The organism is Salinibacterium sp. NG253, from assembly GCF_015864945.1.
In the GTDB taxonomy this organism is placed as follows: domain Bacteria; phylum Actinomycetota; class Actinomycetes; order Actinomycetales; family Microbacteriaceae; genus Rhodoglobus.
On sequence record NZ_JADYWF010000001.1, the window covers coordinates 284,634 to 515,319 of the forward strand.

203 protein-coding genes, 8 tRNA genes and 1 other RNA gene (2 of these 212 only partly in view) are annotated in these 230,686 nt (G+C 60.2%); 53 read left to right on the forward strand and 159 right to left on the reverse strand.

Going from position 1 to position 230,686, the window contains the following annotated elements; genetic code table 11:
* Positions 1–38, reverse strand: partial view of an HPr family phosphocarrier protein gene (locus I6E52_RS01410; protein ID WP_197154375.1) — the start only. 232 nt of this gene lie to the left of the window's left edge; 38 of the gene's 270 nt are visible here — the first part of the coding sequence; its start codon is at positions 36–38; the stop codon falls past the left edge of the window.
* A 50-nt stretch (positions 39–88) separates the two neighbouring features.
* Entirely contained in the window at positions 89–2,737 is a 2,649-nt protein-coding gene (gene polA / locus I6E52_RS01415; RefSeq protein ID WP_231601728.1) for a DNA polymerase I, read from the reverse strand.
* An 87-nt stretch (positions 2,738–2,824) separates the two neighbouring features.
* Here polA and I6E52_RS01420 point away from each other — a divergent pair, with 87 nt between their 5' ends.
* Positions 2,825–3,256: a PaaI family thioesterase gene (locus I6E52_RS01420; RefSeq protein WP_197124660.1), complete on the forward strand. Its 432-nt coding sequence runs from the start codon at positions 2,825–2,827 to the stop codon at positions 3,254–3,256.
* Between the two features lie 86 nt (positions 3,257–3,342).
* On the opposite strand, the gene I6E52_RS01425 is transcribed toward I6E52_RS01420, so the two are convergent.
* Positions 3,343–3,948: an ANTAR domain-containing response regulator gene (locus tag I6E52_RS01425; protein WP_197124658.1), complete on the reverse strand. Its 606-nt coding sequence runs from the start codon at positions 3,946–3,948 to the stop codon at positions 3,343–3,345.
* Positions 3,949–3,987: 39 nt separating this feature from the next.
* Here I6E52_RS01425 and I6E52_RS01430 point away from each other — a divergent pair.
* Positions 3,988–4,070: transfer RNA gene (locus I6E52_RS01430), tRNA-Leu, on the forward strand.
* Positions 4,071–4,242: 172 nt separating this feature from the next.
* Here I6E52_RS01430 and pyk read toward each other — a convergent pair.
* The 47 genes from pyk to I6E52_RS01665 form a co-directional block, all read right to left on the reverse strand.
* Positions 4,243–5,688: a pyruvate kinase gene (gene pyk / locus I6E52_RS01435; RefSeq protein WP_197154377.1), complete on the reverse strand. Its 1,446-nt coding sequence runs from the start codon at positions 5,686–5,688 to the stop codon at positions 4,243–4,245.
* Between the two features lie 52 nt (positions 5,689–5,740).
* Positions 5,741–7,198 carry a glutamate synthase subunit beta gene (locus I6E52_RS01440; protein WP_197154378.1) on the reverse strand — a complete coding sequence of 486 codons (1,458 nt, stop codon included), beginning with the start codon at positions 7,196–7,198 and terminating at the stop codon, positions 5,741–5,743.
* Complete coding sequence (gltB, locus tag I6E52_RS01445) at positions 7,191–11,765, reverse strand: glutamate synthase large subunit (protein WP_197154379.1); 4,575 nt, start codon at positions 11,763–11,765, stop codon at positions 7,191–7,193. The genes I6E52_RS01440 and gltB overlap by 8 nt, the downstream gene beginning before the upstream one ends.
* A 104-nt stretch (positions 11,766–11,869) precedes the next feature.
* On the reverse strand, positions 11,870–12,919 hold the full coding sequence (gene lgt, locus I6E52_RS01450) for a prolipoprotein diacylglyceryl transferase (RefSeq protein WP_197156863.1): 1,050 nt from the start codon (positions 12,917–12,919) through the stop codon (positions 11,870–11,872).
* Between the two features lie 33 nt (positions 12,920–12,952).
* Positions 12,953–13,735, reverse strand: a complete 783-nt coding sequence (trpA, locus tag I6E52_RS01455) for a tryptophan synthase subunit alpha (protein WP_197154380.1) — start codon at positions 13,733–13,735, stop codon at positions 12,953–12,955.
* Positions 13,732–15,006, reverse strand: a complete 1,275-nt coding sequence (gene trpB, locus I6E52_RS01460; RefSeq protein ID WP_197154382.1) for a tryptophan synthase subunit beta — start codon at positions 15,004–15,006, stop codon at positions 13,732–13,734. Before trpB ends, trpA begins: the two co-directional genes overlap by 4 nt.
* Positions 15,006–15,776: an indole-3-glycerol phosphate synthase TrpC gene (gene trpC / locus I6E52_RS01465; RefSeq protein WP_197154384.1), complete on the reverse strand. Its 771-nt coding sequence runs from the start codon at positions 15,774–15,776 to the stop codon at positions 15,006–15,008. Before trpC ends, trpB begins: the two co-directional genes overlap by 1 nt.
* Position 15,777: 1 nt before the next feature.
* Positions 15,778–16,008 carry a DUF6704 family protein gene (locus I6E52_RS01470; protein ID WP_197124630.1) on the reverse strand — a complete coding sequence of 77 codons (231 nt, stop codon included), beginning with the start codon at positions 16,006–16,008 and terminating at the stop codon, positions 15,778–15,780.
* Between the two features lie 60 nt (positions 16,009–16,068).
* Complete coding sequence (locus I6E52_RS01475) at positions 16,069–16,638, reverse strand: Trp biosynthesis-associated membrane protein (protein ID WP_197154386.1); 570 nt, start codon at positions 16,636–16,638, stop codon at positions 16,069–16,071.
* Positions 16,635–18,161 carry an anthranilate synthase component I gene (locus I6E52_RS01480; RefSeq protein ID WP_197154388.1) on the reverse strand — a complete coding sequence of 509 codons (1,527 nt, stop codon included), beginning with the start codon at positions 18,159–18,161 and terminating at the stop codon, positions 16,635–16,637. Before I6E52_RS01480 ends, I6E52_RS01475 begins: the two co-directional genes overlap by 4 nt.
* Positions 18,154–18,531, reverse strand: a complete 378-nt coding sequence (hisI, locus tag I6E52_RS01485) for a phosphoribosyl-AMP cyclohydrolase (RefSeq protein ID WP_197124624.1) — start codon at positions 18,529–18,531, stop codon at positions 18,154–18,156. Before hisI ends, I6E52_RS01480 begins: the two co-directional genes overlap by 8 nt.
* Positions 18,528–19,280 carry an imidazole glycerol phosphate synthase subunit HisF gene (hisF, locus tag I6E52_RS01490; RefSeq protein WP_197154390.1) on the reverse strand — a complete coding sequence of 251 codons (753 nt, stop codon included), beginning with the start codon at positions 19,278–19,280 and terminating at the stop codon, positions 18,528–18,530. The genes hisI and hisF overlap by 4 nt, the downstream gene beginning before the upstream one ends.
* Before the next feature lies 1 nt (position 19,281).
* Positions 19,282–20,121: an ATP phosphoribosyltransferase gene (hisG, locus tag I6E52_RS01495; RefSeq protein WP_197124621.1), complete on the reverse strand. Its 840-nt coding sequence runs from the start codon at positions 20,119–20,121 to the stop codon at positions 19,282–19,284.
* Between the two features lie 43 nt (positions 20,122–20,164).
* Positions 20,165–20,428, reverse strand: a complete 264-nt coding sequence (locus I6E52_RS01500; protein WP_197124619.1) for a phosphoribosyl-ATP diphosphatase — start codon at positions 20,426–20,428, stop codon at positions 20,165–20,167.
* Positions 20,429–20,488: 60 nt separating this feature from the next.
* A complete protein-coding gene (locus I6E52_RS01505) occupies positions 20,489–20,863 on the reverse strand; it encodes an FKBP-type peptidyl-prolyl cis-trans isomerase (RefSeq protein ID WP_197154392.1) in 375 nt (124 codons plus the stop codon).
* A 98-nt stretch (positions 20,864–20,961) separates the two neighbouring features.
* Complete coding sequence (gene rpe / locus I6E52_RS01510) at positions 20,962–21,624, reverse strand: ribulose-phosphate 3-epimerase (protein WP_197154394.1); 663 nt, start codon at positions 21,622–21,624, stop codon at positions 20,962–20,964.
* Between the two features lie 13 nt (positions 21,625–21,637).
* Complete coding sequence (locus I6E52_RS01515; RefSeq protein ID WP_197154396.1) at positions 21,638–23,002, reverse strand: RsmB/NOP family class I SAM-dependent RNA methyltransferase; 1,365 nt, start codon at positions 23,000–23,002, stop codon at positions 21,638–21,640.
* The gene (gene fmt, locus I6E52_RS01520) at positions 22,999–23,919 is read right to left on the reverse strand and encodes a methionyl-tRNA formyltransferase (protein ID WP_197156865.1); all 921 of its coding nucleotides are present in this window, start codon (positions 23,917–23,919) and stop codon (positions 22,999–23,001) included. The genes I6E52_RS01515 and fmt overlap by 4 nt, the downstream gene beginning before the upstream one ends.
* 54 nt (positions 23,920–23,973) lie before the next feature.
* Positions 23,974–25,950, reverse strand: coding sequence for a primosomal protein N' (locus I6E52_RS01525; protein ID WP_197154398.1), 1,977 nt, complete (start codon positions 25,948–25,950; stop codon positions 23,974–23,976).
* A 2-nt stretch (positions 25,951–25,952) separates the two neighbouring features.
* The gene (gene metK / locus I6E52_RS01530; RefSeq protein WP_197154400.1) at positions 25,953–27,149 is read right to left on the reverse strand and encodes a methionine adenosyltransferase; all 1,197 of its coding nucleotides are present in this window, start codon (positions 27,147–27,149) and stop codon (positions 25,953–25,955) included.
* A gap of 31 nt (positions 27,150–27,180) precedes the next feature.
* Entirely contained in the window at positions 27,181–28,380 is a 1,200-nt protein-coding gene (coaBC, locus tag I6E52_RS01535) for a bifunctional phosphopantothenoylcysteine decarboxylase/phosphopantothenate--cysteine ligase CoaBC (protein ID WP_197154402.1), read from the reverse strand.
* Positions 28,381–28,389: 9 nt separating this feature from the next.
* Complete coding sequence (gene rpoZ, locus I6E52_RS01540) at positions 28,390–28,650, reverse strand: DNA-directed RNA polymerase subunit omega (RefSeq protein ID WP_197105687.1); 261 nt, start codon at positions 28,648–28,650, stop codon at positions 28,390–28,392.
* Positions 28,643–29,572, reverse strand: coding sequence for a guanylate kinase (gene gmk, locus I6E52_RS01545; protein ID WP_197154404.1), 930 nt, complete (start codon positions 29,570–29,572; stop codon positions 28,643–28,645). Before gmk ends, rpoZ begins: the two co-directional genes overlap by 8 nt.
* Positions 29,572–30,414 carry an orotidine-5'-phosphate decarboxylase gene (pyrF, locus tag I6E52_RS01550; RefSeq protein WP_197154406.1) on the reverse strand — a complete coding sequence of 281 codons (843 nt, stop codon included), beginning with the start codon at positions 30,412–30,414 and terminating at the stop codon, positions 29,572–29,574. Before pyrF ends, gmk begins: the two co-directional genes overlap by 1 nt.
* Positions 30,407–33,721 carry a carbamoyl-phosphate synthase large subunit gene (gene carB, locus I6E52_RS01555; protein ID WP_197154407.1) on the reverse strand — a complete coding sequence of 1,105 codons (3,315 nt, stop codon included), beginning with the start codon at positions 33,719–33,721 and terminating at the stop codon, positions 30,407–30,409. The genes pyrF and carB overlap by 8 nt, the downstream gene beginning before the upstream one ends.
* Positions 33,721–34,860: a glutamine-hydrolyzing carbamoyl-phosphate synthase small subunit gene (carA, locus tag I6E52_RS01560; protein ID WP_197154408.1), complete on the reverse strand. Its 1,140-nt coding sequence runs from the start codon at positions 34,858–34,860 to the stop codon at positions 33,721–33,723. Before carA ends, carB begins: the two co-directional genes overlap by 1 nt.
* Positions 34,857–35,351 carry a hypothetical protein gene (locus I6E52_RS01565; protein WP_197154409.1) on the reverse strand — a complete coding sequence of 165 codons (495 nt, stop codon included), beginning with the start codon at positions 35,349–35,351 and terminating at the stop codon, positions 34,857–34,859. Before I6E52_RS01565 ends, carA begins: the two co-directional genes overlap by 4 nt.
* Positions 35,344–36,669 carry a dihydroorotase gene (locus tag I6E52_RS01570; RefSeq protein ID WP_197154410.1) on the reverse strand — a complete coding sequence of 442 codons (1,326 nt, stop codon included), beginning with the start codon at positions 36,667–36,669 and terminating at the stop codon, positions 35,344–35,346. Before I6E52_RS01570 ends, I6E52_RS01565 begins: the two co-directional genes overlap by 8 nt.
* 58 nt (positions 36,670–36,727) lie before the next feature.
* On the reverse strand, positions 36,728–37,675 hold the full coding sequence (locus I6E52_RS01575; RefSeq protein WP_197154411.1) for an aspartate carbamoyltransferase catalytic subunit: 948 nt from the start codon (positions 37,673–37,675) through the stop codon (positions 36,728–36,730).
* Positions 37,672–38,199 carry a bifunctional pyr operon transcriptional regulator/uracil phosphoribosyltransferase PyrR gene (pyrR, locus tag I6E52_RS01580; protein WP_197154412.1) on the reverse strand — a complete coding sequence of 176 codons (528 nt, stop codon included), beginning with the start codon at positions 38,197–38,199 and terminating at the stop codon, positions 37,672–37,674. Before pyrR ends, I6E52_RS01575 begins: the two co-directional genes overlap by 4 nt.
* Before the next feature lie 78 nt (positions 38,200–38,277).
* Positions 38,278–39,129, reverse strand: a complete 852-nt coding sequence (locus tag I6E52_RS01585) for an ABC transporter permease (protein WP_374059086.1) — start codon at positions 39,127–39,129, stop codon at positions 38,278–38,280.
* Positions 39,116–40,156, reverse strand: coding sequence for an aliphatic sulfonate ABC transporter substrate-binding protein (locus tag I6E52_RS01590; protein WP_197154413.1), 1,041 nt, complete (start codon positions 40,154–40,156; stop codon positions 39,116–39,118). Before I6E52_RS01590 ends, I6E52_RS01585 begins: the two co-directional genes overlap by 14 nt.
* A 53-nt stretch (positions 40,157–40,209) precedes the next feature.
* Complete coding sequence (locus I6E52_RS01595; RefSeq protein WP_197154415.1) at positions 40,210–41,022, reverse strand: ABC transporter ATP-binding protein; 813 nt, start codon at positions 41,020–41,022, stop codon at positions 40,210–40,212.
* 91 nt (positions 41,023–41,113) lie between these two features.
* Positions 41,114–41,527 (reverse strand): transcription antitermination factor NusB, encoded by a 414-nt coding sequence (nusB, locus tag I6E52_RS01600; RefSeq protein WP_197154417.1) that lies wholly within the window; start codon positions 41,525–41,527, stop codon positions 41,114–41,116.
* Complete coding sequence (gene efp, locus I6E52_RS01605; RefSeq protein ID WP_197154419.1) at positions 41,528–42,091, reverse strand: elongation factor P; 564 nt, start codon at positions 42,089–42,091, stop codon at positions 41,528–41,530.
* Positions 42,092–42,162: 71 nt separating this feature from the next.
* Positions 42,163–42,618, reverse strand: coding sequence for a type II 3-dehydroquinate dehydratase (locus tag I6E52_RS01610; RefSeq protein WP_197154421.1), 456 nt, complete (start codon positions 42,616–42,618; stop codon positions 42,163–42,165).
* Between the two features lie 26 nt (positions 42,619–42,644).
* The gene (aroB, locus tag I6E52_RS01615) at positions 42,645–43,721 is read right to left on the reverse strand and encodes a 3-dehydroquinate synthase (RefSeq protein WP_197124590.1); all 1,077 of its coding nucleotides are present in this window, start codon (positions 43,719–43,721) and stop codon (positions 42,645–42,647) included.
* Entirely contained in the window at positions 43,718–44,227 is a 510-nt protein-coding gene (locus I6E52_RS01620; protein WP_197154423.1) for a shikimate kinase, read from the reverse strand. Before I6E52_RS01620 ends, aroB begins: the two co-directional genes overlap by 4 nt.
* Positions 44,217–45,422, reverse strand: coding sequence for a chorismate synthase (aroC, locus tag I6E52_RS01625; RefSeq protein ID WP_197154425.1), 1,206 nt, complete (start codon positions 45,420–45,422; stop codon positions 44,217–44,219). The genes I6E52_RS01620 and aroC overlap by 11 nt, the downstream gene beginning before the upstream one ends.
* Positions 45,423–45,467: 45 nt before the next feature.
* Positions 45,468–46,334, reverse strand: coding sequence for a shikimate dehydrogenase (locus I6E52_RS01630; RefSeq protein ID WP_231601731.1), 867 nt, complete (start codon positions 46,332–46,334; stop codon positions 45,468–45,470).
* An 11-nt stretch (positions 46,335–46,345) separates the two neighbouring features.
* On the reverse strand, positions 46,346–47,839 hold the full coding sequence (gene mltG, locus I6E52_RS01635) for an endolytic transglycosylase MltG (protein ID WP_197154429.1): 1,494 nt from the start codon (positions 47,837–47,839) through the stop codon (positions 46,346–46,348).
* Positions 47,840–47,842: 3 nt separating this feature from the next.
* The gene (ruvX, locus tag I6E52_RS01640; protein WP_197124581.1) at positions 47,843–48,304 is read right to left on the reverse strand and encodes a Holliday junction resolvase RuvX; all 462 of its coding nucleotides are present in this window, start codon (positions 48,302–48,304) and stop codon (positions 47,843–47,845) included.
* Between the two features lie 3 nt (positions 48,305–48,307).
* Entirely contained in the window at positions 48,308–50,962 is a 2,655-nt protein-coding gene (alaS, locus tag I6E52_RS01645) for an alanine--tRNA ligase (protein ID WP_197154431.1), read from the reverse strand.
* 47 nt (positions 50,963–51,009) lie between these two features.
* Positions 51,010–51,237: a hypothetical protein gene (locus I6E52_RS01650; protein ID WP_197105707.1), complete on the reverse strand. Its 228-nt coding sequence runs from the start codon at positions 51,235–51,237 to the stop codon at positions 51,010–51,012.
* 58 nt (positions 51,238–51,295) lie between these two features.
* The gene (locus I6E52_RS01655; RefSeq protein WP_197154432.1) at positions 51,296–51,658 is read right to left on the reverse strand and encodes a DUF948 domain-containing protein; all 363 of its coding nucleotides are present in this window, start codon (positions 51,656–51,658) and stop codon (positions 51,296–51,298) included.
* A 118-nt stretch (positions 51,659–51,776) separates the two neighbouring features.
* Complete coding sequence (gene rpsD, locus I6E52_RS01660) at positions 51,777–52,406, reverse strand: 30S ribosomal protein S4 (RefSeq protein ID WP_197154433.1); 630 nt, start codon at positions 52,404–52,406, stop codon at positions 51,777–51,779.
* A 252-nt stretch (positions 52,407–52,658) separates the two neighbouring features.
* A complete protein-coding gene (locus tag I6E52_RS01665; RefSeq protein ID WP_197154434.1) occupies positions 52,659–53,990 on the reverse strand; it encodes a replication-associated recombination protein A in 1,332 nt (443 codons plus the stop codon).
* Between the two features lie 152 nt (positions 53,991–54,142).
* Between I6E52_RS01665 and I6E52_RS01670 the strand changes: the two genes are divergently transcribed.
* From I6E52_RS01670 to I6E52_RS01680, 3 genes are all read left to right on the forward strand, one after another.
* A complete protein-coding gene (locus tag I6E52_RS01670) occupies positions 54,143–54,937 on the forward strand; it encodes a peptidylprolyl isomerase (RefSeq protein WP_197154435.1) in 795 nt (264 codons plus the stop codon).
* 83 nt (positions 54,938–55,020) lie between these two features.
* Complete coding sequence (locus tag I6E52_RS01675) at positions 55,021–56,250, forward strand: DUF349 domain-containing protein (RefSeq protein WP_197154436.1); 1,230 nt, start codon at positions 55,021–55,023, stop codon at positions 56,248–56,250.
* An 82-nt stretch (positions 56,251–56,332) separates the two neighbouring features.
* Entirely contained in the window at positions 56,333–56,905 is a 573-nt protein-coding gene (locus tag I6E52_RS01680) for a hypothetical protein (RefSeq protein WP_197154437.1), read from the forward strand.
* Here I6E52_RS01680 and I6E52_RS01685 read toward each other — a convergent pair.
* The 18 genes from I6E52_RS01685 to I6E52_RS01770 all read right to left on the reverse strand — a co-directional run bounded on the left by I6E52_RS01685 (position 56,902) and on the right by I6E52_RS01770 (position 73,854).
* Positions 56,902–59,148, reverse strand: a complete 2,247-nt coding sequence (locus I6E52_RS01685; protein ID WP_197154438.1) for a bifunctional (p)ppGpp synthetase/guanosine-3',5'-bis(diphosphate) 3'-pyrophosphohydrolase — start codon at positions 59,146–59,148, stop codon at positions 56,902–56,904. The two genes, I6E52_RS01680 and I6E52_RS01685, sit on opposite strands and share 4 nt — an antisense overlap.
* A 112-nt stretch (positions 59,149–59,260) precedes the next feature.
* Complete coding sequence (secF, locus tag I6E52_RS01690) at positions 59,261–60,277, reverse strand: protein translocase subunit SecF (protein WP_197154439.1); 1,017 nt, start codon at positions 60,275–60,277, stop codon at positions 59,261–59,263.
* Positions 60,277–62,019, reverse strand: coding sequence for a protein translocase subunit SecD (secD, locus tag I6E52_RS01695; RefSeq protein WP_197154440.1), 1,743 nt, complete (start codon positions 62,017–62,019; stop codon positions 60,277–60,279). The genes secF and secD overlap by 1 nt, the downstream gene beginning before the upstream one ends.
* Positions 62,020–62,128: 109 nt before the next feature.
* Complete coding sequence (gene yajC / locus I6E52_RS01700) at positions 62,129–62,548, reverse strand: preprotein translocase subunit YajC (protein ID WP_197105716.1); 420 nt, start codon at positions 62,546–62,548, stop codon at positions 62,129–62,131.
* Positions 62,549–62,612: 64 nt separating this feature from the next.
* Positions 62,613–63,641 carry a Holliday junction branch migration DNA helicase RuvB gene (gene ruvB / locus I6E52_RS01705; RefSeq protein WP_197135625.1) on the reverse strand — a complete coding sequence of 343 codons (1,029 nt, stop codon included), beginning with the start codon at positions 63,639–63,641 and terminating at the stop codon, positions 62,613–62,615.
* Entirely contained in the window at positions 63,641–64,258 is a 618-nt protein-coding gene (gene ruvA, locus I6E52_RS01710; RefSeq protein ID WP_197135627.1) for a Holliday junction branch migration protein RuvA, read from the reverse strand. The genes ruvB and ruvA overlap by 1 nt, the downstream gene beginning before the upstream one ends.
* On the reverse strand, positions 64,255–64,872 hold the full coding sequence (ruvC, locus tag I6E52_RS01715; protein WP_197156867.1) for a crossover junction endodeoxyribonuclease RuvC: 618 nt from the start codon (positions 64,870–64,872) through the stop codon (positions 64,255–64,257). Before ruvC ends, ruvA begins: the two co-directional genes overlap by 4 nt.
* 9 nt (positions 64,873–64,881) lie before the next feature.
* Complete coding sequence (locus tag I6E52_RS01720) at positions 64,882–65,640, reverse strand: YebC/PmpR family DNA-binding transcriptional regulator (protein ID WP_197124565.1); 759 nt, start codon at positions 65,638–65,640, stop codon at positions 64,882–64,884.
* A 51-nt stretch (positions 65,641–65,691) separates the two neighbouring features.
* The gene (locus I6E52_RS01725) at positions 65,692–66,306 is read right to left on the reverse strand and encodes a hypothetical protein (protein ID WP_197154441.1); all 615 of its coding nucleotides are present in this window, start codon (positions 66,304–66,306) and stop codon (positions 65,692–65,694) included.
* An 18-nt stretch (positions 66,307–66,324) separates the two neighbouring features.
* Positions 66,325–66,936: a pyridoxal 5'-phosphate synthase glutaminase subunit PdxT gene (gene pdxT / locus I6E52_RS01730; protein ID WP_307842314.1), complete on the reverse strand. Its 612-nt coding sequence runs from the start codon at positions 66,934–66,936 to the stop codon at positions 66,325–66,327.
* Positions 66,926–67,828 carry a pyridoxal 5'-phosphate synthase lyase subunit PdxS gene (gene pdxS / locus I6E52_RS01735; RefSeq protein WP_197154443.1) on the reverse strand — a complete coding sequence of 301 codons (903 nt, stop codon included), beginning with the start codon at positions 67,826–67,828 and terminating at the stop codon, positions 66,926–66,928. Before pdxS ends, pdxT begins: the two co-directional genes overlap by 11 nt.
* Positions 67,829–67,878: 50 nt before the next feature.
* Positions 67,879–68,442: an HIT domain-containing protein gene (locus tag I6E52_RS01740; protein ID WP_197154445.1), complete on the reverse strand. Its 564-nt coding sequence runs from the start codon at positions 68,440–68,442 to the stop codon at positions 67,879–67,881.
* Between the two features lie 3 nt (positions 68,443–68,445).
* Positions 68,446–70,359, reverse strand: coding sequence for a threonine--tRNA ligase (thrS, locus tag I6E52_RS01745; protein ID WP_231601854.1), 1,914 nt, complete (start codon positions 70,357–70,359; stop codon positions 68,446–68,448).
* Positions 70,360–70,454: 95 nt separating this feature from the next.
* Complete coding sequence (locus I6E52_RS01750) at positions 70,455–71,609, reverse strand: hypothetical protein (protein WP_197154447.1); 1,155 nt, start codon at positions 71,607–71,609, stop codon at positions 70,455–70,457.
* Entirely contained in the window at positions 71,602–73,461 is a 1,860-nt protein-coding gene (locus I6E52_RS01755) for a glycosyltransferase (protein WP_231601732.1), read from the reverse strand. Before I6E52_RS01755 ends, I6E52_RS01750 begins: the two co-directional genes overlap by 8 nt.
* Before the next feature lie 106 nt (positions 73,462–73,567).
* A tRNA-Val gene (locus I6E52_RS01760) sits at positions 73,568–73,639 on the reverse strand.
* Positions 73,640–73,671: 32 nt separating this feature from the next.
* Positions 73,672–73,742: transfer RNA gene (locus tag I6E52_RS01765), tRNA-Cys, on the reverse strand.
* Positions 73,743–73,782: 40 nt separating this feature from the next.
* Positions 73,783–73,854, reverse strand: a tRNA-Gly gene (locus tag I6E52_RS01770).
* A gap of 115 nt (positions 73,855–73,969) precedes the next feature.
* On the opposite strand from I6E52_RS01770, the gene I6E52_RS01775 reads away from it, so the two are divergent.
* Together I6E52_RS01775 and I6E52_RS01780 are read left to right on the forward strand one after the other, a co-directional pair.
* A tRNA-Val gene (locus I6E52_RS01775) sits at positions 73,970–74,042 on the forward strand.
* Between the two features lie 80 nt (positions 74,043–74,122).
* Complete coding sequence (locus I6E52_RS01780) at positions 74,123–74,935, forward strand: EI24 domain-containing protein (RefSeq protein WP_197154448.1); 813 nt, start codon at positions 74,123–74,125, stop codon at positions 74,933–74,935.
* Here the strand turns inward: I6E52_RS01780 and I6E52_RS01785 are convergent.
* Both I6E52_RS01785 and zapE read right to left on the reverse strand, forming a co-directional pair.
* Positions 74,876–75,955: an ammonium transporter gene (locus I6E52_RS01785; protein WP_197154449.1), complete on the reverse strand. Its 1,080-nt coding sequence runs from the start codon at positions 75,953–75,955 to the stop codon at positions 74,876–74,878. The genes I6E52_RS01780 and I6E52_RS01785 overlap by 60 nt on opposite strands.
* A gap of 88 nt (positions 75,956–76,043) precedes the next feature.
* Positions 76,044–77,054 carry a cell division protein ZapE gene (gene zapE / locus I6E52_RS01790; RefSeq protein WP_197154450.1) on the reverse strand — a complete coding sequence of 337 codons (1,011 nt, stop codon included), beginning with the start codon at positions 77,052–77,054 and terminating at the stop codon, positions 76,044–76,046.
* A gap of 138 nt (positions 77,055–77,192) precedes the next feature.
* On the opposite strand from zapE, the gene I6E52_RS01795 reads away from it, so the two are divergent.
* Together I6E52_RS01795 and I6E52_RS01800 are read left to right on the forward strand one after the other, a co-directional pair.
* Positions 77,193–78,092, forward strand: coding sequence for a sulfurtransferase (locus I6E52_RS01795; protein WP_197124545.1), 900 nt, complete (start codon positions 77,193–77,195; stop codon positions 78,090–78,092).
* A gap of 9 nt (positions 78,093–78,101) precedes the next feature.
* Complete coding sequence (locus I6E52_RS01800) at positions 78,102–78,539, forward strand: SufE family protein (RefSeq protein ID WP_197124543.1); 438 nt, start codon at positions 78,102–78,104, stop codon at positions 78,537–78,539.
* 63 nt (positions 78,540–78,602) lie between these two features.
* Here the strand turns inward: I6E52_RS01800 and I6E52_RS01805 are convergent, their stop codons facing one another.
* Entirely contained in the window at positions 78,603–79,811 is a 1,209-nt protein-coding gene (locus I6E52_RS01805) for a S9 family peptidase (RefSeq protein ID WP_197154451.1), read from the reverse strand.
* A 79-nt stretch (positions 79,812–79,890) separates the two neighbouring features.
* Here I6E52_RS01805 and I6E52_RS01810 point away from each other — a divergent pair, with 79 nt between their 5' ends.
* The 4 genes from I6E52_RS01810 to I6E52_RS01825 all read left to right on the forward strand — a co-directional run bounded on the left by I6E52_RS01810 (position 79,891) and on the right by I6E52_RS01825 (position 85,136).
* Entirely contained in the window at positions 79,891–80,487 is a 597-nt protein-coding gene (locus I6E52_RS01810) for a DUF3000 domain-containing protein (protein ID WP_197154452.1), read from the forward strand.
* Positions 80,480–81,736 (forward strand): HRDC domain-containing protein, encoded by a 1,257-nt coding sequence (locus I6E52_RS01815; RefSeq protein ID WP_307842316.1) that lies wholly within the window; start codon positions 80,480–80,482, stop codon positions 81,734–81,736. Before I6E52_RS01810 ends, I6E52_RS01815 begins: the two co-directional genes overlap by 8 nt.
* A gap of 77 nt (positions 81,737–81,813) precedes the next feature.
* Positions 81,814–83,010: a thiolase family protein gene (locus I6E52_RS01820; RefSeq protein ID WP_197154456.1), complete on the forward strand. Its 1,197-nt coding sequence runs from the start codon at positions 81,814–81,816 to the stop codon at positions 83,008–83,010.
* A 2-nt stretch (positions 83,011–83,012) separates the two neighbouring features.
* On the forward strand, positions 83,013–85,136 hold the full coding sequence (locus I6E52_RS01825; protein WP_197154458.1) for a 3-hydroxyacyl-CoA dehydrogenase NAD-binding domain-containing protein: 2,124 nt from the start codon (positions 83,013–83,015) through the stop codon (positions 85,134–85,136).
* Between the two features lie 126 nt (positions 85,137–85,262).
* Here I6E52_RS01825 and dxs read toward each other — a convergent pair whose 3' ends face one another.
* From dxs to dut, 5 genes are all read right to left on the reverse strand, one after another.
* Entirely contained in the window at positions 85,263–87,209 is a 1,947-nt protein-coding gene (dxs, locus tag I6E52_RS01830; protein ID WP_197154459.1) for a 1-deoxy-D-xylulose-5-phosphate synthase, read from the reverse strand.
* Between the two features lie 141 nt (positions 87,210–87,350).
* Positions 87,351–90,167 (reverse strand): aconitate hydratase AcnA, encoded by a 2,817-nt coding sequence (acnA, locus tag I6E52_RS01835; RefSeq protein WP_307842480.1) that lies wholly within the window; start codon positions 90,165–90,167, stop codon positions 87,351–87,353.
* A gap of 181 nt (positions 90,168–90,348) precedes the next feature.
* On the reverse strand, positions 90,349–91,080 hold the full coding sequence (locus tag I6E52_RS01840; RefSeq protein WP_197154461.1) for a DUF3159 domain-containing protein: 732 nt from the start codon (positions 91,078–91,080) through the stop codon (positions 90,349–90,351).
* Positions 91,077–91,685, reverse strand: coding sequence for a DUF3710 domain-containing protein (locus tag I6E52_RS01845; RefSeq protein WP_197154462.1), 609 nt, complete (start codon positions 91,683–91,685; stop codon positions 91,077–91,079). Before I6E52_RS01845 ends, I6E52_RS01840 begins: the two co-directional genes overlap by 4 nt.
* A complete protein-coding gene (dut, locus tag I6E52_RS01850; RefSeq protein ID WP_197154463.1) occupies positions 91,682–92,146 on the reverse strand; it encodes a dUTP diphosphatase in 465 nt (154 codons plus the stop codon). The genes I6E52_RS01845 and dut overlap by 4 nt, the downstream gene beginning before the upstream one ends.
* 69 nt (positions 92,147–92,215) lie before the next feature.
* On the opposite strand from dut, the gene I6E52_RS01855 reads away from it, so the two are divergent.
* Complete coding sequence (locus I6E52_RS01855) at positions 92,216–92,671, forward strand: DUF3093 domain-containing protein (RefSeq protein WP_197154464.1); 456 nt, start codon at positions 92,216–92,218, stop codon at positions 92,669–92,671.
* Here I6E52_RS01855 and I6E52_RS01860 read toward each other — a convergent pair.
* Positions 92,646–92,939, reverse strand: a complete 294-nt coding sequence (locus tag I6E52_RS01860; protein WP_100389298.1) for a DUF4193 domain-containing protein — start codon at positions 92,937–92,939, stop codon at positions 92,646–92,648. The two genes, I6E52_RS01855 and I6E52_RS01860, sit on opposite strands and share 26 nt — an antisense overlap.
* Positions 92,940–93,138: 199 nt before the next feature.
* Between I6E52_RS01860 and sepH the strand changes: the two genes are divergently transcribed.
* Positions 93,139–94,149, forward strand: a complete 1,011-nt coding sequence (gene sepH, locus I6E52_RS01865; RefSeq protein WP_197154466.1) for a septation protein SepH — start codon at positions 93,139–93,141, stop codon at positions 94,147–94,149.
* Here sepH and I6E52_RS01870 read toward each other — a convergent pair.
* A complete protein-coding gene (locus tag I6E52_RS01870) occupies positions 94,146–95,243 on the reverse strand; it encodes an alkaline phosphatase family protein (RefSeq protein ID WP_307842318.1) in 1,098 nt (365 codons plus the stop codon). The genes sepH and I6E52_RS01870 overlap by 4 nt on opposite strands.
* Before the next feature lie 54 nt (positions 95,244–95,297).
* Here I6E52_RS01870 and I6E52_RS01875 point away from each other — a divergent pair, with 54 nt between their 5' ends.
* Entirely contained in the window at positions 95,298–97,757 is a 2,460-nt protein-coding gene (locus I6E52_RS01875; RefSeq protein ID WP_197154470.1) for a DNA topoisomerase (ATP-hydrolyzing) subunit A, read from the forward strand.
* Between the two features lie 140 nt (positions 97,758–97,897).
* Here I6E52_RS01875 and I6E52_RS01880 read toward each other — a convergent pair whose 3' ends face one another.
* Positions 97,898–99,976 (reverse strand): type IIA DNA topoisomerase subunit B, encoded by a 2,079-nt coding sequence (locus I6E52_RS01880; RefSeq protein WP_197124514.1) that lies wholly within the window; start codon positions 99,974–99,976, stop codon positions 97,898–97,900.
* A 215-nt stretch (positions 99,977–100,191) separates the two neighbouring features.
* Between I6E52_RS01880 and I6E52_RS01885 the strand changes: the two genes are divergently transcribed.
* Both I6E52_RS01885 and I6E52_RS01890 read left to right on the forward strand, forming a co-directional pair.
* On the forward strand, positions 100,192–100,410 hold the full coding sequence (locus I6E52_RS01885) for a hypothetical protein (protein ID WP_197105747.1): 219 nt from the start codon (positions 100,192–100,194) through the stop codon (positions 100,408–100,410).
* Positions 100,411–100,483: 73 nt separating this feature from the next.
* Positions 100,484–101,485: a sugar-transfer associated ATP-grasp domain-containing protein gene (locus I6E52_RS01890; protein ID WP_197154471.1), complete on the forward strand. Its 1,002-nt coding sequence runs from the start codon at positions 100,484–100,486 to the stop codon at positions 101,483–101,485.
* A 56-nt stretch (positions 101,486–101,541) separates the two neighbouring features.
* On the opposite strand, the gene I6E52_RS01895 is transcribed toward I6E52_RS01890, so the two are convergent.
* The 3 genes from I6E52_RS01895 to I6E52_RS01905 form a co-directional block, all read right to left on the reverse strand.
* A complete protein-coding gene (locus tag I6E52_RS01895; protein ID WP_197154472.1) occupies positions 101,542–102,240 on the reverse strand; it encodes a coenzyme F420-0:L-glutamate ligase in 699 nt (232 codons plus the stop codon).
* A 7-nt stretch (positions 102,241–102,247) separates the two neighbouring features.
* Complete coding sequence (locus tag I6E52_RS01900) at positions 102,248–103,630, reverse strand: RNA polymerase sigma factor (RefSeq protein ID WP_374059087.1); 1,383 nt, start codon at positions 103,628–103,630, stop codon at positions 102,248–102,250.
* 171 nt (positions 103,631–103,801) lie between these two features.
* Positions 103,802–104,737 carry a proteasome assembly chaperone family protein gene (locus I6E52_RS01905; protein WP_197154474.1) on the reverse strand — a complete coding sequence of 312 codons (936 nt, stop codon included), beginning with the start codon at positions 104,735–104,737 and terminating at the stop codon, positions 103,802–103,804.
* Between the two features lie 101 nt (positions 104,738–104,838).
* Here I6E52_RS01905 and I6E52_RS01910 point away from each other — a divergent pair, with 101 nt between their 5' ends.
* From I6E52_RS01910 to sucB, 3 genes are all read left to right on the forward strand, one after another.
* Positions 104,839–106,326 carry a leucyl aminopeptidase gene (locus I6E52_RS01910; protein ID WP_197154475.1) on the forward strand — a complete coding sequence of 496 codons (1,488 nt, stop codon included), beginning with the start codon at positions 104,839–104,841 and terminating at the stop codon, positions 106,324–106,326.
* A 99-nt stretch (positions 106,327–106,425) separates the two neighbouring features.
* Positions 106,426–107,799, forward strand: a complete 1,374-nt coding sequence (lpdA, locus tag I6E52_RS01915; RefSeq protein ID WP_197124501.1) for a dihydrolipoyl dehydrogenase — start codon at positions 106,426–106,428, stop codon at positions 107,797–107,799.
* A gap of 59 nt (positions 107,800–107,858) precedes the next feature.
* Positions 107,859–109,436, forward strand: coding sequence for a 2-oxoglutarate dehydrogenase, E2 component, dihydrolipoamide succinyltransferase (sucB, locus tag I6E52_RS01920; protein WP_197154476.1), 1,578 nt, complete (start codon positions 107,859–107,861; stop codon positions 109,434–109,436).
* An 11-nt stretch (positions 109,437–109,447) separates the two neighbouring features.
* Here the strand turns inward: sucB and I6E52_RS01925 are convergent, their stop codons facing one another.
* Positions 109,448–110,941, reverse strand: coding sequence for a hypothetical protein (locus I6E52_RS01925; RefSeq protein ID WP_197154478.1), 1,494 nt, complete (start codon positions 110,939–110,941; stop codon positions 109,448–109,450).
* 177 nt (positions 110,942–111,118) lie between these two features.
* Between I6E52_RS01925 and I6E52_RS01930 the strand changes: the two genes are divergently transcribed.
* On the forward strand, positions 111,119–111,835 hold the full coding sequence (locus I6E52_RS01930) for a DUF4191 domain-containing protein (protein ID WP_197124495.1): 717 nt from the start codon (positions 111,119–111,121) through the stop codon (positions 111,833–111,835).
* 76 nt (positions 111,836–111,911) lie between these two features.
* Here I6E52_RS01930 and I6E52_RS01935 read toward each other — a convergent pair whose 3' ends face one another.
* On the reverse strand, positions 111,912–112,316 hold the full coding sequence (locus I6E52_RS01935; protein WP_197154480.1) for an RDD family protein: 405 nt from the start codon (positions 112,314–112,316) through the stop codon (positions 111,912–111,914).
* Between the two features lie 137 nt (positions 112,317–112,453).
* Between I6E52_RS01935 and glnA the strand changes: the two genes are divergently transcribed.
* Positions 112,454–113,890, forward strand: coding sequence for a type I glutamate--ammonia ligase (gene glnA / locus I6E52_RS01940; protein WP_197135681.1), 1,437 nt, complete (start codon positions 112,454–112,456; stop codon positions 113,888–113,890).
* 69 nt (positions 113,891–113,959) lie between these two features.
* On the opposite strand, the gene I6E52_RS01945 is transcribed toward glnA, so the two are convergent.
* From I6E52_RS01945 to I6E52_RS01965, 5 genes are all read right to left on the reverse strand, one after another.
* On the reverse strand, positions 113,960–115,408 hold the full coding sequence (locus I6E52_RS01945; RefSeq protein WP_197154482.1) for a UDP-glucose/GDP-mannose dehydrogenase family protein: 1,449 nt from the start codon (positions 115,406–115,408) through the stop codon (positions 113,960–113,962).
* Positions 115,409–115,430: 22 nt separating this feature from the next.
* A complete protein-coding gene (locus tag I6E52_RS01950) occupies positions 115,431–116,897 on the reverse strand; it encodes a glycoside hydrolase family 26 protein (protein WP_197154484.1) in 1,467 nt (488 codons plus the stop codon).
* Positions 116,881–118,374, reverse strand: coding sequence for a glycosyltransferase family 2 protein (locus I6E52_RS01955; protein ID WP_197156873.1), 1,494 nt, complete (start codon positions 118,372–118,374; stop codon positions 116,881–116,883). Before I6E52_RS01955 ends, I6E52_RS01950 begins: the two co-directional genes overlap by 17 nt.
* Before the next feature lie 545 nt (positions 118,375–118,919).
* Positions 118,920–121,853 carry a bifunctional [glutamine synthetase] adenylyltransferase/[glutamine synthetase]-adenylyl-L-tyrosine phosphorylase gene (locus I6E52_RS01960; RefSeq protein WP_197154487.1) on the reverse strand — a complete coding sequence of 978 codons (2,934 nt, stop codon included), beginning with the start codon at positions 121,851–121,853 and terminating at the stop codon, positions 118,920–118,922.
* A 13-nt stretch (positions 121,854–121,866) separates the two neighbouring features.
* Complete coding sequence (locus I6E52_RS01965; RefSeq protein WP_197125243.1) at positions 121,867–123,204, reverse strand: glutamine synthetase family protein; 1,338 nt, start codon at positions 123,202–123,204, stop codon at positions 121,867–121,869.
* Positions 123,205–123,356: 152 nt separating this feature from the next.
* On the opposite strand from I6E52_RS01965, the gene panB reads away from it, so the two are divergent.
* Positions 123,357–124,187, forward strand: coding sequence for a 3-methyl-2-oxobutanoate hydroxymethyltransferase (panB, locus tag I6E52_RS01970; protein WP_197109873.1), 831 nt, complete (start codon positions 123,357–123,359; stop codon positions 124,185–124,187).
* A 42-nt stretch (positions 124,188–124,229) separates the two neighbouring features.
* Here panB and I6E52_RS01975 read toward each other — a convergent pair whose 3' ends face one another.
* The gene (locus I6E52_RS01975) at positions 124,230–124,397 is read right to left on the reverse strand and encodes a methionine aminopeptidase (RefSeq protein ID WP_197105765.1); all 168 of its coding nucleotides are present in this window, start codon (positions 124,395–124,397) and stop codon (positions 124,230–124,232) included.
* A gap of 49 nt (positions 124,398–124,446) precedes the next feature.
* Between I6E52_RS01975 and map the strand changes: the two genes are divergently transcribed.
* Genes map through I6E52_RS01990 form a run of 3 tightly spaced genes read left to right on the forward strand, consistent with a single transcriptional unit; the run spans position 124,447 to position 126,810 of the window.
* Positions 124,447–125,313, forward strand: coding sequence for a type I methionyl aminopeptidase (gene map / locus I6E52_RS01980; RefSeq protein ID WP_197154489.1), 867 nt, complete (start codon positions 124,447–124,449; stop codon positions 125,311–125,313).
* Positions 125,314–125,350: 37 nt separating this feature from the next.
* The gene (gene ppgK, locus I6E52_RS01985; RefSeq protein WP_197154492.1) at positions 125,351–126,097 is read left to right on the forward strand and encodes a polyphosphate--glucose phosphotransferase; all 747 of its coding nucleotides are present in this window, start codon (positions 125,351–125,353) and stop codon (positions 126,095–126,097) included.
* Positions 126,098–126,099: 2 nt separating this feature from the next.
* Positions 126,100–126,810, forward strand: coding sequence for a VIT family protein (locus I6E52_RS01990; protein WP_197154494.1), 711 nt, complete (start codon positions 126,100–126,102; stop codon positions 126,808–126,810).
* A 64-nt stretch (positions 126,811–126,874) separates the two neighbouring features.
* Here the strand turns inward: I6E52_RS01990 and rnpB are convergent.
* The 7 genes from rnpB to I6E52_RS02025 form a co-directional block, all read right to left on the reverse strand.
* Positions 126,875–127,246, reverse strand: an RNA gene (gene rnpB, locus I6E52_RS01995) — RNase P RNA component class A.
* A gap of 31 nt (positions 127,247–127,277) precedes the next feature.
* A complete protein-coding gene (locus tag I6E52_RS02000; RefSeq protein WP_231601734.1) occupies positions 127,278–128,024 on the reverse strand; it encodes a zinc ribbon domain-containing protein in 747 nt (248 codons plus the stop codon).
* A gap of 24 nt (positions 128,025–128,048) precedes the next feature.
* Positions 128,049–128,867: a Nif3-like dinuclear metal center hexameric protein gene (locus I6E52_RS02005; RefSeq protein ID WP_197154496.1), complete on the reverse strand. Its 819-nt coding sequence runs from the start codon at positions 128,865–128,867 to the stop codon at positions 128,049–128,051.
* 9 nt (positions 128,868–128,876) lie between these two features.
* Positions 128,877–134,861, reverse strand: coding sequence for a cytosine permease (locus I6E52_RS02010; protein WP_197154498.1), 5,985 nt, complete (start codon positions 134,859–134,861; stop codon positions 128,877–128,879).
* 209 nt (positions 134,862–135,070) lie between these two features.
* Positions 135,071–136,459, reverse strand: coding sequence for a pyridoxal-dependent decarboxylase (locus I6E52_RS02015; RefSeq protein ID WP_197154500.1), 1,389 nt, complete (start codon positions 136,457–136,459; stop codon positions 135,071–135,073).
* A 126-nt stretch (positions 136,460–136,585) separates the two neighbouring features.
* Positions 136,586–136,658: transfer RNA gene (locus I6E52_RS02020), tRNA-Val, on the reverse strand.
* Positions 136,659–136,733: 75 nt separating this feature from the next.
* Entirely contained in the window at positions 136,734–137,210 is a 477-nt protein-coding gene (locus I6E52_RS02025) for a peroxiredoxin (protein WP_197154501.1), read from the reverse strand.
* 178 nt (positions 137,211–137,388) lie between these two features.
* Here I6E52_RS02025 and aceE point away from each other — a divergent pair, with 178 nt between their 5' ends.
* The 6 genes from aceE (at position 137,389) to I6E52_RS02055 (ending at position 144,995) form a co-directional block, all read left to right on the forward strand.
* Positions 137,389–140,115 (forward strand): pyruvate dehydrogenase (acetyl-transferring), homodimeric type, encoded by a 2,727-nt coding sequence (gene aceE / locus I6E52_RS02030; protein WP_197154502.1) that lies wholly within the window; start codon positions 137,389–137,391, stop codon positions 140,113–140,115.
* A gap of 126 nt (positions 140,116–140,241) precedes the next feature.
* Positions 140,242–141,315: a CdaR family transcriptional regulator gene (locus tag I6E52_RS02035; protein ID WP_231601162.1), complete on the forward strand. Its 1,074-nt coding sequence runs from the start codon at positions 140,242–140,244 to the stop codon at positions 141,313–141,315.
* Positions 141,316–141,407: 92 nt separating this feature from the next.
* Positions 141,408–142,328, forward strand: coding sequence for an ACP S-malonyltransferase (locus I6E52_RS02040; RefSeq protein WP_197154503.1), 921 nt, complete (start codon positions 141,408–141,410; stop codon positions 142,326–142,328).
* Positions 142,325–143,329: a beta-ketoacyl-ACP synthase III gene (locus I6E52_RS02045; RefSeq protein ID WP_197154504.1), complete on the forward strand. Its 1,005-nt coding sequence runs from the start codon at positions 142,325–142,327 to the stop codon at positions 143,327–143,329. The genes I6E52_RS02040 and I6E52_RS02045 overlap by 4 nt, the downstream gene beginning before the upstream one ends.
* Before the next feature lie 68 nt (positions 143,330–143,397).
* The gene (locus tag I6E52_RS02050) at positions 143,398–143,646 is read left to right on the forward strand and encodes an acyl carrier protein (protein WP_197124471.1); all 249 of its coding nucleotides are present in this window, start codon (positions 143,398–143,400) and stop codon (positions 143,644–143,646) included.
* Between the two features lie 113 nt (positions 143,647–143,759).
* Positions 143,760–144,995, forward strand: a complete 1,236-nt coding sequence (locus I6E52_RS02055) for a beta-ketoacyl synthase (protein ID WP_197154505.1) — start codon at positions 143,760–143,762, stop codon at positions 144,993–144,995.
* 129 nt (positions 144,996–145,124) lie between these two features.
* Here the strand turns inward: I6E52_RS02055 and I6E52_RS02060 are convergent, their stop codons facing one another.
* From I6E52_RS02060 to I6E52_RS02090, 7 genes are all read right to left on the reverse strand, one after another.
* On the reverse strand, positions 145,125–145,862 hold the full coding sequence (locus I6E52_RS02060; protein ID WP_197154506.1) for an SDR family oxidoreductase: 738 nt from the start codon (positions 145,860–145,862) through the stop codon (positions 145,125–145,127).
* A 352-nt stretch (positions 145,863–146,214) separates the two neighbouring features.
* On the reverse strand, positions 146,215–146,718 hold the full coding sequence (locus I6E52_RS02065; protein ID WP_197124467.1) for a DUF3145 domain-containing protein: 504 nt from the start codon (positions 146,716–146,718) through the stop codon (positions 146,215–146,217).
* 195 nt (positions 146,719–146,913) lie between these two features.
* Positions 146,914–147,756, reverse strand: coding sequence for an ABC transporter ATP-binding protein (locus I6E52_RS02070; protein ID WP_197154508.1), 843 nt, complete (start codon positions 147,754–147,756; stop codon positions 146,914–146,916).
* Complete coding sequence (locus I6E52_RS02075) at positions 147,753–148,607, reverse strand: ABC transporter ATP-binding protein (protein WP_197154510.1); 855 nt, start codon at positions 148,605–148,607, stop codon at positions 147,753–147,755. The genes I6E52_RS02070 and I6E52_RS02075 overlap by 4 nt, the downstream gene beginning before the upstream one ends.
* A complete protein-coding gene (locus I6E52_RS02080; RefSeq protein ID WP_197135709.1) occupies positions 148,604–149,458 on the reverse strand; it encodes an ABC transporter permease in 855 nt (284 codons plus the stop codon). Before I6E52_RS02080 ends, I6E52_RS02075 begins: the two co-directional genes overlap by 4 nt.
* Positions 149,455–150,516 carry an ABC transporter permease gene (locus I6E52_RS02085; RefSeq protein ID WP_197154511.1) on the reverse strand — a complete coding sequence of 354 codons (1,062 nt, stop codon included), beginning with the start codon at positions 150,514–150,516 and terminating at the stop codon, positions 149,455–149,457. The genes I6E52_RS02080 and I6E52_RS02085 overlap by 4 nt, the downstream gene beginning before the upstream one ends.
* 14 nt (positions 150,517–150,530) lie before the next feature.
* Complete coding sequence (locus I6E52_RS02090; RefSeq protein WP_197154512.1) at positions 150,531–152,093, reverse strand: ABC transporter substrate-binding protein; 1,563 nt, start codon at positions 152,091–152,093, stop codon at positions 150,531–150,533.
* A gap of 134 nt (positions 152,094–152,227) precedes the next feature.
* Between I6E52_RS02090 and I6E52_RS02095 the strand changes: the two genes are divergently transcribed.
* The gene (locus I6E52_RS02095) at positions 152,228–152,815 is read left to right on the forward strand and encodes an Lrp/AsnC family transcriptional regulator (RefSeq protein ID WP_197156877.1); all 588 of its coding nucleotides are present in this window, start codon (positions 152,228–152,230) and stop codon (positions 152,813–152,815) included.
* Between the two features lie 4 nt (positions 152,816–152,819).
* On the opposite strand, the gene I6E52_RS02100 is transcribed toward I6E52_RS02095, so the two are convergent.
* A complete protein-coding gene (locus I6E52_RS02100; protein ID WP_197154513.1) occupies positions 152,820–153,569 on the reverse strand; it encodes a hypothetical protein in 750 nt (249 codons plus the stop codon).
* 273 nt (positions 153,570–153,842) lie between these two features.
* On the opposite strand from I6E52_RS02100, the gene I6E52_RS02105 reads away from it, so the two are divergent.
* Positions 153,843–154,481: a PadR family transcriptional regulator gene (locus I6E52_RS02105; protein WP_197154514.1), complete on the forward strand. Its 639-nt coding sequence runs from the start codon at positions 153,843–153,845 to the stop codon at positions 154,479–154,481.
* 50 nt (positions 154,482–154,531) lie between these two features.
* Here I6E52_RS02105 and I6E52_RS02110 read toward each other — a convergent pair whose 3' ends face one another.
* The 6 genes from I6E52_RS02110 to aceA form a co-directional block, all read right to left on the reverse strand.
* Positions 154,532–156,214, reverse strand: coding sequence for a bifunctional 3'-5' exonuclease/DNA polymerase (locus I6E52_RS02110; RefSeq protein WP_197154515.1), 1,683 nt, complete (start codon positions 156,212–156,214; stop codon positions 154,532–154,534).
* A 36-nt stretch (positions 156,215–156,250) separates the two neighbouring features.
* Positions 156,251–156,658, reverse strand: coding sequence for a DUF779 domain-containing protein (locus I6E52_RS02115; protein WP_197154516.1), 408 nt, complete (start codon positions 156,656–156,658; stop codon positions 156,251–156,253).
* Between the two features lie 83 nt (positions 156,659–156,741).
* On the reverse strand, positions 156,742–158,265 hold the full coding sequence (locus tag I6E52_RS02120) for an aldehyde dehydrogenase family protein (RefSeq protein ID WP_197154517.1): 1,524 nt from the start codon (positions 158,263–158,265) through the stop codon (positions 156,742–156,744).
* A 128-nt stretch (positions 158,266–158,393) separates the two neighbouring features.
* On the reverse strand, positions 158,394–159,671 hold the full coding sequence (locus I6E52_RS02125) for a transcriptional regulator (RefSeq protein ID WP_231601736.1): 1,278 nt from the start codon (positions 159,669–159,671) through the stop codon (positions 158,394–158,396).
* 75 nt (positions 159,672–159,746) lie between these two features.
* Positions 159,747–161,366 carry a malate synthase A gene (gene aceB, locus I6E52_RS02130; RefSeq protein ID WP_231601737.1) on the reverse strand — a complete coding sequence of 540 codons (1,620 nt, stop codon included), beginning with the start codon at positions 161,364–161,366 and terminating at the stop codon, positions 159,747–159,749.
* 46 nt (positions 161,367–161,412) lie between these two features.
* Positions 161,413–162,714: an isocitrate lyase gene (gene aceA / locus I6E52_RS02135; protein WP_197124446.1), complete on the reverse strand. Its 1,302-nt coding sequence runs from the start codon at positions 162,712–162,714 to the stop codon at positions 161,413–161,415.
* A gap of 142 nt (positions 162,715–162,856) precedes the next feature.
* On the opposite strand from aceA, the gene I6E52_RS02140 reads away from it, so the two are divergent.
* A complete protein-coding gene (locus tag I6E52_RS02140) occupies positions 162,857–164,326 on the forward strand; it encodes a helix-turn-helix transcriptional regulator (protein WP_197154521.1) in 1,470 nt (489 codons plus the stop codon).
* Here I6E52_RS02140 and I6E52_RS02145 read toward each other — a convergent pair.
* Positions 164,323–165,150, reverse strand: a complete 828-nt coding sequence (locus I6E52_RS02145; protein ID WP_197154523.1) for a DUF1684 domain-containing protein — start codon at positions 165,148–165,150, stop codon at positions 164,323–164,325. The two genes, I6E52_RS02140 and I6E52_RS02145, sit on opposite strands and share 4 nt — an antisense overlap.
* Positions 165,151–165,226: 76 nt before the next feature.
* The gene (locus I6E52_RS02150) at positions 165,227–166,585 is read right to left on the reverse strand and encodes a CoA transferase (RefSeq protein WP_197154525.1); all 1,359 of its coding nucleotides are present in this window, start codon (positions 166,583–166,585) and stop codon (positions 165,227–165,229) included.
* A gap of 34 nt (positions 166,586–166,619) precedes the next feature.
* Here I6E52_RS02150 and I6E52_RS02155 point away from each other — a divergent pair, with 34 nt between their 5' ends.
* The 3 genes from I6E52_RS02155 to I6E52_RS02165 all read left to right on the forward strand — a co-directional run bounded on the left by I6E52_RS02155 (position 166,620) and on the right by I6E52_RS02165 (position 168,296).
* Complete coding sequence (locus I6E52_RS02155; protein ID WP_197154527.1) at positions 166,620–166,808, forward strand: PLDc N-terminal domain-containing protein; 189 nt, start codon at positions 166,620–166,622, stop codon at positions 166,806–166,808.
* Between the two features lie 82 nt (positions 166,809–166,890).
* Complete coding sequence (locus I6E52_RS02160; protein WP_197154529.1) at positions 166,891–167,553, forward strand: Pr6Pr family membrane protein; 663 nt, start codon at positions 166,891–166,893, stop codon at positions 167,551–167,553.
* Positions 167,554–167,618: 65 nt separating this feature from the next.
* Entirely contained in the window at positions 167,619–168,296 is a 678-nt protein-coding gene (locus tag I6E52_RS02165; protein WP_197154531.1) for an HAD family hydrolase, read from the forward strand.
* Positions 168,297–168,306: 10 nt separating this feature from the next.
* On the opposite strand, the gene I6E52_RS02170 is transcribed toward I6E52_RS02165, so the two are convergent.
* Together I6E52_RS02170 and I6E52_RS02175 are read right to left on the reverse strand one after the other, a co-directional pair.
* Positions 168,307–168,380: transfer RNA gene (locus I6E52_RS02170), tRNA-Ile, on the reverse strand.
* A 112-nt stretch (positions 168,381–168,492) separates the two neighbouring features.
* Positions 168,493–168,747: a hypothetical protein gene (locus I6E52_RS02175; protein ID WP_197154533.1), complete on the reverse strand. Its 255-nt coding sequence runs from the start codon at positions 168,745–168,747 to the stop codon at positions 168,493–168,495.
* Between the two features lie 137 nt (positions 168,748–168,884).
* Between I6E52_RS02175 and I6E52_RS02180 the strand changes: the two genes are divergently transcribed.
* Positions 168,885–169,427, forward strand: coding sequence for a Dps family protein (locus tag I6E52_RS02180; protein WP_197124438.1), 543 nt, complete (start codon positions 168,885–168,887; stop codon positions 169,425–169,427).
* A 56-nt stretch (positions 169,428–169,483) separates the two neighbouring features.
* Here I6E52_RS02180 and I6E52_RS02185 read toward each other — a convergent pair whose 3' ends face one another.
* Positions 169,484–170,716 (reverse strand): glycosyltransferase, encoded by a 1,233-nt coding sequence (locus tag I6E52_RS02185; protein WP_307842323.1) that lies wholly within the window; start codon positions 170,714–170,716, stop codon positions 169,484–169,486.
* A gap of 142 nt (positions 170,717–170,858) precedes the next feature.
* Entirely contained in the window at positions 170,859–171,800 is a 942-nt protein-coding gene (locus I6E52_RS02190; protein WP_197154539.1) for a DMT family transporter, read from the reverse strand.
* 40 nt (positions 171,801–171,840) lie between these two features.
* Between I6E52_RS02190 and def the strand changes: the two genes are divergently transcribed.
* The gene (def, locus tag I6E52_RS02195; protein ID WP_197154541.1) at positions 171,841–172,404 is read left to right on the forward strand and encodes a peptide deformylase; all 564 of its coding nucleotides are present in this window, start codon (positions 171,841–171,843) and stop codon (positions 172,402–172,404) included.
* A 4-nt stretch (positions 172,405–172,408) separates the two neighbouring features.
* On the opposite strand, the gene I6E52_RS02200 is transcribed toward def, so the two are convergent.
* The 12 genes from I6E52_RS02200 to dusB all read right to left on the reverse strand — a co-directional run bounded on the left by I6E52_RS02200 (position 172,409) and on the right by dusB (position 186,610).
* Positions 172,409–173,074, reverse strand: coding sequence for a response regulator transcription factor (locus I6E52_RS02200; protein ID WP_197105800.1), 666 nt, complete (start codon positions 173,072–173,074; stop codon positions 172,409–172,411).
* A complete protein-coding gene (locus I6E52_RS02205) occupies positions 173,071–174,366 on the reverse strand; it encodes a sensor histidine kinase (protein ID WP_197154543.1) in 1,296 nt (431 codons plus the stop codon). The genes I6E52_RS02200 and I6E52_RS02205 overlap by 4 nt, the downstream gene beginning before the upstream one ends.
* Before the next feature lie 197 nt (positions 174,367–174,563).
* Positions 174,564–174,636, reverse strand: a tRNA-Asn gene (locus tag I6E52_RS02210).
* Between the two features lie 51 nt (positions 174,637–174,687).
* Positions 174,688–175,725, reverse strand: a complete 1,038-nt coding sequence (locus I6E52_RS02215) for a beta-propeller fold lactonase family protein (RefSeq protein ID WP_307842324.1) — start codon at positions 175,723–175,725, stop codon at positions 174,688–174,690.
* Complete coding sequence (locus tag I6E52_RS02220) at positions 175,712–176,533, reverse strand: dipeptide/oligopeptide/nickel ABC transporter ATP-binding protein (RefSeq protein ID WP_307842326.1); 822 nt, start codon at positions 176,531–176,533, stop codon at positions 175,712–175,714. Before I6E52_RS02220 ends, I6E52_RS02215 begins: the two co-directional genes overlap by 14 nt.
* Before the next feature lies 1 nt (position 176,534).
* Complete coding sequence (locus tag I6E52_RS02225; RefSeq protein ID WP_197154544.1) at positions 176,535–178,214, reverse strand: ABC transporter ATP-binding protein; 1,680 nt, start codon at positions 178,212–178,214, stop codon at positions 176,535–176,537.
* Positions 178,211–179,239 (reverse strand): ABC transporter permease, encoded by a 1,029-nt coding sequence (locus tag I6E52_RS02230; protein ID WP_197154545.1) that lies wholly within the window; start codon positions 179,237–179,239, stop codon positions 178,211–178,213. The genes I6E52_RS02225 and I6E52_RS02230 overlap by 4 nt, the downstream gene beginning before the upstream one ends.
* 2 nt (positions 179,240–179,241) lie before the next feature.
* Entirely contained in the window at positions 179,242–180,336 is a 1,095-nt protein-coding gene (locus I6E52_RS02235; protein WP_197154546.1) for an ABC transporter permease, read from the reverse strand.
* 108 nt (positions 180,337–180,444) lie between these two features.
* Positions 180,445–182,067: an ABC transporter substrate-binding protein gene (locus tag I6E52_RS02240; protein ID WP_197154547.1), complete on the reverse strand. Its 1,623-nt coding sequence runs from the start codon at positions 182,065–182,067 to the stop codon at positions 180,445–180,447.
* 160 nt (positions 182,068–182,227) lie between these two features.
* Complete coding sequence (gene dnaG, locus I6E52_RS02245; RefSeq protein ID WP_197154548.1) at positions 182,228–184,135, reverse strand: DNA primase; 1,908 nt, start codon at positions 184,133–184,135, stop codon at positions 182,228–182,230.
* Positions 184,136–184,167: 32 nt separating this feature from the next.
* Positions 184,168–185,412 carry a deoxyguanosinetriphosphate triphosphohydrolase gene (locus I6E52_RS02250; RefSeq protein ID WP_197124415.1) on the reverse strand — a complete coding sequence of 415 codons (1,245 nt, stop codon included), beginning with the start codon at positions 185,410–185,412 and terminating at the stop codon, positions 184,168–184,170.
* Complete coding sequence (dusB, locus tag I6E52_RS02255) at positions 185,402–186,610, reverse strand: tRNA dihydrouridine synthase DusB (RefSeq protein ID WP_374059088.1); 1,209 nt, start codon at positions 186,608–186,610, stop codon at positions 185,402–185,404. The genes I6E52_RS02250 and dusB overlap by 11 nt, the downstream gene beginning before the upstream one ends.
* Before the next feature lie 15 nt (positions 186,611–186,625).
* Here dusB and I6E52_RS02260 point away from each other — a divergent pair, with 15 nt between their 5' ends.
* The 5 genes from I6E52_RS02260 (at position 186,626) to I6E52_RS14540 (ending at position 192,262) form a co-directional block, all read left to right on the forward strand.
* Positions 186,626–187,105, forward strand: coding sequence for an aminoacyl-tRNA deacylase (locus I6E52_RS02260; RefSeq protein WP_197154549.1), 480 nt, complete (start codon positions 186,626–186,628; stop codon positions 187,103–187,105).
* Positions 187,105–187,545 (forward strand): hypothetical protein, encoded by a 441-nt coding sequence (locus I6E52_RS02265; protein WP_197154550.1) that lies wholly within the window; start codon positions 187,105–187,107, stop codon positions 187,543–187,545. The genes I6E52_RS02260 and I6E52_RS02265 overlap by 1 nt, the downstream gene beginning before the upstream one ends.
* 289 nt (positions 187,546–187,834) lie before the next feature.
* Entirely contained in the window at positions 187,835–189,505 is a 1,671-nt protein-coding gene (locus I6E52_RS02270) for a glycosyltransferase (RefSeq protein WP_197154552.1), read from the forward strand.
* Positions 189,502–190,236: an HlyD family efflux transporter periplasmic adaptor subunit gene (locus I6E52_RS02275; RefSeq protein ID WP_197154554.1), complete on the forward strand. Its 735-nt coding sequence runs from the start codon at positions 189,502–189,504 to the stop codon at positions 190,234–190,236. Before I6E52_RS02270 ends, I6E52_RS02275 begins: the two co-directional genes overlap by 4 nt.
* A 4-nt stretch (positions 190,237–190,240) precedes the next feature.
* Entirely contained in the window at positions 190,241–192,262 is a 2,022-nt protein-coding gene (locus I6E52_RS14540; RefSeq protein ID WP_197154556.1) for a glycosyl hydrolase, read from the forward strand.
* Positions 192,263–192,327: 65 nt separating this feature from the next.
* Here I6E52_RS14540 and I6E52_RS02285 read toward each other — a convergent pair whose 3' ends face one another.
* The 5 genes from I6E52_RS02285 to I6E52_RS02305 all read right to left on the reverse strand — a co-directional run bounded on the left by I6E52_RS02285 (position 192,328) and on the right by I6E52_RS02305 (position 197,140).
* Complete coding sequence (locus I6E52_RS02285) at positions 192,328–192,483, reverse strand: hypothetical protein (protein ID WP_197109842.1); 156 nt, start codon at positions 192,481–192,483, stop codon at positions 192,328–192,330.
* Between the two features lie 3 nt (positions 192,484–192,486).
* Complete coding sequence (locus I6E52_RS02290) at positions 192,487–193,155, reverse strand: DsbA family protein (RefSeq protein ID WP_197154558.1); 669 nt, start codon at positions 193,153–193,155, stop codon at positions 192,487–192,489.
* A gap of 57 nt (positions 193,156–193,212) precedes the next feature.
* A complete protein-coding gene (locus I6E52_RS02295) occupies positions 193,213–194,202 on the reverse strand; it encodes a hypothetical protein (RefSeq protein WP_197154559.1) in 990 nt (329 codons plus the stop codon).
* Positions 194,203–194,652: 450 nt separating this feature from the next.
* Positions 194,653–196,038, reverse strand: coding sequence for a glycine--tRNA ligase (locus I6E52_RS02300; protein WP_197154560.1), 1,386 nt, complete (start codon positions 196,036–196,038; stop codon positions 194,653–194,655).
* Between the two features lie 55 nt (positions 196,039–196,093).
* Positions 196,094–197,140 (reverse strand): aminotransferase class V-fold PLP-dependent enzyme, encoded by a 1,047-nt coding sequence (locus I6E52_RS02305; RefSeq protein WP_197154561.1) that lies wholly within the window; start codon positions 197,138–197,140, stop codon positions 196,094–196,096.
* 81 nt (positions 197,141–197,221) lie between these two features.
* Between I6E52_RS02305 and I6E52_RS02310 the strand changes: the two genes are divergently transcribed.
* Complete coding sequence (locus I6E52_RS02310) at positions 197,222–198,184, forward strand: LysR family transcriptional regulator (RefSeq protein ID WP_197154562.1); 963 nt, start codon at positions 197,222–197,224, stop codon at positions 198,182–198,184.
* On the opposite strand, the gene I6E52_RS02315 is transcribed toward I6E52_RS02310, so the two are convergent.
* From I6E52_RS02315 to recO, 7 genes are all read right to left on the reverse strand, one after another.
* Positions 198,154–199,320, reverse strand: a complete 1,167-nt coding sequence (locus I6E52_RS02315) for a cysteine desulfurase family protein (protein WP_197154563.1) — start codon at positions 199,318–199,320, stop codon at positions 198,154–198,156. The two genes, I6E52_RS02310 and I6E52_RS02315, sit on opposite strands and share 31 nt — an antisense overlap.
* On the reverse strand, positions 199,317–200,177 hold the full coding sequence (gene nadC, locus I6E52_RS02320) for a carboxylating nicotinate-nucleotide diphosphorylase (protein ID WP_197154564.1): 861 nt from the start codon (positions 200,175–200,177) through the stop codon (positions 199,317–199,319). The genes I6E52_RS02315 and nadC overlap by 4 nt, the downstream gene beginning before the upstream one ends.
* Positions 200,174–201,739, reverse strand: coding sequence for an L-aspartate oxidase (gene nadB / locus I6E52_RS02325; RefSeq protein WP_197154566.1), 1,566 nt, complete (start codon positions 201,737–201,739; stop codon positions 200,174–200,176). Before nadB ends, nadC begins: the two co-directional genes overlap by 4 nt.
* Positions 201,740–201,741: 2 nt before the next feature.
* A complete protein-coding gene (gene nadA, locus I6E52_RS02330; protein WP_197154567.1) occupies positions 201,742–203,031 on the reverse strand; it encodes a quinolinate synthase NadA in 1,290 nt (429 codons plus the stop codon).
* Positions 203,018–203,734, reverse strand: a complete 717-nt coding sequence (locus tag I6E52_RS02335; RefSeq protein WP_197154568.1) for an NUDIX domain-containing protein — start codon at positions 203,732–203,734, stop codon at positions 203,018–203,020. Before I6E52_RS02335 ends, nadA begins: the two co-directional genes overlap by 14 nt.
* A 130-nt stretch (positions 203,735–203,864) precedes the next feature.
* Positions 203,865–204,677, reverse strand: coding sequence for an isoprenyl transferase (locus I6E52_RS02340; RefSeq protein ID WP_197154569.1), 813 nt, complete (start codon positions 204,675–204,677; stop codon positions 203,865–203,867).
* Complete coding sequence (gene recO, locus I6E52_RS02345) at positions 204,674–205,402, reverse strand: DNA repair protein RecO (RefSeq protein ID WP_197105824.1); 729 nt, start codon at positions 205,400–205,402, stop codon at positions 204,674–204,676. The genes I6E52_RS02340 and recO overlap by 4 nt, the downstream gene beginning before the upstream one ends.
* 201 nt (positions 205,403–205,603) lie before the next feature.
* On the opposite strand from recO, the gene I6E52_RS02350 reads away from it, so the two are divergent.
* Both I6E52_RS02350 and I6E52_RS02355 read left to right on the forward strand, forming a co-directional pair.
* Positions 205,604–206,350: an SDR family oxidoreductase gene (locus tag I6E52_RS02350; protein ID WP_197154570.1), complete on the forward strand. Its 747-nt coding sequence runs from the start codon at positions 205,604–205,606 to the stop codon at positions 206,348–206,350.
* A gap of 385 nt (positions 206,351–206,735) precedes the next feature.
* Positions 206,736–207,398: a trimeric intracellular cation channel family protein gene (locus I6E52_RS02355; protein ID WP_197154571.1), complete on the forward strand. Its 663-nt coding sequence runs from the start codon at positions 206,736–206,738 to the stop codon at positions 207,396–207,398.
* A 139-nt stretch (positions 207,399–207,537) separates the two neighbouring features.
* On the opposite strand, the gene leuA is transcribed toward I6E52_RS02355, so the two are convergent.
* From leuA to hrcA, 9 genes are all read right to left on the reverse strand, one after another.
* Positions 207,538–209,316, reverse strand: coding sequence for a 2-isopropylmalate synthase (gene leuA / locus I6E52_RS02360; RefSeq protein ID WP_197154572.1), 1,779 nt, complete (start codon positions 209,314–209,316; stop codon positions 207,538–207,540).
* Between the two features lie 191 nt (positions 209,317–209,507).
* The gene (gene era / locus I6E52_RS02365; RefSeq protein WP_197154574.1) at positions 209,508–210,407 is read right to left on the reverse strand and encodes a GTPase Era; all 900 of its coding nucleotides are present in this window, start codon (positions 210,405–210,407) and stop codon (positions 209,508–209,510) included.
* Complete coding sequence (locus I6E52_RS02370) at positions 210,404–211,714, reverse strand: hemolysin family protein (RefSeq protein WP_197154576.1); 1,311 nt, start codon at positions 211,712–211,714, stop codon at positions 210,404–210,406. Before I6E52_RS02370 ends, era begins: the two co-directional genes overlap by 4 nt.
* Positions 211,715–211,720: 6 nt before the next feature.
* Positions 211,721–212,182: an rRNA maturation RNase YbeY gene (gene ybeY / locus I6E52_RS02375; protein WP_197154578.1), complete on the reverse strand. Its 462-nt coding sequence runs from the start codon at positions 212,180–212,182 to the stop codon at positions 211,721–211,723.
* Position 212,183: 1 nt separating this feature from the next.
* Positions 212,184–213,233 (reverse strand): PhoH family protein, encoded by a 1,050-nt coding sequence (locus I6E52_RS02380; RefSeq protein WP_197124377.1) that lies wholly within the window; start codon positions 213,231–213,233, stop codon positions 212,184–212,186.
* Positions 213,223–213,573: a histidine triad nucleotide-binding protein gene (locus I6E52_RS02385; RefSeq protein WP_197124375.1), complete on the reverse strand. Its 351-nt coding sequence runs from the start codon at positions 213,571–213,573 to the stop codon at positions 213,223–213,225. The genes I6E52_RS02380 and I6E52_RS02385 overlap by 11 nt, the downstream gene beginning before the upstream one ends.
* A 17-nt stretch (positions 213,574–213,590) precedes the next feature.
* Positions 213,591–214,322, reverse strand: coding sequence for a 16S rRNA (uracil(1498)-N(3))-methyltransferase (locus I6E52_RS02390; RefSeq protein ID WP_197154580.1), 732 nt, complete (start codon positions 214,320–214,322; stop codon positions 213,591–213,593).
* A gap of 6 nt (positions 214,323–214,328) precedes the next feature.
* Positions 214,329–215,429, reverse strand: coding sequence for a molecular chaperone DnaJ (gene dnaJ, locus I6E52_RS02395; protein ID WP_197154582.1), 1,101 nt, complete (start codon positions 215,427–215,429; stop codon positions 214,329–214,331).
* Positions 215,430–215,452: 23 nt separating this feature from the next.
* Positions 215,453–216,475 (reverse strand): heat-inducible transcriptional repressor HrcA, encoded by a 1,023-nt coding sequence (gene hrcA / locus I6E52_RS02400; RefSeq protein WP_197124369.1) that lies wholly within the window; start codon positions 216,473–216,475, stop codon positions 215,453–215,455.
* Between the two features lie 211 nt (positions 216,476–216,686).
* On the opposite strand from hrcA, the gene I6E52_RS02405 reads away from it, so the two are divergent.
* Together I6E52_RS02405 and I6E52_RS02410 are read left to right on the forward strand one after the other, a co-directional pair.
* Positions 216,687–217,055, forward strand: a complete 369-nt coding sequence (locus tag I6E52_RS02405; protein WP_197154585.1) for a DUF4870 domain-containing protein — start codon at positions 216,687–216,689, stop codon at positions 217,053–217,055.
* A gap of 125 nt (positions 217,056–217,180) precedes the next feature.
* A complete protein-coding gene (locus tag I6E52_RS02410) occupies positions 217,181–217,555 on the forward strand; it encodes a DUF4870 domain-containing protein (protein ID WP_231601738.1) in 375 nt (124 codons plus the stop codon).
* 31 nt (positions 217,556–217,586) lie between these two features.
* Here I6E52_RS02410 and hemW read toward each other — a convergent pair whose 3' ends face one another.
* Complete coding sequence (hemW, locus tag I6E52_RS02415; protein WP_197154587.1) at positions 217,587–218,837, reverse strand: radical SAM family heme chaperone HemW; 1,251 nt, start codon at positions 218,835–218,837, stop codon at positions 217,587–217,589.
* A 104-nt stretch (positions 218,838–218,941) separates the two neighbouring features.
* Between hemW and I6E52_RS02420 the strand changes: the two genes are divergently transcribed.
* A complete protein-coding gene (locus tag I6E52_RS02420) occupies positions 218,942–219,613 on the forward strand; it encodes an HAD family hydrolase (protein ID WP_231601871.1) in 672 nt (223 codons plus the stop codon).
* Positions 219,614–219,663: 50 nt separating this feature from the next.
* Here the strand turns inward: I6E52_RS02420 and I6E52_RS02425 are convergent, their stop codons facing one another.
* The 3 genes from I6E52_RS02425 to I6E52_RS02435 all read right to left on the reverse strand — a co-directional run bounded on the left by I6E52_RS02425 (position 219,664) and on the right by I6E52_RS02435 (position 222,671).
* Positions 219,664–220,302, reverse strand: coding sequence for a DUF1990 family protein (locus I6E52_RS02425; protein ID WP_197154591.1), 639 nt, complete (start codon positions 220,300–220,302; stop codon positions 219,664–219,666).
* 4 nt (positions 220,303–220,306) lie between these two features.
* Complete coding sequence (gene lepA / locus I6E52_RS02430) at positions 220,307–222,175, reverse strand: translation elongation factor 4 (protein ID WP_197154593.1); 1,869 nt, start codon at positions 222,173–222,175, stop codon at positions 220,307–220,309.
* Positions 222,176–222,275: 100 nt separating this feature from the next.
* Positions 222,276–222,671 carry a DUF4190 domain-containing protein gene (locus I6E52_RS02435; RefSeq protein WP_197154595.1) on the reverse strand — a complete coding sequence of 132 codons (396 nt, stop codon included), beginning with the start codon at positions 222,669–222,671 and terminating at the stop codon, positions 222,276–222,278.
* A gap of 412 nt (positions 222,672–223,083) precedes the next feature.
* Between I6E52_RS02435 and rpsT the strand changes: the two genes are divergently transcribed.
* The gene (gene rpsT / locus I6E52_RS02440; protein WP_197124355.1) at positions 223,084–223,344 is read left to right on the forward strand and encodes a 30S ribosomal protein S20; all 261 of its coding nucleotides are present in this window, start codon (positions 223,084–223,086) and stop codon (positions 223,342–223,344) included.
* 96 nt (positions 223,345–223,440) lie between these two features.
* Here rpsT and holA read toward each other — a convergent pair whose 3' ends face one another.
* The 5 genes from holA to I6E52_RS02465 all read right to left on the reverse strand — a co-directional run.
* Positions 223,441–224,469, reverse strand: coding sequence for a DNA polymerase III subunit delta (holA, locus tag I6E52_RS02445; RefSeq protein WP_307842329.1), 1,029 nt, complete (start codon positions 224,467–224,469; stop codon positions 223,441–223,443).
* 31 nt (positions 224,470–224,500) lie between these two features.
* A complete protein-coding gene (locus tag I6E52_RS02450; protein ID WP_197154599.1) occupies positions 224,501–226,882 on the reverse strand; it encodes a ComEC/Rec2 family competence protein in 2,382 nt (793 codons plus the stop codon).
* Positions 226,879–227,475 carry a ComEA family DNA-binding protein gene (locus I6E52_RS02455; RefSeq protein ID WP_307842330.1) on the reverse strand — a complete coding sequence of 199 codons (597 nt, stop codon included), beginning with the start codon at positions 227,473–227,475 and terminating at the stop codon, positions 226,879–226,881. Before I6E52_RS02455 ends, I6E52_RS02450 begins: the two co-directional genes overlap by 4 nt.
* A gap of 61 nt (positions 227,476–227,536) precedes the next feature.
* Positions 227,537–230,143: a leucine--tRNA ligase gene (gene leuS, locus I6E52_RS02460; protein ID WP_197154628.1), complete on the reverse strand. Its 2,607-nt coding sequence runs from the start codon at positions 230,141–230,143 to the stop codon at positions 227,537–227,539.
* A gap of 175 nt (positions 230,144–230,318) precedes the next feature.
* Positions 230,319–230,686 carry the end of an anthranilate synthase component I family protein gene (locus I6E52_RS02465; protein WP_197154631.1) on the reverse strand. 1,105 nt of this gene lie beyond the right edge of the window, so only the last 368 of its 1,473 coding nucleotides appear in the window; its start codon lies off the right edge, out of view — the gene reads right to left on this strand; its stop codon occupies positions 230,319–230,321.

Below are 230,686 nucleotides of genomic sequence, written 5' to 3' on the forward strand. Positions count from 1 at the left end.
CCAACTCGTGAACCGATCACTACCGTTGTGCTACTCACCGCTGCTCCTTTGTGGGGTGCTCTGAGAGTGGATGCCGAACGGTGCGAGCCTAATGTGCGGCGGAATCCCAGTTGTGGCCGGTGCCGATCTGCACATCAAGCGGAACCGACAGGGTCGCAGCCCCTGACATTCGCTCATGAACAATAGTAGTCATTCGGTCGAGCTCGCCTCCAGCGATTTCGAAGACCAATTCGTCGTGAACCTGAAGCAGCATGCGTGACTTCAGACCTTCATCGCGGATGTCGCCATCGATCTGGAGCATCGCGCGCTTGAGAATATCTGCGGCCGAGCCTTGAATTGGCGAGTTGAGCGCTTGACGTTCCGCGTTATCCCGAAGCACACGGTTCTTCGATGTGAGATCTCCGAATGGCCGACGACGACCGAAAATCGTCGTGGTGTACCCATCTACTCGCGCCTGTTCAACAACGTTGCGCAGGTAGTCGCGAACGGCACCGAATCGGGCGAAGTAGTCCGTCATGAGGGCTTTTGCCTCGCTCGTCTCAATGCGAAGTTGCTTGCTGAGGCCAAAAGCACTCAGACCATAGGCCAAGCCGTAGGACATCGCCTTGACCTTGGTGCGCATCTCTGGAGTGACATCGGCTGGTTCGACGCCGAAAATGCGCGAACCGACGAACCGGTGAAGGTCCTCCCCCTCGTTGAAGGCTTGGATGAGCCCGACATCGCCCGAGAGGTGCGCCATGATGCGCATCTCGATCTGCGAATAGTCCGCGGTGAGGAGGGTGTCATAGCCTTCCCCAGCCTCGAAGGCCGCACGAATCTGGCGCCCGGTCGCGGTCTTGACCGGGACGTTTTGCAGGTTGGGATCGTTCGAGGCGATGCGCCCGGTGCTTGATCCCGCCTGCTCATAGGTGGTGTGCACTCGGCCGGAGTCGTCGATCGCTTTCTCGATACCGGTGATGATCTGCACCAGCTTGGTGGCATCGCGGTGCTGCAAGAGCAGGTCGAGGAAGGGATGGGGTGCTTGTTCTTGGAGGTCGGCCAGGCTTGCGGCATCCGTGGAAAAGCCCGTCTTGTTAGCACGAGTCTTCGGCATTTCGAGCTGCGTGAAGAGAACCTCTTGCAATTGCTTCGGGCTGCCCAGGTTGATTTCGCGACCGATGACCTCGAACGCGTTACGCGCGACGTCGGCGGCTGTGGTGCTGAGCGAACTGCTGAGATCGGCCAACAGCTGGCGATTGACCGCGATGCCCGTGCGCTCCATCTGAGCAAACACCGGCACTAGAGGCATTTCAATATCGGTAAGCACTCCCAGCGAGCCCTCGTCGAGGCGCCCCGCGAGATACGCCGCAAGACGAACGACGTACCACGACTTGGTCGCAGGGCTGAGCTCTTCTGTCTCCGGAACCAGTTGATTCGGATCGCCCTGTTCGATCGTTTCGCCAAGATAGTTGTAGACCTGAGTCTCGAGCTCCTCAGGCTTGCCACCCGGCTTCAGGAGCCACGCTGCGAGCGTGGTGTCAAACGCAACGCCTGCAACGGCGAGGCCACTGTTGGCGGCGATCTTGAGCTGAACCTTGGCGGAGTGCATGTATTTGGGGGCGTCGCTCGCGAGCCACACCGTGAGCGCGTCATAATCGGGGCGATCGGCTGCCCACGGCACGAAGGCCGTCTCGGTGGCTGTCGCGAGGCCTAGTCCGGTGACAACGCCATCGACGCTGGCGATCGTGAGCCCCAACGGTGTCGTGTTGCCGTTGCTGTTAGTGGCGATCCACTTAGCGAGTTCTTCGTCGACCATCGTGCGCACCGCGGGAATGGCTGCGGCATCCTCAAGAACCGTAGCGGTCGACGACGACGGAGCATCGCTGCCCGCTTCGGCACCAGAAATCTTCATCACGCGCTGCAAGAGCGTCTTGAACTGAAGGCGATCGAACACCTCACGTACAGCAGCCTCGTCGATTGCGCGGCGATCGAGATCGCCGACATTCACCGGAAGCTCAACATCGGTGAGCAAGTGGTTGAGCTTGCGGTTGCGAACGGGACGATCGATCTGATCGCGAAGGTTCTGACCTACAACGCCCTTGATCTCCTCGGCGTGAGCCAACACCTCGTCGAGAGAGCCGTAGAGGTTGATCCACTTGACTGCAGTCTTCTCCCCCACCTTGTCGACGCCGATGAGGTTGTCGCTGGTTTCCCCGACAAGAGCTGCGACATCCGGATACTGGTGAGGCTCAATGCCATAACGCTCGAAAACGGCGTCACGGTCGTAGCGTTTGAGTTCGGAGACACCGCGAGCATTCGGATACAGCAGGGTGACGTTGTCGTTGACCATCTGAATGGCATCGCGGTCACCGGAGACCACGAGAACGCGGAAGCCGTTCTCTGAGCCCTCGTGCGCCAGCGTGGCGAGGATGTCGTCAGCCTCGTAGTCCTCTTTGCTCAGAGTTTGGATTCCCATGGCTTTGAGCGCTTCTTCAAGCAGCGGGATCTGCCCCACGAATTCCACAGGAGTCTCGCCGCGGGTTCCCTTGTACTCGGGATACTCCCGGGTGCGGAATGAATACCGCGAAATATCGAAGGCAACGGCCAGATGCGTAGGTTTCTCGTTCTGCAACAGAGAAATCAGCATCGACAAGAAACCGTGGATGGCATTGGTGTGCTGCCCATCGCGGTTCTGAAAACTGTCGACAGGGAGCGCATAAAAGGCTCGGAAGGCCAGCGAGTGGCCGTCAATGATCATAAGAGTAGGCTTTTGGGAATCCGACACGCAGCCAGCCTAGCCGGGGCTGCCGACAGCGGAAACGGCCTAACGCGAAGGACACTCTCTGTGAAGTACCCCGACGACCTCGATCCCGAACTATTTGCACGACTTGTCGAGTCGGGAGGCGGTTCGCTCACACGCAAAATGGGTATTGAGTTTCTCGAACTTGGCGCTGAACGATCCGTGGCCACGATGCCCGTTGAAGGCAATACGCAAGTAATCGGCATCCTGCACGGAGGCGCACACGTTGTGCTCGGGGAATCCCTCGGATCAATCTCGTCGGCCATTCATGCCGGCCCTGGCCGAGTAGCCATGGGGATTGAAATCAACGCGACTCACAGCCGCTCGGTGCGCTCCGGCATCGTGACGGCAACCTGCACGGCGATTGCTCTAGGGCGCACGCTGGCCACCCACGAAATCGTGATCCGTGACGAGCAAGAGCGTCGGCTCTCCACGATCCGGATTACGAACATCCTGAAAGATCGCCCGGCAACGTAGCCGCTGGCGTGTCGAAGTGCCGCTGAGACTTCTCAGCGGCGCTGAGAGCGCTGCGCTGAGTCTCTGGGCCCTCGCCTAAGCGGGTGCTACTTTTTGGCGCTGAGCTGATCGATGATCGCCTGCGACACATCGTGCATCGTCAAGCGACGGTCCATGGATGCCTTCTGAATCCACCGGAAAGCGTCAGGCTCGCTGAGCCCCATCTTCTCGTTCAGCAGTCCCTTAGCGCGGTCAACGAGCTTGCGTGTCTCAAAACGCTCAACCAGGTCGCTCACTTCAGCCTCGAGAGTGAGGATCTGCGTGTAACGGCTGAGAGCGATCTCGATAGCCGGGAGAAGATCGTTCGGGGTGAAGGGCTTGACCACGTAGGCCAGCGCTCCGGCCTCAGAAGCCCGCTCTACGAGTTCTTTCTGGCTAAAGGCAGTCAGCAGCACGACAGGCGCGATGTGGTTGGCGCTGAGGCGCTCCGCAGCAGAGATTCCATCGAGCTGAGGCATCTTGACATCCATGATGACCAGATCCGGGCGAAGCTCGGTAGCGAGCGCAACAGCAGTCTCGCCGTCACCCGCTTCTCCGACAACCTCGTAGCCGGCATCCCGCAGGATTTCGACAATGTCCATGCGGATGAGCGACTCATCTTCGGCAACGACAACGCGGCGGGGAGCATTTTGATTGGTGTTTTGGTCAGTCACAAGTGCAAGCCTACGGTATTCTATTCAGCGTTGTAGTCAGCCGAATTGGCGGAATGGTAGACGCGGAGCACTCAAAATGCTTTGTTCGAAAGGACGTGTGGGTTCGAGTCCCACATTCGGCACAACGAATTGCTAAAAAAACCGGGCGCAACTCAGTTGCTCCCGGTTTCTTTAGTTAACCGAGCGGCCGTCGCTGCGCATGGGGCAACCACTGAAACTCCCTAGCGTTAACAACAACACCGGCGCGGACCTCAAGGTCCGACGCCGGTGTTGTTGTTTTAGCTGGCTGAAAAGCTACTTAGCTGCCCATACAGGAGCCTTAGCGTTGATCGCATCACCGAGGATGTGCACGCGCAAATCGTTGGTCGAACCCGAGATTCCGGGAGGGGATCCTGAAATCACTACGACCTTGTCGCCGACCTGAGCGAGTTCTTGGCCGAGCAGAATTTCGTCTACCTGGCGGTACATCTCATCGGTGTGGGTTACGCGGTCAACGATGAAGGACTCGATGCCCCAAATCAGCGACATTCGACGCTGAATTTCAGGACTCGGCGTGAACGCCTTCATGGGGATACGGAAACGCAAGCGCGACATCCGGCGAGCCGAGTCGCCGGACTCGGTGAAGACACAGACGAACTTGGCTTCGACGAACGTCGCAACCTCTGCCGCAGCGAGCGTGATAGCGCCACCCTGAGTCTTCGGCTTCGTGCCGAGTTCGGGGATACGGTCAAGACCGTGCTCTTCCGTGGAGGCGACGATCTTTGCCATGGTCTGAACCGTGATGACGGGGTACTCCCCCACGCTGGTCTCGCCACTGAGCATGACGGCGTCTGCACCGTCGAGGATGGCGTTCGCAACGTCAGAAGTCTCAGCGCGCGTCGGCACCGGGCTGGAAATCATGGACTCAAGCATCTGAGTAGCAACAATGACCGGCTTCGCCATACGACGTGCAAGTTCGACGGTGCGCTTCTGCACGATCGGAACGGCCTCGAGAGGAAGCTCTACGCCGAGGTCACCGCGGGCGACCATGATGGCGTCAAACGCATCGATAATGGCTTCGAGGTGATCGACAGCCTGCGGCTTCTCGATCTTCGCGATGACGGGAATGCGACGGCCCTCTTCATCCATGATCTCGTGGACGCGCACGATGTCTTCCGCGTTGCGCACGAACGAGAGCGCAATCAGGTCTGCACCGAGCTTGAGCCCCCAGCGCAGGTCGTCTTCATCCTTCTCAGAGAGTGCCGGAACATTGACCGCAACACCGGGAAGGTTGATGCCCTTGTTGTTGGACACAGCACCGGCAACAACAACCTCAGTCGTGACGACGGTATCCGTAGCGCTGACGACCTTGACCTTGACCTTGCCATCATCGATCAGCAGGAAATCACCGGGAGCGACGTCCTGAGGAAGCCCCTTGAACGTCGTGCCACAGATCTCGCGGTTACCCACGATGTCGTCGATAGTGATCTTGAAGATATCGCCGACCGCGAGGTCGTACGGGCCGTCCTCGAACTTGCCGAGACGAATCTTGGGACCCTGAAGGTCAACCATCACCGCTACTGGCTTGCCAGCATCCTCAGCGGCGCGACGAACGTTCGCATACACCTCTTCGTGGACGGCATAGCTTCCATGGCTGAGGTTCATCCGAGCAACATCGACACCTGCATCGATGATTGCCCTGATGTTCTCGTAGCTCGACGTAGCCGGGCCGAGTGTCGCGACGATTTTTGCGCGTCTCATAACTTCCTTTGACGGGTTAGTGGTGGTGGTGGTGGTAGTGGTGGTGGAACTTCTAGAGGGTCATACCGCGATCATCCGGACGGACCGGGAACGGCAACAGCGTCTCCCCTTCAAGGTAGCGATCTACAGCGGATGCCGCAGCCCTGCCTTCAGCGATCGCCCAGACGATAAGCGACTGCCCGCGGCCGGCGTCTCCGACAACGTACACGCCGGGGGTTGCGGTCTCGTAGCTTTCATCGCGAGTCAAGTTGCCTCGCGCATCCGCCTCAAGAGGAAGTTGCCGAGAAAGCGTCTCTGTTTCCGGGCCGGTGAAGCCCAGTGCAAGAAGAACTAGGTCGGCAGGAATCTCCCGCTCGGTTCCAGCCTTGGGAACACGACGACCGTCGAGAAACTCCGTCTCAGCGACACGAATCGCGCGAACTTCGCCGACCGAGTTCGTCAAGAACTCCACTGTCGATGCTAGGTATTCGCGCTCGCCGCCCTCTTCGTGGGCACTCGACACCTCGAACAGTGTCGGAGTCAACGGCCACGGCTGGTGTTCCGGCCGCTCCGAGGGAGGCTGCACGCCGATCGCAAGGTTTGTGACAGACAGTGCGCCCTGACGGTGCGCGGTGCCGATGCAGTCAGCACCGGTGTCTCCACCACCGAGCACGACGACGTGCTTGCCTTCTGCGGTGACCTGTTCACTCACGGTGTCACCGGCAACGGCACGGTTCGACTGAACGAGATATTCCATGGCGAAATGAACGCCAAGCGCATCACGGCCAGGAATGGGAAGGTCGCGCGGAACGGTGGAACCAGTAGCGACTACAACAGCGTCGTAGCGCGTACGAAGATCGCTCCACGAAATGTCGACGCCGATGTTGACGCCGGCGCGGAAACGAGTTCCTTCTGCTTGCATCTGAGCCAACCGCAACTCGATATGGCGCTTTTCCATCTTGAAGTCGGGGATGCCATAGCGCAGCAGTCCGCCGATGCGGTCTTCACGTTCAAAGACGGCGACGGTGTGACCTGCACGCGTCAGTTGCTGGGCAGCGGCAAGTCCAGCAGGTCCTGAGCCAACAACCGCTACAGTCTTGCCGGTCAATCGTCCAGGAGGATGCGGCGTGACATTGCCATCAGCAAACGCCTGGTCGATGATCGATACCTCGATCTGCTTGATCGTTACAGCAGGCTGGTTGATTCCCAACACACACGAGCTCTCACACGGTGCTGGACACAAACGGCCCGTGAATTCCGGGAAGTTGTTGGTCGCGTGAAGGCGCTCAATTGCTTCAGCGCTCTCCCCTCGACGCATTAGGTCGTTCCACTCTGGAATCAGGTTGCCGAGTGGGCAACCCTGATGACAGAACGGCACACCACAGTCCATGCAACGACCGGCCTGACGAGCCAATTGGCCCGACTCCTGTTGCTCGTAGACCTCTTTGTAATCCATCAGCCGCAGGCTGACGGGGCGCCTTTTCGGCAATTCACGCTCTTGAACCTTGAGGAATCCCTTGGGATCAGCCACCGGTTACCTCCCTAATTCGAGCCCAGGTAACGTCCCCGTCGGGGTCGAGTCCCTCGGCTAATGCAGTCTCTCGAGTCTGGATGACAGCCGCGTAATCACGAGGGGTGACCTTCGTGAACTGGGCTGCCGTGGCATCCATATCGGCCAGCATGCCTTCGGCAACAACTGACCCGGTCTCTTCGAGATGACATTCGAGGAGATCCTTGACGATCTCAATATCGGCGCCACCAAGTCCGCTCAGCTGGAGTTCACCAGAGCTCAGCGAATCACTGTTGACGCGCTCCTCACGCAGCTGGTGGATGTAGGCGGTTCCGCCCGACATTCCAGCGCCGAGGTTGCGGCCTGTTGCACCCAAAATGAGCACGAGGCCACCGGTCATGTACTCCAGAGCATGGTCACCAACGCCCTCCGCGACGGCCGTGGCTCCAGAGTTGCGCACCATGAATCGTTCGCCGACCTTGCCGCGAATGAAGATGCTGCCGCTCGTAGCGCCATAACCGATAACGTTTCCGGCGATCACGTTGGTCTCCGCAGCAAACGTGCTCGTGAGGTCGGGGCGTACGACGACAGAACCGCCAGACAACCCCTTTCCGACGTAGTCATTGCTGTCGCCATAGAGCTTGATCGAAATACCGGCTGGTACGAAGGCGGCCAACGACTGACCAGCGGAACCGTGCAGAGTGATCGAAATCGTGTCGGCAGGCAAGCCGTGCTCACCGTGGCGCAACGTGACATTGTGACCGAGCATCGTGCCGACCGCTCGGTCAGTGTTGCGAACGCGGAGATCGATCGACACCGGCTCTTTGCGTTCAAGAGCAGCCTCGCTCAGGGCAATCAACTGCTGGTCAAAGTGCTCAGCAAGCTCGTGGTCTTGTTCGACGCCGTGCGTGCGAGGCTCAGTGTCGCTGAACTCCGGACCATCGAACACAGGCGACAGGTCGAGACCGTCAGTCTTCCAGTGTGAAATAGCGCGGTTGACGTCGAGAATTTCGCTGTGACCAATGGCTTCCTCAAGAGTGCGGAAACCGAGCTCAGCGAGGTATTCGCGAACTTCTTGAGCCAAAAACTCGAAGAAGTTGACGACGAACTCTGGCTTGCCGGTGAAACGCTCGCGAAGCTCGGGGTTTTGCGTGGCAACACCGACCGGGCACGTGTCGAGATGACACACACGCATGAGGATGCACCCGGAAACGACCAGAGGTGCGGTGGCGAAACCGTATTCTTCGGCTCCAAGAAGCGCACCAATGATGACGTCACGACCGGTCTTCATCTGACCGTCTACCTGCACCACAACGCGATCGCGCATGCCATTGAGCATGAGCGTCTGCTGCGTTTCAGCGAGACCGATTTCCCACGGCGTTCCGGCGTGCTTAAGCGAGTTGAGCGGGCTAGCACCCGTTCCGCCGTCGTGGCCAGACACCAGCACGACATCAGCCTTTGCCTTGGTAACACCGGCAGCAACAGCACCAATGCCCTTTTGGCTTACGAGCTTGACGTGCACACGCGCCGAAGGGTTCGAGCGCTTGAGATCGAAGATCAATTGCTTAAGGTCTTCGATCGAATAGATGTCGTGATGCGGAGGCGGCGAAATGAGGCCGACGCCAGGAGTGCCATGTCGAGTGCGCGCAATCCAGGGGTAAACCTTGCCCGCAGGAAGCTGGCCGCCCTCACCAGGCTTCGCTCCCTGAGCCATCTTGATCTGGATGTCGTCAGCGTGCGTCAAGTACATGCTCGTGACGCCAAAGCGACCGGATGCCACCTGCTTGATTGCACTGCGGCGAGTGGGATCAAGAAGTCGATCGACATCCTCACCGCCCTCACCAGTGTTCGAGCGCGCGCCGAGCTGGTTCATAGCAATAGCAAGCGTTTCGTGCGCTTCCTTGCTAATCGATCCGTAGCTCATCGCACCGGTGCTGAAGCGCTTGACGATGCTCGAGATCGGTTCAACCTCGTCAATCGGAACCGGCGTGCGGTCCGTCATGTTGAATTTGAAGAGCCCGCGGAGGGTCATCAACGCTTCGGCCTGCTCATCGACCTTCGAGGTGTACTCGCGGAAGATGTCATAGCGGCGCGTGCGAGTCGAGTGTTGAAGCTTGAAAACTGTCTCTGGGTTGAAGAGATGGGGCGGGCCCTCTCGACGCCACTGGTACTCGCCACCCGTGTTGAGTCGTTCGTGAACCGTGGGCGCGCGGTCTTCGGGGTACGCCGCTACGTGGCGGGCAGCGTTCTCGCGAGCGATCGCGTCGAGACCGACTCCCCCCAAGATGCTCGTGGTTCCGGTGAAGTACTGGTCGACGAACGCCTGAGACAAACCAACAGCTTCGAAAGCCTGAGCGCCAGCGTAGGAGCTGACCACAGAGATGCCCATCTTGGACATGATCTTCAGAACGCCCTTACCGAGAGCGGTGATCAGGTTGCGAACAGCCTTGTCGGGAGTGATGCCGGTGATCGTGCCATTACGCACGAGCTCTTCAGCTGACTCCATAGCGAGGTAGGGGTTGATGGCGGAAGCGCCATAACCCACTAGCAGCGCAACATGGTGAACTTCACGCACGTCGCCAGCTTCGACGATCATGCCGACCTTCATGCGCTCTTCTTGGCGGATGAGGTGGTGGTGAACCGTTGCCAGCATGAGCAACGAGGGAATCGGCGCCAAGTCCTTGTTGGAATCGCGGTCGGAGAGCACGATGAACTCTGCGCCGTCGGCGATAGCGGCGTCAGCTTCGGCGCACATCTCATCAAGACGCTTTTGCATCGCGGACGGACCAGCGTCCACACGATAGAGACCCTTGATCGTGGTAGCCAAGCGGCTGCCCGGATGAGGCTCGATGTGTTGGATTTTCGCTAGCTCATCGTTGTCAATCACCGGGAACGCTAGCGCTACTTGCCTCGCGTGGTCTTGAGTTGCGCTGAGCAAGTTGCGCTGCGGGCCAACCCCGAGGCGCATCGACGTAACGACGGCCTCTCGGATCGAATCGAGAGGCGGATTCGTCACCTGAGCGAACTGCTGCGTGAAGTAGTCAAACAACAAGCGAGGTCGTTGAGACAGCACCGCAATAGGAGTATCGGAGCCCATCGCACCTAGCGGTTCGGCACCGAGTCGCGACATTGGCTCGATGAGAATGCGAACTTCTTCCTCGGTGTAGCCGAAGGTACGTTGGCGGCGCGTAACTGACGCCGGCGTGTGCACGATGTGTTCGCGTTCGGGAAGTTCTTCGAGAGCGATGCGACCGCTCTCAAGCCACTCAGCCCAGGGACGCGATGCAGCAAGCTCGGCCTTGATCTCATCGTCTTCAATAAGACGACCGGCAGCCGTGTCGACAAGAAACATCTTGCCCGGACGAAGCCGACCCTTGCGCACGACCTTCGTCGGCTCGATGTCGAAGACGCCAATCTCACTCGCCAACACGACAAGGCCGTCGTCGGTGACGAGGTAGCGACCGGGGCGGAGTCCATTGCGGTCGAGAGTCGCGCCTACGAGCGAACCGTCGGTGAAGACCAGGGCAGCGGGGCCATCCCACGGCTCCATAAGCATCGAGTGGTATTCGTAGAATGCACGGCGACGAGGATCGGTGTCGGTCTGGTTCTCATACGCTTCCGGAACCATCATCATCATGGCGTGCGGCAGCGGACGGCCAGCGAGGTTGAGAAGCTCAACAACTTCATCGAACGACGCCGAGTCGCTAGCGCCAGGCGTGTTGACCGGCAGAATGTCCTTGATATCGCCGAAAACGGCAGATTCAAGCTGCGACTGGCGTGCGCGCATCCAGTTGCGGTTTCCTTGCACCGTGTTGATCTCACCGTTATGGGCGACCATGCGGAACGGCTGCGCGAGCGGCCATGACGGGAACGTGTTGGTGGAGTACCGCGAGTGCACGAGAGCGAGCTTCGAGGCAAAGCGTTCATCTGACAGGTCGGGGTAGAACGGCTCGAGCTGCAGCGTCGTGACCATTCCCTTGTAGGTAATGGTGCGGCACGACAGAGACGGGAAGTAGACGTGCAGATCCCGCTCAGCGCGCTTGCGCAAGCGGTAGGTCTGGCGATCAAGGTGGATGCCGCGAAGCGTGCCCTTGAGGTCGACCCGCTTTGACTGCAGGAACAACTGCTCGAATGCCGGCATAGCGCCGCGTGCGAGCGAGCCAAGCTCGCCAGGCTGGGTCGGCACGGTGCGCCATCCCAACACGGTGAGGTCTTCCTCTTCTGCCAGCTCTTCGATGCCACGCTTGACATCATCACGAGCCACGCTGTCGAGCGGCAAAAACGCAATGCCGACGGCATAGCGGCCTACAGAAGGCAGCTCGAAATCAACCACGTCACGGAAGAAAGCGTCCGGGATCTGCGTCATGATGCCGGCACCGTCACCGGTGCCCGCGTCGGACCCTACGGCCCCGCGGTGTTCAAGGTTGCGAAGCGCCTCGAGAGCGGTCGCAATAATGTCATGCCCTGGCGTGCCGCGAAGCGTCGCCACCATGGCAAGGCCACAGGCATCTTTCTCATTAGCTGGGTCATACATTCCCTGTGCTGCGGGAATGGAGCCAAAGCGTTCAAAGGGTGGGGTAACAGCCATGCCGTACCGTCCTCACGTATTACTGGTGCGGAGAGGGACTTCTATGGCCCAAAGAAAATCAGTACCTGATTCAGGCCTGAGGGGGTGTGGCCGCTTGTGGCGGACTATTTCGAATCTACGACAGGAGCGGACTCCTCCGCAGCGCTGACGACAATGTCATGCTCGGAATATCTTTCATCGGAGTTTACAACACCATCGGCACTCCAGATGTGACCGTCAACGTAGGCGCTCTTTTCGCGGCCGACATGACGACGTGACTGAACGATGTAAAGCACGATGCCGAGAGCGACTGTGAGGATGGCTCCCCAGACGTTCACGCGCAAACCGAAGTAGACCTCACTGGGGTCAATCCGGATGGACTCGAACCATGAGCGGCCGATGCCATACCAAATCATGTAGAGCGCCCACACCTTTCCCCACTGCAAGCGAACGGGGCCCACTGCGGTGAAGACGGGCACGGTGAGGCCGAGAACGTGCTTTTTGACGAAGCCATACTGGCGCTCCATCGTGAGCAAGAAGACAATACCGACAACGTTCCAGATCATTTCGTAGAGGAATGTCGGATGGAATAGCGTATCGACCGGCAATCCCGCGGGAATCGCAGAGTTGCCTGCCTCGATCTCAAGGCCCCACGGCAACGCCGTAGGCTGACCGAAGAGTTCGTGGTTGAAGTAGTTGCCGAGGCGGCCAATGGCCTGAGCGAGCAGAATTGCGGGAGCAAGTGCATCCGCAAAGCTCCAGAAACGGATGCCTGTCAGGCGAGCACCGATGTAGGCACCGACAGCGCCACCGATCAGCGATCCGAAGATGGCGTTGCCACCGTTCCAGATGCGAATGATCTCCCACGGGTCCGCGCCCTCGTAGAAGTAATCGCCAGGATGGGTGAACACGTGGTACAAACGAGCGCCGACCAGGCCAAGCGGGACAGCCCAGATGATGATGTCAATCACGATCCCGGGCTCTGCACCGTGACGAGTCAATCGACGCGAGGTCAGCCACGTTGCCGCGACAATGCCGATCAGAATGCAGATCGCGTAGGTGTGAATCACGACCGTGCTGCCGAAATTAAGGCCCAGGTTGCTAAACCACTGGCCGAACGGGAGGGTAACGAGCGTCGACCATGAATCAGGCGGACTGGGAATGCTCAACGGCACTAGTGACAAAACGGTGACCTTTCTGAACTGCGACTAAGCAAGAGTACCGGTCGAAAGCGACGCGGCCGTTTTAGCGACAGCATCCACCCCACCGGAAGACAACGCACTAACGAAAACGGACCCCACAATGGCGCCATCCGCGTAGGTGAGAACTTCGCGAACCTGCTCAGCAGTAGAGATGCCAAGACCGACACACGCACTCGTGGAACCTGCCTCACGAAGGCGCGCCACGAGCGTTTTGGCGGCGATATCAACATCGGACCGAGCTCCAGTGATACCCATGGTCGATACGGCATAGACAAAACCGGTGCTGGCCTCAACAGCGCGCACGAGCCGTTCATCACTGGATGACGGAGCGGCCAAGAAAATGCGGTCAAGACCCGTGCGCTCGGAGGCGGCAATCCACTCAGTGGCTTCATCACTCACGAGGTCAGGCGTAATGATGCCCGCTCCGCCAGCAGCCTTGAGTTCGTCAGCAAAACGGTCGACGCCGTACTGCATGATCGGATTCCAATAGCTCATCAGAACCACCGGAGTCGACACTCGAGACGTGATCTCAGCGACCGCGTCGAACCCGTCTTGCAAACGGAAGCCGTTGGAAAGCGCGAGCTGGGTGGCCTTCTGAATAGCAGGGCCGTCCATGACGGGGTCTGAGTACGGCAGGCCAAGCTCAATGACGTCTACGCCATTCTCGGCGAGGGCCACAGCCGCTTCGATGCTCTCAGCAACGGTGGGAAAACCGACAGGCAAGTAGCCGATGAGGGCACCCGCACGGTCACGATTGGCCTGGGCGATTGCTTCCTCTACCGCGCTCATGCCTTCTCCCCCGGAGCGTTCTGCTCGTCGGCCGCCTTTTTATCGGACGCCTTCTTGTCCGCCGCTGCAGCTTTCTCGGCCGAATCGATCAGATCGAAGTATTCCGCCGCAGTTTCCATGTCTTTGTCGCCGCGACCGCTGAGGTTCACGAGGATGACCGAATCCGGGCCGAGTTCCTTGCCGAGCTTGATCGCGCCGGCGAGGGCGTGAGCCGACTCGATCGCAGGAATGATTCCCTCGGTGCGACTGAGAAGGCGCAGAGCCTCCATGGCTTCAGCATCGGTAATCGGCTCATAGTTGGCTCGACCGATGTCTTTCAGCCACGAATGCTCGGGACCTACACCTGGGTAGTCGAGACCGGCTGAGATGGAGTGCGACTCGATTGTTTGGCCCTCAGCGTCTTGCAGCATGTAGCTGCGCGCGCCGTGGAGAACACCGGGACGACCGCGGGTGAGCGTAGCCGCGTGACGTTCCGTGAGGTGGCCCTCTCCAGCGGCCTCGTAGCCGTAGAGCGCAACGTCGGCGTCGTCGAGGAAGGCATGGAAGATACCCATGGCATTGCTGCCACCGCCGACACAGGCCACGACGGCATCCGGTAGCGCGCCCGTCAGTTTCACGACCTGTTCGCGAGCTTCATCACCAATAACGCGGTGGAAGTCACGAACCATCACCGGGAACGGATGCGGACCGGCAACGGTACCCATGAGGTAGTGGCTGTCATCGACGTTGGCGACCCAATCGCGTAAGCCCTCGTTGATGGCGTCTTTGAGCGTGCGAGACCCTGCGGTGACCGGAATAACTTCGGCACCGAGCAGGCGCATGCGGGCAACATTGAGCGCTTGACGCTCAGTGTCGACCTCGCCCATGTAAACGACGCAAGACATGCCGAAGAGCGCAGCGGCGGTGGCCGTCGCCACACCGTGTTGTCCGGCGCCGGTCTCAGCAATGAGGCGGGTCTTGCCCAAGCGACGGGCAAGCAACGCCTGACCGAGCACATTGTTTATCTTGTGCGAACCCGTGTGGTTGAGGTCTTCACGCTTCAGGATGATGCGGGCTCCGCCCGCGTGCTCCGCAAACCGAGGGATCTCGGTGATAATCGACGGGCGACCGGTGTAGCTTGCGTGCAATTCCGCAAGCTCTGCGGCAAACTCCGGGTCGTTCTTGGCTTCGTTATAGGCGGCGTCTAGTTCGTCGAGAGCAGCAATGAGCGACTCGGGAACGAATCGACCACCGAACTCACCAAAGTAGGGGCCTAGTTCATCTTTCAGCATTAGCAGTCCAAAAAGTCTTGCAACGTGGCGATCGGATCGCCAGTGACGAGAGCCTCGCCAACCAGAACGACATCGGCGCCCGCGTTGCGGTAGTGCGCGACATCAGCAGCCGTCTTGACTGCTGATTCTGCGATACGGATGACCCCGCTAGGAATCTGATCGGCAAGCTCACCAAAGAGATTCTGATCGAGTTCGAAGGTGCTCAAGTTGCGCGCGTTGACACCGACAAGGCTGGCGCCAACATCGAGAGCACGAGAGACCTCGTCTGCGGAGTGTGTTTCGACGAGCGGCGTCATGCCCAGCTCGACGATGAGGTCATAGAGAGTGCGAAGCTTCTCTTGTTCTAGAGCGGCCACGATCAGCAAGACGAGGTCTGCACCAGCGGCACGCGCCTCGAACACCTGATAGGGCTCCGCGATGAAGTCCTTGCGAAGCACCGGGAGTCGCACGATCGATTTCACTGTCACGAGGTCTTCAAGAGAGCCGCCAAAGCGACGCTGTTCCGTTAGAACGCTAATTGCGCTCGCTCCGCCGGTTTGGTACGACGTCGCAAGAGAAGCGGGATCGCTAATTTCGGCCAACGCTCCGCGAGACGGGCTTGACCGTTTGATCTCCGCAATGATGTGCACCTGCTCGCGCGGAGCTAATACCTCGAGCGCATCCAACGCCGGAAGCGCGTCAGCGGCAGCACGTTCTACATCAGCAAGGCTGACGGACTCACGGCGGACGGCGGCATCTTCGAGCGCGCCGTCAACTAAATCGGAGAGCACTCTAGCTGTGAGGCTTGGGGGTGAGCTTGTCTCCACCCACGCCATAGCCAAGCTTCTTCAGCACCTGGCCAACGATGAGACCAACGACGACCAGCCCAGCCGATGCGAATACGAGCCACGCAAGGTTGAACCAGAAAGCGAAGGTTCCGATCGTGAACGCGACCAACATGATCACTACGGCGGTCCATGCCGCCGGGGAATTTCCGTGGCCGGGGTCAGTATCAGTACTCATCAGGCTCCATTCTTTGCTGATCCTAAATTGTAGCGGGAGTAACCCGCTCGGCGTTGCCAATCAGCCCTTAGTCGGGTCTATTCCTCGACTTTGAGCATCCCACTGCGATGCCGGATCATCGGCAACGACAGCGGTAGTTCGATCATATTTCTTGGTCGCTGTGGGCCAGTGCTTCGCCGAAACAGCGGCCGCAACGCCGACAACCATGATGAGGATTCCAGCGATGAGCGCCGTAACCGACCACACACTGCCGTCGACGCCAACCACAAGGGCCCGAATCGACTCAATACCGCTGATGCCGGTCGCTTCGGTAATCAACTCGGATGCTGCTCGCGCCGGATCAGCCAACGTTGCCTGACTGACTGCGACGACAATCCCGCCGACGATGGCGGCGATGACGCCGAGAACGCGGCGCAAGAACACCGACGCGATACCGAGGGCAGCGACGAGAGCAAACGTTGAAAGCGCGAGCGCAGCCAGCGCTCCCGCAACGTCGCTGCCGAGAACCTCAACGCTCACGTCATCCTGGAGGGTGATCGTGAACCAGCGTTGCGTCCACGAGAGCATCACCACTGCGCCAAGCAGCACCAGGCTGCTCAGCACGATCGAACGTGAGCGTTTCCAGATCATGAACTGAGGCGAGTCATCGCGTTAGCGACCGCGACAGCGCGAAGGGGTGCCGCAGCCTTGTTCTGAGCCTCTTGGTGCTCGGCGGCCGGATCTGAATCGGCAACAAGGCCGGCGCCAGCTTGAACGCGAGCAACGCCATCCACGATCGTTACGGTGCGGATAGCGATCGCGAGATCAGCATCACCGGCGAAGTCGAAGTAGCCAACGACTCCCCCGTACACACCGCGCTGAGCCGGTTCGAGTTCATCGATAATCTCGAGGGCGCGAGGCTTGGGTGCGCCCGAGAGCGTGCCAGCAGGAAATGTAGCGCGGAATACATCGACCGCGGAGGCTTCAGGCCTTAGATCGCCTTCGACGGACGATACGAGGTGCATGATGTGGCTAAAGCGCTCAACCTGCATGAACTCGGTGACGGCGACGGTTCCTGGCGTGCAGACCTTCAAGAGGTCATTGCGCGCGAGGTCGACAAGCATCAGGTGTTCGGCACGTTCTTTTGTGTCGGCGAGTAGCTCTTCGGCAAGTTCAAGGTCGCGCTCGGTGTCAGCACCACGCGGTCGTGAACCCGCGATCGGATGCATGTGCACCCGCTTCTGGGAAACCTTCACGAGTGCTTCAGGACTCGCGCCGACGATCGAATACGGACGACCATCCATGTCAACGAGCGACAGCAAGTACATATAGGGCGACGGGTTAAGGGTGCGCAAGACGCGGTAGACGTCGAGCGGCGTCGCCGAAACCTCGTGGTCGAAGCGCTGCGAGATCACGACTTGGAAGACATCCCCATCGCGGATGAACTCCTTCGACTTCTCGATCGCCGTGGCATACTCTGCCGGCGTGGAGCGCGAAGTCGGCTCCGGATCGATCTCGATGTCTACATCAGCGAGAAAGGCATCCGTTGGTTGAGCAAGACCAGACTGGAGCACGTCGAGTCGAGATTGGGTTTCCGCCCACATCTCCTCCGGGTCTTGGTGCCCGTCATTCAACGCAGTCGAGATGAGCATGACCGTGCCGAAACGGTGGTCGAGCACAACGAGATCGGAAACGAAGCTCAGCGCCTGGCTCGGAACCTCGAAGTCCGCGGGCGGCGCATCGGGAAGGTTCTCCAGCTCGCGAACGGCTTCCCACCCGATGAAGCCGACAAGACCACCGGTGAGCGGTGGGTGGCCCTCAACTCGGGGCGTCTTCCAACGCTCGTTGAGATGCGCGAGCGCTTCGAGAGGAGCCGTCGGGCAATCGTCGCCGAGGATGCGCTCGCGCGGCATCCCATAATCAATCCACTCGACGCCGTGATCGTGTTGGGTGAGAACACCGAAGCTGGCGACGCCCACGAACGAGAATCGCGACCAGATGCCACCCTGGCCCGCCGACTCAAGCAAAAACGTTCCCGGGTTTGCCTTGGCGAGCTTGCGATAGACGCCGACGGGAGTTTCACCATCGGCAAAGAGCTGACGGATTACGGGCACAACCCGATGACCGCTGGCCACCAGCGACTCAAATTCTTCGCGACTCGTCGTGCTATTCATCGGAGAACCCTTGGTGCGGCAGGAGCGGATCTACTTCGAAGCAGGAGTGTGCGCCGGTGTGGCAGGCCGGACCGACCTGCTCGACTCCGACTAACAGTGCGTCGCGGTCGCAGTCGAGGGCAGCGGTGCGCACGTATTGGCGGTGTCCGCTCGTGTCGCCCTTGCGCCACAGCTCTTGGCGGCTGCGGCTATAAAACGTCACGCGACCCTCGGTGAGCGTGCGGGTCAGCGCCTCAGCGTTCATGTAACCAAGCATGAGCACCTCTTTGGTGTCCCACTGCTGAATGATCGCCGGCAACAAACCATCGGCGGCGAACTGTGCGCGTTCAAGCACATCGCTGACGGTCTCCAGAGTGAGTTCATCGCTCATCGTGTAACCAATCCATGACTGTTGAGTGAAGCTTTAACGTCTCCTACAGTCAACTGGCGACTGTGGAAAACGGATGCTGCGAGCACAGCATCAGCGCCGGCATCGATGGCCGGCGCGAAGTGTTCGACTTTGCCCGCTCCGCCACTGGCGATGACCGGGACGGTCGCAAACTCGCTGATCGCGGACACGAGTTTGAGGTCAAAGCCCTCTTTCGTGCCATCCGCATCGATGGAATTGACGAGCAACTCGCCCGCTCCGCGCTCCATGGCTTCACGAGCCCACTCGAGCGCGTCGCGGTCTGTCTCGGTGCGACCACCGTGAGTAGTGACGATCCAGCCATCGCCGCGGCGTTTGATGTCGAGGCTCAGCACGAGGACCTGTGCCCCAAAGCGGTGAGCGATGTCATCAATGAGCTGCGGGCGAGCAAGCGCAGCGCTATTGACGCCGACTTTGTCTGCGCCGTGGGCAAGGAGTTTGGAGACATCATCTGGCTCACGCACTCCCCCGCCGACAGTCAGGGGAATAAAGATTTGCTCGGCGGCGGAGCGTACGACTTCGTACATCGTCGCGCGACCTTCGACCGTGGCTGTCACGTCGAGAAACGTCACTTCGTCGGCGCCCTGTTCGTAGTACAGCCGAGCGAGAGAAACTGGATCGCCCGCGTCTCGCAAGTCTTTGAAGTTGACGCCTTTGACGACGCGACCGTCGGCGACATCGAGGCAGGGAATGACCCGAACTGCGACCGCCACTTTAGATCCTCGCTGCGTGAATCGCGCTGACCAGAATCGCGCGCGCCCCAACCGCGTGAAGCTCGTCCATGACCTGATTGGTATCGACGCGACGCACCATTGAGCGCACCGCAACCCATGCAGGGTCTTGGAGCGGCGAAACGGTTGGACTCTCGATACCGGGCGTTACCTTTGTTGCGGCCTCGAGGAGCGCAACCGGAACGTCGTAGTCGATGAGTACGTATTGGCGAGCGACAAGCACGCCCTGGAGGCGACGCTGGAGTGTCGCGCTGCCGTCGACTTCGTTGCCTGAACTAATCAATACAGCGGTTGAATCGAGGATGACGGGGCCGAAGATTTCGAGACCCTGTGCCCGCAGCGTCGAACCTGTCGATACAACGTCGGCCACAGCATCCGCAACTCCGAGTCGGATCGCTGACTCAACAGCACCATCAAGACTGACGAGCTCGGCTGTCACGCCGTGACGCTCGAGGAAGGCGCCGACGAGGCCGGCATAGCTGGTGGCAACGCGAACTCCGTTGAGGTCGGAAAGCTCGGTGAAGCGACCAGGCTCACCCGCGAAGCGGAAGGTGGAATCGCCAAAGTTGAGGCTGGCGATCTCTGTCGCGGTGGATCCGGAATCCAACAGGAGGTCGCGGCCGGTAATTCCTACGTCGAGGGCTCCAGAGCCCACGTAGGTCGCGATATCGCGTGGGCGAAGGTAAAAAAATTCGACGCCGTTGCGTTCATCGCGCACATTGAGTGCACGCGGGTCGCGACGGCCAACGTAGCCCGCTTCGTAGAGCATTTCGGAAGCGGTCTCGCTCAGTGAACCCTTATTGGGCACTGCAACTCTTAACATGTCAGCTCTCAGTCAATTGGTGCGAAAAGGGGGCGTCGAGGCGTTAGAGATGTCGCCAGACGTCCTCAGGGCTGAGCCCCTTGGCAACCATCAGAACCTGAAGGTGATAAATCAGTTGGGAGATTTCGTCCGCGGTTTCTTCATCAGACTGGTACTCGGCTGCCATCCACACTTCGGCAGCTTCTTCTACGACCTTCTTGCCGATCGCATGCACGCCAGCATCCCAGAGGGCAACCGAACCAGAGTCGGCGGGGCGTTCTACCGCTTTGCGGCTGAGTTCAGCAAAAAGTGCATCAAAGTCTTTCACACGTCAAGGGTACCGCCCCGGAGGGCGGTCCCTTGCCGCATGACGACTAACGCGTGGTGACTAGTTCGTGCCGAGCAGGTCGATGACGAACGTCAACGTGCGCCCGGAGAGCTGATGCCCTCCGCCAGCAGGCCCGTACGCGAGGTGCGGCGGGCAGATGAGCTGGCGACGGCCGCCCACCTTCATGCCTGGGATTCCTTCTTGCCACCCGCTAATGAGAGCCATGAGGGGGAAGTTGATGGACTCACCCCGGCTCCAGGAAGAGTCAAACTCTTCGAGAGTCTCAAAGTCGACGCCCAAGTAGTGCACGTCAACGGTAGAACCAGCAGTTGCTACTGCGCCGGTTCCCTCTTCAATGTCAATAATAACGAGTTCGGTGGGGGCGTCGCCCGCGTAGAACTCGACCTCTGGCTTAGTTTTTCCTGAATCGGTCATGCGAACAGTCAACCAGAAGAGCAGACAGAATCAGCGCTAGCGGATGCCCTGTATGCCGATGTTCGCTCTCGGCGATGTGCACGAGAGCGCGCGGCTATTTAGTGGCGGTGCGCGCTGGCGCGCTCACGAAGCTCAGAGACACGCAACGAAGGATCATCTCCGCGATAGACCGAGGAGCCCGCGACAAAAGTGTCAGCGCCAGCGGCGGAAGCAATCTCAATCGTGCGCTCATCGACACCGCCATCCACTTCGAGCCACACGTCGAGACCGCGCTTGTCGACTAGCTCGCGAAGCTGACGCAGCTTCGGCATTGTCTCTTCCATAAAGCTTTGGCCGCCAAAACCCGGTTCGACCGTCATCACGAGAACCTGGTCGAACTCCTCGAGTAGTTCGAGATACGGATCGATAGCGGTGCCCGGCTTGACCGCGATGCCCGCTCGCGCACCCTTCGCGCGCAGCGTGCGGGCGAGAGCCACCGCATCCGCCGCCGCTTCGGCGTGGAAAGTGACGCCATAGGCGCCGAGGTCAGCGTAGTCGGGGGCCCAGCGGTCGGGATCGGTGATCATCAAGTGCACATCGAGCGGGATTGATGAGACCTGCTGAATACGCTCCGTCATCTGAAGACCGAACGTGAGGTTGGGCACAAAATGGTTGTCCATGATGTCGACGTGGACGAAATCCGCATTCGAAATCTTCGCGATATCGCGCTCAAGGTTGACGAAATCGGCGGCGAGAATACTGGGGCTAATGCGCACTGACATACCGAGAGCCTATCTAGGAGTCTGCTTTGACAAGGAGTTGGATGAACATGGCATCTGTGCCGTGACGATGCGGCCAGAGCTGGACATGAGTTGCCTCTGGCAGGTCGAGTTCTGCTTTCGAGAAACTCTGAACCACGGATGGCGTATCCATCTTGGTGATGCCCTCGGCCTTGCGCAGCACAGAACCGACAATCGCCTTGGTCTCAGCTGCATGGGGCGAGCAGGTGACATAGGCCAACACTCCACCCGGTTTCAGGGCCTTCAGCGCTGATCCCAGCAACGCCGTCTGAATCGCGCCCAGCTGAGCGACATCGCCGGGTTGTTTGCGCCAGCGAGCTTCAGGGCGGCGGCGAAGCGCGCCAAGGCCGGTGCATGGCGCATCGAGAAGGATTCGATCGAACTGCCCGGGATGCTCCTCGCCGATATCGATGCCGTCTTTCTCCCAGACCTCGGGCGGAGCGTCGAAGACCGCGAGGGCGTTGCGAACGAGCTTGGCGCGGGCCGGAATCAGTTCGTTGGCGGTGAGCACGGCACCACCCTCCAGAGCTTCGGCGGCCAACAGAGCGGCTTTACCACCGGGGCCGGCACACATATCGAGCCACGATTCCCCGGCCACAATGGGCCGAACGCGGCTGAGAGCGAGTGCCGCAATCTGGGAGCCTTCGTCTTGTACGCGAGCGCGCCCTGCGGCGATAGCCGAGTTCTTCGACGGGTCTCCTTCGCGCAAAGTTCCACCCACGGGCGAATATTCTGCCGGCGTGACATCGATATCGGCGATCTCCGAAAAACCAGGCAGCGCCGCGACCGATACCCGGGCGGGAACGTTGTCTGCTGCGAGCAATCCTTCGAGCTCAGCTTCGCGACCCTCAGCGACCAATACCTGTCGGAAGGCTCGGGTCACCCACAACGGATGCGAATACGCCACCGCAAGGGCTTGCTCCCCCGAGCCTGCAGCACCAATCACTCGCTCGCGCCAGGTATCAGCGTCGTGCTTAGTGATCGCGCGCAGCACCGCGTTGACAAACCCGACCGCGGAACGCGAGCCGATCGTCTTTGCGAGGCGCACCGACTCATCCACTGCCGCGTGCGAGGGAACGCGCATCGACAGCAACTGATGCGTGGCGAGGCGCAACACGTCGAGCACGGGCGGGTCAATCTTGGAGACATCGCGGCCAGCCGCCTGAGCGATTACCGCGTCGTAGTAGCCCTGCATGCGCAGGGTGCCGTAGGTCAGTTCGGTGGCAAGCCCGGCATCCGCGCTCGACAGTTTCGCGCGCTCCAGATGCACGGGAAGAAGGAGGTTCGCGTACGCATCCGACTCGCGCACCGCCATGATGACGTCGAGCGCGACCCGACGGGCTGACTGTGCGTAGCTCACGAAGCCACCACCTCTGATTCTGAGTTAAGGCCGCGCCACCAGGCTGCGGCATCCATTGCTTTGCGTCCCTCGGGATGAACCCGGAGAAGTTCGAGTGGTTCGGTTCTGGTACCGACCAGAACCTTCTTGCCGACGAAATCGAAGTGCCCCGGCGCGAGAGTCGGGACGTCGCGAGCGATCGCGGCCTCGAGAACCTTGAGCCGTGCTCCGTCGATTGTCGTCGAGGCACCGGGTTCGGGAGTCACGCCACGAATGCGGTTGTGCACTGTCTGAGCGGGCTCTGTCCAGTCGATGCGCCCGTCTTCGAGCGTCAGCTTGGGCGCGAGGGTTACGTCGCCGGTCTGTGGAACCGCGGTGGCGGTGCCAGCGCCAATGGAATCGACAACGCGGCTAAGCAGCTCAGCGCCCGAGAAGGACAACTGCTGCAGGAGCGAACCTGCCGTTTGCTGGGCGCCAATCGGTTCCGTCATCGTCGCGAAAACGTCGCCAGCATCAAGCTGTTCGACGAGTTGAAAGACGGCGGCGCCTGAGACGGTGTCGCCCGCCATGATCGCGCGCTGCACCGGTGCAGCCCCGCGCCATTGCGGTAAGAGGGAGAAGTGCAGGTTGATCCAGCCGAGCCGGGGAATGGTGAGAACTGAGGCCGGAACAAGCCCGCCATAGGCCACAATCACGCCCAAATCGACATTCAAATCCGAAATCGCGGATGCCGCAGCGGCGTCGAGCCGATTTGCTCGAATCACGCTGATCCCGGCTCCTTCAGCGCGCGCGGCCACTGGCGTCGGCGTCATGACGCGTCGACGACCCTGCGGTGAGTCGGTGCGGGTGAGCACACCGGCCACCTCGTGCTCGGAGTTGAGAAGCGCGTCGAGACTGGGAACAGCAACCTCGGGGCTACCGGCAAAAAGAAGTCGCAACGAAGTCATCCCCCAATTGTCTCGTGAAATAGCCCGAACGGGTGCACGCTGGGGCTACAGGTCGACAAACGGTTCCAGATCGTCGAGATGAACGCGAAGCCCGGGCGCCGGCTGGCTGGAGCGTGGAGCCCCTGGTTTGCGGCTGCTGCGGGAGACCGTCGTGGCCGCCACCACGAGTGCTTTGAGTTGCTCAGCGACGGCTGCTCCGTCTTTGTAATCGAAACGAATGATGGTGCGAACCAGCCCATCGGAGAGATCGACGGGGCCGAGCACATCGAGAGACGCGACCGGCAGCTGGCTAATCGCATCCGAAACGAGCGGAATTTTTCCCGTGAGAGTTGCGACTCGCACTGCCGGCGGAAACCGCAACTCACGGCGATCGGCGAGTTCAGCTTGAGCGAAGTCTTCTTGGCGCCACGTGACAAGTGCTGTCGCGAGTGAGCCGCCGACCCCAACAACGACCGAGGGGGCGCCGTCCGCGCCGAGAGCAATCGCGTTTGACCACGCTCGAAGACAGTCCTCAGCAACGCGCAAACTCTCTCGCGCCAACATTCCGGCGCCGTCAAGCAGAATGACGGCGCGGTAGCCGCCCTCTGCGATCGGCTCGGCACCTCGAGTCGCAATGATGAGCGATGGCTCGTTGGCCACCGTGAGGATCTGATGCTCGCCATCTGCGACGATCACGCGATAGCCAGGGAAGGCGCGTCCTAGTTCGTCAGCGGTACGGCCGGTGCCCGATCCAACCATGCGCAGTCGGGTGCCATCACATTCACGACAGCGCCACTTGACGGCAAGCGCGCCACACCAGACGCAGCTGGGAGTGGCGGATGCCGACCGTTGCGCAAGCGGACCGGCGCACGTGGTGCAGCGGGCAGTCTGCGAGCACTCGGCGCACGCCAAGCGGGGTGCGTAGCCGGGGCGCGCCACCTGCACGAGCACGGGACCCTCGTCGAGCCCGGCGCGCGCCGCCTTCCGTGCTGATGAGGGAATACGAGCAAGGGCTGCCAGGCGGTCTTGGCTCTCCTGGTTCGCGGTGGGGATCACTTTCGGTGGGCGGATGCCGCCGGGGCTGATGGCCGCCAACCACCCGACTTCAACGAGTCGTTGCACTTCGGTGCTGCGCGAATGGCTCATGAACACCAGCGAGCAGTGTTGTTGCTCTTGGCGGAGCAGCGCGGCATCCCGCGTATGGATGTACGGCGTGAGATTTTCGCTGTAGAGCGGGTCGCCGTCGTCCCACACTACGATCAGACCGAGGTTAGACGCGGGTGCATACACTGCAGAACGATTGCCGATGATAACGAACGGGGTGTCTTCGTGGGTGCGCAGAAAGTTACCGTAGCGCTTCTGAACGCTCTGGCGAGCATCCAATCTCAACACGCGTTCAGCGGGCAGCAGAGCCGCGACGGCTGCCTCAAGTTGTTCCTGATCACGAAAGTCCGGGGTCGCCAGAATCGCGGTCGTGCCGCGAGCAAGAGCCTGCGAGGCGAGTTCGGCCATCGTGACGGCCCAACGGCCAACCCACACGCCAGGAGCGACCTCCGCTACGCCGGTCGGTGCGGCCAGCGCGGCCCGCTTGTGCTCGGCGATAAGAGTGCCGATGGCACCCGCGTCGAAGTACGACACTGCACGCGCTTCAGGGAGCGGGTCGTACGTGACCGTCGCGGGGTCGGGAAGTGACTTCTCCGCCCGAGCGTGACGTTTCGGGATGCCCAACCGCAGCACATCGGCTGCGTTACCGGCCGCTCGATCCGCCGCCGTGCGCGCCAGGGTCCACACCTCTGGAGACAACACGGGGAACGGAGAGATTACCGCTTCGAGCTCGCTGAGCTTGCCTGCGTAGGCGACAGTGTCGGTGAGTTCAACAATCCAGCCCTCCACGAGCCGGCCGAGCGTTCGCAGCGGAACCTTGACGCGAACGCCAGCGCGCGCCTCGGCACGAAACTTCTCGGGAACCGCGTAGTCAAAGAGTCTGTCGAGTTGGGGCAGCGGCGAATCAATGAGCACCCGAGCGATGGATGCTTGACTCATCTCTACAGCCCGGCGGCCCCGCGAAGAGCCTCAACGCGGTCAAGACGCTCCCACGTGAACTCAGGAAGCTCACGACCGAAGTGACCGTAGGTTGCAGTCTTCGCGTAAATGGGGCGCAAGAGATCGAGGTCGCGGATGATCGCGCCCGGGCGCAGATCGAATACCTCATGGATCGCGCCCAGAATGGCCTCGTCAGAAACATGACCGGTACCAAAGGTTTCGACGTACAGGCTGACGGGTGCTGCCCGGCCAATCGCGTAGGCGATTTGCACTTCGAGACGATCAGCAAGACCTGCGGCAACCGCATTCTTCGCGACCCAGCGCATGGCATAGGTCGCCGAACGGTCAACCTTCGAGGGGTCTTTGCCGCTGAATGCTCCCCCACCGTGACGGGATGCCCCACCGTAAGTATCAACAATGACCTTGCGACCGGTGACCCCGGCATCACCCTGAGGGCCACCAATTTCGAAGCGGCCGCTTGGGTTCACAATCGACTGCAGGTTCGACAGATCGAGGCCGGCGCTTTCTGCAATCGGTCGCACGACGAGTTCTTCGATCTCACGACGCAACTGGGCGGTTGACACAGACGGCGAATGCTGCGTCGACAACACGACAGTCTCAATGCTGCGCGGCACCGATCCCTCGTAGCCCACGGTGACCTGAGTCTTGCCGTCGGGACGCAAATAGTCGACCAGGCCCTCCTTGCGCACCGCCGCGAGACGCTCGGCCATGCGGTGAGCGAACCAGACAGGGGCAGGCATGAGCTGCGGAGTCTCGTTAGTGGCGTATCCGAACATGACACCCTGATCGCCAGCACCCAAGACATCCAGCGAGTCCGTGGAGTGACCTTCTCGCGCCTCAATGGCGCGATCGACGCCTTGGGCAATATCGGGCGACTGTGCACCAATCGAGACAGAGACTCCACAAGAACGACCATCAAAGCCAACATCAGAAGAGTTGTAACCGATGGAGGAAATGCGATCGCGCACGATGGCAGGGATGTCGGCATAGCCGGTTGTCGTCACTTCACCAGCGACATGCACGAGCCCCGTTGTCACGAGAGTCTCAACAGCGACCCGAGCATTCGGGTCTTCTTCGAGCAAAGCGTCAAGAATGCTGTCACTGATCTGATCGCAGATCTTGTCGGGGTGTCCCTCGGTAACAGACTCCGAGGTGAAGGTGCGCAGGGGCGAAGTCATAAGCCGTCTCCGGTAGTGATGAATATGGATGTCAGCGGGCTGCGAACACAAGATCCAGAATGCGGTGAGCCACCGACAACTTGCTTCCGCTTGCCTCACCCACTCTATCGCCGACCTTATCGATGACGATCACGGTGTTACGGTCTGAGGCGAAACCTTCAGTCCACCCGACGCGGTTGATGACCAAGAAATCACAGCCCTTACGCGCGATCTTTGCGCGGCCCAGCTCAAGGAGCGCAGCGTCGTGCGGCTCAGTCTCGGCAGCGAAGCCAACGACGATTTGGCTCTCAGGGCTCTCTGCCGCGAGACCACGCAAAATGTCGGGGTTCTCTTCAAGACGTAGCTCGAGAGTGCTCGAATCGCTGCACTTCTTGATTTTTGATTGCGCAGTCTCCGCTGGACGGTAGTCAGCAACCGCCGCCGCCATAATGATGGCGTCGGCCGACTTCGCTTCAGCCTGCACCGCTGACTGCAATTCCAGAGTCGTAGACACCTGAACGCAGCGAACCCCGGCCGGAAGCGGAACCTCAAGATTCGCGGCGATGAGGGTGACGTCAGCGCCGCGCGCCGCGGCGGCCATAGCCAGAGCAACGCCCTGCTTACCACTTGAGCGATTGCCAATGAAGCGCACCGGATCGAGGGGTTCCCGAGTGCCACCAGCCGTAACCAGCACCGAACGACCGACGAGGTCGCGCGATGAGACCACCGTCTCAAGAACAGCGGCGACGATGTCGCTTGGCTCCGACATCCGACCGGGCCCGCTATCGGAACCAGTCAGCTGACCGCATTCTGGACCAACGATGCGGATGCCGCGCGAACGCAGCGTCTCGATGTTGGCGACCGTCGCCGGGTTCTGCCACATCTCGGTGTGCATCGCGGGCGCCACAACGACGGGCGCTCGAGTGGCAAGAATGGTGTTGCCGAGGAAGTCACTCGCTTGACCGGTAGCGATCTTAGCGATCGTATTCGCGGTAGCCGGAGCGACGATGATGACGTCCGCGGCTTGGCCGACAGAGACGTGCCGCACCTCATCCACGCCCTCGTAGAGGTCAGTGTGGACGGGATTGCGGCTGATTGCTTCGAGAGTGGGCAGCCCTACGAATTTGAGGGCGTTGCTCGTGGCCACGACATGAACGTCGTGGCCCGCGAGCACCAGCTCACGCACAACGGAAACCGCCTTATAGGCAGCTATTCCGCCGGAGATCCCGACGACAATGTTGAGCGCGGCCACCGAAAGGTTCTATTCGTTGCTGAGACGCTTGAGTTCGAGCTTGTTCTCGTTGATCTCGTGGAGAGCAACGGAGAGCGGCTTGTCGTCGATCGTGGAATCTACGAGCGGTCCGACGTTGTCGAACAGGCTGCCCTCGTGGAGGTCAGCGTAGTAGTCGTTGATCTGGCGAGCGCGCTTCGAAGCGAAGATAACGAGCTGGTACTTGGAGTCAACCTTCGACAGCAGTTCGTCGATGGGGGGATCAATGATGCCCGAGTTCTTGTCAGCCATGAGGGTGCTCCTTGGAGTCGGAAGTGGTCGCGCCAGCGGGCGCATCCATCAATTCTACGACTTCTTGAGCCGCTTGGCTTACTTCTGTGTTCACAACTTTCACATCGAACTCTTCTTGAGCCGCCAATTCGACCTTTGCGGTCTCCAAACGGCGGGCCTGTTCGGCAGCATCTTCGGTGCCGCGACCGATCAGCCGGCGCACCAATTCTTCCCACGTTGGCGGGAGAAGGAAGACCAAAAGAGCCTCGGGCATGACGTTGCGAACGGAACGTGCACCCTGCAAATCGATCTCGAGCATCACGCGCTTTCCCTCGGAAAGGGCTACATCGATTGGCGGGCGTGGCGTGCCGTAGCGGTACGAATTATGAACCACTGCCCACTCCAACAACTCATTCTTGGAGATCATCGCGTCGAACTCGTCATCGCTCACGAAGTAATAGTGAACGCCGTCGATCTCGCCCGGACGGGGCTTGCGCGTAGTCGCAGACACACTCAGCAGCACATCGGGGTGGTTGTCACGGATGAAGCTCGAGACGGTTCCCTTGCCAACAGCAGTCGGGCCGGCCAAGACCACGAGCCGCGTTGGCTCTGGCCCTTGGCGCTGCGAAAGGTAGTCCGCAAGGCGTTCGCGCTGCTTCGGCCCGAGGCCGCCGACCCGTTTGCGATCGGCGATCGCCAAATCGGCCATGATCGATTCAACGCGGGTTGGTCCGAGAGAGGGAACACTCATCAGCAGCTCGCGCACGAGCAATCGAGCTTCTGCACTGTCGGGCTGACCCCAGGCTGTGCGGGCAACACTGAGGGCGGTTCGAGCACGCTCAGCAACTTCACGTTTGACTGACGCCCGGGCGCGTCGCGCCGCAATAGCCGCGCGGGAGGCCGCTGCACGGTCAACGGCAGGTGGCTCCGGGCGAGGTCCCATTAGCGAACCTGCTCACGAAGTTGCGACCGTAGCGATCGAAGTTCTGCCGGGATCTGACTCGCACCCTCTTGCAGAACGCTGCGGGAAACGGTCACAATCGTGTTCGCCACGGCATCACCGTAGAGTTCGCGCGCCTGCTCAACCCGAGCACCCTGGGCTCCGAAACCCGGAGCAAGAATCGGCAGATCAACCAGTTCGCCATTGCGAATGCCGTAGTCGGCAACCTCGACGGTGGCACCGATCACGACACCAAATGACCCAAGCCCGCTTTCGGTGTTGAGGGCCGCCACATCGCGCACGACGCTAGCGGCGACAGTCGCCCCTTCGTGTTCGCCTTCGGTGATGCGAGCCGACTGGATGGAGTGAGCCGAAGCGTTAGAGGTTGCTGCCAGAACGAAAATGCCTTTGCCCGCTGAGCGAGCAAGCTCGAATGGGCCAGCCAGCTCTGACACTCCTTGATAGGCCACAGCAGTCATTGCGTCGGCCTCGAGGGGTGAGCCCGGCGTCAGCCACGCTTGTCCATAGGCATCGACAGACGACGACAGGTCACCGCGCTTCACATCGGCAATCACGAGCAGCCCAGCGGAGCGCGCCAAGGCGAAAGACTCCTCGAGAATCGCGTAGCCCGCGGATCCGAAGCGTTCGAAGAAGGCAACCTGGGGCTTGATCATTCCCACGTTGCCGGCTGCAGCATCCACCGCGCGGAGAGCGAATTCGCGCACGCCGTGGGCGTCGTTGGAAAGCCCCCAGCTTTCGAGGAGGAACGGATGAGGGTCCACTCCCATGCAGACTCCCCCAAACTCTTCGAAGGTCTGCGCAAGCCGTGAGGAGAAACTAGGCATTGTTGGCTACCTTCTCAAGCTCAGCGGCACGATCCAGAGCGTAATCCTGAAGCGATCGCACATCAAAGCCATCACGGATGGCCTCAAACGACGCGACAGCGGCCGCAAGCTGGGCCATAGTCGTGAAAATCGGCTTGTCGGCCGCGACCGTAGCGGTGCGGATTTCGTAGCCATCAGCACGCGCACTGCGGCCGCTCGGCGTGTTGATCACGACATCCACCTTGCCGTCGTTGATCATTTCAACGATCGACGGTTCAGCAGCATTTGCTTCCTGGCCCATGAAGTACTTGCGCACAACCTGAGCTTCGATGCCGTTGCGCGCGAGGATCTCGGCAGTTCCTTCGGTGGCAAGAATCGTGAAGCCCAGCTGGCTGAGGCGCAGAACCGGCAGGATAACGGCTCGCTTGTCGCGGTCAGCAACCGAGACAAAAACCGACCCGCTATCGGGCAGCCCGCCATACGCGGCTTCTTGGCTCTTGGCGAATGCCTTGGGGAAGTTGGAGTCGATACCCATAACCTCACCGGTCGAGCGCATCTCCGGGCCGAGAACCGAGTCAACGACTTGACCCTCAACCGTGCGGAAGCGTCGGAACGGTAGAACCGCCTCTTTCACCGAGACCGGCGACGTCGATGGCACTTGCGAACCATCAAGAATCGGCAGCAGACCGCTGTCGACGAGTTGACGAATGCTTGAACCAGCCATGACGAGAGCAGCAGCCTTCGCCAGCGGAATCCCGAGTGCCTTCGATACGAACGGAACGGTGCGGCTCGCACGAGGGTTAGCTTCGAGCACGTAGAGGATGCCCTGACCGATCGCGAACTGCACGTTAAGGAGCCCGCGCACGCCGACGCCTTCAGCGATGGCGAGGGTAGCCTCGCGAACTCGATTAAGCACGTCCCGCCCGAGCGTTACCGAGGGCAGGGTGCAGGCCGAGTCGCCGGAGTGAATACCGGCTTCTTCGATGTGCTCCATGATGCCGCCGACATAGAGCTCGGTACCGTCATAAATCGCGTCTATGTCGATCTCGATGGCGTCATCGAGGAACCGATCAACGAGCAACGGTGAGCTCGGCGAAATGATCACGACATCGCGAACCCGCTCGAAGTAATCGGCGAGAGCTTCGGAGTCATAGATGATCTCCATGCCGCGCCCGCCAAGCACGTGCGAGGGGCGAACGAGAACCGGGAACCCAATGTGTTCGGCGATCTCTATCGCCTCGGACTGGTTAGTGGCGGTGCCGTTCTTGGGTGCGAGCAGCCCGGCGTTGTCGAGAATCTTGGAGAACAAACCACGTTCCTCGGCAAGGTCGATTGCTTCCGGCGTTGTTCCCAGAATCGGGATGCCGGCATCCTTGAGCCCCTGAGCAAGACCAAGTGCTGTCTGGCCACCGAGCTGAACGATCACTCCGAGGAGTTCACCGCTCTGGCTCTCTGCATGGATGATCTCGAGCACATCTTCGAGCGTGAGGGGCTCGAAGTAGAGGCGGTCACTCGTGTCGTAGTCCGTCGAGACCGTCTCGGGGTTGCAGTTGATCATGATGGTCTCGTAACCCGCATCAGAGAGGGCAAACGAGGCATGCACACACGAGTAGTCGAACTCGATGCCCTGACCAATACGGTTCGGACCGGAACCAAGAATGATGACCTTCGTCTTGTCGCTCGGGGCAACTTCAGTCTCGGAGTCATAGCTTGAGTAGTGGTACGGGGTGAGAGCCGGGAATTCCCCAGCACACGTGTCGACCGTCTTGAAGACGGGGCGCACATCGAGTCCCCACCGCAGGTCGCGGACCTCTGCCTCAGTGGTCCCCCGAAGCTCAGCGATTTGCACGTCACTGAAACCATGGTTCTTGGCGTGCGTGAGCAATGCAGCAGACAGCTCAGCGGCATCCGCAATGTCGACCGCAACCTCGTTGATGAGAGCAATCTGATCAACAAACCACGGGTCGATCTTGGTGGCTTCGAAGACCTCTTCGGTCGTGGCACCGGCGCGCATCGCCTGCTGCACCGTGACGATACGACCGTCGGTGGCAATGGACGACAGAGCCAACAGCTCCGCCTTGTCGCCGACTTCGCCCTTCCAATGGAAGCTCGAGTCGCGCTTTTCGAGTGAACGAAGCGCTTTCTGCAAAGCGGTCGAATAGTTGCGACCGATTGCCATGGCCTCACCGACCGATTTCATCGTGGTGGTGAGACGCGTGTCTGCCGCCGGGAACTTCTCGAACGCGAACCGCGGAACCTTAACCACGACGTAGTCGAGGGTCGGTTCAAAGCTCGCCGGGGTGACCTTCGTGATGTCATTGGGGATCTCATCGAGACGGTAGCCGATGGCGAGTTTGGCGGCGATCTTGGCGATCGGGAAACCCGTTGCCTTCGATGCCAGAGCGCTCGACCGCGAAACGCGGGGGTTCATCTCGATGACGATCACTCGCCCGGTAGCGGGATCGATAGCGAACTGAACGTTGCAGCCACCGGTGTCCACGCCAACCGCGCGGATGATGTCGATGCCGATATTGCGAAGGTTCTGGTACTCGCGGTCGGTCAGCGTGAGCGCCGGAGCCACCGTGATCGAGTCGCCGGTGTGAACACCGACCGGGTCAACATTCTCGATCGAACACACGACAACGGTGTTGTCTGACGTGTCCCGCATGAGCTCGAGCTCGTACTCTTTCCAGCCCAGGATGCTCTCTTCAAGCAGCACCTCAGTCGTGGGGCTCTGGTGCAAGCCGTCAGTAACCATCCGGATCAGTTCCTCGCGTGAATACGCGAAGCCAGAACCGAGGCCGCCCATCGTGAAAGAGGGGCGGATCACGAGTGGATATCCGAGATCCTCGGCAAACTCAACCGCCTCAGGAACCGTGCGCGCGATGTACGACTTCGCGACCTCGGCACCACAATCGATCACGAGCTGCTTGAAGATCTGGCGGTCTTCACCACGGTTGATCGCTTCGAGGTTCGCGCCGATCAGTTCGACGTTGTACTTGTCGAGGATGCCGTGAGCGTCGAGCTCGATCGCTGCGTTGAGAGCGGTCTGACCACCCAATGTCGGCAGCAGCGCATCCGGACGCTCCTTGGCGATGATCGACTCGATCACTTCCCACGTGATCGGCTCGATATAGGTTGCATCGGCGAAATCAGGGTCGGTCATGATCGTGGCGGGGTTCGAGTTCACCAGGATGACGCGGATGCCCTCCTCACGCAGCACGCGGCAGGCTTGCGTTCCGGAGTAGTCGAACTCTGCCGCCTGACCGATAACGATCGGGCCGGAACCGATGACCAGTACCGAGGAAATGTCTTGTCTCTTGGGCATTACTTGCTGTCCTTTGCGTTCTCGAGAACAAGGTCGCGGAACCTGTCGAAAAGATAGTTGGCATCGTGGGGGCCTGAGGCCGCCTCGGGGTGGTACTGCACTGAAAAAGCGGGAATGTCGAGAGCGCGCAGACCTTCAACAACGTTGTCGTTGAGGTTGACGTGGCTGACCTCGACGCGGCCAAAGCCCGCCGGCGACTGGCTGATTTCGCCGATAGGCGCGTCAACCGCAAAACCGTGATTGTGCGCGGTGATCTCGGTGCGCTGGGTTTGCACATCGATGACGGGCTGGTTGATTCCGCGGTGGCCGAAGGGCAACTTGTAGGTGCCGTAGCCGAGAGCACGACCGAGCAGCTGATTGCCGAAACAGATACCGAAGAACGGCAGTCCCTTCGTGAGCACCTCGGTGAGGAGCGCAACGTGAGCGTCGGAAGCCGACGGGTCGCCTGGACCATTCGAGTAGAAGACGGCGACCGGCTCGATCGCCATCAGCTCGTCGAACGTGATGGTCTGCGGCAGCACGTGAACGTCAAAGCCACGCTCAGCGAGGTAGTTGAGCGTTGACGTCTTCACGCCGAGGTCAAGAACAGCCAAGCGGCCGATGCTCTCCCCCACTGCGGCAACAACATACGCCTCGGATGTCGACACTTCAGACGACAGACTCTGGCCGCTCATCTGGGCTGCGGCCGTGACTGCGGCAAGCTGCTCGTCATTGCTGAGTTCGGCATCCGCGCCGGAGAAGATTCCGCCACGCATGGAGCCGGAGTCGCGCAAGCGACGGGTGATCGCGCGAGTATCGACCCCGCTGATGCCGACGATGTTCTGGGTGACAAGTTCGTCGTCCAGTGACCCATCGGCGCGGTAGTTCGACACCACGCGGCTCGCATCACGTACAACGAAGCCGGAGACCCAAATTCGTGAGGATTCAGGGTCTTCATCATTCACACCGGTGTTACCGATGTGCGGTGCCGTCATGACGACGATCTGTCCCGCGTAGCTGGGGTCGGTGATCGTCTCTTGGTAGCCCGTCATGCCGGTGGCGAAGACTACTTCGCCAAGGCGCTGACCGCGGGCGCCGTAAGCCTGACCGAGATAGCGCGTGCCATCTTCAAGGACGAGCACTGCAGGTTCAAAAGTCACAGGGACTGCCTTTCATTGCCGACGACTGTGTCGAGAGCGCGTTCACACATCTCGGGGTCGTCCATTCGGAAATAGCTATCGACTGCAGTGCCATCGAGTGTCCACTCGATCACCTGCAGTCCGTTGTTTTCGACCACGCGGTCGATGGTCCAGGTGGCGCGGGAAATGCCGCGCACTGTGTCACGAGCGAGCCAGAGATCGTCTGATCCCGCGCGCGCGACGACGATGCCTTCGGGATGCACTTCGAGCAAACAGTTCGCCCGGAATCCCAGACCGTGCACGTTTACACGGTTGAGCTGATCGCCGGCAACCGTGGTCGATACGTACTTGCCACTAAACCGCAGGTCAGTGTCGCCGAGGTCAGCCGGCGGCGCAACCGGGAGCCCGATGTGAGCCTGTCGTCGCTTTCGTGAATACCAGCCAGCAACCATGAGCGCCAGCAAGATGACCAGGATGCCGATCACGATGAGCAGTGAGACGTCTTTAGACATGCGTTGCCTCGCTTTCAGCCAGTCTGGCCTGCTGAGCGACCTCAGCCGCGTCGACGACCTCGCCATCTCGAACGGTTTGGTAGCCGTTGTGGATGGTGGTCATCACGCGGCCGGGAAGTTCGCGTCCAAGGTAGGGCGAGTTCGTGCTCTTGCCCCGCAGCGATTCGGTTGAGAACGTTGACCGCGCGCTTGGGTCGAGCAGCACGAGATTCGCGGCCGAGCCGAGAGCGAACGGGGTCGCGTACCCATCGAGGCGACCGATTTCGGCTGGCTTCTGCGAAAGAACGCGCGCGACATCCGTCCAGTTCAACTGACCAGTATCGACGACAGCCTGCTGAACGACGTTGAGGGCGGATTCAAGACCGATCATTCCAAACGCAGCTTCTGCCCACGAGCACTCTTTTGCCTCGGGCGGATGCGGTGCGTGGTCGGTAGCGACGATGTCAATGGTTCCGTCAGCCAGCGCGGCGCGAAGCGCGCGAACGTCTTCGTCACGTCGCAGAGGCGGGTTCACCTTGAAGCGCGCGTCGTAGCCGCGCACCAGTTCCTCCGTGAGGAGCAGGTGGTGAGGCGTCACCTCTGCCGTCACAGCAATTCCGCGAGCCTTAGCCCAGCGGATGACGTCAACCGACCCAGCGGTTGACAGGTGACAGATATGGAGGCGTGCCCCCACGTGTTCGGCGAGGAGCACGTCGCGCGCGATGATCGACTCTTCTGCGACGGCAGGCCAGCCCGCAAGACCGAGCTCACTGGATACTGCGCCCTCGTTCATCTGAGCGTCGACGGTGAGCGTCGGCTCCTGAGCATGCTGAGCGACAACACCATCGAACGTTTTCACGTATTCGAGTGCGCGACGCATGAGCAACGCGTTATGAACGCACTTGCCATCATCGGAGAAGACACGCACGCCGGCTCGCGAATTGGCCATCGCGCCGATCTCGGAAAGCTTGACGCCGTCAAGCCCTTCGGTGACAGCGCCGATGGGACGCACGGTCGCGTACCCGTGGTCGATACCGAGCGACTGAACCTGCTCAACAACTCCAGCGGTGTCTTGAACCGGCATGGTGTTAGCCATCGCGAAGACAGCGGTGAAGCCGCCCATCGCAGCAGCACGACTGCCCGAGAGCACCGTTTCGCTCTGCTCGAAGCCAGGTTCACGTAAGTGAGTGTGGAGATCGACAAGTCCGGGCAAAGCCTGCAGGCCTGAGGCATCGATCGTGCGATCAGCGGAAGTCGCGTCGGTGAAAACCCCGCGCTCAATCGTGAAGTCGGCGCGCTCACCGTTGGGCAGCGTGGCGTTGACGATTCTGATACTCACGAGAGTCCTCTTCTCTGGGTTAGTACGCAATCAGGGGCGGCGGGCATGATTCCCGCGCTCACCGCTCCACAGCTCCGGACAGCAAGTGATACAGCACCGACATCCTGACGGAGACGCCATTCGCCACTTGCTCAAGCACTGTCGATTGTGGTGAATCCGCGGCTCCCGCCGAGATTTCCAGACCGCGGTTCATCGGCCCGGGGTGCATGACCATGCTACTTGTTGGCAGAGCGGTCATCCGTTCGTCATTGAGCCCCCACTGGCGTGAATACTCACGCGCGTTGGGGAAGAATGCGGCCGTCATTCGCTCGGCCTGAACCCGCAGCATCATGATGACGTCGGGGCCTTGCGCGATCGCGTCATCAAGATCGTAGGAGATCTCGACTGGCCACCCACTGAGGTTCACGGGAAGGAGAGTCGCCGGGGCAACCAGCGTCACTTGGGCGCCGAGCGTCGTCAGCAGCCAGACGTTCGAGCGCGCCACTCGAGAGTGAACGATGTCTCCCACGATCGTGACGGTCACACCGTCCAACCCTTTGCCCCGAGCAGCAGCCCCGTGAAGACGACGACGAATCGTGAAAGCATCGAGCAGCGCTTGAGTCGGGTGTTCGTGGGTGCCGTCACCGGCGTTCACAATTCCGGCATCGATCCAGCCAGCATCGGCCAAAGTCTTCGGGGCGCCGGATGCCCAGTGTCGAACGACGACCGCGTCGGCTCCCATGGCAGCGAGAGTCTGAGCGGTGTCCTTGAGGTTCTCCCCCTTGGATACGCTCGATCCCTTAGCTGCGAAGTTGATGACATCAGCGCTCAGTCGCTTCGCCGCCGCTTCGAATGAGATGCGCGTGCGCGTGGAATCTTCAAAAAAGAGGTTGATCACCGTTTTGCCGCGCAGCGTCGGAAGCTTTTTCACTTCGCGTTCGGAGACTGCTGCCATATCTTCGGCGACATCAAGAATCGCGATAGCTTCGTCGCGGGGCAGGCCCTGGGTGCTCAGTAGGTGTCTCATCCGATCGTCACCTCATCGGATCCGTCGATCTCTTCGAGGTGCACGTTGATTCGCTCCTCCGTCGAGCTGGGAAGATTCTTACCCACAAAGTCGGCGCGGATCGGAAACTCCCGGTGACCACGGTCGACGAGCACCGCAAGCCGCACAGCGCGCGGGCGACCGAGATCACCGAGAGCATCGAGTGCGGCACGGATGGTTCGCCCGGAATACAACACGTCGTCGACCAGCACGACGGTCTTGCCGTCAATGCCGCCCGCAGGAATGTCGGTCGGCCCAGTCGCTCGAGTGGGATTCTGGGCCAGATCATCACGGTACATCGTGACGTCGAGCACGCCTGATGTCACGGGTGTGGGATCGACCGATTGAATGATCGCCGCAATCCGCTTGGCGAGGGTCACCCCCCGCGTAGGAATACCGAGAATGACGAGATCGTCGGAACCGCGATTGGACTCAAGGATTTCATGGGAAATCCGAGTCAACGCTCGGGTGATATCAGCATGCTGCAACACAGTGCGTACAGACATTCTGACCTCCTTCCCCGCCTCTCTGGACGGAATTTAAAGGAAATTTGTTTCACCGACTATACCGCGCTCGCGGCAGTGCTACGACCCCCAGCGCTTCAGCAAGAAACGTTCGAGTAGGCCGACCGCGCTATCCGTGCCCTTGCCCAAAATTCCGAGCAGGATGATCGTGAGAAACAGTCGATCTATTCGGCCGTTCTGTTGCGAATCGACGAGCAAGAATCCGAGACCGAGCGAGGCTCCAAGCAACTCCCCTGCCACCAAAAAGAGCCAGGCTTGAGCCAGTGCAAGCCGCAGAGACGAGATCACGGCGGGAACTACGGCCGGCAACTGCACGAGGCTCAGCAATGCCGGACCGGAGTAGCCGTAGCTACGCCCCAGCTCCACAAGATGAGCATCCACATGCCGAAGGGCCGGGGCAACCGTCGTATAAACCGGAAAGAACGCTCCGATAGCGACGAGAGCGACTTTCGAGTCCTCGTTGAGACCGAGGTAGAGGCCGAGTAGCGGAACCCACGCCAAGGACGGCACGGCGCGCAGCGCGCCCAGAGTCGGTGCGAAGAGTTCGGATGCCCGTGCCGAGAGGCCCACAATCGAGGCGAGCGCCAGTCCAACAATCGCCCCAATTCCGAACCCCAGCAGAACGCGCTGCGTGGAGATCGCGATGTGTTGATACAGCACTCCGCGCTCGTAGAGGTCGACTCCGGCGGCCCATACGCTCAGCGGCGTTGGGAGCCGATAGCTCGGCACCAAGCCCGATGTCGCAATCGCTTGCCAGAGAACGATCACAGCAATCGGAATCACGGCACCGAGGACTGTCGCGCGCACCCACCGTCGCCGCGGGCGCGGCTCCGACGTGACGGGCACCGGGGCACCCGTCGCGTCGTCGACCAGAGGCCTCTCGAGCACCGGCGTTCCGCTATTCAGCGACACGACTCGGGTCCGCAGCGTCAACGTATGTTGTGTCGAAGAGCGACGCGAGAGCGTCGTCGATTTGCGACTGCTCAGCGACAGCCCCCGAGTCAACAAAGATCGGACCGATTACGTTGAGCACGTCGAGCTGCTTCTGGCCTGGGGCCGGGTCGATGGCGAGATTGGTGCGTTCCAGCAGCACGGAATTGGCGATGGGGAGATCGATACCGGCGACATCCGCAAAGATCGCGGCGGCGTCATCCGGGCTATCGGCGGCCCACTGACGTGCCTTCTCATACGCATCAACGACAAGCTGCGCAAGGTCAGGCGATGTCTCGAGAAAGCTCTCCGTGGCGTTGAGGAAGCCGTAGCTGTTGAAGTCAGGATTGTCGTACACGATTCGCGAACCTGCGTTCACGACCGATGCACTCATGAGTGGGTCGAGCCCGGCCCACGCATCAACCGTGCCCGCTTCGAGCGCGGTCTTTCCGTCAGCGTGCTGAAGCTGAGTGATCGTGACCTCGTCAAGGCCGATACCGGCTTCCGCGAGAGTCTGGAGCAGGAAGAAGTAAGGGTCGGTGCCCGCATTGGCCGCAATGTTCTTGCCGCGAAGGTCATCAGCCGACTGAATGTCTGAATCAGCGGCAACGACGATTGCTGACCAGTTGGGCTGCGAGTAGACATCAATCGTCTTGATCGGCGAGCCATTGGCACGGGCCAGAAGCGCTGCGGAACCTGCCGTCGATCCCACGTCAAGCGAACCGGAGCGAAGCGCATCGTTAGCCGCAGCGGAGCCGGATGACTGAATCCAGGTGACTTCAACGTCGTCGCCGAGCGTCTCTTCTAGCCAGCCCTCTTCTTTGATAATGAGGCTGAGTGGGTTGTACGTCGCGAAGTCAACCGTGAGGTGGTCACTGCTCCAGCCAGCGGCGGCGTCGGGGGCATCAGGTGAGAGCGACGAGCCTTCACCTTCGACGCAGCCCGAGACGCCGAGAGCGAGAACAAGAACACCAGCGGCAACGGAAGCGATACGAGAACGGGGAGACATAGTTTCCTTCAGACAGAGAAATGAGAATGGATGATGGGGAAAGTTCAGTGGTACTAGCGAGCTGAGAGATGGTGAGTGGGAACGCCAAGCCCTTCGAGCAGCTCAGCGCGTAGTTCGGCAAGATCTCCACTTCCCCGGTCACGAGGGCGTAGGCCAGGCACGACGACGGTGGAACGGATGCTGGCCTGCGCAGCGCTTTCCGTGGGGTCAATCGCGCCGAGCAGAATCACGCGGTCGGCGAGATACAGGGCCTCATCGACATCGTGAGTGACAATGACGATCGTCGCGGGCTCTGCAGCGTGGAGATCGAGCAGCAGGTCCTGCATCGAGAGGCGGGTAAGAGCGTCGAGCGCACCAAAAGGTTCGTCGAGCAAGAGAACGCCGGGTCGACGAGCCAATGCTCGCGCGAGCGACACACGCTGGGCCATGCCACCAGAAATTTCTCGCGGACGAAGATGTGCCGAGGACGAGAGCTTCACCAGCTCCAGCAATTCGGCAACGCGGTCTCGGTCAGCGCTGGTGCGCTTTCCCCGCGGCAGGCCGACTTCGACGTTACGGGTGATCGAACGCCACGGCAGAAGGCGAGGTTCTTGGAACGCGATTGCGGAGCGAGCATCCAGTCCAGTAACGGGAGCGCCACCGATAGCGATGGAGCCACCGGTAGGGCTGTCCAAGCCACCGATGTGCCGCAGCAGCGTGGACTTGCCACAGCCGGATGGCCCAATCAGCGCAACAATCTCGCCGGCAGCGATCTCGAGTGAGAGCTCGTTCAAGACAACGCGGTCACCAAAGCGGCGCGACAGCTCGCGAATGGAGACAGACAGCGCATCGGCTGGGGTGCTGGAGCGAAGGGACGAAGAACTCATCCCTGAACGCTAGGACCGCGGGGATGCCGTGGCCAGCGCGGTCGTAACGTAGCGTCACGCACGGGCGTAACGCTACGTCACATAAGACGAACTATTCGGTGCTGGCCGCGATGCGACCGAGCAAACCATTGATGAATCCGGCGGAGTCTTCGGTCGAGTGCACTTTGGCAGATTCGACTGCTTCAGAGATTGCGACGCCGGTCGGAACCTCATCGTTGTACATGATTTCCCAGAGACCAATGCGGAGCAGAGCGCGATCGACCGCAGGCATGCGGTTCAAAGGCCAGCCCTGAGAATAGGTCTCGATAAGTTCATCGATTTCTTCGCCGTGCTCGGTGATACCGACCACAATGTCTTGAGCGTATGCCCACGCCGTAGCGCGAGCGGGTTCACTCAGCGCGCGGGACGATTCGGCCGCGAGAGCTGCGTTGATGCTCTCGCCGCGAACATCCGCGCCGTACATGACGTCAAGCGCGCGCTTACGCGCCTTGCTGCGAGCCCCCATTTAGTCGTTCACGCGACCGAGGTAGCTGCCATCACGAGTGTCGACCTTGACGCGGGTGCCCTGTTCGATGAACAGCGGAACCTGAATCTGGTAACCGGTCTCCACGGTGGCGGGCTTGCTGCCACCGGTGGAACGGTCGCCCTGAAGGCCAGGCTCGGTGTACGTGATTTCGAGAACAACGGATGCCGGAAGCTCTACATAGAGCGGCTCGCCATTGTGCAACGCGATAACGACGTTCTGGTTTTCGAGCATGAAGTTTGCAGCATCGCCAACTGCGGTTTCGCTCAGAGTGATCTGGTCGTAGTCGCTCGTGTTCATGAACACGAAGTTTTCGAGATCCTTGTACAGGTACTGGAACTCCGAGCGGTCAACGGTTTCGGTTTCAATCTTGGCGCCAGCGTTGAAGGTGCGGTCTACGGTTTTGCCCGAGCGCACGTTCTTCACCTTGGTGCGAACAAACGCACCGCCCTTGCCGGGCTTAACGTGTTGGAACTCGATAACGGTCCACAAGCCACCGTCCATATTGAGAACGACGCCGTTCCTGATGTCAGCGGTAGAGGCCATGCGTAAATCCGTTTCTGTTAACGAGTAAAAGCGCGATTAAGTCGACAAGCGACAAAAACCAACATTCGAGTCTAACTGAGTCGTCGAGCAACCGCGTCGAGGGCAAGAATATAGGAGTCGAAACCGAAGCCGGCGATGACGCCGGTGGCAACGCCCGAGATGACGCTGGTGTGGCGGAATTCTTCCCGCGCATGCGGGTTGGTGATGTGCACTTCGACCAAGGGCAACCCTGCACCCGATACCTGGGCTGCAGCATCCCGAAGAGCGTAGGAGTAGTGCGTGAAGGCCGCCGGGTTCATGATGACGGGGGCGCCAGCATCCACTGCTTCATGCAACCACGAAATCAGTTCGGTCTCGCTGTCGGTCTGACGAAAATCGAGAACAATGGATGCCGCGTTGGGCAACGTCTGCACGTGAGCCTCGAGCTCGGCGCTCAAGTCGCCGAGAGTTCCTCCGCCATAGACATCGGGTTCTCTGCTGCCGAGACGGCCGAGATTAGGGCCGTTAAGCACGAATACTGTAGTCACCGCTCCACTCTAGCGAGGAAGCCCCGCTAGACCCCGACTTCTTGGTAGGCGGAGTAGAGCATGGCTTCGTCTGGTCCATTGAGCATCGACGTGTGGCCGACCGAATCGAGCACGACAAATCGGATCATGCCGGCCCGGGCCTTCTTATCGCGCTGCATCGTGGCAAGCAACGTATTCCAGCGGCCGAGAGGGTAATCAATGGGAAGACTTAACGACTGCAGGATACTGCGGTGACGATCAACCACATCTGAGCTCAACGAACCCGCGAGATGCGCGAGCTCGGCAGCAAACACCATTCCGACCGACACTGCGGCACCGTGGCGCCAGCGGTAGCGTTCGGCATGTTCGATCGCATGCCCAAGAGTGTGGCCGTAGTTGAGCGTCTCGCGCAGGCCCTTCTCCATAAAGTCTTCGCCAACGACGCGGGCCTTGAGCCCGATCGAGAGCTCAACAACACGACGGAACGACTCGGAATGCGGATCGGTCACCGCATCCACGTCGGCTTCGATCAGGTCGAGGATCTCGGGCTCACCGATAAAACCGCACTTCACGATCTCTGCGAAGCCAGCCAAAACCTCGTTACGAGGGAGGTCATCGAGCACATCGAGGTCAGCCACGACCGCGCTCGGCGCGTAGAACGCACCAACGAGGTTTTTGCCCTCAGCGGTGTTAATCCCCGTCTTGCCACCCACGGCAGCATCAACCATTCCCGCAACGCTCGTCGGGCACTGAATGAGCTTCACGCCGCGCAACCACGTCGCCGCGACAAAGCCCGCGAGGTCAGTTGATGCCCCGCCGCCGAAGCCGATGACGGCATCCGTGCGCGTGAAATCGGTCTGGCCCATGATCTGCCAGCAGAATGCGGCAACTTCGATTCGCTTCGCATCTTCGGCATCCGGAACCTCAGCGAGAAGCACTTCGTAGTTTTCCGACAGCGAGTCGCGCAGGGCATTCGCTCGCGCGCCCAGCGTCGCCGGGTGGATGATGAGCACCTTCGCGACGCGCGGGCCGAGCTGTTCCGCAAGTTTCGGCAACAAACCGCGGCCGACGAGAACGTCGTAAGGATTGGTCCCGGCGACCGGGATGATCGTAGTTTCGGTCATTGTTGTTGGGTTCCCAACCAGTCGGCGATTTCGCGCGCGACTTTTTCCATTGGCTTCAGTGAGGTATCGATCGTGAGCGACGACAACTCGTCGTAAATGGGGCGACGAGCTTCGACAAGCTTCTCCCACTCGTCAGCGTTCTTCACCAGAGGGCGTTTGCTGCCAGCGATACGAAGTCGAGCGGCAGCCTTTGACATTGTCAATTGGACAACGCGGTGTGATTCGAGGTCGGCCCGGGTGTCGAGATTGAGCACTGCTCCCCCGCCCAGAGTGACAACAGCGGGTTCAAGTAGAGCGTTGGCGACTGCTTCGCGCTCGCGCTCCCGAAAATACTCTTCGCCAAATTCGGCGAACAACTCCGGGATAGGACCATGGGATGCGACGACCACTTTGTCAGTATCGATCAGTGGAGCATCCAGAATCTTCGCCAGCTTCTTGCCAGCCCGCGTCTTTCCGGCACCTGGTGCACCGATGATGACGACGAGCGCACCACCGTCATTCAGCACGTGACGCCCGTGTTGTGTTGAGCGGCTCTGGGATCGAGGCAAGGTACGAGTCGAGGTTGCGTTTGGTCTCGCCTAGCGAATCGCCTCCGAACTTCTCGAGCACTGAGTTCGCGAGCGTCAAGGCGACCATGGCTTCGGCAACCACTCCAGCGGCGGGCACGGCACACACGTCGGAGCGTTGGTGGTGCGCGACAGCAGCCTCACCAGTGGCGATATCGACGGTACGCAATGCCCGGGGCACAGTTGAGATGGGCTTCATGGCGGCGCGCACCCGCAAGACGGTGCCGGTGGTCATGCCACCCTCGATGCCGCCGGCGCGGTCGCTGAGGCGCGAAATGCCATCGTCATCCTGCACAAGCTCGTCATGAGCGACAGAACCGCGACGACCAGCGGTCTCAAAGCCATCCCCGACTTCGACACCCTTGATAGCTTGAATGCCCATGAGCGCGGCAGAGAGTTGAGCATCGAGTCGGCGATCCCAGTGCGTGTACGAACCGAGCCCGGGCGGAAGACCATAAGCGAGAACCTCGACTACACCGCCGAGGGTGTCGCCATCTTCGTGAGCCTGATCGACTTCGGCAACCATGAGCTCAGAGGTCGCGGGGTCGAAGCAGCGCAAGAGATCAGCGTCGAGCGTTGCCACGTCGTGCGGCGCAGGGAGCGGGCTTCCCTCGGGCGAACGAACGGTGCCGATCGACAAAGTGTGACTGACCAAACGGATGCCGAGCCCACCCAAGAAGGCGCGAGCGATCGCTCCAAGCGCCACCCGAGCTGCAGTCTCGCGGGCGCTCGCCCGTTCGAGAACATTGCGGGACTCGGCAAAGTCGTATTTCTGCATGCCGACGAGGTCGGCGTGGCCAGGGCGAGGGCGTGTGAGCGCGGCCCCGCGGCCCTTCGGCAGCGTTTCGGGATCGACAGGAACGGGGCTCATTACATCGACCCAGCGCGGCCACTCGGTATTGCCGATGCGCAACGCGATTGGGCTACCCATCGTGGCACCAAAGCGGATTCCACCGCTCAGCGTGAGTTCATCCTGCTCGAACTTCATACGCGCGCCGCGGCCGTAACCGAGCGTACGACGCACAAGATCCGCCTGAATTTGCTCAGGAGAAATGGGGACGCCCGACGGCATCCCCTCAAGGATCGCGACCAATTCTGGGCCGTGAGATTCACCGGCCGTTAACCATCGAAGCATGCGTCAATCCTCCCACATGCGCGGGTGACTCTTTCGCGCCGTCAGCTACGAATGGTTATGGCCCTCAGGTTGCTCAATCGCCGCACGCATCGCGTCGATAGCGTCTGCCTCATGAGGCAGCGGCACGTCGGCAGTGCCGGCGGCAAAGATCCGCACTTGCGCGATTGCCTGATTAATCAAGAGATCATGGCCAGAAATCACGGTGCCGCCGGCGGCGTACCAACTCGTCGCGATTTCGCTCGGCCACGGATCGTAGGCGACATCAAAAAGCACCGAGGTCGTGCGCACAGCTTCAGCGAAACGGAGATCCATTGCGCCTCCCGGAACCGTCGTGATGATGACAGTCGGCGCGGTGGTCGCGGTCGTCGCTTCGTGCCATTGCCGCAGCGTGACGGTGGCGCCTAGAGACTCGCCGAGCTTCTTCAGCGGCTCCGCCTTCGAAGGAGTGCGTGCAAAAATCTCAATACTCTGAGCGCCCATTCGAATGGATGCCACGAGAAGTGAGGCTGCAGTGGCCCCTGCACCCAGAATCCACACGGAGTCTAAGTTCGACAGGCCCGCGTCAAGAAAGCTGCGCATCGCGCCTTCGACATCCGTGTTGTACCCGCGAAGCTGTCCCTCGCTCACGACGACGGTGTTCGCTCCGCCGACGAGCTCAACAAGGGGGTCTGCCCAATCAAGAAGTGGCACGACGTCGCGTTTGAGCGGCATCGTGAGCGAGAGTCCCCGCCAACGACGGTCGAGAGCACCCAAAAATGCGGGAAGCGACTCCCCCGTGAGCTCAACCGCGTCGTACTCCCAATCAAAACCGAGCGTCTGGTAGGCAGCGCGATGGATAGCAGGACTCAATGAATGGGTAATCGGCGAACCGAGAACCGCGAGCTTAGAACGATCGGCTGTTTCGTCCGACATCTCAGAATTCTCTAGCAATAGCTTCCATTTTCGTCACTCGCTGCGCACCAGTCGCGCAATTGCTGTGCCGCTGCTTCGTGGTCGTCAACGTTAGTCGTGAAGACTGTTTCGCCCGTAGCCAGGTTGATCGGCACGAAGAAGAGCCAGTCTCCGTCTGCGGGGTTCATCGCCGCATCAATCGCCAGCTCGCCCGGCAAGCCGATGGGGCCGACCGGCAAGCCGGGGTTCGCGTACGTGTTGTAAGGGTTGCTTGCATCCGCACGTTCGGCATCCGTCGTCCACACCGTGTGCAGGTTGCCGGTGCCATACGCGACAGTGGCATCGGATTGCAGCAGCATGTCTTGGTCAAGCCGGTTGTAGAAGACGCGTGCGATCTTGTAGAAGTCGTCCGTGTTTGGTCCGGCTTCGCGTTGTACCAGCGCAGCCATCGTCAGAATCCGGTAGCGGTCCTCCACAGCAACGCCCGCGGCATCCAACTTCTCATACATCGTGTTGACCATCAGGTCGAGTACGGCGTACGGATCCTGGCTGCCATCGAGTTCATACGTCGCGGGGAATAGGTATCCCTCGAGACTCACGGCTTCCGCAGGAAGCCCGAAGTGCTCAAGGTCTTCGGATGCCGCTTGCAAATCTGCCAGGGCAATACCGGTCGTTTCAGAAATGATCTCCAGCGCATTCGGCAGCGTCGTGCCCTCGGTGATGAGAAGCCTATCCGTCACGATATTTTCGGGATCAAGGAGCGCATCGAGAGCAGATCGCGCGCTCATCTCCTTTTGGAGCGAGTAGTTTCCGGGAAAGAAGGCCGGATCGCTTTCTTGGGCCAAGAGGAGGTCATAGAACGCGTCAAAACTCATGGTGACGCCGGCGACATTCAGGCTGCGCGCGATGTCGGAGCCGATATCACCCGAGTTGACAGTGATGATAACTTCTTCGCCGTTGCCGGAGCCTTCGAAGTCGTTGGGAATCTCCCAGCCCAGAACTTCGCGGATCTTGTCCTCGTAGTTGACCCAGGCGTATGCCGCGACGCCAGCGCCGAGGAGCGCAATAATCAGCAGCGGCAATCCGATGATGAGTCCCCAGCGGCGTTTCTTACGAGGGGGCTCTCCACTGCTGTCGCTGCTGTTCGGCGTGCCAACGGCTGCGGCCGCGCTCGCGTTGCTCTCCGGCTGCGTCGTGCCGGCGGTCAGTTCTTCGAAAGTTGCGAAAGCATCTGCTTCTCGAGCGGCCTGAGTCACCGCGGGAAGATGCGAGTCGTCGCCCCGTTTGGCAGCCGCAGATTCTTGCGCCGCCCGTGCTTCGCGCCGGGTCATGGGCTGACCGCTTGGCGGGGGCGTGTTTCCGACGTGAGGAGAGCGTGCAGGATCGACCGGAACAGCACCGTCAGCAGGTGTCGCCGAGTCTGCAGAGCGATCAGTGCCGTGTGCAGCCGCTTCGCGGGCTGACTTGGGCGCACTCTCGGCGGGTTGCTCGCCGAAGATGTCTTCCCAGTTCGGTTCGTCAGCCATAATTTAGGATCCTTGCGTCGGGTCTACGAGCTCTCCGGGCGGACGAGCCGCGGAGCGCTCGAAGTCGAGGGCATGTTGCAAAATTATAACGGCGGCAACCTGATCGACCACCGACCGTGAATTCTTCGTAGTGCGACCGGATGCACGCAAAGCAGACTGCGCCGACATTGTCGTCATGCGTTCATCGACCAGCCGTACGGGCAGCGGTGACTTATCGGCGAGCTGCTGAGCAAACTGTCGCGCGTCCCCTGTCGACGCGGTATCCCGACCAGAGAGCGCAATCGGCAGCCCGACGACGAACTCGACGGCGTCATACTCCTCTGCAAGCGCGAGAATGCGCTTCACACTTTTCTGGGCGCGCTGAACAGTCTCGACCGGTGTTGCTAGCATCCCGTGCGGGTCGCTACGAGCGACACCCACGCGCACCTTGCCGACATCAACGCCGATTCGGGTTCCCGAACGCATCCGTTACGCCAACAGTCTCGACAGAATCAGAGCGAGCGCGTCGGGAATGGCAGCGGGGTTTGCACCGCCACCTTGAGCGATGTCAGGCTTTCCACCACCGCCACCGCCGAGCACGCTGGCTGCAGCCTTGGCGAGATCGCCCGCCTTGAATCCGTGGGCCCGAGAGGCGTCATTGGTAGCGACGATCACGGCCGGCTTCTCGCCGATGGTTGCCGCAAGAGCGACCACCACGGCTTCGGCGCCCAAACGTTCGCGCACCGACTGAACGAGACCGCGGAGGTCATCGGTCGAGGCCAACTCCCCAACGTTCTCGACGACCGCCGTGACGGATCCCACAACTTGAGCCGTCTCGACAAGAGCAGGAACGCGCTGTGAAAGCTGACCGGCCTCGAGCTGGGCAATCTTGCGCTCAGCCGCCTTCAGGTTTGCCAGCAACTCAGAGATGCGGTCAGGAAGCTGTTCGCGTGGCGTTTTCAGATTGGTGGTCAGCTCCGACACGATTGCCCGCTCGGTCGCAAAGTTACGGAAAGCGTTGAGACCAACGAGGGATTCAATTCGACGGTTAGCCGAACCAACAGACGACTCCCCCACAAGCGAGATCAAACCGATTTCTGATGAGCGTGCCACGTGGGTTCCTGCACAGAGCTCGAGCGACCAGGGGCCGCCGATCTCCACAACGCGCACCGTGTCGCCGTACTTCTCGCCGAAAAGCGCCATGGCACCGAGATCCTTGGCATCATCGAGTGCCATGATGCGCGTAGACACCTCGAGATTGTCGCGCACAGCAGTGTTCGCGACCTCTTCAATCTCGGTCTTTGTCTCAGCAGAGAGCGCTTGCGACCACGAGAAGTCGAGGCGCATGTAGCCGGCCTTGTTGTAGGAACCAGACTGATGAGCATCGCTGCCCAAAATCTGGCGGAGAGCCGCGTGGATGACGTGGGTCGCCGAGTGAGCCTGAGTCGCCCCCCGACGCCATTCAGCGTCAACGAGCGCAGAAGCAGGATCTCCGACTCCCACCTCGCCGGCCGTGACGGTGACCTTGTGACTGATGAGGCCCTTAACCGGGCGCTGCACGTCAAGAACTTCGAGGTGGAAATTTGCGCCGACGATGGCACCGGCATCCGCTTCTTGGCCACCGGACTCCGCATAGAGCGAGGTCTCCGCGAGAATCACTTCGGCGGTTTGCCCGGTCGTCGCACGATTCACCGAGACGCCGTCGACAATGATGCCGATCACGCTCGACTCGGTTTCGAGGGTGTCGTAGCCGGTGAACGTCGTTTCGCCGAGAGCACGGAACGCACCGTAAACAGAAAGATCTGCCAAGAACTGCTTCTTTGAGCCGGCATCAGCCTTCGCACGGTCGCGCTGCTGCTTCATCAGGGTGTCGAAGGCTTCGCGGTTAACGCTCAGGCCAGCTTCGGCCGCCATCTCAAGGGTCAGGTCGATCGGGAAACCGAAGGTGTCGTGCAATAAGAATGCGGTGTCGCTTGGCAGCTCAGTCGCGCCTGACTTCTTCGTGTGCTCCACTGCAGTGTCGAGAATTGTGGTGCCGCTCGCGAGGGTGCGCATGAAGACGTCTTCTTCAGCGAGAACGATTCGCGAGATGCGGTCGTAATCTTTTTCGACCTCGGGGTAGGCAGCTTTCATAGCATCGCGGGATGCCGGAAACAGCTCGGCAAAGGTGGTGCCTTCGACGCCCAAGAGTCGCATAGCGCGCACGGTACGTCGGAGCAGGCGGCGCAGCACATAGCCGCGGCCTTCGTTGCCGGGTGTCACACCATCCGAGATGAGCATGAGGCTCGAACGCACGTGGTCAGCGACTACACGCAGTCGAACATCAGCCTCGTGGTCGGCACCATAAGTGCGTCCAGCTAGCTCCGCCGCCTTATCGAGCACAGGACGAACCTGGTCGATTTCATACATGTTTTCGACGCCCTGCTTGAGGAACGCAACGCGCTCGAGCCCCATGCCGGTGTCGATGTTCTGCTTCGGAAGCTCTCCGAGGATCGAAAAGTCTTTACCCTTGCCTTCTCCACGCAAGTACTGCATGAAGACGAGGTTCCAGATTTCGACATAACGGTCGTCATCAGTGGCGGGGCCACCATCTGCGCCATAAGCAGGTCCACGGTCGAAGAAGATCTCCGAACAGGGTCCTGCTGGCCCTGGCTGCCCGGTCGACCAGTAGTTGCTATCCATACCGAGTCGCTGGATGCGCTCATCCGGCAGTCCTGCAGTCTCTTTCCAGAACGCAACAGCGTCGTCGTCATCTTCGTACACGGTGACCCAGAGGTCATCAGGTCGGAAACCGAGTCCGCCCTCATCCTCTGGCAGTGTAAGGAATTCCCACGCAAATTGAATGGCTTCTTTTTTGAAGTAGTCACCAAACGAGAAGTTTCCATTCATCTGGAAGAACGTGCCGTGACGGGGAGTCTTGCCGACCTCTTCGATGTCGAGGGTACGGATGCACTTCTGCACGCTTGTGGCACGGTCATACGGAGCCGGAACCAGACCGGTCAGATAGGGAACGAACGGAACCATGCCGGCGACAGTGAAGAGCAGCGTCGGGTCATCGCTGACAAGCGAGGCGGAAGGAACGATCGTGTGGCCACGCTCACCAAAATAGGTCAGCCAACGTTTCTGGATTTCTGCGGTTTGCATGGGGATCCCCGGGAACTCAATGATGCGGCCCGAGGGCCCTGATGGTGTTACTTAGAACGCTGAGAGAAGTCAGCTACTGCTTCTTCGACATCCGCTACGGCGTCACGAAGCTCTGCTTCACGTTCGCGATAGCCATCGACAACAGCACTAGTGAACTCACGAGCTTTGCTGTCAACGTCGGAAAAGAATTGCTTTCCCTCTGGCGTTTTTGCGACCTGGTGTGCTGCCACGAACCCAACGGCAATTCCAACGACGAAAAGGACTGCGCCTTTCATGATTTCTCCTTCAGATTGGGGTAACACGAACCGTATTAGCTTAGGCGGTTTCGATGCCTTAGCGACGGCGCTTAGGGCGAAGGCTCAGCACAGCGGCCCGAACTCCGGCGCTGAAACCTGCGATCTTAATCAACGGGCCGCCAACGGTGGCCGCGCCAAGGGCGACGAGGGCAGAAATGTTGCCCGTCGTCTCTTCCACATTGCGAGTGATGACATCCACGCGCGCGATTTGCCGGTTAGTTTCCGAAATCGTTGTTGTGGCCTCCGTCAGCATGGGATCGAGATTATCGCTCACCCCACGGATGGCGGTGCTGGTTTCGTCGAAGACCTTCCCCAGTTTGAGAAGAGGAACAGCGAGCAATGCCACCAGCACTGCGAACACTCCGGCCGCAATGAGCCCTGCGATATCTCCACCAGTCATGGTTACTCCCGTCAATCTGAAGAAAAGGTACAAGTACACGGTATTCGACAATTGTGCCGAACTCCGCCGTAAACCAAGAAAGGGCCGGAGCAAAAGCTCCGGCCCTTTCTCTCACTAGTTAGCGTGCTGCGTAGTACTCAACAACGAGCTGAACTTCACAGGTTACGGGAACCTCGGCGCGCTTGGGGCGACGTACGAGACGTGCCTGCAGCTTGTCGATTTCGACTTCGAGGTAACCAGGAGTCTTAGGAAGAACATCCACGTGTCCGCCAGCTGCGGCGACCTGGAAGATTTCCATGCCTTCACTGCGAGCCTTGACGTGCATGAGCTGTCCCGGCTTGACGCGGAACGAGGGACGGTCGACGAGCTGGCCGTCAACCAAGATGTGGCGGTGAACGATCATCTGACGAGCCTGTGCGGTCGTGCGAGCGATAGCCGAACGAACGAGCAGAGCGTCGAGACGCATTTCGAGCTGCTCAACCAGGTTCTCACCGGTCAGGCCCGGGGTCTTGCGAGCTTCCTCGAACTGAATCTTCAGCTGAGCTTCACGGATGCCGTACTGGGCACGCAGACGCTGCTTCTCGCGAAGACGGACAGCATAGTCACTGTCCTGCTTGCGCTTGGTGCGGCCGTGCTCACCGGGAGCATAGGGGCGCTTTTCGAGGTACTTGGCAGCCTTCGGCGTGAGGGCAATGCCCAACGCGCGCGACAGGCGAGTCTTGCTACGGGTACGTGACTTAGTAGACACAGGATCCTTTTCGATTGATTCAAGTAAGAACAATCTGGCGATCACTCGCACGCGAACGCGCGTACACAACACACCAGACGAAGTAGAGGGATGACCCTAGGGAACCTGGTCGGCTACAGACCTGTGTTCCGCGATATTCGATTTCATTGCAGCCGCGCGCCGAAACCGTATCGTTGGGACGTGTAACTCTATCACGTCAGTCCCCCGTGAACCACGACTCGCCACACCTAGCCACAGAGCGAGTTGAGGCAGCTATTCGCCGCGAATAATCTCTCGCAGTTTCGCGAGCCGGGCAGACACTTCGCGCTCGTTGCCGTTGTTCGTCGGAGTGTAATACTCGGTACCTTTCAGGACATCGGGCAGGTACTCCTGCTTCACCACTCCGAACTCTGAGTCATGAGAATAGCGATAGCCCTTTCCATGGCCTAACCGCTTGGCACCTGGGTAGTGGGCATCGCGCAGCGGCTTAGGCACCCGGCCAATCTTGCCCGCACGGACATCGGCGATCGCAGCGTCCAAAGCGGTGTAGGCAGCATTCGATTTGGGAGCCGTCGCGAGGTAGACAACAGCTTCTGCCAGCGGGATGCGCCCTTCGGGCATTCCGATGAGTTGCACCGCATCTGCGGCCGCTACGGCAATGACGAGCGCTTGAGGGTCGGCAACGCCCACATCTTCTGCGGCGCTAATAATCACGCGCCGCGCAATAAAGCGGGGATCCTCCCCCGCTTCGATCATGCGTGCCAAGTAATGGAGTGCGGCATCGACATCGGAACCACGCACAGACTTAATGAAGGCGCTGATCACGTCGTAGTGTTCATCACCGTTTCTGTCGTAGCGCAACAGGGCGCGATCAACAGCATTCGCGACATGTTCCGCCGTCACTACCGCTGGCTTTGCTGCGTCTTCGTCATTCGATGCAGAAACAGCGGAGGCTTCGAGCGCAGTCAGCACCCGGCGCGCATCTCCGGATGACAAGCGGATAAGGAGCGCGCGCGCCTCAGGCTCGAGCACCACCGCATCCCGAAGTCCTCGGGGGTCTGAGACTGCGCGATCGACCAAGTCCCCCAGATCGTTGTCATCGAGTTGGTTGAGCGTCAGCAACAGGGACCGCGACAGCAGCGGTGAAATTACGGAGAACGATGGGTTCTCAGTCGTCGCCGCGATCAGAATGACCCAGCCGTTTTCTACCCCAGGAAGCAACGCATCCTGTTGCGCCTTAGTGAAACGGTGAATCTCATCGAGGAAGAGAACAGTAGACACACCATAAAGATCGCGCGCCGTGAGCGCCTCCTCCATGGTTTGACGCACATCTTTCACGCCGGCGGTGACCGCAGAGAGCTCAACGAACTTGCGTTGAGAACCGCGCGCAATCGCCTTAGCGATGGTGGTCTTCCCCGTGCCGGGAGGCCCCCACAAAATAATGGAAGCCGAACCATGACTGCCTTCAGCGTCGTCCGCGAGGCTCATCAGCGGCGATCCACGCTGCAACAAATGCTTCTGACCGACGATCTCGTCGAGAGTCAGCGGCCGCATGCGCACCGCGAGAGGCGTTGCTCCGCTGTGCAGAGTTGCGGAAGCATCCATACCTCAATGGTAATCGCCAGCACTGACCGTCTGCACAGCGCAGCTTCATTACGTTCCGGCGTCGTGGCGTTTGGCTGAGATTCCCGCGAGACCGTAAGGTTCATTGTGGCGTTCCTACGACAGCGGCGACGTCCGCGATTCTTCAAGGAGTAATGGTGGCATCCAGCAAGAAGCATTCACGTGAGCAACGAGAAGCTCGGGAACGGCTGCGCCTCTACACTGCGCGTGGGTCCGTTCACGAACAGACCGTAGCCCGTCGCAAGCGCGACAACGTTCTCGCTGTGGGTGTCGGGCTCGTCATCATCGCGCTCGTAGCCACCGCTCAGGTCTTCTACTTCTCCGCTGGCCCGGGTACTCCCGAGCCAGCACCGTCATTTACCGAAGAGCCTGAAGCCACTGAATCCGGCAACGTCGGGGATGTTCCGGATCCTGCTCTCGCCGAAGCCCGCATGTGGACCGGTGAACTCACCCTCAACGATGCCGTACTCGGCATCGAACTCGATGGTGCAGCAGCACCGCAAGCCGTGGCATCCCTCGTGGACTCCGCGGCGTCCGATTATTACGTCGGCACCACGTGCCACCGAATGGTCGTCACCGACAGTGCCGGATTGATTCAGTGTGGATCGCTCGATGGCACGGGTGCCGGTGACCCCGACTACGCCTACGGCCCCGTTGAGAACTCTGGAGTTGGCGGCTTCTACCCCGCTGGCACAATCGCCATGGCGCGAACTGGAGACGACGCTTTCTCGAATGGCCGCCAGTTCTTCATCGTCTTCGACGACGCGATCATTCCTGATGACACTGCCGGCGGCTACAGCATCGTGGGTCAGGTCACCTCTGGACTCGACGCTCTCCAATCAGAGATCGTCGCTGGCGGCATCGTTGACGATGCCCAAGACGGGGCTCCGGTGACTGCCACAAGCATCACGGGCTTCACGATCCAATAACAGCGTCAGCGACCGTGAGCACGGTTGTCCTAAGCTTGGGTAACCCGGCAGCAACTTCCGGCATAAGCAGCAAGGTGAAGTAATTGGCTACAGAGAACCAGAACGAGTGGGGCCGCGTCGACGAGACAGGCACCGTATTCGTCCGCGAGGCGGACGGCGAACGTGCCGTCGGCCAGTATCCTGACGGAACTCCCGAAGAGGCATTGGCCTACTTCACCCGCAAGTATCACGAACTTGCTGGGCAAGTGACGTTACTTGAACAGCGGGTCAAGAACGGCGCTCCCGCCTCTGACGTTGCGAAAGCTGTTACAGCCCTCAACGAGTCGATTGCCACAGCGAACGCTGTCGGCGACCTCGCAGCGCTGCTTACGCGAGTGCAGGCGCTTGGCGGTTCTGTATCTAAGCTCACCGAACAGCAAAGCGAAGAAGCAAAAGCTGCCCTCACGGAGGCAATTGCTGCCCGCAGCGCACTCGTTGTTGAAGCAGAGACACTCGCTGCCGGCGATCCGGCCAAAGCCCAGTGGAAGCAAGTCACCGCGCAAATGGATGACATTTTTGCGCGCTGGAAGGCTCACCAAGCCGACGGCCCTCGCCTGCCCAAGAACGAAGCTAATGAGCTGTGGAAACGATTCCGTGCGGCACGCAGCACGATCGATACCCACCGCCGCGCGTTCTTCGCAGAACTAGATTCCGCCCACAAAAAGGCTCGCGCCGACAAACAAGCTCTCGTCGATGAAGCAGAATCTCTCGCGGCGCAGGGCGTCGAGGGCATCCATACGTATCGTCGACTCCTCGATAGCTGGAAGGCTGCCGGCCGCGCAGGCAAGAAGTTTGACGACGCCCTCTGGGCCAAATTCAAGCAGGCTGGCGATGTGCTCTACGCCGCCAAGTCAGAGGTTGATGCACAAGACAACGTCGAGTTCACCGCAAATTGGGAACTGAAGAAAGCGCTGCTCGAGGAAGCCGAGCCGCTGCTGAAAGCGACAGATCGCGTGCACGCGAAGAAGACTCTGCTCTCGATCCAAAAGCGCTGGGATGAGATTGGCAAAGTTCCCCGCGACAAGATCAAGACTGCCGAAGAGCGTCTCCGCAAGGTTGAGGCTGCCGTTCGCAAGCTCGACGAGGATCACTGGCACAAGAACAACCCTGAGCGTCAAGAACGGTCAGAGGGCTTCTTGGGTCAGCTCAACGAAGCTATCGCCAAGCTTGAGGCCGAACTCGCCGACGCCCAGGCGACCGGCAATGCGAAGAAGATTGCTGCAGCACAAGACGCACTCGATGCCCGCAAGGCATGGTTGGGCGCCCTCAAGTAGCTTGTTCTCCACAGGCGATTAGTTCTCCACCGAATCGCAGGTCTGGCTTTCGTGCGGTTGCTTCCGACCGCACGATAGAGGCATGACACCACGACTCCCCCCAGTGTTGAGCTCGATTGATTTGCCGCTAGCGGAACTGCAATGTGCCGCGCTCGACGGCGAGCTGTTCGCTCTCGACCAGTGCTTCTGCCCCATTGATGAGTTCGACACGATTCATCTGCGGGCGCGAGCGCTCGGGGTGGTCCTCGACGCCCGAATCATTGCGGAACAGATGACCGCTGCGTGGGTATGGGGTGCTGCCCTCAATCCCCCACCGCGCCATCAGTTGTGCGTCGCTATCGGTGCACGCACTCGCCCGCACCCTAGTTTGAACGCAGTGCTCAGAGAAGTCGTGATCACCGACGACGACATCGATACGGTGTCTGGCGTCAGCGTCACTTCACGGCTACGCACTGTGCTCGATCTTGTCCGCTTTAGCGAACCGTTCGGGCCACGACAAGAGGCAGCGGTCAGAGTGCTCATTACGGAGGGCAAACTCAACTTCAAGCAATGCGTCGATTCCCTCACTGCGCGCCGAAACTTGCCGCAGAAGCGCATCGCTCTTGCGCGCTTGGCGGCACTGGAGTCCCCCGCACCGCTGGCCTCAGCGAGCTAGCCGCTATTGACCCTATAGACGTCGTAGACGGCATCTACGCGCCGTACGGCATTGAGCACGCGGTCCAAGTGAGTGGTGTCGCCCATCTCGAATACGAATTTGCTGATCGCGAGTCGGGCCGTCGACGTATTCACGGTCGCGGAGAGGATGTTGACATGGGTCTCGCTGAGCACTTTGGTGATGTCAGAGAGCAGTCCAGCCCGGTCGAGAGCCTCAACTTGGATTTGGACGAGGAACAAACTCTTTGAGGTCGGGGCCCACTCGACCTCGATCATGCGCTCAGGCTCGTCGAGAAGCGACTGCACGTTCTTGCAGTCCGCCCGGTGAACTGAAACGCCGGCTCCACGAGTAACGAAACCGACAACCTCATCGCCAGGAACGGGGGTGCAACAGCGCGCCAACTTCACCAGAATGTCCGGGGCACCGCGCACCAGAATTCCGGAATCTGAATGCTTGTACGGTCGCAACTTGCCGGCTGCGGGGAAGGTTAGTTCGCCATCGTCTTCTTCAGTTCCGGAACTGAGAGAACCGACTAGCTTCTCGATAACCGATTGGGTCGAGATATGCCCCTCGCCAACCGCTGCGTACAGCGCGGAGACGTCTTCGTAGCGCATGTTTGCAGCCAGTTCCGCGAAGGACTCCTGGCTCATGAGCTTCTGAAGCGGCATATTCTGCTTGCGCATCGCTCGAGCGATGGCATCTTTGCCTTGCTCGATAGCCTCGTCTCGGCGTTCCTTCGTGAACCAGGCGCGGATTTTATTGCGCGCACGCGTGCTCTTCACGAAGCCAAGCCAGTCCTGGCTTGGTGCCGCATCCGGACTCTTCGATGTGAAGACTTCGACGGAGTCCCCGCTGTTGAGTTCAGTCTCTAGAGGGACCAGACGTCCGTTGACCTTGGCGCCCATGGTGCGGTGGCCAATCTCCGTGTGCACTGCGTAGGCAAAGTCGACAGGGGTAGCGCCTGCGGGCAGGCCAATTACCTTGCCCTGAGGCGTGAAGACGTATACCTCTTTGGCGCCAATTTCGAAACGAAGCGACTCGAGGAACTCACTGGGGTCAGAGGTTTCTGCCTGCCAGTCAGTGATGTGCGCGAGCCACGCCATGTCATTGTCCGCGGGACCCGACTCGATCGCCTTACCAGCAGCGCGGTCCTTGTACTTCCAATGCGCAGCGACGCCGAATTCAGCGCGGTGGTGCATCTCGTTCGTACGAATTTGGATCTCGACGGCACGACCATCTGGACCGATTACTGTGGTGTGAAGTGACTGATACAGGTTGAACTTGGGAGTTGCGATGTAGTCCTTGAAACGACCAGGAATCGGATTCCAGCGCGCGTGGATCGATCCGAGCACTGCATAGCAATCGCGTACCGAATTCACGAGCACCCGAATACCGACGAGATCGTAAATCTCGTCAAACTCGCGACCACGCAAAATCATCTTCTGGTAAATCGAGTAATACTGTTTGGGCCTGCCGGCAACGGTTCCCTTGATTCGTGAAGTCCTGAGGTCGTCTTTTACCGACGCGATAACCTGCTTGACGAATTCGTCACGTTGCGGGGTTCGCTTGGAGACCAAGCTTTCGATCTCGACATAGATCTTGGGATGCAATACCGCGAAGGAAAGATCCTCAAGCTCAGTTTTCATCGCCTGAATACCAAGCCGGTGCGCGAGCGGCGCGTAAATCTCAAGGGTCTCTTGCGCCTTGCGCGAGGCAGACTCGCGGGGAACGAAACCCCACGTACGCGCATTGTGGAGACGGTCGGCAAGCTTGATTACGAGCACGCGAATGTCTTTCGACATCGCGACGATCATCTTGCGAACAGTTTCTGCCTGAGCGCTGTCCCCGTATTTGACCTTGTCGAGCTTGGTGACTCCATCAACGAGCATGGCGATCTCATCGCCGAACTCGAGGCGAAGCTCGTCGAGAGAATACGCGGTGTCTTCTACCGTGTCATGCAGGAGCGCAGCAGCAATCGTCTTCTCACCAATGCCCAACTCCGCAAGAATCTGCGCAACGGCGATGGGGTGGGTAATGTACGGCTCACCGCTCTTACGCTTCTGGCCGTCATGCGCCCTAAATGCTGCGGCATATGCTCGCTCGATCAGAGCAAGGTTTGCCTTGGGGTGACTCGCCTTGACGGTTCGCAGAAGTTTCTCGACCGAACCTGCCGGTTGAGCTCGCGAGAACAGACGCGGAAGGAGCGCGCGAAAAGAAGCTGATGACTGCTGCGAATCGCTCATTCCGCTACCTCCTAAATCGATTCTAGGACGCGTTTGATGGCACGAAGTTCACGACCGCAACGAGCGAGCGTTTTTGCTTGCGCACAAACAACCGTTCGTGCGCCCACAGTGGCTACTTGCCGCCCTTGTCTGCAGCACGGGCAGCGGTCAGCCGCTTGGTGCGGCTGAGGATCGCTGGCTCGTTCTGGCGGAACTGGGCATAGAGCGGAGCGGCGATAAAGATCGTGGAATAGGTGCCGACAATAATTCCGATGAACAGCGCGAGAGCGATGTCACGAAGTGTTCCTGCCCCGAGCACATACGCACCGATGAACAGGATGGCGGCGACAGGCAGTGCAGCAACGACACCCGTATTGATGGAACGCACGAGAGTCTGGTTTACCGCGAGGTTCACCGATTCTGCGAAGGTGCGGCGAGACTCGGAGCCGTCTTCTGACGTGTTCTCGCGGATCTTGTCGAACACCACAACCGTGTCATATAGCGAGAAGCCTAGGATCGTAAGGAATCCGATCACCGCCGACGGAGTGATCTCGAAACCGAACACGCCATACACACCAGCAGTGATCACGATGTCGTGAAGCAAAGCAATCATTGCGGCGATCGACATCTTCCAGGTGCGGAAATAGATCGCCATCATGATCGCTGCGAGAGCGATAAACACGATGAGTGCACGAAGGGCTGAACTTGTGATGTCAGCGCCCCACGAGGGGCCAACAAAGGATGCAGCAACAAGGTCGTTATCAACGCCGAATGCATCAGCAAGCGCATCGCGCACAGCGTTCGACTCGTCGGTCTCGAGCTGCTCCGTCTGAATACGAAGCGAGCCAGTGCCGATAACTGTGACCTTGGGGTCAGCATCCGCTACAACATCAATAACAGTGTCGGTTGCCAGCGTCTGCGCTTCCGCGTTGGCGTCCGGATCCGAAAGCTGCTCAACGGAGTCAATCTGAAACTGCGATCCACCGGTGAACTCGATACCGAAGACATAACCGCCGCGCAGCGCCGGCACGACGATAGAAATTGCAAGCAATACCGCTGCGAGCGTGTACCAAACCTTGCGGCGACCGATGAAGTTGATCGATACATCGCCGGTGTAGAGGTCGTTGCCAAACTTAGAGAAGCTAGCCATCAGGAGTCCTTTCCATCTGAGCTGGCATCGGATGAAGTGCCTGTCAGCTCAGCAGCCTTACGTTCGGCAATAGTCTGTCGACGCGCAGCTTCACGGCTGGCGCCCGTCTTGTTCTTCGAGGCGACCGGGGTGCGGAATTGTGCTCGCCCACGATAGATTGCGCCGAGCGCGTTGGGATCGAGCCCGCTCAAGCGGTGACCGCTCGAGAAGAACCGTGTGGTCGCAAGCAGTTGCAAGACCGGGTGCGTGAACAGCACCACAACCAGAACGTCAATGACTGTCGTAATTCCCAGAGTGAGCGCGAAACCTCGAACGTTGCCGACGGCAAGAACAAAGAGCACCACAGCGGAAAGCAGGTTGACTGCCTTGGCGGCGAAGATCGTGCGCAATGCGCGCTTCCAGCCTGCCTCAACCGCACCGGTCAACGAACGTCCATCGCGGAGTTCGTCTCGAATCCGCTCGAAGTAGACGATGAAGGAGTCCGCAGTGAAACCGATGGCCACGATAAGCCCAGCAACACCAGCGAGCGAGAGGCGGTAGCCATGACGCCACGACAGGTACGCAATCACCAGGTACGTGAGTACTCCAGCGACGATGAGCGACGCCACCGTGACCAGACCAAGAAGTCGGTATTGGAAGAGCGAGTAGATGACAACGAGAAGGAGACCGATGAGCCCGGCGATCAAACCAGAGTTCAACTGGTTGCTACCCAAGGTTGCCGAAATGTTTTCGCTGCTCTGAACTTCGAAGCCGATAGGCAACGCACCGAACTTGAGCTGGTCAGCGAGGATCTCTGCAGACTCCTGCGTAAAGCTTCCGGAGATCTGTGGGTTACCGCCCGTGATGATTCCCTGCGTGGTCGGAGCCGAAATGACCTGACCATCGAGAACGATTCCGAAACGGTTGCGGGGGTCTGTCTCATCGAAGCCGAAGAGGCGAGTCGTCATCTCGGCGACGTCCGCAGTGCCTTCAGCGTTGAATGTGGGGAATACGCCCCACTGGCCGGTGCTGACGCCTTGCGAGCTTGTCACAAGCCCACTCGAAGCGTCCGTGATCGTGCTTCCTTCAACCTCTACAGGGCCGAGAATGTACTTGTAGAGCCCGTCAGAGTCACACGTGATGAGCGGCTCAGCAGCGGGCGCAACGCTGAAGTTGTCCAGCGACGCACAATCGAAGTTGGTGAAATCGTCGAACAGCGCCTCAGTAATCCAGTTGAGGTCACTGGCGTCAGTAGGAACTGCGGTCGGCGTAGTCGCGAGCGTGGGCTCGGGAGTAGGAGTTGCCGTTTCGCCGTCGGCGGTCGCCGTGTCTGTGGGATCGGGCGTTTCTGTCGCCGTCGCCGTTGGAGCGACATCCGTGTACAGAACCGGGCGGAACTCGAGCTTTGCGGACGATTGAATGCGCTTGAGCGTCTCTTCATCCGGAATGCCGGGAATCGACACCACAACGTTGCTGGCGCCTTGAGTAGTCACCTCTGCTTCAGCAACACCACTCGCATCGACTCGATCACGAATGATCGATACGGCCTGCGTGAGTTGCTCGCCGGTTACCGTCTGGCCACTCTCGAGTTGAGGAGCGAGAACAATTTGCGTTCCGCCCTCGAGGTCAAGCGCTAGCTTCGGGGCCCATGAGGCCGAGCCAAACATGGAGCCAGCACCGATCAAAACGGTGAGCCCCACCGTGAGTGCTGTGAGCCAGACGATGGCTCGCCACGCGTTTTTCACAGGGGTTGTTCTTGCCACCTATTTGACTCAGCTTTCTTGACAGAGCAGTGCAGGATCGCACGCCGTTGGACAGTCGCCCCCGGGGAGGACGACTCTCAACACTAGTGGGTTACTGGAACTCGTTCTTCTACTTAGACGACTTGTCGTCTTTAGAGTCGGAAAGCTCGCCGAACTCCGGGTCGGTCTCGGACACAGCAGCTTCGCCAGCAGCTTCGCGCTCTGCTGCTTCGCGGTTAGCGATTTCCATCGCTTCTTCAACCGAACGAGGTGAACCATCTTCGACGGCGTCTTCAGCGACAACCTTCGCAAGAGTCTGGCTGTGGACCTTGACGATAACGCCCTTGCTGATTTCGATCTCAGCTTCGTTCTTGACAGTGTCCATCGTGATGAGAGTTCCAAAGAGACCGAAGTTGGTCATGACCTCGACGCCAGGAATCATCTGCTCACGCAGTTCTTCCATCTGAGCTTTGCGCTTACGGCTGTTGCGGAACATGAAGAAGATGAGCACGCCGAGGATGGCGAGCATCGCAATAGAAAGAGGATCCATGAGGTACCTTTCGGTGGTCTGTGGGCCTGGCGCTCAAGCTGATGCGCGTGTTAAGCCAGTAAAACTATAGTTCATCGCTGAACAGCGACGAATTCCTGTCAGCCATTCCAAAATGTTCCCACGCCGCGCGCGTTGCCACTCGGCCTCGCGGCGTGCGAGACAGCAATCCGATCCGAACCAGGAACGGCTCGACTACTGACTCGACTGTCTCGGCTTCTTCACCAACCGAAACCGCAAGGGTACTAAGCCCGACTGGTCCCCCATCGAAGCGACTGAGCACCGTGTGCATCACGGCGCGGTCAAGACGATCGAGGCCACGCTCGTCGACGTCGTACAGTTCGAGTGCCGCGCGTACCGCATCCGTGCTGGCGGGAATGCCGTTGACAAGCGCATAGTCGCGCACCCGACGAAGCAAGCGATTGGCGATGCGAGGAGTGCCCCGACAACGGCCGGCAATCTCCGCGATCGCTTCTTTATCGATATCGAGTTCCAACATCGTCGCGGCTCGAGCCAACACTCGCTCAAGTTCCCCTTCATCGTAGAACTCAAGGTGGGCTGTAAAACCAAAACGATCGCGCAACGGGTTCGGCAAAAGACCCGACCGCGTCGTGGCACCGACCAGAGTAAAGGGCGCGATATCGAGCGGGATGGATGTCGCTCCCGCCCCCTTGCCCACCATGATGTCGATGCGGAAGTCTTCCATCGCGAGGTAGAGCATCTCCTCTGCGGAGCGCGCCATGCGATGAATCTCATCGATAAAGAGCACTTCGCCGGGAAGCAGCGACGACAACACCGCCGCCAGATCACCAGCATGTTGAATTGCAGGGCCGCTCGACATGCGCAGCGGGCGGTCGCTCTCATGGGCGACGATCATCGCCAACGTAGTCTTGCCGAGCCCAGGAGGGCCGGCAAGAAGAATGTGGTCTGCGGTGCGATTCTGCATCGCAGCCGCGCGCAAGAGCAATTGAAGTTGTCCGCGCACTTTGGTCTGCCCGACAAACTCGTCAAGAGACTTGGGGCGCAGGGCACCCTCGAAAGCGAGTTCGGCATCCGACTCGACGCCTGAAGTGACGACGTCGTCGTTATCCAGCATTAGAGACCAGCCTTGCCGGTCTGCGAACCAACGAGCAGCAGTGCACGACGAAGAATGGCCTGCACATCACTCTGCTCCGACTCGTCGGCATCCTGAACGGCACCTTCCGCTGCGGGTTGCGCAAGTTTCTCTGCCCAGCCCAAACCTTGGAGCGCCAATGACACCTGTTCGGACACAGAGGTGGAACGCGGCGCGGCAGCAGCGGGTCGGCGTGCGGACACGATGAGCTTGCCTGCCAAGTTCAACACGATGAGCTTGGCGGTCTTGGGCCCGATACCCGACACTTTGCGGAACGCGGAGTCGTTTTCTTCAGCAACCGCGCGCGCCACATCGTCGGGGGCCAACGCCGCCAGCACGCCCATCGCGCTCTTGGGCCCTACACCGGTGACACCACGCAACAAGTTGAATACCTCGAGCTCGTCAGTCGTGCGAAAACCATAGAGGGCTAAATCGTCTTCTCGCACGATTAACGCTGTGTTGAGTTGGGCTTCAGCGCCCACCCGCACGGACAAGGCGTGTTCGGGAGTTACGCTCACGCTCAGGCCGACTCCCCCGACCTCAACAACCAGCGAAGTTCCGACCGCGGCGAGAACGGTGCCACGAAGGGAAGAAATCATAGGTTCAGCCTACGAGCACCCGCTGACTTCTCTGCTGACCGCCACGCCTCCTGAGCGGGGGTGAGCCCGGTTGAGCGTGACGATGCCGGCGCTGCATCCCTCACTCCGAGGCCAGCGGGGACAGGTGCTGCCGCGAAACCAGGACCGCTCTTCCACGCACCGCAGATTGCCAGAGCACACGCATCTGCGGCATCCGCTGGTTTCGGCGCTTCGGCAAGACCGAGCACGCGCGCGACCATGGCGCCTACTTGCTTCTTCTCCGCACCGCCATATCCCGTAATGGCAAGCTTCACTTCGGTAGGCGTATGCAAGGTCACCGGGATGCCGTGACGTGCGGCGACATACATCGCGACGCCACTGGCCTGGGCCGTGCCCATCACTGTGCTCACATTGTTTTGGGCGAAGACTCGCTCAAGGGCGAGCTGCTGCGGAGCGAACTCGGCGATGATGGCGTCAATACCGTCGCCGATCTCGCGCAACCGCTCTTCCAATGCCATTGCTGGCGGAGTACGGACTACCCCGACGTACACCAAAGTCGCACGACGATTGGGCGCAACATCGACCACACCGATGCCGCACCGCGTGAGCCCGGGATCGATCCCGATCACACGCAGCGTCATCGACTAGTCCTCGTCAAGCTCGGCTTGAACCTCAGGCGTGATGTCAAAGTTGGAGTAGATGTTCTGAACGTCGTCGGACTCTTCAAGCGCATCAATCAACTTGAACACTTTGCGCGCCGTGTCTGCGTCAACTTCAACCTTGACGTTCGGAACGAACTCGGCCTCCGAGGCGTCATAGTCGATGCCAGCCTCTTGAAGCGCGTTACGCGACTCAACAAGGTGAGCTGTATCGGTGATGACTTCAAAGCCTTGACCGTGGTTCATAACTTCTTCAGCACCAGCGTCGAGTACTGCCATAAGAATGTCGTCTTCGGTGACGCCCTCAGTCTTGGTGATCGAGATGACGCCCTTGCGTTCAAAGTTGTAAGCGACGCTGCCGGGATCGGCCAACGAGCCACCGTTGCGGCTCATGATCGTGCGAACATCGGCCGCGGCGCGGTTCTTGTTGTCGGTAAGACATTCGACCAGGAGAGCAACACCGTTGGGACCATAGCCCTCGTACATGATGTTGAGATACTCGATGGCGTCGCCAAGCTGGCCGGAGCCACGCTTGACCGCACGATCGATGTTGTCATTGGGAACCGACGTCTTTTTAGCCTTTTGAATGGCGTCGACAAGAGTCGGGTTGCCCGCAAGGTCCGCTCCGCCAATCTTGGCAGCGACCTCGATATTCTTGATCAATTTCGCGAATGACTTCGCGCGGCGAGAATCAGTAATCGCCTTCTTGTGCTTGGTAGTTGCCCATTTAGAATGCCCTGACATGACGGCTATTCTATCCGGCCTCGAGCAGTCTCGCGTGCGCGAATCCCCGCCCTACGACCGATCGACTCTCGTGCGCACGCCGAGCTCGCTCAATTGGAGTTGGGCTAGCAGTGCAACGGTCGTGGTATTTCCTGCCCGCCACTCGGCGGCCGGGTCCGCAGAGACCTGAGACAAAGCCGTCAAATTCTGCGAGGCGAGCGCCCGAAGCGCAAGCAGATCGGCACCACCGGGAGTGGCGAGAACCTTCTTAGCTTCAGTAGCGCGTACCGCGAAGCGAACCCGCGGCAGTAACCAGACGAGCAAAATCAGCACAACCGGAACCACACCGATGAACACTCCAATTAGCGTTGCCGCAGCCAGAACGGTCTCCTGCTGACTCTGGCCTGCGGCCTCCAATGCAGCTCCGGCATCGCTCGCGCCATCAAAAGGGGTGCGGATGCCCGATCCGATCAAAGGAACGGCGCCGAGGGTGTCCCCTAGTTCCACCATCGTCGATCGAAAACCGGCACCGGCATCCTGCATCTGCACACCAAGCTGCTGGAAGGCTGCGATGAGTTGATATACCCACACGGCAATCGCAATCCACACAACGATGAAAGCAAGTGAGAGCACGTCGACCGTGACCTGGCGAGCTCTGCGGGCGGGGTGATCTGCATACAGTTGCATTCCCCCATGATGCAGGATCTATCCGCTGGCGCGCACGCGAGAAATAAAGTACTCGTGAAAACGAGTGTCGCCGGTGATCTCTGGATGAAAGGACGTTCCGAGAACGTTCCCCTGCTCAACAGCCACAATCCTGCCGTCGTCGAGCGTGGCAATTGCTCGTGCTTTCGCCCCCACGGATTCCACTACCGGGGCCCGAATGAATATCGCATGCACGGGCACGTCGCCCAACTCTGGAACGCGGATGTCCGTCTCGAAGGAGTCTGTCTGCGACCCGAACGCATTCCGGCGCACCACAACATCCAGCCCACCAAAAGACCGTTGGCCGTCGATCGAGTCCAGCACGGTGTCAGCGAGCATGATCAACCCAGCGCACGTGCCGTAGACAGGAAGCCCGCCCGCAATCGCTTCGCGTAACGGGTCATACAGTCCATAGAGACGAGAGAGTTTGTCGATCACGCTCGACTCTCCGCCAGGAATGATAAGCCCAGCGATGTGCTCAAGCTGCTGAGGGGTCTTGACCGCGATTGCGGTTTCGCCCAGCAACTCAAGCACAGCGAGGTGTTCACGAAAGTCACCTTGAAGAGCTAGTACTCCGATAGGGAGCTGATCGACCAGCTGACTACCAGCCACGCTCAGAGAGACGGTGGGGAGCAGCAAGGTCAGACACGTTGATGCCAACCATGGCCTCACCAAGTCCGCGCGAAGCAGCAGCGATCACGCTCGGGTCGTCGAAGAAGGTCGTCGCCTTCACGATTGCGGCAGCGCGCTGAGCCGGGTTGCCCGACTTGAAGATTCCGGACCCGACGAACACTCCATCGGCACCGAGTTGCATCATTAGAGCAGCATCAGCGGGAGTCGCTACGCCGCCGGCAGTGAATAGTACAACGGGAAGCTTTCCCGACTCCGCGATTTCACGCACGAGCTCATAGGGAGCCTGAAGTTCCTTGGCCGCAACGTACAGTTCGTCAGCAGACTTCGAGCGCAGTTCGTTGATCTGACCCTTGATGGTGCGGATGTGTTTGGTCGCCTCAGAGACGTCGCCCGTGCCTGCCTCGCCCTTCGAGCGGATCATCGCAGCACCCTCGGTGATGCGACGAAGCGCCTCGCCAAGATTGGTTGCGCCACAGACGAAGGGAACGTCGAAGTTCCACTTATCGATGTGGTTGACGTAGTCGGCGGGGCTCAAAACTTCGGACTCGTCGATGTAGTCGACCTTGAGCGCCTGAAGAACCTGAGCTTCAACGAAGTGCCCGATTCGGGCCTTGGCCATGACCGGAATCGATACGGCGTCGATGATGCCGTCGATGAGGTCGGGGTCACTCATGCGAGCTACTCCACCCTGCGAACGGATGTCAGCGGGGACGCGCTCGAGGGCCATCACAGCGACAGCGCCGGCATCCTCAGCAATCTTTGCCTGCTCTGCGTTGACGACATCCATGATGACGCCGCCCTTGAGCATTTCTGCCAGTCCGCGCTTAACGCGGCTTGTACCGGATTCGTTGGATGAAGTGTTCTCGCTCATAGCTACAACGCTAAGACCGGATGCCGCGAAAGAATGCAGCCAATCTGAACTCAGTGGTTCGTCGGCCAGGCCTTCGCTAGTTCTTCGCGAACCTCACCAAGCAGTCGAGGAATGGCCTTCGTTCCGGCCACAATCGGGAAGAAATTCGAATCAGTTGCCCAACGAGGCACGACATGCTGATGCAGGTGGTTGGCGATGCCGGCGCCGGCTAGCGCACCCTGATTCATCCCGATATTGAAACCGTGAGCCTTCGACGTCTCGCGGAGCACTCGCATCGCTGTCTGAGTGAGTGACGCGATCTCGGCCGTCTCCTCATCCGTCGCCTCGTCGTACAAGGGCACGTGCCGATAGGGGCACACCAAGAGGTGGCCGCTGTTATAAGGGAAGAGGTTGAGCAGAACGAAAGCGTGCTCACCGCGCGCGACAATAAGCGCCTTCTCGTCGTCAAGGGTCGGCGCAACGCAGAAGGGGCAGTCGTCCTTGTCAGGCTGCGACTGATCCATGATGTAGGCGATGCGGTGCGGTGTCCAGAGTCGCTGAAAGGCGTCCGGGACTGCAGCGAAGTCAGCACTCGACTCCCCCGCAGGCAACTCCGAACCGTCGTAGTCGCGCACGAACTAAACCTGCGCTCGCGTCGCGATCGCGTCAGTGATGCGCGTAACCGCATCCGCAATTGGAATGCCATTCTCCTGAGTTCCATCACGGAAGCGGAAGCTCACTGAACCGGCAGCCTGATCCTGTTCTCCAGCGATGAGCTGGAACGGGATCTTCGACTTCGTGTGAGTGCGGATCTTCTTCTGCATGCGCTCACTCGAGTCATCTAGCTCGGCGCGAACGCCGAGCGCCTTGAGCTGATCGATAACGCCGCCCAAGTACTCTTCATAAGCTTCAGCAACCGGGATGCCAACAACCTGAACCGGCGACAGCCAGACAGGGAACGCGCCGGCATAGTGCTCGGTGAGCACTCCAAAGAAGCGCTCAATTGAGCCAAATAGCGCACGATGGATCATCACGGGGCGCTGGCGTGAACCATCCGCCGCCGTGTATTCGAGCTCGAAACGCTCCGGAAGGTTGAAGTCGAGCTGCACGGTCGACATCTGCCACGTACGTCCGATGGCATCGCGAGCCTGAACCGAGATCTTGGGGCCGTAGAAGGCCGCCCCACCCGGGTCAGGAACAAGTTCCAGACCGGACTCGGCTGCAACCTCAGCGAGGGTTTGCGTCGCTTCGTCCCACACGTCGTCATCACCGACGTACTTTTCAGGATCCTTCGTTGACAGCTCAAGATAGAAGTCGGTGAGACCGTAGTCGCGCAGCAAGGAAAGAACGAAGTTGAGGGTGTTGGTCAGTTCCTCCTTCATCCCCTCCTTCGTGGTGAAAATGTGCGCGTCATCCATCGTGAGGCCGCGAACACGTGTGAGGCCGTGAATAACACCAGACTTTTCGTTGCGGTACACAGTGCCGAACTCAAAGAGGCGCATCGGTAAGTCACGGTACGAGCGACCGCTCGACTTGTAAATCAGGATGTGCATCGGGCAGTTCATGGGCTTGAGGTAGTAGTCAGCACCCTGACGAGTGATCTCACCCTCTTCGTTGCGGCCCTCATCGAGGTGCATCGGCGGGAACATGCCGTCCTTGTACCAACCCAAGTGACCGGAGGTCTCGAACAACGCTGCCTTGGTGATGTGAGGAGTGTTGACGAACGAGTAGCCCTCTTGCAAGTGACGCGTGCGCGAATAGTTCTCCATCTCGTGACGGATAATTCCGCCCTTGGGGTGGAACACAGCGAGACCCGAACCGATTTCGTCGGGGAAGGAGAACAGGTCTAGCTCGGCACCGAGCTTGCGATGGTCGCGCTTGAGCGCTTCCTCTTGACGAGCCTGGTATTCACGAAGCTCGTCTTTCGTCGGCCACGCGGTGCCATACACACGCTGGAGCTGCTTGTTCTTCTCAGAACCACGCCAGTACGCGGCGGCGGTACGCGTGAGCGACCAGCCATTACCGATCATGCGGGTATTCGGCAGGTGCGGTCCGCGGCAGAGGTCTTTCCAGTAGACCTCGCCCGTTTTGCCGTCGACGTTGTCATAGATGGTGAGTTCGGCACCGCCGACCTCGACCGATTCGTTGTCGGCATCCGCATCGCCCTCGGCGACGGCGCCTTTGAGACCAATGAGTTCAAGTTTGTATGGCTCGTCCGCGAGCTCTGCACGAGCTTCAGCTTCTGTCACAACGCGTCGCTGAAAGCGCTGCCCCTGACGAATGATGCGATCCATCGCCTTGCTGATCGCCTTCAGGTCTTCGGGCGTAAACGGTTCTTCGACATCAAAGTCGTAGTAGAAACCGTCAGTCACCGGCGGGCCGATACCCAGCTTCGCCGCAGGATTGATCGTCTGAACAGCCTGCGCTGCGACGTGTGCCGCTGAATGGCGAAGGATGTTGAGTCCGTCAGGAGAGTCAATAGTGACTGCCTCGACCTCATCCGTGTCGGTCACCGTCGAGGCGAGGTCTTTCAGCTCACCGTTGACGCGCATGGCGACGACGTTGCGGTCGGTAAATAGGTCGAATCCAGTCTTACTCACACAACAACTTTAGCGGCGATACCGACAGCCCCGCGTCACTAAATGCTCTAGCCACCAAAGATCTGGCTCGCCCACAGAGCAAGCGCCGTACTGGTAAGCGCGTTGGCCCACCCAATCAGGAGTTGCAAAACCCCCACGAGCGAGATCATCAGCGTTCCCCTGGCGCTTCGAGCAGTCGGGATAAGGGCGATAGCGAGAAGCGTCATCGCCATGAAAATATTTCCAGTGGAGCCGTTAGGCAAGAGTCCGAGGGCGAACCCGACGATAAAGGCGCCAAAAACAAGGGTCGAAATAATGATCGCACCCGGCCTGCGAACAATGAGCGCAACCAGCCACGCACTGACGAGGGGTGCGATCACGAATAGGCCCTCAGTAGTGCTAAAGAATTGGCCAACGACAACGAGTCGATCGCCGAATCCAGTAAACGCAGACTGAGTTGCCCCGGCGAAAGGACGCCCAAGAAAGAGAGCGTTGAGAACGGCGAGGGAAATGAGCGCGGAGACGGCGGGATAAAGAATGACGAGCGCGTTTGCCCGTCGAGCGCCGACTACTCCCACGCGACGATGGCGAAGGATAGGCGCGGAGAGCGCCGCAGCAGTGACGTACACGAGTGCTGTCACATCGGTGAGCACCGCGACCATGAAGTAGATTCCGACGCGAAAACCAGACTCTGTGTTACCCCACGTCACAAATCTCACGATGTGTGACAGTCCAAGCCCGAAAAGAAGAAGCCCCAGAAAGGCTGCGTAGTTTTGCGTCGCGTTGTAGAAAAAGAGGGGGTTAAGCGCGAGGGCCATCATGAGAATAACGATCGTCGATCGCGCGAAGCGCCGCTGCACCATGATCTCAATGAGCTTCTGCAGGAAGACTCCGGCGCTCAGCGCTCCGATAATCGAAAGCGTCAGCGCCCCACCAGGCACAAATGCCGCGAGCAAGGTACTGATGGGCGGGAAGATCTCTCCCAACCATTGGGCGTCTGCCCGCTCCCAATCGATCTGGGTAGCTCGCGCAACAAGCGTGGCGTTCGGAGAGTCCGTCGCTCCCAGCGCTGACACGACGACCGCGAAGATGACGTAGGGAAGAGCGAAGATGCCACGGAGCAGCCAGCGGCGATGAGTTCGTCGCGGCCAAACATCGAGGCGAGTCCGTGGAGGTCGGGTCGCGATACGAAGCGCCCGCGTGTTCGTCAGCGGCTCACTCATGATTGGTCTGGCTCGTCAGGCCATGCTCCGTCTTCTCCCAGTAGTGCGGTTTCGTGATGAGCTGCCAGAGCGCCTTGTAGGACGCGATCGAGTGCAGAATCCAGTACAAGGGATTCAGTAGCGCCCAGGGAACGAGCGCGAATGTTCCCCGTTTATAGGGCCCCATCATCGATAAATACACCATGATCGAGCTGCCGATGATGAAGTTAAGGAAGCACACCCACAGCAACCAGACAGGGAAGAACTGCCCGACAAGCTCGGTGGGGAGCACGAGCGAAAGCACCGTGAGGATATAAAACGGCAGCACTCCCAAGAAGGTTGCTGGAGTGCCCGCGATAAGCAAGACGAAACTGCTGAAACGCCAGAAGCCGATCTCCCTCAAGAGGGCTACGGGCCGACGCGCATGCACGAGAGTTGTCTGCATGTAGCCCTTGATCCACCGACTACGTTGCCGGATAAAGTTGGGAATCGACTTGTTGGCTTCTTCCATCGTTGCTGAATTCACCACACCGACCCGGTAGCCAAGGGCACTCGCCCGAATGCCCAGATCGGCGTCTTCGGTGACGTTGTACGGATCCCACCCGCCCAGGCTCTTGAGGGCCTCAGTGCGGAAATGATTCGAGGTGCCGCCAAGTGGGATGGGAAGGTCGAGCGAATCAAGGCCAGACAACATGTAGTCGAACCAGTAGCCGTACTCGAGCGAGAACATCCGGGTCAAAATATTCTCGCGCGAGTTGAAATAGTTCAACGCGGCCTGGACACAGACCGTCTTCTCTCCGCCACGCTGGAAGGAGATATACGCCTTCTTGAGCTGGTCAGGTTCCGGAGTATCTTCGGCATCAAAAATGACGAGGTAGTCCCCCGTGGCAAAAAATAGCCCGACGTTGCACGCACGCGGCTTCGTCTGGGGATGGCCTGCGGGAATCGTGATGATCTGAAAATGATCGGGAGGGGAACTGGCTTCGAACGCGGCCCTCGTCTCATCGTCCGATTCTTCAATCAACACGAAAACCTCAAGCCGATTTGTCGGCCAATCGATATCGCCGAGATTCTTGACGAGCTGAGCGACGATATTTGCCTCTTTGAAGACCGGCACAAGCACCGTGTATCGCGGCAGGTCATCGTTATTGAGTTCTTCGACCTCACGATCGGAGACTCGTTCGACCAGATCGAAACGTGCTCCGCGCAAAGAGATAAAGAACTTGAAAGCCGTGCCGGCGAGAAATACCAGGCTCATTATTGCGATGAGCGAGATCACTGTGATCGCCGGCCAGAGAACCAAAGCAACCACAAAGACGATCAGCAAGAGGATGAACCCAATTTTTTGCCCACGTGACGCAACCGTGCGGGCCGACAACACCGGGTTGCGGTTCCACAACTCATTCGCGGCCTGATCAGCGATCAGCGGCCCAAAAACGTCGAGGATCGTGTGCCAAATCTGGGCGGATGTCGCCGCGACAAAAACGACGTCTCGCCCCAATGCGGCTGCGATCCGCTCGCTGCGCTCCTCATCCGGAACACGGGCTGTCGCAACAAGCGCACGACCGTCAGTCAGCTCGCGGAGTGGCATCCAGTTCTCGGCGATGTAGAGCTGTCCGCTCCATTGGCGGGCGAAGTCACCATCTACCTCAGACATCGGCGCTCGCTCAATGTTCCACACTCGCGATATCACGTCCACCAATGTTGCGTCATCGAGGTGGCCTCGACTGGCGAGCGTTTGGTCGATGTGAACACCCGAGCGGGCTTTAACAGCGCGTGCTTCCGCGATTTGGCTGTGGGTTGCGAGCCCTTCATCGAGCAAGAGCTGGACAAAAGCTTCACTTTGCTGCGATGGTTCCCCGATTTTCCCCATGGCCCTATCGTCGCGCATTCTCCGGCCGCTAGGGGGTGCCACGCTGAAACCCCGCACGCCTAGCGGGTTAAAAAGCAGAAGCCCCGGCGAACCGGGGCTTCATCTGTGAGCGATACTGGGATCGAACCAGCGACCTCTTCCGTGTCAGGGAAGCGCGCTACCGCTGCGCCAATCGCTCATGCTATTTAGTTACGTAAAACACTCGTTACGAGGTGGAGACGGGATTTGAACCCGCGTATACGGCTTTGCAGGCCGCTGCCTCGCCTCTCGGCCACTCCACCGCACATGGAAAGTGCCAGCGAGGCTGACACTTCCCACTTGAGCGGATGACGAGATTCGAACTCGCGACCCTAACCTTGGCAAGGTTATGCGCTACCACTGCGCCACATCCGCATTTACAAGCTATTCGGTTACCCGTTTTCGCGTGCTAGATGACTGTATACGAAGAGTGCGCGAAGTTCCAATTCGGTGGCGAGCGTGTCGTCGAGATATGCGAAGATTGATCTGCGGGCGATTGGCGCAGTTGGTAGCGCGCTTCCTTCACACGGAAGAGGTCATCGGTTCGAGTCCGGTATCGCCCACCGAAGTATGCCCCGTCAGGGCAGCCCACAAGCCTGTTGTGACGGGCGAATTGGCACCGTTCGCCCAGTAACCTTGGTTCATGGCCATTCCTTCGCAGAGACGCCCTTCAGGCATCCGCGAGTTCTTCATTGGTGCAAGTTTTCTGTTTCGGGGTTTCCGAATTTGGATTACGGCACCTCGCCTCATGTTGCTTGGCATGGTGCCAGCAGCAATCGTCGGCGTCATCGCGATTGCCGTGCTCGTCACGTTGTTTGCGAACATCCAGTCGGTGGCCAGCTTTCTGACGCCGTTCGCCAATGACTGGGGAGAGCTCGCGCAGACTGCAACTCAGCTCGCTGCGGGTTTAGCGGTGGTGCTCGCCAGCATCTTGATTGTTGTCAATACATATACGACAACGACGCTGATGGTGGGGGACGCGTTCTACCGAAAGATCTCCGCGCACGTCGACGCTATCAACGGCGCTCCCCCAGCGCAGCAGCCCCTCGGCTTCTGGAAGGACGTTCGGCGTGGTATCGGGGAAGGTATTCGAGTACTGATCCCCACAGTCGGGTTGGCCATTCTTGTCCTTGTGCTCGGCTTCATCCCCGTAGTTGGCTCTGCTGTCGCCGCGACCGCCGGCGCCCTTCTCGGTGGCTGGCTTCTCGTCGTCGAATTGGGCAACATCCCGTTTGAAGCCCGTGGCATACACCTCACTGCACGGCGGCGCGCTCTTCGCGGCACTCGCGCCCGCGCAGTGGGCTTCGGAGCTGCCACCTATCTGGTGTTTCTGATCCCTCTAGGTGCGGTCGTAGCGATGCCTGCCGCACTCGCCGGCGCAACACTCCTGACGCGTTCAGCGCTGGGTGAGGATGTGCGGCCGACGTCCGTCAACGCCACTCCGGATCCGGCCTAGCAACCACCAGAAGACTGACGACACCACGAAGGCATAGCTGGCAGTGGCAATAACACTCAGGAACTGTTGCTCGACGATGTATGTCTGCCCCGTGAACAGAAACCCCGACCCGGTCGCGAGCACGCCAAGCGAAACCACTCCAATGCTCCCGCCCATCAAATGAGCGTTGACCAAAAAACGAAGTTGGTTCCCCAGTGGCGAACCCTTTCGAACCGTGAACGCGCACGCAACAGCTCCAGCGATCAACCCCGCAACCGCGGCTGAAACCGGCGTGAAAAGCGGAGCGCCGGCGCTGACAGCGATGAGACCGCTGACGCCACCTCCCGCCAAGGACCTGAGCGCGACAACCCCATGGTTGATCAGCTGTACCGCCACCCACCCGATCACGCCAAAAACCGCACTGACAGCGCCGTTGGTGACGATGAGACCTACAACATCATCGAGCGCAAATTCGGCGCCTACGAGCCACAGGAGCCAGGAGAAGACAACCCCGACAAGGGCGGCGACCCCGAGGGGCACCGGCAGGGTCATCCGTGCACCACGGATGAGAGAGTGTCGCTCTACGACCAGCACCGCCAACATGCTCGCGCCTACAGCAACGCTCATGACGAGAGCGCCACCGTGGTCGATGGGATTCAACCCGAACGGGGTAATCGTGCCGAATGGCTCAAAAGTGCGCACGGCGATCGGAACGTAGACGCCTACCGCCCAGAAACAGCTGTAAATGACGCTTCGGACGAGAGATGCCCCCGAGCTTCGGGAGACGAGCGTGACGAGAAAACAACACACGGCGCCCAAGGCTGCCAGCGAAGGCATCATCACCAGTCGAAGACTTATGCCCAATGCCGGAATGATCAATGTCCACGCCACGGCTCCGGGCACGGCGCAGGCCAGAGACTCCAGAACGAGACGCCGCCATGTGACCGCCGGAAGAGTGCTCGAGTACAGGAGAACGAGCGAGAAAAACAGCAGGACGAGCGCTACGACACCGATGGCTGCTGCTATTCCATCTCCGACCATCGCTAGCCTCCCCAGCTCGACAGTTACCGCTCAGATTCCCCAAAAACCGCCCGGATCGTGACGTGCCGGCGCGATACAGCGAATCGTACTAGGCGTTGTTAGAGGTGAGAGCAATAAGGCGCGAAACTGCTCGCAGATACTTCTTGCTGTATCCCCCATTCAGCATGTCCTCGGGGAAAACCGCATCCAGCGGGCTTCCCTCGGCGTACACCGGGATCTGGGCGTCGTAAAGGCGGTCGACGAAGGCCACGAAACGCAACGCATCGGTCTGATTAGTGAACTCATGCACGCCGGTCAACGCAATCGCGTCGATACCTTCGATCAGCTTGACGTAGCGCGAGGGATGCACGCCGGCCAAGTGCTTGAGCACACCATCGAATGAGTCCAGGGTGACGACGCCCGACACAGCAGAGATTGCAGCAGCCGCATCGTCGACCGCTACGGCATGCGCACCAGTATCGCGTCGGCGGTAGTCGAGGCCATCAATTCGGATCGTCTCGAACTTGGCCGCGAGGGAGTCAATTTCGCGCATGAAGTCTTGGGCCGCGAAACGCCCCTCGCCAAGGGCATTGGGCGGAGTATTAGATGTTGCTGCAATTTTCGTTCCCGATGCAACAAGCTCTGAAAGCAGTCGAGAAATAAGACGTGTATCGCCGGGATCGTCCAGTTCGAACTCGTCAATGCAGACAAGCGTTGCCCCTTTGAGAAGCTGAACAGCCGGTGCGTAGCCGACGGCGCCGACCAAAGCCGTGTACTCGATGAAGGTACCAAAGTACTTTCGGCCCGCCGTCTGATGCCAGAGCGCTGCCAGCAAGTGGGTCTTGCCTACGCCAAATCCACCGTCGAGGTAGACACCCGGCTTTGCCACCGGTACTTTCTTCCGCGAGAAGAGTTTTGCCTTCTGCGCACTGGTCAGAAAGTGCCGCATCGCTGCCACGGCAGCCCCCTGTGACGGGTAGTCGCGGTCGGGACGATACGACTCCAAAGTCGCACCAGTGAACTGGCGGGGTGGCACAAGTTCGGCAAGCATCTGCGCTCCGGTCAACGACGGGATACGATCGACTAGACGCTCAGGAGTCGTAGGCGCAGTAGCGCTCATTCTCAGCCTCGGTTATTTTTCGCAGTCTTACGGCAACGCGGTGTAATCAGCGGCGAATGCGTAATTTCTTGGGCAAGGGACCCATCAAGCTTAGTTTGAAGCCCACACCAGTTTTTCCACCCACAATCGGAGGTAGTTATGACTATCGAAAACGACCCAGCCCCGCAATTTGCTGAGTTCTCGCACCCGGAACGATTGGTCACTGCAGACTGGCTTGAAGAACGACTCGGCAAGCCCGGTCTCGTTGTAGTGGAATCTGACGAAGACGTGCTCCTCTATGAAACCGGTCATATTCGCACCGCCGTCAAGATCGATTGGCACACGGACCTCAACGACCCGGTCACCCGCGATTACATCAATGGCGAAGAATTTGCCGAGCTCATGTCGCGCAGCGGCATTGCTCGCGACACCACGGTCGTCATTTATGGCGACAAGACCAACTGGTGGGCAGCCTACGCACTGTGGGTATTCACCCTGTTTGGCCACGAAGACGTACGACTCTTGGATGGAGGCCGCGCCAAGTGGGAAGCGGATGGTCGCGAGTACACGCTCGAGGTCCCCACTCCGACGCCCACCGAGTACCCGATCATTGAGCGCGACGATTCCGTGATTCGTGCATTCCGTGACGACGTGCTCGCCCACTTGGGAAACCCACTGATCGATGTCCGCTCTCCCGAGGAGTACAGCGGAGAACGCACAAGCGCTCCTGCCTACCCTGAAGAAGGCGCTCTGCGTGCCGGTCACATCCCGAGCGCACAGAGTGTGCCGTGGTCAAAGGCCGTTGCAGAAGATGGCACCTTCCGCCCTCTCGATGAACTCAACGCGATCTACCGTGATGGCGCTGGACTCAAGGATGGCGACCAAGTAGTGGCTTATTGCCGCATCGGTGAGCGTTCGAGCCATACTTGGTTCGTACTGAACTACTTGATGGGCTTCGAGAACGTGCGCAACTACGACGGATCGTGGACCGAGTGGGGTTCCTTGGTCGCTGTTCCGATCACCGTGGGCACAGAACCCGGTGACGTACCGTCCCGTTAGACTGACGTGGTGAGTGAGCAGCAGATCCCTACCCAGTTGGCCGAGATTCGTGACGACTTTCTGGAGCTTGAGCTGAGGGATCGGCTGCAACTCCTGCTTGAGTTCGCTAACGAGCTCCCTGAGCTGCCTGAGAGGTACCGGGACCACCCCGATCTCTTTGAGCGGGTTGAGGAATGTCAGTCTCCCGTTTTCATCTTTATTGAAGTCGAGAACGACATCGTTCATATGTATGCGACGGCGCCACCGGAAGCACCGACTACTCGTGGCTTCGCGTCAATCTTGGCGCAAGGATTGTCCGGGCTGAGCAGCAACGAAGTACTTGAACTCTCCGACGACTACCCCCAATCGCTGGGTCTCGCTAAGGCCGTGAGCCCACTGCGACTGCGCGGAATGACGGGCATGCTGGCGCGTGCGAAACGACAGATCCGCCTGAAGAGCGTCGTCTAAGCCTGCTTTATCGATTCTCGAGAGTCGCCGGTGGATTGGTCGACCTCCCGCGGTTTGCGAGCTCTAGGCGACGTCAGACTCTCCGGGGCCGGCATCCGTGCTCAATTGGAGCGCAAGCCACGTGCGGATCGCTAAGAGCCACCGCTCGCTGTCGTAGTTCCACAGTCTCGTGTGGCCCGCGGTGTCAAACTCTTCGTAAGTGACGATGTCGGGCCGAGCTTCGGCTAGCGCTCGCGAGGGCTCAACCGGAACATATCCGTCGTCTTCGCTGTGCATGAGCAAAATGGGGCGGTCTAATTCTTCGGCACGATCGACAAAGTTGAGGGTGTCGAAGTCGAGCGGGTGTGCCGTGCCCACAAGAAGTTGAGCTTGGTCGCTGCCCAACACTGCCACCGCAGCCCGGGGAATCATTGCGGGGATTCGATTCAAATCGCCGTGCAACTTGATGGTCGGCCCCCACGCAATCACTGGAGAGTCGAGCACTAGCCCGATAATCATGTCACGGTAGCGAGAGCGGATCAGAGTGTGAAGCGCGGTTGCACCACCCATCGACCAGCCCATGAGAATAATGCGCTCGGCACCAGCAGAGCGGGCGTACGCGATCGCTGCGTCGACATCGCGATACTCGGTAGAACCCAGCCCGTAGCGCCCGTCCAGCGAATCCGGCGCTTCAGTGTCGTTGCGGTACGAAATCGACAGAGAAGTGACTCCGGCATCGTAAAACTCGCCAAGCGCCCGAACCGTTTCTGGCCGCTGCACACCTCGACCGTGAATGTGGATGGCCCACGTCGTGCTCGGGGAAGGTGCGGGAATGAGCCAGGCCGGCGCGAATCCCAGCTCTGTCTGAATCTGCACCTCAGAGAATTCAAGTCCCAGTCCAGCCGGCGTCAGATAGAACCATCCGCTCGTGCGCGCGTTGTCTCCCGGATGCGGGACACCGGTTTCAACGTCGATCAGCTCCCGCGCAACCCACTGCGCTCCCTGAGAAACCACAGGCCCAATGCGGGCGAAACCCGTTTCGTCGGCAAACCACAGGCTGAAGCGCCCTGGTGCTCGACTCTCTTCCGCCGAGGACAACACAATCGTCGACTCCCCGACCGCGAGAATCCGCAGATTGCTGTCGGCTCGTCCGGGAGGAGTTACCACGCGACGGGCGACAAAGACCGAGAGCACCGCCCCAGCCACGACACCGAGTGCGGCGATAGCGGCCGCACCGATCGCGACCCCGCCGGCGACTCCGGCAACAATGCGCAAGCGATCCCGTGCCCGCATATCAAAACCTCCGTCTCGCAGCCGCCCTAGCGCGGCGTGCCTCACTAGCGATCGTTCTCGTAAAGCCTAATCTTCAGTCGTGCCCGATTCGCCAGCTGGACCAACACCACCCGCGGCATTTGCTTCAGCGGTTGAGTCGCTTCGTGCTGCGACTTTGCGCCCTGAGCTCGCGATTACTGAGATTTCAGCACCAACGCAGATCGCTCCTTGGTCGTTTGCTCTTGCTGCGGATGTTACGCCTTCCCGCCATGGCGAAGACTCCGATCTCGGCACTGGCCGATTCGTGCTTCTGTATGACCCGGCGTCTCCCGAGGCCTGGGACGGCGAATTTCGCATCATCTGTTTCGCTCAAGCTCCGCTCGAGCCGGAGATCGGTGTCGACCAGTTCCTCAGCGAAGTCACGTGGTCGTGGCTCGTGGATGCGCTCGATAGCCGAAACGCACAGTACGACCAAGTATCGGGAACTGCGACCCGCATTCTGTCCACCGGATTTGGCGAACTCGAGTCCCAGCCGGATGGCGCACAAATCGAACTTCGAGCGTCATGGAGCCCCCAAGACCTCGATATTGCCGCACATGTGGAAGGCTGGAGCGAGTTAGTCTGCATGCTTGCCGGACTTCCTCCCACGAATGAAGGAGTCACTATGTTGTCGGCCCGTAGAGTTGGACGTGAGTAGCGCCACCGACAGTGCAGCCCCTGAGGGCGAGTCGCACGCTACCCAAGCCCCTCATGTTCCCGTTGACGTCATTGACGATCGGGACGAATATCTTGCCGCCGTGGCAGCCATTGCTGCCGGTCACGGCCCCATCGGAATCGATGCTGAACGAGCAAGCGGTTACCGCTACTCTCAGCGCGCGTACCTCATCCAAATTTTCCGCCGCGGGGCTGGCACCTTCCTCTTCGATCCCCCCGCCATTGGTGACTTCAGTGAACTGAACGACGTCATTGCAGCGGAAGAGTGGATTCTGCACGCGGCCACGCAAGACCTCACCTGCTTGCGTGAAGTTGGCCTCCATCCGACGCGCTTGTTCGACACCGAACTGGGGGCGCGCATCGCTGGCCTCCCCCGCGTGGGACTCGGCACTGTCGTTGAACATCTGTTGGGCATCCATCTCGCGAAGGAGCATTCGTCAGCGGATTGGTCTACACGGCCTCTTCCTCAGTCGTGGCTCGTCTATGCCGCCCTTGATGTTGAGTTGCTCGTTGATCTCCGCGAAGCGCTCGGCGATGTTCTGGAAGGCGATGGCAAGGGCGACATTGCGCGTCAAGAGTTCGAATCAGTTCTTGCTCGCGATTTAAGCCATGTGCGCGCCGAACCGTGGCGCCGTCTCAGCGGGGTTCATTCAATTCGCGGCGGCAAAAACTTGGCTGTGGCACGAGAGTTGTGGCTTGCACGGGATGCTTACGCTCAAGAAGTCGACACCGCCCCAGGACGGCTCGTGCCCGACGGCGCCCTGTTGGCCGCCGCCAAGCTATTGCCCGAGTCAAAGCGCGAATTGTCGAGCCTTCGAGAATTCAGCGGTCGCGCAAGCCGCACGCAGATTGATCGCTGGTGGCAGGCCATTTTGGCAGGGCTGGCATCTACTGACGTTCCTGCGTCGCGAGTAGCCAGCGACACGCTTCCGCCACCGCGGGTGTGGTCAGATAAGAATCCCGCAGCAGATCGTCGCCTCAAGGCTGCTCGCGCCATCATGGCGGAGTTCTCCGAAGAGATGTCTATCCCTATTGAGAACCTGCTGACCCCTGATCACTTGCGGCGGGTGGCGTGGAATCCCCCCGCAGAAATCACGCTCGAAAGCATCTCGGACGCTCTCACAGCGCTCGGCGCTCGCCAGTGGCAACTTGACGTATCTGCACAGTCAATCGCCGAAGCCTTTGTCGAAGCCAACCAAACTCCTGAGGACTCGGACGACACCAAGTCGTAGGAACAATCAAAGGATTCCCCACGCTAATCTCCCCCACCTAGGATCAGTTCTACATCCAAGGATTTAGTGGAGGCATTGTGGCCAAGGAAACTGAGATTGTATTCGTAGATGGAGTCCGTACTCCGTTTGGACGTGCAGGCGAGAAGGGCATGTTCTGGAACACCAGAGCCGATGACCTCGTCGTCAAGGCGATGATCGGCGTGCTGGAACGGAATCCCCAGATCCCCAAGGATCGCTTCGACGAAGTAGCCATAGCGGCAACAACTCAGACCGGAGATCAAGGCCTCACGATCGGTCGTAGTGCCGCGATGCTGGCTGGTCTACCAAAGTCCGTTCCCGGCTATGCGATTGATCGCATGTGTGCCGGTGCCATGACGGCCGTCACGAACGTGGCTGGCGGAATCGCGTTCGGTGCGTACGACCTCGCCATCGCCGGAGGCGTTGAGCACATGGGTCATCACCCGATGGGTTCGGGCGTTGACCCCAACCCCCGCTTCCTCTCTGAGAAGCTCGTTGATCCCGAAGCCCTCAACATGGGCAACACGGCCGAGAAACTGCACGACCGTTTCCCGCAGCTCACCAAGGAGCGCTCCGACGCATTCGCTCTGCGCAGCCAGCAGCGAGCCAACGCGGCGTACGAAGCCAACAACATTCAGCCCGACCTCATCTCGGTGGCCACCAAGAGCGAAGCTGGCTGGGGATTGGCGACCCGCGACGAGGGCCTGCGCCCCGAAACAACTCTTGAGGGCCTCGCAGCGCTCAAGACGCCCTTCCGTTCACACGGACGCATCACCGCCGGCAACGCGTCCGGCCTGAACGACGGTGCAACCGCCAGCATCATCGCCAGCGGGGATGCCGCACGCGAGTTCGGCTTGAAGCCCAAGATGCGCATGGTGAGTTTCGCCTACGCCGGCGTGGAACCAGAGATCATGGGAATCGGCCCGATCCCTTCAACAGAGAAGGCGCTCCGCAAGGCTGGCTTGACGATCAACGACATCGGCCTTTTCGAACTCAACGAAGCTTTCGCGGTTCAGGTGCTGTCTTTGCTCGATCACTTCGGAATTGACGACGAAGATCCTCGCGTCAACCAGTGGGGCGGCGCTATCGCCATGGGCCACCCCCTCGCATCGTCAGGTGTTCGCCTGATGATCCAACTTGCCGCCCAATTCGAGCAGCACCCTGAGGTGCAGTTCGGCCTCACCGCGATGTGCGTTGGTCTCGGCCAGGGTGGATCCGTCATTTGGGAAAACCCGAACTACAAGGGAGCAAAGTAGCCATGACCGAACAGTTTGCACGTCTTTCGGACCTCGCTAAAGACGAGGTAATTACTCACTCCTTCGTTCGTGATGTGCCGCTCTCCGCAGGCCGCACGCTCGCCCTCATTACTCTCGACAACGGCAAAGACCACACCCGCCCGAACACACTCGGCCCGGCAACTCTGCTTGAGTTTGCGAAGGTGCTCGACGAGCAAAAGGAACGCGCCGCTGCTGGCGAAATCCACGGTGTCGCCGTCACGGGCAAGCCCTTCATTTTCGCGGCCGGTGCTGATCTCTCGAAGGTCAGCGAGATTCCCGACCGCGAGACCGGCAAGCAGATGGCTCAGTTGGGCCACTGGGCGCTCGGTAAGCTCAGCGAGCTTGGCGTGCCATCATTCGTATTTGTCAACGGACTAGCACTGGGTGGTGGTGTTGAGATTCCCCTCAATGCTGACTACCGCACCATCGATAGCTCGGTTCCCGCCTTCGCTCTTCCTGAGGTATTCCTCGGCCTGATTCCCGGCTGGGGTGGCGCATGGTTGTTGCCTAACCTGATTGGCATCGAAAACGCCCTCAAGGTTGTAATTGAGAACCCGCTGAAGAACAACCGGATGCTCAAAGGTCCTGAGGCTTTTGAGCTCGGCATCGCGGACGCCATGTTTGGCCCCGCAAACTTCCTTGAAGACTCAATCCGCTGGGCCGACGGAGTCATCGCCGGCACCACGAAGGTTAAGCGCAAGAACGAGCCGGGCAAGATCGAACGCACGGTGAAGTGGGATGTCGCTATCGGCATCGCCGACAAGATGTTGGCTAACCGCATCGGCCGCGTTGCTAAGTCTCCCTACGCTGCTCTCGCGCTGCTGAAAGCTGCCAAGAACACCGACAAGAAGACGGGTTTCGAAGCAGAAGACAATGCTCTGGCCGACATGATCTCGGGTGACCAATTCCAGGCCAGCATCTACGCGTTCAACCTGGTGCAGAAGCGTGCCAAGCGTCCAGCAGGAGCCCCCGACAAGGAGCTCGCTCGCCCCGTCACCAAGGTCGGCGTCATCGGCGCAGGTCTCATGGCGCGTCAATTTGCGTTGCTGTTCGTCCGTCGTCTGCAGGTTCCGGTGGTCATTACTGACCTTGACCAGACCGCGACGGATGCCGGCGTCGCAGCGATCCACGCTGAGATCGACAAGCTGCACGAGAAGGGTCGCCTCTCCTCCGACGACACCAACCGTCTCAAGGCACTCGTCACGGGAACAACCAACAAGGCTGACTTCGCTGACTGCGACTGGGTCATCGAAGCAATCTACGAAGAACTCGGCGCCAAGCAGGCCGTCTTCGCTGAGGTAGAACAATTCATCTCTGACGAAACAATTTTGGCCACAAACACCTCTTCACTCTCGGTGGAGCAGATCGGCGCCAAGCTCAAGCATCCTGAGCGTGTCGTGGGCTTCCACTTCTTCAACCCGGTGGCCGTTATGCCGCTGATTGAGGTTGTGAAGACGCCGCACACCAACGACGAGACGCTCGCGACAGCTATGGTTACCGCAAAGAACCTGCGCAAGAATGCAGTCATCACGACGGACACTCCTGGTTTTGTGGTGAACCGTATTCTCGCCAAGGTTCTCGGTGAGGCGATGCACGCTGTCGACACTGGAACCCCGTTTGAGGTTGTCGAAGAATCGACTCGCCCATTCGGCCTGCCGATGACACCGTTCGAGCTGCTCGAGTTGGTTGGCCTCAAGGTCGGCGCCCACGTGCTCGATACTCACCACGCTGCGTTCCCTGAGCGTTTCTTCGAGAGCAAAAACTTGCACAAACTAGCCGAGCTCGGATTCATTTTCGACCGCGACAGCAAGGGCAAGTCGAAGGGCGTCTCGAAGAAGGCCGTAGAGATTGTCAAGGGCGGAACGTCCCCGATGACGGCTGAGGAACTTCAGATCCGCATTGAAGATGGACTGGCCGATGAGATTCACCGGATGCTCGAGGACGGCGTAGTTGCCGCGGCGGAAGACATCGACCTCTGCCTCATTCTCGGCGCGGGTTACCCGTTCCAGATGGGTGGCGTCACTCCGTACCTCGATCGCGCGGGTGCGTCGGAGCGAGCTTTCGGCAGCACGTTCCACAACCCGCCCATCCGCGGAGTGCAGTAATCCTTCGCCGCTAGCTAGCGCACGACAGAGGCCCGGTTCAGAGTATTTCTGAGCCGGGCCTTTGGCATTAGACGCTCACTCTCGACAGCGCGTTCGGTATGTTCGCGGCGGTGTCGAGACTGCGAGCTAGCCGCGCTCTGCGGGCAGGCGGAACTCTTCTGAATCCTGCTCTGCAAGCGGACGCGCGACAGGGATCTTGCTTCCCAGTACTTGCGCAACGACATCGCGAGCGATGTGTTGTGGAGTCAAACCGACCTGGTTGAGGATGTAGTCGCGGCTGCCGTGGTCGAGGAAACTGTCGGGCAGCCCCAGTTCGTTCACAGCGGTATCCACGCCACTGGCGCGCATGTCTTGTCGGATTCGCGTACCAATTCCCCCCACGCGCACACCGTCTTCGATCGTGATCACGATGCGATGGTCAGCGGCAAAATCAATGACGCTCTTGGGCACCGGGACAACCCAGCGTGGGTCAATCACCGTGGCACCAATGCCTTGAGCTGCCAAGAGCTCGGCAACTTGCAGTCCAGTCTTAGCCATCGAACCGACCGTGACGATGAGAACATCGCGCTGATCGTCTTCTCGCAACACATCAACACCGTCGTCGGTGCGGCGTACGGCGTCGTATTCGGTGCCTACGGTGCCCTTAGCGAAGCGAACGACCGTGGGTGCATCGTCAACCGCTATGGCCTCCCCCAACTCCTCACGGAGGCGCGCAGCGTCGCGGGGCGCAGCAATACGGATGTTGGGTACGACCTGCAGCAACGCGAGGTCCCACATGCCGTGATGGCTAGCGCCGTCTGGACCGGTCACGCCTGCCCGGTCGAGAACGAAAGTCACGCCTGCGCGATGGAGCGCGACATCCATCAAAACCTGATCAAATGCCCGGTTCATAAAGGTGGCATAGAGCGCGACTACGGGATGCAAGCCACCGAACGCGAGTCCGGCCGCCGACGTGACCGCATGCTGCTCGGCGATGCCGACGTCGTGAACGCGCTTCGGGTACTTCTCTGCGAAACGGTGGAGTCCCGTGGGCCTCAGCATCGCCGCGGTGATACCGACGAGACGAGGATTCTCATCCGCAAGCTTCACGATCTCCTCAGAGAACACAGACGTCCACGATTCCGCGCCACTTGGTTCAATCGGTTCACCCGTTGCGGGATCAATCTGCCCCACCGCATGGAACTGATCGGCGACATCCATCAAGGCCGGCTCATAGCCGCGACCCTTTTCGGTGATCGCGTGCACAATCACAGGCGCACCGTAGGACTTCGCCTGCTGCAGAGCCTCGGTGAGCGCGCCGATGTCGTGACCGTGCACCGGGCCCAAGTACTTGATATCGAGGTTCGAATACAGCGCCTCGTTATTGCTGACACGTGAGAGGAAACCGTGGGTACCACCACGGATGCCGCGATAGAGTGCGCGACCGGGCCCGCCGAATGCGCCAAAGAAACGCTCGCTTGAACCGTGCAACGAACGGTAGGAACGGCGCGTACGCACGCTGTTGAGGAAGTGCGCCATTCCGCCGATAGTTGGCGCGTAGGAGCGACCGTTGTCGTTGACGACGATGACCAGATTGCGACTGTTGTCATCGCTGATGTTATTGAGCGCCTCCCAGGTCATACCGCCAGTGAGAGCGCCATCGCCCACCACGGCGACCACATGGCGGTCACCCTGCCCCGTCATCTCGAAGGCACGAGAAATACCGTCAGCCCACGAGAGCGAACTCGACGCGTGCGAGCTTTCAACGATGTCGTGTTCTGACTCAGAACGCTGCGGATACCCCGCGAGGCCCCCTTGCGACCGAAGTTTCGCGAAGTCCTTGCGGCCGGTCAAAATTTTGTGAACGTAGCTCTGATGTCCTGTATCGAACACCACGGCATCCCGCGGCGAATCGAATACGCGGTGGATAGCGGTCGTGAGTTCGACAACGCCGAGATTCGGGCCCAAATGCCCACCGGTGCGCGAGACATTCTCGATCAAAAACTCACGAATCTCTTGGGCTAGTTGAGTAAGTTGCGCCGTGGAGAGACCATCAAGATCTCGGGGACCGTTGATTCCCTCGAGTAAATTCATGCCCTCAGTCTAGGCTTCTTCTTCCCTGTTTTGAACAAATGTGCATGAGGTTCTGAGACGACCCACAGCCTCTACACGACGCAGAAAAGGCGCGCGGCGAGAGCAAAGCTCCCTGCCGCGCGCCTTCGGCGCACGCGCTAGCTAGACCAGCGAACGCAATACGTACTGAAGGATGCCACCGTTGCGGTAGTAATCAGCTTCACCCGGAGTATCGATGCGCAGCTTCGCATCGAACTCGATCGTCGTCTTGCCCTCGGGCGAGTGCGCGGTCGGTTCGGCCACTACGTGCAGAGTGCTCGGGATGCGGTCGTCGTTGAGTTCTTCGACGCCCGAGATGCTAATGCTCTCGGTGCCATCGAGCCCCAGCGACTCCCAGCTCTGGCCCTCAGGGAACTGCAGAGGCAGGACGCCCATGCCGATGAGGTTCGAGCGGTGAATACGCTCGAAGCTTTCACAGATGACTGCCTTGACACCGAGCAAGCTCGTGCCCTTGGCGGCCCAGTCACGTGACGAACCTGAACCGTATTCCTTGCCACCGAGAACAACGAGCGGAGTTTCCTCGGCTGCGTAGTTCTGAGCCGCGTCGTAGATGAACGACTGCTCAGCATCCGGCGTGGTGAAGTCACGGGTGTAACCACCCTCAACACCGTCAAGAAGCTGGTTCTTGAGACGGATGTTGGCGAAAGTTCCGCGAATCATCACTTCGTGGTTTCCACGACGCGAACCATAAGAGTTGAAGTCCTTGCGGTCGATGCCGTGCTCGGCGAGGTAAATTCCAGCCGGGCTGTCACCCTTGATCGAACCAGCGGGGCTGATGTGGTCAGTCGTGACTGAGTCGCCCAACTTGGCGAGAACGCGCGCACCGGTGATCGAGCTGACCGGAGTGATTTCCATGGTCATTCCCTCGAAGTACGGGGGCTTGCGCACGTAGGTCGACTTGTCATCCCACTCAAAAGTGGAACCAGTCGGCGTCGGAAGGTTCTGCCAGCGTTCGTCACCGTCAAAGACACCCGCATACTCGTGGGTGAACATTTCACGGTCAATCGACGAATCGATCGTCGCCTGCACCTCAGCGGCGTCGGGCCAAATGTCCTTCAAGAAGACATCTTTACCATCCTGGTCTTGGCCAAGAGCGTCGTTGTCGAAGTCGAAGTTCATCGATCCGGCAAGCGCGTAGGCGATGACCAACGGCGGGCTCGCGAGGTAGTTCATCTTCACGTCGGGGTTGATGCGACCTTCGAAGTTGCGGTTACCCGAAAGAACGGCGGTTACCGCGAGATCGTTCTCGTTGATCGCGGTGGAGATTTCATCTTCCAAAGGACCAGAGTTGCCGATACAGGTGGTGCAGCCATAGCCGACTGTGTAGAAACCAAGCGCTTCAAGTGACTCGTCGAGGCCCGACTTCTCGTAGTAGTCCGTGACTACCTTAGAACCGGGAGCAAGTGTGGTCTTGACCCACGGCTTCGACTTCAGTCCCTTTGCGGCCGCGTTGCGAGCCAACAGGCCAGCGGCAAGCATCACCGAGGGGTTAGACGTGTTCGTGCACGAGGTAATTGCGGCTATCGCAACGGAACCGTGGTCGATCGTGAACGACTCGCCGCCGTCGACGTTAACCGAGGTCGGCTGCGAGACCGTCAGCGGCGGGTGACTCGCGTGGATTGTCGAGGGCATGTGCGCCCAGTCCTCATCCTGCGGAGTGGTACCGCTGGGGTCGGAAGCCGGGAACGAGCCTTCAACGGCTGCGTCAACCTTGGTGTGATCCGTTGCTGCATAGTTGTTGAGATCGATTTCGAACTGGCTCTTCGCCTTCGTGAGCTCGATGCGGTCCTGCGGGCGCTTCGGTCCAGCGATCGACGGAACAACGGTGCCGAGATCCATTTCGATGTATTCGCTGTAGTTGGGCTCGACGCTCGGGTCGTGCCAGAGCTTCTGAAGCTTTGCGTACGCTTCGACGAGTTCGACCTGCTCTTCGCTGCGGCCGGTGAGACGAAGGTAGTCGAGGGTAACGTCATCGATCGGGAACATAGCGGCGGTCGAACCGAACTCGGGGCTCATGTTTCCGATAGTTGCACGGTTGGCGAGCGGCACTGCGCCAACTCCCTCGCCGTAGAACTCAACGAACTTGCCGACGACGCCATGCTGGCGCAACATTTGCGTGATCGTGAGAACAACGTCGGTCGCAGTGACGCCGGCGGGGATAGAACCCGTGAGCTTGAAACCGACAACCTTGGGGATCAGCATGGAAACCGGCTGGCCGAGCATTGCTGCCTCAGCTTCGATTCCGCCAACGCCCCAGCCGAGAACGCCAAGACCGTTAACCATCGTGGTGTGCGAGTCGGTGCCGACGAGAGTGTCGGGGAATGCCCGAGTCTTGCCATCAACTTCGCGCGTGTAAGTGACTCGCGCGAGGTGCTCGATGTTCACCTGGTGAACGATTCCGGTTCCGGGGGGCACAACCTTGAAGTCGTCGAAAGCGCTCTGGCCCCAACGAAGGAACTGGTAGCGCTCACCGTTGCGCTCGTACTCAAGTTCAACGTTGCGCTCAAGCGCATTCTCAGAACCGAAGAGGTCGGCGATAACCGAGTGGTCAATCACGAGCTCTGCAGGCGCGAGCGGGTTGATCTTGGTGGGGTCTCCCCCGAGTTCAGCAACGGCCTCACGCATAGTGGCGAGGTCAACGATGCACGGAACGCCAGTGAAGTCCTGCATGACAACGCGCGCGGGTGTGAACTGGATCTCGGTGTCGGGGTCTGCACTGGGCACCCACGATCCGAGGGACTCGATTTGCGACTTCGTGACGTTCTTGCCGTCTTCTGTGCGCAACAGGTTCTCGAGCAGAACCTTGAGGCTAAACGGTAGCTTTTCGTATCCCGCTACCTTGTCGATGCGGAACACTTCATAGTCGGACGAACCGACTGTGAGGGTGTCTTTCGACCCAAAACTATTGACTGTCGACACTGTCATCTCCCTTGCTACGGTTCTTCAATCCTTGCGCGGAGCGTGCGCTGCATCCAGCAAGGCAAGCCTAAGGCTGAATCGCAAATAACGCGCTGCGATCGCGGCCAAAAGTATCTTGACGTCGAGATAAATATACACCATCGTCGTCCTGTCGCCTCGACGCCACGGCGATGAAGAAGAACTACTCGGCGGTTGTGCGCCCGTAAGCAGTGCGCATAAGAAGCCACGTGACCCAGAGCACTCCCGCGTAAAGCGGAACACCGAGCAAGAGCTTCATAGTTGCCAGCGCCTGAGTTGCCTCGGCGAAGTAAAGCGGAAGTTCGATTCCAAGCCGTACCGAGAACAAGCCTGCCCACAGCACGGTGGCGATTAACGCAACACGGAACTTTGCCTTGTCTTCACGCCAATCGGCAGCTGTCGGCACCAGCAACGCCGCGATGAGGCCGACGAGCGGACGCCTCGCGATGACGCTCACCACTATCGCTACCAAGAAAACTGCGTTGATGACGAAACCCAAAAGAAAGTTGTCTTCGGCGCGCCCCGTAAAGAGCGCAAGACCGGCGGAAAGAGCGACACCAACAACGCCCACAAGCGCAGACGACACCGGAGTTCTCGTCGCAAGACGAACAGCCACGAAGCCCAACGCCACAACAACAGGCGCCACGACGGACGCGACCAGTTCTTGAGTGATCGTGAAGATTACCAAGAACGCGAGCCCGGGCAGAATGGACTCCACTAAACCGCGCACACCACCCATCGCCTCGAGTAGAGCACCCGAAGTCGGAGCCTCCCCTGGCGCTACATGGCCTACGGCGGAACGACGAGCCGCAGCCGCTAGTGCTTCACGAACTGTCGGATCTGCGGTCACCTGATCATCTTCAGATTCACTCGACGGCTCGTCGACTGAACTCACGCCTGAGGTTCCTTCTCACCCGTTGCCGGCATGTGCAGCGGAATGAGGTCGCGAGGCGGCATCGGCGTCGTGCCACGGATTACAACGATCGAACGGAACAGATCCTCGATCTTGGTTGCTGCTTCCTGGCTCGTCAGAGCTTCACCGGCGATTACTCCCCGCAGGAACCAGCGCGGACCGTCAACGCCAACGAAGCGCGCGATGCGCTTCTCGCCGGGCTTGCCTGCAACAGGAATCTCGGCAAAAACCTCAGGGCCAAAGGGGCCGTCCGAGACTTTTGTAGTCCCGCCCTGCGAGTGAACCTGATTTATGATCTGCTGACGAATCTCGTGCCAAAGCCCGCTCGACCGCGGGGCCGCAAAGGGTTGGATTTGAAGCGTTGAACCAGCGTAGTCAAGCCCAACAGCGACGACGCGCTTGCTTGCTTCTTCAATTTCAAGTCGCAAGTGCAACTCTTGACGCGGAAGAATCTTCACTCCGCCAAGGTCAACATACGGACGAACAGCATTTGCTTCGCTCTCGTCGAGAGGACCATCGGTCGCACGATTCTCCGGTGCCGACTTGGGGTGATCCTGCGGCTGGTCGGTTTCAGTAGTGTCGCTCACGAAGTGGCTCCTTGTTGTGTTGACTCTGCGCGGTATCCGGTCGAACCGAAGCCCGACTCACCACGATGACTGCCCGGAAGGGTGGAAACGGGAATGAACCTAGCCCGAGAAACGGGCATAACGATCATTTGCGCGATCCTATCGCCCGGCGCGATCTCAAAAGTGGATGAACTATCAGTGTTCAACAACGTAACGCGAATTTCGCCTCGGTAGCCAGCATCCACAGTTCCAGGGCTATTGACGATAGTGATGCCGTGACGGGCTGCCAGCCCGCTGCGAGGCACCACGAACGCTAAGTAACCGTCGGGCAGCGCGATCGACACCCCCGTCGCGATGGTGTCCCGTTGGCCGGGCGCGAGAGTGTAACTGCCTGCGGAATACAGGTCAGCCCCAGCGTCACCCGGATGCGCGTACGCAGGCGTCTGGCCTGCTGAGATGAGCACCTCTACGTTGTCAATCACGAGTCGAGGCTAGTGCAGATAAGGCGTCAGCCCGAAACGCCCGGCGCAAAATCAGTGTGTAATGGATGAGTGACTTACTACCGTGAACGCTTGTGGCCCACAGCGTGGCTCTACATCAGCACCGCTCTCATCATTCCCGCGAGCATCTTGGTGTTCCTGCCGATCAATATCTTCGTGGGATACATCACCGCAGCAGTGCTCTATATCGGGATTGTGCTGTTCCTGCTGTGGTCTGCACCGACAATCACGGTAGACGACAAAGAACTTCGTGCGGGAAGCGCTCGACTGCCGATCGCTATCATCGGCGACGTGACGAGCTACAACGGGGATGAAGCGACTCTCGAACGCGGGCAGCGACTGGATGCGCGTGCTTGGCTGATGATCCGAGGATGGGTCTCGCCGGTTGTCAAACTTGAGGTACTCGATGAGAGCGACCCGACACCGTATTGGTTGTTGTCGAGTCGCACTCCCGAATTGCTTGCTGGAGCGATCGCGCAGTCTAGGCTGCGCACTCCAGGCAAATAGCGCCCAGCTTGGTTGTGTGGTCTACCTGCGAGCGGTGCTTCACAAGGAAGCAGCTCACGCAAGTGAATTCGTCCGCCTGAGGAGGCAGAACGACCACATCGAGGTCCAGGTCAGAAAGGTCTGCGCCGGCGAGCTCAAAGTTCGCCGGGTTGTCTGAATCGTCGACGTCAACCGAGCCCGACATTTTGTCAGGAACACGCTCTTTAAGAGCCTCGATCGACTCGGAGTCGTCGTCGGTCTTACGAGGTGCGTCGTAGTCGGTGGCCATGCCCATCCACTTCTGTTTTACGTTGAATCACCGGAATCGGCGGGCACAGTCTCCATGAAAGCGAGGCGAATTGCAAACCGCCGATTCTGCATCACTGTGCAGCGCCTGTGATAACTGTTCATGGAGGCGTGTTATTCCCAAAGAAACCGCCCAATGCGTGCGACCCTAAGGGGAATCGTGAGGGCTGGAGAAGTTCACTATGGAAGACCTTCGGGTAATCGAAGTACAAGACGGTGCGCTGATCGTGTCGAGCAATGATGGAACGCGCTTCCGTCTCGCCGTTGATAACGTGTTGCAGTCGCGTTTGCGACAGAGCCGAGCCCAAACAGGCAGCGGCCCCAAGCTTGCTCCCCGGGAGATTCAGGCACATATCCGGGCAGGAATGTCCGCTCAGGACGTCGCGAATCTCACCGGCGCTGACATCGACTACATCGAGCGTTTCGAGGGGCCTGTCGTCGCTGAACGCGAATTCGTCGTCAAATCTGCGCTCGGAGTGCCGGTGCATGTTGCGGGTGAAACGGACTCGCTGACGTCGTCGCGCACTTTCGGATCCGCTATTCGCGAACGACTCGTCGACGTGAATGCTGCCAATGAGCGGTGGGCTAGCTGGAAAGATCCTGAGAATGGGTGGACGGTCAAGCTCTCGTTCAACTCAAACAGCATCGACCATGATGCACGTTGGCAATACGACCCCAAGCGCCAATCTCTTGTTCCGCTCAACAACGAAGCCAAGACTCTCTCCCAGCAGGGTGAAACGACCGGCGCTCTTATCCCCCGACTCCGCGCCGTTGCGCCCGCCGAAGGAACTACGGACGCCGCACGCTTCGACAGCGGAGCGTTCGACGTCGATGAACTCCACGACGAGCCCGCGCCGATCAAGCCGGCGGAACTTCCTGTTATGCGCGATCGCAGCGCAGAAGCGGGTGTTGGCAACCAGACCGCAGATTTGCTCGACGCTCTTCGTCGTCGTCGCGGCGAGCGGGAGCCCGCGAACTTTGCGGCAGACGAGGATGAGACTGACACCACGACCGGTGCCGAACCGTCAATGCGCCTTCTCGATCCTCCCGCCGCAGAGCAACGCCGCGATGCACCAGCGCCGCCGCAAGCGACCGCACCACAGCCGACAGCGAAATCGCGTCGCCGTCGGGTTGCGATGCCGAGCTGGGACGACATCGTCTTCGGAACGAAGCCAGACGAAGACCCCGCTTAGCGAGCGAAGGCACCGAACTTCAGAAGGGGAACACGAAGTTCTTCGTCTGACCAGGATCCGTGCTGGCCGATCATTTTTCTGCCGGAGTTATTGGTAACGCGGGAGTCGTAGTAAGCGATCCCTTTGCGTGCGGCGACAATAATGTCGCCAATGCGCGCCCCGACCTCCGGGGCGACCTCTCCAAACCAGCCAGCAGCAATTGCAGCGTCGCGGCTTGCCACCCACGAACGCTGACCTTCTGCGTGCTGCCAACGCTCAAGGACCGCTTCCCGCTCGGCAGCCGTCAGTTCAGGCGCGAGATGCAGCTGGAGGCAGCGTGGCTCCCCCGCAACATGCGCGATTCCCTCAATAAGTTCCGGCGCTGTATCGAAGAGCACGTGCGATTCAGGAAGAACGTCAATCATTCCGTGATCGGCAGTCACGAGAAGCCCCTGGTCGTCAGCAAGTTCGCCCACCACGCTGCCCACCGCGGAATCGAGAGATTCAAGTGCGTGCGTCCACTGGGACGACTGCCAACCATTCGCATGACCAGCCATATCGAGCTCTGGCGCATAGACGTAGGTGAGCGAAGGTTCAGCGCTGGACTGTCCAACCGCCACCGCCACACGAAGCCGTTCTGCAAGAGAACCTGCAGCGACGTACCTAGCACCGCGTAGCACCGCCTGTGTAAAGCCAGAGTCTCGATAGCGAGCCGCTCCTACCGCCACCGCAGAAAAGCCACGTTCGGTTGCGCGTTCGAAGATCGTCGGAACCCGCTGCCAGGTCGACGGCTGCATGCGGGAATCCCATCCGGAAAGCTGATTGAGCACGCGATCGTTGAGCGGATCGAGAACGCTGTAGCCCACAAGACCGTGCTGTCCCGCTCTCGCTCCCGTGGTGAGACTCGCGATCGCCACTGCCGTAGTGGTGGGAAATCCCGACTGAATCACGGTGTTCTTGGAGAAGGCTCCGGCCAAAGTTCTGGCATGCCCCAATCGCGCCTTAAGGTTGTGGGCCCCGAGTCCATCAACAAGCAACACGACAGCGTGACGAACGGGAGGCAAGCTCAGTCGATTATCCTCGCCCGCAATTGCCTGAAAGGAACTTGACAACACATCGGTTAGGTTCGCTGAGTCTGGGTTGAGCGCCGGTAGCATTAGGGCAATCTTATGGCTACTCCCACTAAACCCACCCCAGACTCCCCTGCCGGCGAACGCATTGAAGACATCGATGTCACGACCGAGATGCAGGGCTCGTTCTTGGAGTACGCGTACTCCGTCATCTATTCGCGCGCACTCCCCGATGCCCGCGACGGACTGAAGCCCGTTCAACGCCGCATTCTTTACCAGATGAGCGAAATGGGACTGCGGCCCGAAAAGGGTCACGTCAAGTCATCGCGCGTCGTCGGCGACGTTATGGGAAAGCTTCACCCCCACGGCGACGCCTCCATTTACGACGCCATGGTGCGCCTGACCCAGAGCTTCATCCTCCGGGTGCCGCTCATCGACGGCCACGGAAACTTCGGTTCGCTGGATGACGGCCCTGCCGCACCGCGGTACACCGAAGCCCGCCTGCAGGCGTCCGCGATCGCGATGACGGACGATCTCGATGAAGATGTTGTCGACTTCGTGCCGAACTACGACAATTCCACAACCCAGCCCGAGGTCCTCCCTGCGGCCTTCCCGAATCTTTTGGTGAATGGCGCGAGCGGTATCGCTGTCGGCATGGCCACCAACATGGCTCCGCACAACCTCATCGAGGTCGTGGGGGCAGCGCGGCACCTGCTGGCTCACCCCGACGCAACGCTCGAAGAACTCATGCAGTTCGTGCCCGGCCCCGACCTCCCCACTGGCGGCAGAATCATTGGCCTCAGCGGCGTAAAAGACGCCTACGCTAATGGCCGTGGTGCCTTCAAGACCCGCGCCACTGTGGCGGTGGAGTCGATCACGGCCCGCAAGATGGGTCTCGTGGTCACCGAGTTGCCATACTTGGTCGGTCCCGAACGCGTTATTGAGAAAATCAAAGACGGCGTCAATAACAAGAAGATCGTTGGCATCTCTGACGTTACTGACCTCACCGACCGTAATCACGGACTGCGCCTCGTTATCGGCATCAAAACTGGCTTCAGTCCGGATGCCGTACTCGAGCAGCTTTACCGTTTGACTCCGCTCGAAGATAACTTCAGCATTAACGCCGTGACGCTCGTCGACGGTCGCCCTCAGACCCTCGGCCTGAAGGCACTCTTAGAAGTCTTCTTGAAGCACCGCTTGCAGGTCGTCACTCGCCGCAGCAAGTTCCGTCTCGCTCGTCACCTCGAACGCCTGCACTTGGTTGAAGGCTTGCTCATTGCAATCGTCGATATCGACGAAGTTATTCAGGTCATTCGCCAGAGTGACGACAGCGATCAGGCTCGCACGCGCCTGCGCGAAGTATTTGATCTGAGCGAATTACAAGCCGAGTACATTCTTGAGCTGCGACTGCGTCGACTCACCAAATTCAGCCGCATCGAGCTGGAAGCCGAGGCAGAGAAGCTTCGGGCCGAGATCGCTCGACTTCAGGCCTTGCTCGCCGATGACACTCTCATCCGAGCACTCGTCGGAGACGAACTCGACGCCGTGGCGGAGAAATTTGGAACGCCGCGACGCACGCTGCTGACAGAAGCTCCTGCCTCCATCGCCACAACATCACGTGCAGCTGCGCGCAAAAACCAGCCTGTGCTTGAGATCGCCGACGAGCCGTGCGTGGTGTTGCTCTCGACAACAGGTCGAATCATTCGAGTCGGAATCAGCGAAGGCGACACCGTTTTGGCCGGGTCGCGTCGATCGAAGCACGACGCAATCCGTTCACGCGTGACAACTACAAGCCGCACTGAGATCGGTGCGATCACGAACCGCGGCCGACTCATCCGCTTCACCGCAATAGACCTGCCCAATGTGCCGACGAGTTCTGTTCAGCTCGGTGCCGGCGCCAAGATTAGCGAGTACTTAACGCTCGACAAGAAAGAGCGTGTGCTGGCGATTGTGTCGCTTGAGAGTGATCAGCCCATTGCTCTCGCTACCCGCCAGGGCACCGTCAAACGCGTCACACCAGGCGTCTGGCCGTCAAAACCGGACTTCGAGATCATCTCGCTCAAGCCAGGTGACGAACTCGTTGGGGCGGCTCACAGCGCCGACGACGCTGAACTCACCTTTGTCACCTCCGACACCCAACTGCTGCACTTTGCGGCTTCCGCTGTGCGCCCGCAGGGGCTCAGCGCGGGCGGCATGGCAGGTGTGCGGGTCAATTCTGGTTCCGAAGTGATTTTCTTCGACGCACTGGATGCTGACTCCGAAAACGTCGCGGTCACGATCTCAGGTTCGAGCGTCACCATTCCGGGCACAGATCCTGGTCGGGTGAAGCTCAGCGAATTTTCCCAGTTCCCGGCCAAGGGTCGCGGCACCGGTGGAGTTCGCGCTCATTCGCTACTGAAGGGCGAGGACGTCCTCACTCTCGCGTGGGTTGGCGCTGTGCCAGCGACGGCCGTCGGACCGGATGGTGCCGTGCGCCAGCTGCCGACCGAACGTACCAAGCGAGACGGTTCGGGCATGCCGCTCGACAGCGTCATCGGATCCATCGGCTCTACGCCGTAGGACCGCGGACTTCCGGCGGCACAGAACACAGCCGCACAGCCGAGAGGGCTGCCACCTGATCGATTCAGATGGCAGCCCTCTCGCTGCTTCAGTCACCATCGGTGCCGCGGCGTCAATGACGCCCCGCATCCGCTTGGCTGCTAAATGTCAATACGGTCGCGGTCGAGACCCTGACCTTGAATGATGAATTCCTTGCGCGGCGCAACCTCGTTGCCCATCAGCAGTTCGAACACGGTTCCGGCGCTTTCGGCATCCGAAATATTCACGCGGCGGAGAACACGGTTGTTGCGGTCCATTGTGGTGGTTGCCAATTGGTCGGCGTCCATCTCTCCGAGGCCCTTGTAGCGCTGGATTGGATCTTGATAACGCTTGCCCGACTTCTTGAGCCCGGCGAGCACGCCGTTGAGTTCCTTTTCGGAATAGGTGTAGATAGTTTCATTGGGCTTCGACCCAGGATTCATGACGACGACCCTATGCAACGGTGGCACTGCGGCATATACACGGCCATCACGAATCATGTCAGGCATGTACCGGAAGAAGAGCGTGAGCAGCAAGGTGCGGATATGAGCACCGTCGACGTCAGCATCAGCCATGATGATGACCTTGCCGTACCGTGCTGTCGACAAATCGAAACTGCGTCCTGAACCGGCCCCGATGACTTGGATAATCGACGCGCACTCCGCATTCGACAGCATGTCGCTGATGGATGCCTTCTGAACGTTGAGGATCTTGCCACGGATCGGCAAGAGAGCTTGGTACTCGCTATCGCGGCCGAGCTTTGCCGTACCGAGAGCCGAGTCGCCCTCGACGATGAACAATTCGCTGTTGGCCACGTCGTTCGAGCGGCAATCAACCAACTTCGCGGGAAGGCTCGAACTTTCGAGCGCGTTCTTGCGACGTTGCGTTTCCTTGTGAGCACGGGCAGAAATCCGCGACTTCATTTCGGCGACGACCTTGTCGAGCACGAGCGCCGCTTGCGACTTGTCATCGCGTTTGGTTGACGTGAAGCGCTCTGAGAGCGCGGTCGCTACGACCTTGGCGACAATCGCACGCACCGCTGGCGTACCCAAGATCTCCTTGGTTTGACCTTCGAATTGAGGCTCCGGAACGCGAACGGTCAGCACAACAGTGAGGCCCGCAAGCACATCGTCTTTGTCGAGCTTGTCGTTACCCAGCTTGAGCCGGCGCGAGTTCTTCTCTGTCTCAGCGCGCAGAAACTTGAGCAGGCTTTGCTCGAACCCTGCGAGGTGCGTTCCGCCCTTGGGCGTGGCAATAATGTTGACGAAGCTTTTGATCACGGTGTCGTAGCCGGTGCCCCAACGCAGTGCAACATCCACGACACAGTCGCGGGAAACCTCGGTGGAAACCATGTGGCCGTTGTCTTGCAGCACCGGAACGCTCTCAGTGAATCCGCCGGATCCGGTGAGGCGCCAAATGTCGGTGATGGGCGGATCGACGGCCAGGTGCTCGACGAACTCAGAGATACCACCCTCAAAGGCGAACGATTCGTGGCGCGGCTCATCGCCACGCTCGTCCGTCACGTTCAGCGTGAGGTTGGGCACCAAGAACGCGGTCTGACGCAGACGGTCAATAAGCCCGTCGGATTGAAAACTCGCACCCTTGGTAAAGATCTGGCGGTCTGCCCAATACCGAACCCGGGTGCCGGTGCGCCCCTTGGGCACCTTGCCGATAACCCGCAACTCGCTGCCCGACACATAGGGGCTGAAGGGAGCATCCGGAGTCGGCTCCCCCTTATCGGCGAAAGTTCCTGGCTCGCCGCGATGGAAGGACATCGCGTACGTTTTGCCGTTGCGGTCAACCTCAACGTCGAGTCGCTCCGACAGCGCGTTTACGACTGAAGCACCTACGCCGTGGAGTCCACCCGACGCGGCATAGGATCCTGAACCAAACTTTCCGCCCGCGTGCAACTTGGTGAACACAACTTCCACGCCGGTGAGACCCGTCTTGGGCTCGACATCGACCGGGATGCCACGGGCCTTGTCACGAACCTCAACGCTCTCGTCGGCGTGCAGGATGACACTGATCTCCGAACCGTGCCCGTCAAGCGCCTCATCAACCGAGTTGTCGATGATCTCCCACAGGCAATGCATGAGCCCGCGTGAGTCGGTAGAACCGATGTACATACCTGGACGTTTGCGAACGGCTTCAAGGCCTTCGAGTACGGACAGGTGACGGGCTGAGTAGTCAGAGCTCGCCATAGTGATCTCCTAGGGTTTGACGACGGAAGGCCATCTTCTAGAGTACGTTCTCCGCCTGACATTGCCGCTCACCGACACCCGCGGCCGCACGCACGTCGCTCGCCGCCAGAAGCGCTACGCGCTGAGCGAAATGCCCGCAATGTAGGAAGAATCTTCAGGCACCCATGCTTGTATAGGCGTACGGAATAACAACCGCAAGCAAGAAGGAGTAGGCCATGTCAAACATTGCAACCGAAGACACCCCAGTCGATGAGATGGACTACACCCTCACGGCGGCTGACCGCTGTGACAGTTGTGGCGCGCAGGCATACATTCGCGCGACCCTCGCCAGTGGCGATCTTCTCTTTTGCGCCCACCACGGCGCCAAATTCAAAGACAAGCTGTTCCCGACAGCGATCAAGTGGCACGACGAGTCCAGCCGTCTGAATGCATAACGTAGCGTTGAGCATCATCAGATAGTTTGCTCGCCGCCGACACGTGTGTCGGTATGACCTTCGTAGGAGAACTGTGAAGCGCATCCGGCACTACGTGTCGCGACTTATCTCGCTCGACGTATCAAACATGCTCGCCGTCGCGCGAGCAATCAGCAAACGCAGCGGTACGCCCGTGATCGCGATCTTGCTGGACATGGTCTGGTGTTCCCTTGTCTACCAAGCGGGCTACCTCGATTATGAAGAGTTCGAGTTCAACGTTCTCAGTCGTGCTGAGCGCCGCACGTGGATTACGAGCGGCAACGCCAACTCCATCGTGGTGAAGTACAACCAGCGCGAGTACCGCGAACGTTTCTACGACAAGCCGACGTTCAACACCACTTTTGACAAGTGGCTCGGTCGCGCCTGGCTCGACTTGCGAACAGCTTCCGAAGCAGACTTCGTCGAGTTCGTCGCGCACCATGACCCCATCATGGTGAAGGTTGTCGACAGCATGAGTGGTGCAGGCATCGAAAAGCACGGCGGCAGTGATCTTGCTGACGCACCGGCCCTGTACCGCGAGTTGATGGACAAACGTCAGTTTCTCGTTGAAGCGTTCCTCGAACAGCATTCCGGCATGTCTGCGCTCTGCCCTACAAGCGTCAACTCACTACGAATGATCACCTTCTTCGACGGCTCCGACGTTCATGTGATGGAAGCGGTCCTGCGCATGGGCAATGGCGCCGAGGTCGACAACTACGGCCGCGGTGGCATGTATACCGTGCTGGATGAAAAGACCGGAATCGCGAGCTACGGTGCCTTCGACAAGTTCGCGAACACCTTCACCGTGCATCCCCAAACCGGCACACCGATCGTAGGATTTCAGGTTCCGCTGTACGACGAAGTGCTCGCCATGCTCGACACTGTCAGCCGCATCATCCCAGAAATCCCCTATGTCGGGTGGGACGTCGCGATTACGCCGAACGGACCGGCGATCATCGAGGGCAACTACAACACGGGCGTCTTTCAGATGAAGCCGAGCCTCACGGGAATCAAGACAGGCCTGTTGCCCAAGTTCCGCGAAGTCATCGACTTCTAGGGCACGACTCCCCCGGCCAGTTCACCTTGCGGTGGCTGGCTCGTGCCGAAGTGGAACTAAGCCCGGCGGATGACGCCGAGCGGGGTGCTCTGGTGGTCTTGCCCCAGTGGGTTGTCTTTCAACACTTTCAGCGCGAGCTCGCTGGTGGCCTTGTTTGACGTCGACCCCAGGATGTTGCCGCCGAAGTCATTGATGTCTACGACGAGAACCTCAATGTTGCGGCCGAGAGCGACCTTGATGTCTTGCGCGACACCATCTGGACGCGCCGGGCCGAGTACGACGTGCGAGTTATACGGCGGAATCGTGTTCTTCGTCGGACCATCGATTGCACGAGCCTTGGGCCCGGCAATGCGATAGAAGTCGCCACGACGCCCCACAAGCTTCGTCACCGCTGCAACAGCAGCAGCGAACAGAATGCGCGGCGTACCGCACTCCCGCAACGCCATCTCCATCGTTTCGGGCATACCTAAACCGATGCCGTGCGACGTCTTCGTGACGTACTTCGAGAGGAATGTGGCAAGCTTGCGCGGCTCCACCTCGGAGATCGGGTATGCCCGCCCCTGAGTGATTCCCACAATCTTTTCGGTCACAAAGAGAAGATCGCCATCCTGAACGACATCCGCGGCGTACTCCGACACGACCTGAACGATGTCGTCTTCACGAACCACCAACCGAGTCTTGATGGCAAGCCGTTCATAGACGACTCCATCAACCTCGACGGTGAGACTTTTTCCCGTGTTCGCTTCAGCACCCATTATTGGCCTATTCGAGGTAGTCGCGTAGTGACTGCGAGCGTGACGGGTGACGCAATTTCGCCATCGTCTTGGACTCGATCTGACGGATGCGCTCGCGAGTTACGCCGAACGTGTCACCGATCTGGTCGAGAGTTTTCGGCATTCCGTCGCCGAGGCCGAAGCGCATGCGGATTACTCCGGCTTCGCGCTCCGAGAGGGAATCAAGGAGGCTCTCAAGCTGCTTCTGCAGCATCGTAAAGCCCACAGCATCCGCTGGTACGACTGCTTCGGTGTCTTCGATGAGATCACCGAATTCGCTGTCGCCGTCTTCACCAAGCGGTGTGTGCAGCGAAATAGGTTCGCGGCCGTACTTCTGAACCTCGACAACCTTTTCTGGCGTCATGTCGAGTTCGCGGGACAGCTCTTCAGGCGTGGGCTCACGGCCGAGGTCCTGAAGCATCTGGCGCTGTACACGAGCGAGCTTGTTGATGACTTCAACCATGTGAACAGGAATACGAATCGTGCGAGCTTGGTCGGCCATTGCGCGGGTGATGGCCTGACGGATCCACCACGTTGCGTAGGTAGAGAACTTGAAACCCTTGGTGTAGTCGAACTTCTCGACTGCACGGATCAGGCCCAGGTTGCCCTCTTGAATGAGGTCAAGGAATTGCATGCCGCGACCGGTGTAGCGCTTCGCAAGCGATACAACAAGGCGGAGGTTGGCGCCGAGCAAGTGGCTCTTGGCACGCTGACCATCTTTCGCTACCCACTGAAGTTCGCGACCGAGCGTCGAGCGCACTTCGCCGGGGGCCATCTGGGAAAGCTTGTCTTCAGCAAACAGGCCAGCCTCGATACGCATTGCAAGCTCAACTTCTTGAGCAGCGTTAAGCAGCGCGACCTTACCGATTTGCTTCAAGTAGTCCTTGACCGGGTCAGCTGTAGCGCCAGTGATGGCGGCTGAATAGACAGGAACTTCGTCTTCATCATCAACAAGCGAAAGCACGAGCGCGCCCGTGGGCAATGCTTCATCTTTGCTCGTTGACTTTTCTTCTTGCTCGTCTTCGGCTTTTGACTCTTCGCCGTCTGCCTCAACGATCTCGGCGGCTGCTGCTGCGGCGGCCTTCTTGGTCCTAGTCGCTGGCTTTTTTGCTGCCGGCTTCTTGGCAGTTGACGCAGCGGCAGTCGACTTCGTCGTCGCAGCCTTCTTGGTCGTTGCCTTGGCGGTGGTGCTCTCGGCGCCTTCGGCGTCAGTCGCTACTTCTTCGACTGCAGCGGCAGCTTTACTGCGCGTGCCAGCCTTTGCTGCTGCTTTGGCAGGAGCCTTCTTTGCTGCGGGTGTGGACTCTGCAGCCTTCGTTCGGGTCGCCATCTGAACACCTTTCTGAGGTTTTCGGGCAGTACTAAGACCCATGTCAAGTCTCTGGCCCGTCTCACCGCATGGCGAAACAGATCTAGAAACAAGACCGGGTCTTACTCCTATTATGCCACGCTTTTCTCATGCTTCGCACCATGAGGGCGAACGAGCACAGCACTGGGCGTGAGGGTGGCGCTGAGGCGCACTGTTGTTGCAGAACCGCGGCTACTACAAAGGAAGTTCAGAGGCGCCGTCGGCATCTCCAGCTCGCTTGATAGCGAGGAACTTCTGCAACTCCGCGGCAATTTCATCTGCCGAGGGCAATTCGCCGGCTTCATCGGTCAACGGCGACCGCATGGGGTTTTCTTCCATGTAATTGTCGTGCCGCTCCTCCAACGTTCCTACGAGGCGAGCGAGTTCTTGATTGCTATCAACTTGACCATCAATCTTCGCGACGAATTCCCGACCTTCTTCGCGAAGACGGTCAGTGGGGAAGATAAGCCCGGTTGCGGCGCTCACACTCTCGAGTGCCGTGACAGCAGCAGTAGGCCATTCAGTATCAGCCAGGTAGTGCGGAATCAGGAGAACGAAACCAGCAACAGGATGTTCGAGCTCCTGCAAGCGGTACTCGATCACGTGCATTGCGTTGGCAGGCACTTGGGTGTGTGGCTTCCAGACGGAGAGCGAGTCGATGAGTTCCGATCGATTGCCGCTCACGGTCACTCCGATGCTGCGAGTGTGCGGCACCGGCATCGGGATGGAACTGAGCCACGTCGTCGACTTGACCTCAAGCTTCGAAATGAGTCTCAACACTGCTGCAGAGAAGCGCTCCCACTGGAAGTCAGGTTCGTAACCGGTGAGAAGCAAGAAGGGTTGCCCCAACTCATCCTTGGCCAAATAGAGTTCAAGCTTGGCTGGGCGGTAGTCGCTCAAATGGTCCTGATCGAAATAGATCATGGGACGACGTGCTCGGTAATCCAAGAGAGCGTCATTGTCGAAGGACGCAACAACGGTGCGCTCAAGGGTGTCGAGGAGGTATTGGCTTACTTGACTGACGGCACCACCGGCATCCGCAAAGCCCGTGAGTCCCGCTACAAGAGGGAGACCGCGCGGTACCCCAGCAACATCGGTGGCGATGTCATATAGGCCGGCTGGATCTCGCATGACTCCACTCTAATCGCGGCCGCGGAGGCATCCCCCTGTTTCGGCTCCACAGCGTCAAGCTCCTAGCGAACATGAAGGCGGATGCTGGTTATCATGAGGACATGACCGTTGCTACGTTGCACTTGTCCACCGCGCCCGCCTCCGAAGTTGAATCCGATGTTCTCGTTATCGGGGTGGTGAAAACCGACACCGGGCCGAAGCTCGTGGACACGTCGTCGCAACTTGCAACCTTTGAGCAAGCACTGAGTCTCATTGGCGCGACTGGTGCGGCTGACGAACTTCACCGCATCCCTGCGATCGGAATTGCTGCTCCTGCAGTCGCCTTCATCGGCCTCGGAGACGCTATCCCGACCGCCGAATCGTTGCGCTATGCCGCCGGTTCTGCCGCTCGCCAACTTCGCGGTGCGCCGCACATCACTCTTTCGCTCGGAGCCAAGTCGAGCGACGAAACGCTCGCGGTTCTCGAAGGCGCAGCTATTGGCGCCTACTCGTACGACGCCTACCGCTCTACTGCTCCCGACGCCAGCAAGAAACTCGCAAGCGATATCACCGTAGTGAGCCCCATCGACGATGCGGCGCTGATCGAGCGAGCAAACGCGATCGCCTACGCCACCCACGTGACGCGTGACATGGTTAATGAGGCGCCGAAAGAGCTCTATCCCGCTACCTTCGCCGACCGCGCGACCGAACTCGCATCGCTCGACAACGTTGAGGTCGAGGTTTACGCGGAAAAGGAACTCGAAGAGGGCGGCTTCGGCGGCATCCTTGGTGTCGGCCAAGGCTCCACTCGGGGTCCCCGCCTCGTCAAGATCAGTTACACCCCTTCTGATGCCGCGAAGCACTTGGCGCTCGTCGGCAAGGGAATCACTTTCGATTCGGGCGGGCTCTCCCTCAAGCCGGGACTCGGCATGATCGGCATGAAGTTCGACATGAGCGGAGCAGCCACCGTGATGGCGGTTGTCGAGGCATGCGCCAAGCTCGGCACAAACGTGCGATTGACCGCGTGGCTCTGCCTCGCCGAGAACATGCCTTCTGGCAGCGCAATTCGCCCGAATGACGTTTTGACGATCCGCGGCGGCAAGACCGTTGAGGTACTCAATACGGATGCTGAGGGACGACTCGTCATGGCGGACGGTTTGGTCGCCGCCAGCGAAGAAAACCCCGACGCCATCGTAGACATCGCGACACTGACCGGTGCCGCCGTTGTTGCCCTCGGCAACCGCTACGCCGGCACTATGGGCGATAAGGAACTCGTCAATCAAGTGGTTGCAGTTGCCGACCGTGTTGGCGAGCCTTTCTGGGCGATGCCCATCAGCCCTGAGCTCCGCCCGCTGCTCGCCTCCGATATTGCCGACATCGCCAATATCAAGCCGGGAAACACCGCGGGAGGCATGCTTATCGCCGCCGCGTTCCTCAAGGACTTCGTCGGCAAACGCCCCAACAGCACCGAAACCATCCCCTGGGCCCATATCGATATTGCGGGCCCATCAGACAACCGCGGCGGAGGCTGGGGTTACGTCGGCAAGGGTGCAACCGGAATCGGTGTTCGAACACTCATTGAACTGGCCGAGGAATTTTCTCGTCCGTAGTAAGGTTTTTTAAACGCGGGATCTTTCCGCACCATCCGGTCGCACTGACTACACATCGTGCGTGCCGACGAATAATTTCCTTACAGAGGAGCTGCTGTATTGGCTGAGCACAATTTTGACCTTGTCGTTCTTGGTGGAGGAAGCGGTGGTTACGCAGCTGCGTTGCGCGCCGCCGAACTAGGGATGACCGTTGGCTTGATCGAGAAGAACAAGCTCGGTGGCACTTGCCTGCACGTGGGCTGCATCCCGACCAAGGCACTCTTGCACTCCGCAGAAGTCGCTGACGTTACGCGCGAAGCAGCGAAGTATGGCGTCACCGCCACGCTCGACGGCATCGACATCTCTGCGGTAACCAAATACCGCCAAGACATCGTCGCGAGCAAATACAAGGGGCTGCAGGGCCTCATCAAGATGCGCGGTATCACCGTCATCGAGGGCGAAGGCAAACTCGTCGCGCCCAACACCGTTCAGGTTGGCGAAGACACCGTAGTAGGCAAGAACGTCATCTTGGCGACTGGCTCCTACTCTCGCTCGCTTCCGGGACTCGAAATCGGTGGCCGCGTCATCACCTCCGAGCAGGCACTTGAACTCGACTTCGTTCCGAAGAAGGTCGCCGTGCTCGGTGGCGGCGTCATCGGCGTCGAATTCTCGAGCGTCTGGAAGAGCTGGGGAGCCGACGTCACCATTATTGAAGGTCTCCCCCACCTCGTTCCTATGGAAGACGAGTCGGTCAGCAAGCAGTTCGAACGAGCATTCCGCCGTCGTGGCATCAACTTCCACACCGGCGTTCGCTTCAAGAGCGTCGAGCAGAACGACGACGGCGTCGTCGTTACTTTGGAAAATGGCGAGACAGTCGAAGCGGAGCTTCTGCTCGTTGCAGTCGGCCGTGGCCCGTCGACCGCTGGACTCGGCTTCGAAGAAGTCGGCGTTGAGATGGACCGCGGCTTCGTTCTCACGAACGAGCGCCTCGCCACCAACGTTCCTGGTGTCTACGCCGTCGGAGACATCGTTCCCGGCCTCCAGCTCGCTCACCGTGGATTCCAGCAGGGAATCTTCGTTGTCGAAGAAATCGCTGGACTGAAGCCCATCGTGATCGATGACCTCCACATTCCGAAGGTCACCTACAGCGACCCCGAGGTAGCGTCCATCGGCCTCAGCGAAGCTAAGGCGATCGAAGCCCACGGTGCTGACAACGTCAAGGCCTACGACTACAACCTCAGCGGAAACGGTAAGAGCGCCATCATCGGCACTGCTGGTTCCATCAAGGTTGTTCGCGTAGTCGACGGTCCAGTCATCGGAGTTCACATGATCGGAGCTCGCGTTGGCGAACTGATCGGTGAAGCACAACTGATCGTCAACTGGGAAGCACACCCCGAAGACATCACTCCGTTGCTTCACGCACACCCCACCCAAAACGAGGCTCTCGGCGAGGCATTCCTCGCTTTGGCCGGCAAGCCGCTGCACGCGGTCTAGGCTCCGCCTAACCACGGAACTAAGCTATTGATGACAAGCATCACAAAGGAGCAGTACTGATGAGCGAATCCGTTAACCTTCCGGCACTCGGCGAGAGTGTCACCGAGGGCACGGTGACCCGCTGGCTGAAGCAAGTCGGCGAGCGTGTAGAGGTTGACGAGCCCCTGCTCGAGGTCTCCACTGACAAGGTCGACACGGAGATTCCTTCTCCCGTCGCCGGTGTCATCGAAGAGATCTTGGTTGCCGAAGACGAAACAGTTGAAGTTGGCACCGCGCTGGTAAAAATCGGCGACGGATCGGGTGGCGCAGATGCTGCTCCTGCCGCTGAGGAAGCGCCTGCTGAAGCGGCTCCCGCTGCAGCAGAAACTCCTGCGGAAGAGCCTGCCGCTCCTGCTACTGAAGCCCCTGCGACTGAAGCAGCACCTGCTGCCGCGGCGCCTGCAGCTGCTGTAGCCGAAGCACCTACTGCGACTGAAGCGCCCGCTGCCGAGCCCGTAGCTCCGGCCGCTGAAACTCCGGCTGCGCCGACTGAAGCACCTGTTGCTGAAGCTGCTCCTGCCGCTGAAGCGGCGCCCGCCGCTGAAGCCGCGCCCGCCGCCGAAGCTGCTCCTGCAGCCGAAGCCGCGCCCGCCACTGAGGCTGCTCCTGTCGCAGAAGCTGAGCCCGTTGCTCAGGCCGCAGCTGAAGCACCTGCTGCAGAAGAAGCACCTACTACGACCGACAGCGATGACTCGCAAGCCGGTTACCTCACCCCTCTCGTACGCAAGCTTGCGAACGAGCGCGGCGTTGACGTCAGTACCCTCACCGGCACCGGTGTTGGTGGACGCATCCGCAAGCAGGACGTTCTTGCCGCTAGCGAAGCTGCGACTGAGGTTGCACTGGAAGCATCCGCTCCCGCGCCCGCTGCTCGGGAAGTGTCGCCTCTGCGCGGAACCACTGTTCCGATGTCGCGACTGCGCAAGGTTATTGCCGAGCGTGCCGTGCTCTCGATGCAGTCGTCTGCTCAACTGACATCCGTCGTTGAAGTTGACGTCACTGCCGTTGCGAACTACCGCAACGCTGTAAAGGACGAGTTCCTGGCTAAGACCGGCACGAAGCTGTCGTTCCTGCCGTTCTTTGCTCTCGCTGCCGCGGAAGCGCTGACCGTTCACCCGATCGTCAATGCAACGATCGAAGACAACGCCATCGTTTACCCCGCTCAGGAGAACATGAGCATCGCCGTGGACACCGAGCGTGGATTGCTCACGCCCGTTATCCGCGACGCTGCGTCACTTGACATTGCAGGACTTGCTGGCGAGATCGCAGATCTCGCGCAGCGCACCCGCGACAACAAGTTGACTCCTGATGAGCTCTCGGGCGGAACGTTTACGCTGACCAACACTGGTTCACGTGGCGCTCTCTTCGACACTCCAATCGTGTTCTTGCCCCAGTCGGCAATTCTCGGAACCGGAATCGTCACCAAAAAGCCTGTTGTGATCAGCGACGCAAACGGTGATTCCATCGGCATCCGTTCGATGGTCTACCTTGCGCTCAGCTACGATCACCGCATCGTTGACGGCGCGGACGCTGCTGGCTTCCTCGTTGATGTGAAGAACCGCCTCGAAGGCGGAGACTTCGCTGACAAGCTCGGAATCTAAGCACACGCAATTCACTCCGGAAGCGTATAGCTTCTGATTCGCCAACCGGCCTCGCCCTTCACTAGAAGAAGCGAGGCCGGTTTGCTTTCGTCTGCAGCAGAAAATTCGAAGAGCACGCTATCGCCCAACCGTTGAATCTCAACAGCATCCCCCGCAGTTATGAGCACCTCCGGGGAGAGTTCCGCACCGTTCAGCACGTTCGTAATCAGAGCAGAATCTGCGGCGAAGGCCGGAGACTCGGCACGAGCAACCGCGGCAAGGCACTCAATAGACAGATCCCGTAAGCACAAGTTACGGGTGGTCAACAACAATTCAAGAGCCTGGGCTGGGTCTGCCGGGAGGGCGTCCTGTGTGGCTTCCGGGTGTGCAGCTTCCGGGTCGGTCGGTGGCGATCGCACGGCGTCAGGTGCTGCCCCCATTGGCTCGCTTTCGTCCCCGGACGCCGCCGCCGAAGATTCCCCGCCTGTAGACGCAACGGCAGTCGATGTTTCCGTGTTCTCCAGAGATGCAACCACGACTGCCAGCACCACGCACAGTGCGCCGGCTGAGGCCAGCGCCCACGTGCGCTTTCGGATCGGGCGACACCAGTCGCGAAGCCCCACGATGCCGTTTGCTGCGCGGTGTTTGATTTCGGCCATAAGTTCCGCCAGCCGGCCCTGAAGCCACGGAGGAAGAGCCAGCACTGAATCGAGTTCGGTTCGAGGCTGCAGGAGAGCAGCATCCGCAAGCGCTCCACTGCTTCGTGTGAGCTGCGCAGAGTTGAGTGCTTCCGTTGCCTCAATAACACCCAAACGCACCGGTTCTGGGGCGCCCAAGGCGAACAGGCGTCGTTCACATTCGCCCTGCCAGTCGCTGGTGCGGAAATGAGTGTCGCTAGAAAGCCAGGACAGAAGCTCCGCCATGGGTGTGCGAACGTTATGTTCGAGCGAGACGGCAGCAAGAACACCACTCGCCACGACGGCATATGCCTGACGATCTTGGTGGAACCACGCGGAGTCGCACAGCTCGGCTGGCGTCGGAACGCTCCCGTGCAACCGCGCGGAGCTGAAGTCGACAAAGAACGGCGCACCGGCGCTATCGAAGTGCACAGCATCCATCGTCACGTTGCCGAGCGTGACCCCAGCATGGTGCACTCGGTTCAATGCCGCAGCCAACGGCGCAAGGATCGTGATCGCTTCCCCCGGACGCAGGGTTTGTCGTTCACGCATGACTCGCCTTAACGTGCTCGCAGTCTGCCACTGTGTAATGAGCGCGGGCACACCATCCGGGGCTGCCCCGACATCTTCCACAGGGACGGTGTGATCGCCCTGGGCTAATGCCAAGCACTCGATCTCAGTAAGCATCTTGAGGGCGAGGGTGTCAGGTGAGAAACGCTTGATCGCGTACACGCTAGACGATTCATCTCGCTCCCCATCGCTGTGGGCGCGGGAGAGAACAAGTCGCGAGGAGGAAGATTCGGCGAGCGTCCGAATGCTGAGGTAGCCAGCTATTGAGTCGTCATTCACAGCTCTATCCTTTGTCGCACGCACAAAGTTCCGCTCACGCTGCGACCAGTTGTGGAGAAGCGCAACAGCAAGAATTCGCTGAGGACAAGACACTGGACACCGCGCAAGACACGCTGCCGAACGCCTAGCCGAAGAACTGCGAATCCACAGAAGCGCAAGAGGCCGTATCCTAGATGCATGGCACGCAGCGAAAAGACTCCGAAGGCTCAAAAAGAACCCGGTCGCATCAAGCAGATGTACCAGGTTTTCCAAATGACGAGGCGCTACGACAACCTCGCAATCTGGTTCTTCCTCTTAGCATTCCTGCTGCCCATCGTGATCGGGCTCGTCCTCGCCTTCGTACTATCCGGAGACAACGTTTTCGGCTTTGTCCTCTACATCGTCGCCGGTGTAATGGCTGGCCTTCTCGCGTTCCTCATCGTTTTGGGACGTCGCGCTGAACGTGCTGCCTACTCGCAGATCGCCGGTCAGCCTGGTGCCGTCGGCGCCGTGCTCAAGAGTTCGCTCCGTCGCGGATGGACCGCGAGCGAAATGCCTGTTGCTATTAGCCCCAAGACGCAAGATGCTGTCTACCGCGCAATCGGCAAGGGCGGCATCGCACTCATCGGTGAAGGCCCGCGCAGCCGCACACAGAAGATGTTGGAAGATGAGCGCCGCAAGATGAATCGCTTCCTGCCCAACGTTCCCGTGCACTTCATTTATGTCGGCCCCGACGCCGACTCCGTCGCGTTGCACAAACTCGCGCCGACGCTTGGCCGCCTGAAGAACGTTCTTCGCAAGCCCGAGATTCTCGCAATCTCCAACCGGCTGACGTCGCTCGACAAGAACGGTCTCCCGATTCCCAAGGGCGTCGACCCGATGAAAGCGCGCGCACAGCGCTCACAACGCGCGTAGGCATCCGCAACAATCGTTGGAACTTCAGAGTCGACGAGCCATTTGGCTCGTCGACTCTGTTGCGTTAACCCACGGGTTAGCGTCGAACGAGCAGTGTGCCCGCGATGCGGTCGTGCATCCCTCGCTGATCGACATCCCAAATGACGGCGGGAATGACGAGTGCCATCAACAGAGTGCGCACGATGGGCCGCCAGATGCCGAGGTAGCCCCCAGCAAGGGGAACGACGCGCATCCCCGTGATCAGATGCCCGAAGCTGCCGTTTGTGGTGATCAGCACGACAATCTGTGCTGCGACAAAAACGCCGAGAGTGGCGAACGCGTCGTAGTCGAAGAACGCGATCGATACGAGGACTGCGAAACCCCAGTCGATCGCAAGGGCAACAAGCCTGCGCCCCAGTCGACCGATCGAACGCGGGCCTTCCGCTGGGAGTCCAATGCGCTTGCCTGGCCATTCGTCGGGAGCTGATTGTTGCTGATTCACTGGATCAGCCTAACGAATCGTGGCTCCGTAACATGCCGGAAACAATTCGGAGATGATTGTGAAATCCATCTTCTGTACCCTAAGAGATGGTTGTAACGACAGCCGATCATCAAATGAACCCCTTGGAGTTCCACTCAATGTCTCATCCGAAGTTTTCCAATTCGTCTGAGGTTCTTGATTTTATCAAGGACACAGACGTGAAGTTCGTCGACATCCGGTTTACCGATCTTCCCGGTATCCAGCAGCACTTCAACATCCCCGCCGCCTCAGTTGACGAAGACTTCTTCGCCGTAGGCCAGCTCTTCGATGGTTCATCGATCCGCGGTTTCCAGTCGATCCACGAGTCCGACCTCCAGTTGATTCCTGACGTCAGCACCGCCTACGTCGATCCCTTCCGCGTCGAGCGCACGCTCGTTATCATCTTCGACATCTACAACCCCCGCAACGGCGAGATCTACGCTCGCGACCCGCGCCAGGTTGCCAAGAAGGCCGAAAAGTACCTCACGTCGACCGGCATCGCCGACACCGCGTTCTTCGCCTCCGAAGCAGAGTTCTATATCTTCGACGACGTTCGCTACGAAGTCTCAGCCAACAAGAGCTTCTACGAAGTTGACTCCAGCGAAGGTGCTTGGAACAGCGGACGCACGGAAGCCGGCGGAAACCTCGCCAACAAGACGCCCTTCAAGGGCGGCTACTTCCCCGTCTCCCCCGTTGACCAGCACGCTGACATTCGTGACGACATCGTCATGAAGCTCATCGATGTTGGACTCGACGTTGAGCGCAGCCACCACGAGGTCGGCACCGCAGGCCAGGGCGAGATCAACTACAAGTTCGACACTCTCGTTCACGCTGGCGATGACATCCTCAAGTTCAAGTACATCGTCAAGAACACCGCCAACGAGTGGGGCAAGACGGCAACGTTCATGCCGAAGCCGCTCTTCGGTGACAACGGTTCGGGAATGCACACGCACCAGTCGCTGTGGAACGACGGAACCCCGTTGTTCTACGACGAAAAGGGCTACGGCGGACTCAGCGACACTGCTCGCTGGTACATCGGTGGACTGCTCAAGCACGCACCTGCTGTGCTCGCATTCACCAACCCGACGGTCAACTCGTACCGCCGCTTGATCCCCGGATTCGAAGCTCCCGTGAACCTCGTGTACTCGGCTGGAAACCGTTCGGCTTCCATTCGTATCCCGATCACCGGAACGAACCCCAAGGCAAAGCGCATCGAGTTCCGCGCACCAGACGCATCGGGTAACCCTTACCTCGCGTTTGCTGCTCAGCTCATGGCTGGCCTCGACGGCATCAAGAACAAGACTGAGCCGCACGAGCCCGTTGACAAGGACCTGTACGAGTTGCCTCCCGAGGAAGCACGCCTGATTCCTCAGGTTCCCGCCTCGCTCGAGGAAGCACTCGTTGCTCTCGAAGCTGACCACGAGTTCCTCATGGAAGGCAACGTCTTCACCAAGGACCTCATCGAGACTTGGATCGACTACAAGCGTACGAACGAACTGCTTCCGTTCGCACAGCGCCCGCACCCGTACGAGTACGAACTGTACTTCGGCGTCTAAGCGCTAACACAGCACGCAATAAGGGCCGCATCCTTCTGGATGCGGCCCTTATTATTTGTCCCGGCCGAGTCAGTAGGCACTCACGAGCTGGGGCGTGCGACGAGTCAAGTCCAGTCCAGTGCCATCGATTACAGGAGCACTCGACGACGACGCCCCTAGCCCGCTGAACGCCCAACCAGCAGCACGCCACGTTGCTGCATGGAGGCAATTGCGGGCATCGATCATGACGCGGCTGCCGACAATCTGCCCTAGCGCCACAGGGTCGCTGGCCTTGAATTCATCCCACTCCGTCAAGACCAAGAGGGCGTCCGAGCCCGCGGCAGCCTCGTCGACCGAGTCGACATAGGTGAGCGTGGGGAACATCCGCTGAGCCGTTTCGGATGCTTCGGGGTCGTAGACGACGACCTGAGCTCCCCTGAGATGCAGCGCGGCCGCAACGTTGAGCGCTGGAGAATCCCGCACATCGTCAGTCAACGGCTTGAAGGCCGCGCCAAGGATGCCGATTCTGCGGTTGAGAACCGAACCACCACAGGCATCGATCGCGAGACCGATGACTTGCAAGCGTTGGGACATGTTGATCTCATCGACCTGCTGCAGTAATGCCGCAGCTTTGGTAGCACCGAGCTCACTCGAACGGTGGATGAGCGCCCGGATGTCCTTAGGAAGGCATCCGCCCCCGAACCCCAGCCCTGCGTTGAGGAACTGCCGCCCAATGCGCACGTCGTGACCGAGTGCGTCAGCCAGGACTGCTACATCAGCGCCCGAGGCGTCACATACTTCGGCGATCGCGTTGATGAAGGAGATCTTTGTCGCCAGGAAGGCATTCGCGCTTACTTTGACAAGCTCCGCGGTCGGCAGATCGCACACGATCACCGGGGTTCCCGTCTCGATGGGAATGGCGTAGACCGCACGCATCGCTGTTTCAGAACGCGGTGATACTCCGCCAAGAACAATCCGATCGGGGCGCAGCGTATCTTCGACTGCCTTGCCCTCTCGCAGGAACTCGGGGTTCCACACCAACTCGACGTTCACCTCTGCTGGGGCAGAATCGGCGATGATGGATCGCAAGCGAGCTCCGGTGCCTACCGGCACGGTCGACTTGCCGACAATCAGACCGTCATGGGTCAGATAGCGGGCGACCTGTCGCGTAGCTTCCTCCACGTAATCGAGGTTTGCGGCGTTACTCCCCCGCTGCTGGGGCGTACCGACACAGATGAAGTGGATGTCGGAATTCGCGGTCGCTTCAGCAAGGTCGGTTGTGAATCGCAATCGCCCGCTCGCAACGTGGGTGCGGATGAGCTCCGGGAGTCCTGGTTCGAAGAAGGGAACCTTTCCTTCGCTGAGCTGTTTTACTTTGGCCGGATCGGTGTCGACGCCGATAACATCGAACCCCATTTCTGCCATAGCTGCGGCGTGAGTTGCACCAAGGTATCCGGTGCCGACGACGCTCAGTCGGGGACGTTCTGCGTCTCCATACTGACCGATGGTGTTCTGGGTTGAAGGTGCTGTGCTGTTCATGTTGTGCTCCTTATTCATCGGTTCAGCGTGCGGTGAGGGTGAAATCGCTGTCGGGTCGTGCCAAGCCCTCGATGAAGGCGGCTAGAGAATCTGTGCGAGAGTCGATGCGCCAGTCATTGGTCGAGCGCTCACCCTCGACATAGGTGGTCACCGCTAGGTTGAACCACGAGATCCCGATGATGTCGTCGTTCTCTGGCTTCGCCAGCGATTCGAAGAGACTGGTCACCCAGTCGGCTTTGTGGCCACCAGTCTCGGATGCTCCAATTTCCGTCAGGAAGATTGGCTTGTTGGTGATCCGGCGCAACTCGTTCAAACTTGCGTCAAACGTGTAGCTGAAGGTGAAATCGTTCTCCGGCTTGTACGCGGGGCGAAGGTACCCCGACAGTCCCACCCAGTCCACGTATTCGTCGCCCGGATACAGTCCGTCGAGGAAGCCCGACGATTGATGGGTCGCCGGAAGGTTGTTGATGATGTTGGGTGCCCAGATCCAGATCACGAGATCGTTGGCCCCCTCCTCGGCGAAGATTTCGTGAACGTGCTGCCACATCGTGACGAAGTCACCAACGCGGTTCTCGTTAATCGAATTGCCTTGGCCATCTGTCTCGGACCATGGATACCAGACACCGTTCATCTCGTGGTCCAGTCGGATGCCAAGAGGTAGTCCTGTCGCCACGATGTCCTTCGCGTACTGATGCAAGTAGTCATCGAAGGTTCCCGGCGTGCCCGTTTCAGGATCGCCGATGATAGCCGGCAACGTGTAGTCAGGCTCTTCTACCTGATCGTTGCCAGAACCGATTGGTCGTGACTCCCAGGTAAGAATCGGAAGTGTTTCCTTCTCCCACGAACGCGTAACCGCATTGGCTCGGAAGTCCTCATCCCAGCCGCCGAAGTAGCCGACCACGTTCGGGTTGCTGCCCAATTTGGTCGCGGTCGAGTCATAGGTTGCCCAGTTAAACGGTGCCTGCTCGGTATAGAGACCGAAATACGTCGAGGCGGGATTAACAATTTCTGCCTTCGATGGAGCGGTGATCACCGTGGGGCCGGACGAGGTGTTCGGCTTACTCGCCGGAGAGGGTGCAGCAACAGTCGAGCTTTCAGCTCGGCTGGCCTGGAGAGCCTTCAAAGTGCCTTCGACAGACCACAGTTCTTGTTGAATCGCTGCTGATTGCGCGTTCGTTTCTTTGAGATTGTCTTTCGCGATATCAATCGACGACTCAAGCTCGTCTATCTCCGAGAGCAGATTCTCTTTTTCTGCCTCCCACTCAGCACGCTCCTCAGCCAAGCTATCGGCTTCGAGTACTGTCTTAGCCGCGGTGGTGAGCGTTTGGTTCACCGTGCTGCTGGGTGAAATCCAGACAAATGCGCTTGTAGCGCCGAGCGTAAGCACGAGCGCGGCACTGCCGACGCCCGTCCAGCGGGTTCGGCTGCTGCTGACCGCCCACCACGCTGCTGCACCGTTTCGAACATGGGAACTACGAGAAGAAAACAATGGAAACCGCCTCTACTGCAAAAATTGAAAAACCGATCACGTAAGGCCAGGCGGCCTTGGGGTTGAGCCGACGTCGCTGCGGCGTCGGAGCTGTAGCTGCTCGCGTTGACCGCCTCGGAGGTGCTTCCAGCACGGCAACAGCTCCAGTAGATGTGCTTGGTTCGAAGTCCAGGTCAGCGATCGTCGCACTATCTTGGTCGAGCTGTCCGACGATGAGATCGTTGGAACTGCCTCCCGCATAGGCCCCAGCCCGGGTGCCCCAGCCGCTGGCGTGGCCCATTCTGAAGAAGCCGATGAGTCGGATAGGCATCAGGAAAGCTGTCGACACGATGATGAAGGCCGGTAACCGGAAGAAGTCCATCGGCTTTTCGGAGAGATGCCGAATCTGTCGGATCGCCATGCTCAGTACCGAAGACACCACCATGAGCGCGAGCACGAGAAGCACTCCACTTTGCACGCCATACTCCGAGAGGAACCCTTCGTAGAAGTTGTACCCCTGACCGCTAATGGCTCGATAGATCCAACCGGCGATAACTCCGGCCAAAAGGAACGGAAGGATGATGTCCATCAGAAAGAAGACGGCCAGCACGGGAGCGTGCCCCAGCATCCACGGCAGCATGCGAAGCGTGTTGTACTGGCTGCCTCGAGCCCAGCGCAGTTGCTGCTTGTAGAGCTTCTTGACCTCAAGCGGCGCATCCGTGTAGACGAGTGAGGTGTGCTGGTACACCGTGCGGTGGCCCTCTTGAAGAGCGAGGTTGGTGAGAGTGCGATCGTCGCTGACTTCAAGAAACACGCCCATGAAACGTTCGTTCATGAAGCGATCCATAACCCGCGTCATGATCGAGCGACGGAAGGCAATGGTGCGCCCTGGCAAGCAGCCGACCTGCCCGAGCACGCTTTGAGCGGGCATCGAGTAGAGAGCGCGCGAGTTCTCCAGCCAGTCAGCCCAGCGAGTGATCCAGCTTCGCTCTGGTTCCAGAATGCGCTGTCGTGTCGTGACGCCACCGACCTTCGCATCAGCGAAGGGCCGCACCAGCTCCGAGAGAGTGTTTTCGGTCCACACGGTGTCGGAATCGACAAGAACGGTGATGTCGCCTGTCGACAGCTCCGTACCGATCATCACTGCGTTGCGCTTACCGGGAATTGGCGTGTGCACCCAGCGCACCAACGGAGCGAACTCTTCACTGATGCGTTCCAGCGTGGGGTTCGGCGCACCGTTGATGACGACGATAATCTCCGACGGTTGCTGTTCGACCATGCGAGCGAGGACATCCCGAAAGAGATCCTCCGGCTCATCGAGCACGGGCACCACTACGCTCGTCGTTCCGGTGAACGTGCCCGTATACGGACGGTAGCGCGACGACAACACGACTTTGAGCAACCACAGCGCCCAGATGAGCGATGAGTAGATTGCGAACATGTAGATCTCGGGGTGACCCTCGATCATGTGGCGAAGTTGCAGAATGAATATGAACACGGATGCCCCCGACATTGTGATTGGAAAGGTGATCATCCGCCACGCTGAGGATGCTTCTCAGCGGTGAGTTGCTTGATTATTGCCCGATGGATTTGCCCACCGCAATACGTGCATTTCGTCGCATTACGGCTCGAGGTGGTCTCACTGGGGTCCGGAGTTCGACGAGCGTGTCGGCACTTACGCTGTCGCATTTTGCGCCAAATTTTGTACCCCACCACGCGGAAGCGAACTGCTCGGCTCACAGTGCGAACGGACCCAGCGCGGAGTTCGTCTGACTTTGGGAAAGTGCACGTCAGAATCACTTTTCGAGACGGTGCGGCATCCCCAACGAGGGTAGAATAGGTCGTCTGCCTCTAGCGCTCGAGGTGACGTTTCCCGACGATGCATGCCCCCGCCGCCCCACGATGGGGTACACGGTTTTTCGACCACCGGGGGACGCTCATTGGCACCATAAGTGGTTACAGGTTTAACGCGCCCGTAACATTCGCAGTGGTTTCAGGGCAGCCCGTGCCTCTGGCCGGAACAGCGCGGATATGCCTCAGGCGTTACGACCGCGGCACATTGGCGACCCCATAAAAGCGGCGTTCGAAGACGCGTCGAGCACGACGTGTGGCACGCAGATAGTCCTCTTCGAGCTTGCTCGCTGAGCCCGGCGGATATTCGAGCATGCGGGCGACGCCTTCGAGTTGAAGTCGATCCGTGGGTAAGACATCCGAGGTCTTCGAGGTCCACAGCGTGATTGCCGACCGTGCGCGGGAAGCGAGAACCCACGCTTCACGGAGGCGAGCCGCGTCAGAGGCTGTCACGAGCTTCTCAGCGACAGCGGCATCCAAAGCATCGAGAGTCGAGGTCGTGCGCAGTCCCTCGACTGTGGCACCGTGCTGGAGTTGCAAGAGCTGCACGAACCATTCGACGTCACTGAGCGAACCCCGGCCTAGTTTGAGGTGGCGGGACGGATCGGCGGCCTGAGGAAGACGCTCAGACTCCACGCGCGCCTTAATCCTCTTGACCTCACGCACGTCCTGCGGCGAAATCACGGAGGGGTAGCGCACGCGGTTGGCGAGTGCTTCGAAATCAGTGAGCAATGCTGCGTCGCCGGCGACGCCACGGGCACGCAAGAGCGCCTGGGCTTCCCACGTGAGCGACCAGCGGGCGTAGTAGGCCGCATACGAATCGAGGGATCGCACGATGGCGCCATTCTTGCCCTCGGGGCGGAGGTCGAGATCAAGGTCGAGCGGAAGCTTTACGTCCTCAGTGATGCGAGTGAGCCCCTTGGCGAGCTTGTCGGCTCGTTTGGCAGCTTCTTCGTTAGTACCGTCCGTCGCTCGGTAGACGTACATGACATCAGTGTCGGAGCCGAAACCTGCTTCGGCTCCCCCGTAGCGGCCCATGGCGATAATCCCGAACTCTATTCCGTCAGGTTCTGGACGGAGAATTGCCAACGCTCCTTCGAGCATCATCGTTGTGACATCGCTGAGTCCGCGGCCCAGCTCTTGAATCGTGGTCATCCCCACGATTGAGCCGATGGCCAAACGTAAGATCTCACGGCGACGTGCTGTGCGCAACGCCTTGGCCGCGGCATCCTCGTGCCCTTTATGCCTCGCCACAATGGCCCGGGCTTCGTCTTGCAACACCGCAAGAGAACGCGGCTTGAGCTCTTTGTCGTGTTCCAGCCACGCAGCGGCTTCAGGAATCCGCTCGAAAAGCCCGCCCACATATTTGGATGCCGAGAGCACATGAGTCAGTCGCTCTGCGGCCCCGGACGAATCACGAAGCATTCGCAAGAACCAGTACGCCTCGCCGAGAGCTTCGCTGAGCCGGCGGAACGCGAGAAGCCCGTAGTCAGGATCGGCACCGTCTGAGAACCACTGCAGCATCACGGGAAGCAGAGCTTTCTGGATGGTGGCCCGGCGCGAGACTCCCCCGGTGAGCGCCGCAATGTGCGCTAGCGCCCCCTTGGGGTCGAGGAAGCCAATGGCGGCCAGTCGAGCCACTGCTTGCTCGCTAGAGAGCGCGAGCCCTTCCTCGGGCAGTGCGGCCACAGCCGAGAGCAACGGTCGGTAGAAGAGGCGCTCATGCAGTCTGCGGACCGCAATCTTGGTGCGCTGCCACTGTTCGGTGAGGTCTTTCGCACTCGTGGCGATACCGGTCGCACGCGCCAGTACACGAAGTTCATCTGGATCGCGCGGCATGAGGTGAGTGCGGCGCAGCCGGGACAATTGGATGCGGTGCTCCAGCAGCCGGAGAAAACGATAGTCTCGCGCGAACTCGCCGGCTTCTGTTCGGCCGATGTAGCCGTGCTCGGCAAGCGCGATGAGAGCGCGGAGACTCGAGGTTTGACGCACGCCTTCGTCGCTTTGCCCATGAACAAGTTGCAGCAATTGCACAGTGAATTCAATATCGCGAAGCCCACCAGGGCCAAGCTTGAGTTGCACGTCTCGTTCCTGCGGCGGAATGTTTTCGGTGACGCGCTCGCGCATCCTCTGCACCGATGCCACAAAGTTTTCGCGGGACGCGCTCGACCAGACCAGCGGGGCAACGCCCTCAATGTAGCGGCCACCCAGTTCACGGTCTCCCGCAAGCGGTCGCGCCTTCAAGAGAGCTTGAAACTCCCAGCTCTCTGCCCAACGGTCGTAATACGCCAGATGTGACTCGAGCGTGCGCACAAGAGCACCGTCTTTGCCTTCGGGGCGAAGGTTGGTGTCAACTTCCCACAGCGCTGGTTCAACCGTGAGGTCTTGGATGCCGCGGATGGTTTGTACCGCCAGAGGCGTAGCGATCGTGACGGCACGGTCGGCACTTATGCCGTCGGGTTCCGTGACGAAGATGACGTCAACATCCGACACATAGTTCAGTTCTCGCGCGCCGGCCTTACCCATGCCAATGATGGCAATTCGGGTGGCGGCGATATCGGCCTCCGGGAAATTCACGGAGCGGCGAGCGACGGAGAGTGATGCTTCAAGAGCGGCACCCGCCAAATCAGCCAACGCCATCGCCACGCGGTCGACGGCTGCAAGCGGATCTTCTTGCGCAAGATCCCACGCAGTCAGTTTCGCGAGCTCTCGGCGGTAGCGCACCCGCAAAGCAACCCAGGCGTCTTCGCCCTCGAGATCGTTGGTGACTTCGGTGAGGAGCTCAACGTATTCCTCGGGCGAGTAGGGCTGCGCGATGGGTGAACACATCGCGTCGAGTTCTTGCGGGTGCCGTACAAAGAAGTCGCCAAGCCCCGAAGACGCGCCAAGCACCCGCACCAGTCGCACGGCCGCCTCGTCATTAGCCAACACCGGGCTGAGCTGCTGCGGGGACCCCTCAGAGAGCTCCACGACGAACCGGAGGGCTTGATCGGGGTCCGCGGCGCGCGAAAATAGCGCTGCAGGCACTTCGGTGCGGTCGAGCGCGAGAAGACGCTCTCGGGCCTCGCTGAGTTCCAAGAAGCCCAGTTTGGCGAGTTCGGTGAGAGTGTATGGCGACGTCGACATGGTGACGGAGGGTCTAGAGGATCTCTAGGCTGCTCTCCAGTTCGTAAGGGGTGACCTGTGCTCGGTAGGCCTTCCACTCGCGACGCTTGTTCAGCAGCACGAAGTTGAATACCTGCTCGCCGAGCGTCTCCGCAACGAGCTCGGAGTTTTCCATGATGCTCAGCGCGTGGTTGAGGTTCGACGGAAGCTGCTCGTAGCCAAGCGCACGGCGTTCGTGCTCCGAGAGGTCACCGACAGCATCTTCGGCTTCGAGCGGGAGCTCATAGCCTTCCTCGATGCCCTTGAGCCCCGCAGCGAGCAAGAGAGAGTATGCCAAGTAGGGGTTCGCCGCCGAGTCGAGAGCACGATATTCGATACGTGCGCTCTGCCCCTTGCCCGGCTTGTACAACGGAACGCGCACGAGTGCCGAACGGTTGTTGTGGCCCCAGGTAACGAAACTGGGCGCTTCGTCGCCGCCCCAGAGGCGCTTGTAGGAGTTCACGAACTGGTTCGTCACTGCCGTGATCTCGGGGGCGTGCTTGAGAACGCCAGCCATGAACTGGCGGCCGACCTTAGACAGCTGGTAGTGACCGCTCGCATCGTAAAACGCATTCTGGTCGCCTTCGAAAAGCGACATATGGGTGTGCATTCCCGAACCGGGCTGGCCAGACATCGGCTTCGGCATGAATGTCGCGTAAACACCCTGCTCGATGGCGACCTCTTTGATCACGGTGCGGAACGTCATGATGTTGTCCGCCGTGGTGAGGGCGTCGGCGTAGCGAAGGTCAATCTCGTTCTGGCCAGGGCCGGACTCGTGGTGGCTGAACTCCACCGAGATACCGAGGTCTTCGAGCATCCGCACCGAACGGCGACGGAAGTCGTGCGCCGTGCCGCCAGGAACGTTGTCAAAGAAGCCAGCGGAATCAACTGGCTGCGGGCTGCCATTCTTGAGCTTGCTCGACTTGAGAAGGTAGAACTCGATCTCAGGGTGAGTGTAGAACGTGAAGCCGCGCTCGGCCGCCTTCTCGAGGGTGCGCTTGAGCACATTGCGAGGGTCGGATGCTGCGGGCTGGCCGTCCGGCGTAGTGATGTCGCAGAACATGCGGGCAGTGGGATCGATCTCTCCACGCCACGGCAGAATCTGAAAAGTGGTGGGGTCTGGGTGCGCGAGCATGTCTGCTTCGTACGCACGTGTGAATCCCTCAATGGCGGAACCGTCGAAGCCAAGGCCCTCAGCGAATGCACCTTCGATCTCCGCAGGAGCAACGGCAACGCTCTTGAGCGTTCCCACAACATCTGTGAACCAGAGTCGAACAAATTTGATGCCACGTTCTTCAATTGTGCGAAGAACGAAATCGCGCTGCTTGTCCATTGACATTAATGTTCCTCGATCCGTGCTTTGCCGCGAGAGTGCGACATCGATTCTGCCGCTCTAAGGGTACTTGTTCCTTAGGGTCTCTGCAGCGCACTCGCCGCCGCAGTAGCCCAATTGAACCCTGCGTCGGTGTCATTAGACTGGCGGACATGACTGACTCTGCCGCCGCTGAAGCCCAAGCCAAGCTCAAACGAGTTCGCACTCGCCATTTTCAGACGGCGAAAGAGAACGGAATCAAGATTGTTGGGCTCACCAGTTATGACCAACTGACTGCGGGAATCTTCGACGAGTCAGGCATCGACTTCCTACTGGTTGGCGACTCCGCTGGCAACAATGTCTATGGCTACGACACCACCCTGCCGGTGAGCATCGATGATCTGATCCCCCTGACGCGCGCCGTTGCCGGCGCTGTCACGCGAGCCTTTGTCGTGGCTGATATGCCCTTCGGATCCTACGAAACAGGTTCCGAGGAGGCATTACACACCGCGTTCCGCTTCATGAAGGAGACCGGGGCACACGCCGTGAAACTTGAAGGCGGTGTGCGCAGTGCCGAACAGATCCGACGCATCGTGGACGCCGGTATCCCCCTGATGGCTCACATCGGGTTCACTCCCCAGAGCGAGCACGGCCTCGGTGGCCACGTCATTCAAGGTCGCGGAGAAGGCTTTGAGCAACTGCTCGCCGACGCTCTCGCCGTTCAAGAGGCCGGCGCCTTTGCTGTCGTGCTCGAGATGGTGCCCGCGGATGCCGCCGCCAAGATCACTGAAGCACTGTCGATTCCGACGATCGGCGTTGGCGCAGGCCCACACGTTGATGGGCAGCTTCTGGTCTGGACTGACTGGGCGGGCCTTACCAAAGGACGCATCCCGAAGTTCGTTAAGCAGTACGCCGATTTGCGCGCAACGCTCGCGGGCGCTGTCGACGAGTACCGCGCCGATGTCGCTGCGGGCACGTACCCGACAGAGGAGCACTCCTACTAGAAGTCTCCTCCGCCGGGAACGGCCCCGGAATGCTCCGAGCGTCTAGTCTTCAGAATCTTCGCTTGCCCACTTGCGTGCGCGCTCCGCGATAATTTGCGGGGCGTGTTCTGCTTGAGCCCGAGTATCGAATGGGCCATCGCGATCTACGGCTAGCGACTGCGGTCCTTCTTCGACTTCGCCGGTCTTGTGGTTGTACCACCATTGCTCCATGCGGTTCGTCCCTTCGTCGTGAGCAAGGCTACGCCGTTAGACTGCTGAAATGCCTCGGAATAACTCTGGTCACCTCGTTCCGGGAGTAATCCCACCTCAACTTGCCGTTCCCTCGGCAATAACCCGCCCCGAATACGTGGGCAAGAAGGCGCCGCGCACCTTCACAGGTTCGGATGTCTACACCGCCGAAGAAGTCGACCGCATCCGCGCGGCAGGAAAGATTGCGGCTGGCGCCGTCGAAGCGGTTGGTGCGGCGATCGCACCGGGCGTCACCACCGCGCAACTGGATCAGATTGCTCACGAGTACATGGTTTCCCGCGGCGCGTACCCCTCGACCCTCGGCTACCGGGGCTTCCCCAAGTCGTGTTGCACGAGCATCAACGAAGTAATTTGCCACGGCATTCCTGATGACACCGTGCTCAACGACGGCGACATCATCAACATTGATATCACCGCCTACAAAGACGGTATGCATGGCGACCTCAACAAGACTTTCCTTGTCGGCAACGTGTCGGAAGAGGCCCGCAATCTGGTTGAGCGCACCCAGGAAGCCCTCAACCGGGGAATCAAGGCCGTTGCCCCCGGCCGCCAAGTCAACGTTATTGGGCGAGCCATTGAGTCCTATGCGAAGCGGTTTGGGTACGGCGTGGTTCGCGACTTCACCGGGCACGGCGTAGGCCGTGCCTTCCACACCGGTCTGATCATCCCCCACTACGACTCTGCGCCACAGTTCGATGATGTCATCGAGGTAGGCATGGTCTTCACGATCGAACCCATGCTCACGCTCGGCTCCCACGATTGGGATTTGTGGGCTGACGACTGGACCGTCACTACCCGCGACAAGAGCCTGACCGCTCAGTTCGAACACACCATGGTTGTCACCGAACGTGGCACCGAAATTTTGACCCTCCCGTAATACCCTGACGCTCCCTAACCACGCGAAAGAGGACAGCATGACTCAGGCTCTAGGAATCGACATCGGTGGCACTGGCATCAAGGGCGCCATCGTCGACACGGACACCGGCAAGCTGGTGAGCGAACGCATGAAGATCGCGACGCCCAAATCGGGCAAGCCTGACGCAATCGTCAAGGTCGTCATCGAACTCATCGAGAAGCTCGGCGGAATTCCGGAATCCATGCCAGTAGGCGTATGTTTTCCCGCAATCGTTCGAAACGGTAAGACGATGTCCGCCGCAAACATCTCCAAAGAGTGGATCGGCCTGGAGGCTGAGACTCTCTTCGAGAAGGCTCTCGGCCGCGACATCCATTTCGTCAATGATGCGGATGCTGCAGGCGTTGCTGAAGTGCGCTACGGTGCCGCGAAAGGCGTTTCCGGTCTAATTCTGCTGACCACGCTCGGCACGGGCATAGGCAGCGCGCTCATTTACAACGGAACCCTCGTGCCAAACTCTGAGCTTGGTCATCTCACCATCGGGCGGCGGGATGCGGAGAAGGGTGCCTCTTTCTCGGCAAAGGAACGGCAGCGCCTCAGTTGGAAAGCCTGGGCAAAGCGCCTCCAGCGCTATTACACGCACCTTGAACTGCTCTTCTCGCCCGACCTCTTTCTGGTCGGTGGCGGTGTTTCAAAGAGCTACGAGAAGTTTTTGCCGCTGCTCAAGCTAAAAACCCCTATCGTGCCGGCCAAACTACGCAACAACGCTGGCATCCTCGGCGCTGCAGCACTCGCGGTGAAGGAATAGCAATGAGCTTTCATACGAACGAACCGCACTCCGGTGATATTGCCGGACGACTGAACTGGCTCCGTGCCGGGGTTCTTGGCGCGAATGACGGCATCGTCTCGGTTGCCGCCATCGTCGTCGGTGTGGCGGGAGCAACATCCGCTATCGCTCCCCTGATCACCGCCGGAGTCGCCGGACTCGTCGGCGGTGCTATCTCGATGGCGCTAGGAGAATACGTCTCTGTGAGCAGCCAGAGCGATAGCCAGCGGGCGCTCATTGAGAAAGAGCGTCGCGAACTTGCCGAGATGCCAGAAGAGGAACTCGCCGAGCTTGCGGCTATCTACCACGCCAAAGGTATCAGTGCGGAAACAGCCCAACGTGTAGCCGAGGAACTCACCGAACACGACGTTCTCGCAGCCCACCTTGAAGCAGAACTCGGTATTACCGAGCACGCCGTCGTGAGCCCGTGGGAAGCGGCAGGCGCATCCGCCCTAGCGTTCACGATCGGTGGAGTGTTGCCCCTCGCCGCCATCTTGCTCGCGCCAGAACCCGTCCGCGTCCTCGCGACCTTCATCGCCGTCTTGACCGCCTTGGTGATCACCGGAGCACTGTCGGCCCGTGTCGGCGGCAACAGCTGGGTGCGCCCAACGCTGCGAATTGTGATCGGCGGAGCGCTCGCGCTCGCCACAACGTTCCTCATCGGTACCCTGTTGGGCACGTCGGGAGTCGTCTAGAGCTGCTGCTCTAGGAACACCAGTGTGAGCCGAGCGCCGCTCGTGGAGCGAAACCTAAGACTGAGGAATGGGCCGGCTAGTACGCCGGGTTCTGTTCACACGAAATCGAAATCCCATGCTGGACGGTCATCTATCTACGATGTACGTTGCCGCACACCTCTAGCGATCTACCCGAAGACTCGGCGAGCAGCCTTAGCGTCTTCTGTCTGATCTTGCTCCGGACGAGGTTTACCTAGCCGACCGAGTCACCCCGGCCGCTGGTGGTCTCTTACACCACCGTTTCACCCTTACCCCAGGCCGAAGCCCGTGGCGGTCTGCTTTCTGTTGCACTGTTCTCGCGGGTTGCCCCGGGTGGGTGTTACCCACCATCCTGCTCTGTGGAGCCCGGACGTTCCTCGGTACCCTTTATGGATAACGCGACCGTCTTGCCGACCCATTCGACCTCAAGCTTAGCCTTCAGAAAGGGCTTAGAGTCCCGACTCGTTCGTGCGCACGAGAATGCCCTCGCTGCTGGCACACATGATTACGGCGTCGGGCGCTGCGGCCCGGATCTCTTGCATTTCGTTCTCGAGCAGCTTGACACCGGATGCCAGCGAGACTCCGCCACGCAGCAACGAAGCGCCGACACCATAACGCTCACGCTGGCGTTCGTAGAGCGCCAAAAGATCGTCGGGGATGGTGGCCTGCAACGCGGTACGACCGGTGCGGGTCGCGCCCAGCTCCGTCTCGATCACAACAAGAGCCTCATCGCGGCTGGCCTCGAGCTCAGCAGCCTGAGTCCGAAGATTGTCGGCCTGTTCCGCAAGGTTGTCGACGACCTTCTGCTGAGCTTCGAGCTTCTCCATAACCGCGAGCTCAATGTCTTCGAGGTTGCTCAACCGGGTGCGCAGCGCGGTAAGTTCCTGCTCGAGCGCAGCGACATCCTTCGCCGACGAACTAGCGTCCAGTCGCGAAGTGTCCCGAGCAATGCGAGCTTCTACCACTGTGACATCCGACTCAATACGGCTCATCTCGAGCTCAATATCTTCTTTGATCCCACGCTCTTCGAGCATCGTCAGCTGAAGCTTGTCGCGGTGCTGCTTCAGTTCGGTAAGTTTTTCGTGCTCAGGAAGCTTCTTCGCACGGTACTCCAACTGGGCAATCTTCGTGTCAAAGGCCTGCAGGTCGAGGAGCAGCGCTTGGTCAGCGGGGCTAGCGGTCAATGCCATAGTCATGTTTCTCTCTGTATACCGGTGTGCTTACTGCACAACCGCAAAATCCCAAGGGTCGGTGCGCAGTTCGCTCACCGTAATCGTTACGTCTGGTAGCAGTGCCCGCAACTCTTCGGCTGCAGCGTCGAGCCACAACCATTCACTCGCCCAATGCGAGACATCGATCAACGCCGGGCCATTCAGGAGCCGAGCATTCTCACGAGCTTCAGACGCCGGATGATGCCGCAGATCACTCGTGATGTAGACATCCGAAGCCAACACGGCAGGCTCGTTCAAGTATGCGTCACCCGCTCCCCCGCACAATGCCACCGACTGAACCAGTTGATCAAAATCGCCAGCAACACGCACGCCGGTAGCGGTAGGCGGGAGAATTTCTGCGATGAGGCGAGCAAGACGACCGAGCGTCATCGGCTCCGGCAGTTGCCCCGTGCGGCCAATGCCGCGATCCGGAGTCTGACCGGCAACGATGGGGGCGATCGACGACAAGCCGAGCTTGGTGGCGAAGCGACCCGACGTTCCGTTTTCTACGACATCCGCGTTCGTGTGTGCGGCCAAGAGAGCGCACTCAGCACGCACAAGCTTGGTCAACACCGCTCCTTTGTAGCGGTCGCTGGCGATCGAGGTAACCCCGCGCAAGAGCAACGGATGGTGCGTGATGAGCATGTCCGCGCCGCCATCGATCGCCTCGTCAACGGTGTCCATCACGGCATCTACGGCGAGAGAAACCGTGGACACCGGGGCGTCGAGGTCTCCTGCGACTAACCCCACGGCATCCCAGGACTCGGCACCGGATGCGGGCCAGAGCCGTTCGGCCGCGGCAAGGACATGAGCGACAGTAGTAGACACGCGTTCAGTCTAGGCGGGACGCGGTGCGCGCTCAGGCTGCTCGGCCTCTTGACGACGAATCGCGGGAATACCTGCCACCAGCGGCGTCAGAATTCCGAGGCCAAGCGCGACGAGCACACCGAGGTCGGTTCCGGCAAGGTCAGAACTCAGATCAATGCCGAGTGCTGTGAAGCCGTAACCCTGCCACGAAAGCCAGCTGATCGTCGCACTCGTCAGAGCAAAGCCGATCACCGAGATAACGATGTAAGCACCGAGGTTGACCCAACGAACATCGGCATAGACGCCACCGCGGGCAAGGAGCCCAGCGCTGTCGAGCTTGCGAGTGCGAATCATCGTCTCGGAGGCGAAGATACCTGCCCACGCAGCGGTAGGTACAGCGAGCGTGGTTGCGACATCCCGGAATAGTTCATTGATGCCACCATCAACACCGAACGCGAACAGGATGCCAAGAGCACCCAGCACGACTCCAACGATCACGATCGACCATTGGCGCGGCACGCGCACCCCAATCGCCTGAAGCGCGAACCCACCGGAGTAGAGGCTCAGCGTGATACCCGAAAGCAGGCTCAGTGCGGCAGCCAACAGCAGCGGAATGGGGTACCAGCTCGGCAGCAAAAGCAGCAGCGTGTCGAGCGGAGAAGCGAGGAACCCGCGAGCAATCGCCGGGTCGGATGCGGCAAGAAGTGCACCGTATGCGATCAGCACGAAGGCGGGAAGCGCCGCACCGAACGTTGCAGACAGCATCGACGCGGGACCGCTCGACGACGGACGCTGGTAGCGAGCAATGTCGGCACCGCTGTAGGCCCAAACCAAACCGAGGAAGCTGAAGACAAGCACGGCACCGGTTACTGTCAGCAACCACGAACCATCAGGAGTCGTGAGCGCCTGCGACACGTCGATGTACTGAGCAGTGAAACCAATGAGGCCGACAATCAGCACTCCCGAAATGATGCTCAGAATCAACTGGATGCGCGCAAACAGCGGGTAACCAGCGAACGCAATCACGAGTGCAATAAGGAAGGACAATGCCAGGGCGATGAGAAGCAGTTGCCGGTCACCGAGACCACCATTGAGGTCAGAGCCGACCAGCACAATTGCGACCGACGAAGCTAATACCCACAACAGTACTGCGCCCCAGAAGAGTCGAGCCACGAGAGCGACGACCGAGGGCGCAATGTTGCCGAGGACACCAAACGTTGACCGCGAGACCACCATTGTTGGCTGACCACTGCGCTTGCCGGCAAGAGTCGTGAGGCCCAAAGGAATGAACGAGAGCGCGACACCGGCGAGAATGGCGACGATCGACTGGCGAAGGCTCATCCCCACGGCGAACACTGCAGCACCAAGACCGAGGCTCACAATGGACGAGTTTGCAGCAAACCAGAGCCAGAAGAGACGTGCAGCATGACCGATGCGTCGGTCTACCGGAGTCGGCTCAAGGCCGCTCTCTTCGAGGCTAAACACGCGCTGCGCGGTGGGAGCAACCTCATCTAGACCGAGCGGCTGCTGAGCCACCACAGCGGTCGAATGAGCAACAGGCTGCGGCATCGAGTCGACAGGAGCAGCAGCAGCAGCGCTCGTTTCGGATGCAACAGGTGCAGCGAGAGGTGCCGGAGCGCCGGTCGGCGCTGGCTGAGACGCGAGTGAAGCGCCAGCAATGGCAGCACCGCCAAGAATCGCGGCGCCCGTCGCGCCAGCGGCGAAGGGAATCACATCGTCTTCACTGTCATCGTCGTCATCACTATCGAGAACGGCAGCGTCCGCGGAGGCAGTACTGACATCAGCACCGAGTGCGGCAGTGGAAAGCTCAGCCGGATACGACAGACGGTCGCTGTCGTCGACAGCCTCATCCGACTCTGAATCTTCTACTCCAGCTTCGAATGCGGCCTGGGCGACGGGCATCGAGCCGGTCTGCACCTCCGAGAGTGGATCGCCGTGCAGCGGCGGCGCTGCGTTAGCAAGAAGTGCCTGCAACGGGTCAACATCCGCGTCATCAGCGTCGGAATCGATGTCCGCGTCGACAATGTCGTCGGTCTTCAGCAGATCGTCAAAGCTGATGGGCTCGGGGGCAACATACTTGGGTGTTTCGCTCGAGGCAAAGCTGAACGCTGCGGCAGCATCCGCTGGGGCTGCCTCGACGGCAACGTCAGCGGCTGCGTCGTCAGGACTAGATTCGACAACCGGCTCGGAGGTCGCAGCAGGTGTTTCTGAGACACCCTGGTCAGGCGCTTCCTCAGCTGCAGCCGCAGCCAACGGCGTTTCGGGTGCGCTCGGAGCGTCCGCTTGGAGATCGAAGGCGAAGGGTGCGTCGTTTTCCGGGGCGGCCGGCTCGGCAGCCGAAGCCGCGGAATCAGCAGCGCTGGTGTCATCAGAGGTGACCTCTGCCGGCGGCGGGGCGAATCCGAAGTCGCCGAAGGAGACATGCTCATCCAAATTCGAACGTGGAACGCTTGGCGCAACATCCGGCTCTACAAGGGCTGGCGGAGCAAACTCGACCTCGTCGTAGTCACCATCTTCATCAGCCGGGAACTCGGGTGCTGACTGAATATCGAAAGCAGTCGGCGCCGCGAAGGATTCAGGCACGGCCGGAGCTGCGGGAGCATCCGGAACTGCAGAGGCTTCGGCAGCGGCTTCGGGAACCTCAGGACTATCACCCAAGCGAAGGAAGCCGGAGTTGGCATCGAACTCAGAAGGTGCTGGCTCGGACGCTGGCTCAGCAAGTCCTGCTGCAACGTCAGGTTCTGCCGGTACTTCAGCAGCAGGTGCTTCTGGTGCCACGTGCGCTTCAGGCGCGGCGGGAGCAGCGGGTGTTTCGGACTCAACTGCGGGAGCGGCGAATGATTCTGCGGTCGGCGCAGCGGGAACCGAAGGCTGCTCAGGGACGTCCTCCACCACGGGAAGGGTGAGTGACTCGGTCGGATCAGCGTGAGCGGCGAAGGGAATTTCGTCGTCGAAGTCAGCCGGGGGCGACCACGATTCGCTGGGTGGCGGGACATCCCATGCGGGCAATTGTGCTGCGGCCGCAGCAGGTGCTGATGCGGGTGTCGAATCTTCCGGTGCCTCAGCGAGAGCATCCGGTGTCTCGCTCGCGGTTTCGGGCGTTTCAGGCTCGGGCTGAGCTACCGCCTGATCTGCGGACTCTGCCTGAGGCTCGACTGGCGCGGGAGTCGCATCCGCTGCGGCGGCAGCGTCATCTCGCTTCACGACATCAGCAAATTCAGACCGAACCTGCTCGATAACCTGATCGGCGACAGGGCCACCTCGAGAGCGGAACGTGGTTTCCCACTCGCGGTATTCGCGAGCTTCTTCTTCACGCAAACGCAACTGAGCTTCGAGAACCTCAATGACGCTCAGCGTTCCCGTTGACTGACTCTCGGGGCTATCAGCCCAGTTAAGAATGTCTTTGTCAGCCATCGAACGGCGGGTGGGAGGTGTAGGAACGTCATCCTCTGTCGCTGTTTCTGCAGCCGCTGGCTGTTCTTCGGCAGCAGGGTGTTCTTCGGAAACTGTCGCCTGATCCGCCAAAGGAGCGATTGGGGCCGCGGGGATCTCATCCACCGCAGGAGCTGGTTCCGCGACCGGTGTGAAGGACGCTTCCGGAGCGAAGCTCGAGACGAACGGTGCTGCGGGAGCGGGGCTTGCCTCGACTGTTTCGGCAGGTTCTTCTAGCGTGGCAGATTCTTCTGGCGTGGTGGGTTCTTCTGACTGAGCGAACTCAGCGACCGGCTCCACCGCGAGATCTGGCGCGGGGGCGGCGATGTCAGCAACCGCCTCGGAGATGATGGGGGCATCCAGCGGCTCAGGAGCAGCAGGAACTTCTGTAGTCGCTGGAACTCCTGTAGTCGCTGGAACTTCTGCAGTCGCAGGAACCTCTGGAGTCGCAGGAACAACGTTGTCGAATGTCTCTTTGGCTTCATCCGAAACCGGGGCAGGCTGCTCTGCTGGTACCGGGAACTCGGCCGGTGCTGCCAGCTCTTCTGACGGCGCGATGAACGATTCACGGTGAGCAAAGAGCGGTTCCGCGACCGCTGATTCGGCAGGACCGGCGGGTTCGGCTGATTCGGCGGGTTCCGCAGAATCGTCGGTCGCTGCCTCGTCGGAGAAGGTCTGAGCAGGCGACTCGAAAACAGAGTCTGCTGCCGGAGCGGGGAAGAAATCGTCGAGAGGCTGTTCGGCGACTGGCTCGGACACCGTTGCGGCGGTCTCGACTGGAGCAGCGGGCTCGTTGAGCTCAACCGGAGCAAAAGGCTCGGCGGGCTCTACTGGCTGAGCGGACTCGGCGGGCTCTACTCGCTGAGCAGGCTCAACGGGCTCAGATTCGAGCGCGCTAGCGGGTTCGCTCGTCGTTTCCGACTCTGCCGGCAGTTCTGGTGCCGCAGCGTAGTCGGGCTCGATCGCAGATTCGGGCGCGGGCGGTGCAAGAAACTCGCTCGTCGTAGGCTCAGCCGAAGTCTCGGGAGCAACGACGGCCTCTCGGAAAGCTGCGTCAAGATCAAAAGCAGCAACGCTCTCGACCGGTGGCACACTTGCGGCCTCCGGTGCTTCTGTGGTGTCCGCTTCGTGACCGATAGGTAGGTCCGCAACCACAGGTGCGGCCGCCAAGGATGCCGCAGCATCAGTGCCAGCATCGCTGTCGGTGTCGGCGTCGACATCAGTGACAGAGTCGTCGGTGTCGGCGTCGACATCAGTGACAGAGTCGTCGCTGTCGACGTCCGAATCGTTGGTCGCGGCAGGGAGCACGTCATCGAGCGAAAGGAATCCGTCGCTGCCGAGGCTCGGCGCGTCTACGACTGCTGGTGCATCCTGGCCATCGAGGTTCCACATCGGGGCACCGTCGATGACGTCCTCCACCGGAAGCGGAGATTCTGCCGCAGCCTGCGGTTCGACGGGCGTGGGTTCAGGAGCAGAACCCTGCACGTTGGGTTCGAGTGGTCCGAGCTTCCAAATGTGGTTCGCGGGCGCATCCGATTCAGCTGAAATCGGGTCAGAGCTGTCACCAGCAACCGGGGACACTTCAGCCCAGGGTGCGTCTCCAATCGGTGAGTCGTCCGCGGCTGCGTTAGTTGCTTGCGGTTCTGGTTCTTGAGTACCAAAAAGCGATTCGAAGCTGAATTCTTCGGAATCGTCTTCAGCGTCAACTGCGCCGAGATCGAATGCACCGAGATCGTGATCAAAGTCAGATGCCGCTGGCATGACGGGCTCAGAAACAACGGGAGCAGGCTCGATCGGGGCAGACTCGATCGGCGCAGGCTCAACCGGCGCAGACTCGTCCGGCGCGAAATCAACAGGTGCAGAAGCCACGATCTCGTTCTCGACGGCCTCCGCCTCGACCGCTGAAGGCTCGATCGGCGTGGGCTCACCGGCAGCTGCAGCTTCGCCCGCTGCGAGAGCGGCGGCTAGTGCGTCGTTCTCCGCGTCTACTGCCGCAGCCTGCGCTTCCATCTCCTCAGGTGTGCGTCGTCGCGAAATACGCGAAGCAAAGAAATCGGGTGTCGTGTAATCGGCCGGAATTTGGTACGGGTCATCGTCGTCGTCGTGAGACGCAGCGGACGGTGAAGCGGGCTGTTCTCCCTCACTTCCGCTTGGCGCATCGAGTTGCGAAACGGCTTGCGTTGGATCAGGAGCAGGCGCCATGGCCCACGGGGGCATTCCTTGGTCGAGTGCGTCTGCGACGTCGGAGCGCTGGAACTCTTCGTTGAGATCAATAGGCGCAAAACCCGACGCGCCTACGGGCTGCGTGGGCGGCGTGACAGGGTCTACGGGCGGCGCAACCGGCAGGGACGCGTCTGCGTTGAGCGCAGCATCCAGATTGAATATGCCCTCAGTGGATGCTTCGCTCAGGTCGACAAGACCGTCAGCGGTCGTGTCGGGTGCCGAATCTGAACCGGAAGAATTACCGGTCGCAGGCTTCGGAAAAGGTAGTTCGAACTCATGCTCTGAAGACGTTTTGTCGTTCGCATCGTTTGCGTCGTCAACGTCGTCGTGGAATGCCATGCATAAATCCTAAGGCGATACCAATGTTTTGCGGGTATGCCGAGCCGTACTCAGAACAGATAGTGCAACAAATATGAGGGATATGCCGATCCAGAAGACTGCGGTTTACGCCTCTCCCCCAGTGTGGACGCGCCGATGAACGCAATCGGCCCGACTCTGATGGCTGCAGTTGTCGACATGGTGCGAGCGTATGGCCACGGAACCGAGCGTCAGTGCAGACCGCGAAAGAGGGAAAGAATCGCGGAAGCGCTTCGCGAAACGTCTTCTGCTGAAGTAGCCCAGTTGGTGACCGATACGCGCATCGCGGCGTGGTCGTTCCACGTTGTTCCGCTCACCCAGCAGGTTCCTTCTCTTTGAACTCCCGCCACCACCGCCCGCGTGATGTCATCATCGTTGGCGAAACGCACCAGCACCTGGTTCAGAACAACATCGTTCAGTATCCGCACTCCGGCATCCTGCCCCAACAACGCAGCCATTTCCCGAGCTCGTGCGCAGCCACGATTAACGAGATCGGCAATACCGTCGCGCCCGAGCGTGCGCAGAGCCGCATAAATGGGAATCGCTCTCGCCCGTCGCGAAAGTTCAGGAACCCAATCGATCGCATCCCGCTCAACTCCGTGAGTTTGGATGAGGTATTCAGCCGACGACGTCATCGAGGCACGATGATCCGCCGAATGCCTCACAATCGCGAGCCCGCTGTCATAGGGAACGTTCAACCACTTATGCGCATCCGTCGACCAAGAATCTGCGAGATCAATTCCATCCGCGAACGGGGCGAGCTCTGCGCTCGCTCGTGCCCACAAACCGAATGCTCCATCGACGTGCAGCCACGCACCGGCATCCCGAGCAATCTGTGCAATTTCTCTCACCGGGTCGAAGCACCCGCTATTGACATTGCCGACTTGGGCACAAATGATCGTCGGCCCGTCGAGCGTCGCCACAAGATCGCGCAGACGATCCGCACGCATCCGTCCCTGACCATCAGATTCAACGACATTTAGTGAGCGAGTGCCGTACCCGAGATAACGAAATGCAACATCAATAGTGACGTGAGCCCCTGCCCCCACCACCAGATTCACGTGCGGCGCCCCCGCAACGCCGTCGAGTTCGACATCCCACCCGACGCGCCTCAACACGTTGTGTCGCGCCGCTGCAAGACACGTGAAGTTCGCCATTTGGCCGCCGGTAACAAAACCGACAGAGGATTCGCGCGGGAGATCGAGCAGTTCCAGCATCCATTCGGCAGCAATTTCTTCTATCGCTGCCGAGAACGGTGAGATCACATGGATGCCGGCATTCTGATCCCAGGTCGACACGAGCCAGTCTGCAGCGAGGGCGACCGGTTGCGTGCCACCGATCACGAAGCCGAAGTACCGCGGTGAGCTACATGCCGTCATGCCGACATCAGCCTGACTCGCCAGCAGATCGATGACCGCCGAGGGGTCCTCTCCCGTCACCGCAAGCGGTGTGTGCAAGTTCGCCATCATCTCGTCGCGACCGTGCTGACTTCCGACATGTCTGGTGGCTAGTCCGTGGAGATACCTGGTGGCGTGATTGCGTGCCGTTTCCAGCACAGGATCCAGTGACTCATTCGACATGATGTCCCACCTCGCAAGGCGACGTCGACCCGAGTGTATCGACGTCAATCGTGCACGGAGCATACCGCTGAAAACGACCGGAAAACGAAGAAAACCCCCGTCAGTGACGGGGGTTTTCTGTTGCGGTGGGCCCTACCGGGATCGAACCGATGACATCCACGGTGTAAACGTGGCGCTCTACCAGCTGAGCTAAAGGCCCGCAGCGACGCAATGCGAAGCAGCGCTCGATAATGTTACACGGCTTTTGACGGCCCGTTACACACACCCACAAAATCTATGAATCAGCGGCGGAAGTGAGCGCCACAATTGCCTGCTCGTAGTCAGAAAACGCTCGTGCTTCCCCCAACGCCGACTCGATAACGCTCTGCACAACACCATTGCGATCGATGAGAAAACTGGCTCGACGAGCAAATCCCTTGTCCTCCAGAAATACCCCGAACTGCTTCGCGACCGCGCCATGAGGCCAAAAATCCGACAGCAGCGAGAGGCGGAAGCCCGTGTCATCCGACCACGCCCGCAGCGTAGCCACAGAGTCAACCGAAATCACCACAACTTCGACACCCGCGCTGGCCGCGATGTCATGCCAGTCGTTAAACTGGGCGACCTCAGCGGCACAGACCGGCGAAAATGCGAGAGGGATGAAGACAACGAGCACCGCGCGCCGCGAAAGCAACTCCTGCAAACTGACCGTCTGCCCGTGCTGATTGCGCAACTCGAAATCGGGCGCAACAGCCCCTCGCGTGATTGTCATACGAAACCTTCCCCAGAAAACCGTCGAAATCGCCCACAATTGCGGGAGAAAATGGCCCGGTTCGAATCTTGCCGCATTCGACAACTAGAATCGATGGGCGTAGTCGATCCCATCACATCCGCAACCCGGTAGTGCCTCGACTCGCACGACTCTGTTCTCTACACGAAAGAGGTCAACGGTGACGGTAAACGACCAGGACCCATACTCGGTAACCAACACCGATAAGGACCCGGAGGAGACCGCCGAGTGGAACGAATCACTCGACTCCCTCGTTGCAGCACAAGGCCACGAGCGCGGTCGCGAGATCATGCTCAGCCTTCTCAAGCGTTCTAAAGACTTGCACCTTGGTGTGCCGATGGTTCCGACAACGGACTACATCAACACCATCGCCAAAGAAGATGAGCCCGACTTCCCGGGTGACGAAAAACTCGAACGTCGCTACCGTGCGTGGATTCGCTGGAATGCCGCAATCACTGTGCACCGCGCACAACGACCCGGTGTGGGCGTTGGTGGGCACATCTCGACGTACGCGTCGTCTGCTGCCCTCTACGAAGTAGGGCACAACCACTTCTTCCGTGGTGCAGACCACGAATCTGGTGGAGACCAAATCTTCTACCAGGGCCACGCCTCCCCCGGTATGTATGCTCGCGCCTTCCTCGAAGGTCGCATGAGCGAAGACCAGCTGAAGGGCTTCCGTCAAGAGAAGTCACAGGCACCGAATGGCATCTCGAGCTACCCGCACCCGCGCCTCATGCCGGAGTTCTGGCAGTTCCCCACGGTCTCGATGGGTCTCGGCCCGATCAACGCGATCTATCAGGCCCAGAACAACAAGTACATCAGCAACCGTGGCATCAAGGATGTGTCAGAGAAGCAGGTCTGGGCATTCCTCGGTGACGGTGAGATGGACGAGGTCGAAAGCCGTGGCGCCCTCCAGTGGGCAGCCAACGAGAAGCTCGACAACCTCAACTTTGTCATCAACTGCAACCTGCAGCGCCTTGACGGCCCCGTTCGCGGTAACGGCAAAATCATTCAGGAGCTCGAGAGCTTCTTCCGGGGTGCCGGCTGGAACGTCATCAAGGTTGTCTGGGGCCGCGAGTGGGATGACCTGCTCGCCAACGACACTGAGGGCGCACTGCGCGACCTCATGAACCGCACTCCCGACGGCGACTACCAGACCTACAAGGCAGAGTCTGGCGCTTACGTTCGCGAGAACTTCTTCGGTCGCGACCCGCGCACGCTCAAGATGGTTGAACACCTCTCGGACGACGATGTGTGGAACCTCAAGCGTGGTGGCCACGACTACCGCAAGGTCTACGCCGCGTTCAAGGCAGCCAGTGAGCACAAGGGGCAGCCGACGGTCATCCTCGCGAAGACGGTCAAGGGCTACGGCCTCGGCCCCAGCTTCGAGGGCCGCAATGCGACCCACCAGATGAAGAAGCTCACGCTCGACAACCTCAAAAAGTTCCGCGACGAAATGCACATCCCGATTACGGATGCCGCGCTCGAAGCAGATCCGTACCAGCCCCCGTTCTACCACCCGGGTGAAGACGATGAGGCCATTCAGTACATGCAAGAGCGCCGGCGTGAACTTGGCGGCTATGTGCCTGAGCGTCGCACCAAGTACACGCAGCTCGAGCTTCCCGAAGCAAAGACCTATGACGTCGTCAAGAAGGGCTCCGGCAAGCAGGAGATCGCCACCACCATGGCCTTCGCCCGCCTGCTCAAGGACCTCTTGCGCGACAAGTCCATCGGTAACCGCATTGTGCCGATCATCCCGGATGAGGCACGCACGTTCGGCATGGACGCCTACTTCCCCACGGCGAAGATCTACAACCCCGCCGGGCAGCACTACACCTCGGTAGACCGCGAGCAGTTGCTGGCCTACAAGGAGAGCCCGCAGGGCCAGATCGTGCACGTTGGCATCAACGAAGCAGGAGCATTTGCTGCTTTCACGGCCGTCGGCACTTCCTACGCCACCAACGGCGAGCCGCTCATCCCGGTCTACGTCTTCTACTCGATGTTCGGGTTCCAGCGCACGGGCGATGCCATGTGGGCTGCTGGCGACCAGATGGCGCGCGGTTTCATCATGGGCGCCACTGCCGGTCGCACGACGCTGACGGGTGAGGGACTGCAGCACGCTGACGGACACTCGATTCTGTTGGCATCCACCAACCCCGCAGTGGTTAGCTACGACGCTGCCTACGGCTACGAGCTCGGCCACATTGTGCGCGCTGGTATCGAGCGGATGTACGGCGGCAAGCACGAAGACCCCAACGTCATGTACTACCTGACCTTGTACAACGAGCCACTTGTTCAGCCTGCTGAGCCGGAGAACTTCGATGTCGAGGGTGCACTGAAGGGTATTTACCACCTGTCGTCGCCGACTATCACTGGCCCCAAGGCTCAATTGATGGCATCCGGTGTCGCAGTGCCGTGGGCGCTAGAAGCGCAGCAGATTCTGGCCTCGGACTGGGGCGTTGCAGCCGATGTCTGGTCGGTCACGTCCTGGACGGAGCTTCGTCGCGATGGAATTGCTGCTGAAGAGCACAACTTCCTTCACCCCAACGAAGAACCTCACATTCCCTACGTCACGACAAAGCTCGCGGATGCCAAGGGCCCGTTTGTTGCGGTCACCGACTTCATGCACGCGGTCCCCGATCAGATCCGGGCGTTCGTTCCCGGTGAGTTCGCGACTTTGGGTGCTGATGACTTCGGTTTCTCAGACACACGAGCTGCTGCACGCCGCTTCTTCAAGATCGACAGCCACTCGATGGTCGTTCGCACTTTGGAGATGCTCGTGAAGCGCGGCGAGATGGATCCTGCTGTTCCGGCTCAAGCGATTGAGAAGTACAGCCTTCACGACGTCAACGAAGGCACCACCGGTTCCGCCGGCGGCGAAAGCTAGGTCGCAACCATTCCCCCGGTACAAAAAACTAAGGCGCAAACACTCGCCTGGTTACGTGTCATCACGGGCGAACTCTCGACTGCAACGCTCAAACGGCTTGAGGACACGCTGCCCTGGTATAGCAAAATGCCACCAGGGCGGCGTTCCGCTGTCGGTTTAGTTGCTCAGGCTGGCATCACGAGCTTCATCAGCTGGTTTGAAGACCCGACGACGACGCCGTGGATTGCGGCGGACGTGTTTGGGGCTGCCCCGCGAGAACTTTTGCGTTCGGTTTCGCTGCAGCAAACGCTTCAACTGATTCGGATCGCCGTCGAAGTTGTTGAAGCGCGCGTGAAAGCGGATGACGACGTCTTGCGGGAAGCGATCCTGTTGTACTCGCGGGAAATCGCGTTTGCCTCGGCAGATGTCTACGCTCGTGCGGCAGAAGCTCGAGGACTCTGGGATGCCCGCCTTGAAGCCCTCGTCGTGGACTCGATTCTGAGTGGCGAGTACGACAACGAGCTTCCGAGTCGCATCGCAGCGCTGGGATGGAATGGTCACGGCGAGGTCTGTGTTCTCGTCGGAACGTCTCCACGCCAGCTCGACGTCGATCAGCTTCGGCGAACAGCTCGTCATCTCGACGCTGACGTTCTCATCGGGGTGCAGGGCAGTCGACTTGTGCTCGTTATTGGTCGCGCAGCTCCCCGTTCAGAAAAGGCGGAAGATGCTGAGCCCCTACCGTTCATCACGATCGCCGAGCAGCTCGAGCCGGGATTCGGAAGCGGGCACCTTGTGCTCGGGCCGGAAGTGCCGAGCTTGGTCGACGCTTCCAAGAGCGCAAAAGCTGCTCTTGCCGGCTTTGCGGTAGCGCGGTCCTGGCGTAACGCGCCTCGACCGACTATGGCCGACGACCTGCTGCCGGAGCGCGCGTTCGCGGGCGACCCGTTGGCACGGTCGACTCTCATCAACAAGATCTACAAACCGCTGCAGGCACACTCGACCGATCTACTGACGACTCTGTGGTGCTACCTCGATAATGGTCGCTCTCTTGAAGCCACTGCTCGCGAACTCTTTGTGCACCCCAACACGGTGCGCTATCGCTTGAAGCGAGTCAGCGAAGTGATTGGCTGGGATGCGACTGGTGCACGGGAGGCGTTGATTCTGCAAGCGGCTCTCATCGTGGGTTCCATTTCTGATCCCGAGCCGGGACGCGCCCGCTAACCATCCCGCTTTGGTGAGTTCACACAACGATCCCTCCAAGCTTTGGTGGGCTTATCCAAGCGATTCCGACGAAAGATTGGCAGACTAGCTAAGTGATTGTTGTAGTAGCGCCCGGACAGGGCTCCCAGACCCCCGGTTTTCTCGAGCCATGGCTCGAAGATTCCTCTCTGCGCGACCAACTCGGCGCGATCTCAGAAGCCGCCGGCATCGACCTGATCGCCCACGGAACGACGTCGGATGCCGACACCATCCGTGACACCGCAGTCGCTCAGCCACTCATCGTCGCCGCTGGACTACTCACGTTGAGCGCACTGACGGCAGGCGACCGCCGCAAGCACATCGGTGCGGTCGCTGGACATTCAGTCGGCGAGATCACGGCCGCCGCGGCATCCGGAATTCTGTCCGAAAGCGATGCGATGCGCTTTGTCGTCGAGCGTGGTGCGGCAATGGCTTCCGCCGCCGCACTGGAATCAACGGGCATGTCCGCCGTCATCGGCGGAGACGAAGAGGCGCTGCTTGAGCGTCTTGCCGAGCTGGGACTGCAGCCAGCGAATTTCAACGGTGGCGGACAAATCGTTGTTGCCGGAGCGCTGGATGCTCTCGCGAAGCTCTCCGAAGACCCCCTCAAGGGAACGCGGGTAATTCCGCTTCAGGTCGCGGGAGCCTTCCACACCCGCTACATGCAACCAGCTGTCGCCCACCTCGAGACATTCGCTGCGACCCTCACGGCGCACGACCCCACGTTGCCGATCTACACCAACCGTGACGGTTCGCTCATCGAGAGCGGGTCGCACTTCGTCGATCTCCTGGTGGGGCAAGTGTCGTCGCCGGTTCGTTGGGATCTCACGATGAACTCACTGGCGGATGCCGGCGTCACCGGAATTATTGAACTTGCGCCCGCTGGCGCTCTTGTTGGCCTCGCCAAGCGCGGACTCCGGGGCATCCCGGCCGTCGCCGTGAAGACACCAGACGATTTATCCGCAGCATTTGACCTGATGGAGGCCAACGCATGACCGCACCCACCCTCACCCAGTCCGCCGGGTCACAGTTCACCAAGATTTACAGTTATGGCGCTGCCCGCGGTGACCTGGTTGTGGACAACAATCAGCTCGTTGAAGCAATCGACTCGAGCGATGAGTGGATTCAGCAGCGCACCGGCATGATCACCCGCCGTCGCGCGTCAGCGGGCATCCTCGCGGTCGATCTCGCCACAGATGCCGCTCGCGAAGCGATTGAGAAGTCTGGCGTCGACCCGTCGGAGATCGACCTCGTCATCATCGCGACGATCAGCAATGTTCTGCAGACACCCTCGATGTCTGCAGTTGTCGCCGACCGCGTGGGAGCCAACCCTGCCGCGGCGTACGACGTGAACGCTGCCTGCGCGGGCTTCAGCTACGCGGTCACTCAGGCTGATGCTTTGATTCGCGCGGGAGCGGCCACATACGCTCTCGTAATCGGCGCCGAGAAGCTCTCTGATCTTGTCGATCCCACCGACCGCAGCATTTCCTTCCTTCTGGCTGATGGTGCCGGCGCTGTTGTTATTGGCCCGAGCGACACCCCCGGTATCTCGGCTCCGGTTTGGGGCTCGGATGGCTCGAAGGCTGACGCGATCAAAATGAACGCAACGCTCGTCGACTTTCGCGAGGGCGAAGCAGCGTGGCCGACCCTCCGCCAAGAGGGCCAGACCGTTTTCCGTTGGGCAGTCTGGGACATGGCAAAGGTTGCCAAGGAAGCGTTGGATGTCGCGGGTATCACCGCAGAAGACCTCGCTGCGTTCATCCCTCACCAGGCCAACATGCGCATCATCGACGAGTTCGCGAAGCAACTGAAGCTGCCCGAGTCTGTAGTTATCGCTCGCGACGTTGCCGACATGGGCAACTCGTCGGCAGCATCCATCCCGCTCGCGACACACCGTCTGCTCGAAGAACACCCCGAATTGAGCGGCGGCCTCGCCCTTCAGATCGGTTTTGGCGCTGGTCTCGTCTTTGGCGCGCAAGTAATCGTTCTGCCGTAGTACCCCCGCTCGACGCGGCTGCTGGCCTACACTGGCTAACGGTCAATTTACATCCCAAGGAGAAAAACATGGCACTGTCCACTGAAGAAGTTATGGCCGGATTGGCTGAGCTCATCAACGACGAGACCGGCATTGCGACCGACACTGTTGAGATGGGCAAGTCGTTCACCGATGACCTCGACATCGACTCCATCTCGATGATGACGATCGTTGTTAACGCCGAAGAGAAGTTCGACGTCAAGATCCCCGACGAAGAGGTAAAGAACCTCAAGACCGTCGGTGACGCAGTGAACTTCATCACCAACGCTCAGGCGTAACACCCGCTCGACGTGGATGGCCAACCGCACTCGCTGCGGTTGGCCTCCGCGCAGCACTGCAGAAGTCTGCCGTTGGCGGGCTTTCTGAGCCATGCACTCAAAAGGAACGTGAAATGACCAAAAAGATCGTTGTCACCGGTATCGGTGCCACTACGCCCATCGGCGGAACCGCGACCGAGTCGTGGAACGCCCTTCTCGCTGGCGAATCCGGAGCCCGCTCTCTCGAGCAGGACTGGGTCGAAAAGTATTCTCTCCCCGTAACGTTTGCGGCGCAGGCAAAAGTGCGCCCCGAAGAGGTTTTGGAGCGCGTCGAGTACAAGCGACTCGATCCTTCCAGCCAGTTCGCCCTCATCTCGGCACGCGAAGCGTGGGCCGATGCGGGCTCACCTGACGTCGACCCTGAGCGTATTGGTGTTGACTATTCCACCGGTATCGGCGGACTCTGGACGCTCCTTGACGCGTGGGACACCCTGCGCGAAAAGGGTCCACGCCGCGTTTTGCCGATGACTATTCCGATGCTGATGCCGAACGCTGCTGCAGCCGCCATCAGCATGGCGATCCCGTCACGTGCCTATGCTCGCACCGACGTTTCTGCGTGTGCCTCCAGCACCGAGGCTCTCGCCAACGCCTACGCTCACCTTCAGGCAGGGCTTGCGGATGTCGTGATTGCCGGTGGAACGGAAGCAGTGGTTCACCCGCTTCCTATCGCCGCGTTCGCGTCGATGCAGGCACTCTCGAAGCGCAACGACGACCCGGCGACGGCTTCGCGCCCCTACGACGTCTCCCGCGATGGTTTCGTTCTCGGCGAAGGAGCCGCAACGCTCGTTCTGGAGACCGAAGAACACGCTCTTGCTCGCGGCGCACGCATTTATGCTGAGCTCGCCGGTGGCGCTGTCACGAGTGACTCGTACCACATCACCGCTCCCGACCCCGAGGGAACCGCCGCAGCACGCGCCGTGCGCGACGCCCTCGAAGCTGCCGGAGCAACGCCAGAAGACGTTACCCACATCAACGCGCACGCCACGAGCACGCCCGTTGGCGATATTGCCGAGTACAAGGCGCTCCTGCGCATTTTTGGTGACCACCTGCCCAACATTCCGGTTTCCGCCACCAAGGGCGCGACCGGCCACCTCCTGGGCGGCACAGGGGCACTCGAGGCGATCTTCACGGTGCTGGCACTCCATCACCGCACGGCTCCCCCGACCATCAACCTCACGAACCAAGACCCCGAGATTCCGCTGGACGTCGTCACGTCGCCCCGCGATCTCGGCTCAGGCCCCCAGCTGGCCATCAGCAACTCGTTCGGCTTTGGTGGACACAACGCTGTCGCCGCATTCCGTTCGGTTTAGTCACGGAGCTGGCTCGGCCGCTTTAGCGAGTTGAGTGTTAACGAAGAATCGCCCGTCCGATCAATGATCGGACGGGCGATTCTCGTTAAGCGTTGTCAGTGCGTGAACACGCTCCGCTAGGTTCGAGCGCTAGTTGACCGCGCCGTCGCCCGCGAGAACCCCACCGTCGATGATGAATTCAGATCCGGTCGAGTAACTTGCGTCCTCGCTGGCGAGGAAGAGAACCATTTTGGTGACTTCTTCCGGCTCTCCGAGACGAGGAATCGGCGTGCTTGAGTCGTCGGTCTCCAAGCCATCAGTCATGGGAGTGCGGATGTTACCGGGGTGAACAGAGTTGACTCGCACACCCTGGTGTCCGAGTTCCATGGCGACAGACTTCGTCAAGCCGCGAAGGCCAAACTTGGAGGCTGTGTAGCCGTGGAGGGCGGCGAAGCCCTGCATGCCAGCCGTCGACGAGATGTTCACGATAGAGGAGGTCTCGTTCTTGACCAATTCGGGTGCCGCCGACTTGATGCCGAGGAAGGCGCCGGTGAGGTTAATCCCGATGATCAGCGACCAATCCTTAGCGGTATAAGTGTCGAGAGTGCCGAAGTTTGCGATTCCGGCGTTGTTGATCAGGACGTTGAGGCCGCCGAAGGTGTCGACCGCAAGCTTCACAGCCGCAAGCCACTCTTCCTCGTTGGTGACATCGAGGTGGGCATAGACGGCACTCTCACCAAGTTCGTCCGCGAGAGTCTGGCCCTCAGCATCCAAAACGTCGGTGATGACAACCTTGCCACCCTCGGCGACAATGGCACGACTGTGGGACTCGCCCATTCCGCGGGCACCACCGCTAATGAGAACTACTTTTCCGTCAAAACGAGACATGATGTTCCTTCCAAATCCTGAAATAGTTTCAGCCGGAAGAACAAGGTCCGAGGACCCGGGAACGGTCCGTTGTGGCAACCGTGCCCGAAAACTTCCGGCCACGTCTTAACGCTACGCCGGGAGTCTGCTGGAAGCTACCTGAACGGCACGCTCGCAGCGAACAATCAGTCGCACAAATGTGCAGACCGAGGGAATTAGAGGATGGAACGACATCCATCATGGAGAGAGCACTCTCCATCAAAAGTCGAATCGACGGAATCGAGCACGACGTCAACGCAGTCATGCCATTCGATGAGTGGAATCCGAGTGTCAACCGCAACTTCTGGGAGAGCCGTGCGTTCGGAAATCATCGTCAACCTACCTTGTGAAGCCACACAACTGCAGAATCTTGACTGGCGTGACGGAACGACTCAAGTTCGTCGTCCCACGCCTGGCCGAGAGCAAGGCGAAGTTCGCGGTGCAGCTCGAAAGCATCGGAACCCGCAGCTTCCATCGCGTAGCGCAAGCGGTCTTCCGGAATCACCATGTTGCCGACGCTGTCGGTCTGCGCGAAGAAGATGCCGAGGTCGGGCGTGTGCATCCAGCGACCGCCGTCCGAACCCGGACTCGGGTCTTCGGTGACTTCGAAACGGAGGTGTTCCCATCCACGCAGGGAGGATGCAAGCGTGGCACCGGAGCCCTGCGGCCCCTCCCAATAGAACTCAGCACGCTGAGAACCTTTGAGCACGGGTTGATCATCCCAGTCAAAGTTCACGGCACGTTCAAGGGCGCGACCAGCAGCCCACTCGATGTGTGGGCAGAGCGCGCGAGGAGCAGAGTGCACGTAGAGCACTCCGCGAGCGTTTTGTGCAGTCACGATATCTCCGTTCCGTTGGATGCGACTTCCCCATCGACCCACGAACGGTGCCTGTGACGGCACGGAGCTGTTAAATTGTGCGGCGAACCGCTTGGGGACATTATCCCCGAATAATCCGCCAAAACACAAGCGTGTAGTTACATTTACGCAATTTGGGCGCAATCGTACCCACTCGAGAGGAACCGCTGACGCGGATTATGCGCGGTCGAGGGCCTCAGGAAGCGTCATCCGCCACTCTTCTGGAGCGTCTGCAGCCGGTGCAGCAGGCAGGTTGCCCTTGCCATCAGGCTCGGGAATCGCCGAGATGAGCGCTCGCGTGTACGGATGCACTGGGTCATTCCAGATCAGATCCGAAACGCCAGATTCGACGATCTTGCCGCGGTACATCACCACGGTGCGGTCGGCGATGAGGCGCACGATAGCGAGGTCGTGAGAGATGAAGAGCAACCCCGCGCCGGCATCGAGCGCGAGCTTGCGCATCATGTCAGCGACGGATGCCTGGCTGGACGCATCCAGAGCAGAAATCGGTTCGTCGGCGACCAAGAGATCGGGGCGCGCAGCCAAGGCGCGAGCGATAGCGACACGTTGACGTTGCCCACCCGAGAGTTCGTGAGCGTAGCGCGACACCATCTCGATGGGGAGCCCGACACGTTCGAGCCATTCTTCGGGCTGCGAGCCTTCATCGCCACGTTCAACGGCAGCGCGGATGCCTTCTGATATCTGCTGCCCCACGCGAATCCGCGGGTTCAGGGATGAGTTGGGATCTTGGAAGACCATCTGGATCGATGTGAACTGTGCGCGACGACGGCGAACACCCAACAACGGAACTTCAGAACCGCGATAGGTCACAGCGCCGGCACGAGGCTTTTCCATTCCCACAACAGCGCGGGCCAAGCTCGACTTGCCACAACCGCTCTCCCCCACGAGAGCCAGCACTTCGCCGGGAGCAATCGTGAGCGAAACCTCGTCGACCGCGCGTACGACAGTCGCACCGTGGTACTCAATAACGAGGTCTGAAACCTCAAGCAGTTCACTCATTCGCTTGCCTCCTCGAAGCCAGCAGCGCCCGGTAGTGACGCAAGCAGCTCGCGCGTGTACGCGTGCTGCGGATTCACGAAGATTTCGCTGCGCACATTCGACTCCACAATCTCGCCATGACGCATCACCGCAATGTCATCCGCAATCGCGCTCATCACCCCGAGGTCGTGGGTTACGAGCAGCACTGCGAGTTGGCGCTCATCGGCCAGATCACGCAGAAGGTGCAGGATGCCCGCCTGAACGGTCACGTCGAGCGCCGTAGTCGGCTCATCGGCGAGCAACACGATCGGATCGCAGGCCAAAGCGATGGCGATAGCGATGCGCTGGCGCTGGCCGCCCGAAAACTGGTGCGGGTAGCGGGCAAGAGCCTCAGCCGGATTCGGGACTCGAACCCGATCGAGCAGCTCGATAGCGTGCGCCCGTGCCTGCTTAGCGGACATCTTCAAATGGCGCTTCACGTGATCAGTGAGCTGCGTGCCCACCGTCAACTGCGGGTGCAGACTCGACGAGGGGTCCTGGAAGATCATCGCAATACGACGCCCACGAATATCGTTGAGCTGCCGATGAGTCATTCCCACCAACTCGGTGTCGCCCAAACGAATCGAGCCCCCGACGACGGCGTTGCTCGGCAACAATCCCAACATCGCGAGCGACGTGACCGTCTTGCCCGAGCCCGACTCCCCCGCGAGACCCTGGATGCGTCCGGGGGTAAGCGCGAGGCTGATGCCCTTAACGATGGACTTCAGGTTCTTACGCGAGCCGATGCCGATAGTGAGGCCGGCGACCGTGAGCACCGGCGTGGTGCTTGCGGCTGCGGCATCCGCAGTCTGAGGTGTTGTGATGTCGCTCATGACCGTGCCCCCGCTCGCGATACCTGGGAGGTGGGATCGAAGATGTCTCGCAGTGAGTCACCCACGAAGTTGAACGCCATAACGACGGTGAGGATGGCCAGCCCAGGGAACAACCCGATCCACCAGCTGTCGAAGTTTTGGATGGCGGCAGAAATCATGGAGCCCCACTCGGCCGTCGGCGGCTGCGCACCGAGACCCAGGAACGAGAGGCCAGAAAGCAACAGGATCGCGGTTCCCACATCGAGGCTCGCGAGAACCAGAATCGGACCAACCACGTTGGGCGCGATATCGACGCGCAAAGTTTTGAACGGCGAGAAGCCCATAAGACGGCCAGCCATGACGTAGTTCTGCGTTCGCAACCCCAACACGATACTTCGCGTCATTCGGGCATATTGCGGCCACGAGACCACAAACGCGGCGATGACGGCGTTGAAAAGCGACGGACCAAGAGCAGCCGCAACGACCATCGCGAGGATGACCGTGGGGAAAGCCATGACGAGGTCCGTCAGCCGCATGAGCAACTCATCGACCCACTTGCCGAAGTAGCCGGCAATGGCGCCAATGAGGGTTCCCACGACGAGCGACATCAGCACGAGCATGAGCGCCAGCGGGATCGTGACGCTGGCACCGGTCATCAGGCGGGAGAAAATGTCACGGCCGAGAGCATCCGTGCCCATCAGAGTGTCGATACCGGGGGCCTGCAGTCGCGGCAAGTCTTGCGACAGCGGATCGAAAGGAACCCACAACCGCGCAGTGAAGGCGATGCCCACCCACGTGATGGCGATAACGGCACCAATGACGCCGAGCGGAGTAATCCACGCGGCGGGAATCTTTAGCCAACGCTTTCTCATGCGAGCCTCACCCTCGGGTCGAGTACACCGTAAAGAAGGTCGACGGCGAAGTTGATAGACAGGTAGACAACGCCAACGACGAGACCGACGCCCATGACGCCGGGCAGATCGAGGCTGGTTGCCGAGTTGTAGGCGTAGCTGCCGAGGCCGGGCCACGCGAACACTGCCTCGACGAGCACAGTGCCCGAGAGCAGCGTTCCAAACGCAAGACCCACGATCGTGAGGATGGGCAGCGATGCTCCGCGAAGCACGTACCCGAAGAGTAGGCGGGGACCGCTGAGCCCCTTCGCACGGCCGGCACGCACATAATCGGCATCCAACACCTCGAGCACAGAAGTGCGAACGAAGCGCGTCAGGAGCCCAATTGTGAAGAGCGACAACACGAAGACGGGAAGCATAAGGTGCGCGAGCGCATCAGTGAATGTCACCCACTGGCCGGCCAGGAGCGCATCGACCGTGTAAAAACCAGTCACGGTGGGCGGCGGCGCGAGGGCCGGCGAGAGACGCCCCGAACCGGGCGCGATGCGCAGTTGCAGGAAGAAGAAGTTGAAGCTGACCAGTGCCATCCAGAATGTGGGGATGCTGAGGCCGATCAGCGAAAACACGCGAACAAGTTGGTCGCTGATCTTGCCGCGGCGGTAGGCCGCGAGCGAACCGAGCGCAACACCAACACCAAGGCTCACGACGATGGCCAGCAGAGCAATCTCGACCGTGGCGGGAACGGCCTTAGCAAGGTCGTCGGCCACCGGCTGGGTAGTGCGCAGTGAGATACCCATGTCGCCGTGGAACAGGCCGCTGATGTAGTTGGCATACTGCACCGGGAGCGGCTGGTCGAGGCCGCGCTCCTTGATATACGCCTCGACGGTGGCGGGGTTGCTCGCCGCCCCTTCACCGAGTGCTGCCGCAATGGGGTCACCCGGCACCAGGTTCGCGAGAGCGAACGTGACAATAGTGACTCCGAAGAGGAGCAGGACTGAGGTTCCGAGGCGACGAAGCAGGTACCCGACCAGAGGTGATCTGGCCGAGTACCTGCGGGTCGCGCGGGGTGTATTTCCCACGCTAGAGATTCTTTCTACTTAGCTTGCAGTTCAGCGATGTCCATCGTCCACGTGGAGTTGTAGGCAACTCCATCAATGTACGAGGCGGTCGCAATGTTCGAGCCGGGAACGATCAACGGAACGAACGGGCCACGCTGCTGCAGCGCTTCAGCGAAGTTGCTGAAGGCAGTCTCGCGCTCGTCGAAGTTCGTGGCGTTCTCTGCTGCTGCAGCGAGGTTCACCACGTCGCTGTCTTGGTCTGCGGTCCAACCAGCGCGCAGTCCGACCTTCTGTCCGGCCGAGAACGGCAGGAAGTTAGCGGAGTCGGCGTAGTCAGGGCCCCAGAACCAGATGCTGAAAGCTTCGGTTCCGTTGACGTAGCTATCGATCTGGGTGGTGAACGGCGCCGGAGCGAGTTCGATGGTGATTCCGGCATCCGCAAGCTGCGACTGAACGCGCTCGGCGAGCGGGGTGAAGCTCACTCCACCAACCGGGTAGTCGTTCGGGTATTCGAGCGTGATGCTCTCACCGTCGTAGCCGGACGCTTCGAGCGATGCTGCTGCAACGTCGAGGTCTTGCGCCACACCGTTCTCCAGCGCGCCGAGGAATGACGGCGGGATAACACCGGTTGCCTGCTCAGAGCCGGCACCAGCAAGTTCGAGCAGTGCCGGGTAGTCGAGTGCGTAACGAACCGCATTCGCGAAGTCGGCGTTGGCGGTAACGCCACCTACCTCTTCGCTCTGGTTGATCAGAAGGAAGATCGTCTGAGCCGACGGTGTCGAGAAGATGTTGATGCCATCGCTCAGGCTCGCGACCTGGTCACCGCTGAGGTCAACGGCTACCTGCGAGTCATCGCCCTCAAGGTTGATCTTCTGGGTTGCGGCCTCAGAAACGTTGCGGATAACAACGCGAGTGAAGTCGATGTCTTCCTCACCGTTATAGTTCTCGTTCTCGGTGAGCACTACCTGGGACTCGAAGTTGATCGAGTCGAGGATGTACGGGCCGGAACCAGCGGACGTCTCGTTCAAGAATGCTTCAGCAGCATCCGAGTCATCGGTCGTTCCGCCGTTTTCGATAACGAGAGCGGAGTTCAGGATGGCGAGCGACGGGTTCGTCATGAGGGCGGGGAGCTTGAGCGACGGGGTCTCCGTGCTGAGCTCAACGGTCATGTCGTCGATCTTGGTGACGGTGATGCCGTTCATCAAGAAGTTCGCCTTGCTCTCGGTCATTCCCGCAACGCGGTTGAGCGAGAACACGACGTCATCAGCAGTGATCGCCGAGCCGTCAGAGAAGACGCGCCCGTCTTCGAGGGTGAACGTGAAGACCGTCGCATCATCGTTGGACTCGTACGACGCGAGGCCGTTAACGGGAGTCGACTCGTCGGAGCCGGCGAAGTCGAGGAGCGTCTCGTAGAGAGCCTTCGACACCATGTAACCGGTCGGAACGTAGTTGCGTCCCGGGTCGCTGGTCTCGAGTGTGAAAGCGGTGTCAATAACGATGCTGTCGCTTGCTTCGGGTGCTGCTGCAGCGCAACCGGCGAGTGCCAGTGATGCAGTCAGTCCGAATGCGGCCGCTACGTAGCGGAACTTAGTGCGCAAAGGGAAACTCCTTGTGGTTATAGAACAGCCTCTGGACGGCTGTGCTTGAGATTGGCACAATTCCCGCTAGTCTGTCCAATCAAAGGCCTAATCATTCAGACCATGGCTCAAACATGAGGGAGATTTCACTCAATATGTCCAGCAAAGCCCCCACCGGCTCGTCCAGTACTGGACAATCACAGCCCGTATTGGACGAGATCAACCTGAAGATATTGAGCGAACTCCGCTATAACGGACGAATATCAATGTCCGCTCTTGCGGAGAAGGTAAATGTCTCGCGCGCCAATGTCTACACGCGCGTTGAGCAACTCATGTCCGATGGTGTGATTACGGGCTTCAGCGCCCAAGTCGATCCGGCAAAAACCGGGCTCGGAATCTGCGCGCTCGTGTTTCTCTCTGTGCATCCGCAGACCTGGGCAAGCTTCCGTGACCGCATCACCAACATGACCGAGATCGAGTCCTGCCGCATCACCACCGGCGAGCATGACGCCATGCTGCTAATCCGTGGACACGAGGTTGGAGCCATTCACGATTTCATCGTTGGAGTGCTTTCCGTGCTGCCCGAAGTGAAATCGCTTGAGACGGTGCTGGTGCTCGATGAAGTCTTTCAGCGCCCGTACCTACTGCCGACGGATCTCCCCGAGCGAGCGCAAGAACCTGCGCAGTTGGGGCTTACCCGATTCACCCGCGCCGACCCGAACCGTGCGGGCCTCAACAACTAGCGCGCTAGACGACCTGCACGCAGACGCTCGAGCCGGGCACTCCATCGAGCACGAACTCTTCAACAAGTTCGAATCGGCCATCAGCACGCGACCCTAGTGTGGTGCTGCTGTCGCCCAGAAGCGTGGCGTCACTAGCGATGACATGGTGCACGAAAAACTCATCGAGCACGCCATCACGGTACCGCCCTACGCAGTGGCCCGACGTTACCGTGTCCCCGTAGTAGAAACCCCACAGCACTCCCGAGTTCTCAGAGAATTCGAACCGAGTGGGTTCCGCTGCAACGGTGCTCGCGCTCGACTCTTCGAGGATGAAGGTCGTGCCATCGAGCTGCGGTTGTGTGCGCAGAGCCGGGTCAAGTTCTGGCCACGCGGCGCAACGATCCGCTTCGACACAAATGCTGACCTGAGGTTGGCCATCCTTGTCAAAAGTTTCGTACAGCTCGAGCTTGCCCTCAGCGTTCCATTGGATGGTGCTCTCGGCGTGGCCGAGCACGACCTCGCCACCAGAAACGAGCCGGTGAGCGAAGCTAATCGAAACGACGTTTCCGCTTCGACGCCCGACAAACCGTCCCACTGAGACAGTGTCTCCGTAGTACTGGCCCCAAATCATGGAGCCGTCTTGGTGATACCGAAACCGTGTCGGTGATTCGGTAGACACAGCGCTGCCCGATGACGAGACTAAGACGAATTCGCGATCGTTGATCGACTCGGGAACGGCTTGCGCCTCTGCTGGGGCCACTGATGCATCACTCACGCAGATGAGTATGGGCCGTGAGTCGGTCTGCGCGAAATCCGGCACGAAGAGTCCAGTTCATCTTGCGGCTACGTCGAACGGGTGGACATTCTCGTACATCCGGGGGCTTGTCGATGCGATTAATCCACCGCACAAATTGAGCATCGCCACGACAAAGCCGCGAATTCGGCGGCGCGAAGAACTCGACACACCGCGGAACAACGGCCGCGCATCCGCCTCGTGGCTATCGTCGTTTAGTACATACTCAGTATCGACTTACCCGGAAGGTCTGGCATGTCAATCCGCCACAGCTTGCTGATGATTCTGGCGCAGGGCCCCTGTTACGGCTATCAGTTGCGTTCGGAATTCGACCGGCGCACCGGATCGACTTGGCCGCTCAACGTCGGACAGATATACAACACGCTCGATCGCCTCGTGCGCGATGATCTCGTGACCAAAGCGAGCGCGCCCCACGACGCAGACCCTGACTCCTCGCAACAGACGTATTACACGATCACGGATGCCGGAAAGATCGAAGCGGAACACTGGCTCGCCACCCCGGTCGACAGCTACTCCGTGAGCCGCGACGAACTAGCAATCAAACTCGCTATTGCCGTAACTCTTCCCGGCGTCGATGCGCACGCCGTGATCGAACACCAACGCGAGGCGACGCGAGGCGCTGTTGATGCGCTCTCCCTTACCGCCGAAGTACGTGAGGATGCCCGCGATGCCAGTCAGTTCGCTGAACAACTCGTCACCGATTCGCTTTTCGCCCACGCCGAGGCCGAGTTGCGCTGGCTTGACCACGTTGAGGCGGCACTGACGACCGCTCAATCGCATGGCCTCGTTGACGCGTTTCCCTTGAACCTCACCAAGCCCAAACGTGGCCGCCCGGCCACGGCTGCCTCGGTGAACGAAGCGGCGATCGCCTGACCGATCCGAAGGACGCTGCCCGCTAGAGTGCCGCGGCTCCGTGCGCGCCGCTATTTAGCTTGATCGTAGCGATCGACGATGGCGGTCGTGAGCGGAAACGTGACCGGAATATCGCCAAACACAAGGCGTCCAGCATCTGCCGCAGCCGCCGTAATGTGCTCGGCGACCCTGTCTGCCAGTTGGGCCGGAGCGTGCACCACGACCTCGTCGTGTAGGAAAAACACGAGGTGGGGCGCGTCGGTAAACCACGCGGCATCCGAAAGCTGACCAAGGCGATTGCGGATGCTCGCCATCCAGCAGAGCGCCCACTCGGCAGCGGTTCCCTGCACGATAAAGTTTCGCGTGAAGCGGCCCCACGACCGCCCCCGTTCTTGAGACGCCGCACGTTGAGCGGGCGACTGCGAATCGTCGTAAGTTGCCGCGTGGGTACCGGGAGGGGAACTGCGACCCAGCTGAGTGCTCACGACTTCGCCACGCTCGCCTGCCCGAGCCGCCTGCTCAACGAGGGCAATCGCCTGCGGGTAGGCCCGCGCTAGCCGAGGCATCAATCGGCCGCTCTCCCCCGAGGTCGCTCCGTACATCGCGCCGAGCATCGCAAGCTTCGCGTGAGCACGAGTGTCGACCGCACCACTGGCCACAATGCCCTCGTAGAGGTCACCAGATGCCCCAGCAGCAACCATTCCGCGGTCACCGGCCAGAGCTGCCAGAATGCGTGGCTCGAGTTGAGACGCGTCGGCGACCACAAACTTCCAGCCCGGGTCGGCCTTCACAGCGCCGCGGATGAGGTGCGGTAGCTGCAAGGCCCCTCCGCCACTGGTCGCCCACCGGCCGGTAACGACGCCGCCGGGCACGTAGTCGGGACGAAAGCGCCCGTCGACAACCCACGAGTCGAGCCACGACCATCCATTGGCCGTCATGAGACGTTGCAACTTCTTGAACTCGAGAAGCGGTTCAATCACCGGATGCTTCAACTGTTTGAGCTCCCACGAGCGCGTTGTTGTGGCTTGAATTCCTGCAACGCTGAGGGCCCGTAAGAGCTCGGCGGGAGATTCAGGTGTGAGTCGCGGCGAGTCGAGCAGGAGGCGGATCTGATCAACGAGCATCTGGAGCTTCACCGGGCGTTCACCCTCAACACTCGGTCGCGACCCCAACATCACAGTCAGAATCGCGTCATGAGCTTCGGCACTCCATGGGAGACCAGCAAAACGCATCTCGGCTGCGATGAGCGCGCCCGCAGACTCCGCGGAAAGAAGCCGTTGCAGTCGGCCAGCTTCGGTTGAGGAGGCCACGGCGTCGAGTTGACTCAAGAATTCGCCGAGTACGTCGAGTTCTTCGTCGGCAACCTGCGCCTGGTCATCCTCAAAGTCGAAGAGCGTCGAATGTTGCGGGGCACGGTGCTCGATGGGAGCTTCGACTCCGGCTTGAATAAGCGCATCCCAGCGGCTTGGCGGTGCCTGTGCCAGCGTTGACTCACGAGTGAAAGCGGAGTTACGGAGAATCGCGTGACAGAGCCGAAGGTCGAAGCACCGGTTCACTCTGACGTGGGCAGCCAAAAGCCCCGGGTACCACGCTGAAGTGTCGTGCCATACCCAGCGAATGTCGGGCTCAGCGCGTTGGGACTGCACCACGAACGCCGCCACGTCGTCAACCGCGTGCTCGGCAATGACCGCGCCGTCTGCAGCCACTCGGGTGGCGGTGAGGGTGCGGCCGCTAGTCGCGAGCACGAGGTACACATGACTAGTCTGCCCTGCGCCGCCGACAGCGATTGCCTAACTAAACGGTTCGGCAACCTCCATGAGCGTCGAGCGAATCAAGAAACGCACTCCCTCCGGCGCCTCAAGAGAGAATCCGCTGCCGCGACCTTTGACAACATCAATCGTCAAAAAAGTGTGGCTCCAGTAGGCGAACTGTTCGACCGACATCCAGAATTCGATCGGCTGCTCAGGCTGACCGTGGGGCGCAATATCGAACACCCCCAGAAGCACATCGCTCGCTCCCGTGACGAACTCGCCTGCGGCAAAACACATCGGCGAGCTGCCATCGCAGCACCCGCCAGACTGATGAAACATGAGCGGGCCGTGTGTGCGCCACAGTGCTCGAAGCAAGTCGATGCTTTCGGCCGTCATGGCTAGGCGGGGTTGGGTTTCTCCCGGGATTACAACGCTTGCATCAATCATTTCTTGGCTCCTCGCCGCGGTAGATAGCGCAGTGGCGGCCAGCACGTCTGCACTGGCCGCCACCTCCTCGTGCGATCCCTGGTTTAGAAGAATCCGAGCGCGTTCTCGGAGTATGAGACCAGCAGGTTCTTGGTCTGCTGGTAGTGGTCAAGGGCGAGGGCACTATTTTCGCGGCCGATTCCAGAGCTCTTGTAGCCGCCGAACGCGGCGCCAGCGGGATAGGCGTGATAGTTGTTGACCCACACGCGACCCGCCTGCAGGTCGCGTCCGGCGCGGTAGGCAATATTGCCATTACGTGACCAGACACCGGCACCCAAGCCGTAGAGCGTGTCGTTGGCGATGGAGATACCGTCGGCGTAGTCGTCGAAGCTTGTTACTGCAACGACCGGCCCGAAGATTTCCTCCTGGAACAGGCGCATCTTGTTGTGACCTTCGAAGATTGTCGGCTGCACATAGAAGCCGCCACTCAGATCGCCACCCAGATCAACCCGTTCGCCGCCGAGCGCTAGTTTCGCGCCCTCCTGCTGACCGATGTCGATGTAGCTCAGAATCTTCTCTAGCTGGTCGTTTGAGGCTTGAGCACCCACCTGCGTGGTGGTGTCGAGAGGGTTGCCCTGAAGCGCACGGCTCGTCCGCTCCACGGCATCGCCCAAGAAAGAGTCGTAGATCGACTTCTGGATCAGAGCCCGGCTCGGGCTCGTGCACACCTCACCCTGGTTGAAGGCAAAGAGCGCAAAGCCCTCTTGCGCTTTGTCGTAGTAAGCGTCGTCGCGGTCCGCAACATCCTCGAAGAACATGTTCGGGCTCTTTCCGCCCAGTTCGAGAGTCGCCGGGATGATGTTGGCACTGGCGTACTGCAGAATCAGTCGGCCAGTGGTGGTCTCCCCCGTGAACGCGATTTTGCGGATGCGCGGGCTCGACGCAAGCGGCTTGCCGGCTTCGACGCCGAATCCATTCACGATGTTGAGGACACCGGGCGGGAGGATGTCCCCAATAAGTTCGATGAGGACCAAGATCGAGGCGGGCGTCTGCTCCGCTGGCTTCAGGACTACCGCGTTACCCGCGGCCAGGGCTGGAGCGAGCTTCCACACGGCCATCAGGATCGGGAAATTCCACGGAATGATCTGCCCAACCACTCCGAGCGGTTCCTTGTAGTGATACGCCGTCATGTCGCCATCCATTTCGGCGAAGTGGCCCTCTTGCGCCCGAATGGCGGCAGCAAAGTAGCGGAAGTGATCAGCCGCGAGCGGAAGGTCAGCGTTGAGTGGCTCCCTAATCGGTTTGCCGTTATCCCAGCTTTCGGCGACAGCCAGCATCTCCAGATTCGCATCAATGACATCCGCGATCTTGTGAAGAACCGCTGCGCGCTCGGTGGTGGAGGTCTTGCCCCACGCAGGGGCCGCCTTGTGGGCTGCATCGAGAGCCAACTCGATGTCTTCGGCAGTGCCGCGGGCTACCTCGGTGAACGGGCGTCCGTTGACCGGGGAGAGGTTTTCGAAGTACTGCCCCTTGACCGGAGCGACCCACTCACCGCCAATCCAGTTCTCGTAGCGTGGCTTGAAAGTCATGAGAGATTCGGGTGTGCCGGGGGCTGCATAGATGGTCATGTGCTGACTCCTGTCGACGTCATTGTCTGGGATGCGACGGCACAACTCGTGCCGTGGCCTGAACTCTAGGTGCGGGCAGGTTGCCGCAACGTTGCAACTTCTTGCGAGGCGGTCAGGCGGCGAGGCAGTTAGGCGAGCTCGGCGTTGATACGTTCGAGGCGCGAGACGACAGACGCCCGTTTCGGAGACTTGGCGGGCAATCGGGTGAGGCAGGCCGTCCACACTTCAACGTCGTAGGCGGCCTCATCGCTGCGCGCATAGGTCAGCAGTGTGTCGAGCGAGGCGTCGGTCAACATCGCGTCGCGCACCCGGGAGCAGACTTCATCCCGAATCGACCGAATGCCGGGAGCGACAGAGCGGGGCAGCACAGGCCCCGAGTACCCGGCTAACGCCACACGATGCGCGCCGCGATCGAGAAAAGAGAGCACCCGACGGGCATCGAGATCGAGGGCTCGCGCCAGCTTGTAGGGGCGCGAGGTCGGGACAAGGCTCGGATCAGCTTTCTCGAGCACCCGACGCAGTCTGACCATTTCGGGGCGAACCGTATCGACTGAGCAGCCCAAAAGTTCAGCGAGCCGCTCAGCAGAAAGTCCGGCGGGATGCCAGGCCAACAACACTAAAATCTCGGCATGGCGCACGCTCAGTTCGATTACCGTGCCTGAGAGTTCGAGAGCACCTCCTTCGAGGCCGAGCACAGAGAGCGCCGGCAGCGCTTCAGGACGCACAACCGCGCGGTGGATGGTGCGCCGCGGACGAGCTCGCTCGGCATCGAGCGTTTGAATGCGCAGCTCTGACTCGACAGCGGCGACGGCGGCTTCCATGAGCGGGAGTGTCGCGGGCGCGACAGCGTCATCGCCACCCGTGATATCGATAACGCCGAGCATTGCGCCAGTTGACGGATCATGGACGGGAACAGCGGTGCAACTCCAGGGATGCACAATCCGATTGAAGTGTTCGGCTCCACGAATTTGGATGCCGTGGTCGAGAGCGAGGGCTGTGCCGGGGGCGCTTGTTCCCACGGCTTTCTCGCTCCAGTCCGCGCCTTCGACGAACAGCATGCCCTCCGCACGGCGGCGGAGCGTGCGATCTCCGTCGATCCACAGGAGGCGGCCATCTTGGTCGCCGATCGCGACGATGAGGCCCGCATCAAGGGTGTGACGGATGAGTAAGCGATGGATTGTCGGAAGAGCGAGCGACAGCGGGTGAGAGTCTCGATACTCGCGCAGGTCGTGGTCGGTGAGTTGTCGCGAGTCGAGCGGCTGATCGGGGTCAAGTTCGAGTCGCAGCGATCGTTGCCACGATTCATGCACCAAACGGCGAACGCCGGTGGCGACGGAGCGATCACCGATCGCAGTGTTGTGCGCTTGCTCTACGAGGGCACGCGCGCTGGATTCAGCGGTGGACATCCACGGGCTAGCCACTGGCACTCCGATCAACGTTGGTCGAGTGCCCTCATAATACGCGGCTAGCCCATGGACGGGTCAGGCAGCAGTCTCGCGGGGCTGTTCTACGAGATAGCTGCTGTAGGCGCTGAGGGTGAGGAAGGTGGGGAAATCATCCTCTAGCGTCACTTCACGGAACACTGCCGCAGCATCATCGAAGCGGTCACCCGGGGTGCGCTCAAGCGTCGCGAACACGTGGGCGAGTTCTTCCTCAATACCCCGGTGCGTGATGGGCGTGCCCTCCGCGGTCACAACGCGCTGGTGCATCCACTGCCACAGCTGGCTGCGGCTGATCTCAGCGGTAGCGGCGTCTTCCATCAGGTTGTCGATGGCGGCAGCGCCGACTCCGCGGAGCCAGCTTTCGATGTAGCGCAACGCGATGGAGACGTTGGAACGCACTCCGGCATCCGTTACCGCACCGTCGATGCGCAGGTCGAGCAGATCGTCGGCGGTCACGTGAACGTCGTCGCGCAGGCGGTCAACCTGGTTGGGACGCTCCCCCAGTACCGCGTCAAACTCGGCACGAGCGGTGGGGATGAGATCGGGATGTGCGACCCAGGTGCCATCGAAGCCATCGGTGGCCTCGCGGCGCTTGTCGCGCGTCACAGCGTCGAGGGCGCGAGCGGTCACTTCGGGGTCACGACGGTTCGGGATGAAGGCGCTCATGCCTCCGATGGCATGTGCTCCCCGCTTGTGGCAGGTGGCAACGAGCAGCTCCGTGTAGGCCCGCATGAACGGAACCGTCATCGTGATGGCGGAGCGGTCAGGGAGTACAAAGCTCGCCCCACGACCGCGGAAGTTCTTGATGATCGAGAAGATGTAATCCCAGCGCCCTGCGTTGAGCCCAGCACAGTGCTCGCGCAGCTCGTAGAGGATCTCTTCCATCTCGAACGCGGCAGGAATTGTCTCGATCAGCACCGTCGCGCGGATCGTGCCGTGCGGAATGTTCAGCGCGTTTTCGGCGAACGTGAACACGTCATCCCACAGACGCGCTTCGAGGTGGTTCTCGATTTTGGCGATGTAAAAGTACGGGCCGCTGCCGCGCTCGATCAGTTCGTGCGCATTATGGAATATGTAGAGCCCGAAGTCGACGAGCGATCCGGATGCTGGCGTGCGCAACCCTGCCCGGTCAGTGTACCGGAGGTGCTTTTCTACCAAGTGCCACCCGCGCGGTCGCATCACGATCGTTGGCGTCTCCTCGCCGAGAGCATAGGTCTTGCCCTCGGGAGAAGTGAAGTCAATCTGGCGACGGATCGCGTCGTACAGGTTGATCTGGCCGCCGATGACGTTGTGCCAGGTCGGGCTTGTCGCGTCTTCCTGATCGGCAAGCCACACCTTCGCCCCCGAGTTCATGGCGTTGACGGTCATCTTGCGATCTGTCGGCCCCGTGATCTCCACCCGACGATCATCGAGTCCAGGACCGGCACCGGCAACGCGCCAGCTGTCGTCCTCCCGAATTGCTGCCGTCTCCGGCAAGAAGCGCAGGTTGCGCCCGTTCGTGATGTGCTTGCGCGATTCCATGCGAGCTGCGAGGCGGTCATGGCGGCGACCAGCGAACTGGTCATGCAGCCGCGTGAGGAAATGCAGCGCATCCGGGGTCAAGATTTCGTCGAATCGATCCTCCGATTCAGCGATCGGTTCCATTCTGCGAGTAGTCATTATCTGTCCTTAGAAAGTTGCGTAGTCGAGGGGTGGCGGTGCCGGTTTAATGAAATTGCGCCGTTTCGGTGCTGCCGACGAGGGCGAGGGTTTCGCTCGTGGGGTTGAGGGCCGTCGCGATTCGATCGAAGTACCCTGTTCCGACCTCGCGCTGGTGGCGCGTTGCCGTGTAGCCGTCTGCTTCAGACGCGAACTCTGCCTCCTGCAGTTCCACATACGCACTCATGTGACGCTCGCTGTAGCCCCGAGCCAGGGTGTACATCGAGTGGTTGAGGGCGTGGAACCCGGCAAGAGTGATGAACTGGAAGGCGTAACCCATGGCAGCCAACTCGCGCTGGAAGCTCGCGATCTGGTCATCGTCGAGGTGACGCTTCCAGTTGAACGATGGCGAGCAGTTGTAGGCGAGCTTCTTACCGGGGAACTCCTTGTGGATGCTCTCCGCAAAGGTGCGCGCCAGCTCAAGATCGGGCTTCGCACTCTCCACCCAGAGCAGATCTGCGTAGGGCGCGTAAGCGTGGCCTCGACTGAGCACCGTTTCGATGCCCGGAGTGGTGCGGTAGAAGCCGTCGCTGGTGCGCTCTCCCGTCAAGAATGGCTTGTCGCGGTCATCCACATCGTTGGTAATGAGGTCGGCAGCGAGCGAGTCGGTGCGAGCGATGATGATGCTCGATACCCCGGCAACATCGGCCGCGAGCCGAGCCGCGTTGAGAGTGCGAACGTGCTGTGCGGTCGGGATGAGTACCTTGCCGCCCATGTGGCCACACTTTTTCTCTGACGCGAGCTGGTCTTCCCAGTGAACGCCAGCAGCTCCGGCTTCGATCATGGAGGACATGAGCTCGTAGGAGTTCAGAGGCCCGCCAAAGCCGGCTTCTGCGTCGGCCACAATCGGCGCCATCCAATCGATCTTGGGAGCGCCATCCTCGGCGGTCTCAATCTGGTCGGCCCGCATCAGCGCGTTGTTGATGCGACGCACAACGGCCGGCACGCTGTTGGCCGGGTAGAGGCTCTGGTCGGGGTAGGTCTGGCCGGAGAGATTGGCGTCGGCGGCAACTTGCCAGCCGCTGAGGTAGATCGCTTCGAGCCCGGCGCGCACTTGCTGCACAGCCTGGTTGCCGGTGAGCGCGCCAAGCGCGGCGACCCATTCGGTGTTGTCGCGCTGCAGGAGGTTCCAGAGGTTCTCGGCGCCGCGACGAGCAAGCGTGCGGTCTTCCCTAACACTTCCGCGGAGGGCAATGACGTCTTCGGCGCTGAAATCGCGTTCGATTCCGTTCCAGCGTGCATCCGTCTTCCACTCGGTTTCGAGTTCGGCTGCGGTCTGGTTTTGGTCGCCGGGGCGGTTGTTCGTCATTGCTGGCTCCTTCGTCAGTGGTTCATCGGTACTTCGTTTCTTCGACTCTGGCACCCCTGCACTAGTTCTTCACCACGATTTGTTGCAGAATTATCCTGATTCTTCTGTTTTTCGACAGAAGACCATCAAGGAGGATGTTCGGATGACCCCACGCACGCGTACGCAGGCAGACGATGAGGACATGTTCGATTCCCTCACTGTTGGCCGCCGCATCCGTCAACTCCGCACCGATCGCGGTCTCACCCTCGATGACCTGGGTGCCGCACTCGAGCGTGCGGCCTCTCAGGTCTCCGTTATCGAGAACGGCAAGCGAGAGCTCAAGCTCAGCGAGCTGCAGAAGATCGCCCGCTTCTTTGAGGTGTCGGTGGATGAACTCCTGAGCTCAGAGCCGCCGTCACGGCGTGCTGCCCTCGAGATCGCTCTCGAACGCGCACAGCGCGGTCCGCTCTACAACTCGCTCGCGCTGCCCGAACTGCCGGTGCGCAAGACCCTCAGCGATGAGGCAATCGAAACCGTGCTCGGCTTGCACGACGAGCTGCAGCGCTTGCACCGTGAGCGTGCGGCAACGCCTGAGGAAGCCCGCCGCGCTAATACCGAACTGCGGCGCATGATGCGCAGGCGCAATAACTACTTTGGTGAACTTGAGACGACAGCCCGAGAACTGCTGGATGCCGTCGGCCACACCGGCGGACCGCTCTCCCAACGGGTTGCCTCTGACCTTGCCTCCCACCTCGGGTTTTCACTGCACTACGTGCCCGATCTGCCCGCCACCACTCGCAGCGTGACGGATCTGCGCAATGGCCGCATCTACTTGCCGGTGGCGCAGGGCGAAGGAACCGACCCACGCTCGACGCTGCTGCAGGCACTTGCGGGGCATGTGTTGGGCATCCGGGAGCCTGCTGACTACTCTGAGTTTCTGTATCAGCGCGTGGAAACCAACTATCTGGCGGCGGCCCTCATGGTGCCGGAGAAGACCGCTGTCGACTTTCTCACTGCGGCGAAAGCGCAGCGAGAACTTTCCGTCGAAGATCTGCGCGATGCATTCGCGGTGCCGTACGAGACAGCAGCCCACCGCTTCACCAACTTGGCGACCGAACATTTGGGCGTTCCCGTGCATTTCTTGAAGGTGCACGAGGGCGGCACAATTTCCAAGGCCTACGAAAACGACAGTGCAGCGTTTCCGACGGATGCGCTTGGCGCGATCGAGGGACAAATCGTGTGCCGGCAGTGGAGTGCGCGCCAAGTCTTCGACGTTGAGGACCGCTTCAGCCCGTACCACCAGTACACCGACAAGCCAGGCGGCACTTACTGGTGCACGTCGCGCATCCAGTCGGGCCGCCGCGGTGATTTCTCGGTGAGTCTGGGCACGCCGTTTGCGTCAGCAAAGTGGTTCCGTGGGCGCGACACCACAAACCGTGCCGTCTCAACGTGTCCGGATGAGGGATGCTGCCGCAGCGCGCCCGAGAACCTGTCGTCACGCTGGGCGCAACATTCGATCCCGAGCGCGCGGCTCAACAGTTCGCTGCTCGCGGCAATGCCCACCGGAATGTATCCCGGGGTTGACACCACCGAAGTATTCGAATTCTTGGAGTCGCACTCGCCGCGCGGCTAGTCGTGAAGCAGCGAGCCGTCCTTCTTCATGACGTTCTTTTCGCCAGCCTCGATGGCAACCGCGAAACGATTTTGCTTGGGCGGCATGGGGCAGTTGAAGTTGTAGCTGAAGGCGCAGGGCGGCAGGATCGCGAGGTTGAAGTCGAGAACGATGGTGCCGTCGGGGTTGGGAGCGACAAAGAGAAAGCGACCAACGCTGTAGGTGTCAACGCCGCTCGTGGCATCCGCGAACACGAGCTGGAGGGCACGGCCTGATTTGAAGGCGGCGAGGTTGTAATCGACGCCATCCTTCGTGAAGGAGATGTCGCCCGGAATCGGCTGTTCCCGCTCTTGGCCGTCGTCTTTAAGGTGTTCGAAGCCGAGAGTGGTTCCCTCGGGGTTGGGTGTGAACGCGGCGGTGATTACCCAGTCCGGGTTGTAGCCGTAGGCGTCGATCGTTCCAAATTCTTGGATGGCGGGCGAGTTAGTGTCCCAGACGCGCAGGGCGTGGTTTCCCTCGGGGGCTGTGATGACGAACCCGGTGACGGTTTCTCCGAACACGATCGTGCTCGGGTTTTCGTCGCTCTTGCTGCGCACCACGGCGCTGCCCTCCACGAGCGTGCCGTCAACAACGATGTTGTCTTCGGCCGTGGCGGTGACTGTGAGACCGTTTTCGTGCGGAGCCCACGTGCCGGGCACTCCCCAGATGGTCTGTTCAGCATCCACCCACTGGGTGTTGGTGAGAGCAAGATTGCCGTTCTGCTGCACGACCGCCTGGTCGCGACGTTCGCGAAAGAGCGCGAGCTTAGCTTCGGGCGTGAGTGTGGGCGCAGCAGTGTCAGTCATAAGTCCATCCTTGTTGAAGTCCATGATGCCAACCACCGCCGACACGGGATTATTTCAGGAAAGCCAGATCGGCTTGTTAGGAAAGCCACGCCGCTTCGCTCGAACCCCACTCGACCGCAGGGGTGCTGAAGCGTCCAGGCCCGCCCGCGTAGGCCGGCGCAGGCACGGCACTAGTCACCCCGTCGTGAGTCGTCACCGTCGGTGTGAAACCAGCGGATGCCGTCGGCGCGTGCCGCGGACGTCGCTGCTGCAACAGTTCAGTCGCCAGTCCCGCGAGCGACACCTCCACTAGCCACGAGTGGCCCGCATCGATCCGGCGGCGTACTGCGGTCGTGATGCCAGCCGCAAGCAGATACCCAGCGGCATGGTCCAGAGCTTGAGCAGGTAGAGCGCCCGGCGTTCCCTTGCCTTCGCCCTCAACCAGCGCGATTCCTGTTGCGGCCTGAACAATGCTGTCGAAGCCGCGGCGTTCAGCCAACGGTCCGACTGTTCCCCACGCCGAAAGGCGGCCCACGATAATTCCCGGGCGTCGCTCGGCGAGAGCCGCGGGGGAAAGCCCGAATTTATCCAACGAGCCGGGGCGGTAGGCGGTGAGTACGACATCCGCGGTCTCAAGCAGCTTCTCGAAGGTTGCTCGGTCGGTGTCGTCGTCGAGGTCGAGCAGGGCCGAACGCTTGCCGGCACCAGTGTCGAGGTGTTGCCACGGGATTTCAGGATGCCTTGGGCTGTCGATACGCAGAACGTCGGCGCCCCACAGGGCCAAGGTTCGCCCCGCGACGGGCCCGGCGATCACGCGGGTGAGGTCGAGCACGCGCAGGCCCGCCAGTGGCGCGTCGACGGTGGTTTCGGTGAGGTGAGCCGGTTCGGTATCGCCGAGCGATGACAGCTCGACGACGGGCAACTCTGCCAACGCCTCGGCTTGCGGATGTTCGGCCCATTCCTCTGCGGTGCGTACGACGGTGGCAACTCCCCCGGCGGCAACAACTTTCTCTTCGACGTCGGCCGCATCCATCGTGTGGAGCGCGAGCATGAACTCGTCGGCGCCCGTACCGTCGGGCAGTTCGAGCGCGTTCAGCAGAGCTGCGCGGTGGTGCGGATAATTGGCATGCGTGCGCACCCACCCGTCGCTGCAGGGCCAGAACCCGGAGAGTTCTGCCCACGCCGTGACCGGTTCGCCATCGTGCCGAAAGTGTTTGTCGCTCGTAACGGCAGTCGCCACTTTGAGCGGATTGAGCTCAACGGAAGGAACCGCGCATCCGACCCTCCGTGCCGCCAGCAGCGACGCTGAAAACGAGGCGGCAGCGATAGCGTCATGAACGAAGCGACCCGAAGGCAGCGTTCCGGTGAGGGGCACAGCAGTGCCATTGTCACGCACTAAGGCGAGGGCGGCGGCATCTTCCCCGAGGGCATGCCACGCAGCATCCAGCAAACTCATAACTTGATAGTGCCATGCCCGATAGATTTAGACCATGGAACCTATTAGCTTCAGTTTTGGCATCGTCGGCCTGGTCATCTTCATCATCACCGTCGTTTCGATCGCCAAGAGCAACAATCACGGTGTGCTCGGCAAATTCGTGTGGATCTTGGTCGCCTTCTTCTTGTCGATCTTCGGTTCGATCCTGTGGCTGATCTTCGGTCGCGGCAAGGTGCGCAACTAACGACACCGTTCCCTTCTGCGTGCGATCGCACTGCACTCGCTAGAGTCAGTTCGATCGCACGTTTTTTAGTTCGAGGGGAACTATGACTTACGCAGCCAAACCCGCTACACCCGAGAGCCGAAATGGCGCGGTCGTTGTCGCAGTATTGCGCTTAGCGATTGCCGCGCTCGTCGCTGCCGCGGTCATCGCAACCGTTGCCGAAGCGGCAGGGCGCACCGTGATCAACCCGTTCAACATGTTTGGGTACTTCACGATTCAGTCCAACATCATCCTTGCGGTCGTGTACGCGGTCATCGCGGTTGTTTCTCTACGCGGCGAGGCAGCTTCACCGGCGCTTAACATCGCGCGCGCTTCAGTGACCACCTACATCATCATCGTCGGGGTCGTCTATGCGACGCTGCTCGCCCCACTCGGTGCAGCCGGCGGCGTTCCCGTCGCTTGGGCGAACACAGCGCTACACATCATTACCCCGATATTTGCTCTTGCCGACTGGATTCTCTTCTCCGACCGCGCCCGCATCGCGTTTAGTCGCCTCTGGATCGTGTTGATCTACCCCATCGTCTGGGTCGTCGTCGTTCTCGTACGCGGCGCAACTGATGGTTGGGTGCCGTATCCGTTCCTGCACCCCGACACCGGCTACGGCAGCGTCTTCTTCTTCGTCGGCCTCATCGTCATCGTCATGATCGCATTCGGGTCTCTCGTATTCTGGATCTCAGGCAAACGTTCACTTCTGCGCGTACCGTAAGCCCCAGTACTTGAGATAGCCGCAGCATTCGGGCTGTGACGCTGGAGTACAGAAAGCCGGTAGAGATGACAAACGCCCCTGTGACTCTGTTTTTCGATGTCAACGAGACGCTGTCTGATCTTTCGCCCGTCGCCGACGCTTTCGAAGCGGTTGGCGCAACGCGAGATCGGGCAGCATCGTGGTTCGCGAGCATTCTGCGTGACGGATTCGCGCTCACCAGCACTGATAGCGAGGCACGCTTTCTTGACATCGCCACGGTGAACGCGCGCGACGCTCTCGGCAGCTCTCCCCTCACCATGCCACTGGACGACGCAGTAGATGCCGTCATCACCGCGTTCTCCAGCGTGCAACTTCACGAGGATGTCGCTCCGGGATTCCGGTCGCTGGCCGACGCCGGCCATCGACTGTTCACTCTCTCCAACGGACCTGCGAGCAACGCCGAGCGCATGCTCACTGGGGCGGGAGTCGCGGATGCGATGGCGGGCTTCTTGTCAGTGGAGGGACACTCCCCGTGGAAACCTGCACGCGCAGCGTACGAAGGCGCGCTGACTCGCACCGGCGCCGGGGCCACTTCGGGCGACGCATTTCTCGTGGCGGTGCATCCATGGGACATCCACGGCGCCGCCAACGCCGGACTCTCGACGGTGTGGGTAAACCGCAGCGGAGCGCACTACCCGGAGCACTTCACGCCGCCGACTCTGACGGTCGAAACGCTGAGTGAGCTCCACAAGCGATTAGCGTGAATGCGAAATGTAGGGCGGATGGGACTTGAACCCATGACCGACGGATTATGAGTCCGCTGCTCTAACCAGCTGAGCTACCGCCCCGTGCCCACACGAGTGCGAGCGCGTATCTACGTTACCGGCAAAATCAGCCAGGCAGCGCACGCCACTGCTCAGAGTAAATCCCAGCGCTGGATAAGAAATCTCCGCGCCCGATCTAGCGATCGGATGAAGCCACATTCGCGTTCACGTGGGGGCGGGAAAGGCCCACGTGGATTGAGATGCCCATCGCTGCGACGAGACTCAACAGCAGCGCTATGAAGCCCGCAAATACGGCGACGTAGTAGGTGCCCGGATCCGGAAGTATGCCCATCTGCGGTTCCATGTAATACCAAATCGTGGCGCCCACGTTGAGACCAAGTACAACGATGAAGGCCGGCACGAGCCAAGCGAAAATCAGTAGAAATCTCATTGCCACGGTGCTCCCCCTCAGATCTGACGGTAAATTCGAGCCTAAGTCACGAGTGGCGGGCGATCCAGTCTCGCGCACTCAGCTTTCTCCCAAGGAATACTGAGCCAGCGCCAAACCAACGCTCGTACGGTGGCACCATGACTGATTCACAGAAAGCGCAGACCACAAGTCCGGCCAAATCTGGGGCTCGCAAAACCCGCCAGCAAAATGCTGAGCGAGGCTTCACAGCATCCAAGGGTCTGGCCGACCGCCTTCAGCAGGTTCTCGTAGAACTGCTCGAGCTTCAGCTTCAGGGCAAGCAGGCTCACTGGAACGTCGTTGGCAAGAACTTCCGCGACACTCACCTTGTGCTTGACGAAATCATTGATGCTGCACGCGGCTTCAGCGACACCATTGCTGAGCGGATGCGCGCACTCCACGCCACCCCCGATGGCCGCAGCGACACCGTGGCCGAGACCACGACTCTTCCCGCATTTCCGGCTGGCGAGGTGGACACTGCCCACACCATCGACCTTCTGACAGAGCGCCTCGAAGCAACAATCGAAACGATTCGCGAAGTGCACGATCCCATCGACGAAGAAGACCCCACGAGCGCGGATCTGCTCCACGGCATTCTCGAAACGCTCGAACAGTACGCCTGGATGGTATCGGCCGAAAACCGCACCCCCGCAAAGAAGTAGGCTCCACGCCTACGCTCACGAGCCGATTGCTGTGGCTCCCACGAGAGCGTCTCCGACTAGGAGGCGCTCTCGTTCTTTTTGTCGGATGACACCGCGGCAGAGACCTCTTCGCCGCGATACATGCTCTCGAACGTATCCAAGGTGCGCTGGATGTCGTGGGCAGCCACAATGGCCAAGCTTTCTTTCTTGAACTTCAGAACCTCATCCGCTGACATCGACAGCACTTGGGTGAGTTTTGCGGCCAGATCCTCGACGTTGCCGGGCTCGAACAGGAACCCGTTCTCGCCATCGTGCACAAGGTGAGGCAGAGCCATAGCATCAGCAGCGACGACGGGCAGTCCAGAAGCCATCGCCTCCATTGTTGAGATGCTTTGCAGCTCCGCGATCGATGGCATCGCGAACACTGAACCACGCTGCAGCGCATCACGCAGTTGATCTTGCTCGACAAATCCGGTGAGGGTCACACGATCCGCGACGCCCAACGAGGTTGCGAGGGCACGAAGTTTTCCCTCGAGCTCTCCCCCGCCGACGATCTCGAGCTTCGCGTCGAGCGAAGGGTCAAGAATCGCGAGAGCGCGAATGAGTTTATCGATCTGCTTCTCGTCGGAGAGGCGCCCCAAGAACACAATGAGGTTCTCCGGCTTGGGCTCAAGATTGCCGTTGTAACCATCGGCATTGATCCCACACGACACCGCAACGACGTTGCGCACGTTCGTGTTTGCTTCGAGATATTCGGCGGCGCGCCGGGTCGGAGTGGTTACCCACGCGGCACGCAAGAAGGAACGTCCGGCAGCAGCCCACCCCGCCTGAATAGCTTTTCGGCGCAAAAACTTGGGGATGATGTAGGCGTGATCGAGTAAATTCTCGGGCATGAAGTGATTAGTGCCGACGAGGCGAATTCCTCGCTTCTCGCCCTCGATCGTCATGCCGCGGCCGACGATGATGTGCGACTGAAAGTGGATGACATCGGGTTTCACCTGATCAAGGATGCGTGCCGAATTTTGCCTGACCCGCCACGGCATCATGAACCGCAGCCACGGGTGGCCGAGCCAGCGCCACGAGTAGAGGCGATGCAGGGTCATTTTCTGGCCCTCATGCTCCTCGACCATCGTGCCCAACTTCTTGTTGGAGTACGAGGGAGCCACAATGTGCACATCGTGGCCGCGCTCAGCGAGACCAGCGGCCAATCGAGCAATGAAGGTCGCTGCACCATTAATTTGCGGCCAGAAAGTGTCGGCACCGATCAGAATGCGAAGTCGCGGTTTGCCCTCGTGGGGCGAGCGTCTCACAGCGGAAGTCACAGTCGAAGAGTTCCTTAACAGTTGTGCGTCACGAGCCAGTGCGTTTACGACCCGGTCAGGTCAACGGCATCTAATAACGTACCTCACGCGGCCTGCACGCACGGGCTACTCGACCGAGCGCCTCGAAATGCTACGACTTCAGTTGCGGGTGGTGCTTCGACAGCGAGAACACACCGAAAATGGCCACGGCACCCGTAATCACAAACGCAATGATTGCCCAGAATGGCGCATCGGCTGCTTCTCCCAGAACAAGGATGCCGACCGTCACCGCAACGAGCGGGTCGATAACGGTGAGTCCCGCCACCACGAGGTCTGGCGGGCCGGAGGCGTAGGCGGTCTGCACGAAGTACGAACCGAGAAGGGATGCAGCGATGAGCCCAACAATGCACAGGATCGTAAGGAAGTCCGTGCTCTCAAATCCAGAACCAGAAATCATGATCGTCTTGATGCGGTCGATGACAACCTTGGCGAGCGTCGCGACGAAACCAAACAGCATGCCGGCACCCAAGATATAAAAAACAGGGGACGCGTTCTTGCGGAAGACCAGGAACAGCACGATCCAGAGGGCCAAGACGATCGCCAAGACGATGAGCACAATTGACAGCTCACGCTGGGTGATAACCGTGGACTTGGCGAACATCGCGGCGATTCCGACAAACACACCAACGCCGACAACGCACATCACGATCGCTCGAATGGAAATGGCGTCCAAGCGCACCTTCGCGATGCGGGAATTCATGATCGCGGTCATCACGAGCGCAACGGCGCCGAGGGGTTGCACCACCATGAGCGGGGAAAGCGACAGGCTCGAAAGCTGAAAAACGATGGCGAGTCCGAGAAACGCCGTGCCGATTACCCACGACGGACGGGCAAGCAGCGCCTTGATCTGGGAAAAGTTGAGGCCTGTGTTGGCTTCGCTGCCATGGTGCTGCTCCATGCGGGCAACGCCACGATGTTGAAACTGCGCTCCCAGCGACAACAGGATCGCGCCGATGAGCGCCAACGGAATACCCACCGCTTGCAGCGGCGTCAGGCTTATCTGATCGCTGAGGTCAAGGATGTCCGGCGGCACTCGTCAAATGTACTCGGTTCACACGGGATATTCTGGGTACATGGCCGTTCTTCCCATCATTATCACCGGCGATCCGGTGCTCCACACTCCAGCGAACCCGGTGACGGCCTTCGATAGCGAGCTCACGACTCTCGTCAACGACATGATCGAGACGATGGAAGAAGCACCGGGCGTCGGCTTGGCCGCGCCGCAGGTCGGCGTCGGCTTACGCATCTTTGTCTACGACTGGACCGACGACGACGACACGCACTGGCATGGCGTCGCCATCAATCCCGAGCTTTGGCAAAGCCCCACCCCCGTGCTCGACGCCGACGACGCGGATGAAGAGGGTTGCCTCTCGATTCCCGGCGAACGCTACCCGCTTGCACGTGCCGACCGCGTCATCCTGCGCGCCTTCGACCTGCAGCAGCAGCCGTTCGAAATCGAAGCGTCGGGCTGGCTCGCCCGCATTTTTCAACATGAATACGATCACCTCGACGGCGTGCTCTACGCCGACCGCCTGCAGGCTCCGGATGCCAAGGCGGCCGCGAAAGCGATCCGCAAGCAGGGCTGGGGTCAGCCTGGGCTCTCGTGGTTGCCCACCGAGGAACAGCTCGACGCCTAACGCGTCACACGGCCCGCCCCAGCGAAACCAACCCGGTCTCATAAGCAATGACGACGAGCTGTACGCGGTCGCGCGCCATGAGCTTGGACATAATGCGGGAGACATGAGTTTTGGCCGTCAGCGGGCTCAGAAAGAGTTTGACGCCAATCTCAGCATTCGTGAGCCCCTGCCCAACCAGGGCGAGAACTTCGCGTTCACGCTCGGTGATCGCCGACAGAATGCTGGCATCAACCGCCACTTGTGAGCCGCGGGCAAAGCGCTCGAGTAGTCGTTTTGTAACGCCAGGGCTCAGCAGGGCGTCGCCGGACGCGACCACACGCACCGCCCGGATCAGCTCGACCGGCTCAGTGTCTTTCACAAGAAAGCCGCTCGCTCCGGCGCGAATAGCCCGCGCGACGTACTCATCGACCTCGAACGTTGTGACGACAACAATGCGCGTCTCAGCGAGGTCGGGAATGGTCGCAATTTGCTCGGTTGCCCAGAGTCCGTCACCATCGGGCATCCGGATGTCCATCAGCACGACATCGGGACGTTCACGTCGCACAACCTCGATAACGTCGGTTCCGGTGGCCGCCTCGCCCACAACCTCGATGTCATCTTCGGCGCTGAGCAGACTTCGAAAGCCCGCGCGAATCAGTTGCTGATCATCCGCAACAACAACACGGATCATGCGGATGCCGAACGACGCGGAATACGCGCGGTCACCACGGTGCCGCGCGGCGTGGCTTCGGCCACGCGGAGCGTGCCGCCGAGAAGTTCGGCCCGTTCGCGCATACCCAACAACCCTCGCCCCGCTGTGTGTCCGTCGGTATCGATACCGACACCGTTGTCGGCAATAGTAGCGACATAGTCGTCGCCTTCGACCGCCAACGAGACGATGGCCGAGGTTGCTGAGGCATGACGCACCACATTGGTGAGCGACTCTTGCACGATTCGGTAGAGCGCCAGCTGCAGCGCCGGGGCAGTATGTTCCGAAATCTCTGAGGTGAGTTGCACCTCAATACCCTGAGCGCGCACCGAGTCGGCGAGGCTCGCGAGTCGAGAGAGATCAGGCTCAGGAACCAGCGGAGCATCATCCTCACCAGCGTCAGCGCTTTCGCTTCGCAACATCCCTAGCAGCGATCGCACTTCATCGAGCGCTTCTTTGCTCGAAAGTTTAATGCTCGCGAGTGCTTCTTCAGCTTGTTCTGGCTGCTTATGCATGAGATGAAGACCGACGCCAGCCTGCACGTTGATCTGGCTCAGTGAGTGCGCGAGGACGTCGTGCAATTCCCGCGCGATTCTTGTGCGCTCGGCTCGCAGCTCTTCTTCACGGCGACTCGCAAAGGCGGTGTGGAACTTCTCGAATTGCTCACGCCGGCGACGATTCGCTTCAGCGAAGCCCAGCACCAACAGCAGCCCGATCGTGGTGGGAACAACGCGATGCGGGTCTAACTCAATGCCCACAACCAGCGCGGCAAGAAGCGTAGCTTCCCACACGACAATCATCGACACCCAGGTCCAGGTGCGCGCGCCATACGAAATCGCGATGACAATGGCGAACGCGAGAGCAAGATAGGGCGGGGATAGCAGTGAGTAGCCAATGAGAAAGTCCGCAGCAGCCAAAGCTGAGATGACGGCGATGAGAGGCCCCGGATACCGTCGGATCCACAAGAGCAGCAACGGGCCAATGAGGGAAAGCGCGATGGCCGCGATCCCGCCAGCACCAATACTGCTGAGTTCAAGAACGGTGCTGAATGGCAGCACGGATGCCGCATCGCCATACTCCGCGTAGGCGCCGGTCCAGATCACCCCCACAATCGTGATCGGCACTTGCACCAACAGTGAGATCACCACCGGAATCCAGCGTCGCAAGCGCCGCGATCGCGAAGACTGCGACGCGCGGATACCCGTGCCGCTCAATAGCGATTCGAGCATCGCATTCGATGAGCGCGGAGCGGAACGACGGGACAACGAAGGCATTCTTCGATGCTAGTTGGCCGTGTGCGCGGCTGCGTCGGCCCGGCGGCGCAGCTCGCGGTACTCCCGGCGGAGTAGGCCACAACGTTCGGCACTCGACTGCGTCTCCGCGGCACCTCGAAACTCGCGCCCAGCGGTGCGCAGCTAATAACGCCGGAACGCACAAAGTCCCGGCCACCTTAGTGGCCGGGACTCATAAGCTCCTCGACTTGGACTCGAACCAAGAACCTACGCATTAACAGTGCGTTGCTCTGCCAATTGAGCTATCGAGGACCGCTGTGCAACTCAATTACTTTAGCAAATGATTTCGCAGTTCAAAAACCATCAGACGATTCTGGCGAGGTATGTTGGCGAAAGTACCCGGGTTGGCGGGGCAATCAGCTGCGGAATACCGTTCGGATCGATTCTGAAACTAGCCACTTCGTGCGAATACTGGTTGCAGACGTGAAGAATGCCGTCACTCATGATGATGTGGCGCGGCCAGTTCCCCTCGCACGACACAGAAGTGAGGGGTGCAACACTTCGGCCATCGTCAGCAATCGTCATGACCGCAATCTGATTGCTGTGGCGCACCCCAGCGTAGGCGAAGCGGCCGTCGGCAGAGATTGCGATGGCGGACGCTTGGTCGCCTTCCACAGCACCAGGCAGCGCGATGGAGCACAGTTGCTGCAGTGCACGGTTCTTCCACTCGAAAACGAGCAAGCCGCATCCGTGTTCTCCGAGCACATAGAACAGATTGCCGGGGCGGGCGACGATATCGCGCGGACCAAACCCTGCCGGCGTAGCGACCTCGGCGATCTGTTCGATCGCGAAATCGACGTAGCTGAAAACGCGGATGAGGTCGGCGCCCAAATCGAGAGTGAATAGCGTGCTGTCATCGACAAAAACGGAAGAGTGCGCGTGCGGGCCCTCCTGTTGCGGTCGTGGACCGAGCCCGACAGTCTCGACGACCTGACGCGTGTCGAGCGCCGTGGGTTTCGCCGAAGCCTCGATGACTCCGAGCGTGCCGCTGCCATAGTTTGCGGCAATGATCGTGGAGCCATGGACCGCGATGTGGCAGGGGTATTGGCCTCCGCTGGCGGTGAACGTTGGAGTGCTGAGGGTCTCGCCGTCGCGGTCGAATGCTGCGACCTGGCCTGATCCTTCGAGCGTCGAATACACGCGGTCACCATCGACCACGATAAAGGATGCCGAGGGCACCTCCGCTACACGCTGCGCGAGCTCGAGCGACCCATCCGGCCTACTGCGCAGGACAGAGATGCCTTCGGACTCGCACTCCATATCAGCACCCCAGCCGCCCACCAACCAGGTCGAGGCGGGCACGGGGGTGACGTTGGGCGTTATTTCATTAGTGCCGGTCACGTTCGAGCTCCACAAGTGAGTGGGCGAGCCCCTTCACATAGGGGTGCCACGGGTCGGAAAGGACTTCTGAAAGTTCACCAGAACCAACGAGGATGCCGCGATGCATAATCGCAACATTCGTTGCGACCCGGCGGACCGCGGCCAGGTCAGCGGTGACCAGCAGTGCCGAGAACTCGCGTTGCGCTTGCAGATCAACGATGAGGTCGAGGATGGCTGAGCGCACGTTGACGTCAATACCGGCGGTGGGGTCGTCGGCCACGAGCAGTTGCGGCTCGAGGATCATGGCACGTGCAATCGCAACGCGCTGACGCTGCCCCTTGCTCAACTCGTACGGGTACCGGTTCATGACCGAGAGCGGCAAACGCACAGTGTCGATGAGGGTCGCAACAGCTTCGGCGGCTTCCCGTTGGTTGAAACGACGATCCCGCACAAAAATCGGTTCAGCAATGTTCTCGCCGACCGTGAGCCGACTATTGAGGTGGTTGCCCGCATCCTGAGGCAGATAACCCACGCGCAAGCTCAATTGATCGCGCTTGCGTCGACTCACCGAGCGCAGTTCGGTGCCGAGCACTGTGAGCTCTCCCCCGCTAAATAGCGGCGAACCGTAGGCGCCCGTCTCAGCATGAAGTGCAACCGCTTTGGCAAGAGTGCTCTTGCCCGAGCCACTCTCGCCCACAACGGTCAATACTTCGCCAGCGGCAATCTCAAAACTCAAACCATTGACAGCAATCGAACGCGTTTCAGGGTTGCGTGACGGGTAGCGCAGCGACAAGTCGCGGGCGCTCACGGTGGGCTGAGTAGAAGTCACCTCAATAATCTACGTCAGTCAGCGCCCTCAGTGCTTCGCGGCGCTCGGTCTGCTCGCGAGGATCCGGTACGGGCAGCGAGGCCAACAGTCGTTGAGTGTACGGATGCTGCGGATTGCCGAGCACCTCAGAGCCAACACCCTCCTCCACGAGCTGCCCCTTGTAGAGCACCGCAATGCGATCCGACAGCATGTCAACAACCGCAAGATCGTGACTAATGAATAAGGCCGCGAAGCCGAGATCCCGTTGTAGGTCCGCGAACAGTTCAAGCACCTTCGCTTGCACCGACACGTCAAGTGCACTTGTCGGTTCGTCGGCGATCAGCAGTCGAGGTCGCAACGCGAGTGAACGCGCAAGGCTGGCGCGTTGGCGCTGTCCGCCGCTCAACTCGTGCGGAAAGCGATCCCCAAACGCTTTCGGCAACTGAACGGCCTCGAGAAGCTCATCAACACGTCCGCGCGCATCATTCGGGTCTTCGGCCTTGCCGTGCACGATCAGCGGCTCAGCAACGCACTGAGCGATCGTGAGCAGCGGGTTGAAGCTGGAGGCAGGGTCTTGGAAGACAAATCCGATGTCGCTGCGCAGCGGCCGGAACTGACGTTCTTTGAAGCCAAGCATTTCGTGGCCGAGAACAGACAACGAACCACCGGTGATTTTGTTGAGCCCACCGATGGCACGACCGATCGTGGTTTTGCCCGAACCGCTCTCGCCGACCAGCCCGAGGACTTCGCCGGGTGAGATTGTGAAGCTCACGCGATCGACAGCACGGAACGGCGCGCGACCGAAACGGCCAGGGAACTCAATCTCGAGGTTGTCAGCAATGACGACAGGTTCGACATCCTTTTCGCCACCAGCGGCCGCACGATCAGACACGCGTGCTGCTGCCCGCGACGCACCAGAACCGATACGAGGAACGGCGGCAAGCAACTTCTGCGTGTAAGGGTGCTTGGCCGAATCAAACAACTGCTGAGCTGGGGCTTCTTCAACCAGCTTGCCCTGATACATCACGGCAACACGATCGGAGAGATCGGCGACGATACCCATGTTGTGGGTGATCAGAATGATCGCGGCACCGAACTCATCACGGCACCGGCGCAGCAGATCGAGGATTTCCGCCTGAACGGTGACATCCAGAGCCGTTGTTGGCTCGTCGGCCACGATGAGTTCTGGCTCGAGCACGAGCGCCATGGCGATGACGACACGTTGCTTCTGTCCACCCGAGAACTGGTGCGGGTAGTAGTCCACGCGCGACTCTGGCTCCGGAATGCCGACCTTGCGCAAGATCTCGATCGCTTTCGTTCGCGCCTCGCGCTTGCTCACATTGCCGTGGGCGCGAAGCCCTTCTGCGATCTGCCAGCCCACCGTGAAAACGGGATTGAGCGCGGTGGATGGCTCTTGGAAGACCATCGCCACATCTACGCCGCGAAGCTCACGCAAACGCTTGCCGGACATGCCGATAACTTCTTTGCCGTTGAGCACAATGGCACCGCGTGACACCGCCGTCTCGGGCAACAGCCCGAGAACAGACTTGGCCGTCACACTCTTGCCACTGCCACTTTCGCCGACGATCGCCAGGACCTCGCCAGGGGCAAGACTCAGCGACACATCATCGACAGCTTTGACGTCTCCGCCATCGGTCGCGAACGTTACTTCGAGATTCCTGATCTCAACAATGTTGCTCATGAGCGAGCCTCCAGCGGGTCAATAGAGTCAATATCGTCGTTGAGGTCGAGCGTCGAGATGGGAGCAGTTTCGAGCGCCGGCGCCGACTGGTCGGCACGACGACGCGTGCGCAAGCGGGGGTCAGCGAGGTCATTGAGCGACTCCCCCACCAGAGTGATTCCGAGAACCACGAGAACGATCGCGAGCCCGGGGAACAGTGACGTCCACCAGATGCCGCTCGTGACATCCGAAATCGACTTGTTGAGGTCGTAACCCCACTCAGCCGCAGCGGATGGCTCAATACCGAAGCCGAGGAAGCCAAGACCCGCGAGAGTCAGGATGGCCTCAGAGCTGTTGAGCGTGAAGATCAACGGCAGAGTACGCGTCGCGTTGCGGAACACGTGGCGGAACATGATCCGCGGCGTGCTCGAGCCAATGACCTTCGCCGATTCAACGTAGGCCTCCGACTTGATTCGCACCGTTTCAGCACGGATGACACGGAAATACTGCGGGATATAGACCACGGTGATTGAAACTGCCGCCGCAAACACTCCACCCCAGAAACTCGACTGGCCACCGCTAATCGCAATGGCCGCGACGATCGCCAGCAGGAGCGTCGGGAACGCGTACACCGCGTCGGAGATGACCACGAGAACGCGGTCGATCCAGCTGCCAAGGTAACCCGAGACCAGACCGAGAAGTACTCCGGCGAAGATCGACAGTGCAACGGCAACGACGATCACCAGCAGGGCGGTGCGCGAACCCCAAATCACTCGCGAGAGCACATCGTAGCCACCGACGGTGGTGCCCAAAATGTGTTGACCGCCCGGAGGAACCTGCGCACCAAAGGAACCCTCTTCGTCTCGCAGCTGCGAGAAACCGTAGGGAGCAAGCAGCGGAGCAAAAAGTGCCGTCAGCAAGAAGATGCCAGTCAAAATGAGCCCGGCAACGAGCATGCCGCGCTGGAGTCCTACCGACTGGCGAACCTGGTGAACAATAGGCAGTTTGCGCCACACAGCCACAAAACGTGAGGGTGTCGTTGTCATGATTAGTACCTCACCCTCGGGTCGATAATCGCCGCAATGATGTCGACGATGAAGTTGGTCAGTGCCACGATCACCGCGAGCAGCACCACAATGCCCTGCACCGCCACAAAGTCACGAGCACCCAAGTACTCGACGAGCTTGAAGCCGAGACCCTTCCACTCGAAGGTGGTTTCAGTCAGCACCGCGCCTCCCAACAGGAGGGCGATCTGCAAGCCGATAACCGTGATGATCGGAATAAGCGCGGGCTTGTAGGCGTGCTTGCGCACGAGACGGTATTCGCTCACGCCACGGGAGCGCGCAGCATCCACGTAGTCCATCGACAGCGAACCAATGACGTTGGTGCGCACGAGCCGCAAGAAGATTCCGGCCGTGAGCAGCCCGAGCGCGAGGCCAGGAAGCACGGCGTGCGAGAGCACATCGCCGATTGCTGCCGGGCTGCCCAGACGGAACGCGTCAATCAGATAGATACCCGACTTGTTGTCGAGCGTCGTCAGTTGCAGCTCTGTGCGAGTGGATGCTCGGCCTGCCACCGGCAACACCTTCAGCCAGACGGCAAACACGAGCTTGAGAAGCAGCCCCGCGAAGAAAACCGGAGTCGCGTAGGCGAGGATCGCAGCAACGCGCAGCACGGCATCCGGCCACTTGTCGCGGTAGTACGCCGCGACCATGCCGAGCGGAATACCCACGACGAGAGCCACCAGCACCGCGTAGAACGCGAGCTCAAGGGTGGCGCTGCCGTAAGTGACCAGCAATTCAGAAACGGGACGACCATCAGTGATGGCGGTGCCGAAGTTGCCGGTGAAGACCTGACCGAGGTACTCAAAATACTGCACCACGAGCGGGCGATCGTAGCCTGCAGCGCTAATGCGTTCCGCAAGCTGGGCTGCCGTGAGCCGGTCGCCCAGAGCAGCCGTGATGGGGTCACCGATCGAGCGCATCAACAAGAACACCATCGTCACGAGGATGAACACGGTCGGGAAAATCAGAAGAAAACGGACTATAAGAAAACGAGCGAGAGGATTTGTGATCCCCCGAAAACGCCGGGTGGGCGGTTCTGACTGTGCCGGATTGATCACGGCGGGAGCGGACTGCGACATACCTACCTATCGTGCAGAGAACGAAGACGAGGAGGTGACCCACATCGTGTGTGGGCCACCCCCTTGAGTCATTTCGCTAGGCCAAGGCCTAACTAGAGCGAATTGCTCCTACTTGGCCAAGCTGCCGTAGCGGAACTTGAACGAACCGTCGAGAGTAGCTCCGGTAACGTCCTTGCCCGTAACGGCGATCTGTGCTCCCTGAAGGAACGGCACGGTCGACAGCTGAGCTGCAACCTTCGCCTGAATGTCCTCGATCATTCCCTCACGCGTAGCAGGGTCGAGTTCGGTTGCCTGAGCCACGATCAGATCGTTAACTTCGGCATCCGCATAGTGGTTTCCGAGGAAGTTACCATCACCGAAGAACGGGGTGAGGTAGTTGTCAGCGTCGGAGTAGTCCGGGAACCAACCCAGCTGGTAAGCCGGGTAAGCATCGGCCGTACGCTCGCTCGCGTAGGTAACCCACTCGGTCGACTGCAGGTTGACTTCGAAGATTCCGTCAGCCTCAAGCTGGCTCTTGACCAACGCGTACTCGTCACCCGAAGACTCACCGTAGTGGTCTGGGTTGTACTGGAGGTTGAGAGCTACCGGAGTCTCGACACCGGCATCCGCGAGACGCTTTTGCGCTGCTTCAACGCTCGGGCCGCCGTCGCCGTCGCCGTAGAGGTCCTTGAGAACCTCGGTAGCGCCGGTCAGTCCGTCGGGGACGTAGGAGTACAGCGGCAGGTAGGTGCCCTTGTAGACCTGGTCAGAGATTTCCTGGCGGTCGATGAGGTCAGCGACAGCACCACGAACAGCGAGCGACTTCTCGGCGTCAGCCTCGGGAGTCTTCGCGCCGTAGGGCTGCGTGTCGAAGTTGAACACGATGTAGCGGATTTCTCCACCGGGGCCAACGATCACATTGACGTTGTCGTTGGTCTCGAGGTCAGCGACGTCGGTTGCAGACAGGCTGCGGTGCGCGACATCAATGTTGCCCTCTTGAACATCGAGCTTCAAGTTCGAGGCATCGGTGTAGTACTTCAGCGTGATGCTGTCAGTAGCGGCAGCGCCAAGAACACCCTGGTAGTCAGGGTTGGCCGTGAACGACACGATGTTGTTGAAGTCGTAGCTGTCGATGACGTACTGGCCAGCGAAAGCCATGCCGTCAACGATCTCTTCATCGGGGGTAACCGAGTCAGCAGAGAATACTTCTTCGTCAACAATCGGGGCAGCCGGGCTCGACAGAATCTGAGCGAACGTCTGGTCGTTGCCGTTCTTCAAGTGGAAGACAACGGTAGTGTCATCGACGGCTTCAACGCTGTCGATGTTTCCGAGAAGAACGGATGGGCCGTTCTCGTCGTTGATCGCAACCTGACGGTCAAAGCTGAACTTCACGTCTGACGACGTAAGGTCGTTGCCGTTGGCGAACGTGAGGCCCGATTTGAGTACAACGGTATATTCATCGTCGCTCGTGTACTCCGCGGACTCGGCAATGTCAGGTTCAACATCAGAGGTGCCGAGCGGCGAGTTGAGCAGGAACGGGAACACCTGGTTCATCAGGGCAAACGAACCGTTGTCGTACGAACCGGCCGGGTCGAGGAACGTGACTTTGTCAGTCGTGCCCACGATAAGCGACTCGGAACCGCCAGAGCTGGAGTCATCTCCAGCTTGGCAACCAGTCAAAGCGAGCGCGAACGCTGCTGTGCCGGCAACTACAGCAAGGACTCGCTTGCTGCTCTTGGATGCGGATGTCATATCCGTCTACCTCTTCCTGTTGCGTGCAGAAAATGCGACGGCGCGTTTGTAGGCGCCGCGCATCGTAGTTCCTCAGTAGTAACACACGAGGAACCTTCGAGACTAGCGAGTCCACCCCCGAAGGAGGGATATTTACACGAACGCAACCAAAGAGCAGCAGTTAGGCGTCATCGCGGAGCGCACGACGCTCCGCTTCGATCCGCATGAGGTCGCGCTGAGTCTGCACATAACGCTCGGGATCACTCTCGCGATCCATGCGCTGGAGCACCCCGAGAAGTTCACGCTTTTGCCTCAAGAAATCACGCTCAATCAGGTCGGTCGTCACCTGAACGCAATACACCGGGATTCGTTCTTCGCGCTCCGGAATCGGCGCAACACTCAGTTGCTTCACGAAGGTAGAGAACGACGACGGCACTTCATCGGCAATCGCCGATGCCCAGCCTGGCTCAAGTGCTCGGTCGGCGAGAGAAGCGATCGCATCGCGAACCACAGCAAGCGAAGGCTCAGCAATAGAAATCTGGGTCAGCTTGCCGATCAGCTCGGGGCCCACGACATCCGGATGCTGCAACACCGCCATAAGGGCGTCGCGCTCGAGACGTGTGATGGCATCAACGCGCAGGTTCATGATCGACGGCCCCGGTTGCGCTGGAGCCTCCCCGAAGCCCTCCGGCGGCGCCTGTGACGACGATGCGGACTGTGACTGCTGCGGTGCTTTCGAGGGCCCAGACGGGGCAACGTGACGCTTCGCTTCGGTGACAGCAGCCTGAACCTCAGTGGGCTCCATGCCAAGCCAGCCCGCAACACTGCGGACGTACCCAATACCGAGCGCCGAGTCACGAATACCGGCAACCACGGGAGCCGCAGCGCGCAAGGCAGCAACACGACCCTCAACTGTTTCGAGATCGTGCACCGCCAGCTCACGACGAATCTTGAACTCGAACATCGGCTTGCGCGTGGTGACGAGACGACGCACGGCTCCGTCACCCTTCTTGAGCCGCAAATCGCACGGGTCTAGACCGTCAGAGGCCACCGCAACGAAGGTCTGCGCGGCAAAACGGTGCTCCTCGGCGAACGCACGGTTCGCAGCCTTCTGGCCCGCCTCATCCGGGTCGAAGGTGAAAATCACTTCGCCCGTGGCGGTGGTGTCTGCGTTGTCATAGTCGCCGATCATCCGACGAACAATCTTGATGTGGTCGACGCCAAACGCGGTTCCACAGGTAGCGACAGCGGTCGTGACGCCAGCGAGGTGGCAGGCCATGACATCCGTGTAGCCCTCGACCACCACGATCTGCTTGCCACGCGAAATGTCTTTCTTGGCCAGATCGAGCCCGTAGAGCACTTGGCTCTTGTGATAAACCGGCGTCTCGGGAGTGTTCAGGTACTTAGGACCTTTGTCGTCGTCCAGTAGACGGCGGGCACCGAAACCCAGGGTCTGACCCGTGACATCGCGGATGGGCCACACCAGTCGGCCGCGGAAACGATCGTAATAATCGCCTCGCTCCCCCTTGCCGATGAGGCCGGCAACAACCAACTCTTCTGACGAAAAGCCGAGGGTGTTGAGGTGCTTCATGAGCACGCCACCGCGCGGCGCAAAACCAATGCCAAAACGCTCAGCAGCAGACTGATCGAAACCGCGCTCACCAAGAAAACTGCGGCCGGGAGCTGCTTCTGGCGTCGCCAGTTGAGCAACGAAGAAGTCGGATGCCGCCTGATTAGCAGCCAAAATGCGGGCGCGATTGCCGTGATCGGTTGCCGCGCCGCCATCCTCATAGTGAAGCTCGTAGCCGAGGCGGCCTGCCAAACGCTCGACGGCCTCGGAGAACGAGACGTGGTCCATGCGCTGCAGGAAGGTGTAGACGTCGCCGCCCTCACCGCATCCGAAGCAGTGATAAAAGCCAACTTGGGGCCGCACGTGGAAGCTGGGGCTACGCTCCTCGTGGAAGGGGCAGAGGCCCTTCATCGAGCCAGAACCAGCGCTCTTGAGAGTGACGTAGTCGCCCACAATGTCGGCGAGGTTCGTGCGCGAACGCACCTCGTCGATATCACTTCGTTTGATCAGGCCAGCCACAACCGCAATTCTAGGCTCACCGCGGTGGGACTCTAGCCAACCAGACGTGTATGCCACGCAATCGCGGACTGATCGGTGAGGCTAGCCACCTGATCTACTACTGCCCGCTTGCGCTGGTGATCGTTCTCAGCGGAATTCCAATCCGCTGTGAACCCGGAATCGAGGTTCACCGGAGCCGTCCACAGCAACACATCGGCAAGCTCAGTGAGCACATCACGCTGCTGCTGATAGATCGGGCGCCGAGCGTTTGTCGACATCACGAATGCAGCAACGATGCCCTTAAGCACGGCGATCTCCGCTTGGATCTCAGCCGGGATCACGAGGCTGCCGCCGAAGCGAGCGAGCGCATCGGTGGGGTGAGCTTCGCGTGTGGCCTGAACGGCGGCACCGGCGAAGCGGCCAATGAGCTGACTCGTGAGGTTCTTGAGGCGACCGTGGGCGGCACGACTGCCATCCCACTGATCGAGCCACGGGTCGAGAAGATCGAGACGGTCGAAGGCCGCAATGAGTTCGTCGTGAGTGAACTCGCCGCCGATCCACTCAAACATCGACTTCACGAGATCGTCGTGGTTGACGCGGGCACCGAGCGCGGTGACATCAATAAAGTCACCAACGATGGCGTCTTCGAAGTCGTGCACCGAGTAGGCGATGTCGTCAGAGAGATCCATCACTTGCGCTTCAATGCAACGCTGGCGGTCGGGAGCACCGGCACGCAGCCACTCGAACGCGGCAGTGTCGTCGTCGAAAAAACCATACTTGCTGCGACCGCTCGGGTCGGGAATTCCCTGTGCGCTCGGCCACGGGTACTTCGTGCTCGCGTCCAAGCTGGCCCGTGTGAGGTTGAGACCGTAGCTCTTGCCATCGGGACCAAACACCTTGGGCTCGATGCGCGTTAGCAGACGAAGCGTTTGCGCGTTGCCCTCGAAGCCGCCAATGTCAGCCGCCCACTCATTGAGCGCACGCTCGCCATTGTGGCCAAAGGGCGGATGCCCGAGGTCGTGCGAGAGACACGCTGTGTCGACAACATCAGGGTCAAGGCCGAGGCTGTCGGCAAGCTCGCGGCCCACTTGAGCGACCTCAAGCGAGTGGGTGAGACGGTTGCGGGCAAAATCGGTGCCCATCGTGGGGCTCAAGACCTGAGTCTTGGCGGCTAGACGGCGCAGCGCGCTCGAATGAAGCACTCGTGCACGGTCGCGCGCAAAATCGCTGCGACGACTCGAATGCTGCTCGGGAAACCAACGCTCGGCGTCAGCCTCGGTATAGCCATTAGCCGCCACTGGTGCTCAATTCTGCTTGGTTGAGTTCACTACGGTGAGTCTCCTGCAGTTCGCGGCTATCGAGCCACCCCTGCGGAAGTGATGGCTTCTTCGGGGTTCCTGCGCGACCACGTTGGCCTTCAGCGTCGGCACCCGGGTACTGCTGGCTCCAGTCGAGCTGAGCCAACAGTTCGTCAAGCTGAGCCAGGTCGTGCACGGTCGCCATTGCTGCGCGCAACTCCCCGCCGACCGCATAGCCCTTGAAATACCAGGCAACATGCTTGCGGATGTCGCGGCACGCACGATCTTCATCGCCGAAGAATTCCACCAGCAGTTCGGCATGACGCTTAAACGCAATGGCGACTTCGCCGAGTGTTGGCTCCGCCTTGAGGGACTCTCCTCGGAAGGCGGCAGCGAGGTCACCGAACAACCACGGGCGGCCGAGGCAACCGCGACCGACAACGACTCCGTCGCATCCGGTCTCGTCGACCATGCGCAGCGCATCGGCGGCACTCCAAATGTCACCGTTACCGAGAATCGGGGTATCGGTGATGGTGTTCTTGAGCTTTTCGATGGCCGACCAGTCGGCGTGCCCCGAATAGAACTCTGCGGCAGTGCGCGCGTGCAATGCGATGCTGGCAACCCCGGCGCCAGCGCCAACGCGAGCAGCCTCAAGGTAGGTCAAGTGGTCAGAGTCGATGCCCTTGCGCATCTTGATTGTCAGCGGAACATCGCCGGCAGCCTTCACCGCGCCCTCGACGATGTCGCGGAACAAATCGATCTTCCACGGAAGCGCCGCTCCCCCACCCTTGCGAGTGACTTTGGGAACGGGGCATCCGAAGTTCAAGTCAATGTGGTCGGCACGGTCTTCGGCCACCAACATCGTGACCGCTTCAGACACCGTCTTAGGGTCAACCCCATAGAGCTGGATGCTGCGGGTCGTCTCTGACTCGTGGTGCGTGATGAGACGCATGCTTTCCGGCGTGCGCTCGACGAGGGCGCGGCTGGTGATCATTTCGCTGACGTACAGCCCAGCGCCGTATTCGCGGCAGAGCCGGCGAAAAGCGGTATTGGTGATGCCGGCCATGGGCGCCAAAACAACAGGAACATCAAGGTCGAGGTTCCCGATGGAGAGCTGTGGCGCGACACGCGGGTCGGCAGGGGCAAGAATAGTCACGTAGCAATTGTCCCACGGCGCGCCTGAACCGGCGCCGCACATACCGGGAGGCCCCAAATGACGGCAGGAACCGACCGCGTCCGCGACGATGCCGAGCGCCGCGGCATCCCGATCGACATCGTCGAGCGCGCACCAGCGACCTCCCTCGAACACGCCGCCGAGCTACTCGGAATCACCCCGGCCGAGATCGTGAAGTCACTCGTCGTCAAACGCAGCGACGGCAGCTACCTCTTTGCCCTCGTTCCCGGTGACCGCCAGATTTCGTGGCCCAAGCTGCGCTCCGTCGTCGGTGTCAATAAATTGCGGATGCCCGAAGCCGCCCTTGCGCTCGAGGCCACCGGATTTGCGCGCGGCACCATCACCCCGCTCGGCAGCAGCACCGCTTGGCCCGTGTTTGCCGATGAACGCATCGCGGGCAAGCGAGTATCAATGGGCTCGGGAGATCACGGGTATACCACCTGGGTCAATGCGAATGATCTCATCACCGGCTTAGAGGCGACCGTCGCCGACATTACAAGCGAAACAGGAACCGACTAATGGCCCTTGAGGAACATCCCAACGTCTTTCGTTTCGAAGCCCGGCTCTGGGTGAGCCCAGCACCGAGAGAAGAAGCCCTCGCACAACTGCGCGCCCAGCGGGCGTGGGACAAAGAGAACGCGAGGCTTCAGCGCTGGTGGGTTTCCTTCGGCATTGGTGCTGCGGTTGGCGTTGGCGGAATTTTGGCGATCGGAACAGCATCGAACCTCGATCCAACCCTCTACCTGTTGCTGTTACCTCTCGGCTTTGGCGGCGGCGCCATCCTTGGAGCCCTCATCAACAAGCGCTTCAATGCCCCCGAAGCGCAGCATGCCTCCTTGCCCGCTCGCCCCACCACCGTGCCGCTCACGCTCATCCCGTCGCGGGTTGCCAAAGCCGCACCAGAATTCGCTTCCGCTGCAGAAATCATCGAATGGTCTCATCGAGGTTTCGTGGGTTAACGAGCATTTGTTACAAATAGAAGTCGGGAATGTGGCCAGTGTCTTAACTTGCTAGACCACCGTAGATTTCTGGCGCTCACGCACACTAACGTGAGCCTCTAACCCGCGTTACCCGCACTCCTGAACTTCTCGGAGTCACGACCCACCCTGTCGCGATTCCCGCCTGCACGCACGCCAACGATGCCGCTGTGACCTTCCGTCGCGCTCATTCCTTCGTGCGCCCGGTACCCTGTCATCGCTCATTCTGGCGTGCTGCGTCGTATTAAGACTTCTCCCGAAAGAAGCACAAATGACGACCCTAGCTACCCGCTTTGCCGCACCCCCAAGCGACCTCCCACCCGCGCTGCCCGCGCCCCGCGTCGCTGAGCCAGTGAAGGCCGAATCACCATCGTTGGTGATTCTGGTGCTCATCGCGACCCTGGGCATCATCGCGTATGCCGGGTTCTTGTTGAACCCGGCGAGCCGCGGTGACTGGTTGCCGTATACGCTCGTCATCCTCGCCGAGACAGTCCTGATCAGTCAGGCACTGCTGTCAATGTGGACAATCCTCTCCGCGTCGCAAGATCCCCGTGACTTCGCGTTTCACGACGCCAAAGGCAAACTTTTTCGCGAACGCGACATTCTGCGCGACGGACTGACCTCAACGCCCTCGCGCTGGACGATGTACTTGCACAGCACCGAAGCCACCGTCGACGTCTTCATCACGACGTACGGCGAACCGGTGAGCGTCATCCGCGAGACCGTTACTGCGGCGATGCGGATGCGCGGCTCCCACCTCACGTGGGTGCTCGACGACGGTCACTCCGACGAGGTGCGCGCGCTCGCCCACGAGCTCGGAGCCCGCTACGTGCGTCGGCTGAGCTCTGGCGGCGCCAAGGCCGGCAACGTGAATCATGCACTCAGCCTCGCCAAGGGTCGCTTCTTCGCCATCTTTGACGCCGACTTCGTGCCCTCCCCCGAATTTCTCGTTGAAACGGTGCCGTTTTTCTCTCGCGACGAGGTTGCCTTCGTGCAAACGCCGCAAATGTACGGCAACCTGCACAACGTGATCTCACGGGGCGCTGGCTATATGCAGTCCGTGTTCTATCGCTTCATTCAGCCAGGCCGAAACCGCTTCAATGCCGCGTTCTGTGTTGGCACCAACGTGATCTTCCGTCGATCCGCCATCGACGATGTCGGTGGCATGTACACCGATTCCAAGTCAGAGGATGTGTGGACCTCGCTAATGCTCCACGAGCGCGGCTGGCACACGATCTACATCCCGAACGCTCTCGCCGTCGGCCACGCGCCTGACACCGTCGAGTCCTACACGAAACAGCAATTGCGCTGGGCGACCGGCGGCTTTGAGATTCTGTTCAAACACAACCCGCTCACCCACAAGCGCAAACTCACGCTCGACCAGCGACTCCAGTACTTGGTCACTGCCTCGTTTTACCTCACGGGCATCTCACCACTACTCCTGATGATGGTTCCCGCGCTCGAGATCTATTTCGACCTGCGCCCCATGAACCTCTCGACCACGGTCGTGACCTGGATGCTCTACTACGCCGGTTTCTACGTCATCCAGATCGTGCTCGCGTTTTACACGATGGGCTCATTTCGCTGGGAGACCCTCATGTTGGCAACCGTGTCAGCGCCTATCTACCTCGCGGCTCTCATCAACGTGCTCACCGGCAAGGAGCAGTCGTGGAGCGCAACCGGCGACCGCACGAAGGTCTCATCACCGTTCAACTTCATGATTCCTCAAGTGCTGTTCTTCGTTTTCCTGCTACTGACTTCCGTCGTGGCCGTCTTTCGCGACATCGACAACGAAGTGCTCACCCTCGCCACGGCGTGGAACGTCACCAACACGTTCATCATGGGCAGTTTCGTTGTAGCCGCAGCGCGAGAGCATGTCTCGCTCGGCCGCGCCCACCGCCTTGCCACCCGCGCACTCTCCGCGAAGGGAGCCTCAGCATGACCTGGCGCAGCAACCTCAAACTCGTCTTCGGCCTTATTGCAGTGCTCGCCCTCGTGCTGGTGTTGACGGTCATCTTCTCTCAACGACAAGCCCAGGTCGTGAGCGTTTCAGCCTCGATCGAGGCGGAACGTTATCCCGTCGGCATTGACTATGGCGGAACGCTCGTCGAGAGCTTTGTCACCGAGACCGATCAACGCGTCAACGAAGGCGACGTTCTGTTCACCCTGCAGAGCCCCTCGTTGCAGGCGGATCTCGCAAAAGGACTACTCAAACCCGAAACCGTCGCCTACACCGTGACCGAAGATGGCGAGATCACCCTCACCGCTGCAGTCTCCGGAACCGTGCGCGATGTGACGACCAAGCCAGGTTCTTTCGTGCAAGCCGGGGAAGTTCTCGCCACGATCGAAAAAGCAGGATCACTCTGCGTCGTTGCTCAATACGAACTCACCGGACGCGACTACTCCCGTATTGGCGAACACGCTCCCGTCGATCTGCTTCTCCCCAATGGAGCAAGCATCGCCGGAACCGTGTCCACAATTGATGTCCAGACGGTGAACGGACAGGCCGAAACGACAATTCGCGTTGAGAGCGATGCCCTTGCCGACGGCGCCTACAACGGGCTCGTCGAGCCAGGCACCCCCGTGAGCGCGACGCTGCAGCTGCGCGACGATGGCATGCTGGCGGGCGCTATCGATGGTGTCTCTGACTTCCTCCGCAAGATCGGCATGTAGCCGAGTGGCTCGGGACGTCCGGCTTTTCTTCGTGATGACGGTGGCGGCAGTGTTAACGGCGCTGACCGGATGCACGGCCGCGACGCCTGCGCCATCAGCACCCGAGTCGAGTACCGACACAATTTTTTCCGACAGCACCGTCGGCCCACTAATCGAAGCCCTCCCCACGCGTTCAGTTGCCACGCTCGGAAGCACACGACTCGCAGACGGACTCATCCCGCCCACCAACCGCTGGTTCTCCGGGCTCGTCTTCGGAGAAGACTCGTTGCCCGTCTTCCCGCTTCCACTCTCGTTTCAGCTAACCGAGGGTGGATTCGCGTTGGGCGTTCCCGCTGTGGTCAGCGCAGAGAATGTCATCGCCGGCAGCTTTACTCCGGCAGTGTCCGCCGACATCGGCGCTGACGACTACGTCGTGAGCGCGTACGACGAAGCGTCCGTCACCATCTCGCAGACGGCAGGCGGGAATGAAATCGGCACGACCGTGATCGCTGAAGGCTCTCCCTTTGTCAGCTTCACGGCATCCGAAGCAGTCACGGTGACGCTCGGCCAGCCGCTGCGCGACGACGACGGCGCCTGGACAGCGGAGGTCAACGGCACACAGTACGGGCTCGTCAGCGACGGCGAGATGAATGCGGCGGGCAGCGAGTTGACTCTGGCCGCCGGCGACGCAGCAACGTGGTTCGCGGTGTCTGATGGCGGTGTTGTGGCCGACTTCATCCAGGCTGCGACACCCATCGTGAGCACGAGCATCCAGTACACGGTAGATGCTGCCGTGGCCTCGACCAGCATCCGCTACGAGACACGGGATTCCTCCCCCACGATCGTGGCCGCCATGCCCCATCAGCAGGCCGGGCTCGACTCGTCAGTCTCCTGCGATGCTGGATCCTGGCCGAGCATTTATGGCGAACTCGTCGCGTGCATGGCGACCGAACTCACCTGGACAGTCCCCACTATCGAGCCGGCTGGTGCCCTCGACCTCGCCAATCTCACAGAAGAGCACCGCGAAAGACTGCGGCAACAGCTGAACGTAGATGTTGCATCAACAGTGCCCGCGCCAGCAGACACCTATTACGGCAGCAAATGGCTCTACCGCCTGACCAACATGCTCGAAGTAGCCCGCCAGATCGGCGCGGATGACATTGCCGCCACCATCACGGAACAGCTTGTCAGCGCCCTGGATACCTGGACCGACCCCGAAGGCTGTGACGAGCGAACCGAACGATGCTTCGTTTACGACGATCAGGCTCGCGGGCTCGTCGGCCTCGCGGCATCCTTCGGCTCTGACCAGTTCAACGACCACCACTTTCACTACGGCTACTTTCTCTACACCGCCGGAGTTCTCGCCGCCGCCGACCCCGCCCTCGTCGAGAAGTGGGCCCCCGTCATGAATCTGCTCGCTGCCGACATTGCGGCCCAAGGCGAGAACAGCTACTTTCCTGAGCGCCGGGTTTTTGACGCCTACACCGGCCACTCGTGGGCCAGCGGAACGTCACCATTTGCGGATGGAAACAACCAAGAATCGAGTTCCGAAGCGGTCACCGCCTGGAACGGCCTTGCCCTATGGGCTGCTGCCAGCGACCAAGCCGCGCTCGCTACCGAGGCCCGCTGGATGCTGTCAGCCGAAGCCCACTCGGCAAACGCGTACTGGACGAACTTCGATCGCACCGAAGCCGTATACGACGGCTTCGACCACACCGTGGCTGCCCTCAACTGGGGCGGCAAACGGGACTACGCCACATGGTTCAGCGCCGAGCCGAGCGCAATGCTCGGCATCCTTGTGCTTCCGATGAGCCCCGTCTCGGGGTACCTTGCCGCCGACCCCGATCGGATCCGTGCCAACATCGCCGAAGCTGCGCCCGATGGGTCAGACGTGCTCTTCGGCGACTACCTGCTCATGTACTCAGCATTGGCCGGAAAAGCGGATGCTGCAGCAGCGCTCGAAGAGAGCGACAACCTCAACGAAGATCGCATCGATGACGGCAATAGCCGCACATACTTGCTCGCCACGATCATGAGCGCGCTCTAGAGGAGCGAACTCAGAGACAGCGCCGTCGGCGGGTAACGCGGCACTGGAAGTTGGTGAAAAACCTCTTAAACGAGGCCTTCGTCGATCTGGCGGTTAACGAGGGCTTGCGAGCGGTGATCATCGACGGCAATGCCACAAGCATCGCCCTCACACGCTACTGCGTTCGGGTCGCCGAGCTGCTGGAGGGCGAAGGTCGGGATTGGCTTCGTTGCGGCATCCATGGGTTAGACGTCTCTTTCGGTAAGTACTTGTGTGAGTACGTTAGCGAACGTTTCACTTTCTTGCGCGCCCGAAACCCCATACTTGCCATCAATCACGAAGAATGGCACCCCCTGGATGCCGTATTGCATGGCCTGTTCCATGTCAGCCTTCACGGCGGGGAGGTACTCGCTCGACTCAAGAACGCGCACCACTTCGGCGCGGTCGAAGCCAATGGAGGCCGCGATATCAGCGAGGTCTTCGATGCGGCCGACGTGCTCGGTCTTGATGAAATAGGCGTCAAGTAGACGCTCTTTCATCTCAAGTTGGCGACCGTGAGCCTTCGCAAAATGCAGAAGCTCGTGCGCCTTCACCGTGTTTGTTTGGTGAATGTGTTCGTAGTCATAATCGAGCCCAACGCTCGAGGCGATGTCGGTGACGCGCGTGAGCATTTCCTCGACCTGCGGCATCGGGAGTCCTTTGCGCTCGCTCAAGAATTGGATGGGGGTGCCCTCATACTCGACCGGGGTATCGGGAGCTAATTCGAACGAGTGGTACACGATCTCGACGGGGATGCCCGACGTTTCTACCGCAGCTTCAAAGCGTCGCTTTCCGATGTAGCACCAGGGGCACTGCACATCAGACCAGATGTCGACTTGTACGGGTTCGGTGGTGGTTACTGCTGCATTATTCACCTCAGGGTCAACGCGCGCAGGCTGTGGGTATTCCCAACCCCGCGTTTTCTCGGAAATTCAGGAGATCCGCGAGTTGCGTGTCGGTAGCGCGCGCGATTTCGGGCCTGCTCTCTCGGAAATTGCGAAATCTCCTGAATTTCCGAAGGCAAGTCGTCGATGTAGAGCAAGAGCAGCGTCGAGGCCACATAAGAAGAGATCCCACTGCGTGAAAACCATCTTGGCGCTCACACTCATCGCGTGAAAACCCGCGATCGTGATCTCGATTGCCTTGAGATGATCTTCTTCGAAGGTGTGAGCGTGAAATTGCTTTCCGTTGATCTCAACACCAATCGTGCCATTCACGACTAGGTCAATTCTTTTGGCGCCTACGACAACCTGAATATCGACACGATGACCCCGCCATCTCAGCCGAGTGCGCGCAAGGCTCTCCGGGAGGCTCTCACACCGGCCGTCGACCCAGGAACGGATGAAGCGTTTGTGTTGCGGCACAGCGAGAATCAGCTGTTCGAAGTTGAACGCGTCAATCCTGCCGGTGTGCAACGCCCAATCAATGGCAGCCACCGCTGTTTCGAGTTCTTCGTCAACGACAACGCGCCTGAGCGCCTCCACAATGCTCACGTGCCAGTTCGTTCCCTGCTCGGTGACCGCGACAGGATCCCAGTGCAGCCGGACACCGCGCCGCGTGCCGAGAGGACGCCGTCGATTCCATTGACTCCGGAGCCGCGCAGCGTTTCGCGGCACGGATACCTGCAAAGGATGGTCCTGGAGCACCCATCCGCCCCAGTCCGCAATCGCCGAGATGCCAGTGAGACGCCCGCCAACGCGAACGGCCCTCACGCGCGGCTCTGACTCTTCGACCGTCGTGTACCAGCCTTGGCGCGCCCGGATAACTTCGCCTTGTCTCACAGCGCGAGTGAGGTCGAAGTCCTGAGCCCCACGCGCGACAAGCTGACGTTTCTGCGCAAGCCCACCGAGCTCATCCACTAGTTCGTGCACATCCACCATGGCGCCAGCATCGTCGGAACCACCGGAGCTAGGGCGAAGCACTCGCTTACGGTGGACTCGCTCGCCACGAGTGGGCTGTTGATGAGCCGCGCGCCACGGAAATTCAGGAGAATGCGCCACGCGCGGTTCAAGCAGTACGGTGCGAGGCGATTCGTCGGCAACGAGCACCGCGCGCTGACTCATATCTCCTGAATTTCCGAAGTGCGCGCGGCGAAACCCCGAGTTGGGGGCCAGTGGCTCGGCACGATGCGCGGGCCTCGGCGCAATGCGGGTGGTGAGCCGCAATACCGGTACCTCTACTGGGCGCCGGAGGGGCGAGGGCGGCAGCGGTAGCCGGCAGCCGGAGGCGGCGAGGGCGGGAGCGGCGGCCAGCGGCGGCCTTCTGGCTTGAGCATAGAAAAGCGGCCTCGGAACATGTCCGGGGCCGCTTCTGTCGCAGTGCGATTACCGTGCGGCAATCACCCAACGAGGGGATCTAGCGAGTTGCGTTGGCTAGCAGCCGATGAGCTCCTGCGCGAGGTAGCCCCGCAGCTCTTCGATCGGCATGCGCTTCTGCTCCATCGAGTCACGCTCGCGAATCGTCACGGCGTTGTCGTCGAGCGAGTCGAAGTCGATCGTGACACAGAACGGGGTACCGATCTCGTCCTGGCGACGGTAGCGACGACCAATGGCACCGGCGTCGTCGAAGTCGACGTTCCAGTACTTGCGCAGGTCAGCAGCAACAGCGCGCGCCATCGGCGAGAGGCGCTCGTTGCGCGACAGCGGCAGCACAGCAACTTTCACCGGCGAGAGGCGACGGTCGAGACGCAGAACGGTGCGCTTGTCGACTCCACCCTTCGCGTTGGGTGCTTCGTCTTCGGCATAGGCGTCGATGAGGAATGCCATGAGCGCGCGGGTGAGTCCGAACGCAGGCTCGATCACGTACGGCGTCCAGCGCTCATCCTTGGCCTGATCGAAATACGACAGGTCGGAGCCCGAAGCCTCTGAGTGCGTGCGCAGGTCGAAGTCGGTGCGGTTAGCGATACCCATGAGCTCGCCCCACTCGCTACCGGCGAAGCGGAAACGGTACTCAACATCCACGGTGCGCTTCGAGTAGTGCGACAGCTTTTCTTGCGCGTGCTCGTAGAAGCGCAGGTTTTCGGGGTTGATGCCGAGGTCGGTGTACCACTTCATGGATTCGTCGATCCAGGTCTGGTGCCACTCTTCGTCTGTGCCGGGTTCGACGAAGAATTCCATCTCCATCTGTTCGAATTCACGCGTGCGGAAGATGAAGTTTCCGGGCGTGATTTCGTTACGGAACGACTTTCCGACCTGGCCGATTCCGAAGGGCGGCTTCATGCGAGCAGCGCCCATGACGTTGGCGAAGTTGGTGAAGATACCCTGAGCGGTTTCGGGGCGCAGGTAGTGCATGCCCTCTTCGTTGTCGACGGGGCCAAGGAACGTCTTAAGGAGCCCTGAGAAGTTTTGCGGTTCGGTCCACGAGCCGGGCTGACCGGTGTCAGGGTCGCGGATGTCGGCAAGCCCGTTCACGGGAGGGTGACCGTGCTTCTCTTCGTAGGCTTCGAGAAGGTGGTCGGCGCGGTAGCGCTTGTGGGTGTGCAGCGATTCGACGAGCGGGTCAGAGAAGACCTCGACGTGCCCGGATGCTTCCCACACCTTGCGGGGCAGGATGACGGCCGAGTCAAGCCCGACGACGTCTTCGCGACCTTGAACGAAGGTCTGCCACCACTGCTTTTTGATGTTCTCTTTGAGGGCGGTTCCCAGCGGGCCATAGTCCCAAGCTGAGCGTGAACCGCCGTAGATCTCTCCCGATTGGAAGACGAAACCTCGGCGCTTGGCGAGGTTGATAACGGCGTCGAGGGGGTTAGGCGTAGCCACAGAAACTCCAATAGTCAGCCGAGCTGGATGCACGGTCGGCGGACGACCAGTTTAGCTAGACACGCAGCGCAGCGATAACCGCCGCGACGTCCTCTTCGGTATTCCAGAGATGGAATGCGGCCCGGAGGCGGCCAGCGCGACCGGAGGCGGTGATTCCCGCGGCCGTGAGCTTGGCGAGATCAGCGCCAGATTCATCCGGCCACGTGACGATCGCCTGATTCTGGCGTTCGATTCCGAGCGCATCGCAGAGCGTGTTGGCGAGGCCGCTGCAGTGTTCCCAGACCTCAGCAATATCGAGGTCGGCGAACATGGCGATGGGATGCTCGGCACCCACCCAGGCTTGCCACGCGGGTGATACGTCGAACTGGCGGGCATCCTTCGCTAGCTTCATGTCGGTTCCGTAGACGCTGGCCCACACGTCTTCTCCCGCATACCAACCCGCTTGCACGGGCGTAACGTGCTCGGCGAAATCCTCGGAGATCGTGAGAAACGCGACGCCGCGAGGCGAACACAACCACTTGTAGGCGTGGCAGACTGTCGCATCGAATTGGGTGGCATCCACGGGGTAAATGCCGGCGGCTTGGGTGATGTCGCAGAGAGTGCGCGCTCCGTGTGTGGCTGCCGCTGCGGTGATCGCCGCAACGTCGGCGACTTTGCCGTTGCAGGATTGGATGAGCGAGAACGCGACAAGCGCAGTGCTGTCGGTGATGGCATCCGCAAGTTCGGCCAGCGGCACAGCGCGAACCGCGAGGTCGGGGTGTTGCAGAAACGGGTACACGATCGAGGTGAAGTCGGATTCGACGACGAGCACTTCTGAGCCGGCCGGTAGCGAGCACGCGATAAGCGAGGCCATGACCGAGGTTTGTGAGCCGATTGCAACGCGCGCGACGTCGATACCGACAAGACGGGCGTAATGGCCGCGCGTGCGCTCCACGATGTCGCCGTAGTTCATGGGGTTGCAGGTGGCGGTGGCCCACAGCTGAAGTTTCTGGGTCATCTCGGTGACTGCCGCACACGTCGGCAGTCCCATGGTGGCGGCGGAGAGGTAGCCGCGAGTATTCGCGAAACTCTCGATAGCGTTCGTGAGGGCCGGTGATGTCATGCCTCCATAGTGCTCTCGTGCTATTCATGCGACAAGAGCATGATTGGGATATGAACTATCACGTCTAGTTATGCTTGTGTCATGGACACCACGCCCGATCTGCTCACGCTGCGCATCGTTCGCACCATTTCCGAACATGGCACCATCAGCGAAGCAGCGCGCATTCTGGGCTACAGCCAACCCGCACTGAGCCAACACCTCACCCGTGCTCAAACTCGCTTGGGGTTGGCGCTCGTCGTTCGCGCCGGCCGCGGAGTGCGGCTCACCGAAGCCGGGCGGTCGCTCGCCAGCCATGCCGTCACCGTGCTCAATGCCGTGGATGCCGCGAGCGCCGAACTAGCTGAGCTCGCCGGCCTCTCGAGCGGAACGGTGCGCATCGCGGCCTTCCCGACGGCGTCGTCGACGCTCGTGCCACGGTTGATTCGTCAGTTGCGGCAGCAGCATCCGAATTTGACGGTGAATTATGTCGAAGCCGAGCCTCCGCAAGCGTTGCAGCTGCTGCGGGATGGGGCTGCGGATGTCGCGATCACGTTCTCCTACCCCGAAGACCGGGCTGACCCGCATTTGTCTCGCGATGGCGGTCACACGACGGTTCCCCTCTTCACCGAGCCCGTGGTCTTGGTGCTTCCCGATAGTCACGCGCTAGCGACAGCGGATGACGTGGGCTTGGCAGATCTTGCTAACGACGCCTGGATTGCGGGCTGCACTCTCTGCCGAGGTCATTTGTTGGCACTGTGTAATCTCGAGGGTTTCGCTCCCGAGATCGGCCTGGAGACCGACAATGCCTTAGCGGTGTTGAACTTCGTGTCACGGGGGCTCGGCGTAGCGCTACTCCCCCAGTTGGCACTGTCGTCGCTGACTCTGCCGGAGGGCGTGAGCATCCATTCTCCGCAGCCGTCGAGTGAGCGCACCATTCAGTACGTGATCCAGCCGGGGGCGACGCGCATTCCCAGCGTGGCGGCCACTATTGCGATGTTGACTGCTCTGGATGGCGCGTCGTGGGGTTTGCGGGACTACCCCGAGAGTGAGCGCACGGCGCGATAGGCGGTTTCGATCTCCGCGGCGACCGTGGCGAGTTCTTCGGCCGTGGTTTCCCCATTGAGGCTGAATCGAACGGCGGTTTGGGCGATGGCTTCATCGATGCCCATGGCGAGCAGCACGTGGGAAGCGTCGTCACTCCCCACAGCACAGGCAGAGCCCGCCGAGCAGATGATCCCGGCACGGCCGAGTTCAAGCAAGAGTGATTCGCCGCTGGTACCGGGGAAACAGAATGACGCGTTGTTGGGAAGGCGAACGGATGCAGTAGCGGTCGCGTCGCCGAGCTCCGGCCCCGTAAGGATTACCCCCGGCACTCGAGCCTGCACGTCGGCCACGAAGTCAGTGCGCAAGGCAGCGATGCGTTCTGCCCGTTCGGCACGGTCGCTCTCGGCGAGTGCCAGAGCGTGAGCAAAGCCGACAGCACCGGCAACATTTTCGGTGCCGGAACGTTTGCCGCGTTCTTGACCTCCCCCGTGCAGCACGGGTTCGAGGCTTCGGCGTCCTTTGACGATGAGTACTCCGATGCCTTTCGGGGCGCCGATCTTGTGTCCAGACAGGCTAAGGGCATCAACGCCCAACACTGCGGAGTCGAGAGGAAGCCAGCCGGCTGCTTGTACGGCGTCCGCATGCAGGGGTATCCCGTGAACGCGGCAGAGTTCGGCGATCGCCGCAATGGGCTGCACGACACCCACCTCGTTGTTGGCGTACATGATCGTGCAGAGGGTGGTGTCGGGACGAAGAGCCTGACGCACCTCGTCGAGGTCGACAAGACCGTGGCTATCGACCGGCAGAACAGTCACCTCGAAGCCGTGGATGCGCTTCAGGTAGTCAACGGTCTCCAAGACGGCCTCGTGCTCAATCGCACTCGTGACGATGTGGTGGCCACGAGGGTCAGCGAGTGCGAGCCCTTTGATCGCGAGGTTGTCTGACTCTGTGCCACCCGACGTGAAGATGACATCGGATGCCCGGCACCCGATCGACGCGGCAACGCTCGTGCGCGCGCCATCCAGGGCCCGCTTGGCGGACTCCCCCAGCTCATGATGGCTAGAAGGGTTGCCGAAGTCTCCCGTCAGCAACGGCCACATCGCTTCGAGCACCTCACGGCGCACCGGCGTGGTTGCTGCTGAATCGAGAAAGATCATCGCGCTGCTGCGCTCACCGCAATATCGAGACCAAGGTCAAGCGAACGCACACTGTGAGTGAGGGCTCCTACAGAGATGACATCAACACCGGTCGCCGCAATGGCGGCAACCGTGTCGAGGTTCACTCCACCACTGGCTTCGACGATTGCCCGGCCAGCAACCAGCGCAACACCGGCACGCAGGTCATCGAGCGAAAAGTTGTCGAGCATGATCGTGTCTACGCCCGCGGCCACTACAGTCTCGACCTGGTCGAGGCGATCAACCTCCACCTCCAAGTGCGTGGTGTGCCCAATACGTTCGCGGGCACGACGAATCGCTTCGCCGAGATCGATACCCGATGCCTCGAGCACGGCGAGGTGGTTGTCTTTCGCCATCACGGCATCCGAGAGACTGAAGCGGTGATTGTGGCCACCGCCACTGCGCACGGCGTGACGTTCAAGCGCGCGCAGCCCCGGAGTCGTCTTGCGAGTGTCAACGATGCGAGCGTGAGTGCCCGCCACCGCGGCGACGTAGGCCGCCGTCTGGGTGGCGATGCCCGACATCCGCTGGCTGAGGTTGAGAGCGATGCGCTCCGCCCGCAGCACGCCACGGGCATTGCCGGAGACGGTAGCCAGTTGCTGGCCCGCGGTGAAGGTGTCACCGTCACGGGTGTGGAGCGTGACCTCGGCGTGAGCATCCACCAGCTGGAACGTGCGGGCAAAGACATCAAGCCCACTCGCGACCCCCGGCTCGCGCGCGTTGAGCACTGCGGTCGCAGTGGCGTCCTCGGGAACGAAAGCCTCGCTCGTCACGTCACCCCACGGTGCATCCTCGGCAAGCGCCATGAGGATGACGTTGTCAACGAGTTGCTGATTCATCGCTTGACCGTCTCTGCTTGATCTTCAGCGGGAATGAAATCCCCGGCCACGTTCACGGCGGCCCACCGGGTGGAGAAGGCAAGTTCTTCGCGTGTTTCGGGGAAGTCGGTGCGTTCGTGGGCACCACGGGACTCTTCGCGGCGCAGGGCCGCAACAACCACGAGACGGGCAAGGTCAAGAAGATTGGCGTTCTCCGCGCCCTCGACGGTGTTCGACTCGGAGTGCCAGCTGGCCAGAATAGCGGCGGCTTCGCTGAGTCGCGTTGCGTCCCGCTCAAGACCGACATGGCTCCACATGAGTTCGCGCAGTTGATCGCGAGTGAAAGCGTCTTTACCCGTGATCTCGAACTGCGGCTCGAGCGCGTCAACCTCGATGGCCCGCTGGGGCTCGTTGAGAGCATCAGCAGCGCGCCAGGCGAAGACGAGCGACTCGAGCAGGGAGTTGGAGGCCAAGCGGTTAGCGCCATGAACACCGGTGCAGGATGCTTCTCCCACGGCATAGAGACCGCGCACGCTCGTGCGGCCATCGATGTCGGTGCGGATGCCGCCCATCCAGTAGTGCGCAGCCGGCGTCACGGGAATCGGCGCTGTGCCCCAATCGAAGCCGTGCTCTTCGCACACCTCGGTGATGCCGGGGAATCGCTTCGCGAGAAACTCGGAACCGAGGCCCGTGGCATCGAGCATGATGGGCCGGCCACCCTGCTTTTCCATGGCGCGGGCGATACCGCGGGCAACGACATCGCGCGGGGCGAGCTCGCCATCGGGGTGCACGTCGAACATGAAGCGCTTGCCGTGCTCATCGAGCAGCGTTGCGCCCTCACCGCGAACAGCTTCTGACACCAGCGGGTTGCCGGGCACCGCGAGCGACGTGGGGTGGAACTGGAAAAATTCGACATCGGCAAGGGCGGCACCGGCTCGGTACGCCGCAGCCACACCATCACCCGTCGTAACGAACGGGTTCGTCGTGTGCTTGTAGAGCTGGCCAGCACCACCACTGGCGAGAATGACAATGTCACCGTCGATCACGCGCGAATTACCGTCGGGGGCAATCACATCGATGCCGGTGACGCGGGGCGTGCCGTCGGCATCCGTCTCCGTCACGAGATCGCGCATGAAGGTATAAGCGTAGGTCTCGACCGCGAGAGCACGGACGGCCCGCAGCAGGGCAACTTCGATCGCAAGACCAGTGGCATCTCCCCCGGCATGAATGACCCGCCGGGAGGAGTGAGCGGCTTCGTGACCGCGCGCTAGCTCGCCGTTGGCGACTCGGTCGAACTCAACACCGAGAGAGATAAGCTCTTGCACTCGCAACGGACCTTCACTGCAAAGCACCTCAACGGCATCCCGCTCGCACAGGCCAGCACCGGCAATCATCGTGTCGGAAACATGGCTGGCGACCGAATCATCGGGGAACAGCACGGCAGCTACGCCACCCTGGGCGTACTTCGTATTGCTCTCCGCCATCTCCGCCTTCGTCACGAGAACCACATCGTGGTGCGCGCTCGCGCGGTAGGCGGTGATGAGTCCGGCAATTCCTGTGCCGACAACAATGACCCGTGCCATGATTACGCTTCTTTCGTCGCTACCGGAGGCTTCGCGGCGAGCATGCGCTCGAGAGCGATCCTCGCTGGTTCTGCCACGTCGTCGGAGACGGTGATCTGGTTGAGTACTTCGCCGCGAACGAGCGCTTCGAGCACCCAAGCCAGATAGCCGGGGTGAATGCGATACATCGTCGAGCACGGGCACACCACCGGGTCGAGACAGAAAATTTCGTGTTGCGGGTATTCGGCAGCGAGACGGTTGACCATATTGATTTCGGTACCGATCGCGAACGTCGTCGGCTCGGTCGCTGCGGCAACAGCCTTTTGGATGTAGTCGGTCGACCCCGCCTCATCAGCGGCATCCACGACGGGCATTGGGCACTCGGGGTGCACGATCACGCGAACACCGGGGTGCTCGGCGCGAGCCTTCTCGATTTGGCCGACGTTGAAGCGCTTGTGCACGCTGCAAAAGCCGTGCCAGAGCACAACCTTCGCCTCGTTGAGGGTCTCAGCGTCGTTGCCGCCGAGAGGTTTGTTGGGGTTCCACATCGGCATGAGATCGGTCGAAATGCCCATCTTCTTCGCCGTGTTGCGCCCCAAGTGCTGGTCGGGGAAGAACAGCACGCGTTGCCCACGCTCGTAAGCCCACTCCAGCACGGTTGTCGCGTTCGAGCTTGTGCAGACGATTCCACCATTGCGACCGCAGAAGCCCTTGAGCGCGGCGGACGAGTTCATGTATGTCACGGGGATGATCGGCACACGGCCATCGGCATCCGGCTCGGTTCCGTAGATTTCGGTGAGCTGCTCCCAGCACTCTTCGACCGAGTCAATGTCGGCCATATCGGCCATCGAACAACCGGCGGCCAGGTTGGGCAGAATCACTGCCTGATCGGAGCGAGCCAGAATGTCAGCCGTCTCGGCCATGAAGTGCACGCCGCAGAAGATAATTGCTTCGGCATTCGGCACCGTCTGGGCGGCGTTGGCCAGCTGGAAAGAATCGCCGAGGAAGTCCGCGTGCTCCACAACCTCATCGCGTTGATAGAAGTGGCCCAAGATAACCGCACGGTCGCCGAGGGTCGCTTTAGCGGCAACGATGCGAGCGTGGAGGTCTTCGTTGGAGGCCTTCTGGTACTCAACAGGAAGCTGCCCCTGACGCGGCGCGCCCGTCGGGATGACGTCGCCCATCGAAGCCCCTGGCCCATAGCTCGGAACGCCCAGATCGAAGGTCCACGGACCATCGGCTAGCTCAGGAGCACAGGTTTCCCCGTCGCCCGTCTTGGTGATGCTCTGAATAGTCGAATCAATGGATGACACGAGTGCTCCCTGTCGTTAAGCGGCCGAGCGGGCCATTGTCAACGAGCTCAACGCCCTCGTCATAGCGGTACAACCTCGGAGGCCGGTGACGCCCTCCCGAGACAACGTGATCAGTGGGAACCAGTGAACCTGAGTTCTCAATCTGTCGACGGAAATTGGCGGGATCGAGCTGCTTCTGCAACACAGCCTCGTGCACAATGCGCAGCTCGCTCAGGGTAAAAGTCTCGCCTAGGAATGCCCGGGCGATGCGCGAGTACTCCATCTTGGTGCGCAGTCGCCAGAGCGCGTAGTCGACGATGACGTTGTGATCAAAGGCCAACTCGGGCAGGTCGTCTGCCGGGAACCAGCGCACATTCTCGCCCTCAGTGGCACGATCTGCCTCTTCTTGACGCACGAGCGCCCAATAGACAATCGACACCGCGCGAGGACCAATTGAACGTTCAACTTCACCAAAGGCGTAGAGCTGTTCAAGGTAGGCCGGTTCGAGCGCGGTCGTCTCAAGCAGATTGCGGGCTGCCGCGTCTTCGAGGCTCTCGTGGTTGTCAACCCAGCCACCGGGCAACGCCCACTGACCGTCATACGGTTCGCGGGTGCGACGCACGAGCGGAATCCAGAGCGCGCTCTCCCCCGACTCCGGAAGCGGGCGCAGGGCAAAAATCACGGTGGATACCGCGAGCGAAATTGCTTGCTCACTCTGTTGCATCGCCACTCCCTTCGGTAAGAGTCATGCTGACCTGAACACAGAATACACCTTAAAGTCATCCTGACCAAAAGAGGTATCGCCCTCAGTTTTGGCTGCGATCAGCCTCGAGCGACGAGAGAAAGCGTGCGGTCTATTGAGAGTCGTCCGTTGGAGCATCGACGGCGCCACCGAACCGGCGCGAGCGGCCGGCGTAAATCTCGATCGCCCGCCACAGGTCTTCGCGGGTGAAATCAGGCCACAGCGTGTCCAAAAACACCATCTCGGCATAGGCACTCTGCCAGGGCATGAAGTTACTCATCCGCTGTTCCCCCGAGGACCGCACAAACAGGTCAACATCGGGCAATTGCGGTTGGTAGAGCCGCTTCTGGATGAGCTTCTCTGAAACCGCAGACGGCTTCAGTTTTCCTGCCGCCACATCATCCGCAATCGAACGCACGGCATCCGCAATCTCATTGCGTCCGCCATAGTTGACGCACATCGTGAGCGTGAGGGTGCTGTTGTTCTCGGTCAGCTTCTCGGCGAACTGCAGCTCTTTGATGACCGACGTCCACAGTCGAGGTCGACGACCGGCCCAGCGAACGCGCACGCCCCACTCGTTGAGTTGATCGCGGCGACGGTGCAGAACGTCCCGGTTGAAGCCCATGAGAAAACGAACCTCTTCGGGCGAGCGACTCCAGTTCTCCGTCGAGAAGGCATACACGCTGACATGCTTCACCCCGATCTGGATGGCGCCAGCCACCACATCGAGCAGGCTCGCCTCTCCCGCTTTGTGGCCTTCCACGCGCGTCAACCCTCGAGCGTTCGCCCAACGACCGTTGCCGTCCATGACGATGGCAATGTGCTCGGGAACAGACCCCTTGGGCATCGCCGGCGGATGGATGCCCGTCCAGTCCAGCGGACGAAACTCGACGGCATCTTTATGAGTTTTTGCTACGCGGCTCATGCGCTCCGATCCACATGCTGAATGGAACGAAGACTGCGTTCCAAATGAAACTGGGTATAGGCGGCAACGACGCCACTGGCCTGGGAACGAGACCGTTCCTCGGATGCTTCTGCGACATCCCACTGGCCTGCCAACAAAGCGCCGAGCAGTTCAAGCGTGTCCGGGCTGAGTCGAGGTGAACCGGGCGGGGCAACCTCATCGGCAACCACACCACCCATTTGCGCCACGAAAACCGAATGCGGGCCCGGTGCTCCGGTCACCGCACAATCAACAAAACTTGGCGCCCAGCCTGCGATTGACAGGCTGCGCAAGAGGTAGGAATCGAGGGTGAGACTCGGGTTGTGCTCGCGCCTCGACAGAGACCGCAGCGCACCGACCAGCAGAAGGTATTGCTGCAACGAACCATCGTCATCCGTGACCTTGTCGGCCGTCTCGACCATCACACTCGCCGCGGTATAGCTCGCATAGTCGGCCGTAATCTCTGAGCCATACGACCCCAGAGACTCGGCCTGCTGGATGATGTCGAGGCTGCGCCCGATGTAGCACTGGATGTCAGCGACCATAAACGGTTCCAGTCGCGCCCCAAACTTGGAGGCCGTGCGACGCACCCCTTTGGCTACCGCCCGGATCTTGCCGTGCTCACGTGACAGCATGGTGACGATGCGATCTGCTTCCCCCAGCTTGTGGGTGCGCAGCACGACGGCTTCATCACGATAAGTTGGCACTGCTCAAGTATCCCCCGCCGTGTTGCAGTTTGCTGGATGCCAGCCCGCAGCGCCCACTGATGTCGGCAACTTTGCGCTCAACTCGCGCAATTTCTTGTTCCGCTCCCTCAGCCGCTCTCCCCTCTCCGTTCGCTTCGGAGTAGATTTTGTGGGGAACTGGACACCAACGCCGAACGCGGAATCGGCTACGGGGAGAATACGATGATTCTTGTCACTGGCGCGACGGGCACTCTCGGCCGGCCGACCGTTTCGCTACTTGAAGCCTCCGGTCACAGCGTGCGTGCGTTGAGCCGCCAACCGGGCCCAGACCGCGTCGTCGCCGACTTGAGCACCGGAGCAGGCCTGACGGCCGCTCTGTCCGGCGTCACCACCGTCATCCATCTGGCGACTGGCGCGAATACCCACGACTCGCACCACATGCGGCAACTGTTGAGGGCCATTGCCGCGCATCCGATTGATCATCTGATTTTCATGTCTATCGTCGGCGTCGACCGGCATGCGCTTGGGTACTATCGCGACAAATACCTCAGCGAGGAGTTCGTCGTCGCATCGGGCGTTCCGTACACGATTCTTCGTGCCACCCAATTTCACAGTTTCGTGGCGAAACTCTTCACCGCCCAGCGGCGATCACCCGTCACGCTCGTGCCCGCCTTCAGCATGCAACCGGTTGCCGTTGAAGACGTTGCTCAGCGACTCGTCGAACTGGTGGATGCCGGCCCCAGCGGGCACGTTCCCGATTTCGGTGGCCCGGAACAACTCCACTTTCGGGAGCTCGCGCGCCAGTGGAACGCGGCCCATTCGGTGCGCAAAACTGTGTGGTCATTGCCGGTTCCGGGAGCTGTCGGTCGATCCTTCGCGCGTGGAGTGCACCTGGCAACGCGGCCCGGAGATGGGCGTATACGGTTCGCGGCCTTCGCGGAGGCAGACGCGCGCTCGGCGGCAGACTAGCCCGTGGCAGCCGCGATCTGCCGCCAGCCGTACGCCGTTCGCATCCCAGCCCGCATCCCAGCCCGCATCCCAGTCCGTATCCCAGTCCGCATCCGCCGTTGGCTACTGGCTAGCGGCTGCCGGCTACCGGCTACCGGCTACCGGCTACCGGCTACCGATGTTGCGGTTGCTGTTGGAAACTCAGGAGATCTGGCCGCACCTACGCCAGCACGCCCAACGGTTGACGGGCAACGAAGTTCCCGCACCTCACATCTCCTGAGTTTCCAAAGGGCGGGCACCTCCACGCGGTGCGTCGCGCGAAAGCCGGAACTCTCTCCGCGCACCTCAATACGGCTTGCCCGCAACACAACCTCGCCGCGTGGGCTGCCCGTGGTACGAATGGTGCGTGAACGAGACTTTCGAGATTCCGCTGTTGGCTGGCCTCCTCGCGGTCGGCGTTGGCGCGATGCAGGGCGCGATGTTTGCAGCCCAGTTTCGTGACCGCCGCTTGGATCTCCTCGGCGTTGCAATCATCGGTATTTCTACGGGGTTTGGCGGCGGCATGGTGCGTGACATCGTGCTGTCCGAAGTCCCCGCCGTTCTTACGACAAACTGGTATCTCTTGGTCGCGACCGGTGCCGCGCTCTTCGGCATGCTTCTCGAACGCCTCATCGCGCGAATGGGCCCTCTTATTACTCTGCTCGACGCTCTCACCATTGGGCTGTTCGGTGCCATCGGCACCACGAAAGCTCTCGCCATGGGTCTGCCCGACGTGCCTGCCATCTTCGTCGGCGTAATCTCGGCCGTCGGCGGCTCGATCCTGCGCGACATGCTGCTCTCGATGCCCATTTCCCTCATGCACGTCGGGTCGCTCTATGCCGTTGCCGCCGTGTCGGGCACGACAAGTCTTGTGATCATGCGCAACTATGACGTGCCCGTGCTTCTGGCGGCGTCAATCTGCGTGGGCATCACCGTGGGCGTCCGGGTTCTCGCAGTTCTATTCAACTGGACGCTGCCCGAACAGCGCACTATCAGCGGGATGCCCAAATTCCGTCGCCCGTCACGCTAGCGAGCACCGCCGGGCGCCTCCCAACGCGGCGACAGCCCCAACTCAGCAACTCTGCCTCGCAGCAGCCCTGCAGCCCCGCCGCCCTTAACGCACGAACGCCCCACAGCACAGAGCTGCAGGGCGTTCGTCAAGCGCGGACTTAGCCTGCGACGAGTTCTGACTCGGGAGCATCCTGAGTGGCACGCACCCAACGGTTGACCGCAGACACGATTGCTTTGAGCGACGCCCGCGAAATGTCGCCATCGATGCCGACGCCCCAGAGGCGTTGGCCGTTGATGTCGAGCTCAACGTAGGCAGCCGCCTGCGCATTGCTTCCGGCGCTCATGGTGTGCTCAACGTAGTCGTAGAGTTTGACCGCGATGCCTTGGCCCTGGGCCGAAAGCATGCCCAAGAAGGCATCGATCGGGCCGTTACCGCTGTGACTGGCGTCGGTCTCGGTGTCGTCGACGCGCAGGCGAGCCTCAAGGCTCACCTCGCCATCGTTGGCGCTCGTCGTGCGGGTCGCCAGCAATTCGTAACGTCCCCACTTCTGGTCTGCGTGCTCTGCGGATGCCGGCAGGTATTCGTCTTGGAACGAGGTCCAGATCTGCTCGCTTGAGACCTCGCCACCCTCGGAGTCCGTCTTCGACTGCACGACACCACTGAACTCAATCTGCAGCTTGCGCGGCAGATCCAAATTGTGATCGGCCTTGAGCAGGTAGGCAACGCCACCCTTGCCCGATTGTGAGTTCACGCGAACAACGGCTTCGTAACCGCGCCCGACATCCTTGGGGTCGATCGGCAGGTACGGAACAGCCCAGACCAAATCGTTAACGTGCTTGCCTTCACGTTCGGCCTGCGCCGCCATCGACTCAAAGCCTTTCTTGATGGCGTCTTGATGCGATCCGCTGAAGGCCGTGTAGACGAGGTCGCCGGCCCAGGGGCTGCGTTCGTGCACCTTCAACTGGTTGCAGTGTTCTGCAGTCCGGCGAATCTCGTCAAGGTCGCTGAAGTCGATCTGGGGGTCGATTCCCTGTGTGAAGAGGTTGAGGCCCAGAGCGACGAGGTCGACGTTTCCGGTGCGCTCACCATTGCCGAACAGGCATCCCTCGATACGGTCGGCTCCGGCCATGTAACCAAGCTCCGCCGCAGCGATTCCGGTTCCGCGGTCGTTGTGCGGGTGTAGCGAAATGATGACGTTCTCGCGGTGGTTCACGTGGCGCGACATCCATTCGATGGAGTCGGCATAAACGTTGGGGGTAGCCATTTCGACCGTGGCCGGCAGGTTCAGAATCACCTTGCGCTCGGGGGTGGGCTGGAAGACTTCGAGGATCTGGTTGCAGATATCAACCGCAAACTCGAGCTCGGTACCGGTGTAGCTTTCGGGCGAGTATTCGTAGTAAACCTCGGTGCCGGGGACCATTGCTTCTGACGCCTTGCAGATGCGAGCACCGTTGAGGGCAATATCTACAATGCCCTGCTTGTCTTTGCGGAACACGACATCACGCTGCAGCACGCTCGTGGAGTTGTAGAGGTGAACGATTGCCTGCTTGGCGCCCTTGATCGATTCGTAAGTGCGCACGATCAGTTCTTCGCGCGCCTGCGTCAGCACCTGAATGGTGACATCGTCCGGAATCGCGTTCGTCTCGATCAGCGAGCGAACAAAGTCAAAGTCGGTCTGGCTAGCCGAAGGGAAGCCGACCTCGATCTCCTTGTAGCCCATCTTCACGAGTAGATCGAACATGATCCGCTTGCGTTCGGGGCTCATCGGGTCGATCAGAGCTTGGTTACCGTCGCGTAGATCAACGGCACACCAGCGGGGTGCCTGAGTGATGTGCTTGGACGGCCACGTGCGGTCCGGCAGATCAACGGGGATGATCTCGTGATACGGACGGTACTTGTGGATCGGCATCGATGATGCGGACTGATTGTTCTTCATGGTGTGCTCCTGCTGTTCTCAAAGCCTTGTGGGCCACTCGTTACGGATCTGGTCAGCCAATGACAAACACCGCGACGAGGGAGGCCTCTATTAGGACTCGTCGCGGCAGCTAAGGAGGAGCAGACCGAACAACACATTTTCAGACTAGCACTGCCTATGCCGCAACGAGTGATTGGTTACAGAACCGCTACCTAGAAGCCGAGGCGGCCCAGTTGCTTCGAGTCACGCTGCCACTCTTTGGCAACCTTGACGCGCAACGAGAGGAAGATCTGCTTGCCCACGAGCTTCTCGATCTCCGCACGAGCGCGCGCTCCCACGTCCTGCAGGCGCTCACCACCCTTGCCGATAATGATGCCCTTTTGGCTATCGCGCTCGACGAAAATGTTCGCGAAGACTTCGAGAAGGTTTTTGTCCTCGCGCTCAATCATGTCGTCGATCGTGACGGCAATCGAGTGCGGAAGCTCATCCATGACGCCCTCAAGCGCGGCTTCGCGAATGAGCTCCGCGACGCGGGATTCCGTCGACTCGTCGGTGACCGCATCATCCGGGTAGAGAGCATTGGAGACCGGCATGAGCTTCACGAGCTCGGTGGAGAGAATGTCGAGCTGGATGCTGTCGAACGACGAGATCGGAATGATCTCGTCCCAGTCGCGCAGTTCAGCCACGGCCTTCAGCTGCTCGGCTACGCCGGGGCGCGATGACGCATCGATCTTGGTGACGATCGCGACTTTCTTGGCGCGAGGGAAGGAATCCAACTGCTCGTTGATGTAGCGGTCGCCCGGACCGATCTTTTCATTGGCCGGAATACACAGCCCAATGACGTCGACTTCACCGAGGGTGTCTTGCACGATCGAGTTGAGCCGCTCGCCGAGCAATGTGCGCGGACGGTGCATACCGGGGGTATCCACGATGATGAGCTGGCCGTCTTCACGATGCACGATCCCGCGGATGGCGCGGCGGGTGGTCTGCGGCTTCGATGACGTGATTGCCACCTTCTCCCCCACTAGCGCGTTGGTCAGTGTGGACTTGCCCACGTTGGGTCGACCAACAAAGGTCACGAATCCTGCTCTGAATTCACTGGCGTCGGTCACTGTGATTCACCGTTCTCTCGTTCATGCGAGCGTGGGTCGTGCTGATCTTCAAGCCAAGGGTCGCGAGACACCAGCACTGTGCTGATGCGTTTGCGACGCCCCTCGGTACGTTCTGCGGTGAGCACGAGCCCGGAGTAGTGCGCCACGGCACCGCTCTCGGGCAGTCGCCCCAGCGTTTTCATGATGAGCCCGCCGACAGAGTCAACTTCGTCATCATCGAGTTCGAGCCCAAACAGGTCGCCCAACTCGTCGATCGGCAGTCGGGCGCTCACTCGGAATGTGCCATCAGCCAACTCTTCGAATTCGGCAACTTCACGGTCGTACTCGTCAGAGATGTCGCCAACAAGTTCTTCGATGAGGTCTTCCAACGAGACTAGTCCCGCAATCCCGCCGTACTCGTCGACCACCATCGCAAGGTGGTTCGATTCGAGCTGCATTTGCCGCAACAAGCTATCGGCACGCTGCGACTCTGGCACGAAGAGGGCTGGTCGTGCGAGCTCTTGAGTCGTCATCTTGTCGGCTTCTGCCGGCTGTTCGTAGACCACTCGGGCAACGTCGCGCAGGTACAGCACGCCCATCACTTGGTCGATGTCTTCGCCAATGACTGGCACTCGAGATACACCACGGCTCAAGAAGAGGCCCATGGCGGCGCTGGCCGTGACCTCCGCCTCGACGGTGACCATGTCGGTGCGCGGAATCATGACCTCACGCACCACAGTGCTGTTGAACTCAAAGATTGAGTGGATGAGGTCACGATCGTCTTGATCGAGAACTTCGTGTTCAGCGGCTTCATCCACCATGCTGAGCAGTTGTTCTTCGCTCGAGAATGTTGCCGTACGCGGACGACCAGGAGTCACTCGGTTACCGAGAGCCACCAGCGCGTCCGCAATCGGACCAAGAATCACGCGGATGCTGCGCACCAGCGTCGCCGAGACCTGCATCACCTTGCGAGAGTGCGCGCGTCCCACACTGCGGGGGCTGGAACCGACCAGCACGAACGATGCCCCGGTCATGATGAGCGCGCTCAGCAACAGCACGAGCCACCACTGCTCGAAGGCAGAGGCAAACACGAGGGTCACCAATACTGCTGCAGTGGTTTCGACCACAATGCGCATGAAGTTGAGCGCGTTGATGTGCGCGCCGGTATCGAGCGAAATCGCCGTGATCGACTTTTTGGCACGACTGCGAGCCGCAAGTTCGACGAGGTCGGTGCGGCTCATGACACCGAGTGCCGCGTCTGCGGCCGCGAGCAAACCACCGAGCGATACCAGCAGGACCGCGGCGGTGATGAATATGCCGATCAACATGACCGGCTACTTATTTCGGTCGGCCAGGGCAAAGCCCGCCAGGATTTCGCGCTGAAGGCCAAACATTTCTTTTTCTTCTTCTGGCTCGGCGTGATCGAAGCCGAGCAAGTGAAGCAGACCGTGAGTCGTCAGCAGAAGCATTTCGTCCAGCGGCGAATGGCCGGCAGTTTCGGCTTGGGAGAGCGCGACTTGCGGGCACACGACGATATCGCCGAGTAATCCAGCAGGCGTCTGGCGGTCTTCCGTGCCGGGGCGCAGTTCGTCCATGGGGAAGCTCAAGACGTCGGTGGGGCCCGGCTCGTCCATCCACTGCACGTGAAGCTGTTCCATGGCGGCCTCGTCGACGAAGACTATGCCGAGCTCGGCATCCGGATGCACGTGAAGCTGGTCGAGAGCAAAAGTGCAGAGGCGCTGGAAGGCGTGCTCGTCGACATCGACGCCCGACTCGTTGTTGATTTCGATCGACACGCTAGCGTCCCTCGTGGTTGCGGCTGCGTTTCGGCGACCGATTTTTGCGGTTGTATTCGTCACGCTGCTTTTCAGCGTCATAGGTTGTATAGGCATCCACAATTTGACCGACGAGGCTGTGTCGAACCACATCGGCACTCGTCAGCTCAGCGAAGTGGATATCGTCGATGTCTCGAAGCACGTTCGAGACGAGTTTAAGCCCACTTGCTCCCTCGGGCAGGTCGACCTGAGTGATGTCGCCAGTGATCACCATCTGGGAATCGAAGCCGAGGCGCGTGAGGAACATCTTCATTTGTTCTGGCGTGGTGTTCTGAGCTTCATCAAGAACGACAAACGAGTTGTTGAGGGTACGACCGCGCATATAAGCGAGCGGGGCAACCTCAACGGTGCCGGCCGCCAGCAACTTAGGCACAAGTTCGGGATCCATCATGTCGTTGAGCGCGTCGTAGAGCGGACGCAGATACGGGTCGATCTTGTCGGTCAAAGAACCGGGCAAGAATCCCAAACGCTCCCCCGCCTCAATGGCAGGTCGGCTCAGGATGATGCGGTCAACTTCTTTGCGCTGCAACGCCTGCACGGCCTTGGCCATCGCCAAGTACGTTTTACCGGTGCCGGCGGGGCCAATTCCAAACACGATCGTGTTGTTGTCCATCGCATCGACATACTGCGACTGACCGAGTGTTTTCGGTCGAATCGCTTTACCGCGTGCCGTGAGAATTGTTTGACCGAGGAGCGTTTTCGGGCTGCCCTGGTTCTTTCGCAAGATGCGCGCCGAGGAGTCAACCTCGATCTCGCCCAAGTCGTGTCCACCGCGCACCATCGTGACCAATTCATCGACGAGTTCTTGAGCAGATTCCACCGATGCCGGTGGACCACTCAGAGTGATTTCGTTGCCGCGGACATGCATTTCAACGTCGGAGAATTTGCTCTCCACCACACGCAGCAGGCGGTCTTGGGGGCCAAGCAGTCGCACCATGGCGACACCATCTACTTCGATCGAGACGCTGACGCGCTCTGTGGAACGTTCGGACTCAGAGTCACTAGTGACCAAGGGTGCCTTCCTCGAGGTTTCCACCGAGCACATGAGCGTGCACATGGAAAACAGTTTGACCAGCGTTTTCGCCGGTATTGAAAATCAGTCTGTACTGTCCGCCTGCGTAATCGTCGGCAAGCTTCTGCGCCACCGCGACGATGTCGGCCAAGAGTGCAGGGTTGCCTGCAGCAAGTTCTGTCACATTGGCGAACTCTTCAGTCTTCGGCACGATCAGCAGGTGCACGGGCGCCTTCGGGGCGATGTCGCGAAATGCGATCACCGAATCTGACTCGAAGACAATATCGGCGGGAATTTCGCGAGCAATGATCTTCGTGAAGATCGAGGGGGAATCAGACATGTCTCTAGCCTAAACCTCTAGCTCCAACGGCCAAGCTTGACGTTCAAAGCCGCCAACGCTGCAGGGCCTGCTGTTGAGGTACGCAACACTTCACTGCCCAGCCGAATCATGGATGCACCGGCCGCTGTCAGGAGCGCTAGCTCGTGATCCGCGACGCCACCCTCCGGCCCCACAACCACAACGATGTCGCGGTCGTCAACCTCAAGCTCTGCGAGCGTCTCCGTGGCTGTGGGCTCGAGCACGAGCATCCGCGTCGTTGACGCAAATGCCGCCAATTGCTTTGTCGTCACAAGATCGAGCACGTCAGGAAGCCACGTGCGCAACGACTGCTTGCTCGCTTCGCGCACAATTGCTGCCCAGCGGTCGCGCCCCTTGGCAACTTTGGGGCCCTGCCACCGCGAAATACTGCGTGCGGCCGACCACGGAATCACGCCATCGACGCCGAGCTCAGTGGCCACTTGCACCGCGAGCTCATCACGGTCGGCCTTGGCAAGAGCCTGGGCGAGGAATACCGCGGGGGTGCGCCGGGGCGACTGCTGCACTTCGGCAACCTCAATCGTGAGTTGCGTGTGTTCTGCCGTGACAACCGGCCCCGAGACCACAAGACCCGCACCGTTGCTGATGGCAATGACTTCGCCAACTTTCAACCGTGAAACGGTAACCGCATGGCGCGCTTCGGCGTTGCCGAGCGAAACGGCATCGCCGACACTCGCGTCACCGAGCTCCTCATCGATATAGAGGTGAGCCACGGCGGCCTAGAGGAACCGGTCGCGGAGCTTTGCAAACAAGCCCTGCTGGAACTCAGCAAAGTGCGGTTGCTTGCTCTTGCGTACGGCAGCCAGCTGCTTGAACAAGGTCTGCTCGGCGCCGCTGAGCTTGGTCGGAGTGACCACTTGGATGCCCAGTCGCAAGTCACCACGGCCACCACCGCGAAGGGCCGTGATTCCACGATCCCTGACGGTAAGAACTTCGCCGCTCTGTGTTCCCGGCTTGATCTGCACCTCAACTTCACCGTCAAGCCCGTCAAGCATGACCGTGGTGCCCATGATCGCATCGATCATCTGCACCTCAACGGTCGCGAGCAAGTCGTCGTCAGAGCGGCTGAAAATGTCGTGATGGCGAACCTTGATCTCCAAGAACAAGTCACCGTGCGGTCCACCAGCGGGGCCAACTTCGCCTTGACCGGGCATCTGCAAACGTAGACCCGTCTCAACACCGGCGGGAATATCGACCGAGATCGTGCGCTGAGCCCGAACGCGGCCCTGGCCTGCACACGTCGCGCACGGGTTCACAATGATGTTTCCGTAGCCGCGGCACGTGCCACAGGGGCTTGACGTCATGACGTTGCCGAGAAGGCTGCGCACCTGACGCTGGATCTGGCCGCTGCCCTGACAAATATCACAACGAATTGGCGATGTTCCGGGAGCCGTGCAGCTGCCCTCACACGTTTCGCAGAGCTCAGCAGTGTTGACCTCGATGTCGCGCGTGACGCCGAACATCGTGTCTTTCAGGCTCACCTCAACGCGGAGTAGCGCATCCTGGCCACGCTCACGGCGCGAACGAGGACCAGCGGTTTGGCCGCCACCCCCGCCACCAAAGAATGTTTCGAAAATGTCGCCGAACCCGAAGTTGGCTCCGCCGAATCCACCACCGCTGCCACCCATGTCGTACTGCTGGCGCTGCTGCGGATCGCTCAACACGTCATACGCGTGAGTTACCGACTTGAAGCGTTCCGACGCATCCGCGCTCGGATTCACGTCGGGGTGCAGCTCGCGAGCGAGCCGGCGGTATGCCTTCTTGATTTCTTCCGGTGTCGCTTCGCGCGCAACGCCGAGGGCTTCGTAGTGATCTGCCAAAGTTCCGATTGCTCCTTACGAGCTCAGTTGTCTTCCAAAAGTCGTGACAGGTACCGCGCTACCGCGCGAACCGCTGCCATGTTGTTCGAATAGTCCATGCGTGTTGGGCCAAGCACTCCCAGCCGCGAAAGTCCGCCGCCGGAGGAGGAATACCCTCCTGTGACGACCGATGTCTCTTCTAATCCAAATTCTGCGTTCTCTCGCCCGATGCGAGTAGAAACGGATCCATTTGCTACTTCCATCTCCCCAAAGAGGCGCAACAACGTTACTTGCTCTTCTATTGCCTCGAGTACAGGAAAAATGCTGCCGGTAAAGTCTTGCTCGGTTCGTGCAAGATTTGCTGTGCCAGCCAAAACGAGCTTGTCGGCACGGTTAGCCAACACCTGTTCCACCAAACTCGAGGTCACTAAAGCGACAAAAGGCCGACGTTCAACAGGAAAAACCTCAACGAAACTGGCAAGTCGCTCAGCAGCCTCGGGCAATGACTGCCCGTTGAGAGCCGAGTTGAGTTTCGCCCGCAATTCGCCCAAGAACACATCATCGAGCGCCTCTGGGAGATCAATAAGTCGCTGCTCTACCCGACCAGCGTCGGTGATAAACACCGTCATGATCCGCGTCGCTGTGAGCGGAACTAGCTCCACATGGCGCACCCTGGCCGTTGCCAGCGATGGGTACTGCACGAGTGCGACACTGTTGGTGAGCTGCGACAGCAGGCGAACTGACCGCGCGAGCACGTCATCCAGATCGTCGGCTTGGCCGAGGAACGACTCGATTGCTTGACGCTGCGCACTCGTAAGAGGTCGCAAGTCAGCCAGTTGGTCGACAAACATGCGGTAGCCCTTATCGGTGGGCACACGCCCCGACGAGGTATGCGGCGCCGTAATAAGTTCTTCGTCTTCGAGCAAAACCATGTCGTTGCGAATCGTCGCGGCTGACACTCCAAAAGAATGACGTTCAACGATCGATTTAGAACCGACAGGCTCGCGCGTAGCAACGTAGTCCTGCACGATGACTCGAAGCACGTCAAGTCCGCGGGCGGAAACCATGCCACCACCCACCTTTCCTGATTGGCACTCAATCCGTTCGACTGCCAATCTTACTCGACACACCGCGACACACCCGTTGCACCGCGCGAGTCATACCGCTAGCGTGTCTTTGTACTTGAGCGCTACCTTTTTGTGGAAATGCTCAGGTGTGACACCGAGCACTTTGATGAAACCCGGGAAGTTCCCTCGTTCACCTGAAAGGCACGAACACATGACTGACGCAAATCCGCAGCCCGCAGCACCCCAGCCGGCCGCACAACTGACCGCTACCGAGGACAACCAGTGGGCATCATTCGCTCACTTGGGCGGAATCATCGGCTTCCTTCCCTCGCTGATCATCTGGTTGGTCTTCAAGGACCGCGGTGCTTTCACTAACACCGAAGCCAAAGAAGCACTGAACTTCCAGATCACGATGGCAATCGCCTACATCATCTCGAACATCCTCACGGTTGTAGTTATCGGTGCAATCTTGCTCCCGATCGTCTTCATCGTGTCGGTAGTCTTCTCGATCATCGGCTTCACCAAGGCGAAGGACGGCACGAACTACCGTTACCCCTTCGCACTGCGCCTCATCAAGTAGGGTCTTCTTCGCAGTAATGACCCACATCGGCTAGACCGAACGGGTTTCGCCCCGAGAGCTTCGGCTCTCGGGGCTTTCTTGTTTTCTGATGCACGCTTTGAGCCAATGCAGGGTTTAATGGAGTCATGTCAGATTCCACACCACCACCCACCTCGCCGTACGCACCGATCCAACCGATGAGTCCGAGCGACGAGAAGCTCTGGTCGACGCTCATCCACATCGGCGGAATCTTCTTCAGCTTCATTCCCGCTCTTATCGGGTACCTCGTGCTCAAGGACCGCGGACCGTTCGTGCGTGCTCACACTCGCACCGCACTTAACTTCCAGATCACGATGGCGATCGCTTACGCGATCGGTGTCGTCCTCACCACGATCTTCATCGGCCTCTTCTTGATGATCGGTGTCGGCATCGTGATCATCATCTTCAGCATCATCGCCGCCGTCGCCGCCAACAAGGGCGAGGCCTACAAGTACCCGCTCACCATCGAGTTCATCAAGTAACTCCACGGTACCGACCTCACACGGTTTCGCTCTAGATAGGGGCGTCTGCTAGCAATCGCCGCACTACGGCATCCGCTAGCAGGCGCCCCTTGAGCGTGAGATTGATGGTTCCGCCGATCGCGGCCCGGGCATCCACGAGTTCATCCGCGATGAGGCCGGCAACCGCCGTGCGGCCGTCTGCATCGAGCGTCGCAGTGCTCAGACCGTTCCGAACGCGCGCCCGCAAGAGCACGTGCTCAAGATATTTGCTCGAGTCAGCGAGTGTTTCCCGCCCCGCGCCAGGTGAATGACCCGCCGCGATGCGATCCGCATACGCCGCCGGATGCTTGACATTCCACCAGCGCACACCACCAACGTGGCTGTGGGCTCCGGGGCCAACACCCCACCAGTCATTGCCTAACCAGTAACCGAGGTTGTGACGGCTTGCGTGACTGATCTCGGGATTCTCGTCGCGCTTGGCCCAGTTGCTGACCTCGTACCAGTCGTAACCTGCCGCAGCGAGCTTCGCGTCAGCCAGCTCGTACATGTCGGCCTGCAGGTCATCGTCGACCGGGGCAACATCCCCACGCTTGATCTGCGCGGCCAGCTTCGTACCGGTCTCGATAATGAGCGCGTAGGCAGAAATGTGGTCGGGATTCTGAGCAATCGCATAGTCAAGCGAGCGCTCCCAATCGGCCAGTGACTCCCCCGGTGTTCCATAAATGAGGTCGAGGCTGACATCCAAACCAACATCGCGCGCCCACTCGACAACGAACGGCACGCGCTCGGGATCGTGGGTGCGTTCTAGCGTGGCCAACACATGGGGCACCGCGGACTGCATGCCGAACGACACTCGCGTAAAGCCAGCCTCTTTGAGCGCGAGAAGGTAATCGCGGTCAACAGAGTCGGGATTTGCCTCTGTCGTGACTTCAACATCCGGCATAAAGCCCCACGTATCGCGTGCGGCGGCGAGCATGCGAGTCAGATCAGACACGGGCAGCAAGGTTGGGGTACCGCCGCCGAAGAAGACTGTGGAAGCCTTGCGCGGTGCAACGCCCGCTTGGGTGAGAACCGCGGATGCCTGCTCGATTTCAGCGATCGCTTCGGTCGCGTAGTCAGAGCGCTTCGCCCCGCGCAATTCTTCACCCGTATACGTGTTGAAGTCGCAGTACCCGCAACGAACCCGGCAGAACGGCACGTGAATGTACACGCTCCAATCCCGGTTCGCAGAGTTAACCGCGACACTCGCGGGCAGCGCTCCGTCGAGAGGAGCAGGATCAGCAATTGGCAACGCACCTGGCACGAACTAATCCCCTTAACAAACGGTGAAGAAAGCGTGCCAGAACTATGACGAGCGGGCACACGTCAATTGTGTCACCTCGGACATGGGAGCATGGATGCGTGACTATGCACATCCTGTGGGACATCGACGGAACGCTCATCCACAATTCGACAGACGGCGCTGCGGTGTACCTCGACGCATTCACCCGTGTCACTGGTGGCGCGCCACAGAAGCTCATTACGAATCCCCACGGCAAGACCGAAGGACAGATCCTCACCGACCTGCTCGTGCTCAACGGGCATCCTGCCGCTCTGCTCGAGGATGTCCTCGCCGAGCTCGACATTCGCACTCAAGCGCTGCACGACAACGGCTATGTGCGCTCCGCGGTTGCCGGAGGGCAACACGCCCTTGTCGCCGCTACCGACCGCCGCTGGACAAACGCGCTGCTCACCGGCAACGGACTTCAGCATTCTCGCGTCAAACTCGTCGCGGCGGGCTACGCAGCCGAAGACTTCAACTGGAAGAACTCGTTCTTCGGTGATCGGTCACCCGACCGCCACCACCTCACGTCCCTCGTGGCGACCGTGCTCGGAGACCAGCCCAGCGTGATCGTCGGAGACACCCCGAATGATGGCCTCGCCGCCGATTCGGCGAAGATCCCGTTTATTGCGGTAGCGACCGGCGCCTACAGCGTCGCTGACCTGCGCGAAACCAGTGCGCTCGTTGTGGTCGAGAACCTTGAGATCGGCCTCGACGATGTGCTCGAGGCAATCGACCGGCTAGCGACGCGCGGCTAACAGCGCGCGAGGCAGCGTTGCGCGCTAATCGTGCGCGTAGGCAACGAGAGCTACTCTGCAGGCTCGATGGGAGCAGCGCCACCGTGCTCACCCGGCAGGCTCGCGGGAATTGCTCCAGCGAGAGCGCGCAGGTAGCGGCTCACCACGAGGTACTGAAAGATCCGCAAAGCGGGCGAGAGCAACATCCACTTGAATGATGCCGGCCGCGAGAATGATCGCACCGTCATCCACACCGAGTTGTCGTCACGGCGTTCGATCATGAACGACTCTTCGCCGCGCAGCGGATGCCCCTCGAGCGTTCCGTAAGCGAAGCCGGCAACCGTGGGGTCATCAACGACATACACAACACGCACTGGTTCGTGCGCCGTGTAGCGGCCGCGGCCCACCGACAGCACGATCGTGTCGCCGGGGCGCACGAAAGGATGATCTGCGCTATCGGCAGAAAGGTCCTGCAGTTCGCCATGCGGATCGCGGGGCAACAAAGTGACACCGAAACCGCTGCGACGCTTCACACCCCAGGTAAGAATCTGCTCGCGAGCAAAAGCCCAACGCTGTTCACCATGCCCAATGCGGGCACTTCGCTGCACGCGGCGGAAACCTGCGGGAGGAAGCACCGTGAAAGTGCTGCCGCGCGTAGCACCGACCGCCCCGTACGTGACGGGAGCATTGGGGTAGGTGCGGGCATCCATAGGCCTACTTCTTCTCTTTCCCGGCTTCGACTTCACCGGAAAGCGCAGCAATAAAGGCGGACTGCGGAACTTCGACACGACCGACCATCTTCATGCGCTTCTTGCCCTCCTTCTGCTTCTCAAGGAGTTTACGCTTGCGGCTGATGTCACCGCCGTAGCACTTAGCAAGAACGTCTTTACGCATGGCACGGATCGACTCGCGAGCAATAATGCGCGCACCAATCGCGGCCTGGATGGGCACCTCAAACTGCTGGCGCGGAATCAGATTCTTCAAGCGCTCCGTCATGAGCACACCGTAGGCGTAGGCCTTGTCGCGGTGCACGATCGCACTGAACGCGTCAACGGCTTCGCCCTGAAGAAGAATGTCGACCTTCACCAGGTCAGCTTCTTGGTCGCCACTGGGCTCGTAGTCGAGGCTTGCGTAGCCCTGAGTGCGGCTCTTGAGGTGGTCGAAGAAGTCGAACACAATCTCACCAAGCGGTATTGTGTAGTGCAGCTCAACACGGTCGGTTCCGACGTATTCCATACCCTGCATGGTGCCTCGACGCGACTGGCAGAGCTCCATCACGGTTCCGACGAAGTCTTTCGGCGTCAGAATGGATGCCTTCACCATCGGCTCAGAAACACTGGCGATCTTGCCGCCCGGGAACTCGCTCGGGTTCGTGACCGTCGTGAACTTCTTGTCGTCGCCCATCACTTCGTAGATAACCGACGGAGCCGTCGCGATCATGTCGAGATTGAACTCGCGCTCGAGACGCTCGCGCACAATCTCCAAGTGCAGCAGGCCGAGGAACCCACAACGGAAACCAAAGCCAAGCGCAACGGACGTTTCTGGTTCGTACACCAGCGCAGCATCCGAAAGCTTCAACTTATCGAGAGCTTCACGCAGCACCGGATAATCGGAACCATCGATCGGGTAGAGACCAGAGAACACCATCGGCTTCGGTTCTGAATACCCCTGAAGCGGCACACTCGATGGCTTCGCGAAGTTGGTGACCGTGTCGCCAACCTTGCTGAGGCGCACATCTTTCACGCCCGTGATGAGGTAACCCACCTCTCCAACACCAAGGCCCTTAGTGGGCGTTGGCTCGGGCGCACTCACGCCAATTTCGAGCAACTCGTGAGCCGACTTAGTCGACATCATCATGACCTTCTCGCGCGGCGAGAGCTTGCCATCGATCATGCGGACGTACGTGATTACACCGCGGTAGGCGTCGTAGACGGAGTCGAAAATCATGGCGCGGGCCGGAGCATCCGCGTCTCCCACCGGTGCGGGGATGAGTCGTGTTGCCTCATCGAGCAGCTCGGGGACGCCGACGCCGGTCTTGCCGGAGACGCGAAGCACAGAGGCCGGATCGCAACCGATGAGGCCAGCGATTTCTTCGGCATACTTGTCGGGATCGGCAGCGGGCAGGTCGATCTTGTTCAGCACGGGAATGATCGTGAGATCGTTCTCCATCGCTAAATACAGGTTGGCGAGCGTCTGGGCCTCAATGCCCTGCGCAGCGTCTACCAAAAGAATTGCGCCCTCACACGCCGCCAAGGAACGTGACACCTCATAGGTGAAGTCAACGTGGCCGGGTGTGTCGATCATGTTGAGCGCGTAGGACTGTTCCTTACCGTTTTCATCGGTAAGCGCCCACGGCATGCGCACCGCTTGGCTCTTGATTGTGATGCCGCGCTCACGCTCGATATCCATACGGTCGAGGTACTGCGCCCGCATATCGCGGTCGCTAACAACCCCCGTGACCGACAGCATGCGGTCAGCGAGGGTGGACTTGCCATGATCGATATGCGCAATGATGCAAAAGTTGCGGATAAACGCAGGATCGGTCGAAGCAGGCTCAAGTGTGTAAGAGGCGCGAGGAGACATCCGCCCAATTCTCCCATGAAGCCGACGATCCTGCGCGCACCCACCGTTGCGACAGGCCAAAGCCCGCACCGTTAGCGGTGCGGGCTGGACTACAAGACGCCTAAAACGCAGCGCCGAGAAGGATAAAGGGCAAAGAAAACAGGGCGCCAGCAACCACGATGAAAACCCAGCCGAACGTTGCGACGCACGCTAAGACGATGCCCCAGATAGCGAAACCGCGGCCTGCTGGTTCATCCCGCAGCCCAAATACGCCAAGAATGACGGCCGCCAAGGGCACAACAACTGTCTGGGCAAAAATCAACGACGCGATACCCAAGCTGAGAGCGAGAATACTCATTGTGCGAGCACTCGACTTCGCAGGAGCAGCGGATGTTGCGGGCTGCGGTTCCGCCGGACCCAGCTGGGAGTCCCCAGCGGCGCCATCGCGCTCGGATTCGGATTCGGATTCGGATTCGGGAAGAACGATTGTGGACGAAGAAGCGGTTGAAGAAGTCATGCCTCAACGGTAGAAAAACTGCAACGGTGCGGGTAGCGGGGTAACCCCCGAAATGCTGGGTGGGACGACCAGATGCTCTACGGCAACCCACCTGCGCCATTTAGGCGTGGCATAAAACGGGAAGCACTCAAGGTCAGTACTCTGGGAGAAGCCAACGGGGACATCGCGCAGCGGCGTCCCGCAATTGCCGAAGCTTTACCGAGAAGTCCGAACTAACCCCGTTTGTTCGGCGCTGGGGTCGTGCAATCGTTCCGCAATTGCCATAGCTCCACTGCGCTGGTAATGTTGCCTGTTGGCTTATGCATAAGGTTCTTCGTCGAACAGTATGCGCATCGCGGCCGGGAATCAGAACGTCGATTCTCTTCCACGGCCGCCCACCATCTCTGATCCACAAACAAGAAAGCACATACACGTGGCAAATATTAAGTCGCAGATCAAGCGCATCGGTACCAACAAGAAGGCACAAGACCGCAACCGCCAGGTCAAGAGCCAGATCAAGACCGCTATCCGCGCAACGCGCGCAGCGATCAAGGCTGGCGACAAAGACGCCGCTCTCGCGAACCTGAAGGTCGCTTCCAAGTCGCTCGACAAGGCAGCTGGCAAGGGCGTAGTTCACAAGAACCAGGCAGCCAACCGCAAGTCGGCAATGGCCAAGCAGGTCGCAGCACTCTAAATACCTCGCTCGACTTAACGTCGAACACACAGAAGCCCCCAACCGTTCGCGGTCGGGGGCTTTTGTCGTTGGGCGTTGAGAGCTGCCGGAAGCAGGTCAGTGATTGCCTCGTGCGGCGACCACAGAAATCATGCGTTCGAGAGCAAAGACAGGATCACGCCCGAGGCCCTTAACTTGGGCATCGGTATCCGCGATCGCCTCAATGGCTGAACCGAGCCCGGCATCACTCCAGCCGCGCAAATCTTTCATCGCACGATCGGCCTGCCAGGGTGCCATGCCGAACATCTTCGCGGCTTGCCCGGACGACATCGAGCCGCCCGAAAGCTTTGCCATAGTGCGCAGTTTCGAGGCGAACGCCGCCACAATTGGCACCGGGTCGGCGCCCGAAGCGAGCGCATGGCGCAAAAGCACAAGAGCCTCACCAGATCGACCGGCGATCGCGGAATCCGCTACCTTGAACGCACTCGTTTCGACTCGACCCGAGTAGTACCTGGCGACAGTGGCTTCGTTGATCTCGTCAGCATCATCGGCGAGCAGCTGTTGGCAGGCTGCCGCAAGTTCAGCCAAGTCAGCAGAAAAAGCAGAGACGAGCGTTCGCAGCGCCCCGGGGGTGACCCGCCGACGCTGTGCCGCGAACTCTGCGGAGGCAAAGTCGTACTTTTCGGCATCCTTCTTCATCTCGAGGCACGTGATCTCGATTCCACCGCCCTTGCCTGCCCGGATGGCGTCGAGCAGTTTCTTGCCGCGGACTCCCCCCGCATGACGCAGCACAAGATAGGTGTCGTCTGCCGGGGCCTCAAGGTAGGACAGGGTTTCGGTGATGAATGCGTCAGTGCATTTCTCGACGTTCGTCACTCGAATCAGCCGGGGCTCGCTGAACAGAGAAGGGCTGGCAAGACTGATGAGTTCGCCAGGACCGTAATGGTCTGCTTCAAGGTCGTTGACCTCGAGACTGGGATCTTCGACCTTCAAGGTGTCGCGCAGCATGCGGATAGCACGGTCGGCCAAAAAGCCTTCGGTGCCGCTGACGAGAATGATCGGCGCGGGACGCACCTTGTTCCACGCCAACTGCGGGATCGCGACTTTAGATTTCGCCGGCGATCGGGCGGGGGTTCTGGCGGCCACAACACTCCTCAATTTGAACTGCGATCCCAGCCTAGTGCCGGGCACCCACATCGTTCTCCGACCACACAGAAACCACACCGGGCTGCACCGTTGAAGAGACCAACACCAAGCCGTCTTCGTCACTGCGGGCTACTGCCGTGCCAGCGTCATCGAGCATGGCGAGCGCATCGGCCGTCGGATGCCCATAACCGTTATCCGCTCCGACACCAATGAGTCCGAGAGTGGCTTTCAGCTCGAGATAGAGGGCCGGATACTGGTCGCCGGAACCATGATGGCTTACTTTCGCGACATCCACTTGTGTGAACGCGTGAGCGGAAGCGAGGCGCGACTGAGCGCTTTCGCCGAGGTCGCCAAGGAACACCGCGCTGAGACATTGCTGGAGACAGTCGGAGCGTGGAGCGAACTCGACAACCACGCTCGCATCGTTGCCAGGGTCTATCCCCGAAAGCACTGCTGCAGGCCACAGGATGCTCCACTGCAGTTCGCCAAGCTGGCCCCGATCTCCCGCACTGACTTCAACCACGCGTGCCCCGGACGCCGCGAGTGTGCTGAGCAATTGCTCGTCGTCCACTGAGCTGACCGGACCAACGATGGCGGTGCCTACCTTGCCCACCACTGCCTCGGTTCCGCCAACATGGTCGTGGTCGAAATGGGTCAATACCAACAGATCGATGTGGTCAATCGAGAGGCGATCGAGACAGTTTTTGAGCAGTTCTGGCTCGGCACCGGTGTCGATGAGGGCAGTTTTGCCCGCGCTACGAACGACTACGGCGTCTCCTTGCCCGACGTCGCATTGGGCGAATTGCCAGTCGCTCGGCCACGTGAGCGCCGTGCTCACGGCGCTCCCTACGACAACGGCAATTGCGAGGGCACCGGCGATGAGCAGCGAGGTCACCGCGTGCGCCCGCCACGCTCCAGTGGTCATGAGAGCGGTCAGGAGGAGCATCGTGAGTACGCTGAGGGTCACGACCCCCACCCAGCCCTCCCACCACGGTATGCGCGCCCACGGGGCCTCGGCGAAGAATTCAGCTACCGCGGCAACCCACGCGGAGGGAATCCACGCGATCCACATGAGGCCAAACCCGAGCGCCGGGATCACCGAGAGCGCCACACACGCCGCGAGCCCCACGACAGTAGCGATGGGAGCGGCGGGCGCCGCCATTACGTTCGCGAGCACTCCATAGGTCGGCAAAGAGGGCTGCAAGAGCAGGAGCACGGGCTGGCAGGCGAGCTGAGCCGCCAAGGGCACGGCAACGACGAGTGACAGCCAGCGGGGCATCCAACGTGCGAGAAATTGCGCAAGCGGTTCCGCAAACAGCAGTAGCCCAGCGGTAGCGAACACGGAGAGCACGAAGGCGAAGTTGCGCGAAAGCCACGGGTCGAACACGAGGAGTGCGATTGTAGCGAGGGAAAGAACGGCCATCCCTCGGATCGGCCTGCCGCTGCCCAGCGCAATCAGCACGAATGTTGCCATCAGCGCTGCACGCAGCACGCTCGGATCGGGCGTGACAACGATCACAAACGCGAGCAACACGAGTATCGACAGAGCAATCCGCAGTGCGCGTTGCACTCCAGCACGCCCGCCGAGCGCCATGATCAATCCGACCACGATCGCGCAGTTTGCCCCAGAGACGGCCGTGAGGTGGCTCAGTGAGCTTGTCTTCATCGCGGCATCCAAATCATCGCTGACGGCGCTGGTGTCGCCGATCGCGAGGCCACCCAAGAGTTCGCCACCGCCACCCGGAAGTTGGGTCGTTGCAGCGGCAAACGTGCGGCGCAGCTGGTTTGCCCAATCGAACTGCCAGTTCGGAGCTGCGCGCCACTCTGGAGCATCCGAAGCGAAGAGAAGCACCGCGCGCCCGTCGCCCGGTTCGGTGTTGGCGAGAGTGCCGGTGACGGTGAAAGTGACACCGATCCCCCACGGCACGTTGTCGCCGGCGGACTCTGAAACCTCACGGCCATCTGGCACGTCAGCCGCTGTCGTTTCGCTCGCGCCGAAACCACCCCGTTCGCTGAAAATGAGTGCAGGAGAATCGAGCTCTACGATTTCGCCATCACTCTCCAACTGGGTGATGTTCGCTTGAAAGAACTCTGCATCGTCAAGCACCGCGCTCGTCGTCACTGCTGTCGCGGTGACGGTCGAATGTTGTGCAGCGATCTCCGCGAGCACCGCTGGTTGTCGATTCTCGGCCTGAAACGCGACCGATGTTGAACACAGAGCCGCGAGGGCGCATCCCAGCGCGAGGCTGGGTAACAGTCGTCGCTCGGTCACGAGCGCAGCCGCCGCACACACCCCAGCTCCGAGCCATAGGGCAATTGATACGTGAACAGACCACGCTGGGACCGCGATCAAGAAGACCGCCACGATCCACGCGGCGGCAACCGGCAGGCTCAACCGCAGATCGAGAGTCATACCGTGACCAAGTCGCGCAATCCGTCAAAGGTCGCGTCGCCAATTCCAGCAACGTTGCGCAAATCATCGATGCTCGTGAAGCGTCCGTTTGCGTCACGCCAGGCCAGAATGCGTGCCGCCATCGCGGGGCCGATGCGGGGCAGTGTATCGAGCGCTGCGGCATCCGCGGTGTTCAGATTCACCCGGCCATCCGATTCCGTGGCCCCGGCTGCGTCGTCGCCGTCGCCGGCGGCGGGCACGGCGAATTGTTCGCCATCCGTCAGCAGCCGCGCAAGATTGAGTTGATCGCGATTGGCATCGTCCGTGAATCCCCCAGCCGCCGCAATCGCGTCGATAACCCGCGCTCCCTCCGCTAGTTCGAAGAGACCGGGGCGAGCTACAGCACCCGTGACGTGCACGAAGAGAGACGGAGCCTCAATCGCAAAACTGTCGCCTCCATCACCAACCTCGCCCCGTGCGATCTCGAGGGCCGTCGGACTATCGGTGAGAGCCGTTGCCAACACCGCACCTCCCAGCGCGACGAGCACCACAACGATGACGGCGCCAACGCGCACTCGCAGCCGTGCTTTGCGAGCCTGCTCAAACTCTTCCACCCCCAAAAACTAAACGCGCCCCGATTAATCGGGACTCGCTTAGCGGTAAGTGTGGAGCTTCTTAGCCTTCGGTGGGCTGTTGACGAGTCGCGATGTTCACGATCTTCGGAGCACGCACGATGACCTTGACGATCTCGCGGTCACCGACGGTGCGCTTGACCGCGTCGGATGCCATGGCGAGGGCTTCGAGGTCGGCACCATCGATCTTGGGCGAGACTTCGAGGCGGTCACGAACCTTGCCATCAACCTGAACGACGGCCGTAACAGAGTCCTCAACGAGGAGCGACGGGTCGGCCTTACGCCAGCCGGCAAGAGCGACGGTGGGCTCGTAGCCGAGCTTCTCCCACATCTCTTCTGCCGTGTGCGGAGCGAACAGGCTCAAGGCGATCGTGATGACTTCAGCAGCTTCACGAACCGCAGCGTCGCCGCCGCCAGCGCCGGTGTCGATCGTCTTGCGCGTCACGTTGACGAGGTCCATGATGCGAGCGACGAGCACGTTGAACTTCAGCGACTCGGCGAGGCCTGGGCCATCGGCGAGGAAGCGGTGGGTGGCGCGACGAAGCGTGGTGTCGCCTGTCTTCCACTCGATCTCGGGGGCACTCGTGACATCCCGCACCACACGGAACGCGCGAGCCAGGAACTTGTGGGATGCAGCGGGCGACACATCTTCCCAGTTGATGTTTTCCTCGGGCGGGCCAGCGAAGGCCAGCGTCAAACGAAGCGCATCGGCACCGTGCTCGGCGATTTCGCCCGAGAACGTGACAGCCTTGCGGCTGCGCTTCGACATTTTCTTGCCCTCAGAGAGCACCATGCCCTGGTTCAGCAGCGCGCTGAAGGGCTCGGTGAAGCTGACGTAGCCGAGGTCGAACAGCACCTTGGTGATGAAGCGCGAGTAGAGCAAGTGCAGGATCGCGTGCTCGACGCCACCGACATACTGGTCGACCGGAGCCCACTTTTCTGCTTCTGCCGGGTCGAATGCCTGCTCAGAGTCGTTCGGCGACAGGAACCGCAAGAAGTACCACGAGCTGTCGACAAACGTGTCCATCGTGTCAGCGTCGCGAAGGGCAGGGCTGCCATCGCGCGGGTCTTCAACGTTGATCCAGTCTTCGGCAGCCGCGAGAGGCGACTTGCCCTTCGGCTTCAGGTCGAGACCCTCCGTCGACGGCAGTTCAACAGGCAGCTGGTCGAAGGGAACCGGAATCAGCTCGCCATCCGAACCGTGAATGATCGGGATGGGGGTTCCCCAGAAACGCTGGCGACTGATCAGCCAGTCGCGCAGTCGGTACGTCTTCGCGGCACGACCGGTGCCAGCAGCCTCAAGCTGCTCCACGATCTTCTTGATTGCATTGTTCTTGCTCAGACCATCGAGAGGGCCTGAGTTGATCATGCGGCCATCGCCCTGCAGCGACTTGCCCGTCTCGCGCGGGTTCAACGGCGGCAGGTCATCCGGGAGGATAGCCATGCCGTTTTCGTCGAGCTCGAGAACAGGAATCAGGCCAGTGATCGGCGCATTCGTGTCGAGCACAACGCGCACGGGCAGGTCGAACTTGATCGCAAACTCAAGGTCGCGCTGGTCGTGGGCAGGAACAGCCATGACCGCGCCGTGACCGTAATCAGCCAGAACATAGTCGGCAGCCCAGATCGGGATGCGCTCGCCCGTGACCGGGTTGATGGCAAAGCGGTCGAGAGGGATGCCAGTCTTTTCGCGACCGGCATCCTTGCGCTCGATCTCGGTCTGCTTCTGGGTCTGTTCGAGGTAGCTAGCGAATGATGCCTTCACATCGTCGCTGGCGTTCTCCACGAGTTCAGCAGCCAAGTCACCGTCAGGGGCGACGACCAAGAAGGTCACACCGTAGAGGGTGTCGGGGCGCGTGGTGAAGACCGTAACCTTGCCGTCACGACCTTCGATCTCGAAGTCGACATCCGCACCGACCGAGCGGCCAATCCAGTTGCGCTGCATCGTGAGCACCTTTGACGGCCAGGCGCCCTCAAGCTGGTTGAGGTCGTCGAGCAGACGGTCGGCGTAGTCGGTGATCTTCAAATACCACTGCGTGAGCTTCTTCTTGACAACCACAGCGCCGGAACGCTCAGACGTGCCGTCGGCCAGAACCTGCTCGTTTGCGAGAACAGTCTGATCTACCGGGTCCCAGTTGACCCAAGAATCCTTGCGGTACGCGAGGCCCTTTTCGTACATCTTGAGGAACAACCACTGGTTCCACTTGTAGTACTCGGGGTCGCTCGTGTGCAGAACGCGATCCCAGTCAAAGGAAACGCCATAGAGCTTCATGCTCTTCTTCTGCTGATCGATGTTGTCGTACGTCCAGCCACGAGGGTCAATGCCGCGCTCGATGGCAGCATTCTCGGCGGGCAGACCAAAGGAGTCCCAGCCGATGGGGTGCAGAACGTTGAAACCACGCTGACGCCAGTAGCGTGCCGCGATATCACCAAAGGCATACGCCTCGGCATGACCCATGTGCAGGTCGCCCGAGGGGTACGGGAACATGTCAAGAATGTACTTGCGCGGACGCTTGTCTTCCGGGTCGCTCGTCGCGAACGGCTTAAGCTCTTCCCACTTGGCTTGCCACTTGGCGTGGATGGCGGCTACATCGTAGTCCGAGGAACCATCGCGGTCGTCGTGTGCACCAGCAAAGTTGGGCTGCTCAGTCACGTAAACACTCTCAATTCGTTACAGGGAAGATCTAAGATTACCCAACTCACGGCCGCGCTCGAGGGGGCCAAAAAGTGTCGGGCAATTCCATTGTCTATGAGTTGACGTCTCTCACAGTACACAGCCCCACGGTAGACCGGTGGTTCGCTACGGCCGGGAGCGGATGCGTGGCCGCTTAGTCAGCCGGAACGCCGAGCACTCGTAGCAGTGCAGCCGCCTTCAACTTGACCTCGGCCAGCTCCTCCGCTGGCACCGAGAGAGCCGTGATGCCACCGCCGGCGCCGATCGTGGAACCCCGGGCATCCATCACGATGGAACGGATGACCATAGCAAGGTCAACGGAACCGTCAAGCCCCACGTACCCGAATACGCCCGAGTAGATGCCGCGCGGGGCACGCTCAAGAGAATCGAGAATGAGCGTCGCCGAATGTTTGGGCGCTCCCGTCATCGATCCAGCCGGAAACGACGCCTTGATGGCATCGACAGCGCTCACCTCAGGCCGCAATTGACCCCGAATGGTGCTCACCAGCTGGTGCACGGTCG

What these genes read in the sequence shown, in the direction of transcription:
- aceB (WP_231601737.1), bottom strand. Translation starts at nt 161,366, where the DNA reads ATGACTACTCGCAGAATGGAACCGATCGCTGAATCGGAGGATCGATTC.
- I6E52_RS01590 (WP_197154413.1), bottom strand. Translation starts at nt 40,156, where the DNA reads ATGTCTCCCCGTTCTCGTATCGCTTCCGTTGCCGCTGGTGTTCTTGTT.
- I6E52_RS02000 (WP_231601734.1), bottom strand. Translation starts at nt 128,024, where the DNA reads ATGACTATGGCATTGACCGCTAGCCCCGCTGACCAAGCGCTGCTCCTC.
- I6E52_RS02270 (WP_197154552.1), top strand. Translation starts at nt 187,835, where the DNA reads ATGACGACCCTAGCTACCCGCTTTGCCGCACCCCCAAGCGACCTCCCA.
- I6E52_RS02155 (WP_197154527.1), top strand. Translation starts at nt 166,620, where the DNA reads ATGGAACCTATTAGCTTCAGTTTTGGCATCGTCGGCCTGGTCATCTTC.
- I6E52_RS01905 (WP_197154474.1), bottom strand. Translation starts at nt 104,737, where the DNA reads ATGCGAGATCCAGCCGGCCTATATGACATCGCCACCGATGTTGCTGGG.
- I6E52_RS02435 (WP_197154595.1), bottom strand. Translation starts at nt 222,671, where the DNA reads ATGACTTCTTCAACCGCTTCTTCGTCCACAATCGTTCTTCCCGAATCC.
- I6E52_RS02350 (WP_197154570.1), top strand. Translation starts at nt 205,604, where the DNA reads ATGATTCTTGTCACTGGCGCGACGGGCACTCTCGGCCGGCCGACCGTT.
- pyrF (WP_197154406.1), bottom strand. Translation starts at nt 30,414, where the DNA reads ATGCCTAGTTTCTCCTCACGGCTTGCGCAGACCTTCGAAGAGTTTGGG.
- I6E52_RS01910 (WP_197154475.1), top strand. Translation starts at nt 104,839, where the DNA reads ATGACCGTTGCTACGTTGCACTTGTCCACCGCGCCCGCCTCCGAAGTT.
- yajC (WP_197105716.1), bottom strand. Translation starts at nt 62,548, where the DNA reads ATGGATCCTCTTTCTATTGCGATGCTCGCCATCCTCGGCGTGCTCATC.
- I6E52_RS02120 (WP_197154517.1), bottom strand. Translation starts at nt 158,265, where the DNA reads ATGACCATCTATGCAGCCCCCGGCACACCCGAATCTCTCATGACTTTC.
- I6E52_RS02080 (WP_197135709.1), bottom strand. Translation starts at nt 149,458, where the DNA reads ATGAGAAAGCGTTGGCTAAAGATTCCCGCCGCGTGGATTACTCCGCTC.
- zapE (WP_197154450.1), bottom strand. Translation starts at nt 77,054, where the DNA reads ATGAGCGCTACTGCGCCTACGACTCCTGAGCGTCTAGTCGATCGTATC.
- I6E52_RS01595 (WP_197154415.1), bottom strand. Translation starts at nt 41,022, where the DNA reads ATGAGTTCTTCGTCCCTTCGCTCCAGCACCCCAGCCGATGCGCTGTCT.
- I6E52_RS01860 (WP_100389298.1), bottom strand. Translation starts at nt 92,939, where the DNA reads ATGGCCACCGACTACGACGCACCTCGTAAGACCGACGACGACTCCGAG.
- I6E52_RS02140 (WP_197154521.1), top strand. Translation starts at nt 162,857, where the DNA reads ATGACCCCACGCACGCGTACGCAGGCAGACGATGAGGACATGTTCGAT.
- I6E52_RS02410 (WP_231601738.1), top strand. Translation starts at nt 217,181, where the DNA reads ATGTCAGATTCCACACCACCACCCACCTCGCCGTACGCACCGATCCAA.
- I6E52_RS02180 (WP_197124438.1), top strand. Translation starts at nt 168,885, where the DNA reads ATGACTGATTCACAGAAAGCGCAGACCACAAGTCCGGCCAAATCTGGG.
- I6E52_RS02050 (WP_197124471.1), top strand. Translation starts at nt 143,398, where the DNA reads ATGGCACTGTCCACTGAAGAAGTTATGGCCGGATTGGCTGAGCTCATC.
- panB (WP_197109873.1), top strand. Translation starts at nt 123,357, where the DNA reads ATGACTGACTCTGCCGCCGCTGAAGCCCAAGCCAAGCTCAAACGAGTT.
- I6E52_RS02035 (WP_231601162.1), top strand. Translation starts at nt 140,242, where the DNA reads ATGCCACCAGGGCGGCGTTCCGCTGTCGGTTTAGTTGCTCAGGCTGGC.
- I6E52_RS01755 (WP_231601732.1), bottom strand. Translation starts at nt 73,461, where the DNA reads ATGGGGAAAATCGGGGAACCATCGCAGCAAAGTGAAGCTTTTGTCCAG.
- thrS (WP_231601854.1), bottom strand. Translation starts at nt 70,359, where the DNA reads ATGCGCGTCAACGGTGAGCTGAAAGACCTCGCCTCGACGGTGACCGAC.
- pyrR (WP_197154412.1), bottom strand. Translation starts at nt 38,199, where the DNA reads ATGTCTGTACGCACTGTGTTGCAGCATGCTGATATCACCCGAGCGTTG.
- map (WP_197154489.1), top strand. Translation starts at nt 124,447, where the DNA reads ATGCCTCGGAATAACTCTGGTCACCTCGTTCCGGGAGTAATCCCACCT.
- dxs (WP_197154459.1), bottom strand. Translation starts at nt 87,209, where the DNA reads ATGAATTTACTCGAGGGAATCAACGGTCCCCGAGATCTTGATGGTCTC.
- rpoZ (WP_197105687.1), bottom strand. Translation starts at nt 28,650, where the DNA reads ATGGCTGACAAGAACTCGGGCATCATTGATCCCCCCATCGACGAACTG.
- trpA (WP_197154380.1), bottom strand. Translation starts at nt 13,735, where the DNA reads ATGAGCGCGGTAGAGGAAGCAATCGCCCAGGCCAATCGTGACCGTGCG.
- nadB (WP_197154566.1), bottom strand. Translation starts at nt 201,739, where the DNA reads ATGGCACGGGTCATTGTTGTCGGCACAGGAATTGCCGGACTCATCACC.
- I6E52_RS01685 (WP_197154438.1), bottom strand. Translation starts at nt 59,148, where the DNA reads ATGAGCGATTCGCAGCAGTCATCAGCTTCTTTTCGCGCGCTCCTTCCG.
- gmk (WP_197154404.1), bottom strand. Translation starts at nt 29,572, where the DNA reads ATGGGACCTCGCCCGGAGCCACCTGCCGTTGACCGTGCAGCGGCCTCC.
- I6E52_RS01680 (WP_197154437.1), top strand. Translation starts at nt 56,333, where the DNA reads ATGACACCACGACTCCCCCCAGTGTTGAGCTCGATTGATTTGCCGCTA.
- I6E52_RS02420 (WP_231601871.1), top strand. Translation starts at nt 218,942, where the DNA reads ATGCACATCCTGTGGGACATCGACGGAACGCTCATCCACAATTCGACA.
- metK (WP_197154400.1), bottom strand. Translation starts at nt 27,149, where the DNA reads ATGACTTCGCCCCTGCGCACCTTCACCTCGGAGTCTGTTACCGAGGGA.
- I6E52_RS01900 (WP_374059087.1), bottom strand. Translation starts at nt 103,630, where the DNA reads ATGGGTCTTAGTACTGCCCGAAAACCTCAGAAAGGTGTTCAGATGGCG.
- secF (WP_197154439.1), bottom strand. Translation starts at nt 60,277, where the DNA reads ATGGCTAGCTTCTCTAAGTTTGGCAACGACCTCTACACCGGCGATGTA.
- def (WP_197154541.1), top strand. Translation starts at nt 171,841, where the DNA reads ATGGCCGTTCTTCCCATCATTATCACCGGCGATCCGGTGCTCCACACT.
- I6E52_RS02060 (WP_197154506.1), bottom strand. Translation starts at nt 145,862, where the DNA reads ATGTCTCGTTTTGACGGAAAAGTAGTTCTCATTAGCGGTGGTGCCCGC.
- I6E52_RS01825 (WP_197154458.1), top strand. Translation starts at nt 83,013, where the DNA reads ATGACCGAACAGTTTGCACGTCTTTCGGACCTCGCTAAAGACGAGGTA.
- I6E52_RS02235 (WP_197154546.1), bottom strand. Translation starts at nt 180,336, where the DNA reads ATGTCGCAGTCCGCTCCCGCCGTGATCAATCCGGCACAGTCAGAACCG.
- I6E52_RS02230 (WP_197154545.1), bottom strand. Translation starts at nt 179,239, where the DNA reads ATGACAACGACACCCTCACGTTTTGTGGCTGTGTGGCGCAAACTGCCT.
- I6E52_RS01670 (WP_197154435.1), top strand. Translation starts at nt 54,143, where the DNA reads ATGGTGGCATCCAGCAAGAAGCATTCACGTGAGCAACGAGAAGCTCGG.
- hisG (WP_197124621.1), bottom strand. Translation starts at nt 20,121, where the DNA reads ATGTTAAGAGTTGCAGTGCCCAATAAGGGTTCACTGAGCGAGACCGCT.
- I6E52_RS01750 (WP_197154447.1), bottom strand. Translation starts at nt 71,609, where the DNA reads ATGAGTGAGCCGCTGACGAACACGCGGGCGCTTCGTATCGCGACCCGA.
- nusB (WP_197154417.1), bottom strand. Translation starts at nt 41,527, where the DNA reads ATGGGGGCTCGCAGCAAGGCGCGTAAGCGCGCGCTTGACGTCATGTAC.
- nadC (WP_197154564.1), bottom strand. Translation starts at nt 200,177, where the DNA reads ATGAATCAGCAACTCGTTGACAACGTCATCCTCATGGCGCTTGCCGAG.
- polA (WP_231601728.1), bottom strand. Translation starts at nt 2,737, where the DNA reads ATGATCATTGACGGCCACTCGCTGGCCTTCCGAGCCTTTTATGCGCTC.
- I6E52_RS01875 (WP_197154470.1), top strand. Translation starts at nt 95,298, where the DNA reads ATGGCTACTCCCACTAAACCCACCCCAGACTCCCCTGCCGGCGAACGC.
- alaS (WP_197154431.1), bottom strand. Translation starts at nt 50,962, where the DNA reads ATGCAAACCGCAGAAATCCAGAAACGTTGGCTGACCTATTTTGGTGAG.
- I6E52_RS02045 (WP_197154504.1), top strand. Translation starts at nt 142,325, where the DNA reads ATGACCGCACCCACCCTCACCCAGTCCGCCGGGTCACAGTTCACCAAG.
- sucB (WP_197154476.1), top strand. Translation starts at nt 107,859, where the DNA reads ATGAGCGAATCCGTTAACCTTCCGGCACTCGGCGAGAGTGTCACCGAG.
- I6E52_RS01880 (WP_197124514.1), bottom strand. Translation starts at nt 99,976, where the DNA reads ATGGCGAGCTCTGACTACTCAGCCCGTCACCTGTCCGTACTCGAAGGC.
- I6E52_RS02095 (WP_197156877.1), top strand. Translation starts at nt 152,228, where the DNA reads ATGTCCAGCAAAGCCCCCACCGGCTCGTCCAGTACTGGACAATCACAG.
- I6E52_RS02425 (WP_197154591.1), bottom strand. Translation starts at nt 220,302, where the DNA reads ATGGATGCCCGCACCTACCCCAATGCTCCCGTCACGTACGGGGCGGTC.
- I6E52_RS02310 (WP_197154562.1), top strand. Translation starts at nt 197,222, where the DNA reads ATGGACACCACGCCCGATCTGCTCACGCTGCGCATCGTTCGCACCATT.
- I6E52_RS02145 (WP_197154523.1), bottom strand. Translation starts at nt 165,150, where the DNA reads ATGACTGACACTGCTGCGCCCACACTCACGCCCGAAGCTAAGCTCGCG.
- I6E52_RS02285 (WP_197109842.1), bottom strand. Translation starts at nt 192,483, where the DNA reads ATGGATGCCGCAACGAAGCCAATCCCGACCTTCGCCCTCCAGCAGCTC.
- I6E52_RS02070 (WP_197154508.1), bottom strand. Translation starts at nt 147,756, where the DNA reads ATGAGTGAACTGCTTGAGGTTTCAGACCTCGTTATTGAGTACCACGGT.
- hrcA (WP_197124369.1), bottom strand. Translation starts at nt 216,475, where the DNA reads ATGGTTTCCGCCCGCGGACTTGACGTGCTTCGAGTCATCGTGCAGGAC.
- aroB (WP_197124590.1), bottom strand. Translation starts at nt 43,721, where the DNA reads ATGACCGAAACTACGATCATCCCGGTCGCCGGGACCAATCCTTACGAC.
- I6E52_RS01720 (WP_197124565.1), bottom strand. Translation starts at nt 65,640, where the DNA reads ATGTCAGGGCATTCTAAATGGGCAACTACCAAGCACAAGAAGGCGATT.
- I6E52_RS02450 (WP_197154599.1), bottom strand. Translation starts at nt 226,882, where the DNA reads ATGACTCTCGATCTGCGGTTGAGCCTGCCGGTTGCCGCCGCGTGGATC.
- I6E52_RS02010 (WP_197154498.1), bottom strand. Translation starts at nt 134,861, where the DNA reads ATGGCATTCCACGACGACGTTGACGACGCAAACGATGCGAACGACAAA.
- I6E52_RS01630 (WP_231601731.1), bottom strand. Translation starts at nt 46,334, where the DNA reads ATGTCGGACGAAACAGCCGATCGTTCTAAGCTCGCGGTTCTCGGTTCG.
- I6E52_RS02160 (WP_197154529.1), top strand. Translation starts at nt 166,891, where the DNA reads ATGACTTACGCAGCCAAACCCGCTACACCCGAGAGCCGAAATGGCGCG.
- sepH (WP_197154466.1), top strand. Translation starts at nt 93,139, where the DNA reads ATGGAAGACCTTCGGGTAATCGAAGTACAAGACGGTGCGCTGATCGTG.
- I6E52_RS01650 (WP_197105707.1), bottom strand. Translation starts at nt 51,237, where the DNA reads ATGAAAGGCGCAGTCCTTTTCGTCGTTGGAATTGCCGTTGGGTTCGTG.
- I6E52_RS02265 (WP_197154550.1), top strand. Translation starts at nt 187,105, where the DNA reads ATGGCCCTTGAGGAACATCCCAACGTCTTTCGTTTCGAAGCCCGGCTC.
- I6E52_RS01470 (WP_197124630.1), bottom strand. Translation starts at nt 16,008, where the DNA reads ATGAGTACTGATACTGACCCCGGCCACGGAAATTCCCCGGCGGCATGG.
- pyk (WP_197154377.1), bottom strand. Translation starts at nt 5,688, where the DNA reads ATGAGACGCGCAAAAATCGTCGCGACACTCGGCCCGGCTACGTCGAGC.
- I6E52_RS01945 (WP_197154482.1), bottom strand. Translation starts at nt 115,408, where the DNA reads ATGAACAGCACAGCACCTTCAACCCAGAACACCATCGGTCAGTATGGA.
- I6E52_RS02105 (WP_197154514.1), top strand. Translation starts at nt 153,843, where the DNA reads ATGTCAATCCGCCACAGCTTGCTGATGATTCTGGCGCAGGGCCCCTGT.
- I6E52_RS01665 (WP_197154434.1), bottom strand. Translation starts at nt 53,990, where the DNA reads ATGGATGCTTCCGCAACTCTGCACAGCGGAGCAACGCCTCTCGCGGTG.
- I6E52_RS02125 (WP_231601736.1), bottom strand. Translation starts at nt 159,671, where the DNA reads ATGTCCACCGCTGAATCCAGCGCGCGTGCCCTCGTAGAGCAAGCGCAC.
- lepA (WP_197154593.1), bottom strand. Translation starts at nt 222,175, where the DNA reads ATGTCTCCTCGCGCCTCTTACACACTTGAGCCTGCTTCGACCGATCCT.
- aceA (WP_197124446.1), bottom strand. Translation starts at nt 162,714, where the DNA reads ATGACGAACAACCGCCCCGGCGACCAAAACCAGACCGCAGCCGAACTC.
- I6E52_RS01895 (WP_197154472.1), bottom strand. Translation starts at nt 102,240, where the DNA reads ATGGGTGCTGAAGCGAACACGGGAAAAAGTCTCACCGTCGAGGTTGAT.
- I6E52_RS01565 (WP_197154409.1), bottom strand. Translation starts at nt 35,351, where the DNA reads ATGTCTAAAGACGTCTCACTGCTCATCGTGATCGGCATCCTGGTCATC.
- I6E52_RS01505 (WP_197154392.1), bottom strand. Translation starts at nt 20,863, where the DNA reads ATGACCGATTCAGGAAAAACTAAGCCAGAGGTCGAGTTCTACGCGGGC.
- I6E52_RS02150 (WP_197154525.1), bottom strand. Translation starts at nt 166,585, where the DNA reads ATGAGTTTGCTGGATGCTGCGTGGCATGCCCTCGGGGAAGATGCCGCC.
- I6E52_RS01885 (WP_197105747.1), top strand. Translation starts at nt 100,192, where the DNA reads ATGTCAAACATTGCAACCGAAGACACCCCAGTCGATGAGATGGACTAC.
- I6E52_RS01990 (WP_197154494.1), top strand. Translation starts at nt 126,100, where the DNA reads ATGAGCTTTCATACGAACGAACCGCACTCCGGTGATATTGCCGGACGA.
- ruvB (WP_197135625.1), bottom strand. Translation starts at nt 63,641, where the DNA reads ATGCTGGATAACGACGACGTCGTCACTTCAGGCGTCGAGTCGGATGCC.
- I6E52_RS01805 (WP_197154451.1), bottom strand. Translation starts at nt 79,811, where the DNA reads ATGCGGGCACGGGATCGCTTGCGCATTGTTGCCGGAGTCGCCGGCGGG.
- I6E52_RS02240 (WP_197154547.1), bottom strand. Translation starts at nt 182,067, where the DNA reads ATGACATCCGCATCCAAGAGCAGCAAGCGAGTCCTTGCTGTAGTTGCC.
- I6E52_RS02335 (WP_197154568.1), bottom strand. Translation starts at nt 203,734, where the DNA reads ATGCAACAGAGTGAGCAAGCAATTTCGCTCGCGGTATCCACCGTGATT.
- I6E52_RS01475 (WP_197154386.1), bottom strand. Translation starts at nt 16,638, where the DNA reads ATGATCTGGAAACGCTCACGTTCGATCGTGCTGAGCAGCCTGGTGCTG.
- I6E52_RS01655 (WP_197154432.1), bottom strand. Translation starts at nt 51,658, where the DNA reads ATGACTGGTGGAGATATCGCAGGGCTCATTGCGGCCGGAGTGTTCGCA.
- I6E52_RS02225 (WP_197154544.1), bottom strand. Translation starts at nt 178,214, where the DNA reads ATGAGCAACATTGTTGAGATCAGGAATCTCGAAGTAACGTTCGCGACC.
- dusB (WP_374059088.1), bottom strand. Translation starts at nt 186,610, where the DNA reads ATGTGCGGCGCCGGTTCAGGCGCGCCGTGGGACAATTGCTACGTGACT.
- I6E52_RS02025 (WP_197154501.1), bottom strand. Translation starts at nt 137,210, where the DNA reads ATGACAATCACGCGAGGGGCTGTTGCGCCCGATTTCGAGTTGCGCAAT.
- I6E52_RS02175 (WP_197154533.1), bottom strand. Translation starts at nt 168,747, where the DNA reads ATGAGATTTCTACTGATTTTCGCTTGGCTCGTGCCGGCCTTCATCGTT.
- ruvX (WP_197124581.1), bottom strand. Translation starts at nt 48,304, where the DNA reads ATGCGTTCGGGAACCCGAATCGGCGTTGATGTCGGCAAGGTGCGCGTG.
- I6E52_RS01965 (WP_197125243.1), bottom strand. Translation starts at nt 123,204, where the DNA reads ATGGACAAGCAGCGCGATTTCGTTCTTCGCACAATTGAAGAACGTGGC.
- I6E52_RS01960 (WP_197154487.1), bottom strand. Translation starts at nt 121,853, where the DNA reads ATGTCGACGTCGCCATACACTCTCACCGAACTCGCCAAACTGGGCTTC.
- glnA (WP_197135681.1), top strand. Translation starts at nt 112,454, where the DNA reads ATGTCTCATCCGAAGTTTTCCAATTCGTCTGAGGTTCTTGATTTTATC.
- carB (WP_197154407.1), bottom strand. Translation starts at nt 33,721, where the DNA reads ATGCCCAAGAGACAAGACATTTCCTCGGTACTGGTCATCGGTTCCGGC.
- rpe (WP_197154394.1), bottom strand. Translation starts at nt 21,624, where the DNA reads ATGTCAGTGCGCATTAGCCCCAGTATTCTCGCCGCCGATTTCGTCAAC.
- I6E52_RS01525 (WP_197154398.1), bottom strand. Translation starts at nt 25,950, where the DNA reads ATGAGTCAAGCATCCATCGCTCGGGTGCTCATTGATTCGCCGCTGCCC.
- I6E52_RS02165 (WP_197154531.1), top strand. Translation starts at nt 167,619, where the DNA reads ATGACAAACGCCCCTGTGACTCTGTTTTTCGATGTCAACGAGACGCTG.
- efp (WP_197154419.1), bottom strand. Translation starts at nt 42,091, where the DNA reads ATGGCCTCTACCGCTGACATCAGGAACGGCGTCGTTCTCAATATGGAC.
- I6E52_RS02200 (WP_197105800.1), bottom strand. Translation starts at nt 173,074, where the DNA reads ATGATCCGTGTTGTTGTTGCGGATGATCAGCAACTGATTCGCGCGGGC.
- leuA (WP_197154572.1), bottom strand. Translation starts at nt 209,316, where the DNA reads ATGAAGAACAATCAGTCCGCATCATCGATGCCGATCCACAAGTACCGT.
- I6E52_RS02340 (WP_197154569.1), bottom strand. Translation starts at nt 204,677, where the DNA reads ATGAGCCGCGTAGCAAAAACTCATAAAGATGCCGTCGAGTTTCGTCCG.
- I6E52_RS01780 (WP_197154448.1), top strand. Translation starts at nt 74,123, where the DNA reads ATGGCCATTCCTTCGCAGAGACGCCCTTCAGGCATCCGCGAGTTCTTC.
- I6E52_RS02370 (WP_197154576.1), bottom strand. Translation starts at nt 211,714, where the DNA reads ATGTTGATCGGCATATTCATCACCGCCGCGGTCCTGCTGGTATCGCTC.
- ppgK (WP_197154492.1), top strand. Translation starts at nt 125,351, where the DNA reads ATGACTCAGGCTCTAGGAATCGACATCGGTGGCACTGGCATCAAGGGC.
- I6E52_RS02115 (WP_197154516.1), bottom strand. Translation starts at nt 156,658, where the DNA reads ATGATTGATGCAAGCGTTGTAATCCCGGGAGAAACCCAACCCCGCCTA.
- I6E52_RS02260 (WP_197154549.1), top strand. Translation starts at nt 186,626, where the DNA reads ATGACGGCAGGAACCGACCGCGTCCGCGACGATGCCGAGCGCCGCGGC.
- I6E52_RS01725 (WP_197154441.1), bottom strand. Translation starts at nt 66,306, where the DNA reads ATGCAACTGTATGCAGATCACCCCGCCCGCAGAGCTCGCCAGGTCACG.
- I6E52_RS01480 (WP_197154388.1), bottom strand. Translation starts at nt 18,161, where the DNA reads ATGAATAGCACGACGAGTCGCGAAGAATTTGAGTCGCTGGTGGCCAGC.
- I6E52_RS02405 (WP_197154585.1), top strand. Translation starts at nt 216,687, where the DNA reads ATGACTGACGCAAATCCGCAGCCCGCAGCACCCCAGCCGGCCGCACAA.
- mltG (WP_197154429.1), bottom strand. Translation starts at nt 47,839, where the DNA reads ATGGCTGACGAACCGAACTGGGAAGACATCTTCGGCGAGCAACCCGCC.
- I6E52_RS02015 (WP_197154500.1), bottom strand. Translation starts at nt 136,459, where the DNA reads ATGTCGAATGAGTCACTGGATCCTGTGCTGGAAACGGCACGCAATCAC.
- I6E52_RS01975 (WP_197105765.1), bottom strand. Translation starts at nt 124,397, where the DNA reads ATGGAGCAATGGTGGTACAACCACAAGACCGGCGAAGTCGAAGAAGGA.
- hisI (WP_197124624.1), bottom strand. Translation starts at nt 18,531, where the DNA reads ATGAGCGATGAACTCACTCTGGAGACCGTCAGCGATGTGCTTGAACGC.
- ruvA (WP_197135627.1), bottom strand. Translation starts at nt 64,258, where the DNA reads ATGATTTCTTCCCTTCGTGGCACCGTTCTCGCCGCGGTCGGAACTTCG.
- I6E52_RS01785 (WP_197154449.1), bottom strand. Translation starts at nt 75,955, where the DNA reads ATGGTCGGAGATGGAATAGCAGCAGCCATCGGTGTCGTAGCGCTCGTC.
- I6E52_RS02315 (WP_197154563.1), bottom strand. Translation starts at nt 199,320, where the DNA reads ATGATCTTTCTCGATTCAGCAGCAACCACGCCGGTGCGCCGTGAGGTG.
- aroC (WP_197154425.1), bottom strand. Translation starts at nt 45,422, where the DNA reads ATGCTTCGATGGTTAACGGCCGGTGAATCTCACGGCCCAGAATTGGTC.
- I6E52_RS02205 (WP_197154543.1), bottom strand. Translation starts at nt 174,366, where the DNA reads ATGCCTTCGTTGTCCCGTCGTTCCGCTCCGCGCTCATCGAATGCGATG.
- I6E52_RS02385 (WP_197124375.1), bottom strand. Translation starts at nt 213,573, where the DNA reads ATGTCTGATTCCCCCTCGATCTTCACGAAGATCATTGCTCGCGAAATT.
- I6E52_RS01930 (WP_197124495.1), top strand. Translation starts at nt 111,119, where the DNA reads ATGGCACGCAGCGAAAAGACTCCGAAGGCTCAAAAAGAACCCGGTCGC.
- gltB (WP_197154379.1), bottom strand. Translation starts at nt 11,765, where the DNA reads ATGGCTGTTACCCCACCCTTTGAACGCTTTGGCTCCATTCCCGCAGCA.
- pdxS (WP_197154443.1), bottom strand. Translation starts at nt 67,828, where the DNA reads ATGAGCGAGAACACTTCATCCAACGAATCCGGTACAAGCCGCGTTAAG.
- I6E52_RS02275 (WP_197154554.1), top strand. Translation starts at nt 189,502, where the DNA reads ATGACCTGGCGCAGCAACCTCAAACTCGTCTTCGGCCTTATTGCAGTG.
- I6E52_RS01795 (WP_197124545.1), top strand. Translation starts at nt 77,193, where the DNA reads ATGACTATCGAAAACGACCCAGCCCCGCAATTTGCTGAGTTCTCGCAC.
- I6E52_RS02075 (WP_197154510.1), bottom strand. Translation starts at nt 148,607, where the DNA reads ATGAGCGACATCACAACACCTCAGACTGCGGATGCCGCAGCCGCAAGC.
- I6E52_RS02305 (WP_197154561.1), bottom strand. Translation starts at nt 197,140, where the DNA reads ATGACATCACCGGCCCTCACGAACGCTATCGAGAGTTTCGCGAATACT.
- trpB (WP_197154382.1), bottom strand. Translation starts at nt 15,006, where the DNA reads ATGCTGAAAGATGAACTAGGCCCCTACTTTGGTGAGTTCGGTGGTCGA.
- I6E52_RS01575 (WP_197154411.1), bottom strand. Translation starts at nt 37,675, where the DNA reads ATGAGACACCTACTGAGCACCCAGGGCCTGCCCCGCGACGAAGCTATC.
- I6E52_RS02055 (WP_197154505.1), top strand. Translation starts at nt 143,760, where the DNA reads ATGACCAAAAAGATCGTTGTCACCGGTATCGGTGCCACTACGCCCATC.